Consider the following 225,913-nt stretch of genomic DNA (forward strand, 5'->3'; position numbering starts at 1 on the left):
CAATACGGCGAGATACAGCCCGACCGGTGTCGCCGCCACCATGAACGGCATCGCCATTACCGTATGGCCCGACTATGTCAGGAACGCGGGGAAAACCGGCAAATCAAAATGGAACTACTCCAGAAGCATCAATTCAACAAAACCTGTTAAGGGGCTCATCTGCTTTGGTGGCAACTTCATGAGTCACTCACCCAATCTGAAGGATATTACCGACCTTTTGACAACAAAAGGTTCCAACGGAACGTACGACATTGAATTGGTGTTGACCGGCGACATGTTTTTCACCGCGAGCTCCGCACTGTCCGATTACGTTCTTCCCTGTGCGGGACCAGGTGAAAAATGGGGCGAGACCTGCGGCTGGCTGACCGCTGAAGCGGTCGTCATGCCCAAGATTACCGACCCGCCGGGCGAAGCGAAAAATGAATTCGAAATTGCCCGGCTGATTGCCGCAAAACTGGGGCTGGAAGGCACCTATAAAACGGTGGGCGACGGGACGGGCACCGTGGTCAACTCTGATTACGAATGGTCCAAATACAACTGGAACCAGGGCTATGCGGCAGGCCAGATCGACCAGGATTGGGATGCGATTCAGAAAGTAGGCGGTGTCAACATGTGGGACCAGCGGGCAAGCAAAGTTAAGGTGATTGCCAAGCAAAAGTATTATCAGGACCCCGCAGCCAACCCGCTGAACACCCTTTCGGGCAAAATAGAGGCGTATTGCCAAGCCATGACCGAAGACTATGAAGCATCGAAGATGAACAACATCGACACCAGAACGACGGATGCCGACGGCACGGCAAGCCTGTACAACGGCGGCCGCATATACACCGCCTCCACGGCGGCAAGTGCGGCCAATCGCAGGTTCGTCTATCCTATCCCGATGTATATCCCCCCGTGGAAGGGCTCCATGCCGATGGGTCCCATCCTGACCTGCTCGGCAGGTCGGCAGCCGGGTATACCTTCAGGAAACAGGTCAACCATTATCTGTATCGGGCACACTCGACCTTGAACAACGTCGGCCTTCTGGATGAACTGTACAAGCGGGATGCAAACGGCAACAGGGCCTACCTCAACCCCGCCAGGAGCGTTGCCGACGGTGTGTGGGACGATGGCGTCTATGAACCGGTCTATATCAACCCCGCCCACGCCAGCGGGCTCAACCTTGTGGAAGGGGACCGGGTGATAGTCTCCAGCGCGACCGGCTCAACCTACGGTTCCGTGAAGTTTACCAACAGAATAGCTCCCAACAATGTAGGCATCGGGGACGGCGCGTATTTCAAGCTCAACGCATTTGGGGTTGATATCGGCGGGGCATCGAACGGCCTCACCTCCGGCAGGCCATCGCGTATCTGTTTCAGCATGGCAATGTGCAGCGATGACCGCGTAAAAATTGTGAAAGCATAGGGGGAAAGATACCATGGAACAAAAAGGATTTTACCTGGATCAGACAAGGTGTGCTGCGTGCGACACGTGTTTGGTGGCCTGCAAGGGGTGGAACGGCATCAAGCCGGGCCCGGCATTCTGGCGGAAACGCATAGAAACGGAGGTCGGCGGCTACCCGAACCTCGTTATCTATCAACTGCCCATGAGCTGCAATCACTGTGCAAACCCGGCGTGCATCGCGGTGTGCCCCATGGGTACCATTTATAAGCGGGAAGAGGATGGCGTCGTCATTGTCAATCGCGATGGCTGCATCGGTTGCAAGGCTTGCCAGGCTGCATGCCCTTTTGGAGCGCCCCAGTTTGCCGACGACACCCAGGAACCTGCCAAGCAGTCGTCATGGCGGATTGACCACCCGATGCAGAAGTGTACCGCCTGCTGGGACAGGACTGCAGCCAATAAAAAGCCCGCATGCGTTGCCAGCTGTCCTACAAGAGCCCTGGACTTCGATACCATCGACAACCTCAAGGCCACATACCCGAGTGCCACGACCAGTGCAGTCGGCTTGCCGAATACCAGCCACAATGCCGCCGGCACGGCCCTGGAAAAAGATACGCTGCCCTCTATTTTGTTTAAGCGCAAGTAGCCGGTTCTCGGACACTGCTCGGGTGCGCGAATTCAGGCAGGGGTGGCCAAGGGTGCCGCCCCTGCCTGATGGATGATCGGGCCGCAGCCTTTTAATGGCTCATAATAGCCAGATTGATGCGGCCAGCCAGAATGGGGGAGACATGTACCAGGAACAATTGAACTTTGAAGGATTCATGAGAGGACGTATTGCCATTTACTCGACGCTTTCGATGCTATTCGGCGAATTCATCACATATGACCGCATGGCACTTTTACATGAAATTGTCTGCAACTACCTACGCGTTATAGATATTCCAGAGGATCGGGATGAGCTCGCCTCTTCATCTGAAAAACTGGGATCGTGGCTTACTGTCAATAAAGATAGAAAGAATGACGAAGCGTTCAATCTTGATCTCGCGAGGGAGCATACGGCATTTTTTGCCTTGGGAAAATACAAGGTTCCGGATACCGCATCGGCTACCCTTTCCAATGACAGGCTGGTGAAACGTGAACAATGGGAAAAGTGCAGGAGATTTTATCAAAAATTCGGTTTTAAAATGAAAGATGGCTCAACAAAATACGACGATTGTTTTGATGTGCAATGCTTATTTATGGAATCATTGATTGAGAAGACGCTATCAGATAAGGACGATCAAAATATTATGAAATTATTGAACGCTCAGGTCGAGTTTCTTGATGGACATGTACTTAACTGGATAGGCGTATTCGGTCGTAATCTTAAGAATAAGGCACAAGATGGAAGCATCTATCAAGCGATTGCCATGATTCCGAAAGTGCTGGTCAAAATTGACCGGGAAAATATCTCGGAATTGATTGCGGCGTAATCGCGCGTGCGGCACGAACGGTCAACCGGCGGTCACAACGTGGCGTCAGGCCTCGGATCATACCGTGCCGGATTTGATGAGTGCCATTACCCAAGGAGCCAGACACCCTATGGTTACGGATATCTCCAGAGCTACGCTGGGATTGATACAAGGCAGAAGATTCAAGCAGGATGCTGCCAGATACGTTGACTCCTATGAAAAATTCATGGCACGCGTCGTTGAGTTGGGAATAGGCGTGGACGAGGAGCCTCCCACGAGCGGCCGCAACGAATACCGGCTCTCCGCCACGGAGGTGCACAAAGGGATCGGGGGAAAAAATTGGTACTACGGCACCGTGTCCCCTGCCTGCATCGATTGCCGGACGGGCGCGTGCTCTAAGACGGTCTTTCACACCCTAGCCTGCAACCGGGACTGTTTTTTCTGTGCGAACAGGAACCAGGCGGAGTACGGCCACTTCACCAAGAGTGTCAACGATGCCGAAAAAGAGCTGGAGCAAGCTGATTCCGGTTCGGGCTACACGTCACTGGCCCTTACCGGCGGTGAGCCCCTGCTGTTCCCGGAAAAGGCGCTCTCCTTTTTCCAATTTGCCGCCGAAAGATATCCGGGCGCCCATAAACGCCTCTACACCAACGGCGACCTCCTCACCGACGAACGTGCCGCGCAACTTGCAGAGGCGGGGTTGAACGAAATCCGCATCAGCGTCAAGATCGACGCTGGCGGGGAAGCAGCCATGGCCTCAACCCTGGAAAAACTCTCCCTGGCAAAACGCCACATACCTTCTGTGCTGGTGGAGATGCCCGTCATCCCCGGTACGGTGGAGACCATGAAAAGGCTTTTTCTCAGCCTGGAGGACCGCGGCATAGACGGCATCAACATCCTGGAGTTCCTCTACCCCTGGACCAACGGGGCCGATTACGCGGCACAAGGCCACAAGCTGAAGAAAAAACCGTACCGCGTTCTGTATTCCTACAATTACGCGGGCGGCCTCCCCATTGCGGGAAGCGAAGATGCCTGCTTCGAACTCCTCGAATTTGCCGCCGCAAAGAGGCTGAAGCTGAATGTGCATTACTGCTCATTGGAAAATAAGCTCACCGCACAGATATACCATCAGAATGCGACCGCCAGGCTCATGCCGCACGAAGTGCTGTCGGACAAGGATTTCTTTATAAAAATAGCCCGGGCCTACAACACAAATGCCAAAAAAGTAAAAAAGTATCTCGACAAGGTGGCTCCCGGTTCCTATCAGCTCGCCGGCGATTACCTGGAATTTCACCCGCGGCACATTTCCGGGCTTACGGGAATCGACGAGATTGCCCTTACCTGCAATGTCGTGGAACGGACAAACAACGGTTCCCAAATGAGGGAGATAAAGATAGATCTGGTCACCCCGGCTACCTTTGACTATGCCAGCGACATTTAGGGCTGACCATTCATCTGGAATTGCCTGATGTTTTGCAGGCAACGGCAAAGGCACCACACATGGCATTATATTCAAATATTGTCGGGGAGTTGCTCGGCCGGCTTTCGGAGTATTTCGTTATAAACAGCTCCAGGTGCGTGCGGGTGCGCCATAAAGCCGCCCAATGCTCGGCATGCATGGACGTCTGTTCGGCAGATGCCATCACGATCACCGCTGCCGGAGGCCGTGTGCTTGTGGACTGGTCGCGGTGTTCCGACTGCGGCAAATGCCATGCTGCCTGCGGAAATGGCGTGTTTTCCCTGCGCAAGGCAGTAAGGGACCAACTGTTCGCGTCCGCTGCCGCTCAAATTGGCCGACATGACAAGGTAGTACTGTCTTGCCGGCAATCGCCTCATGCACAACATGCCGCATATTCGGCAGTCACTCTTGCCTGTTTTAACCGGATGATTCTGGTGCGGCTGGTTGCAATGGGAGCTAAGAACATAGTTCTGCTCAAGGGGGAGTGCAGCACATGTGGTACGCCGTGCGAGGATATCATTTGCAAAGAAATAGATACGGTCGTGAGCATAGTGAGCCTTGGCGCCAGGGAGACGTCCATCAGCCTGGCGGACACCTTCGAAGCTCCTCGCGAACGAAATGACGCCATCGGCAGGAACAGCAAGCAGGAAAATGGCAAACCGGCATCACGGAGAGAGTTTTTCGGCCTCATCAAAAACAGGGCACTGGCATCGATAGGCAGCGGCATCCATTACTTCACAGAAAGCAGTGTCGATAACAACAAAGACATACTCGATGCCGGCAATAGCAATGTCTCAAGAGAAGCGTACCTCTACGACTTGAAAACAATCGGCGGAGAAACGTTGCTCGGTAAAATGGTCACCGAAGGCTTGGTCAACGTCGTTGCCATTGACAGGGAAAAGTGCCGTTTATGCGGGATTTGCTCAAGGATGTGCCCGAATTGCGCTTTTACCCTGGATTATGAAACGGTTAAAGGGCGGGAAAAGGCTACGGATATTCACATGAACAACATCCTGTGCACCGGCTGCGGGCTCTGCCGTATCTCATGTCCGAGCAAGGCGATTACCGTCCGCCCCTAGCGGCGGGCACCTGGGAACAAGAACGTTTGCGGCTGGGCAACATCAAAACGTATGGAGGCATCAAATGCTGAATATGGTTAACAAGATCAGGATCTATCGGATAATGGTAGCGGCAATGGTGATTGTTGGGCTGGCATTGCCCGGATGCCATCGAAAACGGCCTGAAAAGAAAGCCCCGGCGCCGGCTGTATTGAAGGCGCAATATGATCAGTTGTTCCAGGTAAATGGGGATGGGTCCGTATCGGCAAAATTATCTTTGAACATCAACGGCGCTCTCGCCGCGCCCGGTACCAAATTCATACGCGGCGTGCAATTCTCGGGCGTGGACATTACGCAGTATATCGGTCATGACATTGATGTGCAGGAAGAGGATGGAGGGTTCAAGATAATAAAATTTTATTAGATGGGATCATAATTCATTCACGCGATAGTACGGATAGAGGACGTGGCAAGTTGTATGGATAATGGGGATTACAGGCAATTTGACCATCAGTTCGAGATTATGCGCAATGATCCCATTGCGCATAACACTGGCAGACCGGCCGATGACAGCCGTTATCGAAATATTATCAGGCAACTGGATGAGATGTTTGAGCAACTCCTGTACCAGCCAGACAAAGACCTTGCGGCAGACTTTGATCAACTGCTGGAAACCATGATGGAACACGTTGGCAACGAGAACGGCTGCATGAGGATGGTTCGCTTTCCCCAAGCCGTACAACACTGCCTCCACCACCAGTTTATCTGTAGTAAAACGGCCGAACTGCGGCACCGGTTCGGCAAGCATAGGGAGGCGCTGCCTGAGGAGTTGGGCTACCTGCGCCTGCTTTGGCTGGTGCATATCCAGTTGTATGACCAACCCTTTGAAACGTTTCTCGCCTCCTGAGTTGGGACTGACGGGTGCACAACCATGAAGACTGATACGAACTGCCCAGATGGTGCAAACCGGGATTTGATCCGGCCGGACATGTGCTGTTTTGTGGAAACTCCTTTTCCCGAGTGTTACTGCTACACCATATCAAGCAGAGTCATTTATAACATAGTCGCTTTTTGCGGAAATGATTTCGAGTTGTGCCCTGTTTATCGGCGAAGGGTCGAAAAAGACATGCCATAGGAGTGAACAGGCGCGTACGAAAGGAGGTAATTACATGTTTGGTTTTGGTACCCCCGAATTGCTCGTGATAGGGGCAATTGTCATGTTGGTATTCGGCGCAGGAAAATTACCCGAAATCGGCAGCTCATTCGGCAAGGCAATCGGTAATTTCAAAAAGGCCGTCGATGATAAGGACCAAATAGAGTTTAGCCCCAAAGATGGCGGCAAATCGGGCGATGAAGCCTGATGGCGATGCGCCTTGAAAAGGAGGTCTGAACGACTGGTGTTTATGGAGATTTGTAAAAAAGCCGACTCACCGCCAATGGTACACAGTGTCTCGATGCAGAGTACTCTTGAGATTGTCTCGCGCATAGCCAAGGGCGACTCCACGGTCCTCATTACCGGGGAGAGCGGCGTCGGCAAGGAACTCATGGCGCGCGCCATCCACGACCAGTCCGTCCGGGCCACCAGACCTTTCGTTGCCGTGAACTGCGGTGCGCTCACGGAGACCCTCCTGGAGAGCGAGCTGTTCGGCCACGCCAAGGGTTCCTTTACCGGCGCGGACAAAGACCGCCCGGGGCTGTTCGAGGCGGCCATCGGCGGGATCCTGTTCCTGGACGAGATCGGCGAGGTGCCCCCCGGGATGCAGGTCAAGCTGCTGCGCGCCCTGCAGGAACGCGAGGTGCGAAGGGTGGGGGAGAACCGATTCCGTCCCACCGACGTACGGATCGTAGCGGCCACCAACCGCAACCTGACGGACGAAATCGCCGCCGGCCGCTTCCGTCAGGATCTGTATTACCGCCTGCGGGTGATCGAGTTGCACGTACCCCCCCTGCGGGAACGTCACGAGGACATCCTGCCCTTGGCCATGTTGTTTCTCAACAAATTGGCCGGTAATCGAGAATGCCCCATAACGGGATTTACCCAGGATGCTCTCGACCTCCTTCTCCGTTACAACTGGCCGGGCAATGTGCGCGAGTTGCAGAGCGCGGTCGAACATGCCGTCACCATGTGTCGGGATGGCCTGATCGATTACAGTGATTTGCCGGGAGAATTGCGCGCCATGTTGCTCAAGCCGGCGCCTGTGGTAGTGGACGATATCCGCCCCCTTGAGGAGGTCGAACGTGACTATATCCAGGGGGTTCTTCTCGCGGTTGGCGGCAACAAGGTCCTGGCTGCGAAAAAATTGAATATCGGAATAGCCACACTTTACCGGAAGATAAGGAGAAATAATCACCACGCTTTTTGTCAAAGTGAGGTCAAATGCCTTGAGCCAGCAAATAAAATTTCCTGATTAGCAGAAGGTAGACGCTAATCAGGTTTTTGAATGACCGGATCGGCAGAGGATGCGGCCGGATGTGACAAATCTAAAGCCCTGCGGGCATAGCGCCTGCGGGGCTTTAGTATTTTTATCGGAATATCGCTAATATCAGCATGTTCCCTGAGATTGTTTTTGTCTATTGGGCACGAAGGAATCGGAAGAAATTTAATGCTTGCATAATGGGTGGTATGGAGCAATTATGTGGCATAACCTATTGAAATATGGTGTTAATATTTTTAACACTTTTGCGATGTATCATTTTGATGCAAAGAGGTGGAAGGACACAATGTCGCCCCAAGAGTTCCGAGGGAGTCCCTCTTCTGCTTGTTGCCGACGTAATACACTGCATAATAGATTTTGCCGCGTCTGATGAGTCCTGCCATTTGTTACCTCCGATGGCAGATCCCCTTAAAATTTTGGTGTACAGCTTGGTGTACAATGGCAATAAAAAAGGGACCTGCAGAGTCTGCAAGTCCCTAAAATTATTTGGTTGCGGGGACAGGATTTGAACCTGTGACCTTCGGGTTATGAGGGGCCACAAACGTCAAATTTATCCGCAACAAAAACAACATCTTGCTGTTATTTCGATGTGTTATCTAAAAGGCATACTATCCCATATTTGCCATATTTGCCATATTTTTTGTTTCGTAGGGTACAAATTAGGGTACAACTTTTTATGGAATTCGAATTCACTTTGTGCGGTCATAAGCTGTAAATATATTTCCTGATTAGCAGAAGATAGACGCTAATCAAGTTTTTGAATGATCGGATCGACAGAGGATGCGGCAGGATGTGAAGTTATTGGCGAAATCTAAAGCCTCGCGGGCATAGCGCCTGCGGGGCTTTAGTATTTTTATCGGAATATCGCTAATATCACCATGTTTCCTGAGGTTGTTTTTACACATTGGACGAGAAGAAATCGGAAGAAATTTAATGCTTGCATAATGGGTGATATGGAGCAATTATGCTGCATAACATATTGAAATAATGTGTTAATATTTTTAACACTACTGTTGGAATGTATCGTTTTGAGACAATGAGGTGGATGTGTGAGAGAAAAGGCTACTCCAGAGTTCATTGCCCGTTATCGTCAATCGGACGGTACGCCACAGAGCTTGGAAGAACACCTCGAAGGCGTCGCCAAGTTGGCCAAACGGTTTGCCGCCAAGATAGGGCTTCCGACATTTGGAAAACTTTTGGGGAGTAGTCACGATCTTGGAAAATATTCAAAAGTGTTTCAAGATTATTTAAAATCTTCCGAAGGCAGGTTGGAGCCGGATGATGATGACTATGTTGACCCGCACAGATCAAAGGGAAAGATTGACCATTCCTCCGCTGGGGCACAGTTTGTCTGGCAGCACAAGAAAGGCTCGAACTTTCACCACCATCTTGCAGCAAATATCGTGGCCCTGTGTATTGCCTCTCACCACTCGGGGGTAATCGACTGCCTTGCTCCGAATGGTGTGGATGTGTTTAGCAGGCGGATGGGAAAGCCTGATGAGAAAACGCACTACACCGAGGCTCTGGATTCGCTGAATGAAGCCTTGAAGAACCGATCCATTGAGCTTTTGACATTACCGGAGCTTGAATATGAATTAAGACAACGACTTGAAGGGCTCAAAGATGTTTTTACCTCTCCGGTAACCAGTCTGTTTGCACTTGGATTTCTAGTTCGTTTTCTTTTCAGCACCCTGATAGACGCTGACCGTCTGAACTCGGCAGAGCGAATGCCTTTGCCCGAGGTCGAGTGGCAGACCCTCATCTCATTTCTCGAACAGCACTTGACCAAGCTGGGAGGTGTTCACGCCATTGACGCCATCAGGGCACAAATATCCCTGGCATGCTTGCAAAGCGCCGAACGGGAGAAGGGATTGTACCGACTTACCGTGCCGACCGGCGGCGGCAAGACCCTCGCCAGCCTTCGTTTTGCCCTGCATCACGCAGCCAAGCATGGCATGGATCGAATCATCTATGTTGTTCCTTTTACCTCAATCATTGATCAGAACGCTCGTGTCGCCCGATCTGTATTTGCCCCACTGGAAAACGAAGATAAACGAGTTGTTCTGGAACATCATTCAAACCTCACCCCGGAACAGGACACCAGTACGAGCAAACTGTTGTCCGAAAATTGGGATGCCCCCATCGTCTATACAACTGCTGTACAATTTTTGGAAACTCTTTTCGCTGGGGGCACCCGTGGCGTACGCCGCTTGCACCAGCTTGCCAATGCAGTAATCATCTTCGACGAAATCCAAACCATTCCGATCCGTACCGTTCATCTCTTCAATAATGCCGTCAATTTTCTGGTCAGTCAGTGTGGTTCGACGGTGTTGTTCTGTACGGCCACGCAGCCTTTGCTGGACCGTGTTGATGTTAATAACGGTGCGGCCAAGCTCTCTAATGCCTCGGAGATGATGGGGGAAAATCTCAATGATCTTTTCCGCAATCTTCGCCGCGCCAGGATCGAAGACCACTGCAAGGATGGGGGGTGGACAGCAGATGAAGTTGCGACTGCTGCCTTGGGAGAACTGGCAGATAGTGGTAGCGTCCTGATCATCGTCAATAAAAAGTCCCAAGCTAAGGAATTGTTTGAGCGGCTACACGGTGAGACGGAGCATGTCTACCACCTAAGTACCAGCATGTGTCCGGCCCATCGCATGACGGTGCTTGATGAAATCAGAACCTGTCTTGATCCCAACAGGCAGCAACCGGTCATCTGCGTCAGCACCCAATTGATTGAAGCCGGGGTTGATGTGGATTTCGGTTCGGTAATCCGGTATCTGGCCGGACTTGATTCCATCGCCCAGGCGGCCGGGCGCTGCAATCGGAACGGGCGACGGGCGATAGGGAGAGTTTTGGTTGTCAATCCTGCGCACGAAAATTTAGATAGGTTACCGGACATAAGAATAGCACAAGGGGTCACCCGACGGGTGTTACATGAATTCAAAGGCGATCCTGAAACATTCGGCGGGGACTTGCAAAGCCCCCAGGTAATGGAACGTTATTTCTCCTATTATTTTTTCAGCCGCTCACAGGAAATGACTTTTCCTGTATCGAACAAGGATATCGATGGAATGGTGGTAAAAAGCGATTTGCTGACTCTGCTGTCAACCAATAACGATGCGGTTGAAATCTACAAGAACGAACAGCGGCAAGCTCCCCCAACACTGCTGCGTCAGGCATTCATGAGCGCAGCCGCAGCATTCAAGGTTATTGATTCACCTACGGAAGGAGTGATTGTCCCCTATGGTGACGGCGAGCGGCTCATAACCGCGCTGGTGAGTTGCGGTGGCGAAGACCGTTTGTCGCTGATGAAGAAGGCGCAACGTTATTCGGTGAACCTGTTTCCGTATGAAGCGGAGGAACTGAAAAGAAAGCGTCGGTTATACGAGGTTTGGCCAGACAGTAAAATCTGCTATCTCGACGAGCGTAATTACAGCGAAGAATTTGGTGCAAGTCTGGAAGAGGTTTCAGAAATGAAACTACTGCTTGTTTCAGGAGGTGACAATGAGGAGCCGTATTGATTTTAACCTGACGGGACGCTTCGCCCTATTCACTGATCCGCTGACTAAGATTGGCGGAGAAAAGTGTTCGTATCATATCCCAACATACGAGGCATTGAAGGGTGTTGCCAAATCAATCTATTGGAAGCCGACGTTTGTCTGGGTGATCGACAAGGTGCGGGTCATGCGTCGTATTCGTACCCAGTCGAAGAGCATGAAACCACTTGTATTCAGCGGCGGCAACTCCTTGGCGATTTATACTTATCTCGCAGACGTTGAGTACCAAGTACAGGCCCATTTCGAATGGAATGTACAACGTGATGATCTTGCATCAGACCGCAACGAAGACAAACACTGGCATGTGGCAAGGCGGATGTTGGAAAAAGGAGGGCGGCAGGACATTTTTCTGGGTACGCGGGAGTGCCAGGGATACGTGGAACCGTGCTCGTTCGGCGAAGGAAGAGGCGACTATGACAGCTACGGCGAGTTGGAATATGGACTTATGTTCCACGGGTTTGACTACCCCGACGAAACCGGCACAAACGAACTTCATAGCCGCTTCTGGCGACCAGTGATGAAGGACGGAGTAGTAGAGTTTATCCCGCCGCAATCGTGCCAGGTGCGTAAGTTTGTACGTGAGATGATCCCCAATCCGCCCAGTTCTGTGGGGCTGCAAGAGGAGGGACTTCTGAATGAGTTGGATTGAGAGGCTGCACAGAACCTACGAAAATAATTTGGACAAAATCGCAAACCCGAACGACACGATTCCTTTGCTACCGTTGTTCCATACGACCCAGAATGCCCAGCTTCACATTGTACTGGATGGCGACGGCAACTTGGTTGCAGCCGATGTGGTGCCCAAGGATGATGCCCAAACGATTATTCCCGCGACAGAAGCATCCGCAGGCAGAGCAGGGGCAAAAATGGCCCCACATGCCCTGTGTGACACTTTGCAATATGTGGCCGGTGATTACCTCGATTTTGGGGGGAATCCTAATAAGAAGAAAAATGAATCCGGATTTGATCTGTACATCTTTGCCCTGGCAGGCTGGGTTGATAGCTCGAACAACCGTAAGTTGCGGTCAGTGCTAAACTATCTTGGAAAACGGACATTGATTAAGGATCTGATTGCTAAACAAGTTTTGTTCGCAGGAAATGACGGCAAGCTTGCAGTCGACTGGCAAAACGAAGAAGAATCCCCACGGATTTTCAAGGTGATTAAACAGGCAAATAAGAAAGGGCAGTTTGAGGCGTTTGTTCGTTTTTCCGTAGAAATTCCCGGTCTCGTTCCAAGCGAGTTGTGGAAGGATGTCGAATTGCGAGAATCCTGGGCACGATATTACCCTTCCTTGCAGTCGGTGCGCGATATTTGCATGGTAACGGGCGAGAGAAGCAATCTTGCCTGCAATCACCCGAAAAATATCCGCTATCCCGGCGATGGAGCCAAGCTGATTTCTTCAAACGATACGGAAGGATTTACCTATCTTGGCCGATTCACCTCCGACCTGGAGGCATGCGGCATTGGCATTGAAGTAACTCAGAAAGCCCATAGCGCTTTACGTTGGTTGATTGAACGCCAGGGCAGAAGGGATGGTGAACAGGCTGTTGTGGCTTGGGCAGTTTCGGGGGTTGAAGTACCGGACCCACAAATGGACACGCTTGCCTTTCTGCTTGGCGATGAGCAGGTGACTTTGAAGCCAAAGACTGGTTATACGGCTCCCGAAGTGGCAGAAGCATTGAGAAAAAAGATGGCTGGTTACACGGCAAGATTGAAAACGACGGATGGTGTTGTCGTTCTCGGCCTTGATTCTGCCTCGCCGGGACGAATGGCGATCAGTTATTACCGGGAGTTGACCGCCTCGGAATTCCTGCAGCGGATAGAAGCTTGGCACACCGATTGTTGCTGGCAGCAGTATTTCGGCAAGGATAAGATTTTCTACGGTGCCCCCGCACCGCGGGATATTGCCGAGGTGGCCTATGGCAGGCGTGTTGACGATAAATTGCGCAAAGCGACCATTGAGCGCTTGTTGCCGTGCATTGTCGATGCAGCGGTTATCCCACACGATCTGGTAGAATCCTGTGTCAGGCGGGCAAGCAACCGCAACGGTATTGAATATTGGGAGTGGGAAAAGGCCCTTGGAATAGCATGTGCATTGTATAGAAAGCAGAATGGAAAGGAGGAGTACGGGATGGCATTGGATGAAGAACGAAAAAGCAGGGATTATTTGTACGGCCGGTTGTTGGCTTTGGCGGAACATCTTGAGGAACGGGCATTGTTTGTCGGCGGCGAGAAGCGGGCAACGAGTGCTGAGAAATTGCTACAGCGTTTTTCCGATCATCCGTATTCCACTTGGCGGATTATTGAGACCGGTTTGACTCCATATAAAGTCAGGCTTAATTCAAGGCGCTCCGGATTCCTCCATGCTGTGCAGCAGGAAATTGATGTTGTTTGCCAGAAATTTGAAACGGAGGAATTTATCTCCGATAGGCGGTTAAGCGGTGAATTCCTTCTTGGGTATCATTGCCAGAGGGCAAAGCTGAAAATGTCGGGTGTCCAGGAAGTAACCGCAACAGAAGACGATTCTGAACAATAAGAACATCCAAAATCACAAAACAAAGGAGGCACCCATCATGAGCCTGTCCAAGAAGATCGATTTTGCCGTGGTTTTTAAAGTCGTCAATGCTAACCCTAATGGTGACCCGCTTAACGGTAATCGCCCACGAACAATTTATGAAGGTAATGGTGAAGTCTCCGATGTCTGCGTCAAGCGTAAGATCCGCAACCGGCTGATAGAAACGGGACAACGGATATTTGTACAGTCCGACGACAACAGAAACGATGACCACCCTAGCTTAAAAGCCCGGGCTGATGAAGTCTTGGCCGGCATCAAGAACCCAGAAGAGATTACCAGGAAAGCCTGCGAAACTTGGTTTGATGTGCGGGCCTTCGGGCAGCTTTTCGCTTTCAAGGCTTCCGGCGGTAGAAAGGCCAAGGGCGAAGATAGCGGAGAAGATAAGGGAGTTTCCATTGGTATTCGCGGTCCGGTCAGCGTTCAGTCGGCGTTCAGCATTGCTCCGGTAAGTCTGACTAGTACTCAAATTACCAAAAGTGTCAGCAGCGAAGGCGACGGCACCAAGCGCGGTTCCGACACCATGGGGATGAAGCATCGTGTTGATCGGGGCATTTATTACTTCTATGGCAGCATGAACCCGCAGTTGGCCGTCAAAACCGGGTTCAGCGACGATGATGCTGCTGCCATCAAGGCGGTGCTGCCGAAATTGTTTGAGAACGATGCATCATCGGCCCGCCCCGAGGGAAGTATGGAGGTCCTGAAGGTGATCTGGTGGGAGCATGCCAGCAAAAGTGGACAAGCATCATCGGCCAAGGTACATCGTAGCCTCATGGTTAATGACATCGAAGATCTTGCAAATATATTGTCATTCGAGCCAGGCAAGGGCCCGGACGATGCCGGTGAAAACTGGCCGAGGCCTGAAATAATTAATGGGTATTAAAACATCATCTTGATGCTGGCAGCCCTCCGTGAGGGTATCAGCGAAGCAGACCGAGATGAAAAGAAAAAACGGACATGGCAAACGGCGTTCCTGCGAGGAGCCTTATGAACAACACTTCCGACCCCATCCCCATCTCTGCGCTGGAGCATTACGCCTACTGCCCGCGCCAGTGCGCCCTGATCCATGTGGAGCGGGTCTGGGACGAAAACCTGTACACCATGCGGGGCAGGGACGTGCATGAACGCGTGCATGACGATTCGTCGCACGAGGCGGCGGGGATACGGATGGAACGTTCCCTGCCCGTATGGTGCCGCCGATTGAATCTGACCGGCAAGGCCGATTTGGTGGAATTTTGCGGCGATACCCCCTATCCCGTGGAGTACAAATCCGGCCATCGGCGGAGGGGCGTTCCTGAAACCGTCCAACTCTGCGCCCAAGCCATCTGCCTGGAAGAGATGCTCGGTCTTGCGGTCGGCAAGGGGGCCATCTTCTGGCATGGTTCACGGGAACGGCAGGAGATCGTTTTTACCGAGGCCATGCGTCGCCAGGTGGAGGAGGTGTCCGCCACCGTTTCAGATATGCTGGAGAAACGCATGGTGCCGCCGCCGGCGAATGACAAGCGTTGTGAAGGGTGCTCTCTCAAAGAATCCTGCCTCCCCTCAGTGGTGGCGGATAAAGACCGGGGCCGCCGGGCGGCGCGGGAATTATTCGAGGCCAAACCATGAAACAGCTTCTCAACACGCTGTACGTCATGACCCAGGGAGCCTATCTGTCCCTTGATCACGAAACCGTGAGGGTGGAGGTGAATGGAGACTTGAAGCTCCAGGTGCCGCTCCATCATCTCGGTTCCATCGTCACCATGGGCAACGTCATGATCAGCCCGTTTTTTCTGGGTAAATGCGCTGATGACGGCCGTGCCGTGGTGATCCTGGACCGCAACGGCCGTTACAAATGCCGTATGGTAGGCAAGACAAACGGTAATGTCCTCTTGCGCCAGGCCCAGTATCAGGCAGGGCAGGATGACGACCACACAACGGCTATCGCCGCTGCCATGACTGCCGGAAAGGTGAAGAACGCCCGCAACGTGTTGCTGCGGAGCGCGCGGGAATCCGGCGACCCGGAAGAGGAAAGGCATCTGAGAAAATCGGCGGATATCCAGGCCGAAGCACTATTCCATCTCAAATCGGCCCGTGATACCGACCACGTGCGCGGTTTGGAGGGAGAGGCCGCTGCCGCGTATTTTGATGTTTTCACCCTTATGATGAAACCGGCGGAACGCGACAGCCTCCCCATGAACGGCCGTAACCGCAGGCCACCGCTGGACCCGGTGAATGCGCTAATTTCATTTCTTTATACGCTGCTTTTAAATGACTGCATCAGCGCTGTAGAAGGGGTCGGGCTCGATCCCCAGATGGGATTTCTGCATGTCCCCCGACCGGGGCGACCTTCGCTGGGGCTTGATCTTATGGAAGAATTCCGGGCTTTTATGGCAGACAGACTGGCTGTCACGCTGATTAACCGCAAGCAGATTACGTTGGAACATTTTGAGCCGCGGCCCGGTGGGGCCGTTTACCTGAACGAGAAGGGCCGCAAGGAGGTGGTAGCGGCCTGGCAGAAACGCAAACAGGAGGAAACAGAGCATCCGCTGTTGGCCGAAAAAACTCTCATCGGCTTGGTGCCACATCTTCAGGCTCGTTTGCTGGCCCGGCATCTGCGTGGCGATTTGGAGTCATATGTTCCGTACATCCATCCATAAGTGTCCATCTGTGCCTGAGCGTTTTTAACGGAGATGCATAATGTGGATTGTTGTCTGTTATGACGTCAATACCGAGACCAGAGAAGGAAGGCGGCGATTGCGGCGAGTGGCACAAGTTTGCAAGAACTTTGGTCAGCGGGTGCAGAAGTCGGTGTTTGAGTGCCAGGTGGATGAGATGAAATTTGAGCAACTTCGACGGTTATTATTGAAAGAGGTCAAATTGGAGTTGGACAACCTCCGTCTGTATCGTTTGACCGAACCGAGAGAGAAACGCGTTGAGGAATATGGTGCAACCAGAACGGTATTCTTTGATGAAGAAACGCTGGTGGTGTAAGTCGCGCGAACCTGATGCTCGCGCAAAAATATGTGGGTGTTCGCGATCGTGGTAAATCAAATGGTTAGGACAGAACATATGGGAAATTTTTATCGGCCTGGGGGCAAAATTTCCCGGGTTCGCAAAACCGATTGCATAACATGTTGGAAACTGTCCCTATTTTGAGGGGGCAGAGCACCAGCCCAATCCGGGCTGGTGTGGATTGAAACGTAGGTAAGGGTCAGGCTGTCGTGGCGGGCCTTGGAGCACCAGCCCAATCCGGGCTGGTGTGGATTGAAACTGGCTAGATGAGACAAATGTTGTGAGGGTAGGAGAGCACCAGCCCAATCCGGGCTGGTGTGGATTGAAACAAGCAGGTAAAATTATCTGCTCCTGCCCTACATGCGAGCACCAGCCCAATCCGGGCTGGTGTGGATTGAAACCCCAAGTAGCACGAGCCAATGTGAAAGGTATTTGGTGAGCACCAGCCCAATCCGGGCTGGTGTGGATTGAAACCAGGGGACCGCTGACGTTGGCCAGATGGGTACGCAGAGCACCAGCCCAATCCGGGCTGGTGTGGATTGAAACAGCGAGGCCGATGTGCGCACCACGGCCGCCGTGTACGAGCACCAGCCCAATCCGGGCTGGTGTGGATTGAAACTGCACCACGACGCCGTCGGTGTAGAGGACGTTGCCGAGCACCAGCCCAATCCGGGCTGGTGTGGATTGAAACTGGAGGAGGCCCGCGTCAAGCGCGGGCAGGGCCGCCGAGCACCAGCCCAATCCGGGCTGGTGTGGATTGAAACAATCAGCCGGGCCACTTGGGGTTGCCGATCGGCAACCGAGCACCAGCCCAATCCGGGCTGGTGTGGATTGAAACATGATCGGGATGCCAGTTGCGCCGATGCCCAGCGGGAGCACCAGCCCAATCCGGGCTGGTGTGGATTGAAACCCGTCCAAGGGTGGTAGCAAAAGACCGTCCAAGGGGAGCACCAGCCCAATCCGGGCTGGTGTGGATTGAAACCGCTGGTGGCCAACAAGATCAGCTACACAATTGGGAGCACCAGCCCAATCCGGGCTGGTGTGGATTGAAACCATTCCGGCGCCATCGCCACCCCGGCGGCGGAGGCGAGCACCAGCCCAATCCGGGCTGGTGTGGATTGAAACGGAATAGCTAAATACCTGTAAAAACAACCGAAAGGCGAGCACCAGCCCAATCCGGGCTGGTGTGGATTGAAACCAGTATGGCTCTCTTACCGGCGGATCACAGGGGGGAGCACCAGCCCAATCCGGGCTGGTGTGGATTGAAACCATCGGGGCGGCCGTATCGGCCAAGGACGTCCTCGAGCACCAGCCCAATCCGGGCTGGTGTGGATTGAAACTTGATGACGGTGAACGCTTTGGTCAGGGGCAGACGAGCACCAGCCCAATCCGGGCTGGTGTGGATTGAAACACGTTGTGCCCATGACTTCGGTCAAGGCCTACGACGAGCACCAGCCCAATCCGGGCTGGTGTGGATTGAAACAACCACCCGTGGTACGGAAATAGCGACCAGCGCCACGAGCACCAGCCCAATCCGGGCTGGTGTGGATTGAAACACGAGTCAGGAGCACGGCCGGGACTTCGTCGGCGGCGAGCACCAGCCCAATCCGGGCTGGTGTGGATTGAAACTTGTCCCCGATCAGTGCCAGAACGGGGTCCCCCTTGAGCACCAGCCCAATCCGGGCTGGTGTGGATTGAAACATGACCTGGGTGCGGGGCCAGCTTTACCCCTTTATCGAGCACCAGCCCAATCCGGGCTGGTGTGGATTGAAACCACATCCTCAATCGACAATAGCGCGTTGAGCGACGTGAGCACCAGCCCAATCCGGGCTGGTGTGGATTGAAACCTTCAAGAGAACACCGTCCGCATCGACCTGATCTGAGCACCAGCCCAATCCGGGCTGGTGTGGATTGAAACACTGGGTATGAACTGCATATATCCGCTGTCCCTAAAAGAGCACCAGCCCAATCCGGGCTGGTGTGGATTGAAACGCGGGAGCTTTATGACTGGCACGGCGAAATTATGAGCACCAGCCCAATCCGGGCTGGTGTGGATTGAAACAGCAGCCCGGCCTTGACGGCGGCGCTCTTCGGGGAGCACCAGCCCAATCCGGGCTGGTGTGGATTGAAACATGAAATGGCAGAAATGGCAGGCGCGAGCCATCAGGAGCACCAGCCCAATCCGGGCTGGTGTGGATTGAAACTTGGGGTCGGCCACCACTTCGGCGGGGAGGCTGAGAGCACCAGCCCAATCCGGGCTGGTGTGGATTGAAACCATGTTCACCTCGGAGTAATCGTTATCTGTTGCGGGAGCACCAGCCCAATCCGGGCTGGTGTGGATTGAAACGTATTCCCTCGAGGGTGAAGCGGTATTCCTGGCCGGAGCACCAGCCCAATCCGGGCTGGTGTGGATTGAAACCCAAAAAAGACCATTTGATACGGCATGCCACGGCCCGAGCACCAGCCCAATCCGGGCTGGTGTGGATTGAAACGGAATTAGACAATGAAGCTGCTACCAACACTGTGATCAGGAGCACCAGCCCAATCCGGGCTGGTGTGGATTGAAACACCCGCGCCTACACCTATTCCGGAAGCACCACGAGCACCAGCCCAATCCGGGCTGGTGTGGATTGAAACGTGGTAGGTGCCCTGTGACGATTCAATCGTTTGCGAGCACCAGCCCAATCCGGGCTGGTGTGGATTGAAACCGCCATTGCCCCCAGCGAATACGTCGGGATCACCAGAGCACCAGCCCAATCCGGGCTGGTGTGGATTGAAACCGGCTATCCCGGCCGGGCCGTGATCGCCATCGCGAGCACCAGCCCAATCCGGGCTGGTGTGGATTGAAACAATCTGAGCAACGGCAATACCATTGACTTCGGCACGAGCACCAGCCCAATCCGGGCTGGTGTGGATTGAAACAGGGTGGTGGTAATCGGCGTGGCACTGGTGGTGGTGAGCACCAGCCCAATCCGGGCTGGTGTGGATTGAAACAGCAGATCCTCCTCGGAGCAGTTGCCGAGAGCAGAGCACCAGCCCAATCCGGGCTGGTGTGGATTGAAACATGAAAAGCCAGATCCCGGGCACCGGCAACATGGCGAGCACCAGCCCAATCCGGGCTGGTGTGGATTGAAACAGTTCCTCCATGTGGGCCTGGAGCATGCGGGTCAGAGCACCAGCCCAATCCGGGCTGGTGTGGATTGAAACCATGGGCCGGGCTGGGCATCGACGGCGGTGACCACAGAGCACCAGCCCAATCCGGGCTGGTGTGGATTGAAACTGAGCCGGGGCACAGTGAAAGGTTAAGAACCAGCGGAGCACCAGCCCAATCCGGGCTGGTGTGGATTGAAACATACCACACAGCTTGACGGCGCGAATGCAGCAGTGAGCACCAGCCCAATCCGGGCTGGTGTGGATTGAAACAGTTTCGAGGGCGGGTACAAGATGCACCTCCGCGGGAGCACCAGCCCAATCCGGGCTGGTGTGGATTGAAACGGGATCGGAAAGGACAAAGAGCTTGTCTCTTTCGAGCACCAGCCCAATCCGGGCTGGTGTGGATTGAAACATGGCATCGACGTTGGCGGCGGCCGCATCCTTGTGAGCACCAGCCCAATCCGGGCTGGTGTGGATTGAAACATGGCATCGACGTTGGCGGCGGCCGCATCCTTGTGAGCACCAGCCCAATCCGGGCTGGTGTGGATTGAAACAAGTGGAAGAACAGCGGGACCGACGCGGTCACGCAGAGCACCAGCCCAATTCGGGCTGGTGTGGATTGAAACACAACCGGCTCGTCGGCGTAGCTGTTGATGGTGGAGCACCAGCCCAATTCGGGCTGGTATGGATTGAAACTAACGAAGTGAGTAACTGAAATTACACTTCGCCGGGCACCAGCCCAATCCGGGTTGGTGTGGATTGAAACGTGACCTCGGACAGGGCCGTACCGAGGCCGGTGAGGGGCACCAGCCCAACCCGGGCTGGTGTGGATTGAAACAGGAGGGCGAAGACCTGTGGGGTGATCTCATAACGAGCACCAGCCCAATTCGGGCTGGTGTGGATTGAAACAACGATCAAGCGGCGTGGGACGCACTGCGGGACAGGAGCACCAGCCCAATTCGGGCTGGTGTGGATTGAAACCCGATGTTGCTCGCGGCAGAAATCATCATCGGCTAGCGAGAATGAGCGGTGACCCAAGCTATACAAGCTATCCCCCCTCATATCTCTTGAGCTTCTGGTAAAGCGACGAAAGACTGATGCCGAGTTTCCGGGCGGCAAGCGCTTTGTCTCCATTGACGATTTGAATTGCCGACAGAATGAGCTCTCGCTCAACATCGTCGATTGGGCGGATCGTGCCGGCAGACGTTACCAAAGACTCCGATTGGCGTACTATTTTAGGAAGATCGTTGAGGCTTATCCGCTTGCCGTTGCAGAGTGCGACAGCGTGCTCGATCGTGTTCTGAAGCTGCCTGACATTTCCCGGCCAATCATACTGGGCGAGCAAGTCAGCCACCTGGGGGGTGAACCCTATTACTTGCCGCTTCATTGTTTGCGAGGCTTTATCCAGAAAAAATTGGGCCAGGGAGAAAATATCATCCGGTCGCTCCCGAAGCGGCGGCACGATGATCTCGAAGATGCACAGTCGATAATAAAGGTCCTTCCGGAAGCGGCCCGCGGCTACTTCATCGGCCAAGTTGCGATTCGTCGCGGCAATGATGCGCACATCCACCGGCCGGGAACAGTTTTCGCCCACCCGCCGTATTTCCTTTTCCTGCAATACCCGCAAAAGCTTTACTTGCATACCCAAAGATATCTCGCCAACTTCATCGAGAAACAACGTGCCGCCGTTGGCTGCTTCAAAAAGGCCTAAGCGCTCCTTGTCCGCCCCGGTAAAAGCGCCCTTTGTGTGCCCAAAAAATTCGCTTTCCAGCAGTGTCTCCGCAACGGCACCGCAGTTAACGGCGAGAAATGGCTGAGCGGCACGCAGGGACTCCTTGTGGATGAACCGTGCGATCATCTCCTTGCCAACACCGCTTTCCCCGGTGACGACAACCGATGAATCAACTTTTGCGATACGCTTCGCGAGATTCAGGGTTTGGCGCATAATCTTGCTGCTGGCTATGATTCCCGATGACTGTACATCGTTGCCGATGAGTTGTTGGAGTTTGCGGACCCGCTGTTCCGAACGCTGCAGTTTGGTTGTCACATCCTTCAGCAGCACATCGATGGTTTCCGTATGGAAAAACGGCAGGTGGGGCTCGATGGCGGCACCCCAGTCCTCCTTGAGACGCGTTTCATTGTGGCAGCGGGCATCCCCTTTGGCGCAACACTGGTCTTCAATGCAATAGACCTCCTGGCCAAGCATCCGGGAACAGTAACCGCTGACGTAACCGGTCATTGTCCAGCATACCGGTTCGTGTGTCAGCCCCAGATGAAGGATATGCTGTTCTGCTTCATACGAGTCTTCCCAGATAGTGGACATGCGGAATGTCGGGATAAAACTCATATTACACGTCGGAATGTTGGTCATACCTTGCAGCATATGGAGCGTCGGGCCGCAAGCCCCATCCTGGAGCAGGTCCGGGTATTCACTGTCCAAGTTGTCAGCCGTACGCCAACCATGGGCGTAGCCCATGCGTGTCAGGATGTTGCGTGCCGCAAAAATGCCGAGGTTATCTATAAGTTCCTTGCGTAGCAACCCCAGTGCCACCGCATCGAAAAGCAGGGCTCGGTGCCCCATAAACTGAATGATCCCACCCTTTGGATTGAATGAAAGTAATTTTCTCAGATCAAGCTCCCGTGCCTTCATCTCCTCTCCTTTCAGCTGAAATCCCTTTCGATGACAACGGCCTGCCGCTCCTGCTCCTGCCCATGTGTGCTTTGCCGATGCTTGTGGTTGTTGAATAGCATGCAATTGCAAAAAATGGAAAAATTTTTTGCAAAAATTGCAATAACGCGCGCGTATACAAAAGGCATGAGGTTTCAAAAAGCTGGAAAATCTAACGGTCGCAGTCGGTTACGCAAAATAGCCATGGCTGGCATGGTAGGTGCTTAAACATTAAAGATTTTAATATTATCAGGTGGTTGGATAAGAGACTGTTGCCTCACGTCATGCTTTGGGACATCCGAGGTCTTTGGTATCGGGGCACAACAACCACACCGCGCAGGCCAGAGGAGGTGATGGGGAAGAGGCCATGAGCGCCGGAAACAGTGTGGGGGGGGCAATATGTCTGGCTGATCTTGAAGGATTTTTGAATTTACTAGGTGCAACACCAATCCCGTAAGGAGGTCGTTTGATGAAAAAGATGTTATCAGCAAGTTTGGTTGCAGCCGTAGCTGCGCTGTCTTTTAGCATTAACTTGTATGCGGGCGACAGCGGCCAGTTTATGGCGGACAAGCACAAAGCCATCGGGGCGCAATGCTCTTCCTGCCACGGAGGAGACACCAAGAGTGTTGTCGCAAACGGAAAATGTCTCGCATGCCACGGAAGTTATGACCAGTTGGCCGAAAAAACGAAGGATATGCATCTCAACCCTCACAAAAACCCGCATTTCTTGGATATAGAATGTGCCGCCTGCCATTCAGGGCACAAACCGCTGGACGCCTTCTGCCAAAACTGCCATGGCCCCCTCACGCGCCATAAGTAGAATGGGTGCCATATTGCAGCGATCATGTCGATCCGCATTGTGATGATCCGAGAACATAATTTCAAAAGGAGAATCTAAAGCTATGAGATTTGCCAAGACAATGAAGAGTGCGATGCTGCTGCTTGTGATAGCGGTGTCGAGCGGCGCCTATGCGGCTGATAAAACCATGAGCACCGATATAGTCGTGGTCGGAGGTGGCTCCGCCGGTATGTCCGCCGCCCTGGAAGCCGCATACGGCGGAGCGAAGGTGATTGTACTCGAGAAAAACCCGTACCTTGGTGGAAGCTCCAACTTTGCAGAGGGGCCTTTCGGCGTAGAATCAGACCTTCAACGCAAAAAATCCTATGGATTATCCAAAGACGAAGCCTACAAACACATTATCGAATTCAATCACTATTTGAACAATGCCCCGATCATCAGAAAGTTTGTCGAAAACTCTGCCTCAAATATTGAATGGCTGACCAATCAGGGCGTTGGCCTCGACCCCATTCACATTTCCGTAACCGAGCCGATGGTGTGGCACGTAATCCTGAACAAGGGGCAATATATCCACGGGGGGGCTCTTATCACCACCTTGCAGGCCAAGGCCAAGGAACAGGGCGTCACGTTCATGCTCAGGACGCCTGCGAAGAAGCTGATCTACGATGGTTCCAAGGTGGCTGGAGTTGAAGCTGTTGACGCCCTTGGGAACACCATTGCCATCAAGGCCAAAGCGGTCATTATCACGACTGGCGGGTTTGGCAACAGCAAGGAACTGGTACGGAAATGGACCAAGTTCGATCCTGAAAAATTCAAACCAACGCTTCCTCTCAACAAAACCGGTGACGGCATCCTGATGGCCCAGAAGGTTGGCGCTGAAACCGAAGGACTTAACCTGATGCTCCATCCCGGGACCGAAGGCAAAGGCATTATCCCGCTTGGCAACCTCTATACCATGACGTGGCAGCCGTTTCTGTGGGTGAACAAATATGGCGAGCGTTTCATAGACGAATCCGTGGCATTCAGCTTTGCCCAGTCTGGTAACGCGATTTCCCGGCAGCGCGACGCCTTTGCATGGACAGTCTTTACCGATGAAGAGGTGAAGTATGTGATGGAAAAAGGTGTGGACAACGGTATTGGGGTACTGGTGCCGGTCACTACCAAGTTGACTAACCTGCAAAACGAAATCAACGGGGCTCTTGCAGCAGGCAGTGAAAGCTTCAAGGCAGCCGATTCGATAGAAGGCCTTGCCCGTCAGATAGGTGTTTCTCCCGAAAAACTGGAGAAGACGATTGGTGCGTACAACAAATATGCTGAAAACAAATATGACGAGCAATTTGTCAAAGATCCCCGGTGGATGAAGCCGGTTAAATCAGGCAAGTACTATGCGCTCAAGATATTCCCTTATCATTTCGTTTCCATTGGCGGCATCAGGGTAAACACCGACATGGAGGTCACTGACAAGAAAGACCAAGCTATCCCGGGACTCTATGCGGGTGGCTGTGACGTCGGCGGGCTCTATGGCGACACCTATACTCTTTGGGCTTCAGGCCATGCCTACGGCTTTGCAGTATTCTCCGGCCGCGAAGCGGCTAAGAGCGCCGTCAAGTATCTCAAGAATTGATGTAGAAGCGGCGTAGGCATGACGTCTACGCCGCTTTCTGTGCACAAATGCGTGAGAGCTGTACAGAGTTGCACCCTACTTGGGGCCAGTTCTTTGACAATTTTGTCATTACCAACGGTTTTATACCGACACAAGTTTGCCAGCGAATGGCAGGTCTATGTAATTTCGTATCGTTTTATTTTCTGATAAAGAGAAGATCTGCTTATTCCTAACCGTTTCGCTGCCTCAGTTTTATCTCCATCAAGCAGTTTTATTGCTGAAAGTATCTGCTCTCGCTCAAATTCTTCCATAGGCCTGATCATGTCGGCGTGGGCGTTGCCGGAACTCTTGAAACGGACGCTCTTGGGCAGGTCGCTCAGTTCGATGCGCTTGCCCTGACAAAGTACCACAGCATGCTCTATCGTATTCTCCAATTGCCGGACATTTCCCGGCCAGTTGTACTGTGCCAACCGGTCGGTCACCTCGGGCATGAATCCGATAACTTCCTTGCCGATCTTGGCCGTTGCCGTATTTAAAAAATTACGTGCCAGCAAAAGTATATCCTCCTGCCTGTCGCGCAGGGGAGGCACTAAAAGCTCAAAGATGCAGAGGCGGTAATAGAGGTCTTCGCGGAAACGACCGGCAGCGACCTCGTCGGAAAGGTCACGGTTGGTGGCTGCTATGATCCGGACATCCACCGGCCGGGAGATGTTTTCACCAACTCTTCTGATTTCTCTTTCCTGCAAAGCTCGAAGCAGTTTTGCCTGCATATTTGCAGAAATCTCACCGACCTCGTCAAGAAACAGAGTGCCGCCACTTGCTGCCTCGAACAAACCAAAGCGGTCCTTGTTTGCGCCAGTGAAAGATCCCTTCGCATGCCCAAAAAATTCGCTTTCCAGAAGCGTTTCAGTAACAGCGCTGCAGTTGATTGCAACAAACGGCCGCAGGGCACGCGCCGACTCGCTGTGTATTATCCTGGCAATTCGCTCCTTGCCTACGCCGCTCTCACCAGTAATCACAACCGACGATTCGACTTTTGCAATGCGTTTGGCAAGGTCAAGAGTGTTTCGCATGGTCTTGCTTTTCACCGTAAGGCCACAGCAGTCATAATCATCTTCCATCAGAGAGCGTTTCAATTTCATCTGCTTCTCTGATTTCATCAGCTTGGCTGTTACTTCATGGAGCATGGAACCAATTGTTTCGGCTTGAAAATAAGGCAGGTATGGGTCAATCAGGCTCCCCCATCCTTCACGCGTTCGGGTTTCGTTGTGGCACAAAGGATCGCCCTTGGCGCAACATTGGCTTTCAATACAGTAAATATCCTCCCCCAGCATTCGTGAACAGTACCCGCTAACGTAGCCGGTAAGCATCCAGCACACGGGTTCATGGGCAATGCCCATATGCAACAGATGCTGCTCTGCTTCATATGATTGCTGCCAGGTATTGAACATCCTGAAACTGGGCTCAAAAACGATTTCACACTTTGCCACATTTACCGCGCCTTGCAGCATATGCAAGGTGGGGCCGCATTGGGGGTCTTGCAAGAGGTCCGAGTACTCGGTATCGAGGTTGTCTGCAGTCGTCCAACCATGGGCATAGCCCAGCCTGGTCAAAATGTTTCTGGCAGAAAATGCTCCCAGATTTTCAATAAGCTCTTTTCGCAGGAGCCCCATCGCCATTGCGTCGATAATAAGGGTGCGATGCCCCATGAAATTCATTATTCCACCCTTCGGACTAAAAGAAAGTATCTGCCTCAGGTCGAGCTCGCTTGCCTTCATGTACTGCCTCCATTGTATACAATGCGTTGATAATTCGAGCTTTTTCAAAATTATCACACAGTCCATATTTTGTACATAAAAAATCCATAAAAAAGACAAACGGGCGTCGCTCAAGGCTGGCGGCGCGGGGCTGCAAAAATAAATAATAATAATTTCAATATGTTATTTAATATTTCTCGATTGGCACGGTACGAGCAAATACCTGAGCGCCACACAGTCGATTAAATTCTCAAGCGCCAAAGGAGCAGTATTGTGAAAAGTCTAGGTAAAGCATGCATTCTAATACTGGTTTATGCCCTGTTTTATGGGGCAAGCCAGGTATGTGCCGAATCGAATAAACCATTTACTGCCGACAGGCACAAAACATACGGTGTCACATGTAAAGACTGTCACGGAGACCAAGATAAAAAGAACTTCAATTACAAGCAATGTCTGGCATGTCATGACTCGTACCAGAAGGTTGCTGAACGCACCAAAAAGAGAGAGTTCAATCCGCATAAGAGCCACTACGATGATGTTGAGTGTAATGCGTGCCACCATGGTCACAAGGTAGACGAAAATTTTTGTGCTACCTGCCACTCGCAGCACTAACAACGATGAAAGGAGACAAGCAAGCATACTTGGATCACTATGACCGATGGACAAACCACAACGAAAGGAAAGATTCATGAAAATTAGTGTTTCATTCTTGTCCAAGACAGCATGTCTCGTAGCTGTGCTTGTAGCTACGATCTGCGTGAATGGCGTATTTGCCGCTGAGAAATATTCTGCCGACGTTGTTGTTATTGGGGCCGGCGGTGCGGGCTTAAGCGCGGCACTCACCGCTGCACAAGGCGGCGCAAAGGTCATTTTGCTGGAAAAAGACAAGATGGTCGGTGGCACTGGCAACTTTGCTGAAGGTGTGTTTGGCGTTGAAACCGAGATGCAGCGGCTCAAGCAAATCGGGCTGACCAAGGATCATGTTTTCAACGAGGAAATGGCGGACACGCGTTGGAATGCCAATGCCGCTCTCGTTCGGCGTTTTCATAATGAATCGGCCAAGACCATTGACTGGCTGGTGGCCCAAGGTGTCAAGTTCGAAGGCCCTTCAAGGAACCATTTTACCAACAACCCGACGTGGCACCTGATTGAAGGTAGGGGCGCGGCATTAATACGGGCCTTGTACGCAAGGATCAAAGAAAATCCGAATGTTACCCTGCTGCTTGAGACCCCCGGCAAGAGCCTGATCGTCAGGGACGGCCGCGCTGTTGGCGTCAAGGCCCAGAACAAAGCGGGTGAAGAGGTCATTGCCGAAGCGCGTGGCGGCGTCATCATCGCTACGGGAGGTTTTGCCAACAGTCCTGAAATGATCAAGAAGTATACGGGCATGGAGAATGTCCTCAATGTGGCTCCTTTGAAAAAGACCGGAGACGGCATCAATATGGCCATATCGCTTGGCGCCGACGTGGAAGGCATGAATATCCTGCAGTTCGTCGCCCTTATGGATGCCGTGCCTGGGGGGCGTCCCGACCTTGCTATCGGTTGTATGGGCATAGAGCCGCGTAACATATGGGTAAACAAGTTCGGTAAGCGGTTTACCAACGAATATGTCGCTGTTGACTTCCCCTTTGCCGCAAACGCCATCAAGCGCCAGAAACTGGCGTGGGGTATTTTTGATGAAAAGCAGAAGCAGCGTTTAAAGGAAACAGGGCTTGAAGCTGGTCTTGGTGTCGTTGTGCCGCCCGGAAAGAAATTCCCCAACTTCGATGAAATCTGGGACAAGGCGATTGCCGCCGGTAACCCGTTTGTCGTAAAGGCTTCCAGTCTTGAGGAATTGGCTGCAAAAACCAAGCTGCCCCTTGACGCCCTGAAACAAACCATCGCCGAATATAATAAAGACGTTGCCGTGAACAAGGACCATGCTTTTGCAAAGGATGAGCGCTATTTGCAGGCAATTGATGCAAATGGCCCGCTGTATGCCGTCAAAATCAAGGAGGTGCTGCTGACAACGGTTGGTGGGGTGAAGGTTGATGAGTATTTACACCCCTTGGACAAGAACGACAACGTGGTCGTATCCGCCCTGTACGTGACAGGTAATGACGTGGGTGGGATGTATTCCGGCGATTATACGCTTACCTCCGCATCAGGTTCTTCATATGGATTTGCAGTCAATAGCGGACGTTTTGCCGCCAAAAGCATTCTCGAGGAATTGGGGAAATAAGGGGCCTCTTCGCCAAATATTGCATACGTGACGGGACTATGTGGCTATAGATGCTTCAGGGGGCGTCGCTGACGCCCCCGTTAATCGACAATTCACTGAATATAAGGAAGGGAACTTTCAATGAAGATACGTGTGAAATCTGTCAGGTGCTTGGCTGGGCTGGCTCTGTGTGCTCTAATAACCCTGTCTGCGGCAACCGCTGGGGCCACCGAAGGAGGTGGCGGTACCTATCCGAATGGTGCTGAAGGCGTCATGGCGGGGGCACTTCCCCCACCGGGCCTGTACTACCTCAACTACCTCACCCATTATTCAGCCGACCAACTTAACGACAAAAATGGCAACAAACAGCCAGTTGATTTCCACGTCAACGTCACCGCCAACGTGTCTCGTTTCGTCTATATGACCAACTATCAACTGCTGGGCGCCAACTATGGTATGTATGCGCTCGTCCCTCTGATCAATGGCAGTGGCACGCTCGGCACTCCCGGCGGCAACTCAAGCAGCACCAAGAGTGGCGTGGGCGACATTTCCTTTTCGCCGTTCGTGCTGGCATGGCACTCCAAGAATTGGCACGCGGCTACTGGTTTTGAGATTACCGCGCCTACGGGGCAGTACGACAAAAACAGGCTTGTCAATCTTGGCAGGAACTATTGGACCATCCAGCCGATTTTCACCGGCACCCTGCTGAGTGATAACGGCCTGGAACTGTCCGGAAAGTTCATGTACGACTTCAATACCGAGAACACGGATACCAAGTACACCTCCGGCCAGGAATTCCACTTCGACTACGCGGCCGCCTACCATACCGGTCCCTGGACGATGGGTGCCACCGGCTATTTCTACAAGCAGGTGTCCGATGACCATGGCGCGGGTGCTGCCGCCAACGACGGCAACAAGGGGCAGGTCTTCGCCATCGGCCCCACGGTCAAGTACGACTACAAGAACATGAGCATCGAGGCCAAATACCAGAAAGAAATGCTGGTGGAGAACAAGCCGGAAGGCGACAAGTACTGGGTCAAGGTGATCTGGGCGTTCTAATTTCCCACCACGGCGGCATGGTTCTGAACAGTGCGGGCCATGTCGCCGCATGGGTGGACTGTATCGACCTACCAGGATAGACCATACCAGCAAAGAGGCCAGGGTGCTGATAAATGAATAAGCTTCGCAATATATCGATTCGTGCAAAGATCTGGTTGACGTTTTCCGTCCTGCTGGTTCTCACTTTTATCCTCGGTGCCATGTCGCTTAAAGAGATGGCCGGTCTGAATCGGATTTCATGTGAAATACAATCCCGGTGGCTCCCGTCAGTCCAGTGTGTTGCCAATATGACCCGTGAATCAAACTCGTTCAAGGTGTTGGAGTTGCGGCATATCCTTTCGCCATCGCCAGACGAGAAGAAGCAGTTTGAGAAGACGATGAACAATCAGTATGCCATTTATCTGGAAAATGAAGAACGCCTTGCCAAACTTCTGGTCACGGACACGGGGAAACGGCTCCTGGCCGATTTGAAAGCATCCCAGGAAGCTTACGCGGAGAAAGCCCATGCCAGGGCCATGGAACTGTCGAACCAGGGGCAACAGGCGGCCGCCCGGCAAATCCTGGAGGTGGACGCGATCAAGGAGGACACCAAGTCCCATGAGAATATGGCGGCCCTGGTGAGCTACTGCAACCAGGAAAGCGAAACGGCGGTAGCGCGTGCGGCCCAGTTGTATGAATCCTCGCGTCGGATGATTTTGGCCACGATGGTGTTGGCCCTTTCCTTGGGGGTAGTGTTTGCTCTCCTGATTTCAAATTTGCTGCACAGGAACATCACCTCGTTGATGGCAGGTGCCCGGCAGATTGCCGCTGGCAAACTGTATATGAGGGTGGCGCGACGTTCGGGCGATGAAATGGGGCAACTCGCCGAGGCCTTCAACCAGATGGCCGACGACCTGTGCGACCTGATCGGGCAGGTCTCCACTACCTCTTCGAGTATTGCCGCTTCGTCAGGGCAGTTGCATGCCTCATCAGAAATTATGGCAACAGCCGTGGGCGGGGTTCTCGAGCAAGCGCTGATCGCCGCGACGTCGAGTGAGGAAATGGCATCGACTTCCGGCGAAATTTCGCAAAATTGCCATCAGGCAGCCGAAGCGGCAACCTTGGCGAACCATTCGGCGGCTGAAGGCGTGGAAGTGGTCAAGGAGAGTATTACGGTGATGGGGCGCATTGCCGAGCGGTTCAGAGAGACGTCCATAACGGTTGAGCAGTTGGGTGGCCGTTCCGACCAGATCGGCACGATTGTCGGCACCATTGAAGACATTGCCGATCAGACCAACCTTTTGGCGCTGAATGCAGCTATCGAGGCAGCCCGCGCCGGAGATCAGGGGCGCGGGTTTGCCGTGGTGGCCGATGAGGTGCGCGCCCTGGCGGAGCGGACCACCAATGCAACCCGTGAAATCGGCAGCATGATCAAAACGATTCAGACGGAAACGTACGCTGCCGTCGCCTCCATGAAGGAAGGGGCAATGGAGGTTGAGCAGGGAACAAGCGGTGCCGATCGTTCAGGCAAAGCCCTTGACGATATTTTGCAGCAAGTTGGGGCGGTAACCGTGCAGGTCAATCAGATTGCCGTGGCTGCGGCGGAGCAGACCGCCACCACGCAGGAGATAAGCAACAATATTCATGGCATAAGTAGTGTTGTGCGGGAACGGGAGTATGCCATCAAGGATTCGCTGAGTGCCGCCCAAAACCTGGATGCCAGCGCTGAAAAACTGCAGGCGCTGGTCAACCGCTTCAGGCTTTCGGCGTGATGGCAGGCATATACAACTGAGCAAAACCAGAGAAAGGACCGGTTATGTGCAAAGCAGGCGGCGGACTTGAAAGGGACATTCTTATCGCTCAGTTGACCACGCTTGTCAACGAGTGGGACAAAATCATCAATTCATCTGATGCGGATGAATCGGATCATGTCATGAAGCACGGCATCATGATGTGCCGCAACCATGTCGCCGCTCTTATCGGCCAGCAACTGCTGGAGCACCACCACCATTGATGGCCGCTCCGGGAGATTACCCATCAGTTAAAAGAAGAGAGGGTCATTACCATGCCTAATACATTGAAATCCATAGCGCTGCAGCAGCTGCAGGAAGCGGCCGGCACACTTGCCGGTCCGGCGGTAAAGGAGTGGAAACAGCAGGGGGGCAAGGTTCTGGGATGCATGTACAACTATATCCCGGAGGAACTGATCACCGCAGCAGGGCTCTTGCCGTATCGCATGCGAGCGACCGGCAGTACCGGTTCAGAACTCTCGGAAACCTGCTTTACCCAGGTGAACTGCAGCCTTGTCCGGCACTTCTTCGATTCCGGCCTGCGCGGGGATCTGGGGTTTTTGGATGGCGTTGTTTCAGTCAACAACTGTGACCATATGCGCAGGCTCTATGACAACTGGGTTGCCAAGATCAAGGTCGGTTACCAGCACTTCATGCCGTTTCCGAAAAAGAGCGGGCTTGAGCAGGTTGAGGCATACCGGCTGCAGCTGGAGCGCTTCAAAGCAGAACTGGAGGAGCATTTCGGGGTCGAGATCACGGACGAGAAGCTGTGCGATGCGATCACTCTGCACAATGAGACCCGAGGTCTCCAGCGACGGCTCCATGAACTGAGAAAAGGCGAGGCCCCTCCCATAACGGGTGCCGAGGCAATGGCCGTCATGGTTGCCGGGGGCAGCATGCCGAGAAAGCAGTACAATGCCATCCTCAAACAGCTGCTGGACGACTGTGCCAATGCTGAGGGTATCAGTGATTACAAAGCCCGCTTGATGGTAATTGGCGGAGAACTCGATGATCCGAAACTTATCGAGATAATCGAAAGCCAGGGCGGTCTTGTTGTTGCGGACTCCCTTGGCTACGGCTCCAGGGGCTGCGCCTGTGATGTGGATACCACGGGTGATCTGCTGACGGCACTGTCACGCTATCAGTTGATGCAGCATCCGGCCGACCCGCGCATTAATGGCACTTCTGCCGCCAGGAACGCCTATGCCAGCGATATGGCAACGTCCGGCAGGGTTGACGGCGTGGTTGCGGTCCGCCTGCCACAGTGCGATTTGTGGGGGCTGGAACTGCTCAACCTGTCGAGACATTTCAAAAGGGATAACATCCCGTATCTGTCACTGGAGGTGGAATATGTTCTCGGCAGCATCGGCCAGCTTAAAACAAGGGTTCAGGCGTTTACGGAAAGCATTGTGGAGGCGAAACATGTCAAATGAGAAGAGAGGCTTGCAGCGGTTTTGCGAGTATCGTGACCGTATTCAGAGCTTCATTGACGGCATCAGCTCATCACCGGAACCGAATCCGGTTCTGTTGAAGTTCTTCGGTATCATCTTGGAAAACGACAAGAAAACGATCGATTGCATCGAAAACAATAAGCCGTTGCTTTCCGGCTGGTACGGTAATGCGCCGGAAATTTTTGCCGCCATGGACGTGCACTATTTCTGCGCTGTCGACAACATCCTGGCCCATCAGCCGTTTACCAGTGACCTGGAGGGGATGGATGCCTCGGCCGTTCCGTCCGATATGTGTGGGCTGATCAAGTTGGGCGTATATGGGGTGGAGGCTGGCCTGGTGCCCGTTCCTACCGCCATGATCACCATGCTGGAGCCGTGCGACGCCCAGTCGGCCATCCATGAGGCGTGGGAGAACACCGATGCCTGGAAAGGCGTACCTACTTTTATCCTCGACCCTGCCTACGGCAACGACAAGGAGGATTACGTCTACTTTGCCGGTGAATTGAAAAGGATGATCGCGTTCCTGGAGGACCATCTGGGGAGAAAGATGGATTACAACAAGCTGCGCGAGGTGGTCGAACGAACCAACGAGCAGTATGCTGCCTGGGCGGAATACAACGAACTGCGCCGCGCCATCCCGTGTCCGCATGATTCGTTTGTCGGCTCAAAACTGGGGTGGGGAGCAACGCAGCATGTTACCGCCGGGCTCCCGGAAACGACGGAGATGTTCAAGATGCTGGCCTATGACGCCGAACAGAAGGTCAAACAGGGAATCGGAGCGCTGCCGAAGGAGAAGGTCAGGGTGCTTTGGGCCGACCTGGTGCCGACCTGGGCCGATCCGTTGGCGGCCTGGCTGGCCGAAGAGTGTGGCGCCAATATCGTCATGGATTTCCAGGGGTATACCCCCTACGAGCATATCGATACGTCCAGCGTGGAAAGCATGCTGCTCGGGCTTGCCAAGCGCAACATGGCCGAGGTGCCGATGATTCGGCAGGCCAGGGGGACCGTGGATGTCATGATCGAAGACATAACGCGGATCGTCAGGGACTACAAATGCGATTGTGTTTTCTTCCCGGGGCACGTAGGTCACAAGGACCAGTCCGCTTCCATCGCTTTCATCAAAGAAGCCTGCCGCGACCTGAAGATCCCCTTGCTGATTTTGACGGTGGATAACTTTGACCCGCGCTACACGCCGTTTGATGTGCTCAAGCGCCAGATTACGGAGTTTTTCAACGCACACGGCTTGTTGTAGAAAAATTGAAAAAAGCAGGGAAGGGTTGCAGAAAATGCGGCAGGCGGTCTTTGCCACTAAAAAATCAAGCAAGCATTCCGGCACAAGCTCGATGAGTTCGTTGGCTTCTGTACGACATGCGCCATGTGATGTCGAAGTGCTCATGCTCTCTTGGGTGCCAAAGGTCGTCTGCCGCAGAAAATGACTATGGAGAGGTTTTATGCTCGTTGCTGGTTGTGATCTCGGGTCTGCTGCCGGGAAAGCGGTCATCATGGCCGATGGAGAAATCCGTGCCTGGGCGGTTGTACAGGCCACCACAAGTCCGGAGAAAACGGCTTTTCTGGTTTTGGGCGAGGCGGCTAAGCTGGCAGGACTGAATACGATTGAAGACCTGCAGTACATCATGGGTACCGGTTATGGCCGTGCGACGGTTTCCCTTACCCATGACAACATGTCAGAAATCAGTTGTCATGCCCGTGGCGCCCACTGGCTGCACCCGGCTGCGCGTACGGTTGTCGATGTGGGCGGGCAGGATTGCAAGGTGATTTCTATTGATGATGAAGGCAGGGTGCTGGATTTCCAGATGAACGACAAGTGCGCCGCTGGAACGGGGAGGTTCTTCGAGGCCATGTCCAGGGTGTTGCACTGCTCGCTGGAAAAGTTTTCCGAACTCTCCATGCAGTCGGACAACCCGGCCAACATCACCAAACAGTGCAGCGTGTTCGCAGAATCCGAGGTGGTCACGCTGATAAATAACGGGGTGCCGGTGCACCACATCGCCGCCGGGCTGACCGACTCCATAGCCCGCAGGTTGCTTGCCATGGTGTACCGTCTTGGCGCCGTCGAGGATATCGTGGTCACGGGTGGGTGTGCCAAGAATGAGGGCATGGTCAGGTCACTGGAAAGCAGGCTGGGGCATACGATAGTCAGGCTGGCCCAAAATCCGCAGACCGTCGGCGCCCTGGGGGCGGCCCTGTTCGCGCGTGAAAAGCTTATGCAAAAGTGACCTCGGTCCGAACAGTAGTCTGAAACTGCCGTATCGCAGTCAAAACAGTGCCATTGGGGTGATATGTCTTTATTTGATGAACAGATTCGACAGGTCTTCCGTTACCAGGAACATATGGCGGACAAAGGGAATTACGTTAGAGAGGTGCAATGTCCCTGGCCTGTGGTCAACGGGCGGGAAGAATTCCCGTTCAAAGTCGGTCCAGGTGCCGGTTCCGGCCTTGTGCTGAAATCCGAGACTTTTCTGGAACTGGGTAGCCCGACGGCAGGTTCCTGTGCCTTTGCCCTCTTCTCCGACCAGACATCTGCCGTGCATGACGGGAGAGTGCGATTGATTGGCCCGGATATCCATGAGTCCGACGAAAAGACGTATCCGTTCGGGCAGGTAATCATGGCAGCCGGTGCAGACTTGACCGAAGCTGATTACCATAGCCTGTGCCAGAGCCAGTATGTCGGAGACCAGGTCGAGGGATTCATGGTCAAGAGTACTCCAGGTCATATTTGGGGCAGGGTCAGCCGCCAGGCAGCGCAGAAAGGCTTTAACTTTGCCTTCCTGGGAGGAGCGCTGATTGCGTTGGTCAAGGCCCAGATTCCTCATGTCACCCACATGGAGGTATTGTTTGTAACCTCCGACAAGGCAGACTTGCAGCCTTTGGTTGAGATTGGGGGTGCTGTTGCACAGATTGCCAAAGCGATCAAGGAACGGCACTGGAAGGAGCGGGGGATAGACATTGACGAGTGTGCCTTTGGCGGACACTGTGGAAATTGCAGTGACAAGTCTGTTTGTGACGAGGTCAAAAAGCACCTGCACAGCCGCAAGCACAAGATTGAAGAACTTGACTACCACGGAACCAGCATGGTTTTGCAGCCATCCGAGAAGAGGAATTGATAACGATGAGCAGTATGGCCAATCAGGGGAATAACACCAGAATCTATGCTGTCTGCGGTAAAGGCGGGGTTGGAAAGACCGCCTTCACTGCCATGCTGACCAGGGCTTTGCTGGATAGCGGGCGGGCCGGCCGGCTGCTGGTGATCGATGCGGACCCGGCGCAGGGGGTGACCAACGCCTTGGGGATGCAGGTCGAAAAGACCATGGGGCAGGTCCGGGAATCCATTATCACAGCAGCCAGGGATGGTCGCACCAGCGAACTGGCTGAAATCACCAATGCGATCGACTATCTTGTGATGGAAGCGCTGGTTGAGTCGGATAGTCTGGCTTTGCTGGCCATGGGGCGTACCGAGTCTTTGGGCTGTTTCTGCCCCGTTAATGATCTCTTGCGGGATGCCGTCACGGCAGTGGCCGGGAAGTTCGATACCATCCTGATTGATGGTGAGGCCGGCCTTGAACAGATAAACCGCCAGGTTGTGGAAGCGTTGGACTGCCTGATCATGATGACGGACTCTTCGGCGCGGGGGCTCCGGACCGTCGCCATCCTTAAAGAGATGATCGAAGAGAAAAAGGTCATACGGTGTAACAGGACGGGAGTTGTTTTCAACAGGGGTGACATTGACGAGAATTATTTGGCTCAAGCCGCTGTGAAGGTCGGAGTCAACGTCTTTGGTTTCGTCCCGCAGGACCCGAATGTGGCAGATTACGACTTGGTCGGCCGCCCCCTGCTGGAACTTCCCTCCGATTCTGAAGCTCTCGCGGCTGTGCGCAGGATTGCGGCAATTCTGGAACCATGAAAGAGATTGCATCGAGCGTTGCCATGCGCAGACCGGGGCCGCCGCCCCCGGCCTGCGCAGTTGGAGCCCGTGGAGTTCTCCTCCTTCCTCCACGGGCCTTCTTTCCACCGATGAAAACAAAAGGACTGAGAGTATGCAACTACACACTTACGGGCAATATCCCCCCTCGTGGCATGGCATGGTGATCGAGCAACAACGCTTGACCGAGCGGAAGCCCACCTGCGACAGCCGCTACCAGAACATCATCGGCCCGCTGGACACCATGATCGAACTGCTCCGCAAAAAACCGGACGTGAATCTCGCCAGAGAACTGGACCGGCTCCTGGATACCATCATGGAGCACATCGGTTTGGAAAATAGCTACATGGAAATGGTCGCCTTTCCCCAGGCAGCCCGGCACCGTCTGGACCACCAGATCCTGTGGGTTGACACTGCCGGATTGGCCCACCGCTTCGACAAGCGCCTTGACGTACTGTACGGCGAGTTGGTTTCGATCCGTGTGCGCTGGATGGACCATATCAGTGTCCATGACCGGGCCTTTGAGGCATACTTGGTGTGCTAGGAGGATACTTGTGGGAAATGGTGCAGATGACAGGCATGAAGAACAAGGTGGCAGTGGCTCCCTGTGTTGTTTTGTAAAGCATCCTTTTCCCGAGTGCTACTGTCTCGATATTACCAGCAGGAATGTTCCCAGCATAATAACATATTGCATTGATGACAGTATTTCTTGCCCGATATACCAGCGGAGGGCCGGAAAAAGCGAAGCGGGTGACAAGCAGCCTTTATGATGTTGGGGCAGCGTTAGGCTGGCGTGGCGCGTTTGCATAGTTCCTGTATGTTTGCTGTCAACGGAACATGGGGGATTATGGCGAGGATAGCGATTTGATCAGTCAGGATATGTGCCGTTTTGCTCAAAAACCTTTTCGGGAATGTTACTGCATGGATTTCAGAGATATCTCCAAAGTTATAGCTCTGTGCCGCAATGATTTTGCTTCGTGTCCGGTATATCGCCAAAGAACAGCGGAACATGATTCCTGACCGGCCAAAAGCGGCGCATGCGGAGAACCGGAGCCTGTTCCGGGGGCTGTTCCTGGTTAACTTCGCCATCACTCTGGGTTTCGGCATCGCCGACGCCTTCTTCTCTCTCTACGTTTTCAGCCTAGGGGCAAGGGGCATGCTCCTGGGCCTGCCGCTCGTCTTCTACTCCCTCTCCAAGATCATCCTCAGCCCCTTCATGGGCGCCTGGGCCGACCGGATCGGCCGGAGAAAGGTAGCTGCCGTTAGCCTTGGCCTCTACCTGTTCGTCTCGGTCTCATATCTCTTCACTACCAGCCTCACCCTCATTACCCTCCTGCGCCTGCTCCAGGGGATAGGCTGCGCCATGTTCCGGCCGATGGTGGTCTCCTTGGTGAGCGAATGCACCTGCGACAAGCGGCGGGCCACGGTTATGGGGACCTTCGACATCTCCTTCTACGGCGCCCTGAGCCTGGGGCCGCTTGTCGGCGGCATTCTCAAAGACCTGTGGGGCTTCCGGGGGATCTTCGCCACCCTCGCGCTCCTGTGTATCACCGCCTTGGCAGTAGCCTTTATCTCCATCCCCAGCCACAAGGACGCTTCCTCACAACCGACACACTATGAAACGGAACACCTTTGGGGCCTCCTGAACATCACCCGCCACAGTTCCCTGCGTGGCCTTCTGGCCTTCATCTTCGGCCGGGCCTGCGGCATTTCCTTGCTGGGTGCCTTCCTCCCCATCATGCTCACGGCCCGGCTGGGGCTGAACGGTACCCGGGCCGGGCTGGTCATGGCCTCCTCCACCCTGGTGATGACCCTCTTGCTCCGCCCCATGGGCATGCTCTCGGACCGGGCGCCGCGCAAATCCCTGGTGGTTGCCGGGGGCACCGCGGTCTCGCTGCTCTACTTCCTGATCCCGGTGGCGGCGGGTTTTAGCCAGATCCTGGCGCTGGCGGTGGGTATCGGTCTGTTCAGCGTGTTGTCCCAGCCTGCGAGCACGGCACTTTTGGTGGAGGAGGGGAGCCGCCATGGCATGGGTGCGACGGTGGGAACCTTCAACTCGGTGCTGAACTTGGGGTTCGTCTCCGGCCCACTTTTGGGTGCGGGATTGCAGACTACCCTGGGACTGACGGCGGTGTTTTACGCCGCCGGGGTTATGGGATTGGGGGCGGTGGTGCTGTTCATGGTCAATGTGTTTTATGAAGAAGGTGGGCAGACGTGGAAGCAGCCAATGACGGTGTATGTGTCGATGAGTAAAAAGTTGCAGTGGAGTGAAAGAATGGATATTGAAGGCCAATGAATGAAAATGATACCGTAAGCGCAGTGCGATTGAACCTCAAAAAAAGCAGCACTAAATTGGCATAGTACGTCGCTGACGCATTCCCATACCGTGGGGAGTTCGTATAGACTCTACTCAGTCGGCGTAATCCCATGCATCCATCGCGGGCACTCCATAGCAAGCTCTATTCGAGGCTCTTTCTGACGAATGCCTTGACCTCCTGGGACTTCAATCTCCGGTATCCCTGCAAAAGGCCTTTTTCCTCGGCAGTCAAGGTCGCTTCGGTCTCCTCTTCCCCAAAAAAGGAGCCGACGGGTACCGACAGGGCCTGAGCGATGGCCTGTAGCCTATCCGCGTTAAGCCGTGAGGAACCGCTTTCATACTGCTGCACTTGCTGAAACGTAACGTCGATCTTTTCCGCAAGTTGTTCCTGGGTAAGTCCCTGCCTTTTACGCAGATCCCGCAGCCTCGCCCCGATTTCCTCATTCGACAATATACCCATAGTCAGCACCTCTCTGTGCAGATTACAGTCAGTCGAAATACCGGTACACCATGCCACACTTGATTTGTGTTGATTTATACAAGTGGTGCTTCTCTGGCCATTGTGAGGTTTGCCGATTGCGACAAGGCCAAGGAAGGAAGTGATTGCGTGGGCTCCGGGGAAAAGGTTTCCAGAATTTATGGTGAGGTTTTCGGCGCACCAGTCATAGATCAGGACAACGCACGCAATTTCGACGTTCTGATCACGGGTAATGTACGCGCCTATAACGAAGCGACGCCGTTGTTGTTCCGTCCGAACCTTGTAGCGGTACGGCTCTCCGTTCTGAATCGAGACGGGGATATCCTGGCGACGCAGGACAAAATGGAAACCGCCAATAACCTGACCGGCTCCACAATAAGGATCGCAAAAGGCCTTGCTTCAACGCTGAAAAATGAAATTGGGAGGTAATCGAATGCGTTACATAGAGGCCCCTTTGAAACGGCTAATTGTTCTTCTGATCCTGACAGTAGTAACAATGACCGGTTGCGGAGGCGGCGGCAGCACTGTCAGCGGCACCTCGTCTTCCACAGTAACCCCGGCCGCCAAATTCACCACAAACGAGCTGTCCGGCAACACGATTTACACGACAACGCCAGCCAATTCGGCAGGGACGTTCAACGCCATTACCTTCAACGCCAACGGCACAGTAAGCGAGTCCTTGAATATGACCACCACCAGCACGTCATCGGCAACAGCCACCCTGACGGGCACGTATTCCATCGACAGTGCCGGCGTGTTGACCATCACGCTGACCGGTAAAACAGCTATGCTGGCGTGGAAAATCTCTGCCAGCGCCGACGGTTACAATTCCTACAGTGTACAGACCAGCGACAGCAGCACCCTGACGCAAAGGTGGTTCTATAACCAGACAATCGGCGCAAGCCAAGCGCTTGCGTGCGCCACGGGCACAACCATTCCGACAGCGGACACCTCGTCTGCATCATTTACGGCGAGCGGTATTGCTGGAAAAACCCTCGGCGTCGCCGAACCAGGATACACATACGCATATGCTGTAAAATTCAACAATGACGGGACCATTTCGACCGGACAAACCGTTGCAGCACTGACTCAAATCAACGCCACATGGAGCGTATCTGGTAACGTGCTCACAACCAATCTGCCGGATAACACCTATAAAGTGCTTACGTACACCCTGATTAGCGACGACACGGTCAATAGGGTGTGGAAGACCTTACGCACCTATCCTGATAACGCCACCGAATATGTCTGGTTTTTCTACGACCAGACGACCGGCCTGACGCAGGCGCAGGCATTCGTTGCAGCTGGCGGCACCAAATGAATCGCCAGCGCCCCGACTCCGGTGATATTACCGGAATCGGGGCGCTGCGTTTTTTCCGTATTATTTTTTCTAAAATTTCGCTTGTCTTCAGCAATTTAATTCGGGTACGCTGAAGTTATAAAGATTTTTAACGGGTTTACGGTTTTTTCCTACCCCATCGGGGATCGCCTCTGGCGACCAGTCCTACGGATTTTGATAACAGCAACGCACTGCGCGTATGCTCTCTCAGAATGAGTCCTTGTGGATGCATAGTTTTTCTTCATCTGTTCCGCTCCCGGCGGACACCTCTTTTTTACTATCCAACCGACATTCACCTGCAATGTGCAAGCTGAACCATGCCTTCGGGGCGGTATTTACCCCGCCCCGTGGGGCATGGAGTGAAATCTTTTTGAACGTAATGCCCCATGAGCTTCGCGTCTGATTGAAGACACTGCAATCAGACGCGAAGCGTCCACAGCATCTCATCTTTGTGCGGATCCGCACAAACACTGCGTTTATACCCAACCTACCACACTGCTACAAAATCCATTCATTGGACGACCGTAAATTGCAGAACCACATCTCCCGCCAGCAACACCATTCCGCAACGGAATGGACACCGGCTCCAGTGCGCGCACTGGAGTATGGGCCGCCTCGTATTTTCCCGTCAGGGCTCCGTCGGCAACGACGGATGGAGGTAAAGTCTGGGCACCCGGCTTGAGTAACCGGGAACGCTGACTTTCAGGTCTGCATACACTCATCGCTTCATCGCCATTCCGGCGTGGCACCACAACCAGAAAGGAGATATCAAATGAGCAAATCGCATGAGCGCAAACTGGTCCGCGAAACCCTCGACCGGGTCGGTAAAAACTGGTCGAAGGCCAGCAGCACCAACGCAAAACTGATCAGCCGCCTGAAAAATATTGCCCAGTATATGGCGACCAATCAAGGCTTGAATTCCATTACCCACATGAAAACCAGACACGTCGATGCATATGTGGCGCATTTGCGAGACGAGCGGCATCTGGCGCCGTCGTCCCTACAGGGCTATGCCACGGCAATGCGGCAACTGGCAAACACCATCGGCAAATCGAATATCATCAGATCAAACATCGAACTGGGGGCCAATCGCTCCAACGCGGACAGGTACAAAAACGCCAACACCCCCAGCGACACCGCCAAACTGACGGAAATCCGGGACGGCCTCTATGCCCGAGCCGAATGGCAGGGGCTGGCCCATGAGATGCAGCAGCTGTTTGGGTTGCGAATCAAGGAAAGCCTTGGCTCGGTGAACACTATCGAGCGGGACGGTCGGTTTTTTCTGCACGTGCCGCGCGGATTTGCCAAAAATGGGCTCGAGAGACTCGTTCCGGTCGAATCGGGTGCGCAGCGAGACTTGCTGGACCGGGTCCAGGCCCATTGCCACAACGAGGGCCAGCGGTCGCTGATCCCTGCCGCCAAATCTCTGAAACAGGGGTATTGGCAACAGGTCAATGCCATCCGCGACCTCGGCGGCACGAAGAAAAATAATGCCAATTCCCACAGCCTGCGGCGCGAATATATCCGGGAACGGTATGCCGAGATCAGGGAGATCCCGGATAGGGAACAACGCCAGGAAGCTGAACAGGGGCTGATTGAACAGGTCGGCCATTTCGATACGGAGAAACTGCGGCACTATACGCCGAAGTGATGCCGTTACTACCAAAGCAAAGAGGGGGCTGTCGTTGTGGACAGCCCCCTCTTTGCGTTATGCCGCTGTCCATTCCGTGACCGGACAGTGTGTCGCCCCGGCGAATATCTGACCGGTCACGGAGTCCACCAGCGTAATGCACGGGTGGACATTGTCCACAGGTGCCGTGCTGCCACTGATTCGCATGTCTGTGGCACGTGTTTTAAAAGCGACCTCCATGCCCGGCGTGAGCCGGGCCGCCGCTTTTCGGGACGGGATTGCCCCGCCCCGTCTGTCCGGTCACATCAGCCCGGATTCCGCGAACGACCGGGCGTCTCCGCTGTCCGTATCAACAATAGCGTAGTCCATCCAGCACCCGGCCAGGGGGCGCTCCCCCTGCCGGTTTCCTGTAAATGTGGTTTGCTCAGTGTTCGCCGTTCCCGTGGGCTGCGATATGCACCACGTGCTCAGCCGCCTCGCTGCCGCCGTGGATATGCAGTTTCTCCAGAATCTGGCCGAGGAGCATATACAGCCCCAGTGCCGTCTGGCCGTGGCTAATCAGTTCGTGGACAATGACCAGCGACAGGCAGAACAGGGCAACAGAGCCCGTTCTCCCAATGAAGTACATAGGTTTAATTCCGCGGATGGCCTGGGTTAATTCGATTGCGATTTTCATTTGGCTGATTCCCTTCTTGTTCCCTAGATTTCCCGAGCCCTTCTCGGCTCTGAGTGATTCGTTTTTGTCCGTGCGTGCTGTTGGGTCGTGCCCTGTTCCCTGAGTTTCCGTCGCCCCCTCACATGACGATGGGGGGCACGAAACTCAGGGTTGGGCACGACCGGCACGGACAAAAACCAAGGGAAACAGCGACGTAGCGCCGATTGACCGACTGAACGGACCAGGGCGGCATGACAAAGTGAAACGGTCGTTGAGACAGAGTGGAGAAATTTGGGGGCGACCTTCAGGGGGAACCAAATTTTGGAGCGAATGGCGAAAACGATTGGCGTGACGCTATGGGACGGGAAGGATGGAGAGAGGAAGCAAGGTAGAACAAACAAAAATCGCCCGATGGGGCGCAATGTGCAGATCGGCATGTCAGATCAGCATTTTTATTGAGGCCTGGGCCGGAATTTTTCTCAAGCGCAACCGAAAAATCGAAAAAAAGAGTCAAATTTTTATTCGGAACTCATTTTTTTCTGAAACCGGCCGTACCGGATCGAAATCGTATTGCATTGTTATTGCTGAGATTTTGCTGTCTTTTTTGACATTTTGTAAAAATTAGGAAGGATTCACAAACCTGAAAAATCGTGCTCCAATCAGGCATCGAGAATTTTTTTGAGGGGGGACCGACATGGGCTGTGATGATTATTCTGCCTGGTACACCCGCGAGGAGACTGCAAGGTATCTGGAGCGGAGCGTGAAAACCATTGACCGGCTGCGGAAAAAGGGCGTGCTGGTTGACCTCGACGCCGGCGGCCTGGTGCGGATCACCAGAACGTCAATTGAGGAGTACCTGCGTCGTCCTGTCGAGGTACAGGTTGATCCTGCTGGAATGATGACAGTAGAGCAGGCCCATTACGATAGCCTGCTGCGGCAGCTCCACCACTGTCAGGCGGAAATAGATCATGCCGTAGAGATTGCCAGGGAGCTCGAGGCGAGCCGGGCTGAATGCGCGCGTTTGCGTAAAACGATTTCGACCATACAGGCAGACCAAGCGAGGCCGCTAACGCTGATCCGGGAGATCTGCGGCAGGCAGGTGATACTGGTGAAAAAGGATTCAAGTAGAAAGAGGTGATGCCGATTTCCCAGCTATCTCGAAGGGAGGCTGCAGGGGATACCTGCTGTAAGAGGCGGGCACCAAGACGACGTAATTAGTATGTCGCCTTATACGGAATGTAGATGTTTTTTGTGATCGTTTTTGCACAGGACTCATAATTTGGCCAAGGCTAACAATATAAATGAATCTGTATATTTATCGCCAAACGAGTTGGCTGAACGTTGGCGCTGTGGCAGATCATCGGTTGACCGGATAGCCCGGCGAGCCGGGCTTACGCGCCTCTGTCTGGGTGAAGGCAGAAACGGCTTAATCCGGTATGTGCGAAAGGAGGTGGTAGAATATGAATCATCACGCCTGATCGTGATGAAATAACGCACAGACATAAAAATATGTTCCACAATGCGCCCAAGGTACCGCAAGTCCCCTTGGGCGCACCCGTTTCTAACTATCTGTTATTGACAACCAGACGCAATGCCGGCCTTTTTTCTCCATCATTCCTCTGAATATCTGGTTTCTCTTTTTTGATCAGTTCCAGCCTCTGTCGCTGCGATTGCTCAACCGCATTTGGCCCAGAAAACTCCACCGTCTCAAATAGCGACTCCGGCAGGAGGGCTGCATAGTGTTTCTCGCAGATTTGCGGTGAGTTGCCCATCAGCTTGCTGATTTTATAGAGACTTTCACCCCGCATTGCCAGGTGGGAACCAAAGCTGTGCCGGAAGTCCAGGCAGGTCCATTGCAGCCTGGCATCTTCATTGGCGGAACGCAGATGTGCGGAGAAATTATCCGGGTCCCAGCGGTAGCCGTCAGGGGAGGGGAAGAACCAATCGACCAGGGTATATTTTTGCAGATAGGTGTCCAGGTAGCCGCGAAGGGTTCTGCTGATCGGTACTGTCCTGTTTGACCGTGTCTTCGGAACCCAGGATTTACCGTTGAAGCTTTTGTCCCTGATTCTGATAGCTCCGTAGTTCCCGGCCTCCAGATCGATGTCGCTGGGCATCAGCCAGAGGGCTTCCTCGCGACGCAGGCCCGCGTAAATATAGAACGCCACCATGGTCTGCAGCATCAGATTGCCGGCCAGGACTTGCAACTGCTCATCGATCTGGGGCATCTTCAGGAAGCGGATATCGCTTTTGATTTCCCGGTAGCGCTTTACCGCCTCAACAGGGTTTTTGCCGCCCGGGAATTTCACGCCGCCCTCCGTCATGGCCCAGTTGCACATGGTAAGCAGAATCTGGCGATAGTGGTTGACGGTTTTCGCGGAAACGCCTTTGTAGACGACAAGATTAGCAAGAAAGCCGGAAACCTGGACCGTTGCCAGCTGTTCCAGGCATCCGAGCTCAATCAGGTCGAATTTTCCCGAAGCTGGTCGCTTTACGGCTTTTGCGGCGATGATGTCGTTTTTGATCTTGAGGCCTTCGCACACCTGGCCGAAGGTGCCCCTGAGATAGCTGACGACCTTCTGGACATTGCGTTCGGAAGAGTGGGCTTTCAGGTGGAAGACGTACTTATCGACAATATCGGGGAGAGGGGTTTTCGTTGGTAGGGGAATATCATCCTGCCGCAGCTGGGCCGATTCGATCTGCCTGATTTTTTCCTTGGCAATCTGTAACGAGGTTGTTTCCAGGTTGGCCCGCACCTGCTTGCCGTTCACGTAGTACTGCGCATAATAGGTTTTGCCACGCTTCTTGAGACTTGCCATTGCACACCTCCTTGGTTTGGCGGCAAGTCCTTCGAACCCTAGGGTACAATTTAGGGTACAATGGCAATAAAAAAAGGACTTGCCGGTTACGCAAGTCCTTGTTTTTGTTTGGTTGCGGGGACAGGATTTGAACCTGTGACCTTCGGGTTATGAGCCCGACGAGCTACCAGACTGCTCCACCCCGCGTCAATTGAAGAATCCCATTTATAGTCCAAATGTTTTTTGTTGTCAATAAAAAATTAACATTTTTTTGTTCCGGCCTCTGAACGGGCGGCGTAACAAGGAAAAGGGGGCGCTACGCCCCGGCGGCGCAGCGCCCCCTCCTCTGGAGGAACATACAATGAGCTGTTGCATGGCCGCTGCCAAGTAGCCAAACATACTCATTGGTTAATTATATAACGCTCATACGGTGCCACTGTCAACCTCAAAATTGAGGGGGTGAAAAAATGGCGACAGAAGGGCCGTTCCGGTCAGGTTCGTATTTTGCGGCCCATGTCGTGCGGCATGGGCCGCAAAACGTCAGTCCTTGTCCGGGATGGCGATGGCCCCCTTGCCGATCTTGCTGGACAACTCCTTGGCCGCGTCCTGCTCCAGCTTCCTGCCGACCCGTACCCGGTACCAGGTCCCCTTGTCCCCTTGATTGGACTCGACGAGGAAGACGTTGTAGCCCTTGCCCGCCAGTTTGCTCCGCATGGCCTCGGCCTCGGATTTCAGGCTGTAGGACGCAACCTGCACCGTGAAGCCGCCCGCGTCGCGCCGAGGTTTCTCCGCCGCCGGGGCCTTCTCGCTGACCGGCTTGGCCGCGTCGCTGCCGTCCTGCTGGGGCTGCTTAGCCACGTTCGCCGGCATGGCGGCCTGGAGCGGCTGTTTTCCCTTTTCCTCCTTGGCATTGATGCCGCTTCCCATGACATTGCTCTTCTGACCGCTGGGGAGGGTCTTGTAGAAGCTCAAGGGGGGCTCGGGCATGGTCTGGCCGTTGGGAGGCGGCGTAGCGCCCGGCTGGGGGGGCTGGGTGGGCGTCGGCGCGGCCGGTTGAGGCGCCGCCGGTTTGGCCGCGGCATCCTGGCGCGGCGCGCTTTCCAGACTGGTCTGCTCCATGGCGGCCTGGTACGATTTTTTGGCGGCTCGCTGGGAGAGGAACCAGCCGCTGCCGAAGCCGGCGGCAAAGGTGGCCAGGCCGGTGACGACGATGATGACCGTAAGCCGCGCCACCGGTTCCTTGCGGGGACGATTGCCGGTGGGGGTGGTGACGAACGATTTCTTTGGTTCGCTGTAATCGATCCTCATGGGGGACTCCATTACATCCGTTCAGGCGCAGCAATACCCAGGAGCGCGAGGGCGTTCTTCAGGGTCTGGGCGGTGCGTGCGAGCAGGTAGAGGCGCGCGGCGGTCAGGGCCGGGTCTTCGGTGATGACCCGGTTCTTGTTGTAAAAGCCGTGGAAGCAGCCGGCCAGTTCGGTCAAGTAGTAGGTGAGACGGTGCGGCTCGAAGTGGACGGCGCAATCGTCGACGGTATCCGGCAGGGCGCACAGAAGTTTGATGAGCTGCAGTTCCTCCGGGGTAGTGAGGAGCGCAAGCGCCTCCGGCGCCGGGTTCCGGGGCGCGGTAAACCCCTTTTCGGCGGCGTTCTCGAAGATGCTGCAGATGCGGGCGTGGGCGTACTGGACGTAGTAGACCGGGTTTTCGTTGGTCTGCTGCTTGGCCAGGTCGATGTCGAACACCAGTTGGGCGTCCACCTTGCGCATCAGGAAGAAGAAGCGGGTGGCGTCGCGCCCCACCTCGTCGATCAGATCCCGCAGGGTGACGTAGCTGCCGGCCCTTTTGGAGATCTTGACCTCCTCGCCGCCGCGCATGACGGTGACCATCTGGTGCAGCACGTACTCGGGCCATCCCTGGGGGATGCCCATGTCCAGGGCCTGAAGGCCGGCCCGTACCCTGGTGATGGTGCTGTGGTGGTCGGCGCCCTGTTCGTTGATGACCCGGGTGAAGCCACGTTTCCATTTGCCCAGGTGGTAGGCCACGTCCGGGATGAAGTAGGTGTAGGCGCCGTCGCTCTTGCGCATCACCCGGTCCTTGTCGTCGCCGAAGTCGGTGGTGCGCAGCCAGAGCGCACCGTCCTGCTCGTAGGCGTGCTTGTTGGCGATGAGCCTTTGCACCACCTCGTCCACGCTGCCGTCGGCGTACAGGCCCGACTCCAGGGAGTAGACGTCGAAGGCCACGTCGAAGGCGGCCAGGTCCAGGTCCTGCTCCCGGCGCAGGTAGGCCACGGCAAAGGTGCGGATGGCGTCCAGGTTGTGGGGGTCGCCGGCGGCCTTGGTGTGCTGGTCGCTGGCCTCCACGGTCTCCTTGTCCAGGTAGGCCTTGGCCACGTCCTTGATGTAGTCCCCCTGGTAGCCGTCCGTGGGCCAGCGGGGGTCATCCGGCTCGATGCCGAGGCAGCGGGCCTGGACGGAGAGCGCCAGGTTGCCGATCTGCTGGCCGGCGTCGTTGTAGTAGAATTCGCGGGTCACCGCCCAGCCGGCGGCCCCCATGATGCGGCAGAGGGTGTCGCCGATGGCGGCGCCGCGGCCGTGGCCGATGTGCAAAGGTCCGGTGGGGTTGGCGCTGACGAATTCGATCTGCACCTTGTTTCCGCCGCCGGCGGCGGTGCGGCCGAAGGCTGCGCCCTGCTCCTCGATCTCCAGAAGCGCGGACTGCCAGGCAGCCGGGGTGACGAAGAGGTTGATGAAGCCGGGGCCGGCGATCTCGGTCTTGGCCAGGAGGCCGTTGCCATCCCCCAGGTGACGGAGGACGACCTCGGCTACCTGGCGGGGGGCTTTGCGTTCGCCCTTGGCCATCTGCATGGCGATATTGCAGGAAAAGTCCCCGTGGTCCGGGTTGTCCGGCGTGCCGATGATAACGGCGGGGAATGTGGGCGAGAGAAGTTCTTCTGCGGCGGCAGCGGTCTGCAGGGCGGTTTCGACAAGGGCGGCAATTCTGTTTCGCATCATTGTGTGGGTGGTTCCTTACTGTCAGCCTGATTTTCTGTTATTTCGGTTCCTCGCCGCTGTCCTTGATGCTGACATCCCGCGAAAAGTCGGGGCAGTGCGCTCCTCCGTCGGAGACACTGAATCGTTTGGCGCAGTTTTCGCGCCAGGCGCACACGGCGCAGCTTTGTCGTGACATGGCATCTATCCTGAAAAGCGGTGGATTCGGTTATTTCTTTTCCTGGGGAAACTGGTAGATCACCTCGTTCGAGCGCACAAACCCGAAATCCTTGCGGGCGATGCTTTCCAGGTAGCGGCGGTCGGACTTGAGGGCGGCGATCTCCCGCTTCAGTTTTTCGTTTTCGAGCCTGGTGCCGTTCAGCCGTTCCTCGACGCCGACGATGTCCTGGCGGATCTCGTAAATGCGCAGGAGCCCCTTGTCGCCGAAGACGGTGAAGAAAAGGATGAATGCGAGGCATCCGGCCGGGAAGAGGTAGATCCTTTTCTGGAAGGGCAGGTTCACGTGGTCATCCTTTGGCGCTCTGCAAATATGACATGAACATCTTGCCTCTCATCTTCCGGCCGCTTTTGGCCGAGCCCCAATCATAGAATCCTCTGCGTAGCCCAGGTTACGCCTGCGGTTTTCCTCAATCGGTTCAACCAAGTCCGACCTGAATCCGAGCGCAATTTTGTCCATGTTATCTTTGAACAGCTCCTTTGCCGATCCGCGCGGCAAAATACTCGGCCGTCGTGGCCAACCCCGCGTCCAGTTCCACCCGGGGTTTCCACCCCAGCCGCTCCCCGGCCAGCGAGATGTCCGGCCGGCGCTGCTTGGGATCGTCCTGGGGAAGGGGCTTGAAGATCACCTTCGATCTCGATCCTGTAATTGTAATGATTTTTTCGGCAAACTCAAGGATTGTGTTTTCCACCGGGTTGCCCAGGTTTACCGGTCCGGTGAAGTCGTCGCACTCCATCATGCGGCACATGCCGTCCACCAGGTCGGAGACGTAGCAGAAGGAACGGGTCTGTGAGCCGTCGCCGTAGACCGTGATGTCCTGGTTGCGCAGCGCCTGGAGGATGAAGTTGGACACCACGCGGCCGTCGTTTTCGGCCATGCGGGGGCCGTAGGTATTGAAGATGCGGATGATGCGGATATCCACCCTGTTCTGGCGGTGGTAGTCCATCATCAGGGTCTCGGCCACCCGTTTCCCCTCGTCGTAGCAGCTGCGGATGCCGATGGGGTTGACGTTGCCCCAGTAGGCCTCGGTCTGGGGGTGCACCTGGGGATCGCCGTAGACCTCGGACGTGGACGCCTGGAGGATGCGGGCCTTGACCCGCTTGGCCATCCCCAGCATGTTGATGGCGCCCATGACGCTGGTCTTCAAGGTTTTGACCGCGTTGTACTGGTAGTGCACCGGCGAGGCGGGGCAGGCCAGGTTGTAGATGCGGTCCACCTCCAGAAGGATCGGCTCCACGATGTCGTGGCGGACCAGTTCGAAGCGGTGGTTGTCCATCAGGTGGATGATGTTGTCCTTGCTACCGGTGAAGAAGTTGTCCAGGCAGATGACGTCGTGCCCTTCGCCAAGGAGCCGTTCGCACAGGTGTGAGCCGAGGAACCCTGCGCCGCCGGTGACCAGGATGCGCATTATTTCACCCCGCCGCAGATGCCACCGCCGCAACGGCCCAGGGGGATGTAGCTGAATCCGGCGGCCGCCATGCGGTCCGGTTTGTAGAGGTTGCGGCCGTCCACCACAAGGGGGTTCTTCAGGGCGTCCTTGATGCGGTCGAAATCCGGGTTGCGGTATTCGCTCCAGTCGGTGATGACGGCCAGGGCGTCGGCGTTTTCCAGGATCGCGTACTGATTGGTGCTGTATTCGATCCGGTCTCCGAAGACCTTCTGGGCCTCCTTGAGCGCTTCCGGGTCGTGGGCGCGCACCGTGGCGCCGGCTGCCAGCAGGCGCTCGATGACGGTGATGGCGGGGGCTTCCCGCATGTCGTCGGTGCGCGGCTTGAAGGAGAGGCCCCAGCAGGCCACGGTGCGCCCGGTGAGCGGCAGCTCTTCGTCCGGCGAGCCGAGCGCCTTGATGAGCTTGTGGGCCAGGACCTCCTTCTGGCGCTCGTTCACGTCCTCCACCGCTTTGAGCAGCAGGAAGTCGTAGTCGCACTCCTCGGCGGTCTTGATCAGGGCCTTGACGTCCTTGGGAAAGCAGGAGCCGCCGTAGCCGGGACCGGGAAAGAGGAAGTCGTAGCCGATGCGCGAATCGGAGCCGATTCCCTCGCGCACGGCGGCCACGTCGGCGCCCATGCAGTCGCACAGGTTGGCGATCTGGTTCATGAAGGAGATGCGGGTGGCCAGCATGGCGTTGGCGGCGTACTTGGTCATCTCGGCGCTGCGGATGTCCATGACGATCAGGCGGTTCTGCTTGCGCATGTAGGGGTCGTACAGCTCCTTCATGATCTCGGCGGTACGCACGTTGTCGGTGCCGATCACCACCCGGTCCGGTTTCATGAAGTCGTCGATGGCCGCCCCCTCCTTGAGGAACTCGGGGTTGGAGACCACGTCGAACTCGAAGGCCACGCCGCGGGAGGCCAGCTCTCCCTTGACGGCCTCCCGGACCTTGTCGGCGGTGCCGACCGGGACGGTGGACTTGTCCACGATAATCTTGAAGCCGTTCATGGCGCGGCCGATATCCCGGGCCACGCCCAGGACGTACTTCAGGTCGGCCGAGCCGTCCTCGCCGGGAGGGGTGCCCACGGCGATGAAGCAGACCAGCGAGGCTTGCACCGCCTCGGCCATCTCGGTGGTGAAGGAAAGGCGACCTTCGGCCTGGTTGCGCAGCACCATCTCCTTCAGGCCCGGCTCGTAGATCGGGATGATACCTTCCTTGAGGCCGTCAATTTTGTTTTTGTCAACATCCACGGCGATGACGCTGTTGCCGCTTTCGGCAAAGCAGGCCGCCGCCACAAGACCCACATAACCGGCCCCAAAGATACATATTTTCATTCAGTCGCTCCGGAAGAGTAAGGATAATTTAACTTCTATAACATATATCCACTTGTAATTCCAGCGCAATTAACGCTCATTCACGCGTTGTTCGCGTCGTTTTGAACCCGCAGCGCCTCGGAATAGGCCGCATTTTTGGAAACGCCGGTCATTTCGGCGGCTTTCCGGGCGGCGTCCTTGACCGTCATCCCCTCCTCGCGCAGCAGGCGGTGCAGCAGTTCGGGCAGCGGCTCGGTCTCCTCCGGCACTGTTTCGCCCGGCGCCACCAGGATGACCACCTCGCCCCGGACCTTGGCCCGGCCGACCGTTGCCAGCACCTCGCTCACCGTGCCCCGGATGAACTCCTCGTAGATCTTGGTCAGCTCCCGGGCCACCACAACCTGCCGTTCTCCCAGCACCTCCCGCATATCCCGCAGGGTCTCCTCCAGGCGGTGAGGCGCCTCGTAGAAGAGCAGGGTTCCCGGCCGGGAGGCCATGGCGCTCAGGAACGCCCGGCGCTTCCCCTGGCGGTTCGGCGGGAAACCGGCAAAGGTGAAGGTGTCGCTGGGGAGCCCCGAGGCGGAGAGGGCGGTGATGGCGGCGCAGGAGCCGGGGATGGGGACGACCTGGATGCCTTCGGCCACGGCGGCCCGAACCAGATTGAAGCCGGGATCGGAGATGCAGGGGGTGCCGGCGTCGGAGATCAGGGCCACGGATCGTTCCTCCCGCAGCGCCTGGAGAATCCGTTCCCCCTTGAACTGCTGGTTGTGGTCGAAATAGGAGGTGAGCGGCTTGGAGATGCCGAAATGGTTGAGCAGCTTGAGGGAGTGGCGGGTGTCCTCGGCGGCGATCAGGTCCACCTCCCCCAGGATGCGCACGGCCCGGTAGGTCATGTCCTCCAGGTTGCCGATGGGGGTGGCCAGGATGTAGAGGGTGCCCGCCATCTATTTCAGGCTGGTGATATAGCCGCGGACGCCCTCCATGATCCCTTCCGCGGTCTGTTCCTGGTAGGCGGGGTCCGTGAGGCGGGACTCCTCCTGGGGGTTGCTGACAAAGGCGGTCTCCACAAGGATGCTCGGCATGGTGGCCCCCACCAGGACGTAGAAGGGGCCTTGCTTGACCCCCAGGTTCCTCACGTCGGCGTGGCGGCTTTTGATCCTGCCGTGCAGGGATTTCTGCACCTCGTCCGCCAGGTGGGCCGAGTCGTTGAGCTTGTAGTTGGCCATCAGGTCGAAGAGGACCGCCTGGAGGACGCTGACCTTCTCCAGGGTGGTGCCGTTCTCCTTGGCGGCCAGTTGGGCGGCCTTTTCGGTCTTGGCCAGGTTGAGGTAGTAGGTCTCGATGCCCGCAGCCCCGCGGTTCAAGGCGGCATTGGCGTGCACCGACACGAACAGGTCGGCGTTTACCTTGTTGGCGATGGCGGTGCGCTCCTCCAGGGGGATGAAGACATCGGTGGCGCGGGTCATGACCACATCCAGCCCCAACTCCTCCTTCAGCAGGTCGCGCAGTTTCAGGCCGATGGCCAGGACCACGTCTTTCTCCTTCACCCCGTTGGGTCCGACCGCCCCGGAATCATGCCCCCCGTGGCCCGGGTCCACGACGATCCGGCGAATCTTGGCGATAAGAGGTTTTTTATGGGGTCTGGCCTTCTTTTCCACTACCGGCAGCTCGGGTTTCGGCTTCAGCTCCGGAGCAGGCTCCTGCTTGGCGGTGATGCTGTTCTCCAGGCGGGAGATCTCGACGCGCCGTTCCCCGCGCACGTCGATGATGAGCCGTGCAGGCTCGGAGAGCGGGAATATCTTGTAATCCCTGATGTTTTCCGTATCCAGCACCACCCGCACCACATCCTGCTTGTGCTGGCCCAGGCGGACCCCCTTCAGGAGACCGTCGCCGATGGCGATGTCCTTTGCCTCCGGGCCCAGTCTGGCCCGGTTGATGTCGATGTAGACCCGGCCCGGTTTGCCGGGATTCCCCTTGCCCAGTTCATGGGCCTGCCAGGTGATGTCCCGGTCGAACTCCAGGGAGATGCGGGTGTAATCCGGGTTGGACCAGTGCTTTACCTCGCTCAGCACGGCCAGGCGCCGGGAAGGGGCGGTCTGGTCGGCGGCGTTTTTCCGGACCGCCAGGGCGGGATAGGGGAGGAGGAGCGAGAGGACGAGCAGGCTGGCAACTATGTGAAGAAATCGGGTCATGGGGTCGCTTTGTGGCACAACGGAATCGGATTAAAAAAAGCAACGTGTTCTTTTAACAGAAATATTCCAATGTTTCAACCTTCAGGGGGCGGTGATGCGGTAATCTTCGTATTATTCGACAGCAGTTCCAGAAATTCCACCACGCCTATTGCATCCACCCCGCGACAAACCGGCCGCCTGGAGTCGGTTCCGCACAGAATCAGCCCATCCAAGGGGTTCAGCTTTGCATACAACCCGGCATACCGGGTCAGCCCGGATGCCATGGACATGCTCGGCGTGCGCGTCAGCTTGATCTCTATCGGCAAGGGACGTAGAGCATCCGTGTCGATAATCAGGTCAACCTCCAGGCTGTTGTTGGTCCGCAGATAGGAGATGCGCGGCTGCTCCCCCCGGTTGGCGAAGCTCTTCACCACCTCTTGAATACAGAAATTCTCGAACAGCGGTCCCGCCATGGCTCCGCTCAGTATCTGCTCCCTATCCCGCAGACCGGCCAGATGGCAGGCAAGGCCGGTATCGAGGAAATAGACCTTGGGCGCTTTGGTGATCCGTTTGCCCAGGTTGTTGAAGTGGGGTGGCAGGAGATGGATGATTCTGCCCGCCTCCAGGACCGAGAGCCAGCGCTTGATGGTGGTAACGCTCACCCCGATATCGGTCGCCAGGGCACTCATGTTCAGGACTTGGCTGCACCGTACCGCCAATAGTTGCATGAAACGGTGAAATTCCCGAAGACTACCGATGTCGTACAGCGAACGGATGTCCCGTTCAAGATAGGTCTGGATGTATGAGGTGTACCAGAGTCCCCGGTCGAGTCCCGGTGTGGTGGCAAGCTGGGGGTACGTGCCGGTCAGGCTGGAGGTTGCAAACAGCTCCAGCCCGCTGTCAACCGGGATCGCCTGCCGGAACTCTTCAACGGCAAACGGGAGCAGGTCCAGCAGGGCGATCCTCCCGGCCAGGGAGTCCCCCAAGTTGCGGATCATGCCGAACTGCTGGGAGCCGGTGAAGACGAAACGCCCGTTGCGGTTCCGCTCCGCATCCACCCGCATCTTCACGTAGGAGAGGATGCCGGGGGCAAGCTGGATCTCGTCGATGATGCAGCGGTCCCCCAGCGAATCGAGAAAATAGACCGGGTCGTTGTGGGCCTGGGCCAGCACCGCCGGGTCATCCAAGGTGACGTACCGGTACTCCGGCAGCGCCTGCCGCAGCATGGTGGACTTGCCCGACTGCCGGGGGCCGGTCACCGCCAGGCAGGGAAAAGTCGCCAGGGTGCGGGGGAGGAGCGTTTCGATGGTACGCGGTATGTACATGAATCCATGATAGGAGCGGATTTGTGGGGTGTCAATACAAATTTAACTTTACAGGTTAAATTTGTATTAAAGGCCATGTCGCAGGAACAAAACTGCTTCGCTGGGATGAGTGGATGGGATGCCGTCCCCTCAGGTATCGGCTTTCTCCACCCATTTTTGCACCGTTGGCGGTTGGTAACCGGCGAACCGGTCCAGCAGCGCCTCGGGGTCCTGCTCCACGAGCAGCATGGAACGGTGCGGCTCCCTGACAAACTGTTCCGCCACGGTGTGATCCAGAAACGTTATCAGCGCGTCGTAGTACCCCGCGATGTTGAGCAGGCCGCACGGTTTGCCGTGAAAGCCCAGTTGGGCCCAGGTCCAGATCTCGAAGAGCTCCTCCAGGGTGCCGATTCCTCCCGGCAGGGCGATGAAGCCGTCGGCAAGCTCGGCCATCATGGTTTTGCGCTCGTGCATGGAGCGGGTGACGTGGAGTTCGGTCAGGTTCGGGTGGGCGAGTTCCTTGCGCATGAGCGCATCGGGGATGACCCCCACCGCCTCACCGCCGAGTTGCAGCACGGCATCCGCCACCAGCCCCATGACGCCGACGCTGGCGCCGCCGTAGACGAGCCGCAGGTTACGATCCACCAGGGATTTTGCCAGGTCGCGGGCGGCGCTGGTGTAGGCCTCCTGGCGACCGGGGCTGGAACCGCAATAGACGCAGATGCTTTTCATGGTCACACCATCCGTTTCAATTCATCCAGCAGGTTGAGTGCCTCCAGGGGGGTGAGGGTGGCGATGTTGAGCTTCTTCAGGCGCAGGCGCAGTTGGTCCTCCGTACTCTCGAACAGGGAGAACTGGGGAGAGGGGGCCTGGGGCTGGCTCTTCTTGCTCTTGGCCAGGCGCGGGGCACCCTCCTCGAACTCGCCGTGCTCCAGATTGCGCAGGATCTCCTTGGCCCGCTCGATCACGTCCGCCGGCATGCCGGCCAGGCGGGCCACCTGGATGCCGTAGGAGTGGGAAGCGCCGCCGGGGATGATAGTGCGCAGGAAGATGACCTGGTCGTTCCACTCCCGCACCGCCACGGTGAAGTTCTTGATCCGCTCCCTGGTGGTGGCCAGCTCGGTCAGCTCGTGGTAATGGGTGGCGAACAGGGTGCGGGCCCGGCAGCCGGGGGTGTCGTGGATGTACTCGGCCACGGCCCAGGCGATGGAGACGCCGTCGAAGGTGGAGGTGCCCCGGCCGATCTCGTCCATAACAATCAGGCTTTTGGGACCGGCGTTGCGCAGGATGGTGGCCGCCTCCATCATCTCCAGCATGAAGGTGGACTGGCCCCGGGCCAGGTTGTCCCCCGCGCCGACCCGGGTGAAGATGCGGTCGGCAATGCCGATGCGGGCCTCGGTGGCCGGGACGAAGCTGCCGGCCTGGGCCATGAGGCAGATCAGGGCCACCTGGCGCATGTAGGTGGATTTGCCGGCCATGTTGGGGCCGGTGATCATGAGAATCTGGTTCTCGTCGGCGTCCAGGCGGGTGTCGTTGGGGACGAAGCGTTCCCCCAGCTTCATGGCCTCGATGACCGGGTGGCGGCCGTCCCTGATGTCGATGACGTCCGTATCGTCCACGTGGGGCTTGCAGTAGTTTCGCTCGCCCGCCACGATGGCCAGGGAGATGAGCACGTCCAACACCGCCAGACCGTCGGCGGTGCGGCAGATGCGTTCGGCCTGGGCCGCCACCTGCTCGCGGATCTCCTGGAACAGGGAGTATTCCAGGTCGCAGATGCGCTCCTCGGCCCCCAGCACCTTTTCCTCGTAGTTCTTCAATTCCTCGGTGATGAAGCGCTCGGCGTTGGCCAGGGTCTGGCGGCGGATGTAGTCCGGGGGCACGGAGCCCAGGTTGCTCTTGGTCACCTCGATGGAATAGCCGAAGACCCGGTTGTAGCGGATCTTGAGGGTGGAGATGCCGGTGCGCGCCTTCTCCTGGGCTTCCAGGCGGGCGATGAATCCCTTGCCCTCGCTGCTGATGGAGCGCAGCTCGTCCAGTTCGGCATTATATCCGGTGGCGATGATGCCACCTTCCCGCAGGGAGAAGGGGGGCGTCTCCACGATGCCCCGTTCCACCAGGGCGCGGATGTCGTCCAGGGGGTCGATGGTGCCGGCCAGGGAGTGCAGGAGCCCGGCCTGCAACGGTGCCAGGCGCTCCAAAAGCGGAGGGAGGCGGCGCAGGGAGTCGTACAGGGACCGCAGGTCGCGGCCCGAGGCCGAGGCCATGCCGATGCGGCCGTTCAACCGCTCCAGGTCGGCGATCTCCCGCAATTGGGTCGTCAACTCCTCCCGCAGGTCGGCGGCCTCCAGCAACTCCTCCACCGCCTCCAGGCGCCGGCGGATCGGCTCCAGCCCCACCAGGGGGTAGCTGAGCCACTGCTTGAGCCGCCGGGCGCCCATGGCGGTGGCGGTCCTATCCAGGCAGCCCAACAGGGAGCCTGCCTTCTTCCCCTCGGCCATGGTGGCGGTGATCTCCAGGTTGCGGCGGGTGGCCGGGTCCAGGGCCAGGTGCTCGGTGCGCTCGTACACCTTGATGTCCCGGATGTGGGGGATGGCCGACTTGCGGTTCTCCCGCAGGTAGTACAGGGCCGCGCCGGCCGCCATGAGGCCCGCCGGCATGGCGCTAAGGCCCAGGGCCTCCGCCGAGGCGGCGCCGAACTGGCCACAGAGAAGCGACGTGGCATAGTCCCGTTCAAAGACCCACCCCGGAGCGCGGGAGACGATCCGCTCTCCCAGAAAGGCCCGCAGGTCCGCCGGCAGGGTGTCCATCTCCAGATTGTCGGCCAACAGCACCTCCCGGGGGGCGATGCAGGCCGCCTCGCCGGCCGCCGCCGTGGCGCCCGCCAGTTCCGTCACCCGGAATTCGCCCGTGGACAGGTCCAGCCAGGCGCACCCCCAAGTGCCGCCCGCGCCCGCGGCGAGGGTCAGGAGGTAGTTGTTCTCGTCCGGCGACAGGCTCTCGGTCTCGATCAAAAGCCCCGGCGTGACCACCTTGACCACCTCGCGCCGCACGATCCCCTTGGCCTGTTTCGGGTCCTCCACCTGTTCGCAGATGGCAACCTTGTGACCCGCTTCGATCAGTTTGGCGATGTAGGGGGAGGCCGAATGGAAGGGGACGCCGCAGAAGGGGATCTCGTCGCCGCTCCCCTTGTTGCGGGAGGTCAGCGCGATGTCCAGGATGCGGGAGGCGGTGAGGGCGTCGTCCAGGAACATCTCGTAAAAGTCCCCCATGCGGAAGAAGAGGATCGCGTCCGGGTATCCCGACTTGATCTCCAGGTATTGCCGCATCATGGGGGTCTGCTCTGCCATGCGTTGTGAACCTTCCGTTTCGTAAAATGGGTGTTGGTGGTTGTAGCATACGGCCTGCGGCTTTTCAAGGGCGAGGGGGGGAGGCGGGCGATGCTGCGGAACTGCGGCCGGTTTTGCGTTCGGTAAAGTGGTTACACCGTTAGGCTACCATGGTCATAACGGTCTAGAAGCGTTAGGGCATAGGCATAATCGGTGATAACCCGGAGAATTTCTTTCCCGGTTTCGCTAACCAGTTCCTGATTGGCAAGAGTGCGGGCCAGTAATTTTACGGTCTGGCGCATATCCGCCAGCTTTTCGGCTTGCTCACGAAAGCGCTCTTCGTTAAGCGTGTAGCCCTTGACGATGTGGTCTCGCAGAACCCGCGTGGCCCACTGGCGAAACTGGGTTCCTTGTCTGGATTTGACCCGATAGCCAACGGAGATAATGACATCGAGATTATAGAAACGGATCTTTCTGCGAACCTTGCGGGCACCCTCGTATTGAACTACCGAGGAATCCTCGGTAGTTCAATACGTTTGCAACTCTCCCTCTTTGTAAGCATTGCGGATATGCAAGCCGATAGTGTCGCTATCCTTGTCAAACAACTCCGCCATCTGCTTTTGAGTCAGCCAGACGGTTTCGTGGTCAAGACGAACATTGAGCGATGTGGTGCCATCGGGACTCTGGTAGATAATGATATCGTTTGTATTGTCGGCGAACATGGAGTTTTCCGTTGGTGCGGTATTACACTAATTTCTGCCAGCCGTGGGGGACAGGTTTCCAAGTTGACAAATCAAACGTAACATCTTTATCCATTCCTCAAAAAAAACTGTCACAACAATGGCACTTCTACCCGGGGTTTGCAATATACTAGCCCTGGTTGAAAACACAAAAACATCAATCACCTACAATATTTTGTGCCGACAAAAAGCCCCGGATCAGGAATCCGGGGCTTTTTGCGTTTGGCTGGTGCGGTTGAAAGAACGCCGGGGGATCAGAATTTGACCCTGAAGCCCACCGCCACGTTGTGGCTTTCGAACTTCATGCCATGCACCGTAACCCAATCGCCGTTGAAGTTGGCCTTGTCGGTGTTGAAGTAGCGGTACCCCACATCCAGCGAATACCTGCGGTTGATGGCAATGTCCACCCCGGCGCCGACCTGGTAGGCAAAGACGGTGTCGTCGGCCTCGGAATACAGCAGCCCATGTTGCGCCCCGCCATAGGTGTCGCTCAGGTGCAGCGAGGCAAAGCCGATGCCGCCCCCCAGGTAGGGGGTGACCGGGGTATCGTTGTGGAGGTCCACAAAGGCGTTGGCCATGAAAGCCAGGGCGCCGAGAGAGCCGTCGGGATTCGTGAGCTGGCTGCCCGTGGAGCCGGTAATCGTGCTGATTTCCGCGTGTTTGTAGGAAAGCTCGCCTTCCAGGCGCAGGAAGCCGAAATCATAGCCACCGGCACCGCCGACGTACACGCCGGGATCGAATTCGACGCGTTCGTTAAAATTCGTGCCCGTCCCACTGGTGTAGTCAACCCCCGATACGTTGGCGGATTTGGGCACGGTTATGCCGAGGAAGCCGGTGACATAGGGGCCTGGCCGCATGGGGGCCGCCTGGCTTGCGGCGGGGATGGCGACGGCTATGAGCAGTGCAAGGGTGGTCAAGGTCTTTTTCATGGTGTGTCTCTCCTTTGTGCGTTCTGGATTCGCCTGGCATCGTCCTCCCGTGGCTGCCTGGCGGATGCGGCGGTACACGGCCGCAACAATGATGATACTATACTACACATATGCACCGTTGTCATGGCCTGACGGGCGTTCTCCGCCGTTTATCCCCTGGTTTGCATAATTTGTCGAATGGTTGCAGAGTGTTGCGATGTGACCGGCGAAGGAGGGGAAATTAGGAAGACGTGGCCGACGGGGGAAACGGGGGCTACAGCATGTCGCATCCGAGGCCCATGAAGTCGAAGATGTTGTGCTCGGGGGCCACGCCCTGCTCGCGTTTGAACATGCAGTCCGGCGAGCAGTAATGAAGGGCGCCGGGGACGATCTCCCCGTCCCTGACCTCCAACAGAAAGCCGTTACGGTCCACGCGGATGGAATAGATGCCGGCGTTGCTGGTGGCATCAAAAGCTCTTCCACAGTGGCTGCAATGTGTCTTTGCCGTCAGCATGAACGGAATTTTGCCATCAATTAATTTGCAGCGTCAAGTTGATATAAATTATAATAATTTAACAATAAGGGCGTTCTGGGCGCTAATCCTTCCATTTGTGGCAGCCCGAACACCTGACCGGGCCTTTCGCCATCTCCGCATGGCACCCTTTGCAGCTCTTGTGCGCCCACTCCTTGCCGAACCCCTTGATCTTGCCGATGCCCTCCACATGGCAGGTGGCGCAGGTGCCGGTAATGGCCATATGGTCCTTGTGGGGAAAGGTTACCTTGTTTTTGAAATTGAGCACCTCGGGAGCGGCAAGGGCCGATACCGGGAAGGCAAGCAGGGCAAGCAGGGCGGCGGTCTGTTTCATGGGCAAGTCTCCTTCTGGCGCTGTATGTGGATGCTCCGCGGACACGGCCGACGGTGAGCCCGGGGGAAGCAGGATACGTTCCCGTACCTTTTCCCAATATACTATTTTTTGCTCCTCCGCAAGGGTATATCCCTGTTTGTGCGCACTTTTCACCGCCCGGAGCGGGGCGGCCCCTCCTTGTCCCCCCCGCGCAAAAGGGGGTATACTGAAATGGAGGAGGCGAAGACCCATGAAAGCATTACTGTTATCGGCGTGTTCCCTGCTGTTTTTGGCCGGCTGTGTCCACGTGTTCAGCGAACGGGCGGACCTGATGGTGGACCGCAGCATCGGCTACGAGCAGCTCAGGCAGAATCCCAAGGGGTATGTGGGCAAATACGTGAAGTTCGGCGGGATCATCGCGTCCACCAAGAACACCAAGGACGGATCCCAGGTGGAGGTGGTGCAATTCAACCTGGGGAGCGACGACATGCCCTATGAAGAGCACGTCTCCGGCGGACGGTTCCTGGCCACCAGTCCCGGTTACCTGGACAATCTGGTGTTCAAGGCGGGACGACCGGTTGCGGTCATCGGAGAGGTGAAAGGGGAGAAGGTCCTGCCCTTGGGTGAGATCAGCTACACCTATCCGGTGATCGCCATCGTGGAGATTCATGTCTGGAGGCGGTCCGACCTGTATCCGTACCCGCCGGGGTACTACGACCCCCCGTACTACTATTACGGATACGGCCCGGCTTACCCCTACGGCTGGGGCGGCCCCTACTGGTACGGGCCGCGTCACTGGAGATAGGTCTTACGGGAATGGGGTGGGCGGAAACGAACGCCGGGGACGCACCATGGGGTGACGCCCCCGGTCGTTGATGTCAGGCGGTTCTACTGTTTCAGCTTCAGGGCGATGCGCGCCACGTGGGCGCCCTGGTAGCGGGCGCCGGCCAGTTCGTTGTCGCTGGGCAGGCGTTCCCCCTTGCCCCCGGTGATGGTAGACGCGCCGTAGGGGCTCCCCCCGGTGATCTGGGAAATGTCCATCTGCCCGGCAAAGGCGTAGGGGAGGCCGACCACCACCATCCCCTGGTGGAGCAGGGTCGTGTGGAAGCTCAAGATGGTGGATTCCTGCCCCCCGTGCTGGGTGGCGGAACTGGCGAAGACGCTGCCAGGTTTGCCCACCAGCGTTCCCTTCACCCAGAGTTGGCCGGTGGCGTCCAGAAACTGGCGCATCTGGCCGCACATGTTGCCGAAGCGGGTCGGGGTGCCGAAGATGACGGCATCGGCACCGGCCAGATCATCCACCGTTGCGACCGGAATATGGGCCATGCCTTTCTGGGCCTCCAGCGCCCCCATCATCCCCAACACCTCATCGGACAGGGTTTCGGGCACGCGTTTGATGACCGCCTCGCACCCCGCCACCTCGCGAACCCCCTCGGCAACCGCCTCGGCCATTTTGTAGATATGCCCATACATGCTGTAATAAACGACGAGTACCTTGCACATCCGTTCAATCTCCTCTCACATGGAAAAATATTTGCCACAGAGCCACAGAGGTGACAAATGGCGTATCATGTCAGGGCGCGGTGTCCCCGCCTCGGCGACGATGGTTTCCTCTGCGTCTTGTGGCCTAACTGCCGTTTATAGGTAAAGGATAGCAGGAAACCGGGGCTGCGCAACCGCCGCCCCGGATTTCAGGTGGGGGAGAGCCCCTTTTTCCGCGCCACGAACACCTCGTCCAACTGAAGGTTTCGGGGCCGGTCAGGTGTCGGCGTCTTCGGGGTGAAGGTGTCCAGGTGCGGCTTCATGACCGAGCAGAGGGTGATGGCCGTGCTTTCCAGCACCGTCAGAATCTCCTCCGGCCGCCGGATGGCCGAGGAGAGCTGGAGCATGGTTTCCCGGATGGCGCCGGAGGCCACGAGGGGGATCCCTTCGCCCATCTCATCCGTGCGCAGCCGCTGGAGGCAGCGGGCAATGGCCAGGGCCGCGAGTCCGCCGTCCACAATGGCGCTTAAATCGTTATTCAGCTTTCGGGCATTGGCGAGCATGCCCAGGACCCGGTGATGGGTGCGGGCGCGGCGGTTGTCCACCGTGGCGAGCGAATCCGTGGCCGCCATGACGATCAGGTCGCTGACGATGGCGCTGAGGAACGAACGCAGCCGCCGGGCCGGGTCGATGGGGAGCAGGAAACGGAATGACAGGATGGCGACGCCGATCCCGCCGAGGGCGGCGCAGCCGCCGGCCACATAGGCCGTGGGGGGCGGGACGGCGGGCAGGCCCGGCTGCATGACGAACAGGAAGAAGAGCATGGCGTCCATGGCCCCCATGGCGGTCCGGCGGTGGTACAGGGCGATGGCCCCGGCCATGAGGAACGGGATGCTGACGGCCACCTGCACGAAGGGGGCGCTGGTTCCCGGCAGGATGACCAGCCGGCAGAGGAACGCCGCCGCAACGCCGGTCACGGCCCCGGCAAAGATGTAGGTAAGCAGGACCGCCGGGCGGTCGTGGGTGGAGAAGATGCTGACCATGAGCGACGCCGCCATCATCATCAGCGGTCCTTCCGCCCACCCGGTCGCCTGCCACAGCACCCCCACGGCACCGATGGCGCATGCGGCGCGCAACGCCGCCCGGCCGGCCTCCAGCCAGTCCCGGTTGCGGATGTACAGGTTGGTCGCCGGCCGCTCCGGGCCGTGGGTAGTCGTGTTGTCCCACTCGTCGATGACCAGTTGCAGGGCATTGACCAACTCGCCCATGGCCTCGCCCAACAGCGGCAGATGGGGGCGCGCTTCGGCCAGGAACGCCGTAAGCCGGGCCGTCGCCTGTTTGGTCGATTTATGCTGTTCCAACTGCCGCGCCATCTCTTCCAGGTGCCGGGCCAGTTCTTCCCGCCACGGGGCCTGGTGCGCCCCCTGGAGGGTCAGGTAATCGCCGGCCAGCTTGCCGGCTTCCAGGAGCGAAAGGAGTGAGACGATCAGGTTCCTGATGCGGCGCTTCCGGCGCTTGAGATCGAACGAACCGGCCCAGGCCGCGTCCATGGTCCCCTCGATGTCGGCGATCTCCACAAAGATGTCCTGGCGCAGGGCGTTCAGGTCCTCTTTGCTTCCGCCGCGCAGGAGCAGGGCCACCCACTCCAGGTCGGCCACGGCCACCTTGGCCAGCCGGAACAGCAGCTCGCGTTTGGAATTGCGGTGAGTGAAAAACAGGGTCACCGTGGTGGAAACCACGATGCCGACGATGATGCAGGCGACCCGCCCGAAGACCAGGTCGTGCAGATGGGACGAATTGTTGTAGCCGGACATGGCGATGACCGCGCCGGTGCAGCCGCCGATGAGGGCGCCGTAGGAGCGGAGCCCGTACAGCAGGTTGCCGATGCCGACGCACAGGGCCAGCCAGAGGGCGAGCAGGAGGGTGAGCATGGCGGGCGACGTGGCGGTGAGGAGCATGGCCACCCCGGCCACCGAGCCGGTGGCCGTGCCGATGAGGCGGAAGAAGCTCTTTTCCAGCAGCAGCCCGCGGGTCGGCTGGATGACGATGAGCGCGGTCATGGCCGCCCAATAGGGGCACTCCAGGTGGAGGAAAATGGCCACGACCAGGGCGGCCAGGGCGGCCACGGTCCCCCGGGCCGCCAGCACGATGCGCGGCCACTCGCGGCGGACAAGGCGGCGGAAGTAGTAGCGTCTCGTCATCCCCGCACCTGCTTTCTCACGGCGTTCACCGCGCTTTCCAGGGTGGCGACGTAGCCGTCGAGGCTGGCGATGTCACCGGCGCTGAAGGGGCTGAGGAGTTCACTGTCCAGGGTGGCCAGGGCCTCACGGATGCGGGCTACGGTGGTCTCGCCCGCAGGCGTCAGGCAAAGCCGTTTCGCCCGGCGGTCCGTGGCGTCCTCCGAGCGCTGGACCAGCCCCTTGAGCATGAGGGTGTCCAGGAGGCGCACCAGAGAAGGCCCCTCGATACCGATGGCGGCGGCCAGCTCCTTCTGGCGGACCCCATCCCCCAGGAGGTGCAGGTGCAGGAGGGGACGCCAGGTGGCGTCCGTCAGCCCGGCCGACTGGAAGGTGGTGTCCAGTACCTGGCGCCAGTGCCGGGTCAGGAGGCCGAGACGGAAGAAGAGGTTGCTGCTGTTTATTTGTTTATACGTATTATCCATATGCGTATAGTTAGCATACTACTGAATATATTGCTACCAGTTTTTTGCGATGGTTTGCAGATCGTCCGCAAGCGACGGTTTTGAGGCCGGATGAACGAAAAGCCACCCGGTGAGGGGTGGCTTTTGTTGTGCTGCCGAGCAAGGGGGCAATCTCCGGAATAACGGTCACAGAGGCAAGTATTCCGATGGGGCAACCGTATTTTGGTCTGATTGTCCCCCCTGAGGCCCTGTCCGCGGCAAAATGCCGTAATCAATCGTCGTAGCGTCTCCGGTCGCGGTCGTCGGATCTCAGCGGCCGGTAGATCACGTTGCGTATGACGCTGCTGCTGTTGCCGGCCTGATCCTTGGCGGTGACGGTGATGGTGTACTGCTTGGCGACGGTGAAGGTGATCAACTGCTGGAACCAGCCGTTTTCCACCTCCGGGGTGTAGGTGGTGGTGCCCACCGTGACGGTGACCGTCGCCGTGCCCTGGGTATCCGCGACCTTGCCCCGCAGGTAGAGGCGCGGGTAGCTGGTGGTCATATCCTGGCTCGGGTAGGTGACCGCCAGGTTGAGGCCCGTGTCGGTGGGCGGGGTATAGGTCACGGTCCGCTTGATGCTGGAACTGTTGCCCGCCGGGTCGGTGGCGGTGACGCTGATGGTGTTCACGCCCAGAGCCAGGTTGACGGCGGTGCTGTAGGTGCTGCCGCTGATGGTGGCGGCCTGGGAGGCGCCATCATTGACGCTGACGGCCACCGCTGAGGTCTCGTTCACGCTGCCGGTCACGGTCACAAGCTGCAGGGCGCTGGTGCTGTTGTCGGCCGGGGCGGAGACCGTGACCACCGGCGCGGTCGGGTCGTAGGTCACGGTGCGGCTATCGCTCTTCACGATGCCGGCACTGTCGGTGGCGACCACAAGGATGGCGTTGGCCCCGATCTGGAGCGTCACGGCGGAGCTGAAGGAACCGTCCGCCGCGACCACGGCCGCCTGGCCGTTGACGGTGACCGACTGGATGGCCACCGTGTCGGTGACCGTGCCGCTCACGTTGAGGGTCGGGTTGTTGGTGAACGAGCCGTCAGTAACCGTGGAAACGGTCAGCACGAGATTGGCGGCAGGGGGGATGGAAACGGTCACCGTGGCGCTTTTTGCCGCAGAGACGTTGCCCGAGCCATCCTTGGCCCAGGCGTAGAAGGTGACGCTGCCCGTGGCCGGCGCAGTCACACTGGTCGGCGCGGTGGCGGACCAGCCCGCGTCGCTTGCCGCCGGTGCCGCAGCGCTGGTGGTGATCAGGTAGCCGGTAACGGCCGTGTTGTCCGTGGCGCTCAGGGCGTTCACCGGCACGGTCAGGCTGGTGGTCGATGCCGGCAGGGTGAAGGCGGTGACCGTGGGAGGCGTGGTGTCCGGCAGGGTGATGGTCACGGTTGCGCTGGCGCTGGCCGACACATTGCCCGCCTTATCCTTGGCCCAGGCGTAGAAGGTGGCGCTGCCTGCCGCCGTTGCGGTCACGCTGGTGGGGGCGGTGGCGGACCAACCCGCGTCGCTTGCCGCCGGGGCGGTGGTGCTGGTGGTGATCAGGTAGCCGGTGACGGCCGTGTTGTCCGTTGCGCTCAGGGCGCTCACCGGCACGGTCAGGCTGGTGGCCGATGCCGGCAGGGTGAAGGCGGTGATCGTGGGGGGGGTGGTATCGGCCGGGGCGGTGACGGTGAACGAGTTGGTGCTCACGATCTCGTAGCCGTGGTCGGCGTTGTTCGGGTCTGCGGTCCAACCGGAGCCGAAGGCCGCCGAGCCGGAATCATACTTGTTGCCGTACCACGCCACCTTCCAGGCGTAGGTACCCGGCGTGGCGGGCGCGGCCGCGCTCAGGGTCGCCGGCAGGGTGGTGGCGCTCCCCATGTCGCTGGCATTGCCGGTGGACCGGGCCAGTTCCACCTGATTCTGGTCGTAGAGGACCGCCCGGACCCAACCGCTGCGGTAGCCGCCGCTGATGGTCACGGTGACGGTGGCGCCGGGGGCGTAGCTCGTCGCATTGGTGGTCCCCTTCACGTTGATGTCGCTTTTGGCGCTGCTGGAGTGGACGCCGTGGGCATGGCAGCCGTTACAGGTGGCCACGGCCGGTGCCGTATGGCAGCCGGAACACCCCTGGCTGGTGAAATAGCTCGATTGGGCCTGTGCCTCCCGGCCCCCTATCTGAAATGCCGCAACCAGTGCCAGGGTAAAGACGAAAAATAGTGCTGTTTTGGTGCCGATCTTCATGCGATCTCCTTGTGCCGATTTGTTATCGACCTGACGTTGAACCTTCCCTTGCCAACTCTGTATCCCCATGCGTGCTCCTTTCGTCCGGCCTCCATGATTGGCCACAAAAAAAGCCGGGGCCGAATATCGTGTGATATTTCGGCGACCCGGCTGTCTCGGTGAGACCCTGTAGGCTTTCCGCCCCATCCTCGCGGATGGTTTAGTATTTTCGTGTATCCGGTACTGCTGACTGCTCGATTTTGTTTAGGTTACAAAATCGTACTAAAATAATCAAGAATTTTTTCAGCTTTATTGATCCGGCGGCAAAAGTATCTGCCGCCAGTGGCGCTCGGTGCGCCGGCCCAGGGCGTCGCCGGATCGTGGGGTGGCAAGCGGGGCAATCGCTTCGGGGAGCGGCTGCGTGGCCAGGGGCATGGGGGTAAATGAAAACAGGGAGCCGGCCGTTTCGGCCTGTTCCCTGTCGTTTTAATATGGCGGGCACATGGGAATACAAAAATTAAAGTAACATTCCGTTATTAAAAATAAAAACTAAATAATATTTTTGCACTTACCCAGAAAGTTACCCAAACAATTCCGCCCTTTCAACGTCTCAAGGGTTAGCTGTGGCGGAGCCGACAGCTGGACCCGCTTATTGGCGATCATTCTCCTGTTAGCTGTCGATACTTCTCATTCCACCAGACGACGAGTTCTTGATGCGATTTTAGGTCGATCCATATCATGTTCTCTTCCGCAGCCGGGTCTCCGCCAAAAACAATGGGCTGAACATACCATTTGATTTTCCCAGCATGGCTGCTATCCGTTTCGAGCTGATCCGATTGAAATGTCTTTTCGGACTTTTCGAGATATTTCTGAGCAAGTGGCACAGCCGGAACGCGCCATTGGTCGCCTGCCGGATTCGTAATGATGAAATCGTCCCATCCGAGGATAGCCTTTATCCTGTATCCTAGCAGGTACGTCTCAAGCTTGTACCCCTCAGTGATTTCGGCCTGTTCAGAGTCATCGAACAAAATCAGGTAGTCGTCGCCGATCCAGCCTTCTTTCATTTCCTTATTCCTTAGCCAACGTCGTGGGCGCTGACCTGACGGTCTTATCGGTCAGGTTTAGTGCCCTGGTTGGACAATCCTTAATAATTGACATCAAGTGTTTTCACGTTGCCGTTGTTAATTACGCGTATCGTCGCGTCTTTAACCTCAATGTTTTCAAATTCTTGGAGAGAATCGTTCTTAGGATCATGGGGGAAATGTTTACTCAGTTTGCGCACAAGGTCAAGTTGTCCGGTCGCATACCCAGAGGCAAAACGCGGGCCTTGCATGTTTCCTATAATAAAGCCAAAAGTCGCGCCAATTATAAGACCAACAAAAATTGGTATCAGATTCTTTTTCATAATTGTATTCCGTTCAACAAATGATTATGTTTCTGACTGGTTAAAAAGTTGTCGAATATCAAGAACATTCCAGCAGGTCGTCCGCTCTCCCAATTTTATTGGCTTTGGGTAACGTCCCGACTTCACGCCAGCCCACCACGTCGATTTGCTCACGGGTATGATAGGCGGTATCCCTTTTTTCTTGTCCCCAAGAATTTGCGACAGCCTCACAAGGCCTGTTTCAGGGAGCGGGTTGCAGTTATTTTTTGTTTGCATTATAGACCGCCCCCTTCCTGATCGCAACTGATTCGGCCCAAACGAATGGAGCGTTTTTGAACTTCGCTCTTAAAGTCCCTGTGCCGCCAGTGTCCTTCCTGATTGTCGCCAAGCACCTTGACCGCCTCCGAGCAATCGTCAATGTTAAGCCGAGCGGCAACGGAAGCGAGACACCCGGCAACGTGGGAAACATACCATTCCACCGGGGCGAGCATGTCGCTTTGACCATAACGCCGTACCCCTCCAGCCGAATCATATTGATTCCCGGCCTGCTGCACATGTTCCCACCAGGGGAGAACAGACCTTCTCGCCGTTCTGCCGTTGTCCGGCAGGCGTAAGGAAATCCACTCGCCTGTCAGGTATGCCCACACCCCGCCGATCTTTTGCCAGAGGTCTTCAAGGCTGTTAATTCCAAATTGCCGCAAGAATGGTCGGCGCATCTGGAATTCCACCCGCCAGACTTCGGCTATGTCGTCAGTGTTCCAGATTTCCGCGAACCAGAATTTTGTGCCTTTGGCGTGAATCTCCTTGTCCTTGTCATAGATACGCAGTCGGACAGGAGCGGAGGGAGAGCCGACGTAATAGGTTTCAAGAACATCATGGCGCAGATGAAAGGTCGTCTCTTTGGCCCTCGATACCCGGTGCGTTTCGAGAAAGGGGAGGGTGAGCCCGTCGGGTATGCGGTAATCAACGCACATGTCAACACGGCTGGGTTGGGTGCGTTCTATTATGCCGCCGAAATGGTACAGGTCGATTTCCAGGGTTTCCAGGACATAGGGGAGGCCGTACTTCCACAAGGCTTCTGAATTGACGGAAAGATACCCATTCGGGGAGCCTTCGGCCTTTTCGGTTATGGACAGATATAGGTGATATTCGGGGAACTGAAGATGATAACGGTAATTTGGCGGCTTGCCGCTGGCAAGGTGGATGTACTGCCGTTCATGTGGATTCTGATCCAGGACCCCGTTTGCCTTCATGGCATCCTGTTTCTTTTCATTCAACATTGACATGAAGTCGTTGAATTTGTAGTTCCACAGGATATAAAGTCCCAGATCAATGGAGTCTATCCCGCAGACAAGAAACTCGAAACTGTCTGAAAGTGGATTTTGCGCATGGCGTGTTACAGCCCGTCACCATCCGCCAGCCTGTAGTCCTTATCTTTTGGTTTTGCCGTTTTCACTTGAATGTCAGTAAGTGCCATTGTACACCCCCTGAGTTACCCATGTGATATGGGATGGTGTTACCCATCCATATGGCCAGTTACCCGTAGAGTTACCCAGATACTACCCAGGATTTCTGCAAACATGGTAGCACCGTATTGGACAACTGACAATAAAAAACCCACTATTTCTAGTGGGTTTCAATACTGCATCGGACGGTGCCGGACGATGTATGGCGGAAGCACATGGGAATCGAACCCACCGGGGAGATTTCTCATCCCCCCCACCGGTTTTGAAGACCGGGCGGCCCACCAGCGACCGACGTGCTTCCGAAGATATTGCGACGAGCCTCGGCAACTGGCTCGCAAGATCGGGAGAGGGCTTTCTTATACACTCAGTCGCGGCACTTTTGCAAGCGGTGTTGTAAACGGAGCCCGGCGCGGCGGCGCACCGAAGCGGTGAAATCCGGGGGTGCGTGCGGCAGCAGGTTACTCCACGTCCTCGCACCCCACGGCGATGACCCGGTTGCGCCCCTCCTCCTTGGAGATGTAGAGCGCCTCGTCGGCCGCCTTGTAGAGCTTTTCCGTCGTGCCGAACTTGTCCAGGGAGGCGACGCCGCAACTGAAGGTTGAGTTGAAATACTCCTCGCCAACAGGAAAACCGATGGCGGCGAAGCTTTCCAGGATCTGCTCCAGGAGGTGGCCGGCATCCATGATGCCGCAGTCGGGGAGGATGACGGCAAACTCCTCGCCCCCGGTGCGGCCGACCACGTCGCAGGTGCGCAGCCGCTGCCGGAGCAGCCGGGCCAGGGCCATGAGGACCCGGTCCCCCGCCGCGCGGCCGTACTGGTCGTTGATCTCCTTGAAATGGTCCAGGTCGATCATGGCGAAGCAGAGCGTCTCCTGGCGGCTGAGGGCCTCTTCGATGGCCCGGTCGAGATGCTTCTTGGTGGCGGTATGGTTGAACAGCCCGGTCATGGCGTCCGTGGTCATGGAGGAGCGGATGGCCTTCATGCGCCCGGCCAGGGCGGTGACGGAGGAGATCAGGTGGTCAGGCCTGATCGGTTTGAGCAGGAATTCGTCCCCCCCCATGCGCCGCGCCTCGAACTGGGTGTCCGCATTGGTCTCGCTGGAGAGGAAGATGATCGGGATGCTGAAACAGGTGTCGATCTGCCGGATCGCCCTGGTCAGTTCCGCGCCGCTGCAGCCGGGCATGTGCATGTCCATGAGGATCAGGTCCGGCTTGAACTCCTGGAGCAGGGGAAGTGCTTGCAGGGGGTCGTTGAGGCTTCGGGTCTCCATGCCCGCCTCCCGGAGGGTGAGGGCGGTCATCTCCGTCAGGAGCTGGTCGTCGTCCACGATCATGATCCGGTACGGCGCCGCGGTCTCGCGGGTGGTCAGGGCGTGGAGGGCCGTGCACAGACGGGTGATGTTGACCGGTTTGACGAAATAGGCGTCGGAACCGGCCCGGAGCGCCGCAAGACGGGAGGGGAGGTCGCCCAGGGAGGAGATGAAGACCGTCGGGATCTCCCGCTCCAGTTCGGGGCGGACCTCCCGCATCACGTCGGCCCCGCCCGTGGGGAGACCGGGGTACACCAGGTCCATGACGATGGCATCGGGATGCCCGCCGCGGACGGCGTTGCGGAACTGCTCCAGCTCCCCGAAGGTCACCACCTCGAAGCCGAAACAACCGATCTGGGTAGCCAGGTTCAGGCGCTGCAGGGAATCGTATTCGCAGAGGTAGACAACCTTGCGCTCCATCTCGTGGAAGGTCTCGGCGGCCGCCACCACCTCCAGGGCCTGGAGATCCATGGCCTGGGGCGCGTCGGTGCGGGCCGCCTCGCGCTCCAGGCGGCCGATGAGCTCCTGCACCTGGGGACGCCAGGCGCTCTCGGGGCCCGCCTCTCCCTTGCGCAGCCGCCGCGCCAGGTGTTCCCCCTCCGCGGCCTGGGCGCTCAGGGCGTGCAGACCGAAGTTGGCACTCTCTCCCCGCAGGGTATGGAAGCAGCGGTACAGTTCGTTGACCGCCTCTTTGGCCGGTACCCCTTGGCCCAGGGCGGCATGCGCCTCCCGCACGGCGTCCAGCTTGGCGGGGAGTTGCCGCATGAACGTCTCGCGGAAATTCTTCAGTTTTGTCGCTATCAAGGTTGCTTTGCCGCCCATAATGCCTCTGTCCGGAAAGCAAGGGACCAATGGCCGGGGTAGTGCTCCCCCTAGGCCACAGGCCTCCGTTGCCGGTAAAGATCGTACGGTGGTGCCCCGGTGGGGGCGACCGCCTGCACCTTGTGCTATACCACAACGGCTTTCCATTAACAAAGTCTATTTAAGTGCCCCTAAGGGCGCGGTGCGGGGGCGTGGTGGGGCAGGGGGCGTAACGTGCCGTTCCGGTGGCGTTTGCGCTAAAAGGCGACACCGAGTTTGACGCTGAGGCCGCCAAGGCAGGCGACCTCCTGATGGGGGACGCTGGCCTTGAGCCGGCTCTCCTGAGGATTGGCGCCCGCTTCGTAGATGAAGGTGACCGACACGCGGTCGTTGTAGCGGACCATGACGTTGCCGTCGTCGTCCAGTCCGAGGCGGGCCTTTTTGACGGCAGACGCCTGGGGGTCGGGCTGCTCCCGGAGCTGGTGGTCGGGGACCTGGAGGAAGATCACGTTGTCGGCGCGGGCGGGCAGGGGGGCGAGCAGCAGGGACAGCAGGGCGCACAGGGCAGCGGACAGGGACAGGCGGTGCGTTGCATGGTGGGGTGCTTGCATGCGTTCTTCCTTTTCCGTTTTTACCGTTGCGGACACAAAAAAGCCGGGTCGCCAGTATCATATTCATGATATTTCGGCGACCCGGCTGTCTCGGTGAGACCCGTGGGCTTTCCGTCCCATCCTCGCGGATGGTTTAGTCTTGTCCATATCTTCTGCAATTGTCAGGGATAGGGTACCATCACCCGGGGGGAATGAAATGTGACGCCCGTCACATTTTTGGGGGATGCTCCATACGCCCCCAAGACCGCCGGCCCTCTTCACCCGGCTGCCGGTCAAGCCCCGGGGAGGGCGCAATGGGTTTTCCGCACCTGTGAAAGCCCTGCCCCCCTTCAGCGTACCCGATTTCCCCGCCCTTACCGGCCATGCACCGTATGGTGTCCGCCGTCGCCGGGGCGCATCAGGTCGTGGAATTCCTTCCTTTCGTCCCCCAACTGCCGCTTCAGCATGTCCAGCTCTTCGGGCGTATAGACATCGGTCCCCTTCATGATTTCAGCGTTCAGCCGGTCGATCCGCTGGTTGAGCGTATCGGTCTCGTTGGTGCAGTTCATGGCGACCAGCAGACAGCTATCCTTTTGGGGCGTTGTATCCTGGGGCGTCTCCCCGTCGCCCGCCGCGGCCGCCGGGGCCACCGCCAGGAGCGCTGCGAGCGCCACGGCCGAAAGCACGAGCAATCTCCTTTTCATGACGCACCTCCATTCCCCGTTCCTCTTCCGTATGTCTTTATTGTACTAAAATCGCCCCGGTGTGTAAATGTACCGGCAGGGCATGGCCGCAGCTGCGTTCCCGTCTCCGCTGCCGTGGTTGCGGCTGGTCGTACGGGTACGAGGGGATGGTCTGCATCGCGTACGCCGGCAGGAACCGGAAAAAGGGGGCGTCGACGTCGCTGGCCCCCCGCGGATTCCGGCGCTATATCTGCCGGAGGCGGCTTTCGAGCCTGGCCCGATCTTCCTCGGCCCGTTTGCGTTCGGTAATGTCGCACATCATGACCTGAATGGCCGTTCCCAGCTGATCATCGCCACACGTCGTGCCGATGACCTCGACAATGCGCTCGCCCCCGCCGGCCTGGATAATCCGCATTTCCGTCAGCGTGGTGCTGCCGCCGTGCAGCAGGGTGCCGATCCGTTCGGCCATGACGTCGTGGTACGCCGGATGGACGAAGGCATAGGGTGACCTGCCCACCACCTCTCCCGCATCATCGCCACCGAACAGCCGGATTGCCGCCGGATTGGCGTATTCGATCCTGTCGTCGCGGTGGATGAAGATGGCGGCGGGGGCGCTTTCCACCAGGCTGCGGTAGCGCTCGTCGCTGGCACGGCGGATGGCCTCTTCTTCCGCGCGCGCCGTCGTGGCCTTGACCAGCACCCTGCGCACCGTTTCGATCTCCGCGATAGGGGGGCGCAGACTGGGGGATGCGGCGGGCTCCGTAAGGGAGGCCACCGATCCGGCAAGCTCGCGGCCGGCCAGCATCCCCACCAGAACGCTGATGAGGGTGGCCCCGAGGAGTGCCGCCGCCAGCGCCGCCGATGCGGTGTAGAGCGGCAAACGGTAGGTGTCCCGGTGAACGGCGAGCTGCACCGACCAGGGGGCAACGGCCGATTTGATGACGATGCGGCCGGAATAACCGTCCAGGTTGGGATCCGATGTCCCGCCGGGGGGGAGACGACGGGCGATGACGGCTCCCGTGCCGTCGAGCAGCGTAATGGCAAATCCGGCGGGGAGCGAAAACTCGTCCAGGCGCTCCTGGAACTGCCTGGTCTCCATGATGCTGAGCAGGAGACGGGAGATCCGGCCGTTGCGTTTGACCGGCACCGCCAGGGAGACCAGCGGCGCCTTGTTGATCGGCCCCATGAACGTGTCGCCCACCGCCGGCTTTCCGGTCGCCAGGACGGCCGCCACGGAGGAATGCCCCTTGACCCGGGGCAGGTCGGGCAGCGGGGCGCCGTAGGGCAGACGCGTGTTGAGAATCATGTGGCTCGACAGGTCGGCCAGGAGCACATGGCTGCCGAAATTCTTTAAGAATGCCTGTGATTCCTGGTAAAATTCGCCCAGGCGGTGCGCATCGGTCAGGGATGACGAGGCGGCCAGCATCTGCAGGGCTGCAATCCGGGCATTGAGGAGGCGGTCGAGGGACGCTGCGTAATTGCGCACCAGATTGGCCGCCTCCTGCGCGCGCTGGTCCTGCAATGAGCGGACGCGGTCGAAGGAGAGGTACGCCGCCAGTATGACGAGCGGCAGCACGCAGATGAGAATCAGCCGGGTCTGGAACGATTTGAGGGTCACGCCGGTATCCTTTCCATGGCACGGTGCCGGTTGTGTGGAATTCGCAAGCGAAAGGCCGCACATGGCATAATCGGTATGGGTGAATTATAGCCCAAGGATGTGCGGAATCAACGGGCCGGGGGAATTTTCAGGACGGCGCGGCAGAACGAAGCGGGCCGCCCCGGGGCGGCGGAGAGGGGGGCTGCGGTACCGTAAAAGTGTTTCTCAAACATTGAAATGGGGGGAAAACGTGGCATGATGTATCACATCAACCTCTTCGGGTGAACATGGTGCATAAACAGGAAACCGTCTCGTCCCGCTATTTCGATTACCTCTACCGGCTGGGGAGCACCGTCAATGGTGTCATAGGGCTCGTATGCTGCGCGCTCCTCGGAGCTTTGGACGTGCTGACGCCGCCGGAATACATGTTTTCCTTTCTCTATCTCCTCCCCATCTCCTTCACCACCTGGTTTGCCGGCAAACGCGCGGGCCTGCTGGCCTCCGTAACGTGTACCGTCATTCTGGCGCGGTACAACTTCCATGCGAACATCGTGGCCGCCGTATGGAACAACCTGTCCACGCTCGGCATCTTCTGCGTCGTCGCCGTCATGGTCTGCAAGATACAGCAGCTCCTGGACAACGAGCGGGTCCTGTCCCGCACCGATCCGCTCACCGGAGCCATGAACCTGCGGGCGTTCACCGAGCTGGTGGAATATGAGATCCTGCGGCTGCGGCGCGACTATCGACCGTTCTCCATCGCCTATTTCGACATCGACAACTTCAAAAAGGTCAATGACAGGTACGGCCACCGGAGGGGGGATGAGCTTCTGAAAGCCGTGGTGAACTGCCTGAGGGAAAAGATCCGGAGAACCGACATTATCGCCCGGCTGGGGGGGGATGAATTCACCATTTTTTTTCCCTCCACGGACCATGAGGCGGTGAAGACGGTAACGCTGGACCTGGTGCAGGAGTTGGACCGGCTGGTGAAAGCCAACCGGTGGCCCACCACCATCAGCATGGGGGTGGTGACCTGTTCGGACGGGGCATGCGAACTGGACGACCTCATATCCACGGCGGATAAGCTCATGTACGACGTCAAACACGCCGGGAAGAACGGCATTCAGTATGCCGTGTATCCGCGGGTGTGACGGACGGCGCCCCGCTGCCTGCCGCGTCACGAGCCCGGCTGTTGTTCCAGGGCGAGTTGCCTATAGCGTTTGATCAGGCCTTCCCGCTTCATGGCCTTCAGGACCAGGGCGACTTTCGGCACGAGCGCGGCATGCTTTTTGTGCAGGAACACATGGGTGTACCCCGTGAACATGACGCCCACCTGATGCACGGGGGATGGGCCCAGCCTCCCGAGCGCTTCCGTGACGACCGCCTCCTGGTCCACATAGATGTCCGTACGGCCGGTGATGAGCTTTTTCAGCCCCTGCTCCGGCGTTGCGATGCTGGATAACCTCTCCGGTCTGACCACCGCCGGCAAAGCGGCTTCGGGCACCTTGGCCCCCCGCCGGTATTCGACGGCATAGTCCGTATTTTTCAGGCTCGCCCAGCCGTTCAGGACGATTCCCTGTCTGGCGGCATAGGCGACGTAGGAGACGGAAAAACTCGGCTCTTTCACCTTGAGCAGGTTCCTGGCCACCTTCTCATAATCGGCGGGGCGGTGGATCTCCCCATCCACCTCGCCTCTTTCGGCCATAACCGGCGCACGGCCGCCGGGGTACCCCTTGTAGCGGAATTCATAGCCCAGCCGCCGGAAGGCCTCGGTATAGATCAGGTCGAGCCATCGGCCGTAGAACGACTCCCTGGTCTCCTGCGAACTGACCAGCACGATCTTTTCCGCGGCCTCGCTCGGACGCGGCACGGGGGAGGCCACAAGAATTGCCATGACGCATATTCCGACCATCAGGTGCAACGTGATCCGTTTCATGGGCGCTCCAGAAAAGTACGACGGCGTTCGCCACGGCCGCTCCCTATGCCCCGGCGGCTGCCTGGAGAGGCGGCGGGGCGTGCGGTCGGATAAAAGTATACGGCTAATTTAAACGGCAGTACATTAATTTTTTTGCATGTAAGCAAAAACGCCAGGGGCAGGCCTCTGTCCGAAACAGCCCCTCAATCCCTCCCCTTTATCCGGTTTGATGCGGCCCCGCATGCTCCGCCGGCATGGAACCGCCTTCCCCAAAATTCCGCCTGTCGGGTCGTCTTTCAATGGTCGGCTCTCGCCGGTTTTGCCCGTGCCCGCCGCATGGCTGAATAGAGTAAACTGGATTTTGGCTTGCGTAAGTGCTAGCTTTACCGAATCGTGCATCGCGCCGCGAGTGTCGCCTCACGATGAGGGAGCAGGGTAAAGCTCCCGAAATGTCACGAGAAAGGCCTGACCGATGAGCGTCCTCTATCTCCTTGTATCCTCCCTGTGCATTCTTGCCCTGGCGTACCGCTACTATGCTGCCTTCATTGCCGCCAGGGTCCTGATGCTGGACGACCGCAACGTTACGCCGGCGGTTACCTGCAACGACGGCAAGGATTATGTCCCGACCAACAAGTGGGTCGTCTTCGGACATCACTTCGCCGCCATTGCGGGGGCGGGGCCGCTCATCGGGCCGACCCTGGCGGCACAGTACGGGTGGGGCCCCGGATTCTTCTGGATTCTGCTGGGATCGGTCTTTGCCGGCTGTCTCCACGACATGATCATCCTCTTCGCCTCGGTCCGCCACCAGGGGCAGTCCCTGGCGGTCATCGCCCACAAGGACGTGAGCAGGCTCACCGGCATCACCACCGCATTCGTCACCCTGTTCATCATCATCGTGGCCCTGGCCGGCCTTGCCGTGGCCGTGGCCAACGCGCTGTTCAACAATCCCTGGGGCGTTTTCATCATCGCCATGACCATCCCCATCGCCATGATTGCCGGGGTCTACATGTTCAGGATCAGGCCGGGCGCCATCCTGTCCGGCACGACCTTCGGCGTCGTCGCCATCCTGGCCGCCGTCTATTTCGGGGGGCCGATCGCCGAATCATCCTTTGCCGGGTGGTTCACCTTCAGCAAACAGCAGTTGTCGATCCTGCTGCCGCTGTACGGGTTCTGTGCGGCGGCGCTGCCGGTCTGGCTGTTGCTCGCGCCGCGCGACTATCTCAGCACCTACATGAAGATCGCCGTTATCGGGGGGCTGGCCGTGGGGCTCTTCTTTGTGAACCCCACGGTGCAGATGCCCTTCGCGACCCGTTTCATCGCCGGCGGCGGCCCGATCATCCCCGGGCCGGTCTGGCCGTACGTCTTCATTACCATTGCCTGTGGCGCCATCTCCGGGTTCCACGCCCTTATCGGCTCCGGCACGACCCCCAAGATGCTGGAAAGGGAAGGGCAGGTCCGCCTCATCGGCTACGGCGCCATGCTGACGGAAGCGTTCATCGGCGTGATGGCCCTTTTGGCCGCCGTGACGCTGGTGCCCAACGACTACTTTGCCATCAACTCCTCGGCCGCCGCCTTTGCCAAGCTCAACATGCCGGTGCAGAACCTGCCGGAGCTGTGCCGCCTGGTGGGCCTGGACGTGGCCCACCGTCCCGGCGGCGCCATCTCGCTGGCGGTCGGCATGGCGTACATCTTCTCCCATGTGGGCGCGGGGCTGCAGCATACGATGAAATACTGGTTTCAGTTCGTCATCATGTTCGAGGCGCTGTTCATCCTGACCACCATCGATGCGGGGACCAGGGTGGCGCGCTACATATTGCAGGACATCCTGGGAAATCTCTACGCCCCGCTCAAACAGACCGACTGGGTGCCGGGGGTCGTGCTGACCAGCGGCGCCGTCTCCTTTGCCTGGGGGTATATCCTCTACACCGGCGACGTCTCCTCCATCTGGCCCATGTTCGGCGTGACCAACCAGACGCTGGCGGCCCTGGCCCTGGCCATCGGGACCACGATCATCCTGCGGATCTCGCCCCGGAAACGATACGCGCTCATCACCCTGGTGCCGTGCGCCTTCATCACCGTAACCACGTTTGCCGCAGGCTTCATGAACATCAGGCTCTACCTGGCCCAGGGAATGATGCTCAACACCGTGCTCAGCGTCGTCATCATCGTTCTGGTGACGGTCATCATCGTGGAGAATCTGCGGGTCTGGCTCGCCCTGCTCAAGACGGAAAAACCGCTGGGCATGAACGATGAGCGGGAACATATCTACTGCCCGGTGGTTCCCGCCCATGCGCCTGACGATCTGCCGCTGGCCTAAAATGCAGGGGGGATGCACCCTGTAGGCGATTGCTTCCGGGTTAGCGGATAGCCGACGGTTGCAGCACCTCGGGCGAACCTGCCAGCGACAGCCACGCCTGGGCGGCATGGGACAGGTAACCGCCGCGCCGCCAGACCAGGCCCCGGTGCCAGTGGATCTCCGGGTGGTCGATGGCGACGCGTTTCGTCAGGGGATGGGGACATTGCTCGGCCAGGGAGCGGGGCAAAAGGGCGATGCCGAGTTTCGCGGCAACGAGCTCGATGACCAGATCGACCTGGCTCGACTGGGTTGCCACCTTCGGCGTGAACCCGCCTTCGCGGCACGCTTTCAAAATGATTGAGCTGAGCGCAAAATCCTCTCCATACAGGATGAACGGCATGCCGGCCAACGCATCGAAGGTGAGCCTGGGCCGCTGCGCCAGCGGATGATCGGCGGCCAGGAGCACGTCGATCGGCTCCCGGCACACCTCCTGCCATTCGAACTCGCTGCCTACCGGCAAAAGCGTAGCGGCGAAATCCAGTTCGCCGGCCAGCACCATCTCCTCCAGGCGCTTGCTGCCGTGCTCCACCAGTTTGATCTCCACCCCAGGATAGCGGCTGCGATAGGTGGCGAACCAAGGGGCGAAAACGGTGTTGCTGCCGATGGGCGGCAACCCCAGGCGCAGCGTGCCCCTCTTGAGTCCCCTCACTTCTGCCAGTTCCGACCGCAAATCGTCCCCCTCGGCCAGGATCGCCGTGGCGCGGTGGAAGACGATCTCGCCCGCCTCCGTCAGCCTGCTGTGGTGGCCGACCCGTTCGAGCAACCGCACCCCCAGCTCATCCTCAAGCTGTCTGACCGCCTTGCTGACCGTGGATTGGGTGGCAAACAGCGTCTTGGCCGCCCGCGAAAAACCTCCCTGCCGGACCACTTCCGCAAACGCCCGCAATGTCCTGATCTCCATAATATATTCCTTTTAAGAATGATAATTAGTCATAAGATTCATTTTACGAATAGCATGAGCCGGCTTATGATGCAACCAGTCAATGGCCGGGAGATGCCCCCACGGCGACAGCCGGACAAGCCTGTTTCCGATTATCAATCGGTGCAGTGGTGGTTCCCACCGCAAACCGTCAACTACAAGGAGGTACGAAACATGAGAAAGATTTGGTCCGTCGTTGTTCTTGGCCTGTGTGTTCTTGCGACATCGGGGATGGCATTGGCTGCGGAGACCGCGGCAAGCGGCAAGGTGGTGGTCAATGACGGCGGCGAGTACGGCAAGTACGTCATCCAGAAACTGCAGGACCCCAATCTCGGTTCGCCGGAATTCAAGGCGATGTACAAGAAGTTTTCCAACCGCATCCTCTGGCTCGACGGCAAGGTGGTCAAAGGAGCCGGCATCCAGATGAATACCGCATGGTATTTCGCCGTGCCCGCCAAGGACCCGGTCTTTGAGGAGCATGTCCACGATTACGACGAAGTCGTCGGCTTTTACGGCAGCAACCCGGACGACCCCTATGATCTCGGCGGCGAGATCGAGGTGAGCATCAATGGCGAGAAGCATCTGATCAACCGCACGACCATGCTCTACATCCCTGCCGGTGTAAAGCACATGCCGCTCAGCATCAAAAAGGTCAACCGTCCCATCTTCCACTTCTCCATCGTGGCAAACAAGGAATACGGCAGCGGCGGAGCCTACAAGTAACCCGGCCCCGCTCCGCATCATTACGACGATACGCAACAAGGCCCCTGGAACCGGTTCCAGGGGCCTTCGCATTTATTGTTTCCTTAGTGTGAATGCAAAAAGGCTTACAGATTGTCGTCTGTAAGCCCTTATTTTGGCTGGCGTCCCCGAGACGATTCGAACGTCCGACCCCTTCCTTAGGAGGGAAGTGCTCTATCCTGCTGAGCTACGGGGACAGGTGAAAGTGAATGACTTTTATAGCAGAGTTACCGCCGGGTTTCAAGCGAAACGCTCGCTTTAGAACCTGAGCAGCGAGAAAACCTTCCCCTCGGGCAGTTTTTTGCGCCCCTCCAGAAACTCCAGTTCGGCCATGAAACAGCAGTCCACCAATTCTCCGCCCATGCTCTGCACCAGGTCCACCACCGCGGCCATGGTGCCGCCGGTGGCCAACAGGTCGTCGGCGATCAGGACGCGCTCGCCCGGCTTGATCGCGTCCTTGTGGATCTCCAAGGTGTCGGTGCCGTATTCCAGGGCGTAGGTCTTGCTGAAGGTCTCCGAGGGGAGTTTGCCCGGCTTGCGCACCAGCACGATGCCGGCTCCCAGTTTGTAGGCCAGGGCCGAGCCGATGATGAAGCCGCGGGCCTCCACGCCGATGACCTTGTCCACGCGCTTGCCGATGTAGTGGTGGGACAAAAGGTCGATCATGCGGTGGTAGGACTTGGCGTCCTGCAACAGGGTGGTGATATCCTTGAAGACGATCCCCTTCTTGGGAAAGTCGGGGACGTCGCGAATGATGCTCTTTAACTCGTCCATCGGGTTTGTGCTCCTTATCGGTAGGTGAAGTGCGCTACGGGTACGTAGTGTCAAACGGTTTATTCCGAAAAAGCATTTGCCGCAGAGTCACTGGGACCCTGAGCTAACAAGATAAAGCTTACAGTACAGGTTTCAGCTTGAAAAAACTTCGTAGTTTTCTCCGCGCCTTTGAGGCCTGATGGTCTTTAGGCCTCAGCTCTCCGAAAGCTTGCGCAGTTTTTCCAGGCACTTGGCCTCGATCTGGCGGATGCGCTCCCGGGTGACGCCGAAGCTCTGGCCGATGGTGTCCAGGGTCTGGGGCTCCTTGTCGTCCAGGCCGAAGCGCAGGGTCAGGATCTTCTGCTCGTTCTCGCTCAGGTCCTCGAAGAGGCGGGAGATCAGCTCGAAGCGGTTGACGTTCTCCAGGAGGTCCGACGGCGACACCAGGGAGTTGTCCTCGATGGTGTCGATGAGGAAGAAGTCGTTGCCGTCCCCGATGGGGGTTTCCATGGAGCAGGTGCGCCGCAGCAGGGTCATGAGCCGGCGGGTGTAGGCCACCTTGACCTTCATGGCGTCGGCCACCTCCTGTACGGAGGGCTCCCGCTGCAGGCTTTGGGAGAGGGCGCGGGTGACCTTGAGCATGCGGTTGATGTCGTCGGAGACGTGCACCGGCAGGCGGATGGTCCGGGACTGGTTGACCAGGGAGCGCTCGATGGCCTGGCGGATCCACCAGGTGGCATAGGTGGAGAAGCGGCACTCCTTGGCCAGGTTGAACCGTTCCACCGCCTTGATCAACCCCAGGTTCCCCTCTTCGATCAGGTCCAGGAAGGGGAGGCCGCGGTTGATGTAGCGCTTGGCGATCTTGACCACCAGCCGCAGGTTGGATTCGATCATCTTGTCCCGGGCGGCCTTGTCCCCCTTTTCGATGCTGCGGGCCAGCGTCTTCTCCGCCTCGGCGGAGAGCAGGGGGGTGCGCTGGATGTCCCGCAGGTAGATCTTGATGGCGTCGTCGAAGCTCTCCAGTTCTTCCGGGGGGAGCTTTTCCTCGACCTCTTCCTCCTCGGCGGCCGTGTCGTCGTCCGTGAATTCCAGCGGCTCGTCCACGTCGTCCAGGGCCATGGCCGCATCGGCCAGGGGTTCTTTTTCAATGAAGGTGCTGCTCTCCGTATCCAGAAGGTGGTCACGTTGCATGGTCGGCCCTCGCTGTTTTACGTGCGCTCTATCTGCCATCCTTGTCGTCCGATCAGGGGGACGAACCGGCAACCGACCGATGACTCGGTCACCATGGTTCCGTCCGGCTCCTTCACGATCCTGAGCAGGCGTTGCTCGCTCTCATTCCCCACCGGGATCACCAGCCTGCCCCCCACGGCCAGTTGGTCGGTGAGCACGCACGGCACGTCGGGCGCCCCGGCCGTCACCATGATGGCGTCGAAGGGGGCCTCTTCCTCCCAGCCGACGGGGCTGTCGTCCGTGTCGTTGATCTTCAGTTTGACGTTGAAAAGTCCGAGGGAGTCCAGGCATTTCCTGGCCCGCAGGGCCAGGGGGCGGATGCGCTCGGCGGTGCAGACCCGGTCGGCCAGGGTTGCCAGGATGGCGGTCTGGTAGCCGGAGCCGGTCCCGATCTCCAGCACCTTCTCCCTGCCGGTCAGGGCCAGAAGCTGGGTCATCAGGGCCACCATGAAGGGCTGGGATATGGTCTGCTTCTCGCCGATGGGGAGGGGGGTGTCGCTGTAGGCCTGGGCGGCGAAGGCCTCCTGGACGAAGATGTGGCGCGGGATCTTGAGCATGGCGTCGATGACCCGGCGGTCGTCGACGCCGCGCGCGATGATCTGGTCCTGCACCATCCGTTTTCTGGCGATATCGTAGTTCATGGTTGGGCGCCCCGTAAGAAGGCGGTTCTCGGCCAAGGGCGGCGTGCCCTGTTCAGGTGCATCACAGGGGCCATTGGGAAAGAGCCTTCATGGATTCGTAGTTGGTCAGGTCCAGATGGAGCGGCGTGATGGAGACGTGGTCGCGGTTGACGGCGTGAAAGTCGGTTCCCTCTTCGTCGTTGAATGCCGGCGTCACGCTGCCGATCCAGTAGTATTTCCGCCCCCGGGGGTCGGTCTTGTCGATGATCGTGCCCACAAAGGAGCGTTTGCCCTGGCGGGTGATGAGGGTGGGCTGCAGCTTTTCGGCCGGGCAGTCGGGTATGTTGACGTTGAGAAAGGTGTCGGCCGGCAGGCCGTTGGCCAGCACCTGGCGGGCGATGCCTAGGGCCACTCGGGCGGCGGCGTCGAAATGTCCCCGGCGTTCCGTGGTGTTCAGGGAAACGGCGATGGCCGGGATGCCCATGAGGTTGGCCTCCATGGCGGCCGCCACCGTACCCGAATAGGTCACGTCGTCCCCCAGGTTGGCGCCGTGATTGATGCCGGATACCACCAGGTCGGGGCGGTGCGGGAGCAGGCTGTGGATGCCCATGTTGACACAGTCGGTGGGGGTGCCATCCACGGCGTAGAACCCCGGGCGCAGTTCGAAGACCCGCAACGGCGCGTGCAGGGTCAGGGAGTGGCCGACGGCGCTCCGTTCCCGATCCGGGGCGACGACCGTCACGGTGCCCAGTTCGCCCAGGGCCGCAGCCAGGGCGAGGATGCCGGGGGCGTTGATGCCGTCGTCGTTGGTGACCATGATGTTCATGGGATAATCCTGTGTGGCGTGTTGCGAAACCGATCAGTTATCGCACAGAAGCGGGGCATAAATCAAGGTGTGGATTGCGCCCCTGCGCCCGAACCGTCGGTGCCCTCCCGGCTTCACTCGCTTCCATGCCTCCGTCTTCACGTGGCCGATGCTCGGTTCCGTCCGGGCGGAGGACGAACGGCGCAGGCGGCACGGGGCTTAGTTGGAGGTGGGCGGACGGCGGCATGTCGCTCGCTCTGCCGTTCGGGCACCGACGGTTCGGCCCCGTCGTAACACCCACACGGCTTTGCCCCCTCCCATGCCTCTGTCGTGGTATGGCAAACCCGGTTCATGTTTTGTGTTTACAAAATAATGCGAACTGGGTACATTCGGAAGCCAAACATGGTTTTGCAGGATGGTGATCCATACGCATATCGGGAGGTTAGAGCTATGAAAGCGGTCTTGCTGGAAGGGTTCGGCGGTGTGGAGGTACTCAAGGTGGGCGAGGCGGAACGCCCGGTCCCGGGCGAGGGGCAGGTACTGGTCAAGGTGCATGCCACCAGCATCAACCGTCCCGACCTGGTGCAGCGCGAGGGGAAATATCCGCCGCCGCCGGGGGATTCGGAGATCCTGGGCCTGGAGGTAGCCGGCGTCGTGGAGGAGTTGGGGCCGGGCGTCACCGGCTGGCAGGCGGGACAGCGGGTCGTGTCCCTGGTGGGCGGGGGCGGATATGCCGAATATGCCGTGGCCTATGCCTGCCACCTCATGCCGATCCCGGAAACCATGTCCTTCGAGGAGGCGGCCTGCATCTGCGAGTCCTACATCACCGCGTTCCTGAACGTTTTCATGATCGGCGAGTTCCAGGACCGGCAGACCGCCATCCTGCACGGAGGGGGCGGCGGCGTCAACACGGCGGCCATCCAGCTCTGCCGGGCCCTGACCCCGGCCAGCAAGCTGATCGTGACCGCGTCGCCGGAGAAGATGGAACGGGTGCGGCAGGTGGGGGCCGATTTTCTCGTCAATTTCCGCGAGACCCCGGATTTTACCGAGGTGGTGAAGGAATACACCAACAAGAAGGGGGTGGACCTGATTCTGGACCACGTGGGGGCCAAATACCTGGCGCCCAACATGAACTCCCTGGCCTACAAGGGGCGGTTGGTGATCATCGGTGTGACCAGCGGCATCAAGGCCGAACTGAACCTGGCCCTGATGATGGTGAAGCGCCAGCAGATCATCGGCTCGGTGCTCCGGTCCCGGCCGGTTGCGGAAAAGGGGGAGATCGTGGCCGAGTTCACCCGCCGCGCCCTGCCCAAGTTCGCCGACCGCACCATTGTGCCGATCATCGAGAAGGTCTTCCCCATCGACCAGGTGGTGGATGCCCACCGCATGATGGAAGAGGACAAGCACTTCGGCAAGATCGTACTGAAGATCCGGTAGCGCCGTTGGCCTGAACCCGTGGCGCCCTCGCGGCTCCTCTCGCTCGTATGCCTCTGTCCTGGCGTTGCCGGCCGCATCTGCTCCTCGGCGGAGGGCCCGCGACACTGGCGGATCGGCATCTCACGGGCGGCGTTTGCCCCCGGCATGTCGCTCGATCCGCCGATCGGGCGCCGCGGGTTCAGGCCAACACCCGTGACGCCCTCGCGGCTCCTCGCGCTCGTATGCCTCTGTCCTGGCGTTGCCGGCCGCATCTCGCTCCTCGGCGGCGGACCCGCGACACTGGCGGATCGGCATTTCGCGGGCGGTGTTTGCCCTCGGCATGTCGCTCGGTCCGCCGTTCGGGCGCCACGGGTTCAGGCCAACAGCCCCCTTTTCATTTCCCAAAGGATGTGGTAACCCAATTGCCCATGAATGATCTCTTACACAACTACCGCCAATTGATCGAACGCATCGATGCCCTCTGCCGCGGCATCAAGGACGCCCTGGGAGAACAGGTCACCTGCACCGAGGGGTGCAGCGACTGCTGCACGGCCATCACCCTCTTTCCGGTGGAGGCGGCCTCGCTGGCCGCGGCCCTGGAGGCGCTGCCCGAAGAGGAGGCGGAGGAGATCCGCGCCCATGTGGCGGAGCAGGCGCAGGGGGAACGCTGCCCGCTGCTTCGCAATCACCGCTGCCTGCTGTACGCCGCCCGCCCGGTGGTCTGCCGCACCCACGGCCTGCCCATCATCTACGGCAGCGGGCACGAGCGTCGCATCGACTACTGCCCCCTCAACCTGACCGAGGGGGAGACGCTCCCCGGCTCCGCCATCATCGACCTGGACAATCTCAATTCGCTTCTGGTGGCGGTCAATGCCCTCTTCCTGTCCCAGTCCGACGCCCAGGACATGCCCGAACGGCTCACCATCGCCGAAACGCTCTTGAAGCGCACCCCTCCTCGCTGAACCTCGTCACTGTCGCGGCGGGTAATAGTAGCTCATGCACAGGTCGCACAGGCCGTGGCTGGTCCGCTCCGGCGGCCGGCGGACCCATGCCGGAATCCAGTCCCAGCGTCCGTCGAGCTGCTGGTGCCTGATCCGGCGGCAGGCGGCGCACTGCACTATCAACTCATGCTCGTTGCAATACGGGGTGGAATCGGTGGGCGGTTCCACCGGCAGGGTGCCCCGGGCCTCGTGGGGCATCTCCACCACCAGGGAGTTGGCGATGAGAAGCCCCTGCCCCCCATCCAGCCGAAAGAGGAGCATGGCGAATTTACGGTAATTTTCGGCGCTTGAGCACTCGTACTCGTGGCTGATGCTGTAGGGGCGGGCCGTAACGCTGGTGAGCGCCCGGCTGAAGAGTTCGCGGTAGAAAGGGCGCAAGTCTGCGGAGGTGACATCCAGCACCGACCTGCCGAGGCATTCCGGGGACATAAGCCATGAGGCACCGTCGTTTTCCCGGGCAAAGCGCACCCAGCCCTCGTTGAAGTACGCCAGACTGAAGTCGGGCCAGATCCCGTAGATGATCTCGGTCCCGTCCGCCTGCCATCCCGTTTCCATGAAACCCAGCAGCCGGTCGAAACCGGGCGCGCATACGCCGTTCATGCATGCCTGCCTTTCCGGCGCATCGCCGATAAGAGCTGATTTATCGTCAATAATGGTGTACAAACGACAGGCTGTCAAGCGCCGCCGCAGCCAATCCCAACCAAGGATACCTTATGATTCGCATTGTTTTGCATAAGAACGAGGACAAACGCATCAAGTGCGGCCACCCCTGGGTGTTCAGCAACGAGATCCGCGAGGTGTCGGACAAGGCCTGCGCCCCCGGTGCGGCGGCCGAACTGTACGACGCTGGCGGCGGCTTCATCGGCTGCGGCCACTACAACCCCCGCTCCCTCATCGCCTTCCGCCTCCTTTCGCGGCACCGGGCAGACCTGGACCTGCCCGAATTCTACGAGCAGCGCGTGGCCTGCGCCCTGGCCCACCGTCAGGTGCTCTATCCCGGCATGGCTACCTTCCGGGCCGTGTACGGCGAGAGTGATTTCCTCCCCGGCCTGGTGGTGGACAAGTACGGCGACCACCTGTCGGTGCAGTTCCTCTCCGCGGGCATGGACGTGCGCCGGGATCTGGTGGCGGAGGCGCTGCAGCGGGTCTTTGCCCCGGCCGGGATCATCGCCCGCAACGACGTGGGGGTACGACATCTGGAGGGGCTGGAGGAAAAGGTGGAACTGCTGGCGGGGGAGATCCCCGACCTGGTGGCGATGGAGGAGAACGGCCTCCGCTTCCAGGTGAACCTGCGGGAAGGGCAGAAGACCGGCGGCTTCCTGGACCAGAAGGAGAACCACCTGCTATTGAAGGGGATCAGCGATGGGAAAGCGGTGCTGGACTGCTTCTGCTACACCGGGAGTTGGGCCGTGCACGCCGCCTCCTTCGGCGCCGCGTCGGCCCTGGGGATCGACATCTCGGCCCGGGCCGTGGCCCAGGCCGCCCGCAACGCGGAGCTGAACGGCCTGGGCGGCCGGGCCACCTTCGAGGAGTGCGACGCCTTCGAGCGCCTCCGTTCCCTGCACCACGAGGGGCGGCGCTTCGGGGTGGTGGTCATGGACCCGCCGGCCTTCGTCAAAAACCGCAAGAACATCGCCGAGGCCACCAAGGGGTATCTCACCGTCAACCGCCGCGCCCTGGAACTCCTGGAGCCGGGCGGCTACCTGATCACCTGCTCCTGTTCCTATCACATGGGGCGGGAACCGTTCCGCGACCTGCTGACCCAGGCCGCCCGCCTGGCCAAACGCGAGGTGCGCCTGGTTTCGTCCCGCGCCCAGGCTCCGGACCACCCGGTGCTGCTCTCCTTCCCGGAGTCGGAGTACCTCAAGTGCTTCGTGCTACAGGCGGTGGGGTAGGGAACATCCCCACATCCCGGCTTGCACTCCGGGCAATGGTCGTATAACCTTACCCATAAGGAGAACACCCATGACCGGACATATCATCGACCTGCGCAGCGACACCGTGACCCGGCCCGGGCCTGAGATGCGGGCCGCCATGATGGACGCGCAGGTGGGGGACGACGTGTGGGGGGACGACCCCACGGTCAACCGATTGCAGACCGTGGTGGCGGAACGCAGCGGCAAGGAGGCGGCCCTGTTCCTGCCCAGCGGTACCCAGAGCAACCTGGCGGCGCTGATGGCCCACTGCGAACGGGGTGACGAGTATATCGTGGGCCAGGTGGCCCATACCTACAAGTACGAGGGGGGCGGCGCCGCGGTGCTCGGCTCCATCGTGCCCCAGCCCATCGAGAACGCCGCCGACGGCACCTTGCCCCTGGATAAGGTCGCAAGCGCCATCAAGCACCACGGCCCGGGCATGGGGGCGCACTTTGCCCGCACCCGGCTTCTGGCGCTGGAAGACACCTTCAACGGCCAGGTGCTTCCGGCCCGGTATATACGTGAAGCCGCCGCCCTGGCCCGGGAGCGGGGCCTGGCCCTGCACCTTGACGGGGCGCGGGTCTGCAATGCCGCAGTGGCCCGGAATGAAACCCTGGCCCAGGCGTGCGCTCCGTTCGATTCCGTCTCCATCTGTTTTTCCAAGGGGTTGGGGGCGCCGGTGGGGTCGGTGCTGGTCGGGTCGCAGGCGTTCATCGAGCGCGCCCACCGCTGGCGCAAGGTGCTGGGGGGCGGCATGCGCCAGGCCGGTTTTCTGGCCGCGGCCTGCCTGTACGCCCTGGACAGCCACTTCGACCGGCTGGCCCAGGACCACGCCAATGCCGAGCATCTGGCCCGGGGACTGGGTGCCATCGACCAGGTCACGGTGACGGGGCAGGCCACCAATATGGTGTTCGCCCGATTCCCGGAAGAGGCGTGCGCGCAGTTGCAGGCGTATTTGGCCGAACGGGGGATGCTGGTGCAGGTGGCGCCCACCACCCGCCTGGTCACCCACCTGGACGTGACGGAGGCGGACCTGGATGACTTTGTGGCTGCCGTGAAAGAGTACTTTAGCCGGGGGTGAGGCCGGGCCTTGGAACATCACTGTTCATGTGAGCCGTAGGGGCGAACTGCTGTTCGCCCAATCAGGGCGCATGCGATGCGCCCCTACAAACCGCCGGAGAATTGTCCACTTGCTTGCGAAAGGGCCATCGCCATGATCAAGGGTAGCGACAAACGCCACGCCGATTACCTCATCGACGCCATCTTCCTGAACCGCTGGTCCCCCCGCGCCATGTCCGGGGAGGCGATCCCGGCGGAGGAACTGAAGGTGCTGTTCGAGGCGGCCCGGTGGGCCCCGTCCTCCAACAACAACCAACCGTGGCGCATCCTGTACGCCCAGCGCGACAGCGGGCACTGGCCGCTCTTCTTCGACCTGCTGACCGACTCCAACAAGGCGTGGTGCGTCAACGCTGCGGCGCTTTTGGTGATGGTCTCCAAGACCACCTTCGAGGGCGGCCAGCCGTGCCGCACCCATTCCTACGACACCGGGGCGGCCTGGGAGAACCTGGCCCTCCAGGGGTGCCTGCGGGGGTATGTGGTCCACGGCATGCAGGGGTTCGACTACGGCCGGGCCCGGGCCGCCCTGAACATCCCCGCGGAGTATCAGGTGGAGGCCATGGCGGCCATCGGGCTCCCCGGCCGGGTGGAGGCGCTGCCCGAGGCGTTGCAGGCCCGGGAGACTCCCAGCGACCGGCGCAAGCTGGCCCAAACCGTATGCGAAGGACCATTCTGCCTGTGACGCAAGCCGACAAACATATCCTGCAGAGCCTCTTCAAGGCCGCCCTTTCGGCGGTGGAGCCGGGGGCGGCTCTGGCCCCGCATCTGGAACGGGTGGGGGAGCGCCTGCGCAGCGAGGGGCTCCAGCGCCTCGTGGTGGCCGGTTTCGGCAAGGCGGCCATCCCCATGGCCCTGGCCGTCCAGGGACGGTTGGGCGACCTGGTATCCGGCGGGCTCGTCGTCGTCCCCCACGGTATCACCCTTCCCCCCTTCGTCACCGGGGGACTCAAATCGCTCGACTTGGCCTTTGCCGGCCATCCCCACCCGGACCACGCCGGCGAGGCGGCGGCCCGGCGCATCATGGAACTGGTCCGCTCCTGCGACCGGCAGACCCTGCTGCTCCTTCTGGTCTCCGGCGGCGGTTCGGCCCTTTTGGCGGCCCCGGCCGAGGGAATCACCCTGGAGGAAAAACGGGCCACGGCCGCTCTCCTCATGGCGGCGGGGGCCGACATCCATGAGTTGAACACGGTGCGCAAGCACCTCTCCGCCGTCAAGGGGGGGCAGTTGGCCCGCCTGGCCTTTCCGGCCCGGGTCGTGTCTCTCATGATTTCGGATGTGCCGGGGGACCGGCCGGACGTAATCGCCTCGGGGCCGGCCGTGCCCGATCCGACCACCTTCGGCGATGCCCTGGCGGTGCTGGGGCGCTTCGGCCTCACGGGCCGGGTACCTCCCGCCGTCCGCCGGCGTCTGGAACAAGGCAATGCCGGGATGGCGGCCGAGACCCCCAAGCCGGGGGACCCCCTTTTCGCCAAGGTGGAGAGCATTATTGCGGCGCGCAACCGGGACGCTCTTGACGCCGCCGCCGTAGCGGCAGAGGGCTTGGGGCTCGCGGCGCGCGTGTCTGACGATATTGTGGCCGGCGAGGCGCGGGAGGCGGGGCGGCGGCTGGCCCACGAGGCGCTGCGCTGCCGGGAGGAACTGCCCCCGGGGCAGCGGCTTTGTCTGGTGAGCGGCGGCGAGACCACGGTCGCGGTCACGGGGAACGGCAAGGGAGGGCGCAACCAGGAGTTGGCCCTGGCCTTTGCCCTGGAAATCGCCGCGACGCCGGGCATCACCCTCCTGTCCGCCGGTACCGACGGCATCGACGGACCGACGGATGCTGCCGGGGCCATCGTGGATGGGGATACCGTCCCCCTGGCCCGGCTGGCCGGTCTGGACCCCCTGGCCGCCCTGGCGGCGAACGACGCCTATCCGCTGCTGGACGCCTGCGGCGCGCTTTTGAAATGCGGGCCGACCGGGACCAATGTGATGGACATGCAGATGTGCCTGATAACCGGCGGGAGCGTAACACCATGAGCCGCCGCGTTTTCGTCATCGGCGACCTGCACGGCTGCGCCCGCACCCTGCGGGAACTGGTCACCCGGGGGATCCGCCTCACCCCCAGCGACACCCTCTACCTGCTGGGAGACCTGATCGACCGGGGACCGGATAGCAAAGGGGTATTGGATTTTATCTTCGAACTGACCGCCGCCGGTTATCATGTCGCCTCGGTGCGGGGCAACCACGAGGAGATGTGCCTGCGCGCCCCCTACAGCCGCTCGGCCATGGAGATGTGGGCCGCCAACGGCGGCCTGGCCACCCTGGCCAGCTTCCGTGCCGACGGTCCGGGGGACATTCCCCGCCGCTACCTGGAGTATCTCGACTCCCTTCCCCCCTATATCCTGCTGGACAACTTCGTCATCGTCCATGCCGGACTCAACTTCGACCTGGAGCCCCCCTTCGACCCCTTCGACGATACCGAGGCCATGCTCTGGACCCGCTCCGATGTGGTGGAGCGGCGGCGCATCGGCGGCAGGCGGCTCATCTGCGGCCATACCATGGTTTCGCGCCAACAACTGGAGGCCTCCCTCAAGGAGGACAAGATCATGCTGGACAACGGCTGCGTCACCGCCCGGTGGCCCGACATGGGCTACCTTGCGGCCCTGGAGCTGAACAGCATGCGGGTGGTCTTTCAGGAAAATATCGATCGGTAAGGGCTCGCACCGTCGCCTAGCGCGCCTGCACCTCGAAATTGTCAAAGACGACGTAGGAATCCGCTTTCGACCAGAGGCCGATCCTGCCGTTGATCTCCTCTTTCCAGGTATAGTCGATGAGCTTCGTGCCGTTGATAAAGCCCTCGATCCGTTTGCCGTTGATCGTTACCTTCATGGTATGCCAGGCATTGGCTGGGGTCGGCACATTGCGCATCCACTGCTCCGATGAACGTTTGCCGTGTTCCATCTTGAAAAGGACGAGGTTGTTCTCCAGGGCGTTGGCCCTCATCACCAGATATTCCCCGTTTGGCCTGATGTTGAAGGCGATGCCGGCAGCCTGGTCGATGCGCCCGCCGAGCCCCATGAAAGAGACGCTTATGGTGCCGTTGCGGAACTCGGGTACATCCTTCAGGATGGCCAGGGGAAAGTATTTGTACGCCTCCAGGTTGCGGAGGAACTCGGCGGAGCGGTTACCGTAAAGCGTTCTGGCCTTTTCGGCCGCGCCGCTGGACATGAGCCCCTGCTCCCATTTCCTGCCGTCCACGGCATACACCTGCCGCGTACCGTTCCTGTCGATGCGCCAGGTACCGACCAGTGAAACGAATGCCCGGGATTCGGCCCCGAAGGTCTCATTATCAAAGGAATACTTCCGGATGCCCGCGGCGCAGGCAATCCCGGCTGCCAGCAGGAACAGTGTTGCAATACACACAAACGTTTTTTTCATATGGCGGACTCCTTCCGTTGTGCCGCTTCAAGTGGCCGCGCGGGGTACAAGCCGGGCGCCGGCAACCGCAGCCGGTTATTCCGTCGCCACGCTTTTTAAAGCATCCTGCAACAACTGCATGGCCTTGTGCGGGTTGTGGGCGCCGAAGCTCCTGTCCTCCTTGACGGCAGCCAGCAGTTTACGGGCATCGTGGGCTTTCGTGCCGTTCTTTTCAAAGACCGCCATCGCTTTTTCGACTTCGGCGATCTTGTTCCTGATTTCGATCTGCCGGCGCACGACCTGGTCACCCTTGGCGGCCTTGTCGGCCCCTTCGTGGCAGGCGTCGCAACTCGATTTCATCTTCAGCGCCTCGGCGGTCCGGGGCATGACCACGGCAAAGGTGTGGGAGCTTACGTCCCAATGCTGCTTGCGCTTCGGGGTTGGGTCGGACCGGTTGGCAATCCTGGCCATGTGGCAGTCGCAGCAGCCGACGCCGGCTCTCTCCTCCGCGCTCCCCTGGTAGAGCGCGGCGCTCGCCTTGTGGCACTGCACACAGAGCTTTTTCTTGTCCTGCCTGAGCTGGGCGTTGCCTTTCGTCTCCGCGTGCGCGTCGTGGCAGGTGATGCAGCTGACGCCGGCCCGGGCGTGGCTGGTGAACTGCACGTCATGGTACTGCTGGCGGTTCTTGCTGGAGAAGCCGTTGGGCCAGAAGTTTTTCGGGTTGGCCGAATAGGTCCAGAAGGTGACCCGCTGCCGCAGGTCGCTCATCCCCGGCATGAACCCGGTAGGGTAGGCCAGGTCCTTTTCCTGCCGGTTCGTCACCCGCGAGTGGCATTGCCCGCACACCTGGTCCTGCTGGCTGGCGCTCAGCGCCGCGGGGTTGACGATATCCTCCCGGCGCTTTGTGGCCGCATGAACGCTCCCCGGACCGTGGCAGCTCTCGCAGCCGACCCCCAGTTCCCTCTTCTGTCCTGCCCAACGGCCGCTCTCCCGGTCCCGGGCGACGTTGAAACCGGTGGTATGGCAGCCGTCGCAGGTTGCATCCCCCGTTTTGGCCTTGGGCATTTCTTCCGGTTTCTTCGGCCTCCCATCCGGGGTGCCGTCGGCAACCCACCACATGTCGTTGAACGGTTTCGAGGTCCACTGACCGTCTTCCACAACCCAGCGCATGGGGGTCGGATAATAGGCGCCCCCGACCCTGGCTTCGAAATGCTGGTTCCAGTTGCCGCCGAGCACGTAGGCGATCTCGTAGGTCTGGTTGTTGGCCGGATTGTCCCTGTCCACCAGGGTGAAACGATAGCTGTCCCCCTCCCGGCTGAGGCGGATCGTCGGAGATATCTTTGCCTTTTTCCTGTCGGGCCCCTCGACCTCCACATCCTTGTAGGTTATCTCCACGTTGTTGAAGTCGGCCGTGACGATGGCCGGGTTCAGTTCGCGATGCATGGCGGCATGCCAGGTCTGTTGCCAGCGGCCGTGGTCCTTGCCGTGGCACGGGGCGCATGCCGTTGAACCGACGTAGGCGGCGGCAGGCGGAGCGGCCCGGAGGGGGGACGGCGCCATGCCGGTGAACGACACGGCGCAGCAGAGTACTATGATGGGTAATCCTCGTTTCATGGAATCTCCTTTGTTGTCACGATATGGGGTCGTTTTGTGCCACCGGTAGCACGAGGCGAAAGGTACTGCCGCTGCCTTCTTCGCTTTCCAGTTCGATACGGCCGCCATTGGCCTCCGCGCCCCAGCGGGATATGGCGAGCCCGAGGCCGGTGCCGCCCCTCTCCCGGGTCCGTCCCTTGTCCAGGCGGTAGAACCGGTCGAAGATTCTGGCGTGATGTTCCTTCGCGATGCCCGGCCCGCTGTCCCGGACCTCGATTGCGGCCTCACTTGGCGTGATCCGTCTGACCGTCACCCGGATGGAGCCATAAGCCGGGGTGTATTTAAGGGCGTTGTCCACGAGGTTGAGGAGGGATTGGCGGAGGATCAGGGGATCGGCCATGGCAACGACCCGCTCGGAACATTCCAGGGAGAACTGCTGCCGTTTTTCTTCGGCCAGCACCCGCAGGCACTCCGTGACCTCCTCTGCCAGGGCCTGCAGATCGGTCGGTTCGCGGTGCGCCATGACGGCGCCCGAGTCGGCCCTGCTCAGGGTCAGAAGGCAGTCCACCAGTTTGGTCAGGCGGTCAGTTTCCTCAAGCATGCTGCCGATCACCTCCCGGCATGCGGCGGCGTCCCTGCTCTCCTGCAACCCCACTTCGCCGACACTGCGGAGCGCCGTCAGCGGAGTGCGCAGTTCGTGGGACGCATCGGCGGTGAAACGGCGCAGCCGTTCGAAGGCGTCCTCGAGGCGGGTCAGGGTCTCGTTGAAGACCGCCGCCAACCGGCCGAATTCATCGTCGGGGTTTTCTATCGGCAGGCGATCCGCAAGCCGTTCGGCGCTGATCTCCCGGGCCTTTGCCGCCATGAGCCCGATGGGTTTCAGCGCCCGGCCCGCCAGGAAGTAGCCGCTGACGAGCGCCACCGCCAGCACACAGGGGATACCGAACAATAGGACCAGAAAAAGGCTGTGCAGGCTCCGGCGCAGCACCTGCTCGTCCTGGGCGACGAGCACGAGATAGGTGTGGCCGGGCGAGGTCACGGCCGATCCCTTCAGGCGGTAGGGGACCCCGGTGGGGGCGGTCCACGACCATGAAGCCGCCGGGTAGCCGCCGGTGACCGCTTTCTCCAGGCCCGAGCGGCTCCAGCCGTCGGTTTCGGCGACGAACTCCCGCCCCTCCCGCACCTGGAACAAGCCAACGGAACCGTGCTGGGCAAGCTCGTTCATCTCGTTCGGTTCGTCGCTGGCCACCCGTGCCACGGTGCGGAGGTCGCGTTCGAGCTGCCGGTCGATCTGCTGCAGGAGGCTCGCCTTGACCACCACATAGACGCCGAGGGCAAAGGCAAGGATCACGCCCGCCAGAATCCCCGCATACCAGCAGACCAGGCGGACCCGGACGCTTCGTGGCCTCAGTCGCATGTCTCCTCCTCCATGACGAAGCCTATCCCCCGCACCGTTTTCAGCAGCTTGCGCTCAAAGGGTCCGTCGAGTTTGCGCCGCAACCGGGCAATGTGCACGTCAATGACGTTATCGATCGGCGTGGAGCGCTCCTTCACCCGCCAGACATCCTGGGCGAGCATTTCGCGGGAAACGATGCGCCCTTTGTTCCGCATCAGGTATTCGAGCAGTTCGTATTCGCGGACGGTGAGATCGATGGCGGCGCCGTGCCGGGTTACTCTGCGGGCCACGAGGTCCATTGCCAGGTCGCCGACGGCAAGGAACAGCGGTTGTTCGTTCTTGCCCCGCCGCAGCAACAGCCTGATCCGTGCCAGCAGCTCCGGGAAGGCGAAGGGTTTCACCAGGTAGTCGTCCGCACCGCTGTCCAGTCCCTGCACCCGGTTTTCCACGGTGTCCCGTGCCGTCAGGATGAGTACCGGCGTTGCAAAGCCGCGCTTCCTCAGGGTGGTCAGGATTTCGAGCCCGTCCCTGCCGGGCAGCATCAGGTCGAGGAGCACCAGGTCGTAGGTGCCGGCGTTGAGCTGGAAAAAGCCGTCCTCCCCGGAATAGGCCACGGTGACCTCGTAATGCTCGGCTTCCAGACCTTTGCGGAGAGCCTCGGCAACCTTTATTTCGTCTTCGACTACCAGAATGCGCATGTATCGTTCCTTTGGATGGATTATCTCCGGCCTGCGCCATGATGGCAACTGAAGTAATCCTGACAAATTGTTCAGAATGGTTCAGAATGGCCGGCAGGCACGGGTGCCTTGACCCGGTGCCGATTGTCGCCTTACAATTGTGCCCGATATCCCCACGCTTTCAAGTCAGCGTGGATTCATGGTAGCATTTTGATCTCTGCCGGGATTTGCACGGCTCTTTTCACGAAAAGCCGGCCGGCAGGACGTATCCTGTCGCACGCCCCAGGTATGCTGCTTCCGCACGGGATACGGCGTGCGGGAAAACGACAGCGGGGCATCATGAACAATCGGACTTTCGAACAACGCCTGGAAATTCTGGCCGACAGCGCCAAGTACGATGTCTCCTGCTCCTCCAGCGGCAGCAACCGTCGGGGTACGCCCGGCGGGGTGGGGAGCACGGCCGCCGCCGGGATCTGCCACACCTGGACCGCTGACGGCCGCTGCATCTCGCTGCTCAAGATCCTGCTCACCAACGCCTGCATCTACGACTGCGCCTACTGCGTCAACCGCCGCAGCAACGACATCCCCCGGGCCGCTTTCACCCCGGCGGAGGTGGTGCGGCTGACCATGGACTTCTACCGGCGCAACTACATCGAGGGGTTGTTCCTCAGCACCGGCGTGACCCGTTCGGCCGATCACACCATGGAACAGTTGATCGCCGTGGTGCGCACGCTGCGGGACGAGGAGCGTTTCAACGGCTACGTGCACCTCAAGATCGTGCCGGGGGCCGACCCGCTGCTGGTGGCCGAGGCGGGGCGCTACGCCGACCGGGTGAGCGTCAATATCGAGCTTCCCACCCGCCAGAGCCTGGCGCTGCTGGCCCCGGACAAGCCTCGGGAGTCGGTCATCGCCCCCATGCGCCAGGTGAGCGGCCTCATCACCTCGGCCCGCGAAGAGCGGAAAAAATCGCGCACGGCGCCCCAGTTCGCCCCGGCCGGCCAGAGCACCCAACTGATCGTGGGGGCCAGCCCCGAGAGCGACCGGGAGATCGTCACCCTGGCGGAGGGGCTCTACCGTCGCCTGGACCTGCGGCGGGTCTACTACTCGGCCTTTGTGCCCGGCTCCAGCGACCGCCGCCTGCCGGCGCTCCCCACGCCGCCCCTGTTGCGGGAACACCGCCTGTATCAGGCCGACTGGCTGCTGCGTTTCTACGGATTCGCCGCCCACGAGCTTCTGGACGAGGAACGCCCCAATCTGGACATGCGCTTCGACCCCAAGAGCGACTGGGCCGTGCGCCACCTGGACCTGTTCCCCGTGGAGGTGAACAGCGTCGAGTACGAGGTGCTGCTCCGGGTGCCGGGCATCGGCGTGCGCTCGGCCCAGCGCATCGTCGCGGCCCGCCGCCATGCCCGGCTGGGGGAGGCGGAGTTGAAACGGCTCGGGGTGGTGCTCAAGCGGGCGCGCTATTTCCTGACCGCCGGCGGGCGCTACCTGGGGGGAATCCGCCTGGACGGGGCCGCCCTGGTGGCGCGGCTCCTGGCGCCGGAACGGCGTCCGGCCCGGCAGGATCAACTGGAACTGTTTCCGGCATCCCCTGACGCCTCGGCCCTGACGGGGGAGCTGTGACCGCGTGCTATCGCTACGACGGGACCTTTGAGGGGTTTCTCTGCGCCTTGGCGGCGTGCCTCGAATCCGGGGGCGGGGAGGCGGAATTCCTGCGGCCGGGGGTCGAGAGCGGGGCGGGGCTGTTCGCGGGGGATCCCCTGGATGTCGCCACGGAGCGGGAAACGGCGCTCCGCTTCCGGGCGCGGTTCGTCACGGCGGTGTCCCGGGATGCCTTTGCCACCCTGCGCTACGCCTTCCACAGCGAGGCGGCCGGGGTGGAGGAGCTCTTGTGGCGCTACGTGCTGGTGGGATTGAAGCAGGGAAAACTGCTGGAGGGCATGCTGGCCCGGGAGCCGGTCTGCTCGGTGAACCGGTTGGCCCGCAAGGTCTCCCACGAAGCCCACAAGTTCACCGGGTTCGTACGTTTCCGGGAGGTGACGTGGCCTGGAGGGGATGTGCGTGACGGGGGAGAAGGGCAGGGGGGCGGTTCGTTCCTCTATGCCCGGATCGAGCCGGAGGCCGACCTCCTCCCCTTTATCGCCCCCTTCTTCACGGAACGGCTCAACGACCGCGACTGGATGATCCACGACCTGCGCCGCTCGCAGGCGGCGGTCTATAACCGCAGAACGTGGCGCCTGGTCCGGGATGTGGAATTGACCGTCCCGCCCGGCTACACTGCCGACGAGGAGGTGTGCAGCCGCCTCTGGCGCAGCTACTTCCGGCGCATGGCCATACCGGAACGCCACAACCCCCGGCTCCAGCAGCAACTCGTGCCGCTACGCTACCGCCGGCACCTGGTGGAGTTCGGCGGGGAGGAGTGAGCCTCCTCAGTACGTGCTGAGTTCCCCCGGCGGCCGGGTTCCCCGCTCCGGCGGGGCAGTCCCGGCGGCGGGCAGGAGCGCCCGGCCCGCTCCGGCGTGGGCGATGCGGATCTTCTTTTCCGGTTTCCACTCCGGGGCCCGGGCGCGGAGCGTAGCTTCGTCGATCCTGAAGAACGCCACGGCGTCGCGCAACTGTTCGGCCTGGCCGGAGAGTTCCTCCGAGGTGGAGGCCATCTCTTCGCTGGCCGAGGCGTTCTGCTGGATGATGCTGTCCAACTGCTGGACCGCCCTGTTGATCTGTTCCGCGCCCGAGTCCTGTTCACGGCTGGAGGCGCTGATCTCCTGGATCAGTTCGGCGGTGCGGCGGATGTTGGGAACCATGGCCTGCAGGCCGCTGCCGGCCGTCTCCGCGATTCTGACGCTTCGTACGGAGAGCTCGCCGATCTCCCCGGCCGCCTTCTGGCTCCGCTCGGCCAGCTTCCGCACCTCCGAGGCGACCACGGCAAAGCCCTTGCCGTGCTCCCCGGCCCGGGCCGCCTCGATGGCGGCGTTCAGTGCCAGCAGGTTGGTCTGGCGGGCGATCTCCTCGATGATGGAGATCCGGGTGGCGATCTCCTTCATGGCGTCCACGGTCCCGGCCACCGCCCGGCCGCTCTCTTCTGCGTCGTCGGCGCTCTGCACGGCGATCTTCTCGGTTTGCAGGGCGTTGTCCGTATTCAGCCTGATCGCGGAGGCCATCTCCTCCATGGACGATGAGATCTCCTCGGCGGAGGCCGCCTGTTCGGTGGCGCCGTGGGACATCTGCTGGGCCGTGGCGGAGAGTTCCTGGCTGCCGGTGGCCACGTTGTCCGCGGCGGCCTTGACATCGGTGATGACGCTCTTCAAGCGTTCCACCATGCTCCCGATGGCCGCCATCAGCAGGCCGGTCTCATCCTTGCCGCGGGCGGCGACCGTTACGGTCAGGTCGCCTCCCGCCAGGCGGTTGGCCGCCTGCAACGCCTCGTTGATGGGAACGGTGATGCTGCGGGTTATGAGGAAGCCGGCCATGAGGCCGATAAGGACGGCAATGGCCGCGATGGCCAGGTCCTTGATCACCGTGCTCCGGTAGAGTTTCCGGGCCTCGTCGTGGCTTACTTCCATCTGCTCTTCCTGGTACTGGACGATGGCCCGGAAGTTGGCCTTGATCTTCAGATCCAGGGGGTAGGCCACCTTGAAGGCCTCGATGGCATCGGCCGTCTTGCCGGCCAGAGAGAGTTCCGTGACCTTGTTGTTGGCATCCCGGGCCGTGGCTATGGCTGCCTTGGCCTCGTCGATCAGCCGTTTCCCCTGTTGGCCCGTCTCCAGTTTCTCCAGCTTTTCCATGGCGGCGCGGTACTCGGCCCGCGCCTTTTCTATGGCCTGCTGTGCCTCCACCCTGCCGTCGTGGTCCTTCACCAGCATCAGTTCGATCTCTTCCAGCAGGCCGTTGATGGTCGCGGTCACCTGGTTGGCCGTCTTGATCTTCTGGTAATTGTTCGCGATGATGCGTTCCAGGGTGTCGTCGATCTTCCCGGTGCCGTCCAGCCCGGTCCCCATGAGCAGCAGCAACAGCGCCAATATCAGGCCGAATCCCACGCCGAGACGGATTCCGATCCTCAGGTCTCCCAGCTTCATCCGTACCCCTCCCCTGTCCTCGGCAATTGCCGTGCAATGGCTGCATAAATGCCGAGCATATTACTCGCCAAGGTAATTTGTAGCAGGTTTGCGTGGAGGTGCAACATTATACTTAAATAATTAAAATTATTTAAATTATAGCGGGTGCAGGGGAGATGAAAGGCGCGGGGCGCCCGGTCAGGCGGGGTTGGGCCAGGGGGTTCCAGGACGGCCGTCAGACCCTGCCGGTGGCAGGTCCTGCGCCATCCCGGCTCCTGAGGGCGCCGCCGGCCATCTGCCCGGCAATGGCGCACAGGATGGCCAGGGGGGCTGCCGAAGCCTCGTGCCGCGGGCTTCGGCAGCCGGTGCCGGCAGGGTTACGCCGCGCCGCAGGAACTGCAGGCGCTCTCCGCCCCGCAGGTGCTCTTCTCGTCGCGGCTGCCGTGGGGGAACAGGCGATCGGCCGCATAGGGGGTGATGTCGATGAAGAAGTGGAGGTACAGGTCCCGCTCCCCGGCCAGGGGAATCCAGTAACCGTCCACCACCAGCCCCAGGTTGCCGGCATAGGTCACGAGCCGCTTGGCGCTCTGTTCCTGAAGCGCCTTGCCGGCCAGGCACCGTTGGTGATCCTCCTTCCTGCCGCTGTCGATGCAGCGCGTTCCGGGGATGCACCCCATGGCCTCGGCGGCCCTGTTGCGGTCGATGATGGTGCGGTCCTTGCGCACCAGCATGACCGGTGAGGGGAAGTGATCCCAGAAAAGGTGAAAGTTGCGGCTCAATTCCTCGCTGATGGTGTTCTGTTCCATGGTGCTCTCCTCGGTATCGGTGTGTGGTGTCATGGGGTTACTTCCCCTCTTCGTGGGCCGCTTCGTAGCGCTTCTTCAACTGTGCCCGCTGTCCGGGGGTCAGCACGGCGCTGATCTCCACGAGCCGGTCCACGGTGCGGTGGGCGAACCCGGTAAACTCCTTCGCCTTTTCATCCACGGTGGCGTGCAGCCAGGCGCGGTCGGGGGTATCCAGCAGGAGGCAGGCGACCACCTTGTTCGCCAGCCCCTGGTTGCCCTTATGGAGCTGTTGCCCGTCGGCCACCACCTGGTCCACGCCGGCATTGATCTTTCCCCTCTGCTCCTCCGTGGCGTCAATCTTGTCCAGGGAGGCGGCCACGTGCCCCTTGATCTTGCCGGAAAGGTCGCCGTGGTGGGAGCCGCACTGTTTGCAGGCCGTGATGGCGCCGGCCAGCGCCACGGCCCCGAGAACCGCCGTAACCCGTTTGATGCCCTTGTTCATCTGCTCCTCCTTGTTTGGCTTGGTATGATGTGGTGTGATGAAATCAGGCTAGGGGAAAGATGTAAAAAAAGTATGTGGCGAATGTAAAAAAAACGTAAAAAACTGCCGGATTCCGGGGTAATCTGGTAAGTAATGTCCTGTACCACTATCCACAAGGAGCACGCGGGATGGACGAAACACGGCGCAAACGGATCTTTCTGGTGGACGACGACGCCCGGCTGCGCAAGCTTCTGGTGCGGTTTTTGGGGGAGCACGGCTTCGAACTGCGCGAGTTTCCCGACGGCCGGGACGTGACGGCCGCCATCGCCATGGAGCGGCCCGACGCCGTGATCCTCGACATCATGTTGCCGGGGGAGAGCGGCCTGGAGATCCTGGGACGCATCCGGAAAGAGTCCTCCCTGCCGGTAATTATGCTGACCGCCCGGGGGGAGGACGAGGACCGCATCCTCGGCCTGGAACTCGGTTCCGACGACTACCTGCCCAAGCCGTTCAACCCCCGGGAACTCCTGGCGCGGCTCAATGCCGTCCTGAGGAGGTCCGCCTCTGGGGGCGATGCCGACGCGCCCCCCGGCGACACCCTGAAGGCCGCCGGCCTGCTGCTCAGCCGGGCCCGGCGGACGGTCAGCGCCGGAGGGGAGGAACTGGCGCTGTCGGCCACGGAATTCAAACTCCTGGAGGCGCTCATGAGCCGCCCGAACATGATCCTGTCCCGGGACGAACTGCTCACCTACGCCCGGGGCAAGGAGGCCGGCCCCTTTGACCGGAGCATCGACGTGCACGTGGGCAAGCTGCGCGCCAAGCTGGAATCCCTGCCGGGCGGCAGGAAGCGCATCAGGACCGTGTGGGGATCGGGATACATGCTGGAGGATCGGCTATGATGCGGCGGCTCTACTTCAAGATACTGTTCCATTGGTGTGTGGCGTTGGTGGTGACGGCACTGCTGGCCTTCGCCCTGGTGTTCCTGCTCGTCAAGGACGGCCACCAGATATCGGTTACGGCATCCGTCGGCCGCACGGCCCTCATGGCCAGGGATTACGTGGAGGCCGCGGCGGACGGCGCCGCCGCGCGGCACGAGGAACCGGGCGCGGTGCTGCGCCGGGCCGTGCAGCAGGTGAGCCGGAATACCCGCGCCAAGGTATGGATCAGTGGGGCCGACGGCTCCCCCCTGGCCGCCTCCTTCCCGGGCGAGGTCAGGGCTCCGGGGGGCGCCCCCGGCCTGTCCGGCCGTTACGGGGCCGCAAGCGTCGCCGTGGAGGCCGGCCAGAACCGGCTCACCTACGCCACGGTCCCCCTCGCTCCCGGCACGGGGGGGGCGGAGCAGGCCTGGCTGCATATCCTCACGGAGCGGGAGCCGGGCAGGTTTCCCCACGGCGCGTTCGCGGCCGGGCTGGCCCTGATCTGCGCCGTGGTGGCGGTCATCGCCGTTCCCCTCTCCCGGCACATCACCGAGCCGTTGAACCGGCTCCAGGGGTCGGCCGTGCGCATCGCCGGCGGCGATCTCTCCGCCCGGGCCGATGTGCGGGGAGATGACGAGATCGGCCGGCTCGGGGCGGCCTTCAACGGCATGGCGGAGACCGTGGAGCGCATGGTCCGCGCCGGACGGGAACTGACGGCCAATGTATCCCACGAGATGCGCAGCCCCCTGGCCCGCATCCGGGTCGCGGGGGAGTGTCTGCAGGGGGCGCTGGCCCGGGGCGATAGGGCGGAGGCCGGAGCGTTGCTGGCGGGGATGTGGGAGGATATCGACGAGGCGGACCGGATGGTCGGCCGCATCCTCCAGTACTCCAAGCTGGACCTGCACGCCCCGGCCCCGGCCACCGCGCTCGTGCAGCCGTCCGTCCTGCTGAACGGGCTCATGAAGGCCATGCGTCCCCTGTTCGGGACGAAGCGGATCACGGTGGAACAGGAGGTGGAGCCCGACCTGTGGGTGAACGGCGACGAAGAGTACCTGCGGTCGGCGTTGAAGAACATCCTGGAGAATGCGGCCCGCTACACGCCGGAACAGGGGGTGGTGCGGCTGGGGCTCCGCAGGGAGGGGGCGGAGGTCCTTTTGGAGGTTGTGAACAGTGCGCCACCGGTCGCGGAGGATGACCTGGAACGGCTCTTCGAGCCGTTTTACCGGGGAAAAGGGGCCACGGGAGAGGGGACGGGCCTCGGCCTGGCCATCGCCCGGAAGGTCGTCCTGCTCCACCACGGGGAGATGGGAGTGGAGAACACCCCGCAGGGGTTCCGGGTCTGGCTCCGGCTCCCCGCTGCGGGTGCCTGATCATCATTCTGCAACCCAGGCCGGCCACCGAGCCAGGAAGGCACAGGGACGCGAAGAACCACTCGGAATATCTGGCAACTACAGCCACGTGCCGAAGCGGGGCATCATCACTAGTTTTTTCGATGATGCCCCTTTGTTTTTGCTTCCTCAGCGTCTCTGCGTCTTTGTGGCCACTGCTTTTTCCCGGGTTGTCTGGGGGGGGGCGGGTCCCGTTTCCGTAACCGGTCAGCCCCTGAACTGGAGCAGGAACAGGGCCGTGCGGCAGGCCGGCAGGAGGGCGCGGCAGGCGGGGGAGAGGTCGTCCCAGGGCCGGGGGTGGCGCAGGCCCCGCAGCAGGGCGCGTTCCGGGCCGGTCAGCACCGGGTTGGCGATCCCCAGGCGCGGGGCGATGTGGACCGTCCCCAGGGCAAACGGGGTGACGGCCCGGGAGAGGCAGGGGTTGAGCATGACGAGGGAGCCGCGGTCCACGGGGCAGGGGCCGGCCACGTTGCGGCCGGCGTAGAGGATGAAATTGCCGGGGGAGCGCCGGGCGGCCTCCAGGGCCGTGAGCCGTTCCACCTCCTCCCCCACATCCTCCCGGGCGCCGTGGTGGGCAAACAGGAGCGGTTCCAGGCCGCTCTGGCGGACCAGGTCCAGCAGTCCGGCCACCCGGAAGGTGCGGACCCGAGGGTGGAGCAGGGCATCGGCAAGCCCGCTGTCGAAGGATGCCTCGTCGGACGTCTCCGCGAAACGGCGCAGGCGCGACCCCGGTTTGGCCCGGGCCATGAGCCGCCGCGCCGCGGCCGGGTCGGTGATCCCTACCAGGCGGAAGGCCCGGCGGATGGCCTCCTCTTCCCGGCGGGCGTAGCGGCTGTAGACCATGAGCCGTACCACCCCTCCCGGCGCCAGGCGTCCCGCCAGGGCCGTGAGGCCGGCCAGGGGGTCGTCCAGGTGGTGGAGTACGCCGTAGGCGTCGATCAGGCCGAAGGGGCCGCCGGTCAGGGGGGCGTCCAGCAGGTCCCCTTGGCGGTAGGTTACGTTGGTGCGGCCGTGGAGCAGACAGTGCAGGCGGGCGCGGCGGAGGCTGCGCTCCGACAGGTCGAGGGCGGTGATGGCGGCATCAGGGTTGGCCAGGGCAAAGGGATAGGGGGAGAAACTGCCGCACCCGGCTATGAGGATGCGCTGCGCCTCGGGTGGCGGCAGGGCGCCATTGAAGCGGGTCCACACGGCGGTCAGGTTCAGGGCGTAGGTATCGCACCGGCGCACCGAGGCCAGCAGGGGGTAGCGGGGGTAGGGGTAGAGCTCGTAATGGGTGCGTACGTCGTTGGCCATGCCCCACTGTAGCAAGTCCCGGGGGTCCTGACAAGCCGCGTGCTGCACCCGGACCGACGAACGGCAGGCGGTGCGGTCACCCCCGGAGGCTTGCCTCCTCCTGCTCCACCAGGGCGACCAGCTCCTCGTACATGGCGATCATCACGCCGGACTTGAGCCATTTGCGGGCGATGTGCCGCATCAGGGCGAAGCCGTGGACGATGGTGCCGGCAAAGACGCAGATGCCGCACAGGCGGGTCGTTTCTTCCTGCATCAGCCAGCAACTGACGATGGCGACCACCAGCATGGTGGCCAAAAAGGCCATCTCGATGCCGCGGAACGGGTTCTCGAACACCTTGGTGACATCTATGTAATAGCGGGTCAGTCCGGTTACGTGGCGCATGAATTCGCCGATCTCGCTGCCGGTGCATTTGAGATGGGCGTAGCTGAGAAAGCGCGAGCTGGCGTGTTCCCGCCCGGCGGTCATGCGTTCGCTGACGTATCGGTCAATGGCTTCGTCGATAAGGTCGGTATTCATGGTGGTGCTCCCTGGTGCAATGGTGGTGAACATGAGTCCTCTCCCTTGCTTATCATTTTGAATCAAAGTCCAGGTGATACACAAGGATTATTAATGGATATACATAATACGTGCCGGGATGAAGCAATGAATGCGAAACCGAATGATGCCGGATGGTTGTGGTGATGTTGCGGGGCAGGAAGGGCGGGGAGCGATGCAGGAATGATACAGGGGTGCATCATTTTGACAAGGGTTGCATCAATTCTCAGCACATGACTTTGCCAACTGCCGCTGCGTCACGGCAGTAACGAGAATAGCTTCAAGGCAATTACCTCACGCAACGGCGCATGAGATGGTTTTTGACATTCTCCCTGCCCCGGTGCTCTGTGGCAGATGGCGAAGAAAAAAGCCCCTCCGGTGGGGAGGGGCTGGTGTGACCGGCTGCGTTGAACGGCTGCTATTTGCCGATGGCGGCATTCTCGACGATCACGCTGTACCGGTAGCCGTACCCGAAATCCCGGTCCTTGGCCAGGGTTCCCCTGACCGTAACCACGTCGCCCACTCGGGCCGTGGCCGTGGTGGTGCAGACCAGATTGTGGGTTCCCTTGGCCTGGGAGCCGCTGCCGTCCTGGATGTGTATCCAGTTTTTCTTCATGATCCTGGGCGTGACCTTGACCACCTTGCCCCTGATGGCGACCTGCTTGTTGTTGAGCTTGGCGCTGTTGCGGTACGCCTCGGCAATGGTGTAGGCATTGGGGCCGACGGCCTTTTTGACCGAAATCTTCGCCTCTTTGGCCTTTACGGCGACCTTGCTGCCCATCGCCGCCGCCTGCGCCTTTGTCGGAGCTGCGGCTGCCGCCGGCGCTGCCGGGGCGGCGGCTTTCGCCTGGGGGATGACGCCGTTGGAGAAGATGATGGAATCAAAGGTGCGCTTGAGGGTCTTGCTCTCGAAGTTCTTCATGACAAGACCTTCCATGAAGCTCATGCGGTCCCCCACGTTCACCCTGGTTTCCGTCACGGCCAGCCAGACCTTCTCGCCGCTGTTCTTCTGGAGGTGGATATAACTGTAGCCGCCGCTGTTCATGGCCTGCAGCACCGTGCCCGAGATGGGGGCCGATTGCTGGTGGGTCGTGGATTGGGCGGGATAGTCGATCTTGGGGTGGCCGGCCGGCACGGCGGGGGCTGGAGGTGCGGCCAGGGCGACGGTGGCGCTGCTGCTGAAAACGATGAACGCAAGAAACGAAAGGCGATTCTTTTTCATGGGGGCCTCATTTTTGAATTTACCAACTCGAATTTTTTGATACTATCACGAAAGCCTGATAACTGGCAGTTCAAAAATAGAGGGGACGGGATACCATGCAACGCAAAGCGGTCGTTCTTTACAGCAGCGGTCTGGATTCAACCACCTGCCTGGCCATTGCCCGGGCCGAGGGGTTCACGCCCTACGCCATCAGTTTTTCCTACGGCCAGCGGCACAGCTTTGAGCTGGCGGTGGCCAGGGCCAATGGGGTGCGCCTGGGGGCGGCCGAACACATGGTGGTGGATTTCGACCTGCGCCTGATGGGGGGGAGCGCCCTGACGGCGGATATCGCCGTGCCCAAGGAGGGGGTGGGGAGCGAGATCCCAGTCACCTACGTGCCGGCCCGCAACACCATTTTCCTCTCCTTTGCCCTGGGATGGGCCGAGGTGCTGGGGGCCTACGACATCTACATCGGGGTCAACGCCCTGGATTATTCCGGCTATCCCGACTGCCGCCCCGCCTATATCCAGGCCTACGAAGCCATGGCCAACCTGGCCACCAAGGCGGGGGTGGAGGGGAGCGGGCGTTTCCGCATCCATACGCCGCTCATCGACCTGACCAAGGCCCAGATCATCAAGAGGGGGATGGAGTTGGGGGTGGATTACGGCCTGACCCATTCCTGCTATGACCCGACGCCGGAGGGGCTCTCCTGCGGGGAATGCGATTCCTGCCGCCTGCGCCTGAAGGGGTTTGCCGAGGCGGGCCTCGCGGACCCGCTCGAATATGTGAAACGCTAGGTACGGCGGGTGCCCCGCCATGGGGCGGCACGACAAAAGGCGCATCCTCTCTTGGGGTGCGCCTTTTCCGTTGCTTGCGTCATGTATCGGCAGGCTATTTTGTGGTGGTGAAGCGGTCGCGGAAAAACGACTTGATGGAATGTCCCATGTCGCTGAACCACTCCCCTACGGAACGGCCGGCCTTGCGGGCGGCCTGGCCCGATTCCCTGCCCCCTTCCTTCAGGGCCTTTCCGGTCTCGGTGCCGAGCTTTTTGACCCCCTGGCCGACCTCCTTGCCCCCTTCCCTGAAGGCGTGGCCCACCTCCCTGCCACCCTCTTTCACGGCCTTTCCCGTATCCTTGCCCAGTTTCTTCAGCCCCTGGCCGATCTCCTTGCCGTCTTCCCTGATGGGGGAGGTGTCCCCGCGGCAGGGAATGGCAGGCAGCGCCATAAGCAGTACGGCAACGATCCATCTTCCTCCCATGGGCGTCTCCTTTTCTCTTTAAATTCTATCAGGGATGGAGAGCGGGGTCAAAGCATCATCGCGGCCCTGCCGGGGCGGGGGCGCTTCCCCTTCAGGCGGGCACCGGCGGGGCGAAGGAAAACGGCGCACCGCGCGGTCAGAAACAGGGCTGGCCAGCCATGTGCGGGGTCGTTTCACCGTGTTCGGCGGCAGGCGGGGGATACACGGTAATCCGGTTTTTCCCTTCGTGTTTGGAACGATAGAGCGCCTTGTCGGCATGGTCCACCAGTTCGGACGGCTCCTTGAGCCCCGGGGACAGGGAGGCCACGCCGATGCTTACAGTCGTTCGGAATTCCTCGCGGCCGCTGTCGCCGGTCACGACGCTCCGTTCCACGAGCGAGCGGATCCGTTTCGCCAGTTCCAGGGCCGTGGCGTCGTTGGTGTGGGTGGCAATGATGCAGATCTCGTCCCCGCCATACCGGGTGATGATGTCCGTATCCCTGACGGATGCAAGCAGCAGGCGCCCCAGGTGTTTCAGGACCAGATCGCCGGCCAGGTGGCCGCTGACATCGTTGATCCGCTTGAAGTCGTCGATATCGATGAGGAGGAGCGCGAGCGGCAACTGGTACCTTTGGGCGCGGTCGAACTCCTCTTTCAGCCGTTGTTCGAAGTAGCGGCGATTGTGGATGCCCATGGTGGCGTCGGTGATAATCTCCTGCTCCAGCAGGGTAATGCGGCGGATGTCCCGGGCCGTCCGATGGGAAAGGTAATTGACGAGCAGGACAAAGCACGCCCCCAGGAAGAACACGGCCGAGACGATGAGGTCGGAAAAACGACAGGTGCCCTGCCACAACTCAAGGGCATACCAGAGATACCCTGCGATGAAGAAGACGATCAGGCCGGTCAGGATATACCAGTTGCGGCGGATTCCGCCGCCGGACGGCAGGCCCCGGATGAGCCCCTGAACCGGCGCCAGGGAGAGGACAAGGATGCCGGCCCCCAGGAGAATGGGTGAAATGACGAACACTTTGATCGAAATGTACGGCATGGCGGTCCCTGGCGGGCATGGGGCGGTTGGTGATGATGTTTCGTTATGCTGAAATCATGTAAAGTGTGACTGAATGTGGCTTACACCACTTCGGTCATAAAAGCAACAGATTTGGTGGTTCCCATGGCGGCCCGCACCAATGGGCCTGGCCTGGCGACGGGGATGTGGAGCGGAGGGATACGGCTGCGGGGAGGGAAAGCGGCCCGGCGCGCCTGGGGAGCGCGCCGGGCCGTCGCTGCGGGCTGCTAGCCCTGGGCCGCCTGGACGGCGGTGATGGCGGTGACGTTGACGATATCGTCCACGGAGCAGCCGCGGGACAGGTCGTTGACCGGCTTGGCCAACCCCTGAATGATCGGGCCGACCGCTTCGGCGCCGGCCACCCGCTCCACCAGCTTGTAGGCGATGTTGCCCGCATCCAGGTCCGGGAAGATCAGCACGTTGGCCCTGCCGGCCACGGCGCTGCCCGGGGCCTTTTTCTCGCCCACCTTGGGGAGCAGGGCGGCGTCGGCCTGGAGTTCGCCGTCGATCTGCAATTCCGGCTTGAGCTGCCGGGCGATCGCAAGGGCTTCCAGCACCTTGTCGCAGTCGGGATGGCTGGCGCTCCCCTTGGTGGAGAAGGAGAGCAGGGCCACCCGGGCGTCCACGTCCAAAAATGCCTTGCAGTTGCCGGCCGTGGCCACGGCGATCTCGGCCAGGGCCTGGGCGTCCGGGTTGGGGTTGACGGCGCAGTCGGCGAACAGGATGATGCCGTTCTCGCCGAAGCTCTCTGTCTTGGTGACCATGAGGAAAAAGGAGGAGACGGTCTTGATCCCCTTGGCCGGGCCGACGGTCTGGAAGGCCGCCTTGAGCACGTTGCCGGTGGTGCCGGTGGCCCCGGCCACCTCTCCCCCGGCGTCGCCGTTACGCACCATCATGCCGGCGTAGTACAGGTTGTCCGGCGCGGTCAGGAGGGCGCGGGCCTCGTCGGGGGTCATGCCCTTGGCCTTGCGCAGTTCGACGAAATCGGCCACGTACTGCTCCAGCTTGGGGGATGCGGCCGGGTCGAGCAGTTCCACCCCGGCCAGGCTGACCCCTTTTGCCGCGGCATCGGCCTGGATCTTGGCCGGGTCGCCCAGGATGACGACCCGGGCCAACCCCTCCCCGGTCACCTTCTCGGCGGCAAACAGCATCCGCTCGTCGTAGCTCTCCGGCAGCACCACGGTCTGCAGGTTCTTCCGGGCCTTATCCTTGATCTGGTCAACAAGATGCATGAGTTACCTCCTCGTGGGGGTTGTTGAAAAACAGCCACCTCGCCGCCGTCCTCGAACGCCCTTTCGCGCGGCGTAGCGCCCCTCATCCTATCCTTCTCCCAAAGGGAGAAGGGATACCGTTGCCCTCTCCCCCCGGGAGAGGGTGGCCAAAGGCCGGGTGAGGGCCTCTTCAGGGCTTGTCGAGCGGGTGCGACGATCTGACTATTTTTGAACAACCTTAGTTTTTCAAGAGCCTGCTTGGCTGTAAATAGAACAAGGGTATATATAGTTGAAACATGGGTAGCGGTCAAACAAAAAAGCCTGACCAGTCAGGCTTTTCAGTACGGTTGAAATGTTTAAAACAGGATTTAAAATTTAACCCCCATGGCATCGGCAACCGTGTGAATGTCCTTGTCTCCCCGCCCCGACAGGCAGACCACGATGCTCTTGTCCTTGGACAGGGTGGGGGCCAGCTTCAGGACGTGGGCAATGGCGTGGGACGACTCCAGGGCGGGCATGATCCCCTCCTCCCGGGTCAGCACATTGAACCCTTCCAGGGCCTCGTCGTCGGTGATGGATACGTACTCGGCGCGCAGGGTGTCCTTGAGCCAGGAGTGTTCCGGCCCCACGCCGGGGTAGTCCAAGCCGGCGGAGATGGAGTGGGCCGGCGTGATCTGGCCGTGCTCGTCCTGGAGCAGGTAGGTCTTGTTGCCGTGCAGGATGCCGGGGGAACCGGCGCTGAGCGAGGCGGCGTGCTTGCCGCTCTCGATGCCGAGGCCGGCCGCCTCTACCCCGATCATCTTGACCTTGTGGTTCTTCAGGAAGGGGTGGAACAGGCCCAGAGCGTTGCTGCCGCCGCCGACGCAGGCCACCAGGTAGTCGGGCAGGCGCCCTTCGATCTTCTGGTGCTGCTTTTTGACCTCGAGGCCTATGACCGACTGGAAGTCGCGCACCATCTGGGGGTAGGGGTGGGGGCCGGCCACGGTGCCGATGACGTAGAAGGTATTCGCGATGGTGGTCACCCAATTGCGCATGGCCTCGTTCATGGCGTCCTTGAGGGTCGCCGTGCCGGCGGTGACCGGCGTGACCGTGGCCCCCAGAAGCCGCATGCGGAAGACGTTCAGGGCCTGGCGGCGGGTATCCTCCTCGCCCATGAACACCTCGCACTCCATGCCGAACAGGGCGGCGATGGTGGCGGTGGCCACGCCGTGCTGGCCCGCCCCGGTCTCGGCGATGACCCGTTTTTTGCCCATGCGTTTGGCCAGGAGCCCCTGGCCGATGGTGTTGTTCACCTTGTGGGCGCCGGTGTGGTTCAGGTCTTCCCGCTTCAGGTAGATTTTGGCGCCCCCAAGCTTCCTGGTCAGCTTCTCGGCATAATAGAGCGGGTTGGGGCGTCCCACGTACTGGCGCAGGTAGTACTGGAACTCTTCCTTGAACTCCTTGTCGTGACGGTAGTGTTCATAGGCCTTTTCCAGTTCCAGAAGCGCCGGCATGAGGGTCTCGGGGACGTAGCGCCCGCCGAATGCGCCAAAGTGACCATATTTATCGGGGAATTTCAAGGAACAACCTCCTTCGCCAATCTGATGAATTCTCGTATCTTGTCCGCATCCTTTTTCCCCGGCCCGCATTCCACGCCGCTGGAAACGTCCACGGCATAGGGGCGCACCCGGCGGACCGCCTCCGCCACATTCAGGGGGGTCAGCCCGCCGGCCAGGATGATGCGGTTGGACTGGGCCGCGCAGGCGGCGATCTCCCAGTTGAAGGTCCGGCCGGTGCCGCCGTGGGCGGCGGGGGACCAGGCGTCCAGCAGGAATGCCGCCACCCGGTAGTCCCGCATCGGTTCCAGGGAGGTGATGTCCTTGACCCGGAAGGACTTGACGACCCGGCGTCTGACCGCGTCGCAGTACCCCGGCTTTTCCTCTCCGTGCAGCTGGACCAGGTCCAGGCCGCACAGGTCCACGGTGGCATTCACCTGATCCAGGGCCTCGTTGACGAACAGGCCCACGGTCTGCACGAAGGGGGGCAGATGGCGGATGATGGCGGCGGCCTGCTCGGGAAACACATGCCGGGGGGATTGGGGATGAAAGACAAAGCCCAAGGCGTCGGCGCCGGCGTCGATGGCCGTCAGGGCGTCATCCAGGTTGGTTATGCCGCAGATCTTGACTTTTATCATATCGTTTTTGCCACGATTAATCCTGATTCGGCAGACAGACATAATCAAATCCGCCACTGAGACGCAGAGGACGTCAAAGACAGAACCTATTTGTCCGTTATTTACAATTCAACCTTGGGCAGCCGCTCCAGCGCCTCGCGGATCTTCTGCTCCGGGTACTCGTAGTCCTCCAGGTTGCCCGAGAGATAGGCGTCGTAGGCGCCCATGTCCAGTTGGCCGTGGCCCGAGAGGCCGAAGAGGATGGTCCGTTCCTTTCCCTCCTCCTTGGCCAGCACCGCTTCGTCGATGGCGGCCCGCACGGCATGGGACGATTCGGGGGCCGGGACGATGCCTTCGCTGCGGGCGAAGAGCAGAGCGCCTTCGAAGCAGGCGTTCTGCTTGTAGGCTTTGGCCTCGATCTGCCCGGCGTGGTGCAGTTGGGAGACCAGGGGAGACTCGCCGTGGTAGCGCAAGCCGCCGGCATGGATGCCGGGGGGCATGAAGTCGTGCCCCAGGGTGTACATCATGGAGATGGGCGCCATCTTGGCGGTATCGCCGTAGTCGAAGGCATAGACCCCCTTGGTCAGGGTCGGGCAGGAGGCCGGCTCCACCGCCAGGCAGCGTACGTTCTTGCCCGCGGCCCGGTCGGCGATGAAGGGGAAGGCCAGGCCGGCGAAGTTGGAGCCGCCACCGCAGCAGGCGATGACCACATCCGGGTAGTCGCCGGCGACCTTCATCTGCTCCCGCGCCTCCTGGCCGATCACGGTCTGGTGGAGGCAGACGTGGTTGAGCACGCTTCCCAGGGCGTAGTTGGTATCGGCGTGGGTTGCGGCATCCTCCACCGCCTCGGAGATGGCGATCCCCAGGGAGCCGAGGCATTCCGGGTCGTGGGCCAGGATGGCGCGCCCAGCATTGGTGAATTCCGACGGGGAGGGGATGACCTGGGCGCCCCACAACTGCATCATGCTCTTGCGGTAGGGCTTCTGGGTGCAGGAGATCTTGACCATGTACACCGTGCACTCGAGGCCGAACAGGGAGCAGGCCAGGGCCAGGGAACTGCCCCATTGGCCGGCGCCGGTCTCGGTGGCCAGGCGGCGGATGCCGGCCTGCTTGTTGTACCATGCCTGGGGTATGGCCGAGTTGGGCTTGTGGGAACCGGCCGGGGAAACCCCTTCGAACTTGTAATAGATCTTGGCCGGGGTGCCGAGGGCCTTTTCCAGGCGATGGGCGCGGAAGAGGGGCGACGGCCTCCAGAGCTTGTAGATCTCCCTGACCTCGTCCGGGATGTCGATCCAGCGGTTGGGGGACATCTCCTGTTCGATCAGCGCCATGGGGAAGATGGCCAGCATGTCGTCCGGAGTGATCGGCTTGAGGGTCTGGGGATTGATGACCGGGGCCAGGGGGCCGGGCATGTCGGGGATGATGTTGTACCACTGGCGGGGGATCTGGTCTTCGCTGAGGAGAATCTTGGTGTTCATGCGGTCGCTCCCGAAATGAAGTTTAACCTGCAAAGGCTGACATCTGCCACAGAGACACTGAGGAAAGGCAAAACTATCAAACCGGATAAAATCCAACGTCTGCCACGGAGACACGGAGACACAGAGAAAACCAATACAATCAAACTGAAGGGTAAAACGAATCTCAGGCCGTTAGCAAAATGGACTTCGCTTTGTCTCTATGCAGTTCTCTGTGTCTCCGTGGCAGATGTGCTTTTATTCAGTGCCCCTATTCCAGATTATCCTCGATTCTGATGAAGCCGGTCTTCTGGCAGATGACGTCGAAACGGTCGATCTCCGCCAGGGCGGCCTGCACGGCCCCTTCCCGCGCTTCGTGGGTCATGATGACGATGGGTACCGGCGCTGCGTCGTCCGCCTGGTGCGAGGTCTGGACCATGGATTCGATGCTGATGCCGTGCCTGCCGAGGGCCCCGGCGATGGCAGCCAGCACGCCCGGTTGGTCCAGGGCGCTGAAACGGAGCATGTACTTGCTGACGATCTCGGCCATGGGCTTGAGCGGCAGCGTGGTCACATGGTCATCCATGAAGCCCAGCGGCGCCATCCTGCGGCCAGCCCCGGCCATCATGCTGCGGGAGAGCCCGATCAGGTCCCCCACGATGGCGCTGGCGGTGGGGTTCTGCCCGGCGCCCCGGCCGTAGAACATCACCGGACCGACGAAATCGCCGTTCAGACGGATGGCGTTGAAGACGCCGTTCACCTCGGCCAGGGGGTTGTGCAGCGGGATCATGGTAGGGTGGACCCGTGCCTCCACCTGGCCGTTGATCAGCTTGCCGATGGCCAAAAGCTTGATGCGGTAGCCGAATTCGCTGGCGAACTTCACGTCCAGGGCGCTGATGCGGGAGATCCCCTCGGTGTAGATGCTGCCAAAGTCGATGCGCGTGCCGAAGCAGAGGGAAACCAGGATGGCTAGCTTGTGGGCCGTATCCACCCCCTCGATGTCGAAGGTCGGGTCGGGCTCGGCGTAGCCCAACTCCTGCGCGGCTTTGAGCATGTCGGCGAAACCAGCCCCTTCCTGGGTCATGCGGGTCAGGATGTAGTTGCAGGTGCCGTTCATGATGCCGAACACGGAACCGATGCGGTTGGCGGCCAGGTTGCCCTTGATGGAGGTGAGCACCGGGATGCCGCCCCCTACCGAGGCCTCGAACTGAACCTCCACACCCTTGCGCGCCGCGGCGGCGAAGATCTCGTCGCCGTGCAGGGCCAAAAGCGCCTTGTTGGCGGTGACGATGTGCTTCCCCTTCTCGATGGCCTTGAGCACAAAGGTCTTGGCAGGCTCGTAACCGCCCACCAGTTCGATCACCACCGAGATTTCCGGGTCGTCGAAGATGGCATTGACGTCGGTGGTCAGGCAGGCGGGGTCCACCGTGACGCCACGGTCGCTGGTGATGTCCAGGTCCGCGATCCTCTTCAGCGTGATGCCCGTTCCCACCTTGCTGCGGATCACGTCCGCGTTCTGCTGGAGCAGCTTGACCACCCCGGCCCCGATATTGCCGTATCCTATCAGACCAACCTTAATGTCGCTCATTGACTAAAACCTCTTTGAATATAAACTCTAACTTCTGCCACAGAGACACGGAGACACAGAGAAAACCAAAAACATTTTTACATGGATGAACAGGATGAAAGGGATAAAACTTGAAAACCGGTTATAGATAAAATCTTAAAGCTGTTTATGTCGTTATCCTGTTTATCCTGTTCATCCATGTAAAATAGGTTCTGCTTTTGACTTTCTCTGTGTCTCCGTGTCTCTGTGGCAGATTTTATTGTTCTTCCGCTGCTTCCTCGGTCTTGGCGCACGCCTCGATCTCGTCCAGGATGCCGTTCACAAAGGCCGGCGAATCTTTGTCGCCGAAACGACGGGCGATCTCGATGGCCTCGTTGATGGTGACCTTCTTGGGGATGTCGCTTCTGAACATCAACTCGTAAGCGGCCAAGCGCATGACGTTCAGGTCCACCCGCGGCATGCGGGCCAGAGCCCAGTTCTTGGAGCGGGCCTTGATGGCCGTATCGATGGCCTCGCGGTGCTGGTGCACCCCGGTCACCAGCCCTTCGGCGAACTCCCTGGTCCTGGCCGGGATTTCATTATGCTCTTCGCGGAAGGTCTGCATGGTTTCGCGCAGCCCCATGGCCGTATTGGCATCCAGGGCGTACAGCATCTGCAGCGCCAGTTCGCGCGCTTCCCGTCGGATGCCCATTATTTGAGAGCCTTCAGCAGGTTGGCGGTTTCGATGGCCCCGGTGGCGGCCTCGAAGCCCTTGTTGCCCGCCTTGGTGCCGGCGCGCTCCACGGCCTGCTCGATGGTGTCGGTGGTCAGAACGCCGAAGATGACCGGCACGCCGCTCTCCAGGGAGACCATGGCCACCCCCTTGGATACCTCGGCGGAAACGAAATCGAAATGGGGCGTGGAGCCGCGGATCACCGCGCCCAGACAGATGACGGCGTCATACTTCCGGGACTCGGCCAGCTTCTTGGCGGCCAGGGGGATCTCGAAAGCGCCCGGCACGCGGGCCACATGGATGTCCTTGTCGCTGGCGCCGTGGCGGACCAGGGAATCCAGCGCGCCTTCCAGGAGACGGTCGGAGATGAAGCTGTTGAAACGGGCTACGACGATGCCGACTTTCAGCCCTTTGGCATCGAGGTTACCTTCAAAGAATTGCGGCATGGCGATCTCCTTGTGCATGGCGCCGAAAACCGTCCCTGCGGGGAGGATTTTCAACAGCCGGGATTTGTGGCGTAAAGAAACACAAATATTAGCATAATTTTTTGAGACAAGGGAGAAAAAAGTGCACTCAAAGCCCTTGGGGACGGCCGTGGAAGGCGATGGCCCCGCCGTAGTCGGCCACCAGGAACTGGGGGCTCAACTCCGGCGCATGGCGTTGGGCGGCGGCGATGGCGTGGCCGCAGACCAGCTCCAGCAGGCTCGGGGCGAAGTTCGCGGCAATGACGATCTCCCGGGCGGTATTGGCCGGGGCGATGGTGGCGGTGATGGCCTCGGGCAGTCCCGCCTCGCCGGCCCACCCCAGCAGGTGGGACAGGTCCAGCTCCGACGCGGCGGCATGGGTATTCTCGTGGCCGCAGGCGATCTTGAGCAGCTTGGCGAACTGGCAGGCCACCAGCGGCTGGCGAAAACCGCGCCGGGCGCAGGATTGCAGGGCATAGGCCACGTGATCCCCCATCATGACGAAAGCTTCGTCCGGGAGCAGCACCCGTTCCCCGGTGGCGGGGTCCGTGGCCGTGTGGTTCAGGTGGTGCTGGGCCGCCAGTTCGCTGGTGCGGCCGGTGGAGAGGACCACGTTTTGGCAGCCGCAGGCGCGGGCCACGTCCAGGGCGGCATCGATGGTATCGGTCCACGCCTGGGCCGACAGGGGGTGGACGATGCCGGTGGTGCCCAGGATGGAAAGGCCCCCCACAATGCCGAGGCGGGCGTTCAGGGTCTTGTGCGCCCGCAGTTCGCCGTCCGGGATGCTGATGGTGACGCGAACCGGGGTGGGGGAAGCGGCGAGGGCGTCGCGCACCGCCTGTTCGATCATGCGGCGGGGCACCGGGTTGATGGCCCATTCCCCCGGCGCCACGGCCAGGCCCGGTTTGGTGGCCTTGCCGACGCCGGGGCCCCCCTCGATGACGACGGCACCCCCGCCTGCGGACAGGGAAGGGATGAGCGCCACTGTGGCGTGCAGTTCGGCCCCATTGGTCACGTCCGGGTCGTCCCCCGCATCCTTCACCACGAAGCAGGATGCCTCGTCAGGGGTGAACTGCCGGCCGTGCAGCGGGAAGGTGGCCGAGACCCCGGCGGGCAGGTCGATGGTGACCTCCGCGACCTCCGCCTGGCGCACGAGCATCTGGGCCGCGCCCTTGGCGGCGGCAGCGGCGCAGGCGCCGGTGGTGTAGCCGTGTCGCAGGGGCTTGTCCATTTATGCCCCCGCGGCCATGATCGCCAGGGCGTTCACCACCGCCGCCGCCACGTTGGAGCCCCCCTTGCGCCCCATGTTGGTGATGAAGGGGATGGAGCCGTCCGTGGCCGCCAGGGCGTTCTTGCTCTCCTCGGCCCCCACGAAGCCCACCGGCAGGCCGATGATCAGGGCCGGATGGGCTTTGCCTTCCCCGACGAGACGCAACAGCTCGAACAGGGCCGTGGGGGCGTTGCCGATGACGAAGATGCGGTTGTCCGGGTTTGCCGTCGCCTTGCGCATGGCCGCGATGGAGCGGGTGATCCCTTCGCGACGGGCCGTCTCGGCCACATCCGGGTCGGCCACGTGGCAGGTTGCCCGGCAGCCGAAGGGGGCCAGGCGGGCCTTGCCGATGCCGGACAAGGCCATGGTGGTGTCGGTGACGATGCTGGCGCCGCTCTTGATGGCCGCCACCCCTTTCTCCACCGCCCCGTCGGAGAAGACCAGGGAGCCGGCATATTCGAAATCGGCGCTGGTGTGAATGCTGCGGCGCACCACCTGCCACTCGGCCACGGGCCAGCCGTGGTCCCCGGCCTCCTTGTCGATGATGCGGAACGATTCGGCCTCGATCTCCTCAGGTTGCATGGTCAGTGAGTCCATCAGCGCCACCCCAGGGAGTCCAGCGCCTCGCCGATCCGCTCGCTCTCCACCTCGGCCAGCTTGCGGTGCACGCCCAGGTGCGGGCCCATCTCCATGACCAGGCCGGGGTGGCGTTTCTGGGCTGCTTCGATCTCCTCGGGCAGGTCGTGGAGCACGTGGGCGCCCATGAAAAGGAAGTAGGGCATGAGCAGAATACGCTCGGCCCCGCGGTTCACGCAGGCGTCTATGCCGTGTTGGATGTTCGGTTCGTGCATCTCGCGGAACGAGACTTCAACGATCTCGAAGCCAGTCATTTCCTGCACCATCTTCGCCACCTCGCGGGCGGCGTCGTTTGCCTGGGGGATGCGGCTGCCGTGGGCCATCAGCAGAATTGCGGTTTTCATTGTACCTCGCTTTTGATGTGAGTGGGGGTGATGGGTGGTTTTGTGCTCGGTCATAGTCCGTGTCGTGGTTAGACGGCGGCCTTATCTTGTTTCTTCGCAGCTAAACGACTACCCATCTCAGTAAAGATGAAAACTGAAAATCCAACAGCTATAAATTGTCCTAATAATACCGACATGCTAAATGCTTTGAATGGGGGCATTTGAAAAAACGTGTAGACTGGAAAGCACTCAATTGAAACTATAAAAAGAATGGCAATAATTCTTGCTTGTTTCCCTGCCAGGTAACCACTAGGAAATGCTGTGATAAGCGCTGTAATAATAGCACTGATGAGGTTGGTGATAATTATTATTACAAAGGCTATTTTCGACTTGGCTTGGAATGAATTTACTACAGAGGATTCAACATTGATGGTAAAATATGACAGAACTTCAATGCAGATAAGAGGAGCAATTAAAATTAATATGGCAATCAGGCTCCATCTTAAGATGTTTTTTGTCATTTTTACCTCGATGATTTGCAGTCTAACGGTTTAGAGAGTAATGGTAAAATCAAGGAGCCGGCCCTTGGCATGAGACATTTTTCTATGTTGCCTTACTCGACATACATCTCGCGTAGACATATTCCGGGTCCAGATCAACTCCGCAATCCCATTCGATAGTGTCGAAAGATACCCGAACCCGCCTGAAAGCATCATGGTCCTTGATTCTCTGAAATATGCCGAAATCGAGTACCGGCTTCATGTCAAGATGCCCCTTCTCGCCATTGTCGAAAACAACCGAAAGGGTATAGTTGTCACCCGGTGTGACTTCTTTCACGGAAGGATACATGTTCCCGCTCCTTATTGAAGAGGTTGAATTTTGAAAGGTTCCTCGCCGTTTATCACGAGTTGCCAGTCTGCCATCAACTCTTCCTGATGCAACTCGGCCCACGCAAGCGCCAATTTTGTCTGCCGACTTGGAAGTTCACCTTCAACTATCTCACAAGTGCGAATATCGACACATGCTTTATACTCATTATAGTACACATGGAAATGTGGGGGCGGATGTTCGCCCGGCGCAAAGTACATTCGGATAATGATCCCGTAGAACATTGAGATAGTTGGCATCAATTTTCCTTTCAGTCAGTACCATTGTAATTCTAAAGCAGGAGGTCAACATTCTACAAGGTTATCTGATTGTGTTTCAAAGAACTACACCGACTCCTTCAACCTCTTCCCATCCCCCTTCACATCCAACCCCTTTAACCCTGCCCAAGGCCCGCTCAGCGGCTCCTCCACCTCTGCCTCGCCCAGGCGCTGCATGAGGGCGGCGATGAGCCGTGCCGACGGGGCCACGTCGCCGCCGGGGGCTGCCTTGCCGTGGGTGCGGGGCGGGTGCAGTTCGGGGGTGAGCCCCTTGATGGGGAGGCCGGGGTTCATCACCTTGTTGAACCGTTGGGCGCGCCCCTCGTTATTGACGTAGATCCCCTCCTGCTCCACCCAGGCGGTGGTGGGGAGGAACACCCCGGCCCGCGCCGTGAGCCGGGTGGACCGCCAGTCGGCGGCGGCCAGCACGTCGATCCCCGGCGACAGGTCGCGGGGGAGGTCGGCCTCAAAGGAGATGATCCCCCTGATCCGGCTGTCGGCCAGGGCCGTGGAGAGCGCCACGGCGTTGTGTTGCCGCGCCAGTTCGGCGCAGCCGAAGGCGTTGGGGCCGTCCAGGATAAAGGCCAGTTTGGCGGTGCGGGGGACTGACTGCACCGCCTCCAGTCCTTCCGTGGTGGCGCCGCAGATGACGACCGGGCGCTTGGCCTGTGCCAGGGGGACGTCTGAAATGGCGGCGACGTGCTCGAATGGGAAGGGCAGTTCTCCCCTCACCCGGCCTTCGGCCACCCTCTCCCGTAGGGCGAGGGTATGATTTGTGCCTTCTCCCTCGGGGAGAAGGTCGGGATGAGGGGTTATGACGTAAATTTTTGCCCCGCTCCGCCACGCCTGGCGCACGGCCAGGGCCATCATGGGGGCCTCATTCAGCAGGTCGCACCCCACGATGGCGATCAGGTCGGCCTTGCGCACGTCCTCCTGAGAGGCGCTGTTGTCCGCCATCAGCAATGCGGTTGCCGTGCCGGTCAGTTCGGCCTGCTCCGGATCATCGAAATAGCAGAGCGCCCCGGCACCCAGCAGTTCCGCCAGGCGCGCCGCCATGATGTTCCCCTCCAGGTCCATGCGGGGCGAGCCGACGATGGCCAGGGCCTGGGGGCCGTGCAGTTCCAGGAAATCGCCCAGGCGGGTCGCCACCGCGTCCAGCGCCTCGTCCAGGCCGACCGGCCTGCCGTCCACCAATGCTTGGCGGGGGCGTTCCGGGGCGTTGACCATGGCGTTGGCAAAGCGTCCCTTGTCGCAGATGAACCAGCCGTTGACCTGGTCGTTCCTGCGGGCCGTGGTCTTGAGCAGTTCCCGGTAGCGGGCCATGGGGACAGTGTTGCACCCCAGGGAGCAGTGGGGGCAGATGGAGGGGGCCATGTCGTAGTCCCAGTAACGGGCGCGGAAGCGGGCGGTCTTGTCGGTGAAGACCCCGGTGGGGCAGATGTCCACCAGGTTGCCGGAGAAGGGGGACTCAAGCGGCCCCTCTTCCTGGCGGCCGAAATAGATCGTGGCGGCCCTGCCCATGACGCCGAAGTCGGTGCCCCCGGCGTACTCCTGGTAGAAGCGGGCGCAGCGGTAGCACTGGATGCAGCGGTTCATCTCGTGCTCGATGTACTCGCCCAGGTACTGGTTGGTGTAGGTGCGCTTCTTGCCGTCGTAGCGCCGGATGCCGTGGCCGCCGGCGATGGTGAAGTCCTGCAACTGGCACTCGCCCCCCTCGTCGCACACCGGGCAGTCGTGGGGGTGGTTGATCATCAGCCATTCGATGACGCTCTTGCGCATGGCCACAGCCTCGCCGTCGGTGGTGGATACCACCATGCCGTCCTGGGCCGGGAGCATGCAGGACATCTGCACCCCCTTCACCGGGCCGTCCAGCATCTTAACGGCACAAACCCGGCACGCGCCGGCCTTGCCCAGGGCAGGATGCCAGCAGAAATGGGGGATGGGGATGTCCACGGATTGGGCGGCCTCCAGCACCGTGGTGCCCTCGGGGACTTCAACCGGTATGTCGTCGATGATGAGCTTTGGCATGGCTTCTCAATTCAAAAACAAAATCTGCCACAGAGACACGGAGACACAGAGGAAGTCAAAGGCGAAAGGCTTTGGGTAAAGATAATTCAGTCCCGGCCGTGGTGTCTTAGAGAATAATCCTTGTGACTCCGTCTTTCAGTACAGGAACGTTGAAATTTATGAGCAGACCCAACTTTTTTCTGTCAGTTTCAGATAGCTTAAAAGCTGGGCCTTGAACACTGATTCGATTCTTTCGACAGCCTTGAGTTCAACGATGATCTCATCTTCTACCAGCAAGTCGAGACGGTGGTCTCCCAAGCTGGTACCCTTATAAACAATCGGTATGACGGCTTGGCTCTGAAAGCTCAAGCCACTGGAATGCAGTTCATGGCACAACGCTTTTTCGTAAATGCCTTCCAAAAGCCCCGGCCCCAGATTTCGGTGAACCTCAATGGCGCAGCCAATAATTTTATCCGTGAGTCCGTTAATGGCTTTCTCCTTGTCCCGAGTCAGATGTCAGCCTGTAAGGTTAAACCCTATAAACGTTTTTATGCATCTGCCGTTAAAGGTTTTCTCTGTGTCTCCGTGTCTCTGTGGCAGATTTTAGCCTTTAGCCGTTAGCCTTACAGGGCATTTCCCCCGGGTGATATGTTCCCGCACCTCGTCCTCGAACAGTCTCAGCAGCCCTTCCACCGGGCCCATGGCGCCGGGGGCCAGGGCGCAGAAGGCGTAGTTCAGCTTGGCTACGTGCTCCCGCAGAACCTCGATGTCGGCCATGTCGCCGCGGCCCGCCTCGATCCGTTCCAGGATATGCCGCACAAAGGGGAGCCCCTCCCGGCAGGGAGTGCACCAGCCACAGGATTCGCGGGCAAAGAAGCGGACCAGGTTGAGGGTGGCGGCCACCATGCAGGTGGTCTGGTCGAAGACCACGATCCCGCCGGTACCCAGGCGCGAACCGGCCTTGGCCACCGGGTCGAAATCCATGGGCACTGTCCAGTGGTCCCGGGTGAAATAGGGGGTGGAGGCACCGCCGGGGATGCAGGCCTTGAAGGTGCTGCCGGGCCGCATGCCGCCGCAGTGGCTGTCGATGATCTCCCCCAGGGGGGTGCCGATGGGCAGTTCCAGGCAGAGTGGCCGCTGCACGTGGCCGCTGACGCAGAAGAGTTTGGTGCCTGCCCCCTCCGGGGTGGCGGCCAGGGCCTTGAACCAGTCCGGGCCGTGGGCGACGATGGCCGGGATGTTGGCCAGGGTCTCCACGTTGTTCACCACCGTGGGCTGGCCCCACAGCCCCTTGACGGCGGGAAAGGGGGGTTTGGAGCGGGGATTGGCCCGGATGCCCTCCAGGGCGTTCATGAGGGCGGTCTCCTCGCCGCAGATGTAGCGGCCGGCCGACTGGTGCACGTCCAGATCCAGATTGAATGTGCTGCCGCAGATGTTGGCGCCCAGGAAGCCGGCCTTGTGGGCCTCGGCGATGGAGCTCTTCAGGTTGAGGGCGGCCAGTTCGTAGCCGCGCCGGATGAAGATGAAGGCGTGTTCCACCCCCAGGGCGTAGCAGGCCAGGGCCATCCCCTCCACCAGCAGGTGGGGGTTGTGCTCCAGGAGTACCCGGTCCTTGTAGGTACCCGGCTCCATCTCGTCGCAGTTGCAGATCAGGTAGCGGGGACCCGGCAGGTTGCGGGGGACGAAGGACCACTTTTTGCCCGTGGGGAACCCGGCCCCGCCGCGCCCCCGCAGGCCCGAGTCGATCACCGCCTGCTGCACCGCGTCGGGGGAGAGGTCGGCCAGGGCCGTTTCCAGGGCCCGGAAACCGCCTTGGGCCCGGTATTCGGCAAAGGTCACGGCCCGGTCGAGGCGGTCGTGTCTGAAGAGGATCTGGCTCATGTTATCCGGCCTCCCGGTGGTCGGCGACGATGGCCGCCGCCTGTTCCGGGGAAACCGGGCCGAAGAGCCGGTCCCCGATCATGAGGGAGGGGCCGGTGCCGCAGTTGCCCAGGCAGGAGCAGGGGAGCAGGGTGAAGGCGTCGTCGGCGGTGGTGCCGCCGGCCTCGATCCCCAGCAGGTGCTCCAGGTGGCGCAGGAGGGTTTCGCCCCCCATGGCCCAGCAGGAGATGGAGTCGCACACGTGGATCACCGTCCGGCCCACGGGACGGCGGTAGATCATCTCGTAGAACGTGGCAAGCTCCTCCACCTGGAGGGGGGAGAGCCCCAGGAGGGCGGCGGCCTCGGCCACGGCCTCGTCGGTCAGCCAGCCGTAGTGGCGCTGCAACTCCTTCATCACGTCCACCGCCGCTTCCCGGGGGGTGATGGCCTGGGCCACGCGTTGTTCCAGCTGCTGTCTCAGGTGGGTCGGGATCATGGTGATCGATTGTCCTGGAAAACGTATTTGCCACACAGTCGCAGGGACGCGGAGGAAACAGGATCGAATGAGCGCGCCTGCAATGGGGATTATCCCGATGTCTTCATGACCCTGTGGCCTGACTGCCGTAAAGGGATTATAGTTGGTTTACCGGCCGTGGCAAGGGAAATCACGGCAGAAAACGGGCGAAGACCTGGTTGGAGAGGAGCATGCCGCGCCGGGTGAGGCGGACCCTGGTGCCGGCAGGTTCCAGCAGGCCCTGGGCGGTCAGCCTGGCCAGGATCTCCCCGAAGGTTTCGTCCGGGCTGACGCCGAATTCCTGCCGGAAACCGTCATCCCCGATGCCGTCCGCCATGCGCAGCCCCAGGAACATGAATTCGGCCATGGCGTCCTGCCGCGTGAGACTCTGCTCCTCCCCGTGGGGAAGCTGGCCCTGGGCCACTGCTTCCATATAGGCGTCCAGGTCGGCCGGGTTGCCGAAACGGACGCCGTACCCCTTCCGCAGGAAGGAGTGTGCCCCGCACCCCAGCCCCAGGTAGCCGTCCCGGCGCCAGTAGCCGCTGTTGTGGGCCGAACGGCGGCCGGGGAGGGCGTAGTTGGCGATCTCGTAATGCTCGTAGCCGGCGGCGGTCAACAGGCTGTCCGCCTCCTCGAACATGGCCACCGCCAGGTCCTCGTCGGGCAGGAGCGGGCTGTCCTCGCCGTATTGCACGGCAAAGGGGGTCCCCTCCTCCACGGTCAGCCCGTACACGGATATATGCTCCGGCCCCAAGGACAGGGCCTGTTCCAGCTCGCGGCGCCACATGGGGAGGGTCTGGCCCGGCAGGGCGTGGATCAGGTCGATGCCGATGTCGGTAAAGCCGGCGGTCCGCGCGGCCCGAAATGCCTCCTGCGCCTGTGCCCCGCTGTGGATGCGTCCCAGGGTTTTCAGCAGAGGGTCGTGGAAGGACTGCACTCCCAGGGAGAGGCGGTTGACGCCGGCGCTGCGGAAGGCCGCCAGGCGCTCCTGGTCCACGGTGCCCGGGTTGGCCTCGAGGGTGATCTCGGCCTGCGGTCCCAGGCCGAACAGGCTCTCCGCCCGCTCCAGAAGCCGGCCTATCTGCCGGGGAGCGAGCAGGGAGGGGGTGCCGCCGCCGAAGTACACCGATTCCAGCGCTCTCTCCGCTGTGAAGGCTTGGGCCGCCAGGCCCATCTCCGCCAACAGGGTGCGGGCGTAGCCGTCCCGGTCGGCGGCGGTGGACTCCCGGGAGACAAAGGCGCAGTAGGGGCATTTGCGGCGACAGAAGGGGATATGGAGGTAAAGGCGCGTGAACATTTTAGATATGGGGACCGTGGTATTGCTGTTATGATAACGGGATTATTGCCGGTGAAGCGGTTAAGGATTGCAATTTTAACCGGATTGGGTACAATGTGTCCACTTTCAATTTAACTTCAAGGAGATTCGTCATGAAACGTGCAGTTGCCATCCTGGTCGCTTTTGTCGCCGTAGCGTTCGTAACGGTTGCAGCCCAGGCTGAGAACAAGGGCGAGCAAATCTTCAAGCAGAAATGTGCCATGTGTCACATCGTCAAGGGCAAGGGGGGGCCATCGGTCCGGAACTGACCAAGATCGCCGCCAAGTTGAAGGAAGGCGACCTCAAGGCCCAGTTGGAAAACCCCAAGAAGAGGAACCCGTCCACCTCCATGCCTTCTTTCAAGACCCTGCCCAAGGCCGACATGGATGCCCTGCTGGGGTATTTGAAGACCTTGAAATAACCGGCCGCACATCGAAGGCCTGCCGCGAGGCGGGCCTTTTTTCTTTGGGGGATTATGCGACTGAGGGATGATCAGATACACCGCCTGGCGGAAAAGGTGTACAATGACTTGGCCGCCGAGGGGCTCATCACGCCCAAGGGTGAGCGGGGCGCCGTGGTGGCCGGGATCGCCGGGGCCATCAGCCGGGATTTCAGCCGCGAGCAGGTGCTGGAGCGGGACGCCGAACGGCTGCTGGACGAGACCGTTGCCGCCATGGGGCGGGGCGCCGCGGACATCGACCGGCGCAAGATGCTCAGGATGATCAAGGAAAAGTTGGCAAAAGAACGGAAGATCGTACTATGAGCCTCTCCGAAGACCGCATATCCAACATGGCCCATGAGGTCGTCAATTGCATCTGGCGCGACGACCTGGCCGATGTGACCGACGAAAGCCGGGCGCTGGCACGGGTCAAACAATCCCTGGGCGCCTTTTTCGGTGCCGTGGAGGAAATCGACGGGACGGTGCGCGCCAAGCTGCGGAACCATGCCCAGGGGAGCCGGGATTGGGAGCTCCTCTACCAGAAGTTCTACCAGGAAGAGTTGGCCAAGCGGCACCTGTAACTACCTGAATCCGTGGCTCCCTCACGGCTTCGCTCGCTTCCCGCCTCTGTCTTTGCGTGGCCGGCCGTGTCTTCTCCTGGGCGGAGGACGAACGGCGCAGGCGGCATGGTGCTTCATGAGCGGCGTTGGACTCCGGCCAGTCGCTCGCTCCGCCGGTCGGGCGCCACGGATTCAGGCAACAGCCACTTCACAACAGAAAGACCACAGCCCATGCTCGATCCCGAACTGACCGCCCAACTCAGGCGGGTGCTGACCTCGATTGAACAGCTTCTCCCGCCGCCGGTGCCGGCCATCGACTGGACCGTCACCACGGCCGCCAACTGGCACCGCCATTCCTTTGCCGGATACCTGGAGCCGCTGGAGGTGGTGGAGAGCATCCGTCTGGACGACCTCCTGGGTATCGACGAGCAGAAACGGGTGGTGGAGGAGAATACCCGCCAGTTCCTGGCAGGGTTGCCGGCCAACAACTGCCTGCTGTGGGGGACCCGGGGGACCGGCAAGTCGTCCCTGGTGCGGGCCATCCTCAACAGCTACGCGCCCCGTGGGCTGCGGGTGATCCAGGTGGACAAGGACGATCTGGTGCACCTGCCGGATATCGTGGACGCCATCAAGGCCGAGCCGTACCGGTTTCTGGTGTTCTCCGACGATGTTTCCTTCGAAACAGGGGAATCCAGCTACAAGATGCTGAAGAGCGCCCTGGACGGGTCGGTGTACGCGCCGCCGGAGAACGCGCTGATCTACGTCACCTCCAACCGCCGCCACCTGCTGCCCGAGTACGAGAGCGACAACCGGGGCGCCATGCTGCACAACAACGAGATCCACCACGGCGAGGCGGTGGAGGAGAAAATCTCCCTCTCGGGCCGGTTCGGGCTCTGGGTGGGGTTCCACCCCTTCAGCCAGGATCAATACGTGGAGGGGGTCCGCCAGTGGGTCGGCAAGCTGTGCGCCAAGCTGGATACGGCGTCCATCTGGGACGACGAAGCCCGGCAGGCGGCCATCCTCTGGTCCCAGCAGAAGGGGGACCGCAGCGGCCGCATCGCCTACCAGTTCGCCAGCCACTGGGTGGGAAAGCGGCTTCTGGCCGGGGTGTAGTAGGAAAAAACTACTTCCGCCACAGAGACGCGGAGACACAGAGGTACACAGAGAAAAACGGAAAGACAATCAAAGCAAAAGCAAGGTAATCAAACTGAATAGGTAACAACGAATCATTCAGGAATTAGTTATGCGCCTCGGAACCACTGAGATAAATATTCCAGAGGGTTAGACAGTATTTTGGCCGAATAAAAAACTCTGTGATTTACTCTGTGTCTCTGCGTCTCTGTGGCAAAATTGTCGATTACATAATCAATTACAGCAGGGCCATGGGCACTCGCCCGCGGCCTTTTTTCTCGAAAGGCAGGTACATGCAGTTTCCGTATAAACCGTTCCTTATCGCCGTCACCGGCGTTTCCCTCTTTGCCCTGTCCGCAGTCCCATCCCGTGCCGACGATCTCATTGCCCAGGCTGCCTCCCGGTTCCGGGAGAAGGATTACAACGATGCCTATGCCCTGGCCAAGAGGAGCGCCGAATCGCCCCAGCGCACCTTCCTCCTCGGCGTGGCCGCCCTGCGCCTGGGCAAGGCCGACGAGGCCCTGCCCCTGCTGGCCGGGGCCGAGCAGAAGCTCCCCCTGGCGGCCGACTATGCGGCCCTGTATCAGGCCGAAGCGCTGCTGAAGCAGAAACGGTATGCCGAGGCCGCCGCCAAGGCGGGGGGCATTGCCCGGGCCTATCCCGGCTCCCTGCTGATCCGTCGCGCCGACAAGTTGACTGCGGACAGCCTGTTCGGCGCCGGTGACTACCGCGGGGCGTTCAAGGCGTACCAGAGTTTCGTGGAACGGTACGCGGCCGGCGCCGATTCGGTGGACGCCCTGTTCCAGGCGGCCCGCAGCCGGGAAGAGTACGGGGACAAGAACGGTGCCGCCCAGAACTATCGGAGCATCTGGCTGAACAACCCGACCGCGCCCCAGGCGAAGCAGGCCCGGGACCGGCTGGCCGACCTGGAGAAGGGCGGCGCCAGGACCACCCCGTTCACCCCCGAGGAACTCCTGCGCCGGGCCTCCAGCCTGTACACCCAGAACGAATTCACCGCGGCCCTGAAGGCGCTGGCGGGGATACCGACCGATGGCCAGCCCGCGGGCTTTGCCAGCCGGGTGGATTTTCGCACCGGCATGACCCAGTACCGCCTGCGGAACTTCAAGCTGGCCGAGAAATCTTTCCTGCGGGCAACCGATACCCCCCTGGCGGGCATCCGCTCCGAGGCGCGCTTCTGGCGGGCCAAGTCGCTGGAGCGCCAGGAGCAGAACGAGCAGGCCTTCAGTCTCTACATGGAATTGGCCGGCGAGGGGAAACGGCAGGAGTTTGCCGACGACGCCCTGATGGAGGCGGCCGGCCTGCGCAAGAACCTGGGGAGCTTTGCCGAGGCGGCGCGTCTCTATGAGCAGCTTCCCAAAAACTTCCCCGGTTCCCGGTTCCTGCCCCGTTCCGCCTGGGAGGCCGCCTGGTGCCACTACCTGGCCGCCGAGTACGCCGTGGCGGCCGAAGCGTTCAAGGCCCTGCTCAAGGACGACAACGTGCGGGAAAAGGCGCTCTATTGGCTGGCCCGGACCCTGGAAAGCACCGCCCCGGCCGATGCCGCTCCCTATTACCGCCAGCTTCTGGACGAATACCCGGCAGGTTTCTATGCCACCTGGTATCGGGACCGGAAGGGGATTGCGGACCTGCGCGAGCCCTTGGGCAAGCGCAATGCCCTGGCGGAGCTGCCGCTGCCGGCCGGCTTCGAGAAGCCGCGTTTTCTGGCGGCCCTGGGGATGCTGGACGAGGCCCGGGTCGAGATGGCGGCCGCCCGCAAAAAAGTCGGCGACAGGAAAACCCCCTTTCCCGGTCTGGCCCGCATCTACGTGGAGATGGGGGACTACGGCTCCGCCATCGCCCTGTTCATGCAGAACCGGCCGATCAAGTGGGAAACGGCGAGCCTGCCGCTCTGGACGGTGGGCTATCCGGTGGCCTATGCGGACCATATCGGGCAGCAGGCCGTTGCCAACTCCCTCTCTGAAGGGCTGGTCTATGCCCTGGTCCGGGCCGAGAGCGGCTTTTCGCCAACCATCAAGTCCGGCGCCGGGGCCATCGGCCTGATGCAGCTCATGCCGGCCACGGCCAGGCAGACGGCGCGGGAGAAGGGGAACTTCAACCCCCAGCGACTGGTCGTGGCCGATTACAACATCATGCTGGGAACGAAGCACCTACGGGAATTGCTCAAGGGGTTTGACGGGGACGTGGTCTACTCCATAGCCGCCTACAACGCCGGGGCGGCGGCGGTCGAGCGCTGGCGGAAGAACTTCAGGAATCTGAAGAAGGACGAATTCGTCGAAAGTATCCCCTACCAGGAGACCCGTGACTATGTGAAGAAAGTCTACGCCTCGGCCGCCACCTACCGGCAGTTGTACGGCATCAAGTAGGCTCGACCGGCCCGATCCGGCACCAAAAAAGGCCTTCCCGTCCGGGAGGGCCTTTTTGTTTTTGGCGTGCGCGCCCGCCACCGGCCGTGCGGGAGATCAGAGCCGGGGGGGAAGAGGATGGTCGCCCGTCGCGTCCCGGTACTCGTCGAGCCCGTCGAAGAGGGTCGCCAGGATGGCCGGGTCCAGTTGATTGCCCGACATGGCTTCCATGATGCCCCGGGTATCGCTGTAGGAAAAACCGGGACGGTAGGGGCGGGAGGAACGCAGGGCGTCGTACACGTCGGCCGCCGCCACGATCCGGGCTTCCAGCGGGATGGCGTCTGTCCCGAGCCCCATGGGGTAGCCCCGGCCGTTATAGTATTCGTGGTGGTGCAGGATGATGTTCACCACCGCAGCCGGCAGGTTGGCGGCCTCGGCCACGGTCGCTCCCCAGAGCGGGTGTTTGCGGATCACCTCCATCTCCTGGTCGGTCAGACCCCGCTCGGCATTCAGGATGGCCTCCGGGACGCCGATCTTGCCGCAGTCGTGGAGCCAGCTTCCCACCTTGAGGTCGTGCTTCGTTTCCATATCCAGCCCCATTCGCCGGGCGATGATCTCCGCATAGGTCGCCACCCGCTCGCAATGCCCCTTGGTGAGCGGGTCCTTCAGTTCGATGGTCTGCCCCAGGGCATGGAGGAGGAACTCCATGTCCTCGCTGGAGGCCCGCAGCATCCGGTAACGGCGCACTCCGTCACGCACGGCGGCAATCATCTGCGTATCCTGCCACGGTTTGGAGAGGAACCGGAACACCTCGCCGCTGTTGATGGCGCCCACCGCCATGGCCAGGTCGGCCTTGGAGGTCATGAGGATCTTGACGATGCTGTGGGAAAACTCCCGCATGCGGCTGAAGAGTTCAAGCCCGGTCATCTCGGGCATGTAGTAGTCGGAAACCACGATGGCCACCGACTTTTCCCTGATGATCTCCAGGGCCTCCACGGGAGAATTGCAGGCAAGGACATTGGCGCCCATCCCGGTCAAAAGCTCGGCCGTATAGTTCAAGATGGTTTTGTCGTCATCCACGACAAGAACGACTTCCTGCATGCAGCCCCCTCCAGCCGTTGGTATATAACTGATTAAAATATGTCCCCGGCGGGCTACCGTCAATTATAATTAACTTAATGATTGCCGGCTAACCCCTCTTGCTAATTGCATTTGCCGAGGTATTTTCGTATAGTCTCGAACTCAAACTATTTATGGGGGCGCAGATGATTCAGATCGATTTCGACAAGATGGGCGGCCTGATCCCGGCCGTTATCCAGGACCATGTGTCCGGTGAGGTGCTCATGGTGGCCTTCATGGACAAAAAGACCCTGGACCTGACCCTGGAAAGCGGCAAGACCTGGTTTTTCAGCCGCACCCGCAACAAGTACTGGATGAAGGGCGAGGAGTCGGGCAACACCCAGGAGGTGGTGGAGGTCCTGACCGACTGCGACGCCGACACCGTGGTGATCAAGGTGAAGCAGAACGGCCCGGCCGCCTGCCATACGGGCAACCGCAGCTGCTTTTACGTCAAGTGGGAAAATGGCGAGTGGGTGGAGCATTCGAATCCGCTTTTTAACCCGGACGAGGTCTATAAGAAAGGATGAATGCGCCTTTTCCGCAATCCCGGCGTTGACCTTCGGGATGCTGTCGTGCGGCGTAGCGCTGCTACGCCTCCTCGGCATCCCTCGGTCGCCTTGGCCTTGCGAAAAAATCGCATCCACTAGGAAATTCAAAGCCATGCGAGGTTGCAATGTCTGATATTTTAAATTTCGGTATTCCTAAAGGTAGTTTGGAAAACGCCACCGTCGAGCTGTTCAAAAAGGCCGGCTGGCAGATCAGCATCTCCTCCCGCAGCTACTTTCCCGGCGTTGACGATGCAGAGATGAACTGCAAGCTCATCCGCCCCCAGGAGATGGGCAAGTATGTGGAGCGGGGCACCATCGATGCCGGGATCGCCGGCCGCGACTGGGTGCGGGAGAACGAGGCGGACGTGGTGGAGGTCTGCGAGATGGTCTACTCCAAGGTGTCACGCCGCCCGGCCCGCTGGGTGCTGGTGGTGGGGAGCGACTCCAAGGTCCAGGGGCCGGAAGACCTGCACGGCGCCACCATCTCCACCGAACTGGTCGGTTTCACCAAACGCTACTTTGCCGAGCGCAACATCCCGGTGAACGTGGAGTTCTCCTGGGGCGCCACCGAGGCCAAGGTGGTTGACGGCCTGTGCGACGCCATCGTGGAGGTGACCGAAACCGGCTCCACCATCAAGGCCAACGGCCTGCGCATCGTCTGCGACCTGATGGAGTCGGTGCCGGTCCTGCTCGCCAGCTCGTCGGCCTGGGCGGACCCCTGGAAGCGGGAGAAGATCGAGCAGATCGCCACCCTCCTGAAATCATCCCTGGCCGCCGAGGGGATGGTGGGGCTCAAGATGAACGCCCCGGCCGACCGGATCGAGGCCATCACCAAGGTCCTCCCCAGCCTGAAGAACCCCACCGTGTCGCACCTGTACAACTCCGACTGGCTCTCGGTGGAGAGCATCATGTCCGAGAAGGAGGTGCGCCGCGTCGTGCCGGAGCTGTTGAAGCTGGGCGCGGAGGGGATTATCGAGTATCCGCTGAATAAAATTATTTAAGATAGAGACGAAGCTCACCACGGAGGACACAGAGGACACGGAGGAAGGCGAAAATCTTGATAAACAGGGAAGCCCATTTTGACTTTCCCCTGTTGATCGCTGCTTCCTCCGTCTTATTGAGTTTTGATTTTCCTCAGTGTCCCTCCGTGTCCTCCGTGGTAAAGCTTTTGTAAAGGAGACGTACCCATGTCCTGTACCAGAACCGGCGACGACTGTCACTGCACCTATACCCCGGCCTGCCCGCGACGCGGCAACTGCTGCCAGTGCGTGGCCTATCACCGCGACAAAGGCCAGGCTACCGGCTGCATGTTCACCCCGGAAGGGGAGAAGAGCTATGACCGCTCCCTGGCCAACCTGATGCGGGACCGCAAGATCTCCCTGTAGGGCGCGGTCCCTGTGGCAGAATCAACAACCGGCGACCACCCCTGGCCCCTCCTGAATCAAGGAGGGGGATTTTAATTGGCCCCCAAAAAACTATGCTCACCTTTGAAGTAACCCACAACGACCATTGCCGCAGGCTGGAAAGCTTCCTGCGCACCCTCATGCCCAGCGCCTCCCCCGGCTATTGCCGCAAGCTGATCAAGAACGGCGCGGCCAAGCTCAACGCCGCCGTTGCCACGCCCGACACCCTGCTGGCCGTGAACGACCGGGTCACCCTCAAGGAGAGTGCCGCCACCACCTCGCTGCTCAGCCCGACCCGCCCGGAGCTGGATCTGCTCTATGAGGACGACCAGGTGGCTATGGTCAACAAACCGGCCGGCCTCCCCATGCACCGTACCGCGGAGCGGGAGGCCAACCTGGTTGATGCGGGGATGGCCTATATGGCCTGGCGCGGCACTCCGTGCAAGCTCTACCCGGTGAACCGCCTGGACCGGGGGACCTCGGGGGCCGTGATCCTGGCCAAGAGTTCCTCGGCAGCCGGCATGTTCGGCCGCCAGGTCAAGGAAACCGGCCTGGACAAGCTCTACCTGGCGCTGGTGGCGGAAATTCCCGACGAGAGCGGCGTCATCGCCGAGCCGCTGGACGGCAAGGAGTCCGAGACCCGCTATACGGTCCTGCTGCACGGCGCGGGGAACGCCCTGTTGGCCGTGACCCCCATCAGCGGGCGCATGCATCAGATCAGGCGGCATCTGGGGATGATCGGCCACCCGGTGCTGGGCGACAAACGCTACGGCCTGGGGGAACTGCCCGATTACGACGGGTTTGCCCTCCATTCGTTCCGCACGGTCGTAGTGCGCCCGGAGGCGGGGCCGCTGACGGTCTGCGCGCCGTTGCCGGAGGGGTTCTGGGGGCTGGTGGAGCGGTATCTGGGGGAACAGCCTGAGGCTGTTGTGAGGCGGCTGGATGCGTGTTTGGGAGGGATGGACGGCATGTAGTGGGGCGGTCCCGTTTTCCTTTCGGGTGCCTCCTCGCGGGAGTGTTTTTGTGGTTGATGGTTCCCTCTGTGTCTCCGCGTCTCTGTAGAGGCCGATTTCAAATTTTTTATGTCGCGTAAATTATTTAATTTGTGCACGAAATATGTCGGTCAACGAATTCTACACCGGCTTGTGGGCATTTTCCGGTTGATCGACGGGGCGGATGGGATTATAAAAGTTCAATTTTAACCTATTCCAAAGGAGGAATAACGATGAAAAGGAACATTGCTGTCTGTGCCGCGATTCTTGCCAACCTGATGTTTGCCGCCGGTGTCATGGCTGCCGACCCGCTGCAGAAAACCGACGACGTGCTGAACAAGTCGGCCGCAACCGTGGACAAGGCCGCCAAGAAGAAAGCCGATGCAAAAGCCAAGGCAACCGATGTGAAAGCCAAGGCTGGCCAGAAAGAAGCCGATGTAAAGGCAAAGGCTACCCAGAAAGAAGCCGACGTGAAAGCCAAGGCTGCCAAGAAAGAGGCCGACGTCAAGGATAAGGCAAAGGCCAAAACCGATGCCGCCAAGGCCAAGAAGCAGCAGGCCGAAGGCAAGGTTGACGCCGCCAAGAAAAAGAAAGATGCCGTGACCAAGGATGCCAAGGATCTCAAGGAAGGCACCATGAAAGATATGCAGGACATGAAAAAATAGTCGATCAGTATCGGCACTGATCGCTTCATGTGAAAAGCCGCACATCCCCGTGCGGCTTTTTCTGTTTTATCCCTGCCCGTAATGTAGTACAAAGCAGACACCATACACCGAAGGAGGGGCAAGCATGAGCGGACAGACCATCTTCATCACCGGGGCATCGGCAGGCTTCGGCGCAGCCTGTGCCCGTATCTTCGCCCAGACGGCCCGTCAGGATCAAGCGATTGTCCGCCTGATCCTGACGGCCCGGCGCATCGATCCTTTGCTGGCCTTGCAGAAAGAGTTGGCCGGCATGGCCGATATCCACATCATCCCGCTGGACGTGCGCGACCGGGAGGCGGTGAAGGGCGCGGTGGACGCGCTGCCGCCGGCCTTCCGCGAGATCGACGTGCTGATCAACAACGCCGGCCTGGCCCTGGGACTGGAACCGGCCCACCAGGTCAACCTGGACGATTGGGAGACCATGGTGGACACCAACATCAAGGGGCTGATGTACTGCACCCGCCTGATCCTGCCCGGCATGGTGGCCCGCAACCGGGGGCACATCGTCAATATCAGCTCGACCGCCAGTTCGTGGCCCTATCCGGGGGGCAACGTGTACGGCGGCACCAAGGCCTTTGTGACCCAGTTCTCCCGCAACCTGCGCTGCGACCTGTTGGGGACCAAGGTGCGGGTGACCTGCATCCAGCCCGGCATGGCCGAGACCGAGTTTTCCAAGGTCCGCTTCAAGGGGGACGATGCAAAGGCGGCCCAGGTGTACGAAGGGGTCGAAGCCCTGACGGCCGTGGATATCGCCGAGACGGTGCTGTGGACGGTGAACCGCCCGGCCCACGTGAACATCAACACCCTGGAGGTCATGTCCATCGACCAGGCCTGGGCGCCGTTCGCCATCCACCGGGAGACACAATAACGGCACTGGCCCACCGTGGTTCCCCCCTTTGATAAAGAGGGAAGATTGTTTATATCAACCGCAGGATGAAGAGGATAAGGCATGGCTAAGGAATTATACGTAGGGCATCTGTCGGAAGAGGTGACGGAAGAGGACCTGTACCGGTTGTTCTCGGTGATGGGGGTGGTCACCTCGGTGCACCTGATCGTCGACCCCGAGACCAGGGAGTTCAAGCGCTGCGGCTACGTGCGCATGGCGGCCACCGTGGACCCCAAGGAGGTGGCCGAGACCCTGGACGGCGCGTACCTGATCGACCGGGTCATCACGGTGAGCATCGCCCGGGAGCAGAAACCGGACAAGCCGGGCAAAGGGGGCAAAGGGGGCAAGGCGGGTGGGCCCCGGAGAACGGGACCCGGCGGCGGGGCCAAAGCAGGGGCCGGAGCGAAGTTCGGTGCGAAGCCGAAGCCGGCTGCGGGCGCAAAGCCGGGGGTTGGCACAAGGCCGGCTGCGGGGCTCAAACCTGCTGTCGAAGCGAGAACCGGTGCCGGGGTGCGGGCTGAGGCCGGAACGAGGAGTGGCACAGGACCCCGGGGCAATGCCGGGGTAAAGGGTGCCACGGGGGGAAGGGCTGGTGCGGCGACAAGGGCTGGTGCGGAAACCCGATCCTCCGGTGCCGGAACGAGGTCTGGCGCCGGTGCAAGGCCGGCAAGCGGTGACCGCAGCGGCAGGCCCTCCCGTCCCGGCGGCGACAGGAAAGGGCCGCGCAAAGGGCGTTAACGATTATTCAAGAAAGACAAATCTGCATCTCACAGAGCGCACAGAGGCACAGAGAAAAATCGAATTTACAGGGATGAACAGGATAACAACATATAATCATGAAAAAGGTTATGTCTTTACCCAAAATCTGGTTTCAGGTTATATCCCCTTCATCCTGTTCATCCTTGTAAATAGGTTCTGCTTTTGACGTCCTCTGTGCCTCTGTGCGCTCTGTGAGATGCAGATTTACGGCACCAGCACCCCGGCTCCCCTGATCCTCCCCGCCCGCAGGGCCGCCAACGCCTCGTTGGCCTGCTCCAGGGAGAAGATCTCCACCTCGGTCTTGACCGGCACCCGGGGCGCCAGTTTCAGGAACTCCTCCCCATCGCGGCGGGTCAGGTTGGCCACCGAGACGATGCTTCGCTCCCCCCACAGGAGGTTGTAGGAAAAGGCCGGTATGTCGCTCATGTGGATGCCGCCGCAGACCACGATCCCCCTTTGTCCACCGCGCGGAGCGCCGCCGGCACCAGCTCCCCCGCCGGGGCGAAGATGATGGCCGCGTCCAGGGGGAACGGTGGCGGATCGAAGGAACCGCCCGCCCAACATGCCCCCATCTCCCGCGCAAAACTTTGCCCCGCCGCGTCTCTCGGGCGGGTGAAGGCGTACACCTCCCGCCCCTGCCAGACCGCCACCTGGGTCACGATGTGGGCTGCGGCCCCGAAACCGTAGATGCCGAGCCGTTTTCCTGCCCCGGCCATGCGCAGGCAGCGGTAGCCGATGAGCCCGGCGCAGAGGAGCGGCGCGGCCTGGGTGTCGGGATACCCCGCCGGCAGGGGGAAGCAGAAGCGGCTGTCGGCGGTGCAGTAGTCGGCAAAGCCGCCGTTCTTCTGGTAGCCGGTGAACAGCGCCCGGTCGCAGAGGTTTTCCCGCCCCGACCGGCAAAAATCACACTCCCCGCAGGTGCCCCCCAGCCAGGGGACCCCCACCCGGTCGCCGGGCCGGAACCCGGTCACACCCTCCCCAAGCGCCGCAACGACCCCCACGATCTGATGCCCCGGTATCAATGGCAGCCTGGGCTCGGTCAACTCCCCGTCCACCACGTGCAGATCGGTACGGCAGATGCCGCACGCCGCAACCTTCAGGAGCAGTTCTCCGGCAGACGGCTGGGGGATGGGGATCTCCCGCAGCTCCAGCGCACTTCCCCCATGTTCCATGACCATTGCCCGCATGGCTACTCCCTCAGCAACTGGTGGGCCAGTTCGCCCAGTTTTCTTACGCCCAGTTCGATCCCGTCGTCCCAGGTGGCGGTGGAGAGGCGGATGAAGTTGCGGTACTTGTTCTCCGTCAGGGTAAAGAGCGAGCCGGGGGCGATGCCGATCCCCTGCTCCAGGGCCCGGTGATACAGGGCGATGGAGTCGATCCGCTCCGGCATCTCCACCCAGAGGATGAAGCTCCCCGCCGGGTGGGTCATGCGGGTCCCCTCGGGGAAGAAGCGGACCACGGCGTCCCGCATGAGGGACATGTTGCGGCTGTAGAGGCGGCGTACCGTGCGCAGATGATGGTCGTAGCCGCCGGTGGCCAGGAATTCGGCCACGGCGAGCTGGGTGGGGGAGGAGCAGGCCAGGTTCATCATCATCTTGAGCCGCTCCATGCGTTCCTGGTAGCGCCCGGCGATGGCCCACCCCACCCGGTAGCCGGGGGAGAGGGTCTTGGAGAAGGAGGAACAGTAGATGACCAGCCCCTTGCGGTCGAAGGACTTGGCCGCCACCGGGCGTTCGTTGCCGAATACCAGGTCGCCGTAGATGTCGTCCTCGATCAGGGGGATCTCGTGGCTGGCCAGCAGTTCCACCAGTTCGCGCTTGCGCTCCACCGGCATGAGGCTCCCCAGGGGGTTGCCGAAGTTGGGGATCACCAGGCAGGCGCTCACCCGGTTGTGCTCGATGGCGTAGCGCAGCGCTTCGATGCTGATCCCCTCCCGCGGGGTGGCGGGGATTTCCAGGGCCTTCAGCCCCAGTTCCGCGATCATCTGGAGGAAATTGAAATAGAAGGGAGATTCCACCGCAATGGTGTCGCCGCTGCGGCAGGTGGCCCGCAGCGCCAGAATGACCGCTTCGACGCAGCCGGCGGTGACCAGAACCCCGTCGGGGGTGACGCTGATCCCGGTCTCCAGTGAGCGCCGGGCGATCTGCACCCTGAGCCGCTCCCAGCCGGGGGGCATGAGGTAGGATACGCTCAGGTCGCCGTAGCGGCGCGTCTCGCCGGCCAGCATCCGGTTCAGTTTGTCCACCGGCAGGTGACGCGGGTTGGGGATGGCGCCCCCCAGGGGGAGGAGGTCCCGATTCATCATGTTGCGGATCACCTGGTGGCAGAGCTCGCTGATGGTGACCGTGGCCGGCCTGATGCGCGCCGATGGTGAGTGGGGGGCGAGGCGATCTCCGGGGCGCGGGCGCGCACGTAGTAGCCGGACTGGGGGCGGGCCTCGATCAGGCGCTGGTCTTCCAGCAGCGCATAGGCCTGCATGGCCGTATTGATGCTCACGTCGAAGCGTCGGCTGAGCTGCCGGATTGACGGCACCCGGTCGCCGGCCCGGAAGGTGCCTTGGCCGATGAGGGTAGCCATCTCGCCGGCAACCCGCTCGTAGAGGGGCGCCATGCTGTCGGGAACCGTGGTCGCGTCTATCATGGTGTCGGGATACCTTACTGTATTGGTAAGAGAATAGGTACAGTTGGGCCGCTTTTGTTTGGATACAGATACTGTACCATACAACTGTTATGGTTACAAAACAGATTTTCTGTATCTGTTTTTTTTGCGCGGTTAGGCGTAGGGTCATAGCATCAGAAGAGGAGGCATGGTCATGGAGTGTTATCTGGCAGAAGGCGAATTGGTACGTCTCAACGGCGGGCCATCGGGGTTGCGGGTGCGTTGCTCGTCTGGGACGGTGTGGCTGACCCGGGGCGATGCCGCGGATTACATCATCGCCGTGGGTGATTATTTCGACGTGGCGGCGGGGCAGGTGGCGCTGGTGGAGGCCCTGAAGCCGGCCGAGATCCGTCTGGGCGAACTGCCCATGGCGGGGGGGTACCCCACAAAGCCGCCATCGGTTTGGCGGCCTGCTGATCACGACGGTCCTGACGTCAGCGAAATGACGGCAATGCCGTCCGGTGTAGTGAATTTTAGACGCTGTGACATGGCGTGGATGAGGCAGAGGAGCGCCCCGGTTGGGGCGCTTTTTTTGGTTTTTTCAAAATAGAATTTGTGGTGTAGGGCCAAATATGCAGCGATGCCGATATGATGCTCCTCTAAAGTCTGAAATATGTGATCGTTGTGTGTCATTTTCTTGTGTATACAGTTGCCAGGTCGCAGGGGATTGATGCTATTATGCCGGGTCGCGGCTACGTGGAATGACGTGTCTGTAGTGCCGCACGAGCTACGAGAGAGATATGGGGAGTAACCGTATGAAGTTGAGTCACAAGTTTTTCATCGCCAACGTTATTGTCGTCCTTTTGGCCGTCGCCGCCACGTCGTCGCTGAGCCTCTACGAGATGCGCAGGGAATTCATCCGCAAGGCCGCGGTTGACCTGGACGCGCGCATGAGCACCTTTCACCGGCTGCTTAACGCCAAAGGGGGAGAGGTGCGGGTGGTGGACGGCAAGCTGAAGCAGGGCGATTATGTCATCAACGATAATTTCGAACTGCCGGACAGCATCAAGGAACTTTTCGGCGGGGCCGCCACCATCTTCATGGGTGATGTGCGCGTCTCCACCAACGTCATGAAGCCGGACGGCAGCCGTGCCGTGGGAACCAAGCTTCAGGGGGCCGCCTATGACGCCGTCATCAGGGATGGCAAGCCCTATCGCGGCGCAGCGCCCATCCTGGGCGTTCCCTATTTCACCGCCTACGACCCGTTGAAAAACGCCGCCGGCGAGGTGGTGGGCGTCCTCTACGTGGGAGAAAAACAGAGCGAATACCTGGCGGTCTATGACCGTCTGAAGTATGTCACCGCCGCTGTGGCCGCCCTCTTGGCGGCCCTGTTGTCGTTCCTCTCCTTCCTGTTCGTCCGCCGGGCGTTGCAGCCCCTGGGGCGCATGGTGTCCCTGATGCACGACATCGCCCAGGGCGAGGGGGACCTGACGGTCAGGCTGAACATCAGGGCCAACGACGAGATCGGCGAGGCGGCAGGCTATTTCGACCGGTTCGTGGACAAGCTGCAGACGGTCATCCGCAAGGTGGCCGACAGCACCCACGATGTGGCTGCCGCATCCGCGGACCTGCACGATACCGCCACCCAGATCGCCACCGGCACCGAAGAACTGGCCTGTCAGGCTGCTACCGTATCGACCTCGGGCGAGGAGATGGCGGCCACCTCTCACAGCATTGCCGACAACTGCAACGCCGCCGCCGGCAACTCCCACCATGCCGGCACCCTCGCCGCCAGCGGCTCCGAGATCGTCATGCAGACGGTCGAGGGGATGCACCGCATCTCCGCCAGGGTTCAGGATACGGCCCGTCAGGTGGAAGGGCTCGGCGCGCGTTCCGATGAGATCGGCGCCATTGTGGGCACCATCGAGGACATTGCCGACCAGACCAACCTGCTGGCGCTCAACGCCGCCATCGAGGCCGCCCGTGCCGGGGAGCAGGGCAGAGGGTTCGCCGTTGTCGCCGACGAGGTCAGGGCTCTGGCCGAACGGACCACCCGCGCCACCCAGGAGATCGCCGGGATGATCCGGGCGATTCAGGGGGAAACCCAGAAAGCGGTGGCTTCCATGGAGGCGGGCGTGCAGGAGGTGGAGGCGGGGACCGCCGAAGCCGCGCGTTCGGGGAGCGCCTTGCAGGAAATCCTCGACCAGGTCAACGAGGTGACGAGCCAGATCAATCAGATCGCCACCGCGGCCGAGCAGCAGAGCGCCACCAGCAGCGAAATCAGCAACAACATGCACCAGATCACCGAGGTGATCACCACCACGGCCCAATCGACCCACGACACCACCCGGGCCGCCGACAAGCTGGCACACCTGGCTGACGAACTGAGCAAGCTGGTTGGGCAATTCAAGCTGTCCTGACCGCCCCTGCCCGCGTTATCCCAAAAAGAGGCTGTACGGCACCGGGCCGCACAGCCTCTTTTTTTGCCGAAGGAGCTGGCAGCAGGATCATTCGGTGATGTAGATGTTGTCGCTATCCTCGTTGATCCACTTCAACTGTTCCTTGAGCTGTTGCAACTCCCTATCGGTGTACACCGCGTTCCCCTTGTCAATCTCCCTGTTCAGCCTGTCGATCCTCTGCTGGACCGTATCCACCTGGCCGGTGGGGCAGTTCATGGCCACCAGCAGGCATTCGTCCTTCTGCCCCTGCTGCATCGCTTTCATATCCGGGTTCATGGTCGTGCCCGTATAATCGTCAGCCATCAGCGGCACGGCCGAGAAGGCCATGGCTGCCGCCAGCACTGAAAGTATTCCGCGTGTCCTTGTCATGACATACCTCCCTCGCGTTGTGTCTGTTCCGTATGTTTTCATGGTAGCCAATTCGGAGGCCGATGTAAACGATAATGATAATCCGTATCGATAGCGGGGCGAAACAGGCAGAAGGGGTGCTCCGGGGCGATAGCAAGGTGCCGCCAGGCGTAAAAAAACGGCGGTTTCCGGGGCGAAGGCGCAGGATAAGCATTGACTGCGGATGACTTCTGCGGGAATATGAACCGGCCAGGGACGTGTGCTGGCCGGTCGCGACGCTTGGCCGCCGGCCCGCTTCCCCATGGCCTCCTTGCCGGGCACCCCCTACTTCGGGATGAACACCGATGGCGATTAATCTGTTCATACCTGCGCAGCTTTTTCTGGCCGGCGTCTGCGCCTCTACGGCGATCCAGCATTGCACCCTGGCGCAGCACCGGCGGCAGCGCCGCGTCCATTACCTGTTCGCCGCCCTATCCCTTTTGATGGCGCTGTTCGCCCTGTCCAGCGTCCAGACCTACCGGATCGCGGCCGTATCGCCCAACTTCCAGGCGCTCCGCCTGAATCTGGCCATCTTCAACCTGTACATCGCCCTGTGGCCCTGGTTCATCGCCGAGTATACCGGGGTGCGTCCCCGGTGGGCACTGGCCGGCATCACCGGGATGTTCGCCCTGCTGTTCCTGGCCAATCTCACCCAGCCGTACACCCACACCTTTTCGGAATTCAGCGGGGTGGAGCGGGTGCCGCTTCCCTGGGGAGAGAGCATCTATCGCCCCCAGGGTACCAGGGGCGTGTGGAAACCGGTGATCGTGGCAGCCATTCTCTCCACGTACGCCTACAGCTTCTATGCCCTGGCGGTCCGCTTTCGCCGGGACCACCGGCGCACCGCCCTGTTCATGATGGCTGCCGTCGGACTGTCCCTGGCCGGTTCCGCGGTGGGCTTCCTGTTCCGGTTGGGGATCGGCAGCGTCCCGCCCCTGGGGCCGTTGGCGTACCTGGGCATGATCGTCGTCATGGGGCTGACCCTGAACTACGAGATCCAGGAGAACCGCCGGCATATGGAGGCGGTCCTGGACCACGTGCCGGCGCAAATCTTCATGAAGGATACCCAGGGGCGTTACCTGATGGTCAACCGCCATTTCGAGGAGATGTTTCATGTCTCCGACGCCACGGTGTACGGCGCGACCGATTACGGTCTTTTCCCCCCGGAAGAGGCCGACGTCATGCGTGCCGCCGACCGGCAGGCACTCGCCACCGGCCGTCCCCTGGAATACGAGGTGGACGGTACCCGGGACGGGCAGACCCGCACCTTCTCCGCCACCATGGTCCCGCTCCATTATTCCGACGGCTCTCCCTTCGCCGTCTGCGGCATCGCCACGGACATCACCGGGCGCAAGCGGCAGGAGCAGGATCTGAAACAGGCCAAGGAGCAGGCGGAATCGGCCAGCCGGGCCAAGAGCGAGTTTCTGGCTAACATGAGCCATGAGATGCGGACCCCCATGAACGGCATCATGGGGGTGGCCAGCCTCATGAAGCTGACGGATCTGAGCGACGAACAGAAGGAGTACCTGGAATGCATCCAGCTCTCCTCGGAAAACCTCCTGACGCTCATCAACGACATCCTGGACCTTTCCAAGATCGAGGCCGGGAAGGTCGTGCTGGAACTGGCCCCCTTCAGCCTGCGGGGATGCATCGGCGACGCCGTCCGGGTCCACCTTGCCACCATCCGCACCAAGGGGCTGACCCTGAAAACCCATATCCCGGCCCGGGTGCCCGACGCCCTGACCGGGGACCAACTGCGGCTGAAACAGGTGCTGATCAACCTGATCGGCAATGCCGCCAAGTTCACGGAAGCGGGGGAGATCACGGTTTCGGCCGCGCTTCTGGAAACCTCTGGCGATAGGGCGCTCATCCGGCTCGACGTCGCGGATACCGGCATCGGCATCCCGTCAGACGCCCTTGAAACCATCTTCGCCCCCTTCAGCCAGGCGGATTCGTCCACCACCCGCCGTTACGGCGGCACCGGGCTCGGGCTCTCCATCAGCAGGCGCTTCGTGGAGCTCATGGGGGGGAACATCCGGGTGGACAGCCGGGTAGAGGAGGGGAGCCTCTTCCGGGTGACGATCCCCTTCGCGCTCGACGATCCCCGCCCGGAGCGGCATGGTCGCCGCCGCGACGGCACGCCCCCGTCATCGACCTGACGGCCCGGGCGTTCCGGAGGGATCGGATGGCTTCCTGGAACAGGGTGCGACGACCACATGCCGAAGCCGCCGGAGGCCGGGACGCTGAACGAAAAGCTGCCGCGGCTGGCCCTGGCATCCGGGTGGCGGCGTTTGCGTACTCCCCGTTTTTCTGTGGTATAGTAGTTCCGTCTAACCATTTTTCGGGCATTTTGCCACCAGGGGGACACCATGAAGAAGATTGCGCTCGTGCTGCAGGTTTTCTGTCTTGTCACCGTCGCCTCGCTCGCCCATGCAGACCAGCCCCTTGCCAAGCCGGGTGTTCTGAACGAAGAAGCGGTCATGACCTCCCAGCGTCTCTCCGGCTACGACACCATCGTCATCAGGGACTTCTCCACGGCCGGCACCGTATATGACCGGATCGACGACGAGGAAAAGCCGAAGGTGGATGCCATGAAGCCGCTCATCGTGAAGTCCCTGACCCTGAGCATCGAGGCGGAGATGGCGAAACGCAAGCTGTTCAAGCGTGTTCTCGTCAACAGCGAACCGCAGGGGAGTGCGGTGATCCTGGAGGGGGCTTTCACGGAATTCAACGGCGGCAGCCGCGCTCTCAGATTCTGGGTCGGATTCGGCGCGGGCAAAACCTACCTGAAGGTGAAAGGACGCCTGCTCGATGCCGCAAGCGGCAAGGAACTGGCGACCTTCGAGGACCAGGAGACCGGTTACCGGGGAGTGGCAAGCATGGAAAGCTTCGAGGACCTCTTCCCCCACCAGGCCCAGAGTCTTGGCCAGAACATCGGGGAGTTCCTTGAAAAGCTCTATTGAACCTGCTACCGCCGGAGATCGCTCAGCCGGCGGCATGGGGAGTACTATGAACAGGGGGCACAGTTCATTTTGACCGAAAAACCTAAGCCGGGACAGGCGAGGCCGCTCACCGCCGCTCCCCTGGAAACCGCTCTCAACCTGTATTCTTCCGGGCGATTCGAAGAAGCCTTGGCGATGGCCGTGGGTACGCTGGGCACCGAACCCCGGAACGGCATGGCCCTGAACATAGCCGCCGCCTGCTCCCGATGCCTGGGCAGGGGGGCAGACGCCGAAGCCTACTGGACGAAGGTGGTGCAGCTCAACCCCAGCTCGGCCGAGGCGTACAATAACCTGGGGGTCCTGTACCAGGAGCAGCAACGCTTTGCCGAGGCTGAAGCCTGCCACCAGCGCGCCATCGTCATCCGCCCGGATTACGTGGAAGCGTACAGCAACCTGGGCAGCCTGTTCCAGGCGGTGGAACGCCTCGACGATGCCGAGGCCCGTTACCGGCAGGCGCTGGCCATCTCACCCGACTGTGCCGAGGTTCACAACAACCTGGCCAACCTGCTCCAGCGAATGGAGCGCTTCAGGGAGGCCGAGACCTGCTATCGGCACGCCCTGTCCGTTCGCCCGGCGTACGGGGAGGCGCATTACAACTACGGCAACCTGCTCAAGCGGGTGCAGCGCCCGGACGAGGCCGAAGCCAGCTACCGGCGGGCCCTGGCCATCCATCCGAACCACGCCGAGGCGCACTACAATCTGGGCGTCCTGCTCAGGGAGCAGGGGCGTTCCGGCGAGGCCGAGGCCTGCTGCCGGCAGGCGCTGGCCCTGCGCCCCAACTACGCCGAGGCGTACAACACCCTGGGTGGGGTGTTCAGGGAACAGAAGCGCCCCGGTGATGCCGAAGCCAGCTACCGGCGCGCCCTTGCCCTCCTGCCGGACTATCGGGATGCCCACTGCAATCTGGGGGAGCTGCTCCAGGAGCAAAAACGCTTTAGGGAGGCCGAGGCTGCCTATCGCCAGGCGTTGGCCCTGCGCCCCGGGGATGCGGAGACCTTACTCAATCTGGGGGTCGTGCTCCACGAACAGCAGCGTCGGGACGAAGCCGAGGCCTGTTATCGCCAGGCGCTGGCCTCACGCCCCGATTACGGCGAGGCCTGGTACAACCTGGCCGTTCTTCTCCAGGGGCAGAAACGCCTGGCCGAGGCCGAGGCGGCCTACCGGCAGGTCCTTGCCGTTCGCCCCGACTGGGTGGCCGCCCACTACAATCTGGGGGTCCTGCTCCGGGAACAGGGCCGCTTCACGGAGGCTGAAGCCTGTTACCGGCAGGCGCTCGCCCTCTGCCCCGACTCCGGGGATGCCCTCTACAACCTGGCGGGACTGCTCAAGGAGCTGGGGCGTTCCGACGAGTCCGAGGAGTATTACCGGCGTTTTTTGGCTCTGCATCCCGATCACGGCGAGGCGCACAATAATCTGGCCATTCTCCTCCAGGGGCTGAAACGCTACGGCGAGGCCGAGGCCTGTTACCGCCGGGCGCTGGCCCTTCATCCCGGCCGGGTGGAAACGTACCTGAATCTGGGGAACCTGTTCAAGGAACAGCAACGCCCGGGTGAGGCCGAGACCTGCTACCGTCAGGCGCTCGCCCTCCAGCCCGAACGTGCGGAGACGTACTACAACCTGGGGGTGCTGCTCTATGAGCAGGATCGCTACGACGAGGCAGAGGCCCGTTACCGGCAGGCCCTGGCCCTGTGCCCGGACCACGCGGAAGCGCTGTACAACCTGGGGGCCCTGGTGCGGGACCTGCGGCGGTTCGACGAGGCCGAGGCCTGCTACCGGCGCGCCGCTGCCCTGCGTCCCGACTATGCGGAGGCGCGCTGGAACCTGGGGCTTCTCCTTCTTTTCCTGGGGCGGTTCGCCGAGGGGTGGCGGCTCTACGAGATGCGCTACGATACAAGCTGGGAGCACGCGCCGTGCCGAGCGCCGCAGGTCGCCTGTCCTCCCTGGAGGGGGCAGGACCTGCGCGGCACGTCGCTCCTCATCTGGCCGGAGCAGGGGTTCGGCGACGAGATCCAGTTTGTCCGCTATGTCCCGCTTTTGAAGGCGCGCGGCGCCGCCCGGATCACCCTGGTGTGCAAGGGGGCGCTGAAATCGCTCTTCCTCCATGCCGCCACCGGGGCCGACCAGATCCTCTCCCTGGATGAGGCGGGGGAGGCGGGACCTCACGATTACTGGACCAGCCTGCTCAGTCTCCCGCACCATCTGGGGACGGCGCTGGAGACCATTCCTGCCGGACTTCCCTACCTTGGGGCGGGGAGCGACGGACTCCGCCAGTGGAAGGGACGGCTCCCCGCGGCGGGACGAAAGGTCGGGCTGGTATGGAAGGGGGCGGCCGGCCACAAAAACGACGCCCACCGTTCGCTCCCGGGGCTCGCCGCCCTCGCCCCCCTCTGGTCGGTCGCCGGGGTTGCCTTTGTCAGCCTGCAAAAGGGCATGGGAGAGGAAGAAGGGCTCGCCCCGCCCCCCGGCCAGCCGCTCGTGCACCTCGGGTCGGAGGTCGGGGATTTCGCCGATACGGCGGCCATTGTGGCGCAGCTCGATCTGGTGATCTGCGTGGATACGGCCGTGGCCCATGTGGCCGGGGCGCTCGGCAAGCCGTGCTGGGTGCTGCTCCCCTTCATCGGTACGGACTGGCGCTGGCTGGACAATCGCGAGGACTCCCCCTGGTATCCGGGAGTTATGCGCCTGTTCCGTCAGACGGCCATGGGTGATTGGGATGGGGTGGTGCGACGGGTGAGCGGTGCGTTGGCGCGGTTTGCCGCCGGGGCGGCGTGATTTCCGCCAGACAGGCAACGAAAAAGCCCGGCAGCTGTAACGGCTGACCGGGCTTTTTAATTGGGGCGCAGGGACTTGAACCCCGGACAACACGGATATGAGCCGTGTGCTCTAACCAACTGGCGAAAGAATGAACTACGCCGCCGGAATTAAAGAGCTTTATGTTGTTGTTCCGCCACTCACTATGACCGCCTCATTCTTGTGTACAACCTGATTTTGATGGCCGTGTGTGTCAATTTGTGTGTCAATTTTTAACAGGGAAATGGTGGGAAGTCCATCTTTTTGGATCAATCGGGGCAAATGTCTGTGTGGCATCATGTGAAAGGTTTGAGCAACACATTTATGTGTCAAAATGATGCAAACCAGAGCAAAAATACAGGGTTTTTGTGGCATTTATTCATTAATATCAGGTGGATATGGTTCAGGTTGTTTAATGTTAAAAAATTTAACATACTGTTTTTACATTGAAATTTCGGACGATGTCGGATAGAAAGGACACATTTCTAATAGGTCCGTGTTTTCATCATTGTGTAGTGTAAGGGAAGCGGAAGCCGGTATGCATTCTGACGTACCAGTCCTCCCGCTATATGGAGGTATGGTGAGTGTTCTAAATTTACTTAGAGAAGCCAGTTTTGGTCAGAGAGTGGCGGAAGAAGAAGGAGACAGCCTAGTCTCCTATTTCGTTGAAACTGATCACTGGCATCGCCTTTATTCTGACAAAGTGGATGTAATCTATGGTCAAAAAGGGACTGGTAAAAGTGCCTTATACTCTTTGCTTGTAACAAGGAGAGACGAACTCTTTGATAGAGGGGTGTTGCTTGCTCCCGGCGAAAATCCACGAGGAGCACCTGCTTTTAGGGCTCTCGTTACTGATCCCCCTGCATCAGAAAGAGAGTTTACAGCCCTCTGGAAACTTTACATTGTTTGCCTAGTTTCTGAGTCATTGAGTGATTATGGTATACCTGGGGATGCAGCTACTGAGTTGCGATTACACTTAGAACAGAGTGGGTTACGTGAGAAGCACAGGAATCTCCAAAGTGTTCTTCTCTCGGCTTTTGAATATGTGAAGAGGCTCCTTCGCCCATCTGCATTTGAGACAGAAACTCTCAAGGGGGTCGCATCTACATTTTTCACTTTATGTAGGAAACTCTCAAGGGGGTCGCATCTACATTTTTCACTTTATGTAGAGTGTAGACCCAACCCTTCTGGAATTTATATTCGAGGGAGAGTGAACAACACGTTCTGATTGTTCACTTTGACCCCAGAATATAAATGCAGCTAACCATCGGGTAGTGCGGTGAACCCGCACACCCTCAATCCGTTGGACAAGCGATTCAAAAATAAAACACCACTGGAGGAAGCTATGTTTTCAAGATTGTGCCAGATTATTTTTCTAGCGCTGATTTCTACAATCATTTCGTCTTGTGGTAGCGGAGGTAAAACCAATACTGCCGTCAACGAGACCCCCGTTAAGGTATCTGCATCCCAAATTGTTTTTAAGAGCGCTAATGGTGTACAACTCGCAAGTCTCTCAGGAGGGGTGGTTGACCCTTCTATAAAGGTTCTGGCTGAAAACGTTACTATCGATAATACATCTAATGCACTAAAATCAGATAACCTCCAAGATGCCCTTGACAAAGAAATAGCGGTAAGTCTTCAAAAGACATTGACCGGGCAGACATGGAATATCACCAATAAGACCAGTGACACCACTTATGCTGGGACAACTGGTGTTGGTGTAGTCAAATTCAATGATGATGGAACTATGACCCTTCTGAGCGGAGGTTTTGCCGCAATTGGAAAGGTTAGTGGTAGCGAAAACAGTTTTTGCAACATCCCGCAGACCATAAATTATGAACTTATAAGCAATGATATTGTATATGTGAGTGCCTCTGTAAAATCAAGAACAGATAGTAATACATATACTGAGGATACCGTCTTGAAAATTGCATCAAGAACAAAGGACAAAATCGTAGTAACCGGCACAGGCGGATGTGGAAATCTTGGCTTCGAAAGAATTTCTGTTCTTACACCTCAAAACGACTCTACAACTGTAAACAAGCGTATCTCCAAAGCTATGAGTCACATCTGACGTCGTTGTGGAGCTGGAATCGATGATGTCCAACACGCGCTCAGACCTTGGCCGGGCGATGAATCCACCCGGCAGGTCAAGCTCAGCCCCGTTATAATGACGTTAGCTCTTCCCAGTGCCCTGATTTGTCCGCATCGGGGAGCCAATAATTCGGCAGAGTACGCTGCTGTTGCGCAGTATTGCGGAGAACCTGACGGGAAGTCCGTTTTGTTCGCTCTTGAGGCACGATGAAACGGAGGATGAAAGGTTGGTCTGGTTTGCCCCGCGTGAGCGGTTGCGAGGGTGGGGTACGTCGACCGGGCAGAGTCAAAGGCGGTTGTTTGTCTTCGACCCATCAGCATGATGACAGTCTGTCTCCGAACTTATGCGGCGGGTTATTCGGTGCTCCGGTACCCTTTCTCATTATTTGCCTGTCAAGCCGTCCGTTTAAGCACCCAGGGAAAGTTGTTTCACTTTTCCGTTGTAGCTGTATTTCATTCGCCACAATTTACTTCCCGTGGGCGTTACCAGCAGATTGCCGCCGCCATCGAAAAGCCGGTATTCTGTTTTCTGGGGCTTGGCATTTCTGATTTGCACTTCAGGGAGGGGGGACGATTCGTTTTGGCATGGCCTTTATCTCCATTTTAGGAGCATCCTGTTTGGGGATCATGCGAAATGATCCCAAAGATGCCCCCTTAATTGGTGGATATCAGCATGCCAAAGCGGACCATATCGGACAATAGGAAAAGAAAAAGCCCTTATTTCTAAGGGCTTTTTGGTCTTGTCCGGACTAACCCGGACTTTTTAATGGTGGCGGCGCAGGGACTTGAACCCCGGACAACACGGATATGAGCCGTGTGCTCTAACCAGCTGAGCTACGCCGCCAAAATCATTGAGTAAGGCCCTACTTTTTAATTCATATGGGCCGCTGTGTCAAGAGAAAATATTCCAGCCCCGATTATTTGCTCGTCATCAGCCCTTCCAGGTTGAAACCGAAGTGGAAGGAGAAGTTTCCTCCCGGCCGGTCGCCGATGGACAGGCTCACGCTCCAGCACTTCTGGCGGTATTCCACGCTGTAGACCGATTCGAGAAAATTGCCGCGGTCAAAGGAGTAGCGGGTGGTATACCCCAGGGTCCAGGGGTTGAAGTACTTGGTGGCCAGCTTGGCCTCCAGGTATTCCACCTGGTTGCGGGCCATGCGGTAGCTCACGGCTGCACTGTTCCCCTGTTTGTCGTCCAGTTCGATCCCCGGCGCGGCGCTGGAGAAACGGTTGTCGTAGAGGTTGTAGCGGGTGTCGACGGTCAGCTTGGCCTGGGGATGGAGCCAGGTCTCCGATTCCAGGGTCAGGTCGGTCCAGGGGCGATTGGCGTCCACCATGGAGAGCAGGTCGCGCCGCGTTCCCCCCACGCTGTACCCCTGGGTCAGCCTGACGAGGGAGATGTCGCGGTAGGTCGTGGTGTCGCCCGTCTGGAACTTGCCCCCCAGAAAGCTGGTCACGGAGGCGGAAAAGATGTTCTGCCCCACGAGGCGGTCGTTGTAGTCGTAGAAGGGGAGCCGGGACTGGTCGTGGCTCGGGGCGTAGGTGTAGGACACCTCCGGGGTGATCTCGTGGCGTAGCTTTTTGAGGGCGGCGCCGTTTATGTCGTAGACCCGGCTCAGCGACGTGGAGGCGCGGGCGCCCAGTTCGGGCAGCAGGTCGCCGTCGGTTTCCTTTGTCGTGGCGCTGCGGTTGTCCTGGGTGACATAGCCGCGTACGTGCAGGCCGGCATAGGCCGAAGCGTTCAGGTAGCCGGGCAGGCCGGACACGTAGGTGAGGCGCGGAAAGGCGTTCAGGCGCTGGCCGGTGGGATCGACCTCGCGGTACAGGTTGGCGGCGCTGGAATCCAGGTCGAAATAGATCGGGGTGGAGAAGACCTGCTGGCGGACGCCGGCCAGGGACACCTCCGGCAGGGTCTGGAGCGTGCGGCTGTTGTCCGTGGCGTACAGGTCCTCGGCGAAGCGCAGGTAGCCGGAGAGGGCGTAGTTCTGCCATGTTTTCAGGGCGTTGACGATGGTATCGTTGGACTGGCGGTTGTAATCGCCGCTCTTTTCCCCGAAATCACCCAGAAAGCTCCGGTCGCTGGTCAGGTTGATCTCCGTCCGCAGATTCATGGTCGGGGAGAAAATCTCCTTGTGGCTGAGGCTTGCCTGGCCGCGCCAGCGCTCCTTGTCCAGGTCGTAGATCAGGTAGCCCCCGAAATGCCCCTCGCTCCCCCTGTTCCAGATATAGCGGTAGTCAACCCCGGTGCCGACGCCGCGTTTGGTCTGGGTGTCCAGGTCGAGCAGCAGGTCCTGGCTGGGGGAGATGACCAGGTAGAGCGGGATGTCCAGTTGTGCGCCGCGGCTGCTGGAGTAGCCGAAGCGGGGAAAGAGCAGCCCGGTCTTGCGCTCCCGCACCACCGGAAACGCCATCCAGGGGAGATAGAGGACCGGCACCTCCTTGATGTAGAAGGTGACCCCCCGGCCGACGGCGTACCCCAGCAGGTTGACCTTGAGGTGGTCCGCGCCGAATTTCCAGCTCGGGTCCGGCAGGTCGCAGGTGGTCAGCTCGGTGGTGGTGAGCTCCACTTCGTTGTCGTTGATCCGGGTGATCCTGTCGCCGATAAAGGTGACGTTGGACGTGGCGGAGGTGAGCACCCCCTTTTCCAGTTCGCCCCGGCCGGTGTCCATGTCCAGTTTGATGGAGTCCCCCCGCAGGGTTTCGTCCCCCTTGACCACGAGGACGTTGTCGGTGGCGTGCAGCACCCTGGTCTTGCGGTCATAGGTCGCCTTGTCCGCCGTGAGGGTCATGCCCTGCCATCTGATGGTGACGTGGCCGGTGGCGGTGAACACCTCGTTGGCCGTGTCCTGGCTCATGCTGTCGGAGTTGATGGAGATGTTGCCCTCGGTCGGCATGGGGACCGCTCCCTGGGCCGGGACGGCAGTGAACAAGGCCAGGCAGATCAGCAGTATGTACAGGCGTGTGGGTGTCACTAGCCGCGTATCCCTTCGAAGTGGTCCCCGGCGAGCCATGCTTTGGTCTCACCTACCGTGAACAGCGATCCGCACACCAGGATCAGGTCGTCCGCCCCTGCCTCGCGTCGTGCTGTTTCTATGCCGTTGCCGACGCTCCCGCAGGCCGTGGCCCGAAAGCCGAGGCCGTTCAGGATGCCGGCCAGGACCGCGTCGTTCAGCGCCCGCTCCACGGCGGGGGTGACGGCGTAGGCGTGGTGGACCTTGCCCGCCAGGGGGGCGAATATGGCCGGGACATCCTTGTCGGACATGACCCCGGTGACCAGGATGAGCCGCCGGCAGCGGTACGCGTCGAGCGCCTCGGCAAGGGCGGCGGCGCCGGCCGGATTGTGGGCACCGTCCAGCAAAAGGCGCGGAGGGCCAGGAACCAGTTCCATGCGGCCGGGCCACCGGGCGGCGGCGATGCCTGCCGTGAGGGCGTCCGGGGCGATGGTCATTCCGGATGCGCCGAGCACCTCCGCCGCAGTCAGAGCCAGGGAGGCGTTCTGGGACTGGTAGCGTCCCGGGATGCCGGGGAGCAGCCGGGATAACTCCACGCCGAGGCCGTGGTAATCGAGGGAGCCGTCGTCCATCCAGAAGGCGCGGAAGTCGTCCCCCTCGTGGACGAACCGGTTGCCCCCCGCGGCGCAGGTCCGCCGGATCACCTCCAGGGCCTCGGCCGGCTGGCGGGCGGAGACCACCGGGGTGCCCGGTTCGGCGATGGCGCTCTTTTCGGCGGCGATGAGGGGAAGGGTCGCCCCCAGGTAGTCGCAGTGGTCCAGAGCGATGGGGGTGATGACCGTCATCAGGGCGGGGATGACGGCGGTGGCGTCCGACCTCCCTCCCATGCCGGCCTCCATGACCGCCACCTCGGCCCGCTCTTCGGCAAAACAGAGGGCGGCCAGGGCGGTGACGATCTCGAAGAAGGTGGCCTCTGCCGGGGCCGCTGCCAGCACCGTGGCGAGCAGCGTTTCCAGGCGTTCCGGGGGCGGCTCCTGCCCGTCGATGCGGAAACGCTCGCTGAAGTTTACCAGATGGGGAGAGGTGAACAGGGCGGTACGGACCCCGGCCGCGCTCAGTATGGCGGCGAGAAAGGCCGAGGTGGAGCCTTTGCCGTTGGTGCCGACCACGTGGATGCTGCGAAAGGAGCGCTCCGGGTGTCCCAGGCGCTCCAGGACGAGCCGGACCCGGTCCACACCGGGACGAATGCCGAAGCGCCGGCGGGCGTAGAGTTTCTCGAGTATGCCGGCCAGGGACATCTCAGGCGGCGGGGCGGTGGAGCATTTTCAGGATTGAAGCCAGTTTGGGGCGCATCTCCGTACGGGGAATGATGGCATCCACCATGCCGTGGTCCAGCAGGTATTCGGCCCGCTGAAACCCTTCCGGCAGCTTCTGGCGGATGGTCTGCTCGATAACCCTCGGCCCGGCAAAGCCGATGAGGGCCTTGGGCTCGGCGATGTTCAGATCCCCCAGCATGGCGAAACTGGCGGTGACGCCGCCGGTGGTGGGATCGGTCAGGATGGAGATGAAGGGGATGCCCGCCTGCTTCAGCTTGGCCAGGGCGGCCGAGGTCTTGGCCATCTGCATGAGCGACAGGATGCTTTCCTGCATGCGCGCGCCGCCCGAAGCGGAGATGATGAGCACCGGCTGGCGCTGTTTGAGGCCCCGTTCGATGGAGCGGGTGATCTTTTCGCCCACCACGCTCCCCATGCTCCCCCCCATGAAGGAGAAATCGAAGCAGGCGACCTGTACGCCGATCCCCTCGATGGCCCCCTCGACGCAGATGACGGCGTCTTTCGACCCCCCCTTGGCCAGGGCGGCATCGATACGCTCCTGATAGCTCTTGGCATCCTTGAAATCGAGAAAGTCCACCGACTTCATGTCGGCGTCGTACTCCTGCCAGGTCCCGTTGTCCAACAGAATCTCCAGGCGCTTGCGGGCCGGGATGCGGTAATGGTGGCCGCACTTGGGGCAAACGTTGAGGTTGGCTTCGATCTCCTTGCCCAGGATGGTTTCCGAACATCCCTGGCATTTGACCCACATCCCCTCGGGAACCTTGACCTTCTTTTCCGTATTCTTCTCTATCCCTGCCTTGTCCCGATTGAACCAGCTCATAATAACCTCGCGATCTGTCGAAAACGTTACTGAAGTGAATGGGGGTGGTAGCAAAAAAGCGGCAGCCTGTCAAGCAGGCATATCTCAGGCCGAGCCGGAAGAGATGGCCCGTTTCAGCTCGCCGACCAGTTGGCGCAGCTCGTTTTTCAGCCTGGCGCCGGAATGCTTCTCGAGCAGTTTGACGATGGCGCTGCCGACGACGACGCCGTCGGCCATGGCCGCCACCCGGGAGGCCTGCTCCGGGGTGGAGATGCCGAAGCCGGCCATGACCGGCAGGCGGATCTTTTTGCGCACCTTGGCCAGTTCTGCCGCCAGGGTGGCGGAGGTCTCCTGGCGCATGCCGGTGACGCCGGTGACGGTGACGTAATAGACGAAACCGCGTCCCAATTTATCCACGGTGGCGATGCGGGATTTGTCCGAGGTCGGGGTAAGGAGGAAGATGACGTTCAGCCCGCAGGGAGCGGCGTAGTCGAGGAATTCGCCCGACTCCTCGGGGGGCATGTCCACTACGAGGACGCCGTCCACCCCCGCCCGGGCGGCGTCGCGGCAAAAACGCTCATAACCGTAGGCATGGATGGGGTTGAGGTAGCCCATGAGGATGATCGGTATGTCGTGCGAGGCCCTCACCTTCGTTACGGTGGCGAGAATCCCCTCCAGGGTGGTGCCGGCCGCCAGGGCGCGTTCGGACGAGAGCTGGATGGTCGGCCCGTCGGCCATGGGGTCGGAAAAGGGAACCCCCAGTTCGATGATATCGGCGCCGGCATCCGCCAGCAGAGAGATCATTTCTTCGGTGGTGCCCAAATCCGGGTCGCCGGCGGTGATGAAGGTGACCAGTGCTTTGTCGTTATGTGTGGCCAGTGTGGCGAGCCGTGTGGTAAGTCGGTCCATGGGGTTGCAGTCTCCGGGGTGGTATGCTGGCTAAATTTTGAAACCGTCCATCTCTTTCTCCAGCAGGTCGATCTGCCTGGAGAGGCTGGTGACGGCCTGCTCCATGAGATCGGCGGCCTTGGCGTTGGCGGTGGAGGAAAGCTGGATATTGCCCATCGCCTTGAGGATCTGGGCGCTGTTGAGGCCTTGGGAGCGGCACGCATCGCGGATCTGATCGACCATGGAGGTCATATCTTCGGTGGAGCGGGCAATCAGGTTGCTGGCGCGGCTCTGTTCGCGGGTCGAGGTGCGCACGTGGACGGTCAGGTCCTTCATGCACTCAACCGCCGACGAGATCAGGTCGCTCCCCTTGGAGTGCTCCCGGGCCGAGGTGGCGATGTGGCCGACCATCTCCTCGACGCTGGTCATGGCCTCCTTGATGCTCTGGCTGCCCCGCGCCTGTTCCACGGTGGCGCGCGCTATCTCCCGCGTCTGGATGCTGGCCTTCTGGACGCCGCTGACGATCTTTTCCAGGGCGGTGCCGGAGCGCTGGGAGAGCTTCTCCCCCTCCGAGATATAGTGCTCCGCCAGGCTGATCGCCTCGACCGCGCGCGCAGTCTCGTTCTGCACCCCCTTGATGACGGCGGCTATCTCCCGGGTGGAACTGCTGGTCCGTTCGGAGAGTTCGCGAATCTCGTCGGCCACCACCGCGAACCCCTTGCCGTGCTCGCCGGCCTGGGCGGCGATGATGGCGGCGTTGAGGGCCAGCAGGTTGGTCTGCTCCGCCACCTCGTCGATGACCGAGAGGATGGTGCCGATGTCGTTGGCCTTGAGGGACAGGTTCTCGATGACCTCGGCGGTGATATGGGACGAGCGGCGGATGTCCTGCATGCCGGCAATGGCCTCTTCCACCGCCTGTTTGCCGGTTTCGGCGTCGTTTTTGACCCCCTCGGAGATGGCCGAGGTGTCCATGGCGCTCTTCTCCACCTGCTTGATGGTGGCGTCCATCTCGGCGATGGATGAGGCGGTGGTGCTGGAGGCGTCCAGCAGATTGGCGATGCTGACGTCGATCTCCTTGATGGAGGTGGCCATCTCGATGATCGAAGAGCTGACCTCGTTGACCGTTACCCCCAGTTTGTCGGCGTTGATGGCCACTTCCTCGATGCTGGCCGCCATCTCCAGGATGGAGGAGGATGTTTCCGATGCCGAGACGGCAAGCTTGTCGATGTCGTTGGAGACGTCCAGGACCGACATGTTGATGAGTTCCACCGCCCGGGAGGTCTCCGCGACCGTATCCTTCTGGAGCTTGGCGGAGTTGACCACCTGGCGGGAGGCCTTCTCGATGTTGTTGTCGATGGCCGTGAGCTCATCGGAGGCGGTCGTGACCCGGGTCACCATGTTTTGCAGGTTCTCGGCCATGGTGTTCATGGTCGCAGCCAAGGCGCCGATCTCGCCCCCGGCCTTGGTTTCGAGGCGGGTGTCGAGCCTGCCCCCGGCCACGGTGCCGGCAAAAGCGACGCATGCCCGCAGCGGCCGGGTGATGGACAGGGTGATCAGGTACGAGAGCAGGGCGATCAGGGCGATCACCACAAGGCCGACGACGGCGGTCGTCATGATCTTGACCGCGATGCTGGTGGCCACCTGTTGTTCGGCGGCGTTCACGTCACGGTGGAGGGTTTCCACCATCGCCGCGACGGTGGCGCTGAAACTGTTGAAACGCTGGGTCTGAAGGCCGGTCATGAGGTAACTGGCCTTGAGCACGTCCCCCTTTTCGGCGGCGGGCAGGACCTCGTTCAGCAGCGTTTTCTTGTAATCCGACCAGATGGTGTAGGCCTTGTTGATGTTCTCCCGCTCTCCGGGGGCGCTCACCGCCGTGAGGACGACGCCGAATTTGCCGTCGATATCACGGATGAGCAGCTTTACGGTCGTCACGATCTTGTTGATGGCGGCGCTGTCGGTTTCCAGCATGAAATTCTGCATCTCGTTGCTGATCTGGTAGAGGTCGGATTTGAGGAGGGCGATACTTTCGAGGGCGTTGTTGTTGGCCCGGATGGTTCGGTAGGTCGCCCCCCCGATCCGCACCTCGTTGAGGAGCAGGATGCTGAGGACAGCCACGAGCAGGATGCCGGAAAAGGCCGCCGTCGAGAGCAGCATCATCTTGGCGCGCAGGCTGAAACCGTTGCCGCTGGTCGGATTCAATGTGGTCTCCACTTGGTGCAAGCTCCTTGCTCTGCGAAGTTATGGTCGAAACGCCAAGGGGATGTTCGCGGCCCGTGCGCATGTGGGCTGCAGGGAAAAATCCGCACAACTATACCAGAGCCCGCGCTTTCATATCAAGCAAAAACGCCGGAAAACCGTTGTGCGGCACGCTTCCGGCAGCTCGTCAGCGCACGCCCTTCAGGATGTCTCCGATGCGGTTCAGGTAGGTGCCGGGCCGGTATGCCTCCGGCAGGGAAAGGGTGTCGTCGCTGGTCACCGGTATGACCATCTCCCCAAGGGGGGTATCCAGGTGCAGCCGGGCATCCAGGCGGTAGGGGATCCTGTCCGGGGCGGGCAGGCGCTTGAGGATCTCGATCAGGTCATGGTACCTGATCCGTACCGGAAGGCGCAGGTCCGTCTCCCGCCCCGCCGGGAAGACGACGGTCTGCTGGAGACCGCCGGCGGCGAGAGGCAGGGCCATGACCTGGAGGTCATAGGAATAGCCCCGCAACGAGATGTCGAAAGAATTGGGGTTGGTTACCCCCAGGTGACATTCCACGTCGAAGCCGGCGGTGTCCAGCGCGACGAGATTCGTGTGTTTGAGTGCCACCTGGGGGGGCGTGACGAGCGCGGCGCAGGCCGTCAGGTGAAAAACCAGGATGAAAAGGATGATGAGACGTCCCATGGCGATCAGGGGGTTTTGATGCCGGACTCTTCCATGGCGATATGCTCGGTCTGGCGTTCCATCTCGGTAAGCATCTCCAGGCGGAGATGCCGGATCTTTTTCAGATAGGCGTTGGCTTGGGGCCCCTGGCCGCAGTAGAGCTTTTTGGCCCGTTCCAGGTTGCCGTCGGCGATGTGCAGCTTGGTGAACAGCTCGCGGACGGCGGCTTCGGCGCACTTCTCGTCGTTTTCCATGTCCTGGGGGGTGTAGCCGTGGCTTTTGGCCCGCTGCGGCATGAGCTGCCACACGCCAAGAGCCCCCTTGGAAGAAACGGCCACGCCGGAGAGGCGGCTTCCGCCGGTCTCGGCCAGGGCGATCTCGGCCAGGTCAAAGGGCATGAAAGGGGTGCCGAGGGTTTTGGTGAAACAGAGGGCTGCCAGTTGGCGTGCCCGTTGTGGGGTTGTGCGGCGGGTGAAAGCGGCTTCTATGGCGCTTACCTGACGCTTGCGTTCGCTCATGGAGATGCCTTTCTCCAGGAGGCTCTTGATCTCCCGGTCCAAAGGCGATTCGATGGGAGTGGTGGCAGCGGCCTGCGGCTCCGTCTTTTTGACCGGAGTGTTTTCGCAGCCTGCCAGCACCAGCAGGCATGTTAAGCAGAGTAGTTTTTTTCGCATAAGAAAGAGTGGGGTCGGTTGTATCGGCTTTGCCGGAATGGCGTACACGCCTGGAAGTGTTGTCGGGGGGCTCCGGCTGGGTGCTCCTTTCTCGTTGTATTTGCCCTGAAACGCCAAAGTCCCGGTTGGCCGGGACTTTGGATCGTTGTTCAAGGTAGGGATACTTATACTTCATGATCGTTGGCTTGTCAAGCCAAACGGGGTGATGTTTAATGATTTCAATATTTTATAAGCGGTTTTAGTACGCCTCCGGGCTTCCCAGCACGTCCTCGTTGCTGACCGGCGCCCGGAAGAGACGGTATACCCAAATCTTGTAGGCGATGACGGTCGGAACGAAGATCAGCGCCACCACGGTCATGATCTGCAGAGTCAGCAGGCTGGACGAGGAGTTGAAGATGGTCAGGTTGGAGGCCGGGTCGATACTGGAGGGGATCAGGTTGGGGAACAGCCCGGTCACGCCGGTAAAGACCACGAAGACGATGGTCAGACAGGAGAAGGTGAAGGCTTTGTAGCATTCGCCTTTTGCCGCGAAGAGCTTGACCAGAAGGAGCGACGCCACGGCAATGACCGGAATGATCAACAGTACCGGTGCCTTGAGGAAGTTGCCGTACAGTTTGGTGGCCGGGTAGGTGTAGCCGAGGAATACGACCGCAATCACCAGGAGCGGCAGCCAGAGTTTGTTGGCCAGGGCGGCAGCCCGCTTGCTCAGGTCGCCGGTGGTCTTGATGGCGGCGTAGAGCGAGCCGTGCACGGCAAAGAGCAGGACGAACAGCACGCCGGTCACCAGGCCGTAGGGGTTGAGCAGACCGATCAGGGTGCCGTCGTAGGTGAAGTTCACGGCGGCGAAATCGTTCTTCATGGGAATGCCTTTGAAGATGTTGCCGAAAGCGACCCCGAACAGGAGGGCCGGGAGAAAGCTGGAGACGGTGATGGCCGTGTCCCAGGAGCCTTTCCAGGTGGCACTGTCCAGTTTGCCCCTGAACTCGAAGGAGACCCCGCGGACGATCAGGGAGAACAGGAGCAGCAGCAGGGCCGAGTACAGGTTGCTGAACATCAGGGCATAGGTGGTGGGGAAGGCCGCAAAGGTGGCGCCGCCGGCGGTGATCAGCCAGACCTCGTTGCCGTCCCACACCGGACCCACCGCGTTGATCAGGACCCGCTTTTCCGTGTCGTTCTTGGCCAGGAACCCCGACAGGAAGCCGGTGCCGAGCACAAAGCCGTCAAGCATGAAATAAACCGCCCACAAAACTCCCCACAGCACGAACCAGATGATCTGGAATACGGATACGTCCATAGCCTATGCCCTCCCCTGAACGTTGATGATGGCGGAAAGATCCTTGTCCGGCCCTTTTTTGGCGTATTTGACCAACAGGAAGATGTCGATGGCGCCCAACAGGCCGTACAGAACTGTGAAACCCAAAAGAGACAGGGCCACCTGGGTGGCGGAAACGGACTTGGAAACCGCGTCGGCGGTCTTGAACACGCCGTAGACGATCCAGGGCTGGCGCCCCAGTTCGGCGACGAGCCAACCGAACTGTTCAGCCAGGTAGGGGGCCGGGATGGCGAAGACCATGAGCGTCAGGAACCAGCGCTGCCGCTCCAGGTTCTGTCTGCGCGACAGGAAGATGGCTATCAGGCTGGCGAGGATCATGAAGCTGCCCAGGCCGACCATGAGGCGGAAGCTGAGGAAGGTCGGGGTCACCATGGGGCGCAGTTCCTTGGGGAAGTCCTTGAGCCCCTTGATTTCGGCGTTTGGATCGTGGAAGGCCAGCATGCTGAGTGCGTTGGGCACGCAGAGCGCTTCCACGGCGTTACATTCCTGGGCCACGTTCGGCAGGATCAAGAGGTTCATGCCGACGCCCCGTTTGGTTTCCCACTGGGATTCCATGGCGGCGAACTTGGTCGGTTGGGTCTTGGCGATCTCCACGGCGTGAAAGTCCCCGGTCAGGGCGGTGCCGAGGGAGGCGACAAAGGCCCAGACCGCAGCCAGCCTGAAGGAGCGTTTGAAGAAGTCGTTCTCGTTGTTGCGCAGGAGGTGCCAGGCGGAAACCCCCATAATGAGGAATGCGGCCAGGGCATAGCCCGAAAGCAGGGTATGGGTGAACTTGATCCAGCCGTAGGGGTTGGTGAGGACGGTGAGGAAGTTTTCCATCTCGGCCCGGTTGTTGCGCAGCACGTAGCCGACCGGTTTCTGCATCCAGGCGTTGGCCAGCAGGATGATCAGGGCGGAAACGTTGGTGGCCACCGAGGCCAGCCAGATGGTTATCATGTGGGCCTTCTTGGAGATCTTGTTCCAGCCGAAGATCCAGACGCCGATGAAGACCGATTCGAGGAAGAAGGCCAGGGTCGCCTCAATGGCCAGCGGCGCACCGAAGATATCACCCACGTAGCGGGAATACTCGGACCAGTTCATGCCGAACTGGAACTCCATGGTGATGCCGGTCACGACGCCCAGGGCAAAGTTGATCAGAAACAGTTTGCCCCAGAACTTGGTCATGCGGAGCCACATCTCATCCCCGGTGTTCACATACTTGGTCTCCATCCAGGCGGTCAGGATCGAGAGGCCGAGCGTCAGGGGGACGAAAATCCAGTGGAACATGCCTGTTGCCGCGAACTGCAGCTGACTGAGGGTTACGACGTCCATACTTCCTCCTTGTTAAGATAGTGGTGCTGAGAGGGGGCTCGAGACTGAATTGTAATTTGGCGTAATCAAACCAATATTTGCAATACTATAACTTTTTTTCGTAAATGCAACAGATTTATGCACAAAAGGGCCTATTTTGTCCTGTTTACGGCAAAATTTTTTTGGCCGGAGCCGGAAGGCCGAAGGTTACCCCTCGGCCAGCTCTTTCAGCGTTACCTTGTCAAGGATGCCCCGGACCTGGGATTGCACGTTCATCCATACCGGGTGCACGTTGCAACTGCTGCTGCGATCGCAATCGACTCCGTTGGTGACGCATCTGTTGGGGATAATCGGCCCTTCCACGGCTTCCACCACCTCCAGAAGGGTGATCTTGTCCGCCGTGCGGCCGAGAATGAAGCCGCCGCCGGTGCCGCGGTATGATTTTACCAGCCCGATTTTGCTGAATTGCTGGAAGATTTTGGCAAGAAAGGTGGGGGGGACGTCAACCGCCGCAGCGATATCGCTCAGCAGGCAGACTTGGTCGGCAGGGCGGGATGCCAGATAGACAATGCCGCGAATTGCATATTCACCCTTGCGGGTAAGTTCCATCATGGGACCTCAAAAAGGACTTTTTTTATCTTTTTATGGGTTTTTCCATTATTTGTCAACAGAAATTTTTGCCGATACTCCGGAGCGGGCGCCGTCGGTCAGCGGCCAAGCATGATGCCGAGCTCTTCGGCGGTCTGGACGATCTCCCCGGCGGGATCCACCAGCTTCAGGTCGCTGATGGCGTCCTCCATGGGGACCGAGGTGATGGCGCGGCCCTTCAGGCAGGCCATGCGCCCGAATTCTCCGGCGGCCACCATCTGCACCGCCTTGGTGCCGAAGCGGCTTCCCAGGGCCCGGTCGAAGGTGGTGGGGGAGCCGCCCCGCTGCAGGTGCCCCAGCACGGTGACGCGCACATCCATGTCCAGGCATTGTTCGATGCGCTTTGCCACGAACTGTCCGATGCCCCCCAGGCGTTCGATGGCCTGGCGTTCGTCCGCCTTCTGGGTCACAACCCTGCTGCCGCCCGCCGGAAAAGCCCCCTCGGCGACCACGATGATGCTGAAGCGGCTGCCCCGGGCCGAACGGCTGCTGACGGCGTCGCAGATGCGGTCGATATGGAAGGGGATCTCCGGGATGAGGATGACGTCGGCGCCGCCGGCGATGCCCGATTCCAGGGCGATCCAGCCGGCATAGCGTCCCATGACCTCCAGGATCATCACCCGGTGGTGGCTCTCGGCGGTGGTGTGCAGTTTGTCCAGGGCGTCGGTGGCCGTTTCCAGGGCGGTGTTGTAGCCGAAGGTGAAATCGGTCTCCCGCAGGTCGTTGTCGATGGTCTTGGGCACTCCCACCACCGGGATCCCCTTTTTGTACAGTTCCAGGGCGATCTTGAGGGAACCCTCGCCCCCCACGGCCACCAGGGCGTCGATCCCCAGGGCCTTGATGTTTGCGACGACCGCGTCGGAACGGTCGACGCGAACGATGGCGCCGTCCTGTTCCACCGGATAGGAGAAGGGGTTGCCGCGGTTGGTGGTACCCAGGATGGTACCCCCGCGGGGGAGGATGCCGCGCACGCTTTCCAGGGTGAGCGGCGTGCATTTGTCCAGGCTCAGCAGGCCGTCGAAACCGTCCTCGATGCCCAACACCCGCCAGCCGTGGCGGATGATGGCGCTCTTGACCACGCCGCGGATAACGGCGTTCAAGCCGGGGCAGTCGCCGCCTCCGGTGAGGATGCCGATGGTTTGCGTCATGGGGAACCTCCCGGCAGGTTGTTGAAAAACAGCCATCTCGCCGCCTCCTCGAAAGCCCCTTTGTGCGGCGTAGCGCTGCTACGCCTCCGTGGGACTTCCTCCGGGGGCGACGATCTGACTGTTTTTGAACAACCTGGTTAGATCGTTTCACCCTCCGCTTCGGGTGGGGCGATAACCTTTTTCTTGCCGAAGATGAGCGCCACCCAGATGCTGATCTCGTACATCAGGTACATGGGGACCATGATGACGAACATGGTGATCAGGTCGGCGTGGAAGGCGGCCACGATGGAACTGGCCAAAAGGGCGTATTTGCGCTTGGGGGCCAGCATCTTGTAGCTGACGATGCCGAAGCGGGACAGGATCAGGGTCAGGATCGGCAGTTCGAAGATCAGGCCGAAGATCAGGATCAGGCGCAGGCAGAAGTTGATGTAGGAACTGATGTTGAACCAGCTCTGCAGCCCCTCCGCCTCGTAGGAGAGGGAGAAGTTGATGATGACCGGCCAGATCACGATGAGGAAGAACATGGCCCCGACGCAGAAGGTGAGGGTGGCGGCAGTGATGAAGGGGACCACCATGCGTCGTTCCTTGCGGGTGAGGCCGGGGGCGATGAACATCCAGAGTTGCAGGAAGACCACCGGCAGGACCAGCACGAAGCCGAGCAGCATGGAGATCTTGCACTGGATGAAGAACGGCTCCAGGGGAGCGCTGTAGTTGAGGGGGCGTTTCTTCTCGGGGGCGTTGATCTCCTGTTCCAGCTTGTAGCGGGTATAGAGTTCGGGAGCCCGTTCCTTGACCTTGGCGTAGACCATCTTTTTGATCTCGGTCAGGTAGGTCTTGCCGGTCAGGGGTTTTTCCACGAAGTTGAGGACCGGACCGGAGAAGTTCCAGGCCACGCCCATGCCGATAACCACGGCGACGACGATGATGACGAGCCGCTTGCGCAACTCGACCAGATGCTCGATGAAGGGGGCAACTTTTTCTTCGCTCATGGGCTCTTTCCTACCACAGGGGTACGCGGTCGCGCAACCGCTTTTTGCCGGGCGGCCCGGTCGTCAGGCCGGCTGGGCAACGGCTCGATAGTACGCCCCATGGGGGCAAGAGCCGGCCAGGGAGCAGAGAAAACTGCGGCGAGTCCGGTTACGACTCTTTTTGGGGGGGGAGTTCGGCGGTATCCTTGTCGTTGGCGGCCTTTCTGAAGTTGCTGATGGCCTTGCCGAAGGAACTGCCGATTTCCGGAAGTTTCCCCACGCCGAACACCAGCATCACGATAGCTGCGATAATAATCAATTCCGGGGTGCCGAAACCAAACATGACCTTGATCTCCTTTGTATTGAACATATAACGGCGCAGAAGGCCCATGGAGAAAGGAGGAGCAGCTCCACGGGCCTTTTGCTGACGGAATTCCTGCCTAAAGGGCACTGGTACAAAACGCACCCATGCTATACTAAGAACATTCGCAAATCAAGCGTCATTATTGGTGTATTCAGATCCCGATGGGGACGTCTCCATGCCGGGAAGCGGCGGTATATCCTGGCGGTCCCGTACGCCATGGAGGACAAAAGGCTTACGGCGTCAATGCCGTTTTTTGCCGCTACTGCGCCCCTTTTCCTTCGCTTTACCTTTACCCCTGCCGGACGCCGCCCCTTTGGACTCAGCGCCGCCGCCCCGCGTGAGGCCGCTCACCCGCTTGCCCTTGATCGGTATGCGCGGGTACTCCTCGGCCGGTCCGGCACCGGCCGGGATTTTGGGCGGGGCGGAGGGGGTGTGGGCCGCCAGGGTGAACTCGATGCGCCGGGTGGCCGGGGAGACCGCCGCCACCGTGACCCGCGCCTTGTCGCCGATGCGGAAGACGCGCCGCAACCGGTTGCCCACCAGGGAGTGCTGCTTCTCCTGAAAGGTGTACAGGTCGTCGTCCAGGGTGGAGATGTGCACCAGCCCCTCCACGAACAGCTCCTCCAGCTCCACGAAAAAACCGAAAGCGGTCGCGCCGGTGATATAGCCGTCGAACTCCTCCCCCAGATGCTGCTGCATGTACTGGACCTTCTTCATCTCCACCACGTCCCGCTCGGCCTCCATGGCCACCCGCTCCCGCTTGCTGGTATGCTCGGCCGTCTCACCCAGGTGTTCGGTGGCGATGGCCAGTTGTTTGGCGCGGCGCTTGTCGTCCTTCTTCTCATCCAGGGCCAGGAGCGCCTTGAGGATGCGGTGCACCACCAGATCGGGGTAGCGCCGGATGGGTGAGGTAAAGTGGCAGTAGCAGGGAGAGGCCAGGCCGAAGTGCCCCAGGTTTTCGGCGGCGTAACGGGCCTGCTTCATGCAGCGCAACAGGGCGTAGTTGAGCATGCGCTCCTCGGGCCTCCCGTCGGCCTGGGCCAGCAGGCGCTGCAGTTCGGCCGGATTGACCCGGTCCCCCACCAGGGCGAACTCGTAGCCGAAGCCGTAGATGAATTCCTGGAAGTCGTGCAGCTTGGCCGGGTCCGGGTTTTCGTGGATGCGGTAGAGGAACGGGACCTGCCGGGAGGTGACGAAGGCGGCCACCGCCTCGTTGGCCGCCAGCATGAACTCTTCGATCAACTGGTGCGCCAGGTTGCGCTCGGCCCGGACGATCCCCTCGGTCCGGCCGGTCAGGCCGATGATGATCTCCGGCTCGGGCAGGTCGAAGTCGATGCTGCCCCGCTTTTTGCGCATGGCCATCAGGATCAGGGCCAATTCCTTCATCTCTCCCAGCATGGGGGTCAGGGGGCGGTGCTTGTCCGCCACCTCCCGGTCGTTGTCCACGATGATCTGTTTGACGGTGGTGTAGGTCAGGCGGGCACTGCTCTTGATGACGCTGGGGTAGAAGGCGCTCTCCACCATGCGGCCGGCGGCGTCGAAGAGCATCTCGGCCGTCATGGTCAGGCGCTCCACCTGGGGGTTGAGGGAGCAGATGCCGTTGGAGAGCCGTTCGGGGAGCATGGGGATGCAGCGGTCCGGAAAATAGACCGAGGTGCCGCGCAGGTAGGCCTCCCGGTCCAGGGGGCTGCCGGGGGTGACATAGGCGGAGACGTCGGCGATGGAGACCCACAACCGGAAATTGGCCCCCTCCCGGCGCAGGGCCACGGCGTCGTCGAAGTCCCGGGCCGTTTCGCCGTCGATGGTGACGGTGGTCATGCCCCGCAGGTCCACGCGCCCCTTCAATTCCCCTTTGCCCACGGCTTCGGGCACGGCGTCGGCCTCGGCCAACACGTCCGGGCCGAACACATGGGGCAGCTCGAAGCGGCGGATCACCGACTGGACTTCCACCTCCGGGTCGTCGGGCCACCCGAGGATCTCCACGATGCGCCCCTCGGCCGGCCGGCCGCCCACCGGATAGGCGGTGAGTTCGGCCACCACCTGCTGGCCGTCCTCGGCCCTGCCGCGCCCCTTGGGGGGAATGAGGACCGCCAGATTGAGACGCTGGTCGTCGGAGATGACCAGCGCGCCGCGGCGGCTCTCGTCGTACCTCCCCACGACCCGGGTGGTGCTCCGTTCCACCACGTTGACGATTCGTCCGTCCAGTTTGTTACCCCCCATGCGGCTCTGATTGGCGGTGGCCTCCACCAGGTCGCCGTGCAGGGCGCCTTTCATGAATTTGGCCGGGATGAAGATGTCCTCGCCGCCCCCTTCGGGCGCCACGAAGCCGTAGCCGTCCCGGTGGACCGTGATCCGGCCGCGCACGGTCCTTACCTGCCCCGGCAGGACGTAGCTGTTGCCCCGCTGGCGGATTACCTCGCCGTTGTCCGCCATGTCCTCCAGCAGGTTCTGCAACTCGCGCTTCAGGTGGCGGCCGCCGAAGTCGCGCAACAGGGTTGAAAAATGGACTGGGCCCCCGTATTCCTTGAGGAGCGCCAGAATATGCTTTTTTGATACGGTCATAATTTATATATCCCATCGTAGTCTGGTGTTGTGGTGCGCTGTGAGGCGCATGATATGCCTTTTTTCCGCGATTTGCGATATTTTCCTGCGGTTTGCCCGGCCGGGAGCGCCGCGCCGGCCGCATCGGCCCTGGCCGGCACGGATTTTTGGGGTTGCCTGGTCGGCCGGGTGGGGTAGAATGAGAAGAAAGGGAGCGTTGGCAGCCCCCTCGTCCGGCTTTCGGTCACCTTCTCCCCCAGGGAGCAGAGTTTTCAGGGGAACGACGATTGCCACGTCGAAGGAAAGGAGTGGATGGGGATGAAAGTGATACACGTTACGCAATTCGGACCTCCCGAGGTCATGGTACTGAAAGATGTGGCCGACCTGGAGCCGGGGCCGGGCCAGGTGGTGGTGACGGTCAAGGCCGCCGGGGTCAACCCGGTGGATACCTATATCCGTTCCGGTCTGTACCAACACGCCGCGACACCCCCCTATACGCCGGGAATCGACGCCGCCGGGGTGATCGCCGCGGTGGGGCCGGAGGTGAAGCATCGCCGGGTGGGCGACCGGGTGTACGTGGCCTGGTCCGTCTCCGGCACCTATGCCGAGCAGGTGCTCTGCGCCGAGGCCCAGACCCATCCCCTGCCCGAGGGGATCACCTTTGGCCAGGGAGCTGCCATCGGGGTGCCCTACGGCGCGGCCTATCGCGCCCTGTTCCAGCGGGCCCGCGCCCAGGCCGGGGAAACGGTGCTGGTGCATGGCGCCAGCGGTGGGGTGGGGCTTGGCGCGGTGCAGTTGGCCCGGGCCGCCGGGTTGTGGGTGATCGGCACGGCCGGTTCCGATCAAGGGCGGGCGCTGGTACAGGCCCAGGGGGCGCATCATGTGCTCAACCACCACGAACCGGGCTATCTGGACAAACTGGCCGACCTGACCTGCGGTCATGGGGTGGATGTGATCCTGGAGATGCTGGCCAACGTGAACCTGGCCAAGGACCTGACGGTGCTGGCCACGGGTGGCCGGGTGGCGGTGATCGGCAGCCGCGGCCGGGTCGAAATCGACCCGCGGGACACCATGGGGCGCGAGGCCTCGATCCTGGGGGTCACCCTCTACCAGGCTACGCCCCAGGACTTGGGTTCCATGCACGCCGCCTTCGTGGCCGGCCTGGAAAACGGCACCCTGCGGCCGGTGGTGAGCAGGGAACTCCCCCTGGCCGAGGCTGCGACGGCCCATCACGCCGTCATGGAGACCAACACCCTGGGCAAGATTGTGCTGGTCCCCTGACACAAGTTTGAGAGGTTGTCGAAAAACAGCCATCAGGCCTTCGTCCTCGAAAGCCCTTTCGTGCGGCGTAGCGCCCGGCCTTCGCAGCCAACGCTGCTTCGGCGGAGTAGGCCTGCTACGCCTCCTCAGGGCTTGTCGAGCGGGTGCAGCGATCTGACTATTTTTGAACAACCTGAACTTTTTCGACAGTCTTTTAGAAGAGAATGGAATGAAAAGGGGCGGCCGGAGGGGAGGGGTGTCAGAACCCGCAGCCGCCCCCCTGCTTCAGGTGGTACTTCTGGTGATAGGCCTCCGCCTCCCAGAAGGTGGCGGCCGGGACGATCTCGGTCACGATCCTGCGGCGCAGTCTGCCCGAGTGGTCGAGGCGCTCCAGGGCCGCCTCGGCGGCCTGGCGCTGTTCTTCCGAATGGTAGAAGATGGCCGAGCGGTACTGGTCCCCCACATCCGGGCCCTGGCGGTTCAACTGGGTCGGGTTGTGGCACTCCCAGAATAGGTCCAGGAGCCGCTCGTAGGTTGTCAGGCTGGGATCGAAGGTGATCTCCACCGCTTCGGCATGGCCGGTGGCATGGCTGCAGACATCGCCATAGGTGGGGTTTTCGGTGCGGCCGCCCGTATAGCCGACCCGGGTGGCCACGACGCCGGGCGCATCCATGAAGGCGTCTTCCACGCCCCAGAAACAACCGGCGGCAAAGGTTGCTTTCTCCATGCGGGCCTCCCAAAGGAAAAGGGGGCCGAAGCCCCCCCTGTCTACATATCGATTTTTTCCATCTCTTCCGCCGAGATGTCGAAGTTGGCGTACACGTTCTGCACGTCGTCGTTGTCCTCCAGCTTGTCCATCAACCGGAGCATGCTTTCGGCCTGTTTCCCCTCCAGCACCACCTGGGTCTGGGGGATCATGGTGATCTCGGCGTTGGCCTGCTTGAAGCCCTTGGCCGCCAAGGCCTCCCGCACCTCGATGAAGGAGGCGGGGTCGGTGGTCACCTCGACCTGCTCGTCCTGCTCGGCCACGTCGTCGGCGCCCGCCTCGATGGCGGCCTCGAACAACTGTTCGAAATCCACCGATTTGTCATAGACGATGAGCCCTTTTTTGCTGAACATCCAGGCGACGCAGCCCGCCTCGCCCATGTTGCCGTTGTTTTTGGTGAAGATGCTGCGGATATCGGAGACGGAGCGGTTGCGGTTGTCGGTCAGCACCTCCACCAGCACCGCAGCCCCGCCGGGGCCGTACCCCTCGTAGACGATCTCCTCGTAGGTAACACCTTCCAGGCCGCCGGTCCCCTTCTTGATGGCCCGGTCGATATTGTCCTTGGGCATGTTCTCGGCCTTGGCCTTATCGACTGCGGTCCGCAGGCGCGGGTTGCCGTTGGGGTCGCCGCCTCCCAACTTGGCGGCAACGGATATCTCCTTGATCAGCTTGGTGAAGATCTTGCCTCTCTTGGCATCCGCCGCACCCTTTTTGTGCTTGATGGTGCTCCATTTATTATGACCTGACATCCTTCCCACTCCTTCGAAAAAATGTGGTGTAGCTTTTTTTGTTGCTATAAAAAGTGACAGACATTAGCATGGCGACCACGCTCTGTCCAGAGGGAAAAACTGCACGAAGGGGGCAAAAAGATGAGGGCAATCACATGTCACCTCAGACGATTCGGGCTCCGGGCGATTGTCGTTGCTGCGCTTTTGACGGGGTGTGCCGGGGTGGACTCCAACACCCGCGACGACGCCTCCGGCCTTCCCCCGATCCTGACCCAGGATGAAGTCATCCGTCCCTACATCAAGATCGGCAGGATTCAGATCACCCGCGAAGTGTTCAAAACCGACGCCCTGAACAAAACCGACGTCTACGACTGGGGCACCGCGGTACTGCGCCGCGAAGCGGCCAAGATGGGGGCGGACGCCATCATCTTCCCGGAGATCGACGGCTCCTACGTCATGTCCGTGGTAATACCGTCGACCGAATACCGTGCCACCGGGGTGGCGATCAAGTTCAAATAAGGATTGACAGGCAGATGGTAATTTGTATATAAGGAACGTCCACATTCCTTGTGGCGACGTAGCCAAGTGGTAAGGCAGAGGTCTGCAAAACCTTTATTCAGCGGTTCAAATCCGCTCGTCGCCTCCAACAATAACAAAGGGTTAGCTTAATCGGCTAACCCTTTTTGTTTTTACGTGCAACCTCTCCTCTTTTTTTCATTTGCCCCAGTCCTTCGCGGCGCGAGATAGCGGGTGTGGAGGTGTCGACTGGACTTCCCGCCTTCCCGTACCCAGAACCCAATATCTGCGGGTGTTGCGCCACGTGCCCTGTTTCCTGTCCCCCATGGGTACACCCTGTCCCCTCCCGGCACACCTGTCGGTGGCGCGGTGTTGTTAAAGCGTTAATATTAAATGACTTTAAAAAATGGCATTTAATCTGCTAGTAAATGGGCGGAGCGGGCGGTTGTGTCCCAGGTGGGCACGCCGCATTGTCGGGAACGGGGGCTGCGCCGGAAGCGCCCCACTATTTATGGGCACGGGAGGTGAATCTGAATGGGAATGATGTGGCAGGAGTCGCTGGCGGTTGGTGTGCCGGAGATAGACAATCAACATAAAGAGCTGTTGTCACGTTTCAATAAATTGCTCAATGCGTGCCGGCAGGGAAAGGAAAAAAGGGAACTGGTGCGGTTGCTGGCGTTTCTGGACGAGTATGCGGTCCGGCATTTTCAGGCCGAGGAGATCATTCTCATGCGCTGCAATTATCCCGAATATGCGGAACATAAAAAGGAACATGACCGGTTTGCCGATAAGCTCAAAGCGCTCAAGGTTGAGATCACCCTCGATGGTGTCGCGACCCGCCATGTGATAGAAACCAATAAGCTCGTGTTCGCCTGGTGGAAGGACCATGTCGCGAAGGTTGACCAGAAAATGGGCAAGTATCTCAAGTCTCACGCAGTGGTTCCATCGCACGTCGATCTGTTTTCGCGGGAATTGCGCGAGCCCGGCGAGAGGGAGCATGGCCTGGCAGAGGGCCAGCCAGGCCGTGCCACGGTATGAACCGCTCCCGGTCTTTCCGGTGAATCCCGCGTTGGAGACACTACTCCTTTGTTGGGGGCTGCTCATCCCTCCTTGCGGCCGGCATTTTTTGTATTGTAGCACTCCTGTTTGTTCCAGATCAATTCAGTGGCACGGTCCAGGGTCGCATTAAGGTCTTGTAGGTTCGTCCGGGAGATGCGGTTGGCGATCCTGTTTAACACCCTGCAGGTCAGAGCCGGATTAATGTACCACGGCATGCTCATCAACCCCTTTCCTCGATGGTGTTCCCAGCCTCCATGTCCCCGTGATATGGCGGGGGCGGTAAAATTGAAACTCCATGAAATGGTTAAAGCATAAGATATACCAATATTATAATATGGCGATATGATTGGGGCTTGTTCGTTGTTGGCGACGCCGGACGCGGCCGCTGCCCAATTTGTTGAAATTTTTTACAGTTGTATGGCTTGATTGGGGGGGGATTGCCGTTAATGCGGTAGATGCAGTGTAAAAATTCCCGTCAGCCGATCAGCGACTCTTTTACGTTGGTCAACCGCGCCCTCTTTTCAGGATTTTCGCGTGCCGAGCCAGATGGTGTGTTGCCTCCCTTTCATCGTCGTGCCCCGTGCCGGCACTCGAACTTCATGCACCTCGAAGCCCGCAAGGTGCAGTCGTTCGGTGAACGCCCGGTCGGGACCGGCCGACCAGACGGCCAACACCCCGGCCGGCCTCAGGGCGGCCAGGGACGCCTCCAGGCCGGCCGGACCGTAGAGCCACTGGTTGCCCCTGCGGGTCATGGCCTCGGGGCCGTTGTCCACGTCCAGAAGGATGGCGTCGTAGGCCTGCCGTTCCGAACGCAGGACCAGAGCCACATCCTGCTCACGAACCGTGACCCGGGCATCGTCGAGGGGGAATCCGGCCAAGTCCGCGAGCGGTCCCCGATTCCACTCCACCACCGCGGGCACCAGTTCGGCCACCACCACCCGGCCGTCGGCACCGAGCCGGCGCAGCGCCGCGGCGGTGGTGTACCCCATGCCCATCCCGCCGATCAGGACCCGGGGAGCGGGGCGGCCGGCGATGCGGGCGCAGGCCAACTCCGCCAGCGCCTCTTCCGAACCGTGAACCCGGCTGTTCATGAGCTCGTTGCCGTTGACCTGGATCGAATATTCCCTGCCGCGCCGGTAGAGCCGCAGTTCGCCGCCTCCCGGCGCCTGTGCGCTGTCCATGAGTTCCCACGGTATCATGTTCGTCTCCCTTTGCCGGCGTGAAGGTCCCCGTCATCCTGCCACACGGCCTTGTTTCCCCGGTTTTCGTTCGTTGTTTCCTGCGGATGTTTCCGTTTGCGGAGATCGCGATGGTTCTGTCGTGGTGGCGGGGTACCCCCTTTGGAGGCTCATTTACACTCCCGGTTGGACAAAAAAGCACGGGTTGGCGCCATCGGCCAACCCGTGTGCCTTTTTTTGCGCATCCCCTGCGGCAGGGATGGGCCGGACGTGAATCCTACAGGCCCACCGCCTTGCGCAGGATCAACAGGGCATCCGCGGAGGTGATGCTGCCGTCGCCGTTCATGTCGCCGTGTATCAGGGCCGGGGCCGTCAGAGGGGTGAGCCCGACGGCAATGCGCAAGGCCACCAGGGCATCGGCGGATTTGGCCTGGCCGTCGTTGTTCAGGTCGCCATCGGGATTGTAGGACGAGGTCAGGGTGACGCCGGACAACGCGTTGCCCAACGTGTCGAAGGTTTGGGCGTTGCCGATCACGAAATCGGTCGTGACCATGCCGGTAAAAGTGCCGCTGCATTGAACGGACAGAAACAGGGTGCTGATACCCGATGCCACGTTTGCCACCGCGACCCGTACCGACGTGGCGGTGGTAGGATTGAATGCCACCATGCTTCCCTGGTCCGACTTGTTGACGACATTCGTCACCGTGACGCCTGCCGGTATCGCCAGGTCGAACTGGACGCCGCCCACGTAACTTCCTGCCGGAGGGTCGCCCGTCGTGAAGACGGGGAGCGTGCCGGTGAAGGGAGGGGAGGCCGCAAGGGCGCCGGAAGCCGCAGTCATCGGCACCGCCAGGAGCAGGTACGCCATGAAACGGGTGGCCATGGAACATTTCATAATACCCTCCAACGCCCCACGAGACAAAAAACGGGACGGGACTGTTTCTCAAAATACTCCAGAATGTGAAAAAAAACCACATTTTATGCCGGCCCGTCCGGGTCGATTATTTTTCCGTCGCAGTTGTCATGGTGCCCGTCCCGGGTCGCCCCGGCGGCGGGGGACCGGTGGCGGCAGATGGGGTAATGGGAAATCCTGGTTGGCCGTGTTGTCCGCTTGGCGGCGGGTGGGCCGCACTCGCTGTGCGGCCACAGTTGCGGCAAAATATGAAAAAATTGAGAAAGTGCGCGGGGTGGTATTGCAGTAGCGCCAAAATCATATTAGTAATTTAAGCCTGTTATGGACAATTCCCCCTTCACCGGAAGGCCTGCCGAAATGACCATTCTTCCCCACGTGCATGACACGCGCAGTTTGACCGTTTTTACCGCGAAAGGAGAGCTGACGTTTGATGGCCAGATGGCCGCTCTCCGTGACTTCTACAACGGGACCCCGACGGCCGATGTTATCTGGGACCTGCGCATGACCAGCGGCAACAGGATCTCGGTGGTGGAACTACGCAAGATCGTTGTTTTCATCAAGCAGTACGCCGACAGGCGCCCTCCCGGCAGGACGGCCCTGGTGTCGGCAGATAATCTGGATTTCGGCTGGGGCCGGGTGGTGGAGATGTATGCCGAGATAGAGAACCTGCCATGGCACATCCGCACGTTTTCATCAATGTCCGAGGCGACCAGATGGATCAATGGCTAGCCTCGGCGGTGAGTCGCGGGAACGATCCCGGGCGTTTGGGCCGGGGCCGAAGCGCGGCGCCGCAGGTGTAGCAGGCCTGTCTCCAGGGAACCGCAACGCCGGCAGCGGCCGAAGAACCGAAATTACGACTACGGACTAACCGCACGGGGTACGCGTTTTCCCTCGCGCCTGCCGTCCATTGCGGCATGTGTCCTGAAATCTGCCGCTCTCTCCCGAATTCCGTTCCGGCTTCCCCTGAGTGGTGCTATAGTGCCGCTGCCACGGCCTGCACCGGCGTCGCGCCCCGTAGCCAGCCGCACCAAAGGAGAACAACCGTGAAGATTGAAATCTACAATCCCGCCGCATATTGTTTTACCGGAGCCTGCGGCCTCAGCGTCAACCCCGAACTGGTGAGAATCCAGGTGGCGCTTCTCCAGATACAGAAACAGGCTCCAGGCGTGGAGGTGGAGCGTTACGGCCTGGTAAACAACCCCCAGGCCTTTGCCGCCAATGCCGCCGTGGCCAGGCTGTTGCAGGACGAAGGGGCAAAATGCCTGCCGCTCATGTTTGTCGATGGCGAACTGGTCAGCAAGGGACGGTATCCCAGCAATGAACAACTCCAGACCATCATCAGGCAGGGGGGGCTTGATGTCAATCTCGGCAGGAGGAGGAGAACCGTTTCCTGCTGATCTTTGCGTGTCAACCGATGTATGAAGCGCGGCGGCAATGGAATGCCATTGCCGCCGCGACCGTCGTATTTGTATCGAAACGACACAAACAGGGGCGCCCGGAGTTTTTCCGGACGCCTTTTTTCGTGTCATGCCGGGATGTTTGTCGAAAGGACCAAAAATGTTAATTTTTTTAACACGACGAAGAATGTGGTAATTTTTTTAACATATTGAAATTGCGATTGAAATGTGCGTTTGTGTGGGGTAAAAGGGGAGGTGCATACACGCTTGGCGAACACGAAGGACCGTGCCCTGGGAGTCGCGGGAGGGACGAGGCGGGCGGGGGAAGGCGGGGGAAGGGAAACGCCCCGTTCATTACCGCGGCCGAGCAGACCGGAGAACCGGTTCACATTCATGGAACGGCGGCGCACGCCGTTGCCGCCGCCCGAGGGCGGGAGCGCCGCCGGGCGCGCCCACCGGGCGGAGTAACCGGGAAGCTCCTAAGCTCCGTACTGTTCCACAAATGCCGCCATCTCATCGCATTTGTACTTTTTCAGGTGGGTGACGATGTCCTGGCCATCGGTGCTCAGAGCGCCCGAATCGGCGCCGTGCTCGACAAACCAGGCATAGAATTCCTTGAGGCCCAGTTGGGCGACCTCAAAGAGAACAGGTGTGCCGCTCGCATTGCGGGTGTTGAGTTCGCAGCCCCGTTCATGCAGCCACGAGACGCCTTCGGTGTCGTTTTCGACGGCCAGGAAATGCAGAACGGTCTCTCCGTCGGAGTTCGTGGCGGTCAGGAGTTCGGGGTGGGCCGCCAGCAGACCGGCGGCGGTCTCGTAGTGGTGCTTAAACACGGCGTTTCGCAGTTCGGTCCAGAGGGCTTCGGTTTCTTCCATAGGGGCACCTGTCGCTAGAATGAATTGATTGTGTCCTGCCAGCCGCGCACTATAGCCGAGCGCGCATGCCAGTTCAACCAAATAGTATTATTGACATTGGTATACGTCATGCAGCGCGGATGGGGGCGGTTCCATGCTCAACGTGCCACCCCGGTGGCAAAATCACCGATGCTGCGGAAAGCGAAGGAAAGGTTCACGGCAATGGACGAAAAAACGAAAAAGAGGATCGAGGAGTTGATTGCAGTAGGCGAACAGGTGCTCGCCACCAAGCGGAGCCCCGGCGAGCACGTCATCGGAGACTTCAGGATTGACGCCAACATGGCCTACCTGTGGGCGACGAGCGTTCAGCACCTGCTCGTCAGCATCTTTGGTCAGGAGAGTGAACAGTACCGGAAATTTTCCTACCAGTTGGGCCGGCAGCTGACCTTTTCGCCGGCCAGCCGGGCTCTGGCGATTCTCAAGTCGGTGCTGGACGACTGCGAACGTGACCACGGACACCTTGCCGTGCCGGGATGAGGCGAGGGGCGCCGGCATTCCGGCGGGTTGGTTCCCCCGTTTATTTCTGTCCTTCCGGCCGCTGCCGGTGTCGCGGCTCCCAGATGCAGACCCGTTACAGCCGGGGCGCCCCGGCACTCTCCCGGCGCTTCCCCGGGCTGAGGCTGTCACAATACTTGAAAGCCTGTACGGAATTTGCTACTGTGCTGCTGCTCGTTGCCGGAGCTGCAGCCCTCTTTGTTATTCCTGTTCTCAGGTATTGCTATGAAGTTATTCTATGCATTCCTCATAATGTCTTTTCTGTTGCTGTCGGCATGCAGCAATCTTTCCAGGTCCTACGGCTTGACAACCCTTTCGCACAACAAGACTGCGGAAAACGAATTTCCCATCGACAGCAAGCTCTATTATCTCTCCTGCAACCAGAATATCAGGATCGCCGTCGTTGCGGGCAATATCAAGATCGATGCTACGTACGAGGGGTATGACGGTTACCAGGAGTTTGTGCATGCAACAACCGAGGAGTTGATTGCCGATTACGAAAATCATCTGCTCGATCTTTCCAGGTATTTTCAGAAATACGCCTTCAAGCTGGTTAACAGGCATGACGTCAATCAGGTGCTTGACGAATACGATGCGAGCAATATGGCCTTTGTGCCGGAGGATTTGCGGGAACGGTTCGGGGCCGAGACCGCCGCGACCCACATCCTGCTGATGAACTTTTCACGAAACTACGATGACCGGTCCCATGCGATCGATGTCATCGAACGCCAACTCATCAATGTTGCCACCGGCTCGGTCGAAGCGGCTGATTATCTGAAGGTGCGGAACTCCATCTCTCCACTATAGGATCGATTTCATTGTGTTCTTGAATACCAACAACCTGCCGTGGCTCATTGCGAAAGAGCTCCGGACCATCATCCATAGCCACATATCCGACCGTTTCACGGCCTGCGTCCTTACCTGCGAGAGCCGTCTTCCCACAACCGGGCACTGTCCGGCCGAAATCGCCATCGATACCGACGGCACCATCATCTTCATCGCCAGCTTCCCGGATACCGCCGCCTCCCCTGGCGTGACCGCGGAAATGTCCTTCGATTTCGTGGCCAGGGAGGCCCGATACGACGGACAGGGGCCGGTGCCGCTGGATGGCGAGCAGGAACGGTTCCAGGCATGGGAACGTACTTTCGTGGCGTCCTCCCTTGCGGGCGCCTACCGGGTCGCGGTGGCTCCCATACTGGAGCTGGAAGAACGGTGCGAGTAGAGCGTGCCGATGGAGCAGGCCGGGGAACGGAACGTCAAAGGCCGTCTCTCGCAAAGCACTCGGAGGCACAGAGAAAATCACTGCCTTTTCCAGCCTATGGCGGCCCCCCCCTTGCCGGGGGGGCTGTGATCCGGCACCAGCAACGGGTTGCGTCTCATGGCGCAGCCCTTTTTTTAATTAAATTTACGCCCCGGCAGTAAAATGCCTGGAAAAGTAACAACATGCATGTTATTTTGCGCCGATGCCCAGAACATCATATGCGAAATATGACCGGGGGACGCCGTGACCATGGAACGGGGCCTGGTCTTCAATATCCAGAAATACTCCATCTCCGACGGCCCGGGCATCCGCACCACGGTCTTCCTGAAGGGGTGCCCGGCACGCTGCTGGTGGTGCCACAACCCCGAGAGCCAAGCCCCCGAGCCTGAGGCGACCGTCATGGCGAGCCGCTGCCTGGCCTGCGGGGAGTGTGTTGCGGCCTGTCCCCGGGGGATCATCGGCGACGGTAAACAGAGCCCGGCCGATTGCATCCTGTGCGGGGCGTGCGTGGAGGCCTGCCCCCCCGGCGCGCGCACCCTGGCCGGCACGGCGATGACCACGGCCCAGGTGCTGGCCGTTGTCATGCAGGACCGGGTCTTTTACGAGGAGTCGGGCGGCGGCGTCACCTTCTCCGGCGGCGAACCGCTCATGCAGTACGAGTTCCTGCGGTCGCTGCTTGCCGCCTGCCGCGAGCAGGGGATACGGACCGCGGTGGACACCGGCGGCTTTGCCCCCCGGGAGCACCTGCTGGAGATTGCCGGGTTGGCCGACCTGATCCTCTACGACCTGAAACTGATGGACGACCGGCGCCACCGCGAAGCCACCGGCCTGGGCAACCGCCTGGTGCTGGATAACCTGGCGGCCCTGGGACAGGCCCACGGGGCGATCTGGATACGGGTGCCCATCATCCCCGGCGTGAACGACGATATGGGTAACCTGGCGGCAACGGCCAGGTTGGCGGCCGGCATCCCCGGGGTGCGCCAGGTGAACCTGCTCCCGTTCCACCGGACCTGGCACGCCAAGCTCGGCCGCCTGGGGCGTGCCATGCCGGATAATGACACGGCAACGCCGTCCCGGGAGCGCATGGAAGAGGTGGCTGAGATATTTCGAGGCGCAGGACTGACGACAAGGATCGGAGGATAGGGTATGACCGGGCGGACAGAGGAGTTGCGGCGCAGGAGCCTGGAGGCCCGGCCGAGCATTTCCGCGGAGCGGGCGCTGCTGATCACGGAGTTTTACCGGGAGAACGAGGGGAAGTATTCGGTCCCGGTAACCCGGGCCCTGTCGTTTCTCCACATCTGCCGTCACAAGACCATTTGGCTGGGGGAGGGAGAACTGATCGTGGGCGAGCGCGGCCCCGCGCCCAAGGCCGTTCCCACCTACCCGGAGCTGACCTGCCACAGCCTGGATGACCTGCATATCCTGGATACCCGCCCCCTGACGAGTTACGCCGTACCGACGGAATGCCGCCAGGCCTACAAAAAGGTGGTGATCCCCTACTGGCGCGGCCGCTCCCTGCGGGACAAGATCTTTGCCCAACTGAAGCCCGAATGGCACGAGGCCTACGCCGCCGGCATCTTCACCGAGTTCATGGAGCAGCGGGCGCCGGGGCACACGGTCCTGGACGGCAAGCTCTATCAACGGGGGCTGATGGACTTCAAGACCCAGATCGCCGGTGAGATCGCCCGGCTCGATTTCACGAACGACCCCCAGGCGTGGCGCAAGCGTGAGCAGCTCACCGCCATGGATATCTCCTGCGACGCGGTCATCCTCTTTGCCGGGCGGCACGCCGAACTGGCCGAACGGCTGGCCGTTCAGGAGCATGATATGCAGCGCCGCCTGGAACTGCTGCGCATCGCCGAGGTCTGCCGCCATGTGCCGGCCCATGCGCCCCGGGACTTCCACGAGGCGCTCCAGGCCTACTGGTTCTGCCACCTGGCCATCATCACCGAGTTGAACGGCTGGGACTCCATGAGCCCCGGGCACCTGGACCAGCACCTCTTGCCGTTCTACGAGAAGGGGGTGGCCGAAGGGACATTGAGCCGGGACAGTGCCCGGGAACTCCTGGAGTGCTTCTTCGTCAAGTTCAACAATCACCCTTCTCCCCCCAAGGTAGGGGTGACGGCGGCCGAGAGCGGCACCTACACCGACTTCGCCAACATCAACCTGGGGGGCTGTTGCCGGACGGCTCCGACGGCTCCAACGAGGTGTCCCACCTCCTCCTGGACATCATCGACGAGATGCACCTGCTCCAGCCCAGCAGCAACATCCAACTCTCCCGCAAGTCCCCCGACGCCTTTCTCAGGCACGCCCTGCGGGTGATCCGCAACGGCTACGGCTTCCCCTCCATCTTCAACGCCGACAGTGTGGTGGAGGAACAGCTTCGCCAGGGGAAGAGCCTGGTGGACGCCCGGGCGGGCGGGTGCAGCGGCTGCGTCGAGGTGGGGGCCTTCGGCAAGGAAGCCTATATCCTCACCGGCTATTTCAATCTGGTGAAGCTTTTGGAATTGGCGCTGCACAGCGGCCTGGACCCGCGCACCGGCCGTCAGGTGGGGCCGCATACCGGCGCCCCGGCCGCGTTTTTCACCTTCGATGATCTGTACGTCGCTTTCGAGGGGCAGTTGCGCCACTTCATCGAGATCAAGCTGGCGGGCAACCAACTGATCGAGCAGATGTTCGCCGACCTCATGCCGGCTCCGTTCCTGTCGGTTTTGATCGACGACTGCATCAAGAAGGGACTGGACTACAATGCCGGAGGGGCCCGCTACAACAACACCTTCATCCAGGGGGTGGGGATCGGGAGCATCACCGACTGCCTGGCCGCCCTCAAGGAGCAGGTCTTCGATTCCGGCCGCCTGCCCCTGGCACTGCTCCTGGATTCCCTCAATTCGGATTTCGAGGGGCAGGAACTGCTCCGCCAGCGCCTGATCAACCGGACCCACAAGTACGGCAACGACGACGACTACGCCGACGATCTGATGCGCCGGGTCTTCGAGAGCTTCTTCGCCGCCGTGGACGGCCGGCCCAACAGCAAGGGGGGGCAGTATCGGGTGGAGATGCTTCCCACCACCTGCCACGTCTATTTCGGCTCGGTCGTGGGGGCCACCCCGGACGGCCGGCGGGCCGGCGTACCCCTCTCCGAAGGGATCTCGCCGGTCCAGGGGGCCGACCGCAACGGCCCCACCAGCGTCATCAAGTCCGCGGGCAAGATGGACCATATCCGCACCGGTGGCACCCTGCTCAACATGAAGTTCTCGCCGCATCTGGTGGCGGGGGAGGAGGGGATCGACAAGATGGCCAGCCTGGTGAGGGGCTATTTCCGCATGGACGGCCACCATGTCCAGTTCAACGTGGTGGGCGCCGAGACCCTGCGGGCCGCCCAGGCCGACCCGGAGAGCCACCGGGACCTGATCGTGCGCGTGGCGGGCTACAGCGACTACTTCTGCGACCTGTCCCGGGAGCTTCAGGACGAGATCGTTACCCGCACCGAGCACAATGTCCTGTAGGAGGAACCCTGCCTCCCCTTAAACGGGTGTGCCTATTAATTAAGCATGTGATGCTCAAAAAGCTGCCGTGGCGTACCCCTTCATGGCCGACAGTCAGGTCCTTACCCCCTGGTTGCCGGCCATGGGCATATGGGGCAGGCGTTATGGTACCTGAACCATAGCGTGGTCTCGGCCGGTTGCGTCCGTTCCGGCAGATGGTCACGTCGTTCCCGAATATCTGGCAAGCATTATGCTTGGAGGATCAGGGTAACGACACCCCACATCTGCGCGAGGAACTCACAATGACCACAGCAGCCCGCCCCGGATTGCTCGACGCGACCCTCAGCCATATCCTCACGGGCCACCCGGAGACCCTGCCGGTATTCGCCGATGCCGGCCTGGGGATGGTGGCGGACGAGAGGCTCCGCGCTTCCTTCGGCACGGTGGTGACCCTGCGCACCCTGCTCAAGGCCCGGGATCTCAACGCCGCGCTTTTCTGCCGTCGTCTGGACGAGACCATCGCCGAGACCGCCCGCACGGCGCGCAGGCAGGCGGTTCCGACAACGACGGGCACCCCCCTCAATCTGTTCGCCCTGCTCCCCTGTCCGCTTAAAGTCCCCGTGGAGGAGGCCTTCGAGGCATACCTGGAGACCCTCCCCCGGGAGGAACGGGCTTCCTTCACCTACTGTCTGGAAGGGAACGCCAACCACGATATGGATTATTACGCCCTGGTGGAGCATTTCGAATCCATCGACGATATGCCGGACATCATCGTCACCCCGGGCTTCAACAGTTTTTTCCACCGGCCGTTCGTGGAGCGCTTCATCAAGCCGGGCCTGTTCACCAGCGTTTCCACCTTTGCCGGCGATCGCCACCTGGCGCGGCTGGGGGTGCTCGACCCCCAGGGGCAGTACACCATGCTGGCCACGAACCTGCTGGTGATGGTGGTCGATCATGACCGCCTGGGCGACCGGCCGGTTCCCGCAGCCTGGCGGGACCTGCTGGATGCGGTGTACCACAAGAGCATCGCCATCCGCGGCAACCACGACGGCTCCTTCTGCGAGACCCTGCTGTTGACGATCCACAAGGAGTTCGGCCTGGACGGGGTGTTCCGCTTGGGGGAAAATGTTCGCTACGGCTGGCACCCCTCCCGCATGGTCAAGGCCGCCGGCACCGGCAACCCGGATGCGCCGGCCATAAGCACCATGCCCTACTTCTTCGCCCGGCACCTGAAGGAGAAAAAGGGGGTCAGCATTATCTGGCCGCAGGACGGAGCCCTGGTCAGCCCGGTGACCATGCTGGTCAAGAGCGAAAAACGGGAGGCGCTGCAACCGCTGATCGATTTCCTGGCCGGACCGCAGGTGGCCGCAATCTGCGCCGAGGCCTCGTTCCCGGCGGTCCATCCCGACGTGGACAATCGCCTGCCGGATGATGCCGCATTCAAGTGGGTCGGCTGGGAGTACGTGAAAAACCACGACATCAAGGCCATGCTGGCGGAGATCAACGCCACCTTTCTCCATGGCTTCACCGGGGGCGGGGCATGAGGCTCGTCACCGTGGCCGGCCCCCCCTCGTCGGGCAAGACCTCTGTCATCATCAAGGCTGCCGAGGCGCTGCAAGGGGAGGGGATCACGGTGGGGGTCGTCAAGTTCGACTGCCTCTCCACCGGCGACCAGGGGCTGTACGAGCGCCGCGGCATCGCGGCGAAGACCGGCCTGTCCGGCAGCCTCTGCCCGGACCACTTCTTTGTCAGCAATATCCAGGAATGTCTGCAATGGGGCGAGCAGAGCGGTTTCGACCTGCTGATCTCCGAGAGCGCCGGCCTGTGCAACCGCTGTGCGCCCCACATCAAGGACGTGTGCGCGGTCTGCGTGATCGATAACCTGAGCGGGGTGGAGACGCCGCGCAAGATCGGGCCGATGCTCAAAATGGCGGACATCGTGGTGGTCACCAAGGGGGACATCGTCTCCCAGGCCGAGCGGGAGGTGTTCGCCTACCGGGTGCGCCAAGTCAATCCGGGCGCGGTCATCATCAACGTCAACGGCCTCACCGGCCAGGGGGGGTACGAGCTGGGGCGGCTGCTGTCCGCCGCGGAGGAGACGGCTTCCCTCACCGGCAGGCTGCTGCGCTTTACCATGCCCGCGGCGCTCTGCTCCTACTGTCTCGGCCAGCGCCGCATCGGCAGCGATTACCAGATGGGCAACGTCAGGAAGATGGATTTTTCCTAAAGGGGATATAATTGTGCAGGCGATCAAATATGCAAATCATGGCGTAGGGGCGCACGGCAGTGCGCCCCTACAATTAGCCGCCGGAACAATATGACAATCAGTCACGACACCACATCCTACAGCACCCTGCCGAGCGGCGAACTTTTGCGCAGATACCCCTATGCCGGGGATTTCTTCACCTCCCTGGGACTGGCGCCGCCCCCGGCCGCAGAGTCGGTGGCAGCCTATTTCAGCCGCATCCCGCCCGAGGTGCTTGAGGACCTGGGGATGGAACGCCGGGAGTTGGGGGAGCGGTTCGCCGCCTTCATGGCCCTGTTGGCCTCGCTCCAGGAAAAACGTACCGGCCCGGCCATCGACTCCATCACCATCCAGGGGGGCGTGGACAAGAGCGGCACTGCCGAAGGGTTCGTGCTGACCGTGGCGCCGGGGGAGGTGGTCTCCATCGTCGGCCCCACCGGCTCCGGCAAGAGCCGTTTCCTGGCCGATATCGAATGGATGGCCCAAGGGGATACGCCCACCAGGCGCCGGGTGCTGATCAACGGCGCCGTGCCCGACCCGGCCCGCCGTTTCTCCCTGGAGCACAAGTTGGTGGCCCAGCTCTCCCAGAACATGAATTTCGTCATGGACCTGAGCGTGGAGGAATTCATCGCCATGCATGCCGAGAGCCGCATGGTGAACGACGTGGCCGGGATCACCCGCACCATCATCGCAAAGGCCAATGAACTGGCCGGGGAACAGTTCTCGCCCCAGACCCCGGTCACGGCACTGTCCGGCGGCCAGTCGCGGGCACTGATGATCGCCGATACCTCCTGCCTCAGCACCTCGCCCATCGTGCTCATCGACGAGATCGAAAACGCCGGTATCGACCGGAAACGCGCGGTGCGGACCCTGGTTGACGAACGGAAGATCGTGCTCATGGCCACCCACGACCCGATTCTGGCCCTCATGGGGGACCGGCGTTTGGTATTCAAGAACGGCGGCGTGCGTGCGGTCATCGCCACCACGCCTGCCGAGCGGGCCAACATGGCCGCCTTCGAGGAGATGGACGCCCGCCTGACCGCCGTGCGCAACGCCCTGCGCAACGGAGAACTGATCGATCGCGTCTGATGCCCGCACGCCGGGCTGTATGGCCCGCACCAGCCAACCGTGCTCCGAACGCTCCGACTTCCAACCCCGGCGGCGGTGTGCCCCGGGGTTTTTCCCTGCCCGACGAGAGACCGCCCGTGCCGGATTATGCGGCACCTGCCCATATTTTTGCCTGTCGTTATATTTTATTGGATATAACGATAGAGTGCGTTGCTGTGTAACCGTTCAATATCACATTGATAAATTTTGTTGAGACTGTTGGCATGTGTTGTGTAATGGGTTCGTGCAACGGGGCCGCGGTAACGTCGCCAGATAAGGCGGCGGCCCCTTGTTGGTTGTGCCGTCAATGGTTGCCGGGCAAATCGTTATATAATTTTATACATAATGATTGCAGGAAAGGGGAACCGTATGGAGATCAATGCCCGTAAATTCGACGACATCGCCCGCACCATCTTTGCCCCCGCCTATCCGCTGCTGGCCGGGCAGATCATTGAACGGACCCGGGTCACCAGGGGGCTCTGCCTCGACCTGGGAAGCGGGGGCGGCTACCTGGGGCTGGCCCTGGTGGAAAAGAGCGACCTGCAGGTATGCCTCCTGGACGAGTCCGGGGAGATGCAGCGCATCGCCGAGGCGAACATCACGGACCGGGGGCTGGCCGACCGCGCCTGGGCCGTCAAGGGGGACGTACATAGCATCCCCCTGCAGGACGGCTGCGTCGATCTCGTGGTCAGCCGCAGCTCGCTCTTTTTCTGGAACGACCTGGTGCGGGCCTTCGGGGAGATCGACCGGGTCCTGGCGCCGGGTGGGCATGCCTACGTGGGGGGCGGATTCGGCTCCCGCGAGGTGCGGGACCGGATCGTGAGCCGCATGCGGGAGCGGACGCCCGACTGGCAGCCCAAATACAACCAGTATCGGGAAGACGGCCGGTACGTCGGGAGCGTGCGCGCCGCCGGGATCAGTGATTTCAGGGCGACGCGGGATGAGAGCGGCTTCTGGATAACGTTCCAAAAAACGTGGCAACAGCAACAACGGCCCAAAGCGGCATGAAACTCGTATCCCATGGCGGATCGCACGGGATGCGCGAGCGCCGGAACAGCATGGGGAGGGATGACAATGAAAGACATGATGCCGAATACGAAAGAGAAAATCTATGGCGCCGAGTACGTGACCCGCCAGGTGACGGTGTCGGGCAGGGTCAACCAGCCGTTGGTCCTGACGGTGGATGACCTGAGGAAGATGGAGGGGGCCGAGGTTGCCGGGCTCACCATGATCTGCGGCACCGGCAGGAAAAAGGGGGTGATCGACAGCTACCGGGGGGTGCTGCTCAGCGCGGTCCTGGACCGGGCCGACATCATCCTGCGGGAACATCATTCCCCCAACTGGACCTACGTCACCCTGGCGTCCAGCGACGGGCACTGGGCGCTCTTTTCCTGGCACGAGATCTTCAACAGCCCGGTGGGAGAGCGGGCCGTGGTGGTCTTTGAGAGAAACGGCCTGCCGCTGGACGAAAAGGAAGGGGAGATCGGCTTCATCTCGGGCAACGATGGCCGGACAGGCCCGCGCCGCCTCCGCTACCTGCGGCACATCGGCGTGCACGAACTTGCCCGGCCCGAGGAGTGACCAAGGCTGTGGAAGCAGAACACATGCAGGTGAAAGGAGTTGGCACCATGGAAGACAATCTGCTGGACGAGTCGATTCCCTCGATCATTGCCCACTATCCCGAGACGCGGGATCTGTTTGTAAACCAGGGGTTCGGGGAGTTGCTGGAGAGCGAGGTGGCCGGGTTGATCCCGCTCAAGAGCGCGCTCCAGGTCCGCGGCCTCAACAGCGACCTGTTTCTGGAACAGGTGGCGCGGGAACGGTCCGGTACCGGGTTCTCCTGCGGCGAGCCGGAGCAGGTTCAGGAGGGGGATTATGGCGGGCTGGACCTGTTCGCCAGCTTTCCCTGCCCGCTGAAAGTGCCCCTGGAGGGAGCCCTGCGCACGCTTCTGGATGGCCGGCACCAGGCAGGGCGGCCCCTGGTGAGTTCCCTGGACGGCTGCAACCAGCTCCGCTTCAACGATGTGGCCGGCGAGGTGACGGACCTGGCCGTGCTGCCGGACGTGATCGTCTCCTCCGGCATCAACAGCCTGCTCTCCCACGCTTTCCGCCGTCGCTTCATCGACACCGGCGCCTTCCGCCGCTGGCCTGACCGCGCCGTCAATCCGCGCTTGGCAGGGCTCGGTCTCGACGACCCCGACGGTTTTTACCGGGTGATCGCCGTCAACCTGTTCGTGTTTGCCGTGGACAAGTCCCGCATCGGCTCCCTGCCGGTTCCCCGGAGTTGGGCGGAACTGCTCAACCCCCTGTATGCCGGCACGGCGGCCATGTGCGCCCATGGGGAGTGGTTCAACGAAAGCGTGCTGGTGGCACTGCATGCCCTGTACGGCGACGACGGCCTCAAGAGCCTGGGGCGCACGGTCCGGTACGGCATGCACCCCTCCCAATTTGCGAAACACCTGGGAAGCGGCAGGCCCGAGACGCCGGCCCTGGCCATTGTACCGCTGTTCTTCGCCAGGACCGCCAAGAGCCAGGACGATATGGAGATCGTCTGGCCACGGGAAGGGGCCCTGGCGGCGCCGCTCTTCATGCTGGCCAAGGAGCGGAGCCGGGAGCGGTTGGCCGATGTGACCGACTTCTTCGACGGGGCAGGGGTTGCCCACATTTGCAGCGGCGCCTTTTTCCCCGCCCTGCATCCCCAGGCCCCCGCCGTGGGGTCGGTCAACGCCCCCATCAACTGGTTCGGCTGGCAGTACCTGCGGGACAACGACCCCGAGGAGCTTCGGCACCGCACCCTTGCCCTGTTCACCGCTGCCCACCGCGCGGCCCATGGTACGTCGTAACGGCTGATGCAACCCGTTGCCCCCGTCAAAGGGGGGGCTTCAAAATACTTCAAGGCCGCATTCTTTCCCGAATGCGGCCTTGGCGTTTCAGCAGCTTTCCTCCTCGATCTGCTCCAACAGCTCCAGGGCTTCCTGGTCGTCGTAGGTCTCGAAGAGTTCCCTGATGTTATTGATGTAGGAATGGATCAGGAACAGCTCGTCGAGGCAGCGGCCGCTGGTCTTGTCCGGCACCCCCACGCTGTCCAGTTTTCCCTTGAACATCTCCCAGAAGGGATTGGTCTTTTCCGGGTCGTCGATGTGCCGCCGCAGCATGGTCATGAGCACCCGGGAATTCTCGTCCCCGTTGATGCCGATAAACGATACGTAGCGGTCAGGTTTTGTTGCGGTTGCCATGAATCCTTCCTTTCAAATCATTCATTTTGGACATTTGCCACAGAGCCGCAGAGACTCTGCGGCCTAACCGTCGTTTGGGGTTTCATCACTCTTCGATGCCATCCAGCTTAAGGGCAAACGTCAGGTCCAGTCCGGCCAGGGGATGGTTGCCGTCCAGGGTCACTTCGGTGTCGGTGATTCCGGCGATCAGCATGACCCGTTCCCTGCCGCCTGAAAAGCCGATGCTGAGTTTTTGACCAACCCTGATCTCTTTTTCAGCGGGAAAATGTGCCCGGTCCACCCGGATGATGTTCTCCGGCAACCGCGGTCCGTAGGCCTCGGCGGCCGGGATCAGGATGTTGGCCGTCTCTCCCACGGCCATGCCGATCACGGCCCGTTCCAGGGCCGGAAAGACCTGATCCTGGCCGATGGTGAAGACAAGCGGTTCTTCGTCCGGCGTGCTGTGGAAGATGCGGCCGTTGTCGAGGGTCCCGATGTAGTGGACCGCTACCGTGCTGCCCTGTTGTGCGCGTACCATGTCTACCTCTTGCAGGAAGTTTTTCTGTTGCAACGGCACAGAGGCATGCAACATGCCGGCCGAGACGCGCCCTGAATACGAAATCGGCCCGCGGCCCTGCCGGGAAGGGTGCCGCATAATCCGGCACCTGTGCAGGTTTTAGCCAGCAGTTCATACCCCTGTCACGCCTCTTTGGAGTGTTGTTTCCGTGTATCTGTCTGATATGCATAAGAAATATTATTGGTGCTGTTTTGGCATATGTTGTGTAATTACATATATAACGATCGGGAGCGTTGGGATGTGGGTACATGAACTCCACCGCAACGTAGTCACGGTACGGAAGGCGACAAAGGGGTCCGTGCGGTGCACGCGGTAGTGCGCTGCCGTTATTTAAGTAACGGCGTTGCCATGCATGAATGGGGCGCCTGTTTCGTCTGTAGACAAAATTCATACGCCCCGGCGCGGCTGCGCGGGCACAAGGAGAGCAACATGAGACAGGTAGCCATCTACGGCAAAGGCGGCATCGGTAAATCGACCACAACCCAGAACACGGTGGCCGGCTTGGCCACCCTCGGCAAAAAGGTCATGATCGTGGGGTGCGACCCCAAGGCGGATTCCACCCGCCTGATCCTTCACGCCAAGGCGCAGGACACGGTCATGGACCTGGTGCGGGATAAGGGAACCGTTGAGGACCTGGACCTGGATGAGGTCATGAAGGTCGGGTTCATGGACATCAGGTGCGTGGAGTCGGGCGGACCGGAGCCGGGCGTGGGATGCGCCGGCCGGGGGGTCATCACCGCCATCAACTTCCTGGAGGCGGAAGGCGCCTACACCGACGACCTGGATTTCGTTTTTTACGACGTCCTCGGCGACGTTGTCTGTGGCGGGTTTGCCATGCCGATCCGGGAGAACAAGGCCGAGGAGATCTACATCGTCTGCTCCGGCGAGATGATGGCCATGTTCGCCGCCAACAACATCGCCAAGGGTATCCTCAAATATGCCACCACCGGCAGGGTGCGCCTGGCCGGCCTGATCTGCAACTCCCGCAAGACCGACCGGGAGGCCGACCTGATCGAGGCCCTGGCCGCCAGAATGGGTACCCAGATGATCCACTTCGTGCCCCGGGACAATCAGGTGCAGCGGGCGGAACTGCGGCGCATGACGGTCATCGAATACTCCCCGGACCATCCCCAGGCGGCCGAGTACAAAACCCTGGCCCAGAAGATCATCGACAACAAGATGCTGGTCATTCCGCGCCCTCTGGACATGGACGAGTTCGAGGATCTCCTGATGGAGTTCGGCGTCATGGAGGCGGATGACGAGGAAAACGTGGGCAAAAGCGAGGCCATGGCAGCCTGATGCGTCCACAAACGGCCGGGGAAAGGAGGCTCCATGAAAGTTGCTTTCACGACGTCGAACGGTGTCGCAATAGACGAGAATTTTCGCAAGTCCACCAGCTTCACCGTCTGGGACGTGGGACCGGACGAGGCTTACTACGTCACCACGGTGCGGATCGCCGAAGACGCGGGAGGTGAAGACGACCGGATCGCCGCCCGCGTCACGGCGCTCAGCGGCTGCTCCATCGTGTGTGCCCGGGAAATCAGCGGGCCGGCGGCGGCCAAGCTGGTGGCCAACAATATCCACCCCATGAAGAGCGGTGCCACCTCCTCGGTGGAGGAGGTCATCGACAGGCTGAAAGACGTGCTGCGCGGGACGCCGGCCCCCTGGATACGCAAGGCCCAGATCATGGACGCCGCCGGTGAAGGGTAGGCCTGCTCCGTTATCCGGGCGCCGGGCCGCCCCATTCATGCAGGAGGGCGTGCCGCTCCGCCGCATGAATGGTTAAATTATCCTCATATTTTCAAATTGATAGAATGATTGTCGTAATGAGAATAGCCGGGCCTGGTCGCGGTAACGTGCTGAAACATCAACATGATAAGGGGTGTGGCGGCGTGGGCGCCGCACCGGCGGTTGTCCGGATTGTAGGCACTATCGTGTGATAGTGCCTATCAATTATGAAAGATCCTCTATAACGGTCGGAAGGCCTTTTGTAAAACATATAGTTATTACAGATATTTGAAGTGTTGTGGCCTTTTGGCACGTATCGTGTAATATTACCTCCCATATTCCTCGTCCGGGCGGCGCATTCCGCAATAGTGCCGTTGATGGTGCGGCGACGGTGCGGTGCAGGTACCCGGTAAAGCGCCCATTTTCCCCGGCGCTGGGCGGGGAGCACGGCGTGACATTGGCCGGCTCGCGTAGGAATGCGCTTTACATGAGAAGCGATCCTTGTATAATGCGGGACAGAACGGTACACAATTCCGAGCCTGCCACCGCTGCGGTTCCGGTGCGCACACGAGGTGTGGTGGATTTATGAAAACTTCTCGCAACGACAGTAAACTGGGACTCTCCGGGGCCGTCTGGCTCAACAAGGAAGACCGGAAGTTCCTGGGGGGCGACCGGATCAGCCTGCTGGAGCAGATCGGCGAACTGGGCTCGATCACCAAAGCCGCGAAGGCGGTGGGGGTCAGTTACAAGACCGCCTGGGACCTGGTCAACATGATCAACAATCTGGCCGACAAGCCGCTGGTTGACCGGTTGACCGGCGGCAAGGGGGGCGGGGGGACCACCCTCACCGCCGAGGGGAAGAAGGTCCTGCAGGAATTCCAGATCATCCAGGAGGAACACCGCAAATTCCTCGACAACATTGCCGGCAAACTGGGCGATGCCAACAATCTGTATCAACTGCTGAGGAGGATTGCCATGAAAGTCAGCGCCCGCAACGTATTTGCCGGAACCGTGGCCCGGATCGTCATCGGCGCGGTCAATACCGAGGTGGAGCTGACCCTCAAGGGAGGGGCGACCATCGCGGCCATCGTCACCAACGGCGCCATGGACAACCTGGATCTGCAGGTGGGGAAAGATGCCTATGCCATCATCAAGTCCAGTTCGGTCATCGTCGGAACCGACCTGCACGACGCCAAGCTCAGCGCCCGGAACCTGATGTGCGGTACGGTGACCAAGATCATCGAGGGACCGGTCAGCGCCGAGGTGGATGTGGAGGTGGGGGGCGGAAATACCGTCAGCGCCGTCATCACCCATGAGAGCAGCAGAAACCTGGGGCTGGTGGTCGGCGGCCACGCCTGCGTCATCTTCAAGGCATCCAGCGTCATTCTTGGCGTGAGCTGAGAAACACTTCCCGGATACTCCGGGCGCGCAGGGGGCATAACCCATGAGGGGCAGCAGCTGAAGTGCCCCTTTTTCGTGAATTACGTTATGTTTACAGCCATATAGCGAACAATACGGGGAGGGCGCCATGCTTGCCTGCCTGCCCGACGGGGAGATCGAACGCTTCATCGACGAGGATCTTCCCTACGGCGATCTGACCACCCATCTGCTCGGCATCGGCAATCAGCCGGGCGTCATAACGTTTGCCACCCGCGAGGAAACCACCCTCTGCTGTACCGAAGAGGCGGCCCGGGTGCTGGAGAAGTGCGGTTGCCGCGTCTTGGCCCTTGAACCGAGCGGCATGTGCTGCGTCCCCGGCGCCGTCTTTCTTACCGCCACGGGACCGGCACAGGCCCTGCACGCGGGGTGGAAGGTCGCCCTGAACCTGCTGGAGTACGCCTCGGGCATCGCCTCGCGGACCGCCCGGATCGTCGAGGCGGCCAGGGCGTCCATGCCGGGCATTGCCGTGGTCACCACCCGCAAGTCCTTTCCCGGCACCAAAAAGGTCGCCATCAAGGCCGTCTGTGCCGGCGGGGCTCTACCCCATCGCCTGGGGCTGTCGGAAACCGTGCTGGTGTTCAAGCAGCACACCGCCTTTCTGGGGGGGCTGGACGCGTTCCTGAAGAATGTGGCCGGCCTGCGGGCCCGGGCGCCGGAAAACAGGATCATCGTCGAAGCGGATGACGCCGACGAGGCGCTCCGCATCGCCCGGGCCGGGGTCGATGTGATCCAGGTGGATAAACTGCCACCCGCGGCGTTGCGCCAACTGGTCGCCGACATCCGCTCGGTGGACCCGGCGGTGAAAATCTCCGCGGCAGGGGGCATCAACGAGGGAAACGTGGCCCAGTACGCCGCAAGCGGCGTGGACATCATCGTCCTGTCGTCGGTCTACTTCGGCAAACCCGCGGACATCGGCGTTACAATTCAACCGGCTTGATGTAAACACCAACTACAGAAAGGAAACGAATAATGAAAAAGTTTACAACCATGCTCCTTGTTATTGTTTTGACAGCTGTCTCCCTTGCGACATCCGCCCTTGCCGGCGAGGTCAGCATCACTGCCGCCGCCGACTTGCAGTATGCCATGAAGGACATTATCGCGGCATTTGAGGCCAGGAATCCGGGCGACAAGGTTAATGTCGTATTCGGCTCGTCCGGTAAGGCTCTTTCGCAGATTGAAAACGGCGCGCCGTACGATATCTTCTTTTCAGCCGACATAGGCTATCCGCAAAAATTGAAGAAATCCGGTGCGGCCATCTCCGAACCCAAGCCTTATGCCATTGGCCGCATTGTACTATGGGCGACGAAAAGGAGCGGCATCGATGTGAACAAAGGAATCAATGCCTTGTTTGACCCGAAGGTCAAAAAGATCGCCATAGCCAATCCTCTGCATGCACCCTACGGCAGGATCGCCCAGGAGGTTATGGAACACTACAAAGTATATGACAAGGTTAAGAGCAAAGTGGTGCTCGGCGAGAATATTCAGCAGACCGCTCAGTTCATCCAGAGCGGCGCGGCCGATATCGGATTCGTGGCTTACTCCCTGGCCCTGTCCCAGACCATGTCCAAAGAAGGGAATTATTTTCTGCTTCCCGCCACGGCCCACAAGGAAATCATTCAGGGCTACGTGCTGCTGAAGCCGGCTGCCAAGAATGCCACGGCGGCAAAATTCGAGAAATTTACGGCGTCCTCCGAGGCGCGGACCATCTTTAAGAGATACGGATTCGTACTGCCCAATGAATAAGATTGCAGCAACCATAACGGCTGTCACCCGCAACGACTCCCTCTGTTTCGTGGAGACACGGGCGGGTGACATCCCGTTTGCCCTGCTTCTTTTTGACATGAAACCGGAGTTGTGCGAAGGGAGCGCGGTCTGGCTGCTCTTCAAGGAGAGCGAGGTGGACGTGGCCAACCGCCTGGGGGGGGCACCAGTTTCAGTAATGTGTTCGATGCGCGGGTGACCGCCATCAAGCGCGGCATGATCCTCTCGCAGATCACCCTTGTGTGCGCGGCGGGCCGGATAGACAGCCTCTTCACGACTCGGGCGCTGGAACACATGGGGGTGGAACCCGGGACCGAGGTGGATGTTATGATCAAGGCCAGTCAGATCGCCTTGGAGGCGCGCCATGTCGATTGATGTTGCACCTTTCATCCTGACTCTGAAACTTGCCGCCCTCACTACCGTCATCCTGTACCTCCTTGGCCTGCCGACAGCCTGGTTTCTGGCCCGGACGACCATCAGGTGCAAGCCGGTTCTGGAAGCGGTTCTGGCCCTGCCGCTGGTGCTGCCGCCATCGGTGCTCGGCTTCTACTTTCTGCTGGCCTTCAGCAAAACGGGATTCCTTGGCGGCCCATGGGAACGAATGTTCGGCCACCAGTTGGCCTTCAGTTTCGACGGCCTGGTGATCGGCTCGGTGATTTTCAGTCTGCCGTTCATGGTGCACCCGCTCCAGGCCGGATTTTCCAGCGTCCCGCGCAATTTGAGCGAAGCAAGCTATACCTTGGGCAAGTCGCATTTTGAAACCCTCTTTCGCGTTATCCTGCCGGCCATGAAGAGTTCCCTGCTCACCGGAGGGGTGCTGGCTTTCGCTCATACGGTGGGCGAATTTGGGGTCGTGCTTATGATCGGCGGTAGCATCGATGGGCAGACGAAGGTTGCCTCCATCGCCATCTATGATCTGGTCGAATCGTTAAACTACCATTCGGCGCATATTTATGCGGCGATCCTGTTTGTCTTCTCGTTCGCCATCCTGCTCACGGTTTACACTGTCAACAAAAGATTGGATGTGCGATGATCAGTCTGTCGGCTACGAAGAAACTGGTGGGCGCGGAGGGGCCGTTCGAGTTGGATGTGGAAGTGGTTGTGGAGCCCGGCAGCCTGATGACTCTGTATGGGAAATCGGGCAGCGGCAAGACGACGCTGCTGCGAATGCTGGCAGGCTTGGATACGCCTGTGTCGGGGCACATCGAGGTCAACGGGCGTGTTTGGTTCGACAGCGCGGCCGGGATCAATCTGTCGCCCCAGAAGCGAAGTGTCGGGCTGGTCTTCCAGGATTATTCGCTGTTCCCTACCATGACCGTACGCGAGAATCTGGGGTATGCCCAAGCGCGGCGAGACAACGCGAGAATCGATGAAATACTTGCCTTGACCGGTTTGGTCGAACTACAGGGCCGGTATCCCTCCGCCCTTTCCGGCGGACAGCAGCAGCGGGTCGCTTTGGCACGAGCCATCGTGCGGGAACCGGAAATCCTGCTCTTGGACGAACCGCTTTCCGCCCTCGACGGTGCGACCCGGTCCCATCTCCAGGACGAGATTCTTTGCATCCACAAGCAGCTTGGTTTGACCACCATTCTTGTTTCTCACGACAAACAGGAGGTGTTTAAACTCTCCGATACCGTCGCGGTCATCGAGCAGGGCAGGATCGTCCGGCACGGCAACGCCCTTGAGGTCTTTCTGGGGCAGATCACTTCCAACAAATTCTCTTTCGTCAGTACGATTCTCAGTATCCGGCAGGTGGATGCCGTGTATCTGGCCATAATCGGGGCGGGGAACGAGTTGGTGGAGGTGGTGCTCAGCGAAAACGATATCCGGGAAATGAAAGTTGGCGATGAAGTGCTGGTCGCCTCAAAGGCTTTCAACCCGATAGTCATGAAATTATAAGCTTCCATAAACCTGGTTGCAGGGGCAGCAGGCTCTTCGCGGCCATCAAGGCCTCGGCATTTCGCCGGCTCGAATGATTATCCCGCAAGTAGGGATTGACAGCCGCCCTTGTTTTAAGGTAATTTACCCACCGCTGAAGCGTTGCTGGACTGCCTGTAGCGAAAAACACCTCTCAAACCCGCATCAAATAACGCTTTGTTGCGCCAATTAGTTGCCATCTTAGCTCAGTCGGTAGAGCAATTGATTCGTAATCAATAGGTCGCCGGTTCGATTCCGGCAGATGGCTCCACCTATCATTGACAGGCACTCCCGTGATGCGGCGAGTGCCTGTTGCATAAAAAACACCGTGAAATGGACCAGAGGTCGTGTCGGTATGGTGAAATGTCGGTTGCTTTCGTTTGCGCTCGTCGTCTGCCTGCTCTGGGCGGCACGCGCCCCCGCCGAGGAGGCGCGCTCCAAACCCCAGGCCCAGGGCCGCATCGGCAAGAAGATCACCTATCCCGCGTCCCGGGGGGATGTGGTCTTCGATCACGATATGCATGTGGACGAACTCAAGGGGGAATCGTGTGCCCCCTGCCATCGCAAGAACGGTCCCATGGGCAAGGATACCCTGGCCCGCTTCGACGCCCGCATAGCCCATTATTTCTGCAAGGGTTGCCATCGGGAGCGGGGGCGGGGCCCTACGGAGTGCCACGGGTGCCACAAGGTCCAGACGAAATAGCGCTCCGGCCCGGTAAATCCTCAAAAAAAGACTTGCTTCTCCATGGCTTGCTGTGGTACAAAAACAAAAAAGTTGTTCACTAGAAAGTGAGCTCGCAAGGCTCACTTTTTTTTTGCGAGATTTTATATGAGTACTGTCAAAGGCGATGTTTGCGGGCAAGTAACCGAAATTGCCCTGCCCATTCTGGAGTCCCTCGGCATGGAACTGGTCGATGTGGAGTTCGTCAAGGTAGGGCGCGATAGCGTGCTGCGGCTTTTTATCGACAAGGATGGCGGCATCGGCCTGGACGACTGCGCCGACGTCAGCCGGGAGTTGTCGGCGGTCCTGGACGTGGAAGACATCATCCCCGGCCACTACTCCCTGGAGGTCTCTTCCCCCGGCCTGGACCGGCCCCTCAAGAAGCCGGCCGACTACGAGCGCTTTACCGGCCGGCTGGTGAAGGTGCGCACCTTCGAAGCGCTGCCGGACGATGCCGGCAACAAGCGCAAGACCTTTACGGGTCGGCTGGAGGGGTTGGTGGACGGCAACGTGGTCATCAGGCTCACCGAGGGGCAGTCCGCCTCGATTCCGCTGGAGAAGGTGGCCAAGGCCAATCTGGAATTCGAATTTTGATCCATTTTTTTCATATACACCGGTAAGGAGAAGCAATCGTGGATACGAACATCAATCTCAAACATGCCATCGAACAGATCGTCAAGGAAAAGGGTATCGACCGGCAGGTGGTCATGGAGGCCATGGAGCAGGCGGTGTTGACCGCCGCCAACAAGAAGTACCGCAATACGCGGGACCTTGAGGCCCATTACAATCCTGACTCGGGCGAGGTGGAGCTGTTTGAGTTTGTAACCGTGGTGGAGGAGGTGCAGGACTCCTACAAGGAGATCGACCTCGAAGAAGCCCGCGAGATCGATCCCGATGTGGAGGTCGGCGACTCCCTGGGGGAGCGGCTCGACGCCACCGGGTTTACGCGCATCGCCGCCCAGACCGCCAAGCAGGTCATCATCCAGAAGGTGCGCGAGGCGGAGCGGGAGACCATCTTCAACGAGTACAGCGACCGCCAGTGGGAGATCATCACCGGCATGGTGCGGCGCTTCGAGAAGGGCGAACTGCTGGTTGACCTGGGGCGTGCCGAGGCGGCTCTTCCGGCCAAGGAGCAGATGCCGCGGGAGGTCTACCGTCCGGGCGACCGCATCCGCGCCATCATCACCGAGATCCGCATGACCACCAAGGGGCCGCAGATCATCCTCTCCCGCACCCATCCCAGCATGCTGGCCAAGCTGTTCGAGCTCGAGGTGCCCGAGATCGCCGAAGGCATCGTGGAGATCAACGCCGTGGTGCGCGATCCGGGCAGCCGCGCCAAGATCGCCGTATCCTCCAACGATTCGGATGTGGACCCGGTCGGCGCCTGCGTCGGCATGCGGGGCGCCCGCGTCCAGAACGTGGTATCGGAACTGCGGGGCGAAAAGATCGACATCATCCCCTGGTCCGAGGATATTGCCCGCTTTGCCTGCAACGCCCTGTCCCCGGCCCAGGTTTCCAAGGTGTTCGTGGATGAGGACAACCGGGTGCTGGAAATCGTCGTGGCCGACGACCAGCTCTCCCTGGCCATCGGCAAACGGGGCCAGAACGTCAGTCTTGCGGCCCGCCTGACCGGCTGCCGCATCGACATCAAGAGCGAATCCAAGGCCGCCGAGGCCGAGTTGGCCCAGTTCGCCTCCTTCGACGGCACCAAGTTGGAAGGGGAGCCGGAGGCCGATGAAGCGGCCGAAGGCGCCGAGGTTGTCGAAGGCGCTGAAGTTACCGAAACTGTCGAAGCCGGGGCCGCCGATGCCGCGGTTGTGGCGGATGCCGAAGAAAAGCCGGCGGAGTAGCGTACCGGGATGGCCCGCCAGGATGGTGGAGAAAAACCGCAGCGCAGTTGTCTTGCGTGCCGCGAAACCAGGGACCGGGACCGCCTGATCCGTTTCGTGCTCTCGCCGCAGGGGGAAGTGGTGCCGGACCTGGACGCCAAGCTGCCCGGCAGGGGCGCCTATACCTGCGTCAATGCCGCATGCCTGGCCGCTGCGGTCAAGCATCGCCAGTTCGGCCGCGCCTTCAAGCGTGAGGTGGCCGTGCCCGCTCCCGACGAGATGACCGCCTGGGTGGCAAAGCTGTTGCTCGAACGGGTCATGGGGTACGTCGCCCTGGCCAACAAGGCCGGCAAGATCGTTGCCGGCGGTTCCATGGTGGGCGATGCGCTGAAAAGCAAGAACAAGCCGGGGCTGGTCCTGGTGGCCCGGGATGTTTCCGAGGGCATCGGAGAGAAGATCGAAGCCCAGGCGGCCGGCAACGGCGTGCCCTGTCTGCGGGTTCTGACAAAGGACGATTACGGCGCCCTGCTCGGCAAGGCGCCGCGTAGTGCGCTTGGTATCAAATCGAGTGGTTTTGTTGCGCAACTTTTGAAATCTATTGAACGATATAGAAACTTCCTGGGGGAGGTGCAGTAAGTATGAGCAAGATACGCGTGAGCAATCTGGCGGAAAAATTGGGTGTAGATGCCCGTGAGACCCTTGCCAGGCTCAAAGAGATCGGGGTTGAGGCCAAATCGGCGGCCTCCCTGGTCGAAGAGGATGCCGTCAAGAAGCTGCTGACGCCTCAGCCCAAGGAAAGCAGTGCCGGCACCGAAGAGGTGCGGGTCACGACCAACATCATCAGGCGCCGCGCCAAAGCCGTTCCGGCCGCGCCGGTCGAGGAAGCGCCGGCTCCGGTGGCCGCCGCCCCGACAACGCCCGCAGCTCCGGCCCCGGTCGCTGCTGTTCCCGCTGCCGCCGCCGTTGTGGAGCCGGAAAAGAAGCCGGAACCGGCCCCGGCCCCCAAGGCCCCGGTGGCCCAGCCCCCCGAGCCGGAGGCCGCTGCTCCCCGTGAAGTGCCGCCCGCACCGACCCCGACCCCGGCCGCCGCTGCGGAGCCGGCTGTTCCGGAAAAGCCCAAGGCGCAGCCCGAAGTTCTGAGGGCCGGCCCCAATCAGGCCCGTATCCTGGGCCGGATGGAGATCCCGGGCGTGACCAGCCGTCCGACCCGCGTGGTGACCAAGGACGCGCCCCCCACGCCGCGCAGCGCCCCGCCCAGGCCACAGGATTCGGCGTCCCGCAGCGGTGCCCCCGCAGCGGCACCCGCAGGCGATCAGGACCGCTCCCGCATGAAGCAGGTGCAGCTTGCGCCGTCAGCCCCCTCGGCCGGCGACAGCCGCCGCCCCGGCGGGAAAAAGGACGGCCCGGGCCATGGCGGCGCGGATGCCGGCAAGGGCAAGAAGGGTGGCGCTTCCGCCGGCAAGGGCAAGAAGGATCAGCCGAAGAAACACGAGATTCTGGAAAAACGCGAGCGTACCTTCGACCCGGTCTACAAAGGGTCCAAGAAGAAGGGCGGCCGGGAGCGGGTGGTGGAAACCCGCAAGACCGAGATCACCGTTCCCAAGGCCATCAAGCGTATCATCCGCATCTCCGAGAGCATCAGCGTCGGCGAGCTGGCCAAGCGCATGGGCATCAAGGCCAATGACCTGATCAAATCCCTGATGAAGATGGGGATGATGGTTACCATCAACCACCCCCTGGACTACGATACCGCGGTCATCCTGGCCTCCGAGTACGGTTATGAGGTGGAGAACGTGGCGGTGGACCTGGACGAGATCCTGGAATCGACCCCCGATGCGCCCGAAACCCTCGTGAAGCGGCCGCCGGTCGTGACCATCATGGGCCACGTCGACCACGGCAAGACCTCTCTTCTGGATGCCATCCGCGAGGCCAACGTCATCGCCGGCGAGGCGGGGGGCATCACCCAGCATATCGGCGCCTACGACGTGGAGTTGAACGGCCGCAAGATCACCTTCCTCGACACGCCGGGCCATGAAGCCTTTACCGCCATGCGCGCCCGCGGCGCCAAGGTGACCGATATCGTCATCCTGGTCGTTGCCGCCGACGACGGAGTCATGCCACAGACCCGCGAGGCCATCAACCACTCCAAGGCCGCCGAGGTTCCGATCATCGTGGCCATCAACAAGATCGACAAGCCGGACGCCAAGCCGGAGCGGGTCAAACAGGAATTGATGGAGTTCGGCCTGGTCGCGTCCGAGTGGGGCGGCGATGCCACCATGGTGGAGGTGTCGGCCAAGAAACGCCTCAACCTGGAAGAGCTTCTGGAAATGGTCCTGCTGCAGGCCGACGTAATGGAACTCAAGGCCAACCCGGATAAGCTGGCCAAGGGAACCATTGTGGAAGCCAAGCTGGACAAGGGGCGCGGCCCGGTTGCCACCGTGCTGGTGCAGGAAGGCACTCTCAAGGCGGGCGACTACTGCGTGGTCGGCGTCCATTCCGGCCGCGTGCGCGCCATGCAGAACGACCGCGCCGAGAAGGTGCTGGCGGCCGGCCCCTCCAAGCCGGTGGAAGTGGTGGGCCTCTCCGGCGTACCCGATGCCGGCGACATCTTCGTGGCCATGAAGGACGAAAAACAGGCCAAGGAGATCGCCACCCTGCGTCAGATCAAGCTGCGCGAACTGGAACTGGCCAAGCACAGCAAGCTCTCCCTGGAAGACCTGTACCGCAAGATCCAGAGCGGCGAGGTCAAGGACCTCAACGTCATCGTCAAGGGCGACGTGCAGGGGTCGGTGGAAGCCGTGGGCGAATCGTTGCGCAAGCTGTCCACCGATGCGGTGCGGCTCAACGTCATCCACTCTGCGGTCGGCGCCGTCACCGAGACGGACGTCAACCTGGCTGCCGCGTCCAATGCCATCATCATCGGCTTCAACGTCCGTCCCGAGGTCAAGGCCCAGGGGCTGGCCGAGAAGGAGGGGGTCGATATCCGCCTCTACAACATCATCTACGATGCGGTCGAGGACGTGAAGAAGGCCATGGAAGGGCTTCTGGAACCGACCTTCAAGGAGAAATACCTGGGCCGCTCCGAGGTGCGCGAGCTGTTCTCGGTGCCCAAGATCGGCATCGTCTCCGGCTGCCATGTCCAGGACGGCAAGATGCTGCGCAACGCCCAGGTCCGCCTGCTGCGCGACAACGTGGTGGTCTACGAGGGCAAGATGTCCTCCCTGCGCCGTTTCAAGGACGACGTCAAGGAAGTGGCCAGCGGCTACGAGTGCGGTATCGGCCTGGAGAACTACCACGACATCAAGGTCGGCGACATCATCGAAGCGTTCGAGATGGAAAAGGTCGCCGCGAAACTGTAATTCCAAAGAACATTCAGGCTGATGCCTAACCCCCCCAGCCCCTCCTGAATCAGGGGGGCTGGGGGGAGGTGATGACACGTTGGCATAAACTCCGCCCCAGAGGCGTGGGGATGCGGGGCTGCCGCACAGGCCGGCCCGTCGCACCCTGAAGTGAAAAAGGTTTGCTTTTATGGCACACAAACGCTCCGACAAGGTCGCCGAGACCATTCATGAATTGATTTCGTCGATCCTCTCCCGGGGGCTCAACGACCCGCGCATCGGTTTCGTCACCATCACCGCCGTGGAGGTTACCGACGACCTGCATCTGGCGAGGGTGTTCTTCACGGTTATCGGCGACGACACGGCCAAGAAGGAGAGCGAGGCCGGGCTGAACAGCGCCAAAGGGTTCCTGCGCCGTGAATTGGGCAAGAGCCTGACCATGCGCTATACCCCTGACCTCCTCTTCAAATATGATCACTCCGGGGAGTACGGTTCCCGGATAGACTCCCTTCTCAAGGAGATCGATACCGGGCATGAGTGACGTCATTCAAGATATCGCAGCGGTCATCCGCGCCAACTCCTCGTTCCTGATCACCAGCCACGAAAGTCCGGACGGAGACGCGGTCGGCTCCACCCTGGCCCTGGCCTCGTTTCTCAGGAAGAACGGCAAGGAGGTCTGCGTCCACCTGCGTGACCAGGTTCCCGATCTGTACGCTTTTCTGCCGGGGGTCGATACGGTCGTGCGGCACATACCCGACCGGGATTTCGACGTGGCCTTTGTCTTGGATATCGGCGAGTTCAGCAGGGCGGGCAAAGAGTTCTGCTCCTTCAAGCGTATCGGCATCATGGTCAACCTGGACCATCACCTGGGGTGCGACAACTTCGGCCACCACAACCTGATCGATCCCGGGGCCGCGGCTACCGGCGTGCTGGTCCACCGCGTGATCAGCGCCCACGGCGGCCCCATGGACCGGGAAACCGCGCTCTGTCTGTATGTCTCCGTCATCACCGATACCGGCTCCTTCCGCTATTCCAACGCCAATCCCGAGGCCTTTGCCATTGCCGGCGAAATGATCGGCTACGGCATCAATGCCTGGGACGTGGCGGAACAACTCTATGAGAATCAGCCCCGCAAACGTCTGGAACTCTTGTCCCGGTGCCTGCCCACCCTGGAGGTGATCAGCAACGGCCAGGCCGCTTCGGTCTCCGTGACCCTGGACATGTATGCCGTAACCGCCACCGACGCCGAGCTGACGGACGGTTTCATCAATTATCCCCGCTCCATCCGCGGCGTGGAGGTGGCGATCTTCTTCCGCCAACTGGACGAGCGGCGATACAAGGTCGGGTTCCGCTCCAAGGGCAAGGTCAATGTGGCCGGATTTGCCGCCGGCATGGGCGGAGGCGGGCACCACAACGCCGCCGGCTGTACCGTGGACGGCACCCTGGACGAGGTGAAGGCCAAGATTTATGCCATCGTGGAATCCGCCCTTTGCTAGATCGTCGTACCTGTTCCCATATCCCGCTGTCTCGCACCGTGAGCCCGGCCCAATCGGCCGCCGCTGGCCGGCGCGATGCCTTGTGCCTCCCTGTTTCCCTTTTGTCCTTGCGTCTTAGCCCCGGCTCCCGATGAACGGTTTTGTGGTTATCGACAAGCCGGCCGGCCTCACCTCCCATGATGTGGTCAACCGCGTGCGCAGGATTCTCGGCACCAGGAGGGTGGGGCATACCGGCACTCTGGACCCCTTTGCCACCGGTGTCCTGCCGGTAGCGGTCAACGAGGGGACCAAGGCCATACCCTTCCTGGACGAGGGACTGAAGGCCTATGATGCGCTCCTGCGTCTCGGCGTGAGGACCGATACCCTGGACATGACCGGTCGGGTGCTGCACGAGGCCGACGGGACGCAGGTGAGCCGCGAGCGCCTGGAAGCCGTGGTGGGAAGCTTTACCGGCGAGATCAGCCAGATGCCCCCCATGTACTCGGCCATAAAGCAGGGCGGGCAACCGTTGTACAAGCTGGCCCGCAAGGGGCAGGAGGTGGAGCGCCAGGCGCGCCGGGTCCAGATCCATTCCTTGGAGATCGTCTCCGTGGAACTGCCGCTGGTGGCCCTGCGGGTGGTCTGCTCCCGCGGCACCTACGTGCGTTCCCTGGCGGACGACATGGGGACGGCCCTCGGATGCGGCGCCGCTCTCCAGGAACTGCGCAGGACGGCCAGCGGGCCGTTCGACATCGCTGCCGGCGTCACCCTGGACGAATTGCGGGACGCGGCGCAGGAGGGGGGAGCCGAAGCGCTCTGCCGGACGCCCTATGCCGCCCTCGGCCACCTGACGGACATCCCCCTGGCCGATGCCGGTGTGACCAAGGTCAGGCACGGCAGGGCGCCCGAGCTGGAGGAAACCGGGATCGCCGCCTGGCCGGCATGCGCCGGGCCGCTTTTGGTGCGTCTTTCCCGGGGGCAGGAACTCGTCGCGGTGGCGGAACTCTCCCCCTTGGACGACGGTGGGGTGCGCATTGCTCTCAAGCGGGTCTTCTGCTGAGTTACCGCTTTACAAATTCGTACACATGTGCTATCTAAACAAATCCATGATAAACTGGCTATGCTGCTGCATACAAATAACAAACCGCAATGAAGGGAGGTGTTGACAGTGTTGGCAACCGAAAAGAAACAGGAAATCATCAACTCGTTCAAAACCCATGAAAGCGACACAGGTTCTCCGGAGGTGCAGATCGCCATTCTCACCGAGCGGATCACCTATCTGACCGAGCATTTCAAGATCCACAAAAAGGACCACCACAGCCGTCGCGGGCTTCTGAAGCTCGTCGGCCAGAGGCGGCGCCTTCTGGACTACCTGAAAGGCAAAGAGCTGGACAGGTACAAGAAGGTTATCGAACGACTCGGCATACGCAGGTAATGGGAGGCAGTATGCCCGCTCTTTTTGCGGGTATATTGCCTGCTCCATTTTTGGTATGCTCGTTTCACAAGAGGGCTTCACAGCCCTTTTATTTTTTGTTGGGGACGTGGGTAGAGTCTCCCTGTGGCAGAATTGATGCACTTTACGCAGGGCGGCTGTAGCGACGGCCCCAACGCAACCCAAACAGGAGACTATATTTATGGAACAAAAAGTACAGGTTGAGTTCGGCGGCCGGACCGTAACCATTGCCAGCGGCAAAATGGCCAAACAGGCCAGCGGCGCCGTCGTGGTAAGCAGTGGCGACACCATGGTGCTGGTGACCGCCGTGGCGACCAAAGAGGCCAAGGAAGGGCAGGATTTCTTTCCCCTTACCGTCAACTATATCGAAAAAGCCTACGCCGGCGGCAAGATCCCGGGCGGTTTTTTCAAACGCGAGGCGCGTCCGTCGGACGCTGAAACCCTTACCTGCCGGTTGATCGACCGTCCGATCCGCCCGCTCTTCCCCGAGAATTTTCTCAACGACACCCAGATCATGGCCACCGTGGTCTCGGCCGACAAGGACAACGATCCCGGCATCCTGTCCATGCTGGGCGCCTCGGCGGCCCTGATGGTGTCCGATATCCCGTTCCAGGGTCCCATCGCCGGCGCCAAGGTAGGCCGGGTAAACGGCAAGTTGATCTGCAACCCCACCGCCGAAGAGCTTGAGCAGAGCGACCTGGAGATCGTGGTCGCCGCCAGCCGCGACGCGGTCATCATGGTGGAAGGCGAGGCCAAGTTCGTATCCGAGGCGGACATGCTGGAGGCCATCTTCTTTGCCAAAGAGGCGATGCTGCCGTTGATCGAGGCCCAGGAAGAGCTGCAGAAGAAGATCGGCGTCGCCAAGCGCGTGATCGCGCCCCCCGTGGTGGACGAGGCGCTGTTGGCCCGGGTACGCGAACTGGCCTATGACCGCATCTCCGAAGCGGTCAAGATCAAGTCCAAGCAGGAGCGCCACAACCAGATCGACCTGATCACCGCAGAAACCGTCGAGGCCCTCAAGGAAGAGTTCGAAGGCAAGACCAAGCAGATCAAGGCGTTCCTGGGCGATTTCGAATACGAGCGCGTCCGGACCGACATCCTGGACACCGGCATCCGCATCGATGGCCGCGACACGGCCACCATCCGCCCCATCACCACCGAGGCGGGCCTGTTGCCCCGTACCCACGGTTCCGCCCTGTTCACCCGCGGCGAGACCCAGGCCCTGGTTTCCACCACCCTGGGCACCTCCATCGACGAACAGCGCATCGACTCCCTGTACGGCGAGTCCCGCAAACGCTTCCTGCTCCATTACAACTTCCCGCCGTTCTCCGTGGGCGAAACCAGCTTCCGCCTGGCTCCGGGCCGTCGCGAGATCGGCCACGGCATGCTGGCCGAGCGCGCCCTGTCGGCCGTCATTCCCAAGCATGAAGACTTCCCCTACACCATCCGCATCGTCTCCGAGATCCTGGAGAGCAATGGCTCCTCCTCCATGGCGTCGGTGTGCGGCGGCAGCATGTCGCTGATGGACGCTGGCGTGCCGGTTACGGCTCCGGTGGCGGGCATCGCCATGGGCCTGATCAAGGAGGGCGACAAGGTCGCCATCCTGTCCGACATCCTGGGTGACGAAGACCACCTGGGCGACATGGACTTCAAGGTGGCCGGCACGACCGAGGGCGTCACCGCCCTGCAGATGGACATCAAGATCGGCGGCGTCACCAAGGAGATCATGCAGCAGGCGCTGAAACAGGCCCGCGAAGGCCGGTTGCACATCCTGGGCAAGATGGCCGAGACCCTGGCCGCCGCACGCGGCGAGATGTCTCCCTTTGCCCCGCGCATCACCACCATCTGGATCAAGACCGACCGTATCCGCGACGTCATCGGCACCGGCGGCAAGAACATCCGCAACATCACCGAGACCACCGGCGTTACCGTGGATATCGAGGATACCGGCCGCATCAACATCGCCAGCACCAACAAGGAGGCCTGCGACCTGGCCATCCAGATGATCCGCGGCCTGACCGACGAGGCCGAAGAAGGCAAGCTCTACATGGGCACCGTCCGCAAGATCATGGACTTCGGCGCCTTTGTGGAGATCATGCCGGGCACCGACGGCTTGGTGCACATCTCCGAACTGGACACCAAGCGGGTCAAGACGGTTACCGAAGTCTTGAACGAAGGCGACAAGGTCCTGGTCAAGTGCATCGGCATCGACAAAAACGGCAAGATCAAGCTCTCCCGCAAGGAAGCGCTCGGCCTGAACCTGGACGGCACGCCTGTTGCGCCGTCCGAGGACGCGCCGTCCGAATAGGCACGAACCCAAACGGGGCAGGGGCGCAGTGCCTGCGCCCTTGGCCCCGGAATGACAGAAAAGGCGAAGCCCACAGCGGCTTCGCCTTTTTTCGTATCGTGGCCTGGCATGGTGTCACGGTAAAATAGAGGGCGCAGGCACTGCGCCCCTACAAGCCAGCCTTCCTGAACAGCACCCGGGCCGTGGGCATGTCGCCCTCCCTGATTTCCTCGCTGAACAGCACCTCTCCCTCGAAGCCCCCGAATATCCTCTCCAGTTCGCCGTAGCGCAGAAAAAAGTCCGGGGTATGGGTTGCCAGGAGCCGGGGCGATTCCAGGATGGTGTCGAACAGCAGAAGCCCCCCCGGCGCCAGGGCTCCCACCTCCTCGGGGATCAGGCGGCGCAGCAGGAAGTTGATGTTGACGATCAGGTCGTACTGCCCCGTGAGGTGCCACTCCTCCAGGTCCTGCCGGCGAAAGTCGATCTCCACCCCCACTGCCCGGGCTTGTTCTTCCCCCCTGGCAATGCCCACGTCCGAGATGTCCAGACTGGTCATCCGGAAGCCGTGCCGGGCCAGGAAGATACTGTTGCGTCCCTGGCCGCAGGCCAGGTCCAAGGCCCGCCGGCCGGGAGCCAGGCGCTGGATTCGTCCTATTTCCCGCTCCAGAAAGGGGGAGGGATTCCACCCCCGATACGTCTCCTCCACCTCGAAGCGTTGGTTCCACTTGATTCTGTCCGTTTCCACATGACCTCCGGATATTTGCATTTCTGCAAAAGATCGCCACACGCTGTTTTGCAGTTTTGCAAACACGTTTATGCCCATGCATACCACAACTAACCTGTTGAAACAACGGTAGATCAAAAAAGACCTTCAAAGTCCCGATTGGCGCCACCTGGCGGCGGGGAGCCCCCGGCGCAGAGCGTTGTTTTTTGCATTGCTGCAAAGAATAATCGGCGTTCGCGGCCCAATAATCGCTCTCATGTTTATAAGTTGCTGTTATTTTGGGTAAAAGTTGGTGGCTGTGATGTTGGCACATACTGTGCGTATACGGTATCGAACGCGATAAACGAGGGCGCCAATGGGAAAAACGAACATCTGTCCATTTTACGGGAAAAACGATGATTACTGCGACGTGGGGTGCGGCTACATCTCGCCCCACGACGTGAACATGATCATCCGCTACTGCAGCGGCCGCCATACCGACTGCGCCAAGTATCTGGAACTGGCCGACAGATTTCCGAACGAGTTGGTTCACCTGATCAAATGCTGAATCATCCTGCCATAACCATTCGATAAAAAGGAGAACTGCCATGCTGTACCACCTGACGCTTCATCTTAACGGCTTCCATATCGCACTGTCACTGATAGTCGCCATGCTGTTCATAGTCATTACACTTGCAAAGGAGAAGAGAGATGAGCGAAAGAGAGCTTGAACTGTTGTCGCGGATCGAGGAGCTGGAGCGCCACACCTGGCGCAACAGCGCCATCCTGAGGGCGGTCGCCATGGTGTCCTTCACGACCATGATCGGCTTCGTGATCGCCTCCGGGGTTGTGGGGGGCGGCCATGGCAGCCATTGGTCCGGCCCCGCCTGGAACACCATGTGGCTCTACGGCCTGTTTGCAGCCAATGCCGTATCGATGTTCTGGACAACCCATAAAGAATAATTACGGAGGAATACTGTCATGCCGATGAAACTATCTCACGCGATCCTGCTCTTGGTGGTCTGCGTTGTGTGCGCCGCCTTCAATATGCAGCTCTTTGCCGGTCTGGACGAAATGATGGGGGACCAGTACTGGGTTGTGGACACCACCCAGGGTGACCACGGCTGGTACGCCATGGGGCTTTTGCCCCACGTGAAGAAGGTGCCCAAGGATGTGGTCAAGGCGGTCAACACCGACCCCAACACTAAAGAGAAGTACATCATCTACGCCCAGAGCGGCGACTTTGCCGGCAAATCGGTCTACGGCATCTGTTTCGGCATCCCGCTCATCATGTACCTGATCTGGTTTGCTTTCGTCATCGGCTTCCCGGACCGGGTCGATCCCTATCTGCTCCCCCGCAAGATCTTCACCATCGCGGTCATTATCGGCTGTTCGGTGATCGCCAACCTGTTCCTGATGCGCATCGCCGCCGACTTCGCCCGGGACCCCATGTCCCGTATCGCCAACGTGGCCGGCAACCACGCCTCGCTGCTGTTCCACAACGCCGGCATCTGGTTCGCCATCCTCTTCTCGGCCCTGGGTACCCACAGCCACTCGTCCAACGAGGTCCAGGCCCCGGACAGCCGCAACTGGCAGACCCAGGCCAACGAGAAATTCAACTGGATGTTCACCATGCTGGGCATCGTGACGGTCCTGGAAGTGGCCCTGGTGAAGAACAAACTGGCCCTGCCCGACGCAGCGGTGGATTACTCGGTGTGGATCATCTGGGTCGTCATCTTCATGCGCATGTACGGTTTCTCCCCCAAATACTGGGTCAAGCGCCCCACCGGGATCGCCATCATGGTGGTGGGCACCCTGCTGACCCTGCCGGTCTTCTATCTGCTGGAGCGGTCCACCGGGACCCTGGGGGCCGGTTTCGCCTCGCCGATCCTGGCCAAGGCCCTGGGGGCCGAGAACCAGAATGTGGGGCTGTCGCTGATGATCTCCATCTATCTGGTGTTCTGGATGGAGTTTGCCGCCGCCATCCGCAGGAACGGCCCGGTCAAGAAGGCCGTGGCCCAAAAAGCGTAAGCACCCGGGAGGAATTGTCATGTCGGATATCAAGAACAGAGGGTGGAGCGTCGTCGCCGCCGGTACCGCCATCAACCTGGCGCTGGGCGTGCTCTATGCCTGGAGCATCTTCAAGGGGGCCGTCAAGGCCTCCATCGAAAAGGGCGGTCCCGATGCCTTTCACTGGGATCTGGCCTCCATCAACGACCCCTATGCGGTCTGCTGCCTGACCTTTGCCTTTGCCATGATCCTGGCCGGCCGGTGCCAGGACCGGATCGGCCCCGCCCGCACCGCCCTGATCGGCGGCATCCTGGTGGGGGCCGGCTTTGCCCTCATGGCCTTCTCCAGTTCCTACATCGCCTGGGTGCTCGGTTTCGGCATCCTGGCCGGAGCCGGGTTCGGCTTCGGCTACTCGGCGGCCACGCCGCCGGCGCTCAAGTGGTTCTCTCCCTCCAAGACCGGCCTGATCGCCGGGATCGTGGTGGCCGGCTTCGGCCTGGCTCCGGTCTACATCGCGCCGCTCTCCTCTTGGCTCATCGGCGCCTTCGGCATCCAGAAGTCCATGCTCTTCCTGGGGGCCGGTTTCACGGCGCTGGTGTGCGGCCTCTCCTTTATCCTGGCCAACCCGCCCCAGGGGTATGTGCCGGCCGAACCTGCCGATCCGGGGCCGGTGGCCAAGCTGAACGCGGCCAAGCCGGCCGTGAACGCCACGGTCAGCGAGATGCTGCGCAACTACAAGTTCTACGTCCTGTGGGCCGCCTTCTTCATCGGTTCCGGCGCCGGCCTGATGGTTATCGGCAGCGTGGCCGGCCTGGCCAAGAAGAGCATGGGGCCCATGGCCTTTGTGGCGGTCGCCATCATGGCCGTGGGCAACGCCGCGGGCCGGGTCGTCTCCGGGGTCCTGTCCGACAAGATCGGGCGGCGCGCCACCCTGTTCATCATGCTGTCGTTGCAGGCGGTGATGATGTTCGTCGCCATGTCGGTGGTGAACTCGGGCAGCGCCGTGCTGCTGGTGCTCCTGGCCACCTTCATCGGCTTCAACTACGGTTCCAACCTCTCCCTGTTCCCCTCCTTTGCCAAGGACTACTGGGGGACCAAGAACTACGGCCTCAACTACGGGGCGCTCTTTACCGCCTGGGGTGTAGGGGGCTTCGTGATGGGCAAGGTTTCCGAGATGCTGAACGCCCAGCCGGGCGGCTTAGGCTCCTCCTTCATGCTGGCCGGGGTTCTGTGCGCCGTGGGCGCGGCCATGACCATCTTCCTGGCCGAGCTGAAACCCGCAACCCAGGACGACACGGAACCATCCCAGTGGAAGGAATTCTGGGCGGAATTCATGCTGGGGGCCAAGGTGTTTGCCGGTTATGAGCAGGCCAGGGTCCGGGTGGAGCGGCCGGTCGCCGCCAAACCGGCGAAGGTTGCCGCCGAGGCCCGGTAGCGGCCGGCACGACACGAGCGGAACCATGAAAACAGGAAACCCCTCGCCGGTATGGGAGGGGTTTCCTGTTTTGCATTGACCAGATGTAGCATCTGTTGTACTGTTAATCTGTACATGTTATGGAGGTGCACAAATGCTGCAAACCACCTATACCAATGCCAGGGCCAATTTTGCCGGGCTCTGCGACGAGGTTACGGAGAACCGGGAGATCGTGGTCATTCGCCGCCGTAAAGGGAGCAATGTGGCCATGATTGCCGCTGATGAGCTGCAAAGCCTTGTGGAAAGCGCACATCTGCTGCGTTCCCCTAGGAATGCCGAAAGGCTTTTATCCGCCCTGGAACGCGCGTTGAAAGGGGGCGGGGAGGCGTCATCGCTGGAGTCGCTTCGTAGCGAGTTGGGCCTTGAAAAGTAACCAGCGGGAAGCGGTTTTTCAGCCCGAGTTCCGCGAGGATTTGCGGTATTGGGTGGAGACGGACCGCAAGATTGCAGTGCGGGCCCTGGCCCTGGTGGAAGCAATCATGCGCGATCCCTTCAGCGGCATCGGGAAGCCTGAACCGCTCAAGTATCTTTTGGCGGGCGCCTGGTCGAGACGGCTCACCCAGGAACATCGTATTGTCTATCTCGTGCGCGATACCCGCATCGATTTTCTTCAGGCGCGGTATCATTATTGACCTGCCTCAACCCCCACCTCTCCTCTAAAAGTTGCCCGTCCCTTGATGACTCCTTTAGCCTAAATTCTGACATACCGTGGCACCTTGGCCTCCAGTATCCTGATGAGTTCCGGGTCCATATACGCGTAGTTATCCGGAATATCCAGGACAACCAGCCTCGTCGTTTTGAATGCGGCTTTGAACCTGCGCGCCAGCTTGTCCCGGTGGATTCTTTCCATGCAGAAAACCACATCGGCCCATTCGATCACATCAGCGGATATGGGGGCTACGGCGTCATTGTTCGTGCCTGCCGAAAGCGCCTCGACGCCTGGATAGGCCAAGAAGACCGCCTCTGCGGTGGGGCTGCGAAGTTTATTCTGGCTGCATACAAAAAGGAGATTCAATGGGGGCTCGCTTGGTTTTGACATGCTCCTTATTGATGGCCTTTGGTAGTTGATTCCGCCCTCTTACGAACAAGAACAAAAATATAAACAGAAACGATGCTTACCGGGATAGCGGCAATTGACCACACCATAGTTGCGGCGAGTCCCCAATTGAGCCATGCAGGGTCTCTTTTTTCTGGGACTGATCTGAAGAAGTCCGAAACAACGTACCATAAAAATGAAATAGTTATCGGTATGACCAAGGCCATAAAAACTCGACGCCAAACACTCTTTATTCCGGCCAGAAACCAAGCGGAAAGTATGACAGCCAGGCAGATCGGCAGGTATGCGCCTTCAAGTGAGTCAAACATTATTGCTTTTCCTACAAGTGAATTCACGTTTCAATTGCACTACATGAAACATTTCCCTACGCCCCCCATCTACCCCTTCCCAACCAACCTCTTCCACCCGCTCCCGGCCAACTCCACCAGCCCGTTGATGGTGCGGGTGTAGAACTTGCGCACCGGCATGCGGTTGACCAGGACCCTCTCGTCCTGCCGCTCCACCGAGACCGGGGCGCCCGGTTCGATGCCGGCCACCTGCTCGTAATGCTCCCCGTCGATGCCGAAGAGGAAACGATATTTCACCCCCTCCAGCTTGCAGGCCACGATCAGGATCACCACCTCCGGCTGCCCGGTCTTGTAGTCGAACCGGGCGGTGGCGGTGACGAAGGAGCCTTCCACCAGGGGCGTTGCCGCCAGCAGGGCGTCCAGGGTCGCGTTCTTGGGCTTGAGCTTGCCCAGGGAGGGGAGGCCCCACGGTTTGTACGGCTCGTGGCGGCGGGCATGGAACCGGTCGCTCCGCTCCAGCAGCGTCACCACGTTGTTGTTGATCGGGCCGCCGATGGAGTGGGACAGCCCGGCGTTGAACCCCTGTTCCCGGATCAGGCGGTGGTTCTCCACGATCTGGATCATGCCGGTGGCCCCCAGGGGATGGCCGCGCCCCTTCAGGCCGCCGGTCAGGTTGGTGGGGAAGGCCCCGGACGGGCCGGTGAGGGAGTCGTCCAAAAGGGCGTCCATGAGACGGGTGCGGCTCACGATCCCCAGGTCCACCAGGTTGATGGGGCCGAAGCCGTTGAAGGGGTCGTGCATGTTCACGTGCAGTTTGCCCTCCAGGGTGCGGATGTCCTTGATGCCGGCCATGCCGTAGGCGTACCCGGCGGCGATGACCGTGGCCGGGAAGGAGTGGAAGTAGTTGCGGTCGGCGATGGTGGGGATGTCGGTGGCGCTCCCCACGCCGCTCACCAGCACGTCCTGGGGCGTGGCGGTGAGGATGACCGCCGCCATGCCGTCGGACATGGGGCAGTAGTCGTGGTAGCGCAGGGGGTACCAGTAGCGGTAGTTCTTGCCGCTGGCGATCTGGCGGTAGTAGTCCTCCACCTCGATGGTGTTTCGCAGATGGGCGTCCGGGTTTTGGGCGGCGAAGCGCTGGCTCCGCTGGGTAAGAAGGGCCGCATAGGCGGTCCATTCCTCGTCGGACAGCCCCAGCCGCTCCTTGAGGGCCCTGGCCACCAGTGCCCCGCAGGCCGGCATGGTCAGGCCGAATTCCGCTTCCTCCCGGTCGATCACCCCGGCGATGATCCGGGTCGATTCCGTGGTGGAGGCGTCGCTCATCTTCTGGATGCCGATGGCCAGCACATGGTCGAAGCGCCCCGACGCCACCTCCAGGTAGGCGCTCTCGAAGGCCGAGGCGCCGGAGGATGACGCCGTGTCCACCAGCACGGAGCGGGCCCCGGAGATGCCCAGGATGCCGGCGATCTTGGCCGCGGTATTGTCCACCCCGGAAAAGGCGGAGGGGTTCTGGCTCCCCACCACCACCGCCTCGATATCGCGCCGCCGCACCGGGCTGCCGCCGAACACCGCCTCGCAGCGTTCGGCCATCTCCAGAAAGGAGAGATTCTCCTTGTCCTTGCCGTTGTAACGCCCCACCGGGGCCATCCAGGAGGCGGCCACATAGACCGGCCGGGGACGGAATTGGGTGCTCATGGTTTCTCTCCTTGTGCACTAAAAGAAAAGAGGCGTCCGGCCAGCCGGACGCCTCTTGCGTATTCCAGATCAAACGCTATCAAACCGCTTTTTCAAGGGGTTTTGGCATTGAACCGGTATCACCGCCCTGGCAGACTATTAAAAAACCCAGGTTGTTCAAAAATAGTCAGATCGTCGCCCCCGCAGAAGCCACTGAGGAGGCGTAGCAGCGCTACGCCGCACGAAAGGGGCGTCGAGGCGGTGGCGAGATGGCTGTTTTTCAACAACCTCCTAACGCAATGCCTTGATGACCGCCGAGAAGTCTTCCTCGCCCCAGCCGGCGTTCACCGCCTTTTCGTAGACCTTGCTGGCCGCTTCGGCGCCGGGCAGGTTCTGGCCCATGAGGCGGGCGGCATTCAACACCATGTGGAGCTGCTCCAGGACGTATTTGAGGGCCAGGCTGCGCGTGAAGTCTCCCCGGGCCATGGCGCGTCCCTTGAGATGGAACAGGGGGGAGGCGACGCCGCGGGTGTCGAGCACTTCAAGGATCTTGTCGGCGGTGAAGCCCATCTTGTCGCCCAGCACCAGACCTTCCGCCAGTACCTGCACCAGTTCGGCCTGCACCATGTTGACGATGAATTTCATCTTGGTGGCGTCGCCCACTTCGCCCACATGGATGATGTTGAGGCCGAAGCAGGAAAAGGGCTCGCGGCATCTTCCCACCAGGGAGGGGTCGCCGCCGGTGACGATGGTCATGAGCCCGTTGGCCGCATGCTCCTTGCTCCCCCACACCGGGGCATCCAGGTACAGGACCCGCTTCTTGCCGCACTCGTCGGCCATCTTCATGGTCGTATCCAGGGAGTGGGACCCCATGTCCGCCAGGATCGTCCCCCCCCGATGCCGGCCAGGATGCCCTCTTCGCCGAAGAAGAGGCGCCCCAGCTCTTCGCCCTCCGGGACGATGGCGATGACCAGGTCCCGGTCCCGCGCGGCTTCTGCGGCCGACGTGGCGGCTTGGGCTCCCAGTTCCACCAGGCTGTTCACGGCGGCGGGGTTCGTATCGAAAACCGTCAGCTCATAACTCCCCTTGGACAGGTTGGCGGCCATGTGCCGGCCAACGGTGCCAAGTCCGATGAATCCGATTTTTCTCAACATTATTGCGCCTCCTGAAATAGCGTTATCGAATGGATGATGGGGGATTCTACCTAATAATCATACCGCTGGCAACCAACAAATCGTGATTCAAACGGTATTTTAAAGTAATCGGGCGCCTGGCGATGTTCGGCGTCAGCGGGATTGGGTCACGCCGACGCGCGCACAGATGTCGCCCAGGCGGCAGATGGAGCAGCGCGGCGATACGGGGTGGCAGAGGTTCTGGCCGAAAGCCACCAGCAGGTCGTTGATTTCGATCCAGTATTCCTGTGGGAGCTGGGCGCGCAGCGCCATCTCGGTGGCATCGGGGTTCCTGGTGGCTACGTATCCCCAGCGGTTGCAGATGCGGTGGACATGGGTATCGACACAGATGCCCGGCTTGCCGAACCCCAGGGTCAGCACCAGGTTGGCGGTCTTGCGTCCCACGCCCCGAAAGGCGAGCAGTGCGTCCAGGTCGTCCGGCACGCGGCCGCCGAACTCCGCCACCAGACGGCGGGAGATCTCCAGGATCTGCTCGGCCTTGGTGCGGTAGAACCCGGCCGGGTAGATCAATTGGGCGATCTCTTCGGGTGGCAGTCCCTCCATGGCCTCGGGGGTGGGGGCGCGGTCGAAGAGCCGGGCGGAGGCCCGGGTCGTTACCTCGTCCTTGGTGCGCAGGGAGATGATGCAGGAAACCAGTACCTTGAAGGGGCTGCGGCTGGCTTCGGCGACTACGGTTACCGAGGGGGTGCGCCAGGCGCGGGCCTCCTCGCGCAGGATGGTCATGGCGCGATGTATATCGTCCGGTTTCATGGCAAAATAGTACCCGAAGGTGCCAGGCCATGCAATAGCGCTTTTACTTTTCCTCGGGACCGGGCTACTATAGCGCTATGACAACGGAACAAACCGCCACCATAGACCTGCACGTCCACTCCAGTTTCTCCGACGGCGCCTTCACCCCATCCCACCTGGTGGAGTTGGCGGCAACGGCGGGGCTGCGTGCCATCGCCATCGCGGACCACGACACGGTGGCCGGCGTAGCCGAGGGGATCGCCGCCGGGGCAAAACGGGGCATCGAGGTAATCCCGGCCATCGAACTCTCGGTGCAGTTCAAGGCCTACAAGGATGTGCACCTTCTGGGATACGGCATCGATTGGGGCGACCAGGGCTTGCTGGACCAGTTGCACCGGCTCCGGGAACAACGGGAGCACCGGAGCCACGACATCCTGGCCGCGGTGAACGAACGGCTGGCAGGGGAGGGGAGGGCGGCCATCGGGTTCGAAGAAGTGGGAAGACATGCCCGTGACGCCATCGGCAGACCCCACATCGCCCGGGCCATGATCGGGCGGGGCTATGTGGATTCGGTCGAGGAGGCCTTCCGGCGCTATCTGGTCCCCTGCAACGTCCCCAAGCGCTACTGGCCCATGGACGACGCCATCGCCACCATCAGGCGGCTGGGCGGGGTCGCCGTCCTGGCCCACCCCACCAGCGTCAGCACCCTGCGCCCCGAGTTGCGCACCATCATTGCGGAGTTGGCGGGACTTGGGCTGGACGGGGTCGAGGTGTTCAACAACTTGGCGCTGGCGGAGGAGATGGCGGTACTGCAACGGATTGCCGGGGACCTGGGGCTTGTGGTGACCGGCGGTTCGGATTTCCACGGCATCGAAGAGGGGCTGGAAATGGGAAGGGGGCGGGGCGGCATCCGTTTCGACGGCGCGCTCCTCGCCCCCCTGAAAACACTTATTGGACAGCGAAAGCGGGGCCGGTCCTGATCAGCTCCGGTCCTTGTAGGCCTTGTAGTTGACCACCTGGATATCCTCCTGCACCGACTTGACCCCTTTCACCGCCCCGGCGATCCTGATGGCCTCCTTCTTTTCCTTTTCCGAGGCCAAGTAACCGCTGAGATGCACCTTGCCCTTGGCGGCAACCTGGATGGTGAAGGGGCGGTAGTCCAGATCGGCCGAGTTCAGGAGGGCGGTCTCGATCTTCTTCATCAGGATGGTGTTGTCGATCAACTCTACGGCAGCCTTGTCCGCCTCCTTGAGATGGGGGTCCCGGGCCGCCGCCACGATGCACTCCACAATGGCCTCTTCCGCCATGCGCGAGGTGTTGAACACGAGGTCGTATCCCAGGGGATCGTGCCAGTCCCGGTCGAAGTAGAAATGGATGAAGCCGCCCCGCTGATGGTCGCTGCGGCGGATCATGGACCGGGCCATGTCGGGGTCGATCCACTCCCGCTCGGCGAAGCGCTCGGCCCGCTCCTCGAAATCGGCGATGAAACGGAGCCTGAGCACGTTGCGGCACTCCTTGAGCAGGTCCTGGCCGCCGCGGCCGTAGAGGATCACATTCCCCTTGCGGGCGAAATCCAGCAGGATGAGTTCCACCGAGTTGAGGGCCGCGGCCCGTTTGCGGTCTTCTACCGTGATGTAGGAGGGGGGTTTTTCGTCAACCATCTGGAGCAGGTCGGCCGTAAGGCCGTATTTGGAGGCGATGGCGCTGATCCGGGCGCCATCCACAAAGGTATACTTGAGCCGCTTGGCAACCTCTTCCGCAATGTGATACGCCCCGGTGCCCATTTCCCGCGAAAACGTAATGACTGCCATCAATAAACCTCCCTGCTGGATGAGCGTTGACAGCGCTATATAGCACGTTGTGGTTGCGTATACAAGGGGGCAGTGATAACCTTGTGCCCGGAATGACTCTCGAGGAGGTTCCGCTGCCGGACTACTGCGTCTTCATACTCCGTTTCCTGGTCTTTGCCGCCGTGCACTCCCTCTTTGCCACCACCGGGGTCAAGGGAGCCGTTGCCCGGCTGTGCCACGGCGAGCCCCGGGGCTACCGCCTTGCCTACAACCTGTCCTCCCTGGTGCTGTTCGGCTGGGTGATGGCCGCTTTCCGCTCATCGCCGGTACTCTATTTCGCCCCCGGCGTCTGGAGCCTGGTCATGTATCTGGGACAACTCGTCTGCGCGGTGATTCTGGTGGATTGCCTGCGCCGGACCGGGGCGGGCGACTTCCTGGGCATCAGCCAGTTCGGCGCGGGCCGGGCCGAAAGCCCCCGCCTGGTTACCGACGGCTACTATGCCATGGTGCGCCACCCCCTGTACCTCTTTTCCACCGCTTTCCTCCTGCTCAACCCGGTCATGACCGCCCAGTGGCTCCTTTTGACCTGCCTTGCGGCGGCCTATTTCGTCGTCGGCGGCTTGATCGAGGAGCGCCGTCTTCTGAAGGAATTCGGGGACGAATACCGCCGCTACCGCCACCGGACCCCCTTCATCATCCCTGCGGTCAGGGTCAGGCGACCGCATTCACCCTGATGGTCACATCCTTGACGCCCTGGATGGCCGAGACGCTCTCCAGGGCGTCAACCGCCAGCTCCCGCCCGTGCAGCTTGAGCTGGAATTCGTAGACCAGGAGCCCCGCAACCGGACGCCGCTCCATGCCGAGCAGCGTCATCCTGTAGCCGCCCGCCTGAACCGCCTTGGTAATCCGTTCCAGTTGCCCGCTGCTGTCGTCGCTGTGGACCGTGAGGATGGCATAGGTGTCCCGGGAGAGCATCCCCTCGATCTTTTTCAGCGCAATAAGGCTTACGAGGGCAATGGCGGTCACCAGGGCCGAGAGCGCGAACAGCCCGACACCGCAGGCGACCCCCACGGCCGCGGCGACCCAGAGGCAGGCCGCGGTGGTCAGGCCTCGCACCGACGTCCGTTCCCTGATGATCGCGCCGGCCCCCAAAAAACCGATTCCCGTCACGACCTGGGCCGCCACCCGGCCGGCGTCGATTCCCACCGGCACCATGCCGCCGAAGTTGCCGAAGGTGCGGTAGAAACTGATGGACACGGCCACGAACAGGGCAGAGCCGAGGGATACCAGCAGGTGGGTCCTGAAACCGGCCGGCCGGCCGTGAATTTCCCGCTCCAGGCCGATGAGCGCACCGAACAGAGCCGCCAGCAGGAGGCGTCCCGTCATCTGGTAGTCGAAGTCAACGGGCAACATGGCAATGGGCGTCATGGTACGTCCGTATCGGGTCCGATGGCGACCGTCAGCACAAGCCGCCGCGTCTGCCCGTGGAGGGAGATGGCCAGGGGAATCCGCACGCTGCCGTCGGCCAGGGGCACCGCCTCATCGGCCAACGTCACCTGGAGATCGACCAGGGATTCGGTTTCCGGCGGCAGGGGGGCAGCGGTCTCCTCTTCAGCGGTGGCGGGGGGAGGGGGGCTCTGAGCCGGCGGCGCATCGACGGGGCTGTCCGACCGCGCGGGCGGCTCGTGGGATGGGGGCGGTACGACCTGGGGGGCTGCCACGGAGGAGGGGGGGAGGGGAGCCGGTTCGGCGTGCAGGGTATGTTCCTCCCCGACCCGCTCCATGATCTGGCGGGAGAGGGCCGAGAAGGTTTCCAGCACCCCCTCGCCGTTCAGCGCGGTGGAGAGGCAGGCCGTGAGGTGCTCAACCTCCAGCAGGGCCGCGGTTGCCTCCGCGTTCGCCGCCTCGGCCCGATCCGCCTTGTTCACCTGCAGAACCGCCGGCATGTCGTTCAGGCTCATGCCGTATGAGGCCAGGTAATCGCGCAAGCGCTCCACACTCTGCCGCCCCGCCGTGGCGGCCTCTGCGGCGTCCGCCACCAGCACCACCCCGTCGGCCCCCTTGAGGGTCATCTTCCAGGCCGCCGGATTGACCACCCGACCCGGCAGGGTATAGATGTGGAAACGGATGCGATAACCGCCGAACACCGGTTGCTCGAACGGGCAGAAGTCGAAGAAGAGCAGGGAGCCGCCGCTGGCCGGCAATGTTTTCAGTTCGCCGCGCAGCGATGGCTTGATCCTTTCGTACAGGTAGTGCAGGGAGGTGCCTTTGCCGGCCCCTTCATGCCCGTAGTAGACGATCTTGGCGTTGATCTCGCGTTTGGCGTTGTTGATGATGGCCATTCCAGCTCCCGGTTCTTCCATCGAATATGTTCATAGCAGATGAGTTGTTTCGTTTCCTGTCTGTTTCCGGCAGCCACCCGGCGCTTAACGCTTCTTGTTGAGCAGTATGCGTCGCGCCTGGGTTGAGATGACCGATGAAACATTCTTGCTTTTGGCGTAGCCGGCAATATCCTTATCACTCAGGGTGGGGAGGTAGCGCAACGCGTTCTGGACCGGCGTACGGTGATTGTCCACCAGTGCCTTGCGGATGCTGTAGTTTTTGACCCATTCCTTGTTGGCGCAGATCAGTCGCATGATCTCGTCGTTCTGGATGCCCGATTTCAGCAGGGTCACGACCTCGGCCTCGGTCATGCGCGGGTTTTTGACGACGCTTCCCGAAACGAGCTTGTTCGAATCCTTGACCAGGATCGAACGCCATTCCTTGTCGCCGGTCAGGGCCATCTTGATCTTCTCGGCAATGCCCATCACCTGGGCCATCTGGTACTTGCTCTGGAACTCCTCCCCGGTTTCATCCACCGGGTCATCGCCCTCTTCTTCCGGTTCTTCAGGACCTTGGGAGCCGGCGGCAGACGGCGCGACACCGCCCCGCAGGAGGAGCGCCCTCTCCAGAAAAGAACGGGCCGGTGCGGAAAGCTGCTCGTTCCCCAGGAGCGCTTCCGCGATGCCCTGCCGCTGATGATGGACCTTGGCGATGGCATCCAGGAGCGCCGGATGAGCCGCGGGCGAACAGGCCACGGCGAACAGCGTCTCCTCGGGCAGCAGAGAAAACGCCGCCTGCGCTGCCGCCTTGACCGTGGCGTCTTCATCCCTCATCAGGCAGAAGACGAGCATGAACCGGTCGAACGGCTCAAGGCCCGGGGCATTGCCGAGGGACTGGAGCCGCTCCCCGGCGCTGAGCCCCGGACGAAGGCAGGCCGCCACGGGCGGGGATATTTTCAGCTTGATCGTCTCGGCCATAATCCTCGTATTGTATGCGGTTGCGCACATCGTGCCGCCCGGGACGGGGACAGCCGCGTTCCTTCCCTGTCCGTGACACCGGGGCATACCGGGGAAGACCCCGCAGCACGCCCCGGCGCATCGGCGCCTACGGGTGGGACAGGGATGCCTTGATGCCGAGCCCCTTCAGTTTTTTGAGCACCGCATCGGCCTTTTTCCGGTCGCTGAACGTACCGGCCACGAGGGTCTTGGACGGTATGGACACCTCGGCGTGTTTCACGGTCAGGTTGATGCCGGCCGCGGCCAGGCGCTCCCTCTCGGAACCGGCCCGGTCGGGCAGCAGGTAGGAACCGGCATACACGGCAAATTTGCCCCCCTGCTCCAGGATGAAGGCATCGGAGGTGTAGCGTTTCAGTTTGTCCAGTTCCGGTTGGGCCGCCGCGCGGCTCGGGTATTCTCCGGCAAGGAGGCGGTTCATGGCTGTCTTCTTGCGCCCCGCCTGTTTGACCGCGGTTTCGACCCCGGCGCCTTTGGCCCGCGACAGGTCTTTCGCCATGGCCTCTTCAAGCACATAAGTGCCCACCACGACCGTCCAGGGGCCGGCCTGTTTGGCCGGTGCCGCTTTCGGTTGTGCCGTATCCTTTTTTGCCGCCGTCGGCGCGGCATTCCTGGCCGGCACTGCGGCGCCGGCCGGGCCCTTGGCGGGTGCTTTGGCGGCTTCGGCCGGTTTTTTGTCGCTCCCCGGCGCCGGTGCAGGCTTCTTCACCGCGCCGGCGGGCTGCTGTTTCGGGGCGGGAGCCGCCTTCTTGTCCTCCGGCTTGGCCGTGGCCGCCGGTTTGTTGGGCGCTGGTGCCCCGGGGGCCGCTTTTTTCTCGGGAGGTGCCGGTTTCTTTTCGGGAACCGCAGTTTTGGCCGGTTCAGGCTTGGGAGGTTCCACTTTCGCTCCGGGTGCCGCCTTGGCGGCAACGGGGGGCTCGGCCGACGCCACCTTCTGGGCTTCGGGCGCTGCGGCATTCTTCTGCGCTCCCGGAGCGCCTGCCGTTTCGTCCTTGGCCGGCTGGCCATCGCGGGGCGGCAGCGGTTTCTTCACCACCTGGGGCGCCGGGGCCTCGGCCTGCTTCTGCTCCTGCTGCGGTTTGATCAGGCCGGTGAAGAAATACAGGTACGCAAAAGCCGCCACTAGGATCAGCAGCACAACCAGCAGCATATTCTGTCTGCTCTTTTCGGCCGGTGCCGCCGGCGCTGGCTCCTTGGAATCGTTACCGAACTTGAAATCCATGAAAAACCTCCGTTGAATATTTAACCCGCGCTCATGTCACGTGCGGTTGGTTCTTACGCCTCATTCCGGCTTTGGGGGCCGCAGCCGTCGTTGCGTCTTCTCGGTGCAGGCCTTGCCGCACCTGCGCCGCGCCCCCCCCGCATCACCAGAACAGCCCGGAATCACTTCCCTGGCGAACCGCACGGGACATACGGGGTTACTCCTTCTTGACGGCCTGGGTCTCGGCAATCACCTTTTGGGACAGGTGCGTCGGCAACTCCTCGTAATGGGAGAACTCCATGCTGAACAGGCCCCGATCACTGGTCATGGACTTGAGATCGTTGGAATAGGCCAGCACCTCGGACATGGGCACGATGGCGCGGATAATCTGGGAGTTGGCCTTGGGCTCGACCCCGACCACCTTGCCGCGGCGGGAGTTCAGGTCGCCGATCACATCCCCCATGCTTTCGTCCGGCACGGTCACCTTCAGGTTCACGATCGGTTCCAGAAGCACCGGCTTGCACAGCTCCATCGCCTTTTTGAACGCCATGGAGCCGGCCACCTTGAAGGCCATTTCCGAAGAATCCACCGTATGGAAGGAACCGTCGTAGAGCGCGACCCGGAAATCCACAACCGGGTAGCCGGCCAGGTACCCCTCCACGGCGGCCTCCTGGATACCCTTGTCCACCGCCGGGATGTACTGGCGCGGGATGACGCCGCCCACGATCTTGTCCTCGAACTGGTACCCCTCGCCCCGGCTGGTGGGGGACATCTCGATCCAGCAGTCGCCGTACTGCCCCCGACCGCCGGACTGTTTCTTGTACTTGCCCTGAACCTTGCTGGAGGCGCGGATCGTTTCCAGATACGGCACCTTGGGGGTTTTGAGCACCACCTCCACGCCGAACTTGCGCTTCAGCTTCTCCACGATCACCTCCAGGTGCACCTGGCCCATGCCGGAGATGATGAACTCCTTGGTCTGGGGGTCGCGGTGCGACTGCAGGGTCGGCTCCTCCTCGATCATGCGGTGCAGGGCACCGTGGATCTTGTCCTCGTCGGCCTTGGTCTTGGGGGCGATGGCATAGGAGATCACCGGCTGGAGCTGCTGGGCCGGCTCGTACACGATCGGTTTGGCGGCATCGCACAGGGTGTCGCCGGTTATGGTCTCCTTGAGTTTGGCCACGGCCACGATGTCGCCGGCCACCGCCTGTTTGATCGGGCGCTGCTTCTTCCCTTCCAGTTCATAGATCTGCCCGATGCGCTCTTCGATCCCCTTGGTGGAGTTGAGGATGGTGGTGTCGGAGTTGAGCACCCCCGAGTAGATCCTGAAGATGGTTATCTTCCCCGTGTAGGGGTCGGACGTGGTCTTGAACACCAGGGCCGAGAACGGTTCCTTTTCGTCGGGGGCGCGCTCTGTCGTCGCGCCGCTCTTGGGCTCGGTCCCCATCGCCTTGGTACGGTCCAGGGGCGATGGCAGATAGGCGCAGATGGCGTCCAGGAGCTGCCGGACCCCGATGTTCTGCACGGCAGAGCCGCACAGGACAGCCGTAAAGGTGTTGCGCATGGTGCCGACCCGCAGGCCGTCGATGATCTCCTCCACGGTCAATTCGCCGCTGTCCAGGTATTTCTCGGTCAAGGCGTCGTAGGCCTCGGCCACGATCTCCACCATGTGTTCGCGCAGGCGTGCGGCCTCATCCCGGTATTCGGCCGGTATCTCCCCTTCGGTGCAGACCCCGGAGCCGTCCTTGGGATAGAAGCAGGCCTTCATGTGGATCAGGTCGATGATCCCGGCGAACTTGTCCTCCGCGCCTATGGGCATCTGGATCGGTACCCCCCGCGCTCCCAGGGCCTTTTCCATGTCGTCGATGGCCCGCAGGAAATTGGCCCGTTCCCGGTCCATCTTGTTGACGAAGGCGATGCGGGGAATCTCGAACTCGTTGGCCCAC

At 60.6% G+C, this 225,913-nt stretch carries 221 protein-coding genes, 7 tRNA genes, 5 pseudogenes, 1 CRISPR repeat array and 2 riboswitches (2 of these 236 only partly in view); of the genes and pseudogenes, 115 read left to right on the plus strand and 118 right to left on the minus strand.

From position 1 onward, the window contains the following. From FO488_RS05580 to FO488_RS05610, 7 genes are all read left to right on the plus strand, one after another. Nucleotides 1-1,009 carry the end of a molybdopterin-dependent oxidoreductase gene (locus FO488_RS05580; RefSeq protein WP_149212094.1) on the plus strand. It extends 1,655 nt beyond the left edge of the window, so 1,009 of the gene's 2,664 nt are visible here — the last part of the coding sequence; its start codon lies off the left edge, out of view; it ends in the stop codon at nt 1,007-1,009. Further along, nucleotides 1,006-1,404 (plus strand): molybdopterin dinucleotide binding domain-containing protein, encoded by a 399-nt coding sequence (locus FO488_RS19365; protein WP_168205911.1) that lies wholly within the window; start codon nt 1,006-1,008, stop codon nt 1,402-1,404. Before FO488_RS05580 ends, FO488_RS19365 begins: the two co-directional genes overlap by 4 nt. Before the next feature lie 13 nt (nt 1,405-1,417). Continuing rightward, nucleotides 1,418-2,026, plus strand: a complete 609-nt coding sequence (locus FO488_RS05590; RefSeq protein ID WP_149209644.1) for a 4Fe-4S dicluster domain-containing protein — start codon at nt 1,418-1,420, stop codon at nt 2,024-2,026. A gap of 94 nt (nt 2,027-2,120) precedes the next feature. After that, entirely contained in the window at nt 2,121-2,852 is a 732-nt protein-coding gene (locus tag FO488_RS05595) for a molecular chaperone (protein ID WP_149209645.1), read from the plus strand. Nucleotides 2,853-3,057: 205 nt separating this feature from the next. Then, nucleotides 3,058-4,272 carry a radical SAM protein gene (locus FO488_RS05600; protein ID WP_168205912.1) on the plus strand — a complete coding sequence of 405 codons (1,215 nt, stop codon included), beginning with the start codon at nt 3,058-3,060 and terminating at the stop codon, nt 4,270-4,272. A 176-nt stretch (nt 4,273-4,448) separates the two neighbouring features. After that, entirely contained in the window at nt 4,449-5,369 is a 921-nt protein-coding gene (locus FO488_RS05605; protein WP_205743363.1) for a 4Fe-4S binding protein, read from the plus strand. Between the two features lie 64 nt (nt 5,370-5,433). Continuing rightward, entirely contained in the window at nt 5,434-5,772 is a 339-nt protein-coding gene (locus tag FO488_RS05610; RefSeq protein ID WP_149209648.1) for a hypothetical protein, read from the plus strand. A 6-nt stretch (nt 5,773-5,778) separates the two neighbouring features. Here the strand turns inward: FO488_RS05610 and FO488_RS19655 are convergent, their stop codons facing one another. After that, nucleotides 5,779-6,210 (minus strand): hypothetical protein, encoded by a 432-nt coding sequence (locus tag FO488_RS19655; RefSeq protein WP_205743364.1) that lies wholly within the window; start codon nt 6,208-6,210, stop codon nt 5,779-5,781. A gap of 307 nt (nt 6,211-6,517) precedes the next feature. Here FO488_RS19655 and FO488_RS05620 point away from each other — a divergent pair, with 307 nt between their 5' ends. From FO488_RS05620 to cas2, 9 genes are all read left to right on the plus strand, one after another. Then, nucleotides 6,518-6,709, plus strand: a complete 192-nt coding sequence (locus FO488_RS05620) for a twin-arginine translocase TatA/TatE family subunit (RefSeq protein WP_149209650.1) — start codon at nt 6,518-6,520, stop codon at nt 6,707-6,709. Nucleotides 6,710-6,802: 93 nt separating this feature from the next. Beyond that, nucleotides 6,803-7,756 (plus strand): sigma-54-dependent Fis family transcriptional regulator, encoded by a 954-nt coding sequence (locus tag FO488_RS05625; protein ID WP_240732189.1) that lies wholly within the window; start codon nt 6,803-6,805, stop codon nt 7,754-7,756. A 1,076-nt stretch (nt 7,757-8,832) separates the two neighbouring features. Further along, nucleotides 8,833-11,307, plus strand: a complete 2,475-nt coding sequence (gene cas3, locus FO488_RS05630) for a CRISPR-associated helicase Cas3' (protein WP_149209652.1) — start codon at nt 8,833-8,835, stop codon at nt 11,305-11,307. Beyond that, nucleotides 11,291-11,992 carry a type I-C CRISPR-associated protein Cas5c gene (gene cas5c, locus FO488_RS05635; protein ID WP_149209653.1) on the plus strand — a complete coding sequence of 234 codons (702 nt, stop codon included), beginning with the start codon at nt 11,291-11,293 and terminating at the stop codon, nt 11,990-11,992. The genes cas3 and cas5c overlap by 17 nt, the downstream gene beginning before the upstream one ends. Next, nucleotides 11,979-13,880, plus strand: coding sequence for a type I-C CRISPR-associated protein Cas8c/Csd1 (gene cas8c, locus FO488_RS05640; RefSeq protein ID WP_149209654.1), 1,902 nt, complete (start codon nt 11,979-11,981; stop codon nt 13,878-13,880). The genes cas5c and cas8c overlap by 14 nt, the downstream gene beginning before the upstream one ends. Nucleotides 13,881-13,917: 37 nt before the next feature. Continuing rightward, on the plus strand, nt 13,918-14,799 hold the full coding sequence (cas7c, locus tag FO488_RS05645) for a type I-C CRISPR-associated protein Cas7/Csd2 (protein WP_205743365.1): 882 nt from the start codon (nt 13,918-13,920) through the stop codon (nt 14,797-14,799). A gap of 104 nt (nt 14,800-14,903) precedes the next feature. After that, the gene (gene cas4, locus FO488_RS05650) at nt 14,904-15,524 is read left to right on the plus strand and encodes a CRISPR-associated protein Cas4 (protein WP_149209656.1); all 621 of its coding nucleotides are present in this window, start codon (nt 14,904-14,906) and stop codon (nt 15,522-15,524) included. Next, a complete protein-coding gene (gene cas1c, locus FO488_RS05655) occupies nt 15,521-16,555 on the plus strand; it encodes a type I-C CRISPR-associated endonuclease Cas1c (RefSeq protein ID WP_149209657.1) in 1,035 nt (344 codons plus the stop codon). Before cas4 ends, cas1c begins: the two co-directional genes overlap by 4 nt. Before the next feature lie 40 nt (nt 16,556-16,595). Continuing rightward, nucleotides 16,596-16,889 (plus strand): CRISPR-associated endonuclease Cas2, encoded by a 294-nt coding sequence (gene cas2, locus FO488_RS05660; protein WP_149209658.1) that lies wholly within the window; start codon nt 16,596-16,598, stop codon nt 16,887-16,889. A 172-nt stretch (nt 16,890-17,061) separates the two neighbouring features. Further along, a CRISPR array of direct repeats spans nt 17,062-21,044; the repeat unit is 37 nt; unit sequence GAGCACCAGCCCAATCCGGGCTGGTGTGGATTGAAAC. Nucleotides 21,045-21,111: 67 nt separating this feature from the next. On the opposite strand, the gene FO488_RS05665 is transcribed toward cas2, so the two are convergent. Beyond that, a complete protein-coding gene (locus FO488_RS05665) occupies nt 21,112-22,713 on the minus strand; it encodes a sigma-54-dependent Fis family transcriptional regulator (protein ID WP_149209659.1) in 1,602 nt (533 codons plus the stop codon). A 487-nt stretch (nt 22,714-23,200) separates the two neighbouring features. Between FO488_RS05665 and FO488_RS05670 the strand changes: the two genes are divergently transcribed. Together FO488_RS05670 and FO488_RS05675 are read left to right on the plus strand one after the other, a co-directional pair. Further along, a complete protein-coding gene (locus FO488_RS05670) occupies nt 23,201-23,551 on the plus strand; it encodes a cytochrome c3 family protein (protein WP_149209660.1) in 351 nt (116 codons plus the stop codon). An 82-nt stretch (nt 23,552-23,633) separates the two neighbouring features. Next, nucleotides 23,634-25,154: an FAD-dependent oxidoreductase gene (locus FO488_RS05675; protein ID WP_149209661.1), complete on the plus strand. Its 1,521-nt coding sequence runs from the start codon at nt 23,634-23,636 to the stop codon at nt 25,152-25,154. Between the two features lie 155 nt (nt 25,155-25,309). Here the strand turns inward: FO488_RS05675 and FO488_RS05680 are convergent, their stop codons facing one another. Next, nucleotides 25,310-26,911: a sigma-54-dependent Fis family transcriptional regulator gene (locus tag FO488_RS05680; protein ID WP_149209662.1), complete on the minus strand. Its 1,602-nt coding sequence runs from the start codon at nt 26,909-26,911 to the stop codon at nt 25,310-25,312. Between the two features lie 252 nt (nt 26,912-27,163). On the opposite strand from FO488_RS05680, the gene FO488_RS20595 reads away from it, so the two are divergent. The 12 genes from FO488_RS20595 to FO488_RS05740 all read left to right on the plus strand — a co-directional run bounded on the left by FO488_RS20595 (nt 27,164) and on the right by FO488_RS05740 (nt 39,605). Then, complete coding sequence (locus FO488_RS20595) at nt 27,164-27,502, plus strand: cytochrome c3 family protein (RefSeq protein ID WP_168205913.1); 339 nt, start codon at nt 27,164-27,166, stop codon at nt 27,500-27,502. A 76-nt stretch (nt 27,503-27,578) separates the two neighbouring features. Beyond that, complete coding sequence (locus FO488_RS05690) at nt 27,579-29,111, plus strand: FAD-dependent oxidoreductase (RefSeq protein ID WP_168205914.1); 1,533 nt, start codon at nt 27,579-27,581, stop codon at nt 29,109-29,111. A 120-nt stretch (nt 29,112-29,231) separates the two neighbouring features. Continuing rightward, a complete protein-coding gene (locus FO488_RS05695; RefSeq protein WP_149209664.1) occupies nt 29,232-30,149 on the plus strand; it encodes a transporter in 918 nt (305 codons plus the stop codon). A gap of 113 nt (nt 30,150-30,262) precedes the next feature. Continuing rightward, a complete protein-coding gene (locus tag FO488_RS05700; protein WP_149209665.1) occupies nt 30,263-31,900 on the plus strand; it encodes a methyl-accepting chemotaxis protein in 1,638 nt (545 codons plus the stop codon). Nucleotides 31,901-31,944: 44 nt separating this feature from the next. Then, complete coding sequence (locus tag FO488_RS05705) at nt 31,945-32,142, plus strand: hypothetical protein (RefSeq protein WP_149209666.1); 198 nt, start codon at nt 31,945-31,947, stop codon at nt 32,140-32,142. 51 nt (nt 32,143-32,193) lie between these two features. After that, nucleotides 32,194-33,351: a 2-hydroxyacyl-CoA dehydratase subunit D gene (locus FO488_RS05710; RefSeq protein ID WP_149209667.1), complete on the plus strand. Its 1,158-nt coding sequence runs from the start codon at nt 32,194-32,196 to the stop codon at nt 33,349-33,351. Then, complete coding sequence (locus FO488_RS05715) at nt 33,341-34,621, plus strand: 2-hydroxyacyl-CoA dehydratase subunit D (protein WP_149209668.1); 1,281 nt, start codon at nt 33,341-33,343, stop codon at nt 34,619-34,621. Before FO488_RS05710 ends, FO488_RS05715 begins: the two co-directional genes overlap by 11 nt. Nucleotides 34,622-34,820: 199 nt before the next feature. After that, nucleotides 34,821-35,606: an acyl-CoA dehydratase activase gene (locus FO488_RS05720; protein ID WP_149209669.1), complete on the plus strand. Its 786-nt coding sequence runs from the start codon at nt 34,821-34,823 to the stop codon at nt 35,604-35,606. Between the two features lie 63 nt (nt 35,607-35,669). After that, nucleotides 35,670-36,494 carry a carbon monoxide dehydrogenase gene (locus tag FO488_RS05725; RefSeq protein WP_149209670.1) on the plus strand — a complete coding sequence of 275 codons (825 nt, stop codon included), beginning with the start codon at nt 35,670-35,672 and terminating at the stop codon, nt 36,492-36,494. Nucleotides 36,495-36,499: 5 nt separating this feature from the next. After that, complete coding sequence (locus tag FO488_RS05730) at nt 36,500-37,291, plus strand: AAA family ATPase (protein ID WP_205743366.1); 792 nt, start codon at nt 36,500-36,502, stop codon at nt 37,289-37,291. A 133-nt stretch (nt 37,292-37,424) separates the two neighbouring features. After that, nucleotides 37,425-37,853, plus strand: a complete 429-nt coding sequence (locus FO488_RS05735) for a hypothetical protein (RefSeq protein ID WP_149209671.1) — start codon at nt 37,425-37,427, stop codon at nt 37,851-37,853. A 465-nt stretch (nt 37,854-38,318) separates the two neighbouring features. Next, complete coding sequence (locus tag FO488_RS05740) at nt 38,319-39,605, plus strand: MFS transporter (protein ID WP_149209672.1); 1,287 nt, start codon at nt 38,319-38,321, stop codon at nt 39,603-39,605. Nucleotides 39,606-39,768: 163 nt separating this feature from the next. On the opposite strand, the gene FO488_RS05745 is transcribed toward FO488_RS05740, so the two are convergent. After that, nucleotides 39,769-40,086: a helix-turn-helix domain-containing protein gene (locus FO488_RS05745; RefSeq protein ID WP_168205915.1), complete on the minus strand. Its 318-nt coding sequence runs from the start codon at nt 40,084-40,086 to the stop codon at nt 39,769-39,771. Nucleotides 40,087-40,152: 66 nt separating this feature from the next. On the opposite strand from FO488_RS05745, the gene FO488_RS05750 reads away from it, so the two are divergent. The 3 genes from FO488_RS05750 to FO488_RS05760 all read left to right on the plus strand — a co-directional run bounded on the left by FO488_RS05750 (nt 40,153) and on the right by FO488_RS05760 (nt 43,094). Beyond that, nucleotides 40,153-40,533: a hypothetical protein gene (locus FO488_RS05750; RefSeq protein ID WP_149209674.1), complete on the plus strand. Its 381-nt coding sequence runs from the start codon at nt 40,153-40,155 to the stop codon at nt 40,531-40,533. 4 nt (nt 40,534-40,537) lie between these two features. Then, the gene (locus tag FO488_RS05755) at nt 40,538-41,425 is read left to right on the plus strand and encodes a hypothetical protein (RefSeq protein ID WP_149209675.1); all 888 of its coding nucleotides are present in this window, start codon (nt 40,538-40,540) and stop codon (nt 41,423-41,425) included. Between the two features lie 760 nt (nt 41,426-42,185). After that, nucleotides 42,186-43,094, plus strand: coding sequence for an integrase domain-containing protein (locus tag FO488_RS05760; protein WP_149209676.1), 909 nt, complete (start codon nt 42,186-42,188; stop codon nt 43,092-43,094). A 403-nt stretch (nt 43,095-43,497) separates the two neighbouring features. On the opposite strand, the gene FO488_RS05765 is transcribed toward FO488_RS05760, so the two are convergent. Beyond that, nucleotides 43,498-43,749, minus strand: a complete 252-nt coding sequence (locus FO488_RS05765; protein WP_149209677.1) for a hypothetical protein — start codon at nt 43,747-43,749, stop codon at nt 43,498-43,500. Nucleotides 43,750-44,422: 673 nt separating this feature from the next. Here FO488_RS05765 and FO488_RS05770 point away from each other — a divergent pair. Continuing rightward, nucleotides 44,423-44,866: a helix-turn-helix domain-containing protein gene (locus FO488_RS05770; RefSeq protein WP_149209678.1), complete on the plus strand. Its 444-nt coding sequence runs from the start codon at nt 44,423-44,425 to the stop codon at nt 44,864-44,866. A 427-nt stretch (nt 44,867-45,293) separates the two neighbouring features. On the opposite strand, the gene FO488_RS05775 is transcribed toward FO488_RS05770, so the two are convergent. From FO488_RS05775 to FO488_RS05855, 18 genes and pseudogenes are all read right to left on the minus strand, one after another. Continuing rightward, on the minus strand, nt 45,294-46,547 hold the full coding sequence (locus FO488_RS05775; RefSeq protein ID WP_149209679.1) for a site-specific integrase: 1,254 nt from the start codon (nt 46,545-46,547) through the stop codon (nt 45,294-45,296). A 109-nt stretch (nt 46,548-46,656) separates the two neighbouring features. Continuing rightward, nucleotides 46,657-46,733, minus strand: a tRNA-Met gene (locus tag FO488_RS05780). Nucleotides 46,734-47,066: 333 nt separating this feature from the next. Then, nucleotides 47,067-47,834: an SPOR domain-containing protein gene (locus tag FO488_RS05785; protein WP_149209680.1), complete on the minus strand. Its 768-nt coding sequence runs from the start codon at nt 47,832-47,834 to the stop codon at nt 47,067-47,069. A gap of 11 nt (nt 47,835-47,845) precedes the next feature. Beyond that, nucleotides 47,846-49,534 (minus strand): arginine--tRNA ligase, encoded by a 1,689-nt coding sequence (gene argS / locus FO488_RS05790; protein WP_168206122.1) that lies wholly within the window; start codon nt 49,532-49,534, stop codon nt 47,846-47,848. Between the two features lie 40 nt (nt 49,535-49,574). Then, complete coding sequence (locus tag FO488_RS05795) at nt 49,575-49,712, minus strand: hypothetical protein (protein WP_149209682.1); 138 nt, start codon at nt 49,710-49,712, stop codon at nt 49,575-49,577. 30 nt (nt 49,713-49,742) lie between these two features. After that, nucleotides 49,743-50,036, minus strand: a complete 294-nt coding sequence (locus FO488_RS05800) for a septum formation initiator family protein (RefSeq protein WP_149209683.1) — start codon at nt 50,034-50,036, stop codon at nt 49,743-49,745. 175 nt (nt 50,037-50,211) lie between these two features. Next, nucleotides 50,212-51,159, minus strand: coding sequence for a UDP-glucuronic acid decarboxylase family protein (locus tag FO488_RS05805; protein ID WP_149209684.1), 948 nt, complete (start codon nt 51,157-51,159; stop codon nt 50,212-50,214). Further along, nucleotides 51,159-52,517: a UDP-glucose/GDP-mannose dehydrogenase family protein gene (locus FO488_RS05810; protein ID WP_149209685.1), complete on the minus strand. Its 1,359-nt coding sequence runs from the start codon at nt 52,515-52,517 to the stop codon at nt 51,159-51,161. Before FO488_RS05810 ends, FO488_RS05805 begins: the two co-directional genes overlap by 1 nt. An 80-nt stretch (nt 52,518-52,597) precedes the next feature. Next, nucleotides 52,598-53,440 carry a 16S rRNA (cytidine(1402)-2'-O)-methyltransferase gene (gene rsmI, locus FO488_RS05815; protein WP_149209686.1) on the minus strand — a complete coding sequence of 281 codons (843 nt, stop codon included), beginning with the start codon at nt 53,438-53,440 and terminating at the stop codon, nt 52,598-52,600. Next, entirely contained in the window at nt 53,441-54,688 is a 1,248-nt protein-coding gene (locus FO488_RS05820; protein WP_149209687.1) for an N-acetylmuramoyl-L-alanine amidase, read from the minus strand. 74 nt (nt 54,689-54,762) lie between these two features. Beyond that, on the minus strand, nt 54,763-55,992 hold the full coding sequence (locus FO488_RS05825) for an ATP-binding protein (RefSeq protein ID WP_149209688.1): 1,230 nt from the start codon (nt 55,990-55,992) through the stop codon (nt 54,763-54,765). A 129-nt stretch (nt 55,993-56,121) separates the two neighbouring features. Continuing rightward, a complete protein-coding gene (locus tag FO488_RS05830; RefSeq protein ID WP_149209689.1) occupies nt 56,122-56,703 on the minus strand; it encodes a TIGR00730 family Rossman fold protein in 582 nt (193 codons plus the stop codon). Nucleotides 56,704-56,705: 2 nt separating this feature from the next. After that, nucleotides 56,706-59,318 (minus strand): DNA mismatch repair protein MutS, encoded by a 2,613-nt coding sequence (gene mutS, locus FO488_RS05835; RefSeq protein ID WP_149209690.1) that lies wholly within the window; start codon nt 59,316-59,318, stop codon nt 56,706-56,708. A gap of 131 nt (nt 59,319-59,449) precedes the next feature. Then, nucleotides 59,450-59,809 (minus strand): annotated as a pseudogene (gene rhuM, locus FO488_RS19880) (RhuM family protein); the annotation flags it as partial. Between the two features lie 15 nt (nt 59,810-59,824). Beyond that, nucleotides 59,825-60,019, minus strand: coding sequence for a hypothetical protein (locus FO488_RS19885; protein WP_240732191.1), 195 nt, complete (start codon nt 60,017-60,019; stop codon nt 59,825-59,827). A 272-nt stretch (nt 60,020-60,291) separates the two neighbouring features. After that, nucleotides 60,292-60,966 (minus strand): outer membrane protein, encoded by a 675-nt coding sequence (locus FO488_RS05845; RefSeq protein ID WP_149209691.1) that lies wholly within the window; start codon nt 60,964-60,966, stop codon nt 60,292-60,294. A gap of 253 nt (nt 60,967-61,219) precedes the next feature. Then, on the minus strand, nt 61,220-61,459 hold the full coding sequence (locus FO488_RS05850; protein ID WP_149209692.1) for a hypothetical protein: 240 nt from the start codon (nt 61,457-61,459) through the stop codon (nt 61,220-61,222). A gap of 82 nt (nt 61,460-61,541) precedes the next feature. Continuing rightward, the gene (locus FO488_RS05855) at nt 61,542-61,811 is read right to left on the minus strand and encodes a cytochrome c3 family protein (protein ID WP_149209693.1); all 270 of its coding nucleotides are present in this window, start codon (nt 61,809-61,811) and stop codon (nt 61,542-61,544) included. A 229-nt stretch (nt 61,812-62,040) separates the two neighbouring features. Here FO488_RS05855 and FO488_RS05860 point away from each other — a divergent pair, with 229 nt between their 5' ends. Next, entirely contained in the window at nt 62,041-62,595 is a 555-nt protein-coding gene (locus FO488_RS05860) for a Slp/YeaY family lipoprotein (protein ID WP_149209694.1), read from the plus strand. 83 nt (nt 62,596-62,678) lie between these two features. Here FO488_RS05860 and wrbA read toward each other — a convergent pair whose 3' ends face one another. The 15 genes and pseudogenes from wrbA to FO488_RS05930 all read right to left on the minus strand — a co-directional run bounded on the left by wrbA (nt 62,679) and on the right by FO488_RS05930 (nt 75,998). Continuing rightward, on the minus strand, nt 62,679-63,293 hold the full coding sequence (gene wrbA, locus FO488_RS05865; RefSeq protein WP_149209695.1) for an NAD(P)H:quinone oxidoreductase: 615 nt from the start codon (nt 63,291-63,293) through the stop codon (nt 62,679-62,681). Nucleotides 63,294-63,481: 188 nt separating this feature from the next. Further along, nucleotides 63,482-65,473 (minus strand): FUSC family protein, encoded by a 1,992-nt coding sequence (locus FO488_RS05870; RefSeq protein WP_149209696.1) that lies wholly within the window; start codon nt 65,471-65,473, stop codon nt 63,482-63,484. Then, complete coding sequence (locus FO488_RS05875; RefSeq protein WP_149209697.1) at nt 65,470-65,934, minus strand: MarR family winged helix-turn-helix transcriptional regulator; 465 nt, start codon at nt 65,932-65,934, stop codon at nt 65,470-65,472. Before FO488_RS05875 ends, FO488_RS05870 begins: the two co-directional genes overlap by 4 nt. Nucleotides 65,935-66,184: 250 nt before the next feature. Next, complete coding sequence (locus FO488_RS05880) at nt 66,185-68,167, minus strand: hypothetical protein (RefSeq protein ID WP_149209698.1); 1,983 nt, start codon at nt 68,165-68,167, stop codon at nt 66,185-66,187. A gap of 137 nt (nt 68,168-68,304) precedes the next feature. Next, nucleotides 68,305-68,381, minus strand: a riboswitch (cyclic di-GMP riboswitch). Nucleotides 68,382-68,455: 74 nt separating this feature from the next. Further along, nucleotides 68,456-68,581, minus strand: coding sequence for a hypothetical protein (locus FO488_RS20330; protein ID WP_255516547.1), 126 nt, complete (start codon nt 68,579-68,581; stop codon nt 68,456-68,458). 224 nt (nt 68,582-68,805) lie between these two features. Then, nucleotides 68,806-69,210 carry a hypothetical protein gene (locus FO488_RS05885; RefSeq protein ID WP_149209699.1) on the minus strand — a complete coding sequence of 135 codons (405 nt, stop codon included), beginning with the start codon at nt 69,208-69,210 and terminating at the stop codon, nt 68,806-68,808. An 80-nt stretch (nt 69,211-69,290) separates the two neighbouring features. Then, entirely contained in the window at nt 69,291-69,551 is a 261-nt protein-coding gene (locus tag FO488_RS05890) for a hypothetical protein (RefSeq protein ID WP_149209700.1), read from the minus strand. A 24-nt stretch (nt 69,552-69,575) separates the two neighbouring features. Continuing rightward, nucleotides 69,576-69,806: an AlpA family transcriptional regulator gene (locus FO488_RS05895; RefSeq protein WP_149209701.1), complete on the minus strand. Its 231-nt coding sequence runs from the start codon at nt 69,804-69,806 to the stop codon at nt 69,576-69,578. After that, on the minus strand, nt 69,806-70,810 hold the full coding sequence (locus FO488_RS05900) for a replication initiation factor domain-containing protein (RefSeq protein WP_149209702.1): 1,005 nt from the start codon (nt 70,808-70,810) through the stop codon (nt 69,806-69,808). Before FO488_RS05900 ends, FO488_RS05895 begins: the two co-directional genes overlap by 1 nt. Nucleotides 70,811-70,929: 119 nt before the next feature. Further along, nucleotides 70,930-71,007 (minus strand): annotated as a pseudogene (locus tag FO488_RS20600) (DUF4102 domain-containing protein); the annotation flags it as partial. 192 nt (nt 71,008-71,199) lie between these two features. Continuing rightward, nucleotides 71,200-71,297: transfer RNA gene (locus FO488_RS05910), tRNA-Sec, on the minus strand. A gap of 157 nt (nt 71,298-71,454) precedes the next feature. Continuing rightward, nucleotides 71,455-73,110 carry a diguanylate cyclase gene (locus FO488_RS05915; RefSeq protein WP_205743367.1) on the minus strand — a complete coding sequence of 552 codons (1,656 nt, stop codon included), beginning with the start codon at nt 73,108-73,110 and terminating at the stop codon, nt 71,455-71,457. Between the two features lie 254 nt (nt 73,111-73,364). Next, the gene (locus tag FO488_RS05920; RefSeq protein ID WP_149209704.1) at nt 73,365-73,718 is read right to left on the minus strand and encodes a hypothetical protein; all 354 of its coding nucleotides are present in this window, start codon (nt 73,716-73,718) and stop codon (nt 73,365-73,367) included. Nucleotides 73,719-73,790: 72 nt separating this feature from the next. Further along, nucleotides 73,791-73,866: riboswitch (cyclic di-GMP riboswitch) on the minus strand. A 205-nt stretch (nt 73,867-74,071) separates the two neighbouring features. Next, nucleotides 74,072-74,401 carry a hypothetical protein gene (locus FO488_RS05925; protein ID WP_149209705.1) on the minus strand — a complete coding sequence of 110 codons (330 nt, stop codon included), beginning with the start codon at nt 74,399-74,401 and terminating at the stop codon, nt 74,072-74,074. Nucleotides 74,402-74,624: 223 nt separating this feature from the next. Next, entirely contained in the window at nt 74,625-75,998 is a 1,374-nt protein-coding gene (locus tag FO488_RS05930; protein WP_168205919.1) for a PAS domain S-box protein, read from the minus strand. Nucleotides 75,999-76,264: 266 nt separating this feature from the next. Here FO488_RS05930 and FO488_RS05935 point away from each other — a divergent pair, with 266 nt between their 5' ends. Beyond that, complete coding sequence (locus FO488_RS05935) at nt 76,265-77,125, plus strand: diguanylate cyclase (RefSeq protein ID WP_149209707.1); 861 nt, start codon at nt 76,265-76,267, stop codon at nt 77,123-77,125. Between the two features lie 26 nt (nt 77,126-77,151). On the opposite strand, the gene FO488_RS05940 is transcribed toward FO488_RS05935, so the two are convergent. Beyond that, on the minus strand, nt 77,152-77,910 hold the full coding sequence (locus FO488_RS05940; RefSeq protein WP_149209708.1) for a transporter substrate-binding domain-containing protein: 759 nt from the start codon (nt 77,908-77,910) through the stop codon (nt 77,152-77,154). A gap of 451 nt (nt 77,911-78,361) precedes the next feature. Here FO488_RS05940 and FO488_RS05945 point away from each other — a divergent pair, with 451 nt between their 5' ends. Next, a complete protein-coding gene (locus FO488_RS05945; protein ID WP_149209709.1) occupies nt 78,362-80,206 on the plus strand; it encodes a carbon starvation protein A in 1,845 nt (614 codons plus the stop codon). Nucleotides 80,207-80,246: 40 nt separating this feature from the next. Here the strand turns inward: FO488_RS05945 and FO488_RS05950 are convergent, their stop codons facing one another. Next, complete coding sequence (locus FO488_RS05950) at nt 80,247-81,146, minus strand: LysR family transcriptional regulator (RefSeq protein WP_149209710.1); 900 nt, start codon at nt 81,144-81,146, stop codon at nt 80,247-80,249. A 192-nt stretch (nt 81,147-81,338) separates the two neighbouring features. Between FO488_RS05950 and FO488_RS05955 the strand changes: the two genes are divergently transcribed. Next, nucleotides 81,339-81,887, plus strand: coding sequence for a cupin domain-containing protein (locus FO488_RS05955; protein WP_149209711.1), 549 nt, complete (start codon nt 81,339-81,341; stop codon nt 81,885-81,887). A gap of 138 nt (nt 81,888-82,025) precedes the next feature. Here the strand turns inward: FO488_RS05955 and FO488_RS05960 are convergent. The 5 genes from FO488_RS05960 to surE all read right to left on the minus strand — a co-directional run bounded on the left by FO488_RS05960 (nt 82,026) and on the right by surE (nt 85,334). Beyond that, nucleotides 82,026-82,102: transfer RNA gene (locus FO488_RS05960), tRNA-Arg, on the minus strand. Between the two features lie 61 nt (nt 82,103-82,163). Beyond that, nucleotides 82,164-82,679, minus strand: coding sequence for an adenine phosphoribosyltransferase (locus FO488_RS05965; RefSeq protein WP_149209712.1), 516 nt, complete (start codon nt 82,677-82,679; stop codon nt 82,164-82,166). Between the two features lie 192 nt (nt 82,680-82,871). Next, the gene (locus FO488_RS05970; RefSeq protein ID WP_149209713.1) at nt 82,872-83,849 is read right to left on the minus strand and encodes an RNA polymerase sigma factor RpoD/SigA; all 978 of its coding nucleotides are present in this window, start codon (nt 83,847-83,849) and stop codon (nt 82,872-82,874) included. 17 nt (nt 83,850-83,866) lie between these two features. Next, the gene (locus FO488_RS05975; protein WP_149209714.1) at nt 83,867-84,529 is read right to left on the minus strand and encodes a protein-L-isoaspartate(D-aspartate) O-methyltransferase; all 663 of its coding nucleotides are present in this window, start codon (nt 84,527-84,529) and stop codon (nt 83,867-83,869) included. A gap of 61 nt (nt 84,530-84,590) precedes the next feature. After that, nucleotides 84,591-85,334 carry a 5'/3'-nucleotidase SurE gene (gene surE, locus FO488_RS05980; protein ID WP_149209715.1) on the minus strand — a complete coding sequence of 248 codons (744 nt, stop codon included), beginning with the start codon at nt 85,332-85,334 and terminating at the stop codon, nt 84,591-84,593. Nucleotides 85,335-85,763: 429 nt separating this feature from the next. On the opposite strand from surE, the gene FO488_RS05985 reads away from it, so the two are divergent. Both FO488_RS05985 and FO488_RS05990 read left to right on the plus strand, forming a co-directional pair. Further along, complete coding sequence (locus FO488_RS05985; protein ID WP_149209716.1) at nt 85,764-86,750, plus strand: NAD(P)H-quinone oxidoreductase; 987 nt, start codon at nt 85,764-85,766, stop codon at nt 86,748-86,750. Nucleotides 86,751-87,157: 407 nt separating this feature from the next. After that, nucleotides 87,158-87,691: a YkgJ family cysteine cluster protein gene (locus FO488_RS05990; RefSeq protein WP_149209717.1), complete on the plus strand. Its 534-nt coding sequence runs from the start codon at nt 87,158-87,160 to the stop codon at nt 87,689-87,691. Nucleotides 87,692-87,697: 6 nt separating this feature from the next. Here the strand turns inward: FO488_RS05990 and FO488_RS05995 are convergent, their stop codons facing one another. Further along, a complete protein-coding gene (locus FO488_RS05995) occupies nt 87,698-88,330 on the minus strand; it encodes a hypothetical protein (protein ID WP_149209718.1) in 633 nt (210 codons plus the stop codon). 113 nt (nt 88,331-88,443) lie between these two features. Between FO488_RS05995 and FO488_RS06000 the strand changes: the two genes are divergently transcribed. The 5 genes from FO488_RS06000 (at nt 88,444) to FO488_RS06020 (ending at nt 93,455) form a co-directional block, all read left to right on the plus strand. Beyond that, entirely contained in the window at nt 88,444-89,625 is a 1,182-nt protein-coding gene (locus tag FO488_RS06000) for a class I SAM-dependent rRNA methyltransferase (protein ID WP_149209719.1), read from the plus strand. 82 nt (nt 89,626-89,707) lie between these two features. Further along, entirely contained in the window at nt 89,708-90,727 is a 1,020-nt protein-coding gene (gene ltaE / locus FO488_RS06005) for a low-specificity L-threonine aldolase (RefSeq protein WP_149212097.1), read from the plus strand. A gap of 132 nt (nt 90,728-90,859) precedes the next feature. Then, nucleotides 90,860-91,444, plus strand: a complete 585-nt coding sequence (locus FO488_RS06010) for a nitroreductase family protein (protein WP_149209720.1) — start codon at nt 90,860-90,862, stop codon at nt 91,442-91,444. Further along, nucleotides 91,441-92,778: a glycerate kinase gene (locus tag FO488_RS06015; RefSeq protein ID WP_205743369.1), complete on the plus strand. Its 1,338-nt coding sequence runs from the start codon at nt 91,441-91,443 to the stop codon at nt 92,776-92,778. The genes FO488_RS06010 and FO488_RS06015 overlap by 4 nt, the downstream gene beginning before the upstream one ends. After that, on the plus strand, nt 92,775-93,455 hold the full coding sequence (locus FO488_RS06020; RefSeq protein ID WP_240732192.1) for a metallophosphoesterase family protein: 681 nt from the start codon (nt 92,775-92,777) through the stop codon (nt 93,453-93,455). The genes FO488_RS06015 and FO488_RS06020 overlap by 4 nt, the downstream gene beginning before the upstream one ends. 16 nt (nt 93,456-93,471) lie before the next feature. Here FO488_RS06020 and FO488_RS06025 read toward each other — a convergent pair whose 3' ends face one another. The 4 genes from FO488_RS06025 to FO488_RS06040 form a co-directional block, all read right to left on the minus strand. Continuing rightward, a complete protein-coding gene (locus FO488_RS06025; RefSeq protein ID WP_149209723.1) occupies nt 93,472-94,179 on the minus strand; it encodes a family 16 glycoside hydrolase in 708 nt (235 codons plus the stop codon). Nucleotides 94,180-94,254: 75 nt separating this feature from the next. Then, entirely contained in the window at nt 94,255-95,772 is a 1,518-nt protein-coding gene (locus FO488_RS06030) for a multiheme c-type cytochrome (protein WP_168205920.1), read from the minus strand. Nucleotides 95,773-95,788: 16 nt separating this feature from the next. Further along, a complete protein-coding gene (locus FO488_RS06035; protein ID WP_149209725.1) occupies nt 95,789-97,168 on the minus strand; it encodes a cell wall metabolism sensor histidine kinase WalK in 1,380 nt (459 codons plus the stop codon). Then, complete coding sequence (locus FO488_RS06040) at nt 97,159-97,845, minus strand: response regulator transcription factor (protein ID WP_149209726.1); 687 nt, start codon at nt 97,843-97,845, stop codon at nt 97,159-97,161. Before FO488_RS06040 ends, FO488_RS06035 begins: the two co-directional genes overlap by 10 nt. A gap of 318 nt (nt 97,846-98,163) precedes the next feature. Between FO488_RS06040 and FO488_RS06045 the strand changes: the two genes are divergently transcribed. After that, entirely contained in the window at nt 98,164-99,450 is a 1,287-nt protein-coding gene (locus FO488_RS06045) for a putative DNA modification/repair radical SAM protein (protein ID WP_149209727.1), read from the plus strand. Then, the gene (locus tag FO488_RS06050; protein WP_149209728.1) at nt 99,447-100,250 is read left to right on the plus strand and encodes a TIGR03915 family putative DNA repair protein; all 804 of its coding nucleotides are present in this window, start codon (nt 99,447-99,449) and stop codon (nt 100,248-100,250) included. The genes FO488_RS06045 and FO488_RS06050 overlap by 4 nt, the downstream gene beginning before the upstream one ends. A gap of 6 nt (nt 100,251-100,256) precedes the next feature. Here FO488_RS06050 and FO488_RS06055 read toward each other — a convergent pair whose 3' ends face one another. From FO488_RS06055 to FO488_RS06065, 3 genes are all read right to left on the minus strand, one after another. Further along, a complete protein-coding gene (locus FO488_RS06055) occupies nt 100,257-101,903 on the minus strand; it encodes a methyl-accepting chemotaxis protein (RefSeq protein WP_149209729.1) in 1,647 nt (548 codons plus the stop codon). Between the two features lie 356 nt (nt 101,904-102,259). After that, the gene (locus FO488_RS06060; protein WP_205743370.1) at nt 102,260-102,721 is read right to left on the minus strand and encodes a hypothetical protein; all 462 of its coding nucleotides are present in this window, start codon (nt 102,719-102,721) and stop codon (nt 102,260-102,262) included. 4 nt (nt 102,722-102,725) lie between these two features. Further along, nucleotides 102,726-103,169: a Spy/CpxP family protein refolding chaperone gene (locus FO488_RS06065; RefSeq protein ID WP_149209730.1), complete on the minus strand. Its 444-nt coding sequence runs from the start codon at nt 103,167-103,169 to the stop codon at nt 102,726-102,728. Nucleotides 103,170-103,336: 167 nt separating this feature from the next. On the opposite strand from FO488_RS06065, the gene FO488_RS06070 reads away from it, so the two are divergent. After that, nucleotides 103,337-104,047: a response regulator gene (locus tag FO488_RS06070; RefSeq protein ID WP_149209731.1), complete on the plus strand. Its 711-nt coding sequence runs from the start codon at nt 103,337-103,339 to the stop codon at nt 104,045-104,047. After that, the gene (locus FO488_RS06075; protein WP_149209732.1) at nt 104,044-105,435 is read left to right on the plus strand and encodes a HAMP domain-containing sensor histidine kinase; all 1,392 of its coding nucleotides are present in this window, start codon (nt 104,044-104,046) and stop codon (nt 105,433-105,435) included. Before FO488_RS06070 ends, FO488_RS06075 begins: the two co-directional genes overlap by 4 nt. 225 nt (nt 105,436-105,660) lie before the next feature. Here the strand turns inward: FO488_RS06075 and FO488_RS06080 are convergent, their stop codons facing one another. The 3 genes from FO488_RS06080 to FO488_RS06090 form a co-directional block, all read right to left on the minus strand. Next, nucleotides 105,661-106,746, minus strand: a complete 1,086-nt coding sequence (locus tag FO488_RS06080; RefSeq protein ID WP_149209733.1) for a bifunctional 2-polyprenyl-6-hydroxyphenol methylase/3-demethylubiquinol 3-O-methyltransferase UbiG — start codon at nt 106,744-106,746, stop codon at nt 105,661-105,663. Between the two features lie 76 nt (nt 106,747-106,822). Then, on the minus strand, nt 106,823-107,296 hold the full coding sequence (locus FO488_RS06085) for a GSU0071 family protein (protein ID WP_240732193.1): 474 nt from the start codon (nt 107,294-107,296) through the stop codon (nt 106,823-106,825). A gap of 403 nt (nt 107,297-107,699) precedes the next feature. Continuing rightward, nucleotides 107,700-108,503, minus strand: a complete 804-nt coding sequence (locus FO488_RS06090; protein WP_149209735.1) for a DNA-binding protein — start codon at nt 108,501-108,503, stop codon at nt 107,700-107,702. 95 nt (nt 108,504-108,598) lie between these two features. On the opposite strand from FO488_RS06090, the gene queC reads away from it, so the two are divergent. Beyond that, nucleotides 108,599-109,279, plus strand: a complete 681-nt coding sequence (gene queC / locus FO488_RS06095; protein ID WP_149209736.1) for a 7-cyano-7-deazaguanine synthase QueC — start codon at nt 108,599-108,601, stop codon at nt 109,277-109,279. Between the two features lie 94 nt (nt 109,280-109,373). Here queC and FO488_RS06100 read toward each other — a convergent pair whose 3' ends face one another. The 20 genes from FO488_RS06100 to hemW all read right to left on the minus strand — a co-directional run bounded on the left by FO488_RS06100 (nt 109,374) and on the right by hemW (nt 127,399). Then, nucleotides 109,374-109,742: a hypothetical protein gene (locus FO488_RS06100; RefSeq protein WP_149209737.1), complete on the minus strand. Its 369-nt coding sequence runs from the start codon at nt 109,740-109,742 to the stop codon at nt 109,374-109,376. Nucleotides 109,743-109,878: 136 nt separating this feature from the next. Then, nucleotides 109,879-110,769 (minus strand): GGDEF domain-containing protein, encoded by an 891-nt coding sequence (locus FO488_RS06105; protein WP_149209738.1) that lies wholly within the window; start codon nt 110,767-110,769, stop codon nt 109,879-109,881. A 245-nt stretch (nt 110,770-111,014) separates the two neighbouring features. After that, nucleotides 111,015-112,019, minus strand: a complete 1,005-nt coding sequence (gene pta, locus FO488_RS06110) for a phosphate acetyltransferase (RefSeq protein WP_149209739.1) — start codon at nt 112,017-112,019, stop codon at nt 111,015-111,017. Between the two features lie 347 nt (nt 112,020-112,366). Then, nucleotides 112,367-113,557, minus strand: coding sequence for a tryptophan synthase subunit beta (gene trpB, locus FO488_RS06115; protein ID WP_149209740.1), 1,191 nt, complete (start codon nt 113,555-113,557; stop codon nt 112,367-112,369). Continuing rightward, nucleotides 113,554-114,171 carry a phosphoribosylanthranilate isomerase gene (locus FO488_RS06120; protein ID WP_149209741.1) on the minus strand — a complete coding sequence of 206 codons (618 nt, stop codon included), beginning with the start codon at nt 114,169-114,171 and terminating at the stop codon, nt 113,554-113,556. The genes trpB and FO488_RS06120 overlap by 4 nt, the downstream gene beginning before the upstream one ends. Before the next feature lie 101 nt (nt 114,172-114,272). Continuing rightward, a complete protein-coding gene (locus tag FO488_RS06125) occupies nt 114,273-115,628 on the minus strand; it encodes a TrpB-like pyridoxal phosphate-dependent enzyme (RefSeq protein ID WP_149209742.1) in 1,356 nt (451 codons plus the stop codon). A 247-nt stretch (nt 115,629-115,875) separates the two neighbouring features. Beyond that, a complete protein-coding gene (locus FO488_RS06130; protein WP_149209743.1) occupies nt 115,876-117,192 on the minus strand; it encodes a homoserine dehydrogenase in 1,317 nt (438 codons plus the stop codon). A 235-nt stretch (nt 117,193-117,427) separates the two neighbouring features. Then, nucleotides 117,428-117,862, minus strand: a complete 435-nt coding sequence (nusB, locus tag FO488_RS06135) for a transcription antitermination factor NusB (RefSeq protein WP_149209744.1) — start codon at nt 117,860-117,862, stop codon at nt 117,428-117,430. Then, nucleotides 117,862-118,329, minus strand: coding sequence for a 6,7-dimethyl-8-ribityllumazine synthase (ribE, locus tag FO488_RS06140; protein ID WP_149209745.1), 468 nt, complete (start codon nt 118,327-118,329; stop codon nt 117,862-117,864). Before ribE ends, nusB begins: the two co-directional genes overlap by 1 nt. Before the next feature lie 127 nt (nt 118,330-118,456). Beyond that, entirely contained in the window at nt 118,457-119,578 is a 1,122-nt protein-coding gene (gene cbiD, locus FO488_RS06145) for a cobalt-precorrin-5B (C(1))-methyltransferase CbiD (protein ID WP_149209746.1), read from the minus strand. Then, nucleotides 119,579-120,214: a precorrin-8X methylmutase gene (locus tag FO488_RS06150; protein ID WP_149209747.1), complete on the minus strand. Its 636-nt coding sequence runs from the start codon at nt 120,212-120,214 to the stop codon at nt 119,579-119,581. It abuts the gene before it with no gap. Further along, the gene (locus FO488_RS06155; protein ID WP_149209748.1) at nt 120,214-120,597 is read right to left on the minus strand and encodes a sirohydrochlorin chelatase; all 384 of its coding nucleotides are present in this window, start codon (nt 120,595-120,597) and stop codon (nt 120,214-120,216) included. The genes FO488_RS06150 and FO488_RS06155 overlap by 1 nt, the downstream gene beginning before the upstream one ends. Nucleotides 120,598-120,665: 68 nt before the next feature. Further along, complete coding sequence (locus FO488_RS06160; protein ID WP_149209749.1) at nt 120,666-121,097, minus strand: hypothetical protein; 432 nt, start codon at nt 121,095-121,097, stop codon at nt 120,666-120,668. An 82-nt stretch (nt 121,098-121,179) separates the two neighbouring features. Continuing rightward, the gene (locus FO488_RS06165; protein WP_149209750.1) at nt 121,180-121,425 is read right to left on the minus strand and encodes a DUF2442 domain-containing protein; all 246 of its coding nucleotides are present in this window, start codon (nt 121,423-121,425) and stop codon (nt 121,180-121,182) included. Nucleotides 121,426-121,436: 11 nt separating this feature from the next. Further along, on the minus strand, nt 121,437-121,703 hold the full coding sequence (locus tag FO488_RS06170) for a DUF4160 domain-containing protein (RefSeq protein WP_149209751.1): 267 nt from the start codon (nt 121,701-121,703) through the stop codon (nt 121,437-121,439). 84 nt (nt 121,704-121,787) lie between these two features. Continuing rightward, the gene (gene nuoG / locus FO488_RS06175) at nt 121,788-123,749 is read right to left on the minus strand and encodes an NADH-quinone oxidoreductase subunit NuoG (RefSeq protein WP_149209752.1); all 1,962 of its coding nucleotides are present in this window, start codon (nt 123,747-123,749) and stop codon (nt 121,788-121,790) included. Between the two features lie 156 nt (nt 123,750-123,905). Continuing rightward, nucleotides 123,906-124,148: a GxxExxY protein gene (locus FO488_RS06180; protein ID WP_240732195.1), complete on the minus strand. Its 243-nt coding sequence runs from the start codon at nt 124,146-124,148 to the stop codon at nt 123,906-123,908. Nucleotides 124,149-124,331: 183 nt separating this feature from the next. Continuing rightward, a complete protein-coding gene (nuoF, locus tag FO488_RS06185; protein ID WP_149209753.1) occupies nt 124,332-125,609 on the minus strand; it encodes an NADH-quinone oxidoreductase subunit NuoF in 1,278 nt (425 codons plus the stop codon). 1 nt (nt 125,610) lies between these two features. After that, entirely contained in the window at nt 125,611-126,084 is a 474-nt protein-coding gene (gene nuoE, locus FO488_RS06190) for an NADH-quinone oxidoreductase subunit NuoE (protein WP_149209754.1), read from the minus strand. 169 nt (nt 126,085-126,253) lie between these two features. Continuing rightward, nucleotides 126,254-127,399 carry a radical SAM family heme chaperone HemW gene (hemW, locus tag FO488_RS06195; RefSeq protein WP_149209755.1) on the minus strand — a complete coding sequence of 382 codons (1,146 nt, stop codon included), beginning with the start codon at nt 127,397-127,399 and terminating at the stop codon, nt 126,254-126,256. A 131-nt stretch (nt 127,400-127,530) separates the two neighbouring features. On the opposite strand from hemW, the gene FO488_RS19890 reads away from it, so the two are divergent. From FO488_RS19890 to FO488_RS06220, 6 genes are all read left to right on the plus strand, one after another. Beyond that, a complete protein-coding gene (locus FO488_RS19890) occupies nt 127,531-127,686 on the plus strand; it encodes a c-type cytochrome (protein ID WP_240732196.1) in 156 nt (51 codons plus the stop codon). Further along, a complete protein-coding gene (locus tag FO488_RS19895; protein WP_240732197.1) occupies nt 127,641-127,838 on the plus strand; it encodes a cytochrome c in 198 nt (65 codons plus the stop codon). The genes FO488_RS19890 and FO488_RS19895 overlap by 46 nt, the downstream gene beginning before the upstream one ends. Nucleotides 127,839-127,892: 54 nt before the next feature. Further along, nucleotides 127,893-128,180: a DUF507 family protein gene (locus FO488_RS20335; protein WP_149209756.1), complete on the plus strand. Its 288-nt coding sequence runs from the start codon at nt 127,893-127,895 to the stop codon at nt 128,178-128,180. Then, nucleotides 128,177-128,437 carry a DUF507 family protein gene (locus FO488_RS20340; protein ID WP_149209757.1) on the plus strand — a complete coding sequence of 87 codons (261 nt, stop codon included), beginning with the start codon at nt 128,177-128,179 and terminating at the stop codon, nt 128,435-128,437. The genes FO488_RS20335 and FO488_RS20340 overlap by 4 nt, the downstream gene beginning before the upstream one ends. 210 nt (nt 128,438-128,647) lie before the next feature. Continuing rightward, nucleotides 128,648-129,529, plus strand: a complete 882-nt coding sequence (locus tag FO488_RS06215) for an ATP-binding protein (RefSeq protein WP_149209758.1) — start codon at nt 128,648-128,650, stop codon at nt 129,527-129,529. 311 nt (nt 129,530-129,840) lie between these two features. Then, nucleotides 129,841-131,931 (plus strand): transglycosylase SLT domain-containing protein, encoded by a 2,091-nt coding sequence (locus FO488_RS06220; RefSeq protein ID WP_168205921.1) that lies wholly within the window; start codon nt 129,841-129,843, stop codon nt 131,929-131,931. Nucleotides 131,932-132,027: 96 nt separating this feature from the next. Here FO488_RS06220 and FO488_RS06225 read toward each other — a convergent pair whose 3' ends face one another. Then, nucleotides 132,028-133,011: an HD-GYP domain-containing protein gene (locus tag FO488_RS06225; RefSeq protein ID WP_149209760.1), complete on the minus strand. Its 984-nt coding sequence runs from the start codon at nt 133,009-133,011 to the stop codon at nt 132,028-132,030. Nucleotides 133,012-133,175: 164 nt separating this feature from the next. Here FO488_RS06225 and hisI point away from each other — a divergent pair, with 164 nt between their 5' ends. The 7 genes from hisI to FO488_RS06260 all read left to right on the plus strand — a co-directional run bounded on the left by hisI (nt 133,176) and on the right by FO488_RS06260 (nt 138,300). Next, entirely contained in the window at nt 133,176-133,556 is a 381-nt protein-coding gene (gene hisI, locus FO488_RS06230) for a phosphoribosyl-AMP cyclohydrolase (RefSeq protein WP_149209761.1), read from the plus strand. A 146-nt stretch (nt 133,557-133,702) separates the two neighbouring features. Further along, nucleotides 133,703-134,578 (plus strand): ATP phosphoribosyltransferase, encoded by an 876-nt coding sequence (hisG, locus tag FO488_RS06235; protein WP_149209762.1) that lies wholly within the window; start codon nt 133,703-133,705, stop codon nt 134,576-134,578. A gap of 186 nt (nt 134,579-134,764) precedes the next feature. Further along, on the plus strand, nt 134,765-134,962 hold the full coding sequence (locus tag FO488_RS06240) for a hypothetical protein (protein WP_149209763.1): 198 nt from the start codon (nt 134,765-134,767) through the stop codon (nt 134,960-134,962). Between the two features lie 92 nt (nt 134,963-135,054). Then, nucleotides 135,055-135,954: an RluA family pseudouridine synthase gene (locus FO488_RS06245; RefSeq protein ID WP_149209764.1), complete on the plus strand. Its 900-nt coding sequence runs from the start codon at nt 135,055-135,057 to the stop codon at nt 135,952-135,954. 251 nt (nt 135,955-136,205) lie between these two features. Further along, complete coding sequence (locus FO488_RS06250; RefSeq protein ID WP_149209765.1) at nt 136,206-136,637, plus strand: hypothetical protein; 432 nt, start codon at nt 136,206-136,208, stop codon at nt 136,635-136,637. A gap of 124 nt (nt 136,638-136,761) precedes the next feature. Next, nucleotides 136,762-137,544: an SDR family oxidoreductase gene (locus tag FO488_RS06255; protein ID WP_149209766.1), complete on the plus strand. Its 783-nt coding sequence runs from the start codon at nt 136,762-136,764 to the stop codon at nt 137,542-137,544. Nucleotides 137,545-137,625: 81 nt separating this feature from the next. Next, a complete protein-coding gene (locus FO488_RS06260) occupies nt 137,626-138,300 on the plus strand; it encodes an RNA-binding protein (RefSeq protein WP_149209767.1) in 675 nt (224 codons plus the stop codon). Between the two features lie 225 nt (nt 138,301-138,525). On the opposite strand, the pseudogene FO488_RS06265 reads toward FO488_RS06260, so the two are convergent. The 3 genes and pseudogenes from FO488_RS06265 to FO488_RS19910 all read right to left on the minus strand — a co-directional run bounded on the left by FO488_RS06265 (nt 138,526) and on the right by FO488_RS19910 (nt 140,961). Continuing rightward, nucleotides 138,526-139,508, minus strand: a pseudogene (locus FO488_RS06265) (zinc-dependent alcohol dehydrogenase family protein). 2 nt (nt 139,509-139,510) lie between these two features. Further along, complete coding sequence (locus FO488_RS06270) at nt 139,511-140,626, minus strand: PLP-dependent aminotransferase family protein (RefSeq protein WP_240732200.1); 1,116 nt, start codon at nt 140,624-140,626, stop codon at nt 139,511-139,513. Nucleotides 140,627-140,634: 8 nt separating this feature from the next. After that, the gene (locus tag FO488_RS19910; protein WP_240732201.1) at nt 140,635-140,961 is read right to left on the minus strand and encodes a GntR family transcriptional regulator; all 327 of its coding nucleotides are present in this window, start codon (nt 140,959-140,961) and stop codon (nt 140,635-140,637) included. A gap of 172 nt (nt 140,962-141,133) precedes the next feature. On the opposite strand from FO488_RS19910, the gene FO488_RS06275 reads away from it, so the two are divergent. Together FO488_RS06275 and FO488_RS06280 are read left to right on the plus strand one after the other, a co-directional pair. Next, nucleotides 141,134-141,529 (plus strand): DUF2917 domain-containing protein, encoded by a 396-nt coding sequence (locus FO488_RS06275; RefSeq protein WP_168205922.1) that lies wholly within the window; start codon nt 141,134-141,136, stop codon nt 141,527-141,529. Nucleotides 141,530-141,734: 205 nt separating this feature from the next. Further along, nucleotides 141,735-143,339 (plus strand): methyl-accepting chemotaxis protein, encoded by a 1,605-nt coding sequence (locus tag FO488_RS06280; RefSeq protein WP_149209769.1) that lies wholly within the window; start codon nt 141,735-141,737, stop codon nt 143,337-143,339. An 87-nt stretch (nt 143,340-143,426) separates the two neighbouring features. Here the strand turns inward: FO488_RS06280 and FO488_RS06285 are convergent, their stop codons facing one another. Further along, a complete protein-coding gene (locus FO488_RS06285) occupies nt 143,427-143,747 on the minus strand; it encodes a hypothetical protein (RefSeq protein ID WP_149209770.1) in 321 nt (106 codons plus the stop codon). 323 nt (nt 143,748-144,070) lie between these two features. Here FO488_RS06285 and FO488_RS19660 point away from each other — a divergent pair, with 323 nt between their 5' ends. From FO488_RS19660 to FO488_RS06300, 3 genes are all read left to right on the plus strand, one after another. Continuing rightward, entirely contained in the window at nt 144,071-145,924 is a 1,854-nt protein-coding gene (locus FO488_RS19660; RefSeq protein ID WP_205743371.1) for an ATP-binding protein, read from the plus strand. Between the two features lie 210 nt (nt 145,925-146,134). Continuing rightward, a complete protein-coding gene (locus FO488_RS06295) occupies nt 146,135-146,728 on the plus strand; it encodes a DUF4410 domain-containing protein (RefSeq protein ID WP_149209771.1) in 594 nt (197 codons plus the stop codon). A 69-nt stretch (nt 146,729-146,797) separates the two neighbouring features. After that, entirely contained in the window at nt 146,798-149,539 is a 2,742-nt protein-coding gene (locus tag FO488_RS06300) for a tetratricopeptide repeat protein (RefSeq protein ID WP_149209772.1), read from the plus strand. 60 nt (nt 149,540-149,599) lie between these two features. On the opposite strand, the gene FO488_RS06305 is transcribed toward FO488_RS06300, so the two are convergent. Next, a tRNA-Met gene (locus tag FO488_RS06305) sits at nt 149,600-149,685 on the minus strand. Between the two features lie 410 nt (nt 149,686-150,095). Here FO488_RS06305 and FO488_RS06310 point away from each other — a divergent pair. Together FO488_RS06310 and FO488_RS06315 are read left to right on the plus strand one after the other, a co-directional pair. Then, the gene (locus FO488_RS06310) at nt 150,096-150,785 is read left to right on the plus strand and encodes a hypothetical protein (protein WP_149209773.1); all 690 of its coding nucleotides are present in this window, start codon (nt 150,096-150,098) and stop codon (nt 150,783-150,785) included. 51 nt (nt 150,786-150,836) lie between these two features. Further along, nucleotides 150,837-151,631 carry a hypothetical protein gene (locus FO488_RS06315; RefSeq protein WP_149209774.1) on the plus strand — a complete coding sequence of 265 codons (795 nt, stop codon included), beginning with the start codon at nt 150,837-150,839 and terminating at the stop codon, nt 151,629-151,631. Between the two features lie 426 nt (nt 151,632-152,057). Here FO488_RS06315 and FO488_RS20605 read toward each other — a convergent pair whose 3' ends face one another. The 16 genes from FO488_RS20605 to rnr all read right to left on the minus strand — a co-directional run bounded on the left by FO488_RS20605 (nt 152,058) and on the right by rnr (nt 169,473). Next, nucleotides 152,058-152,207, minus strand: coding sequence for an Arm DNA-binding domain-containing protein (locus FO488_RS20605; RefSeq protein WP_370514322.1), 150 nt, complete (start codon nt 152,205-152,207; stop codon nt 152,058-152,060). A gap of 211 nt (nt 152,208-152,418) precedes the next feature. Then, a tRNA-Met gene (locus tag FO488_RS06320) sits at nt 152,419-152,495 on the minus strand. 73 nt (nt 152,496-152,568) lie between these two features. After that, nucleotides 152,569-154,623 carry an LPS-assembly protein LptD gene (locus FO488_RS06325; RefSeq protein WP_168205923.1) on the minus strand — a complete coding sequence of 685 codons (2,055 nt, stop codon included), beginning with the start codon at nt 154,621-154,623 and terminating at the stop codon, nt 152,569-152,571. Continuing rightward, nucleotides 154,623-155,900, minus strand: coding sequence for a folylpolyglutamate synthase/dihydrofolate synthase family protein (locus FO488_RS06330; RefSeq protein ID WP_149209776.1), 1,278 nt, complete (start codon nt 155,898-155,900; stop codon nt 154,623-154,625). The genes FO488_RS06325 and FO488_RS06330 overlap by 1 nt, the downstream gene beginning before the upstream one ends. Before the next feature lies 1 nt (nt 155,901). Continuing rightward, on the minus strand, nt 155,902-156,756 hold the full coding sequence (gene accD, locus FO488_RS06335; RefSeq protein WP_149209777.1) for an acetyl-CoA carboxylase, carboxyltransferase subunit beta: 855 nt from the start codon (nt 156,754-156,756) through the stop codon (nt 155,902-155,904). Between the two features lie 84 nt (nt 156,757-156,840). Beyond that, complete coding sequence (trpA, locus tag FO488_RS06340) at nt 156,841-157,644, minus strand: tryptophan synthase subunit alpha (RefSeq protein WP_149209778.1); 804 nt, start codon at nt 157,642-157,644, stop codon at nt 156,841-156,843. 30 nt (nt 157,645-157,674) lie between these two features. Continuing rightward, entirely contained in the window at nt 157,675-159,834 is a 2,160-nt protein-coding gene (locus tag FO488_RS06345; RefSeq protein ID WP_240732202.1) for a HAMP domain-containing methyl-accepting chemotaxis protein, read from the minus strand. A 172-nt stretch (nt 159,835-160,006) separates the two neighbouring features. After that, nucleotides 160,007-160,507 carry an LEA type 2 family protein gene (locus FO488_RS06350; RefSeq protein WP_149209779.1) on the minus strand — a complete coding sequence of 167 codons (501 nt, stop codon included), beginning with the start codon at nt 160,505-160,507 and terminating at the stop codon, nt 160,007-160,009. 5 nt (nt 160,508-160,512) lie between these two features. Then, entirely contained in the window at nt 160,513-161,160 is a 648-nt protein-coding gene (locus FO488_RS06355) for a transglycosylase SLT domain-containing protein (RefSeq protein WP_149209780.1), read from the minus strand. Nucleotides 161,161-161,398: 238 nt separating this feature from the next. Further along, nucleotides 161,399-162,454: a cytochrome d ubiquinol oxidase subunit II gene (gene cydB / locus FO488_RS06360; RefSeq protein ID WP_149209781.1), complete on the minus strand. Its 1,056-nt coding sequence runs from the start codon at nt 162,452-162,454 to the stop codon at nt 161,399-161,401. 3 nt (nt 162,455-162,457) lie between these two features. Continuing rightward, the gene (locus tag FO488_RS06365) at nt 162,458-163,804 is read right to left on the minus strand and encodes a cytochrome ubiquinol oxidase subunit I (protein WP_149209782.1); all 1,347 of its coding nucleotides are present in this window, start codon (nt 163,802-163,804) and stop codon (nt 162,458-162,460) included. A gap of 186 nt (nt 163,805-163,990) precedes the next feature. Then, nucleotides 163,991-164,395, minus strand: coding sequence for an Rrf2 family transcriptional regulator (locus FO488_RS06370; protein ID WP_149209783.1), 405 nt, complete (start codon nt 164,393-164,395; stop codon nt 163,991-163,993). A 95-nt stretch (nt 164,396-164,490) separates the two neighbouring features. Continuing rightward, nucleotides 164,491-165,579, minus strand: a complete 1,089-nt coding sequence (locus FO488_RS06375) for a 6-phosphofructokinase (protein WP_149209784.1) — start codon at nt 165,577-165,579, stop codon at nt 164,491-164,493. A 137-nt stretch (nt 165,580-165,716) separates the two neighbouring features. Then, entirely contained in the window at nt 165,717-166,568 is an 852-nt protein-coding gene (gene tatC, locus FO488_RS06380) for a twin-arginine translocase subunit TatC (RefSeq protein WP_149209785.1), read from the minus strand. 148 nt (nt 166,569-166,716) lie between these two features. Beyond that, nucleotides 166,717-166,890, minus strand: coding sequence for a twin-arginine translocase TatA/TatE family subunit (locus tag FO488_RS06385; protein ID WP_149209786.1), 174 nt, complete (start codon nt 166,888-166,890; stop codon nt 166,717-166,719). 261 nt (nt 166,891-167,151) lie between these two features. Beyond that, the gene (rnr, locus tag FO488_RS06390) at nt 167,152-169,473 is read right to left on the minus strand and encodes a ribonuclease R (RefSeq protein ID WP_149209787.1); all 2,322 of its coding nucleotides are present in this window, start codon (nt 169,471-169,473) and stop codon (nt 167,152-167,154) included. 297 nt (nt 169,474-169,770) lie between these two features. Between rnr and FO488_RS06395 the strand changes: the two genes are divergently transcribed. Further along, entirely contained in the window at nt 169,771-170,733 is a 963-nt protein-coding gene (locus FO488_RS06395; protein WP_149209788.1) for an NADPH:quinone reductase, read from the plus strand. 238 nt (nt 170,734-170,971) lie between these two features. Here FO488_RS06395 and msrA read toward each other — a convergent pair whose 3' ends face one another. Both msrA and FO488_RS06405 read right to left on the minus strand, forming a co-directional pair. After that, entirely contained in the window at nt 170,972-171,439 is a 468-nt protein-coding gene (gene msrA, locus FO488_RS06400; protein ID WP_149209789.1) for a peptide-methionine (S)-S-oxide reductase MsrA, read from the minus strand. Between the two features lie 41 nt (nt 171,440-171,480). Beyond that, entirely contained in the window at nt 171,481-172,227 is a 747-nt protein-coding gene (locus FO488_RS06405) for a YebC/PmpR family DNA-binding transcriptional regulator (RefSeq protein ID WP_149209790.1), read from the minus strand. A 120-nt stretch (nt 172,228-172,347) separates the two neighbouring features. Between FO488_RS06405 and FO488_RS06410 the strand changes: the two genes are divergently transcribed. The 3 genes from FO488_RS06410 (at nt 172,348) to FO488_RS06420 (ending at nt 173,760) form a co-directional block, all read left to right on the plus strand. After that, nucleotides 172,348-172,725, plus strand: a complete 378-nt coding sequence (locus FO488_RS06410) for a hypothetical protein (protein ID WP_149209791.1) — start codon at nt 172,348-172,350, stop codon at nt 172,723-172,725. 52 nt (nt 172,726-172,777) lie between these two features. Continuing rightward, nucleotides 172,778-172,852, plus strand: a tRNA-Cys gene (locus FO488_RS06415). 404 nt (nt 172,853-173,256) lie between these two features. Then, entirely contained in the window at nt 173,257-173,760 is a 504-nt protein-coding gene (locus FO488_RS06420; RefSeq protein ID WP_149209792.1) for a bacteriohemerythrin, read from the plus strand. A gap of 542 nt (nt 173,761-174,302) precedes the next feature. Here FO488_RS06420 and FO488_RS06425 read toward each other — a convergent pair. After that, nucleotides 174,303-174,980 (minus strand): hypothetical protein, encoded by a 678-nt coding sequence (locus FO488_RS06425; RefSeq protein ID WP_149209793.1) that lies wholly within the window; start codon nt 174,978-174,980, stop codon nt 174,303-174,305. 256 nt (nt 174,981-175,236) lie between these two features. Then, a complete protein-coding gene (locus tag FO488_RS06430; RefSeq protein WP_149209794.1) occupies nt 175,237-175,854 on the minus strand; it encodes a dockerin type I repeat-containing protein in 618 nt (205 codons plus the stop codon). Nucleotides 175,855-176,265: 411 nt separating this feature from the next. Here FO488_RS06430 and FO488_RS06435 point away from each other — a divergent pair, with 411 nt between their 5' ends. Both FO488_RS06435 and arsD read left to right on the plus strand, forming a co-directional pair. Continuing rightward, nucleotides 176,266-176,601: a hypothetical protein gene (locus tag FO488_RS06435; RefSeq protein ID WP_205743372.1), complete on the plus strand. Its 336-nt coding sequence runs from the start codon at nt 176,266-176,268 to the stop codon at nt 176,599-176,601. 314 nt (nt 176,602-176,915) lie between these two features. After that, a complete protein-coding gene (arsD, locus tag FO488_RS06440) occupies nt 176,916-177,269 on the plus strand; it encodes an arsenite efflux transporter metallochaperone ArsD (RefSeq protein WP_205743373.1) in 354 nt (117 codons plus the stop codon). A 479-nt stretch (nt 177,270-177,748) separates the two neighbouring features. Here arsD and FO488_RS06445 read toward each other — a convergent pair whose 3' ends face one another. Then, the gene (locus FO488_RS06445) at nt 177,749-178,144 is read right to left on the minus strand and encodes an ankyrin repeat domain-containing protein (RefSeq protein ID WP_149209797.1); all 396 of its coding nucleotides are present in this window, start codon (nt 178,142-178,144) and stop codon (nt 177,749-177,751) included. Between the two features lie 168 nt (nt 178,145-178,312). On the opposite strand from FO488_RS06445, the gene FO488_RS06450 reads away from it, so the two are divergent. The 11 genes and pseudogenes from FO488_RS06450 to FO488_RS06500 all read left to right on the plus strand — a co-directional run bounded on the left by FO488_RS06450 (nt 178,313) and on the right by FO488_RS06500 (nt 189,619). Beyond that, nucleotides 178,313-178,660 (plus strand): hypothetical protein, encoded by a 348-nt coding sequence (locus FO488_RS06450; RefSeq protein ID WP_149209798.1) that lies wholly within the window; start codon nt 178,313-178,315, stop codon nt 178,658-178,660. A 321-nt stretch (nt 178,661-178,981) separates the two neighbouring features. Next, entirely contained in the window at nt 178,982-179,485 is a 504-nt protein-coding gene (locus FO488_RS06455) for a hypothetical protein (protein ID WP_168205925.1), read from the plus strand. 13 nt (nt 179,486-179,498) lie between these two features. After that, nucleotides 179,499-179,900: a DUF2787 family protein gene (locus FO488_RS06460; protein WP_149209800.1), complete on the plus strand. Its 402-nt coding sequence runs from the start codon at nt 179,499-179,501 to the stop codon at nt 179,898-179,900. Nucleotides 179,901-180,188: 288 nt separating this feature from the next. After that, the gene (locus tag FO488_RS06465) at nt 180,189-181,082 is read left to right on the plus strand and encodes a glycyl-radical enzyme activating protein (protein WP_149209801.1); all 894 of its coding nucleotides are present in this window, start codon (nt 180,189-180,191) and stop codon (nt 181,080-181,082) included. Between the two features lie 3 nt (nt 181,083-181,085). Beyond that, nucleotides 181,086-183,445, plus strand: a pseudogene (gene hypD / locus FO488_RS06470) (trans-4-hydroxy-L-proline dehydratase). A 281-nt stretch (nt 183,446-183,726) separates the two neighbouring features. Continuing rightward, nucleotides 183,727-184,968: an ABC transporter substrate-binding protein gene (locus tag FO488_RS06475; RefSeq protein ID WP_149209802.1), complete on the plus strand. Its 1,242-nt coding sequence runs from the start codon at nt 183,727-183,729 to the stop codon at nt 184,966-184,968. Further along, the gene (locus tag FO488_RS06480) at nt 184,965-185,651 is read left to right on the plus strand and encodes a GTP-binding protein (RefSeq protein WP_149209803.1); all 687 of its coding nucleotides are present in this window, start codon (nt 184,965-184,967) and stop codon (nt 185,649-185,651) included. Before FO488_RS06475 ends, FO488_RS06480 begins: the two co-directional genes overlap by 4 nt. A gap of 90 nt (nt 185,652-185,741) precedes the next feature. Next, nucleotides 185,742-186,758 (plus strand): ATP-binding cassette domain-containing protein, encoded by a 1,017-nt coding sequence (locus FO488_RS06485; RefSeq protein WP_149209804.1) that lies wholly within the window; start codon nt 185,742-185,744, stop codon nt 186,756-186,758. Between the two features lie 387 nt (nt 186,759-187,145). Next, nucleotides 187,146-187,784 carry a class I SAM-dependent methyltransferase gene (locus FO488_RS06490; RefSeq protein ID WP_149209805.1) on the plus strand — a complete coding sequence of 213 codons (639 nt, stop codon included), beginning with the start codon at nt 187,146-187,148 and terminating at the stop codon, nt 187,782-187,784. Nucleotides 187,785-187,850: 66 nt separating this feature from the next. Continuing rightward, nucleotides 187,851-188,357: a molybdopterin-dependent oxidoreductase gene (locus FO488_RS06495; RefSeq protein ID WP_168205926.1), complete on the plus strand. Its 507-nt coding sequence runs from the start codon at nt 187,851-187,853 to the stop codon at nt 188,355-188,357. Nucleotides 188,358-188,404: 47 nt separating this feature from the next. Then, a complete protein-coding gene (locus FO488_RS06500; protein ID WP_168205927.1) occupies nt 188,405-189,619 on the plus strand; it encodes an ABC transporter substrate-binding protein in 1,215 nt (404 codons plus the stop codon). 87 nt (nt 189,620-189,706) lie between these two features. Here the strand turns inward: FO488_RS06500 and cowN are convergent, their stop codons facing one another. Further along, entirely contained in the window at nt 189,707-190,012 is a 306-nt protein-coding gene (gene cowN / locus FO488_RS06505) for a N(2)-fixation sustaining protein CowN (protein ID WP_149209808.1), read from the minus strand. A gap of 85 nt (nt 190,013-190,097) precedes the next feature. After that, nucleotides 190,098-190,529 (minus strand): peptidylprolyl isomerase, encoded by a 432-nt coding sequence (locus FO488_RS06510; RefSeq protein WP_149209809.1) that lies wholly within the window; start codon nt 190,527-190,529, stop codon nt 190,098-190,100. 468 nt (nt 190,530-190,997) lie between these two features. On the opposite strand from FO488_RS06510, the gene nifH reads away from it, so the two are divergent. The 20 genes from nifH (at nt 190,998) to pnp (ending at nt 208,538) form a co-directional block, all read left to right on the plus strand. Beyond that, on the plus strand, nt 190,998-191,867 hold the full coding sequence (nifH, locus tag FO488_RS06515; protein ID WP_149209810.1) for a nitrogenase iron protein: 870 nt from the start codon (nt 190,998-191,000) through the stop codon (nt 191,865-191,867). A 33-nt stretch (nt 191,868-191,900) separates the two neighbouring features. Then, nucleotides 191,901-192,278, plus strand: a complete 378-nt coding sequence (locus FO488_RS06520; protein ID WP_149209811.1) for a NifB/NifX family molybdenum-iron cluster-binding protein — start codon at nt 191,901-191,903, stop codon at nt 192,276-192,278. 603 nt (nt 192,279-192,881) lie between these two features. Then, nucleotides 192,882-193,697 carry a TOBE domain-containing protein gene (locus FO488_RS06525; protein ID WP_149209812.1) on the plus strand — a complete coding sequence of 272 codons (816 nt, stop codon included), beginning with the start codon at nt 192,882-192,884 and terminating at the stop codon, nt 193,695-193,697. 127 nt (nt 193,698-193,824) lie between these two features. Next, nucleotides 193,825-194,673 carry a ModD protein gene (modD, locus tag FO488_RS06530; protein WP_149209813.1) on the plus strand — a complete coding sequence of 283 codons (849 nt, stop codon included), beginning with the start codon at nt 193,825-193,827 and terminating at the stop codon, nt 194,671-194,673. 32 nt (nt 194,674-194,705) lie between these two features. Continuing rightward, nucleotides 194,706-195,479 carry a molybdate ABC transporter substrate-binding protein gene (modA, locus tag FO488_RS06535; protein ID WP_149209814.1) on the plus strand — a complete coding sequence of 258 codons (774 nt, stop codon included), beginning with the start codon at nt 194,706-194,708 and terminating at the stop codon, nt 195,477-195,479. Beyond that, nucleotides 195,472-195,696 carry a hypothetical protein gene (locus FO488_RS19370; RefSeq protein ID WP_168205928.1) on the plus strand — a complete coding sequence of 75 codons (225 nt, stop codon included), beginning with the start codon at nt 195,472-195,474 and terminating at the stop codon, nt 195,694-195,696. Before modA ends, FO488_RS19370 begins: the two co-directional genes overlap by 8 nt. A 17-nt stretch (nt 195,697-195,713) precedes the next feature. Further along, nucleotides 195,714-195,872, plus strand: coding sequence for a TOBE domain-containing protein (locus tag FO488_RS19375; RefSeq protein ID WP_240732203.1), 159 nt, complete (start codon nt 195,714-195,716; stop codon nt 195,870-195,872). Then, the gene (gene modB, locus FO488_RS06545; RefSeq protein ID WP_149209816.1) at nt 195,862-196,530 is read left to right on the plus strand and encodes a molybdate ABC transporter permease subunit; all 669 of its coding nucleotides are present in this window, start codon (nt 195,862-195,864) and stop codon (nt 196,528-196,530) included. The genes FO488_RS19375 and modB overlap by 11 nt, the downstream gene beginning before the upstream one ends. Next, on the plus strand, nt 196,527-197,396 hold the full coding sequence (locus FO488_RS06550) for an ABC transporter ATP-binding protein (protein WP_149209817.1): 870 nt from the start codon (nt 196,527-196,529) through the stop codon (nt 197,394-197,396). Before modB ends, FO488_RS06550 begins: the two co-directional genes overlap by 4 nt. Before the next feature lie 213 nt (nt 197,397-197,609). After that, a tRNA-Thr gene (locus tag FO488_RS06555) sits at nt 197,610-197,685 on the plus strand. A 57-nt stretch (nt 197,686-197,742) separates the two neighbouring features. After that, nucleotides 197,743-198,117 (plus strand): cytochrome c3 family protein, encoded by a 375-nt coding sequence (locus FO488_RS06560; protein ID WP_205743375.1) that lies wholly within the window; start codon nt 197,743-197,745, stop codon nt 198,115-198,117. Between the two features lie 126 nt (nt 198,118-198,243). Continuing rightward, nucleotides 198,244-198,729: a ribosome maturation factor RimP gene (gene rimP / locus FO488_RS06565; RefSeq protein ID WP_149209819.1), complete on the plus strand. Its 486-nt coding sequence runs from the start codon at nt 198,244-198,246 to the stop codon at nt 198,727-198,729. A 38-nt stretch (nt 198,730-198,767) separates the two neighbouring features. Beyond that, nucleotides 198,768-199,985 carry a transcription termination factor NusA gene (gene nusA / locus FO488_RS06570; RefSeq protein ID WP_149209820.1) on the plus strand — a complete coding sequence of 406 codons (1,218 nt, stop codon included), beginning with the start codon at nt 198,768-198,770 and terminating at the stop codon, nt 199,983-199,985. A gap of 9 nt (nt 199,986-199,994) precedes the next feature. Continuing rightward, nucleotides 199,995-200,600, plus strand: coding sequence for a DUF448 domain-containing protein (locus tag FO488_RS06575; RefSeq protein ID WP_149209821.1), 606 nt, complete (start codon nt 199,995-199,997; stop codon nt 200,598-200,600). A 2-nt stretch (nt 200,601-200,602) separates the two neighbouring features. Continuing rightward, nucleotides 200,603-203,323: a translation initiation factor IF-2 gene (infB, locus tag FO488_RS06580; protein WP_149209822.1), complete on the plus strand. Its 2,721-nt coding sequence runs from the start codon at nt 200,603-200,605 to the stop codon at nt 203,321-203,323. A 169-nt stretch (nt 203,324-203,492) separates the two neighbouring features. After that, nucleotides 203,493-203,843 (plus strand): ribosome-binding factor A, encoded by a 351-nt coding sequence (locus FO488_RS06585; RefSeq protein ID WP_149209823.1) that lies wholly within the window; start codon nt 203,493-203,495, stop codon nt 203,841-203,843. Next, nucleotides 203,836-204,798, plus strand: a complete 963-nt coding sequence (locus FO488_RS06590) for a bifunctional oligoribonuclease/PAP phosphatase NrnA (RefSeq protein WP_149209824.1) — start codon at nt 203,836-203,838, stop codon at nt 204,796-204,798. Before FO488_RS06585 ends, FO488_RS06590 begins: the two co-directional genes overlap by 8 nt. A gap of 130 nt (nt 204,799-204,928) precedes the next feature. Continuing rightward, nucleotides 204,929-205,837, plus strand: a complete 909-nt coding sequence (gene truB / locus FO488_RS06595; RefSeq protein WP_149209825.1) for a tRNA pseudouridine(55) synthase TruB — start codon at nt 204,929-204,931, stop codon at nt 205,835-205,837. A 108-nt stretch (nt 205,838-205,945) separates the two neighbouring features. Beyond that, a complete protein-coding gene (gene rpsO / locus FO488_RS06600) occupies nt 205,946-206,212 on the plus strand; it encodes a 30S ribosomal protein S15 (protein WP_149209826.1) in 267 nt (88 codons plus the stop codon). A 199-nt stretch (nt 206,213-206,411) separates the two neighbouring features. Continuing rightward, the gene (pnp, locus tag FO488_RS06605) at nt 206,412-208,538 is read left to right on the plus strand and encodes a polyribonucleotide nucleotidyltransferase (protein WP_149209827.1); all 2,127 of its coding nucleotides are present in this window, start codon (nt 206,412-206,414) and stop codon (nt 208,536-208,538) included. Nucleotides 208,539-208,686: 148 nt separating this feature from the next. On the opposite strand, the gene FO488_RS06610 is transcribed toward pnp, so the two are convergent. Next, a complete protein-coding gene (locus FO488_RS06610) occupies nt 208,687-209,262 on the minus strand; it encodes a bifunctional 2-polyprenyl-6-hydroxyphenol methylase/3-demethylubiquinol 3-O-methyltransferase UbiG (protein ID WP_149209828.1) in 576 nt (191 codons plus the stop codon). Nucleotides 209,263-209,596: 334 nt separating this feature from the next. Between FO488_RS06610 and FO488_RS06615 the strand changes: the two genes are divergently transcribed. From FO488_RS06615 to FO488_RS06640, 6 genes are all read left to right on the plus strand, one after another. After that, nucleotides 209,597-209,788, plus strand: coding sequence for a hypothetical protein (locus tag FO488_RS06615; protein WP_149209829.1), 192 nt, complete (start codon nt 209,597-209,599; stop codon nt 209,786-209,788). 143 nt (nt 209,789-209,931) lie between these two features. Then, complete coding sequence (locus tag FO488_RS06620) at nt 209,932-210,183, plus strand: hypothetical protein (protein WP_149209830.1); 252 nt, start codon at nt 209,932-209,934, stop codon at nt 210,181-210,183. An 18-nt stretch (nt 210,184-210,201) separates the two neighbouring features. After that, nucleotides 210,202-211,251, plus strand: coding sequence for a hypothetical protein (locus tag FO488_RS06625; protein WP_149209831.1), 1,050 nt, complete (start codon nt 210,202-210,204; stop codon nt 211,249-211,251). Nucleotides 211,252-211,270: 19 nt separating this feature from the next. After that, a complete protein-coding gene (locus tag FO488_RS06630) occupies nt 211,271-212,665 on the plus strand; it encodes an OFA family MFS transporter (RefSeq protein WP_149209832.1) in 1,395 nt (464 codons plus the stop codon). A gap of 133 nt (nt 212,666-212,798) precedes the next feature. Beyond that, nucleotides 212,799-213,077, plus strand: a complete 279-nt coding sequence (locus tag FO488_RS06635; protein ID WP_149209833.1) for a type II toxin-antitoxin system Phd/YefM family antitoxin — start codon at nt 212,799-212,801, stop codon at nt 213,075-213,077. Continuing rightward, complete coding sequence (locus FO488_RS06640; protein ID WP_149209834.1) at nt 213,067-213,336, plus strand: Txe/YoeB family addiction module toxin; 270 nt, start codon at nt 213,067-213,069, stop codon at nt 213,334-213,336. The genes FO488_RS06635 and FO488_RS06640 overlap by 11 nt, the downstream gene beginning before the upstream one ends. Nucleotides 213,337-213,395: 59 nt before the next feature. Here the strand turns inward: FO488_RS06640 and FO488_RS06645 are convergent, their stop codons facing one another. The 6 genes and pseudogenes from FO488_RS06645 to nth form a co-directional block, all read right to left on the minus strand. After that, entirely contained in the window at nt 213,396-213,743 is a 348-nt protein-coding gene (locus FO488_RS06645; protein ID WP_149209835.1) for a low molecular weight protein tyrosine phosphatase family protein, read from the minus strand. Between the two features lie 5 nt (nt 213,744-213,748). Then, complete coding sequence (locus FO488_RS06650) at nt 213,749-214,069, minus strand: hypothetical protein (RefSeq protein WP_149209836.1); 321 nt, start codon at nt 214,067-214,069, stop codon at nt 213,749-213,751. A gap of 69 nt (nt 214,070-214,138) precedes the next feature. After that, on the minus strand, nt 214,139-215,743 hold the full coding sequence (locus FO488_RS06655; protein ID WP_149209837.1) for a thiolase family protein: 1,605 nt from the start codon (nt 215,741-215,743) through the stop codon (nt 214,139-214,141). 270 nt (nt 215,744-216,013) lie between these two features. Further along, on the minus strand, nt 216,014-216,367 hold the full coding sequence (locus FO488_RS20610; protein ID WP_370514339.1) for an NAD-binding protein: 354 nt from the start codon (nt 216,365-216,367) through the stop codon (nt 216,014-216,016). Nucleotides 216,368-216,448: 81 nt separating this feature from the next. After that, a pseudogene (locus FO488_RS20400) lies at nt 216,449-216,876 on the minus strand (NAD(P)-dependent oxidoreductase); the annotation flags it as partial. A gap of 132 nt (nt 216,877-217,008) precedes the next feature. Then, nucleotides 217,009-217,665 (minus strand): endonuclease III, encoded by a 657-nt coding sequence (nth, locus tag FO488_RS06665; RefSeq protein WP_149209838.1) that lies wholly within the window; start codon nt 217,663-217,665, stop codon nt 217,009-217,011. Between the two features lie 77 nt (nt 217,666-217,742). Here nth and FO488_RS06670 point away from each other — a divergent pair, with 77 nt between their 5' ends. After that, the gene (locus tag FO488_RS06670) at nt 217,743-218,624 is read left to right on the plus strand and encodes a PHP domain-containing protein (RefSeq protein ID WP_149209839.1); all 882 of its coding nucleotides are present in this window, start codon (nt 217,743-217,745) and stop codon (nt 218,622-218,624) included. Here FO488_RS06670 and FO488_RS06675 read toward each other — a convergent pair whose 3' ends face one another. Beyond that, entirely contained in the window at nt 218,625-219,455 is an 831-nt protein-coding gene (locus FO488_RS06675; protein ID WP_149209840.1) for a cytidylate kinase family protein, read from the minus strand. Between the two features lie 92 nt (nt 219,456-219,547). Here FO488_RS06675 and FO488_RS06680 point away from each other — a divergent pair, with 92 nt between their 5' ends. Continuing rightward, nucleotides 219,548-220,168: an isoprenylcysteine carboxylmethyltransferase family protein gene (locus tag FO488_RS06680; protein ID WP_149209841.1), complete on the plus strand. Its 621-nt coding sequence runs from the start codon at nt 219,548-219,550 to the stop codon at nt 220,166-220,168. Here FO488_RS06680 and FO488_RS06685 read toward each other — a convergent pair. From FO488_RS06685 to fusA, 5 genes are all read right to left on the minus strand, one after another. After that, entirely contained in the window at nt 220,146-220,862 is a 717-nt protein-coding gene (locus FO488_RS06685) for an MgtC/SapB family protein (protein WP_240732205.1), read from the minus strand. The two genes, FO488_RS06680 and FO488_RS06685, sit on opposite strands and share 23 nt — an antisense overlap. Beyond that, nucleotides 220,859-221,776: an ATP/GTP-binding protein gene (locus FO488_RS06690; RefSeq protein WP_168205932.1), complete on the minus strand. Its 918-nt coding sequence runs from the start codon at nt 221,774-221,776 to the stop codon at nt 220,859-220,861. Before FO488_RS06690 ends, FO488_RS06685 begins: the two co-directional genes overlap by 4 nt. An 84-nt stretch (nt 221,777-221,860) precedes the next feature. Continuing rightward, nucleotides 221,861-222,763 (minus strand): hypothetical protein, encoded by a 903-nt coding sequence (locus FO488_RS06695; protein WP_168205933.1) that lies wholly within the window; start codon nt 222,761-222,763, stop codon nt 221,861-221,863. A gap of 97 nt (nt 222,764-222,860) precedes the next feature. Next, entirely contained in the window at nt 222,861-223,991 is a 1,131-nt protein-coding gene (locus tag FO488_RS06700; RefSeq protein WP_149209844.1) for an SPOR domain-containing protein, read from the minus strand. A gap of 196 nt (nt 223,992-224,187) precedes the next feature. After that, nucleotides 224,188-225,913: the 3' portion of an elongation factor G gene (fusA, locus tag FO488_RS06705; RefSeq protein WP_149209845.1), read on the minus strand. The gene runs 359 nt beyond the window's last position; 1,726 of the gene's 2,085 nt are visible here — the last part of the coding sequence; its start codon lies off the right edge, out of view — the gene reads right to left on this strand; its stop codon occupies nt 224,188-224,190.

The sequence above is a fragment of the Geobacter sp. FeAm09 genome, assembly GCF_008330225.1.
GTDB lineage: Bacteria > Desulfobacterota > Desulfuromonadia > Geobacterales > Pseudopelobacteraceae > Oryzomonas.

What these genes read in the sequence shown, in the direction of transcription:
- FO488_RS06240 (WP_149209763.1), top strand. Translation starts at nt 134,765, where the DNA reads ATGTCCTGTACCAGAACCGGCGACGACTGTCACTGCACCTATACCCCG.
- FO488_RS05880 (WP_149209698.1), bottom strand. Translation starts at nt 68,167, where the DNA reads ATGAAGATCGGCACCAAAACAGCACTATTTTTCGTCTTTACCCTGGCA.
- cas5c (WP_149209653.1), top strand. Translation starts at nt 11,291, where the DNA reads ATGAGGAGCCGTATTGATTTTAACCTGACGGGACGCTTCGCCCTATTC.
- FO488_RS05875 (WP_149209697.1), bottom strand. Translation starts at nt 65,934, where the DNA reads ATGGATAATACGTATAAACAAATAAACAGCAGCAACCTCTTCTTCCGT.
- FO488_RS06395 (WP_149209788.1), top strand. Translation starts at nt 169,771, where the DNA reads ATGAAAGTGATACACGTTACGCAATTCGGACCTCCCGAGGTCATGGTA.
- nifH (WP_149209810.1), top strand. Translation starts at nt 190,998, where the DNA reads ATGAGACAGGTAGCCATCTACGGCAAAGGCGGCATCGGTAAATCGACC.
- FO488_RS05600 (WP_168205912.1), top strand. Translation starts at nt 3,058, where the DNA reads ATGGCACGCGTCGTTGAGTTGGGAATAGGCGTGGACGAGGAGCCTCCC.
- hemW (WP_149209755.1), bottom strand. Translation starts at nt 127,399, where the DNA reads ATGTTCACGCGCCTTTACCTCCATATCCCCTTCTGTCGCCGCAAATGC.
- FO488_RS05830 (WP_149209689.1), bottom strand. Translation starts at nt 56,703, where the DNA reads ATGAAAAGCATCTGCGTCTATTGCGGTTCCAGCCCCGGTCGCCAGGAG.
- rimP (WP_149209819.1), top strand. Translation starts at nt 198,244, where the DNA reads ATGAGTACTGTCAAAGGCGATGTTTGCGGGCAAGTAACCGAAATTGCC.
- FO488_RS05690 (WP_168205914.1), top strand. Translation starts at nt 27,579, where the DNA reads ATGAAAATTAGTGTTTCATTCTTGTCCAAGACAGCATGTCTCGTAGCT.
- infB (WP_149209822.1), top strand. Translation starts at nt 200,603, where the DNA reads ATGAGCAAGATACGCGTGAGCAATCTGGCGGAAAAATTGGGTGTAGAT.
- FO488_RS05745 (WP_168205915.1), bottom strand. Translation starts at nt 40,086, where the DNA reads ATGGGTATATTGTCGAATGAGGAAATCGGGGCGAGGCTGCGGGATCTG.
- nusB (WP_149209744.1), bottom strand. Translation starts at nt 117,862, where the DNA reads ATGGGCATCCGACGGGAAGCGCGCGAACTGGCGCTGCAGATGCTGTAC.
- FO488_RS06690 (WP_168205932.1), bottom strand. Translation starts at nt 221,776, where the DNA reads ATGGCCATCATCAACAACGCCAAACGCGAGATCAACGCCAAGATCGTC.
- FO488_RS06655 (WP_149209837.1), bottom strand. Translation starts at nt 215,743, where the DNA reads ATGAGCACCCAATTCCGTCCCCGGCCGGTCTATGTGGCCGCCTCCTGG.
- cas8c (WP_149209654.1), top strand. Translation starts at nt 11,979, where the DNA reads ATGAGTTGGATTGAGAGGCTGCACAGAACCTACGAAAATAATTTGGAC.
- FO488_RS19655 (WP_205743364.1), bottom strand. Translation starts at nt 6,210, where the DNA reads ATGCACCAGCCAAAGCAGGCGCAGGTAGCCCAACTCCTCAGGCAGCGC.
- FO488_RS06630 (WP_149209832.1), top strand. Translation starts at nt 211,271, where the DNA reads ATGTCGGATATCAAGAACAGAGGGTGGAGCGTCGTCGCCGCCGGTACC.
- FO488_RS06225 (WP_149209760.1), bottom strand. Translation starts at nt 133,011, where the DNA reads ATGCAGGAAGTCGTTCTTGTCGTGGATGACGACAAAACCATCTTGAAC.
- FO488_RS05855 (WP_149209693.1), bottom strand. Translation starts at nt 61,811, where the DNA reads ATGAAACAGACCGCCGCCCTGCTTGCCCTGCTTGCCTTCCCGGTATCG.
- FO488_RS06510 (WP_149209809.1), bottom strand. Translation starts at nt 190,529, where the DNA reads ATGGTACGCGCACAACAGGGCAGCACGGTAGCGGTCCACTACATCGGG.
- FO488_RS05920 (WP_149209704.1), bottom strand. Translation starts at nt 73,718, where the DNA reads ATGCAAGCACCCCACCATGCAACGCACCGCCTGTCCCTGTCCGCTGCC.
- FO488_RS06030 (WP_168205920.1), bottom strand. Translation starts at nt 95,772, where the DNA reads ATGAAACGAGGATTACCCATCATAGTACTCTGCTGCGCCGTGTCGTTC.
- tatC (WP_149209785.1), bottom strand. Translation starts at nt 166,568, where the DNA reads ATGAGCGAAGAAAAAGTTGCCCCCTTCATCGAGCATCTGGTCGAGTTG.
- FO488_RS05990 (WP_149209717.1), top strand. Translation starts at nt 87,158, where the DNA reads ATGAATGATCTCTTACACAACTACCGCCAATTGATCGAACGCATCGAT.
- FO488_RS06120 (WP_149209741.1), bottom strand. Translation starts at nt 114,171, where the DNA reads ATGATAAAAGTCAAGATCTGCGGCATAACCAACCTGGATGACGCCCTG.
- FO488_RS05705 (WP_149209666.1), top strand. Translation starts at nt 31,945, where the DNA reads ATGTGCAAAGCAGGCGGCGGACTTGAAAGGGACATTCTTATCGCTCAG.
- FO488_RS05775 (WP_149209679.1), bottom strand. Translation starts at nt 46,547, where the DNA reads ATGGCAAGTCTCAAGAAGCGTGGCAAAACCTATTATGCGCAGTACTAC.
- FO488_RS06635 (WP_149209833.1), top strand. Translation starts at nt 212,799, where the DNA reads ATGCTGCAAACCACCTATACCAATGCCAGGGCCAATTTTGCCGGGCTC.
- ribE (WP_149209745.1), bottom strand. Translation starts at nt 118,329, where the DNA reads ATGCCGCAATTCTTTGAAGGTAACCTCGATGCCAAAGGGCTGAAAGTC.
- FO488_RS06480 (WP_149209803.1), top strand. Translation starts at nt 184,965, where the DNA reads ATGAGGCTCGTCACCGTGGCCGGCCCCCCCTCGTCGGGCAAGACCTCT.
- hisG (WP_149209762.1), top strand. Translation starts at nt 133,703, where the DNA reads ATGTCTGATATTTTAAATTTCGGTATTCCTAAAGGTAGTTTGGAAAAC.
- cydB (WP_149209781.1), bottom strand. Translation starts at nt 162,454, where the DNA reads ATGGACGTATCCGTATTCCAGATCATCTGGTTCGTGCTGTGGGGAGTT.
- FO488_RS06590 (WP_149209824.1), top strand. Translation starts at nt 203,836, where the DNA reads ATGAGTGACGTCATTCAAGATATCGCAGCGGTCATCCGCGCCAACTCC.
- FO488_RS06575 (WP_149209821.1), top strand. Translation starts at nt 199,995, where the DNA reads ATGGCCCGCCAGGATGGTGGAGAAAAACCGCAGCGCAGTTGTCTTGCG.
- FO488_RS06685 (WP_240732205.1), bottom strand. Translation starts at nt 220,862, where the DNA reads ATGACGCCCATTGCCATGTTGCCCGTTGACTTCGACTACCAGATGACG.
- FO488_RS05695 (WP_149209664.1), top strand. Translation starts at nt 29,232, where the DNA reads ATGAAGATACGTGTGAAATCTGTCAGGTGCTTGGCTGGGCTGGCTCTG.
- modA (WP_149209814.1), top strand. Translation starts at nt 194,706, where the DNA reads ATGAAAAAGTTTACAACCATGCTCCTTGTTATTGTTTTGACAGCTGTC.
- argS (WP_168206122.1), bottom strand. Translation starts at nt 49,534, where the DNA reads ATGCGAAACAGAATTGCCGCCCTTGTCGAAACCGCCCTGCAGACCGCT.
- FO488_RS05985 (WP_149209716.1), top strand. Translation starts at nt 85,764, where the DNA reads ATGAAAGCGGTCTTGCTGGAAGGGTTCGGCGGTGTGGAGGTACTCAAG.
- FO488_RS05820 (WP_149209687.1), bottom strand. Translation starts at nt 54,688, where the DNA reads ATGACCCGATTTCTTCACATAGTTGCCAGCCTGCTCGTCCTCTCGCTC.
- cowN (WP_149209808.1), bottom strand. Translation starts at nt 190,012, where the DNA reads ATGGCAACCGCAACAAAACCTGACCGCTACGTATCGTTTATCGGCATC.
- FO488_RS05890 (WP_149209700.1), bottom strand. Translation starts at nt 69,551, where the DNA reads ATGAAAAAGAATCTGATACCAATTTTTGTTGGTCTTATAATTGGCGCG.
- FO488_RS06385 (WP_149209786.1), bottom strand. Translation starts at nt 166,890, where the DNA reads ATGTTTGGTTTCGGCACCCCGGAATTGATTATTATCGCAGCTATCGTG.
- FO488_RS06405 (WP_149209790.1), bottom strand. Translation starts at nt 172,227, where the DNA reads ATGTCAGGTCATAATAAATGGAGCACCATCAAGCACAAAAAGGGTGCG.
- modB (WP_149209816.1), top strand. Translation starts at nt 195,862, where the DNA reads ATGTCGATTGATGTTGCACCTTTCATCCTGACTCTGAAACTTGCCGCC.
- modD (WP_149209813.1), top strand. Translation starts at nt 193,825, where the DNA reads ATGCTTGCCTGCCTGCCCGACGGGGAGATCGAACGCTTCATCGACGAG.
- FO488_RS06105 (WP_149209738.1), bottom strand. Translation starts at nt 110,769, where the DNA reads ATGCCGTACATTTCGATCAAAGTGTTCGTCATTTCACCCATTCTCCTG.
- FO488_RS06125 (WP_149209742.1), bottom strand. Translation starts at nt 115,628, where the DNA reads ATGAACACCAAGATTCTCCTCAGCGAAGACCAGATCCCCCGCCAGTGG.
- FO488_RS06130 (WP_149209743.1), bottom strand. Translation starts at nt 117,192, where the DNA reads ATGAGCGACATTAAGGTTGGTCTGATAGGATACGGCAATATCGGGGCC.
- FO488_RS05720 (WP_149209669.1), top strand. Translation starts at nt 34,821, where the DNA reads ATGCTCGTTGCTGGTTGTGATCTCGGGTCTGCTGCCGGGAAAGCGGTC.
- FO488_RS06465 (WP_149209801.1), top strand. Translation starts at nt 180,189, where the DNA reads ATGGAACGGGGCCTGGTCTTCAATATCCAGAAATACTCCATCTCCGAC.
- FO488_RS05670 (WP_149209660.1), top strand. Translation starts at nt 23,201, where the DNA reads ATGAAAAAGATGTTATCAGCAAGTTTGGTTGCAGCCGTAGCTGCGCTG.
- FO488_RS06045 (WP_149209727.1), top strand. Translation starts at nt 98,164, where the DNA reads ATGAACAATCGGACTTTCGAACAACGCCTGGAAATTCTGGCCGACAGC.
- FO488_RS19370 (WP_168205928.1), top strand. Translation starts at nt 195,472, where the DNA reads ATGAATAAGATTGCAGCAACCATAACGGCTGTCACCCGCAACGACTCC.
- truB (WP_149209825.1), top strand. Translation starts at nt 204,929, where the DNA reads ATGAACGGTTTTGTGGTTATCGACAAGCCGGCCGGCCTCACCTCCCAT.
- FO488_RS20335 (WP_149209756.1), top strand. Translation starts at nt 127,893, where the DNA reads ATGCGACTGAGGGATGATCAGATACACCGCCTGGCGGAAAAGGTGTAC.
- FO488_RS05665 (WP_149209659.1), bottom strand. Translation starts at nt 22,713, where the DNA reads ATGAAGGCACGGGAGCTTGATCTGAGAAAATTACTTTCATTCAATCCA.
- FO488_RS05805 (WP_149209684.1), bottom strand. Translation starts at nt 51,159, where the DNA reads ATGCGCATCCTGGTCACCGGCGGCGCAGGGTTCCTCGGCTCACACCTG.
- FO488_RS05955 (WP_149209711.1), top strand. Translation starts at nt 81,339, where the DNA reads ATGAGAAAGATTTGGTCCGTCGTTGTTCTTGGCCTGTGTGTTCTTGCG.
- FO488_RS06500 (WP_168205927.1), top strand. Translation starts at nt 188,405, where the DNA reads ATGGAAGACAATCTGCTGGACGAGTCGATTCCCTCGATCATTGCCCAC.
- FO488_RS05675 (WP_149209661.1), top strand. Translation starts at nt 23,634, where the DNA reads ATGAGATTTGCCAAGACAATGAAGAGTGCGATGCTGCTGCTTGTGATA.
- cas2 (WP_149209658.1), top strand. Translation starts at nt 16,596, where the DNA reads ATGTGGATTGTTGTCTGTTATGACGTCAATACCGAGACCAGAGAAGGA.
- FO488_RS05735 (WP_149209671.1), top strand. Translation starts at nt 37,425, where the DNA reads ATGCAACTACACACTTACGGGCAATATCCCCCCTCGTGGCATGGCATG.
- FO488_RS06255 (WP_149209766.1), top strand. Translation starts at nt 136,762, where the DNA reads ATGAGCGGACAGACCATCTTCATCACCGGGGCATCGGCAGGCTTCGGC.
- FO488_RS06275 (WP_168205922.1), top strand. Translation starts at nt 141,134, where the DNA reads ATGGAGTGTTATCTGGCAGAAGGCGAATTGGTACGTCTCAACGGCGGG.
- FO488_RS05770 (WP_149209678.1), top strand. Translation starts at nt 44,423, where the DNA reads ATGGGCTGTGATGATTATTCTGCCTGGTACACCCGCGAGGAGACTGCA.
- FO488_RS05605 (WP_205743363.1), top strand. Translation starts at nt 4,449, where the DNA reads ATGGACGTCTGTTCGGCAGATGCCATCACGATCACCGCTGCCGGAGGC.
- FO488_RS06430 (WP_149209794.1), bottom strand. Translation starts at nt 175,854, where the DNA reads ATGAAATGTTCCATGGCCACCCGTTTCATGGCGTACCTGCTCCTGGCG.
- FO488_RS06270 (WP_240732200.1), bottom strand. Translation starts at nt 140,626, where the DNA reads ATGATGAATCGGGACCTCCTCCCCCTGGGGGGCGCCATCCCCAACCCG.
- cbiD (WP_149209746.1), bottom strand. Translation starts at nt 119,578, where the DNA reads ATGGACAAGCCCCTGCGACACGGCTACACCACCGGCGCCTGCGCCGCT.
- FO488_RS05845 (WP_149209691.1), bottom strand. Translation starts at nt 60,966, where the DNA reads ATGAAAAAGACCTTGACCACCCTTGCACTGCTCATAGCCGTCGCCATC.
- FO488_RS05730 (WP_205743366.1), top strand. Translation starts at nt 36,500, where the DNA reads ATGAGCAGTATGGCCAATCAGGGGAATAACACCAGAATCTATGCTGTC.
- nuoF (WP_149209753.1), bottom strand. Translation starts at nt 125,609, where the DNA reads ATGAGCCAGATCCTCTTCAGACACGACCGCCTCGACCGGGCCGTGACC.
- FO488_RS05940 (WP_149209708.1), bottom strand. Translation starts at nt 77,910, where the DNA reads ATGAAACGGATCACGTTGCACCTGATGGTCGGAATATGCGTCATGGCA.
- FO488_RS06585 (WP_149209823.1), top strand. Translation starts at nt 203,493, where the DNA reads ATGGCACACAAACGCTCCGACAAGGTCGCCGAGACCATTCATGAATTG.
- cas4 (WP_149209656.1), top strand. Translation starts at nt 14,904, where the DNA reads ATGAACAACACTTCCGACCCCATCCCCATCTCTGCGCTGGAGCATTAC.
- FO488_RS06375 (WP_149209784.1), bottom strand. Translation starts at nt 165,579, where the DNA reads ATGACGCAAACCATCGGCATCCTCACCGGAGGCGGCGACTGCCCCGGC.
- FO488_RS05700 (WP_149209665.1), top strand. Translation starts at nt 30,263, where the DNA reads ATGAATAAGCTTCGCAATATATCGATTCGTGCAAAGATCTGGTTGACG.
- FO488_RS06025 (WP_149209723.1), bottom strand. Translation starts at nt 94,179, where the DNA reads ATGAAAAAAACGTTTGTGTGTATTGCAACACTGTTCCTGCTGGCAGCC.
- FO488_RS06080 (WP_149209733.1), bottom strand. Translation starts at nt 106,746, where the DNA reads ATGGCCAACGACGTACGCACCCATTACGAGCTCTACCCCTACCCCCGC.
- queC (WP_149209736.1), top strand. Translation starts at nt 108,599, where the DNA reads ATGCAACGCAAAGCGGTCGTTCTTTACAGCAGCGGTCTGGATTCAACC.
- FO488_RS06060 (WP_205743370.1), bottom strand. Translation starts at nt 102,721, where the DNA reads ATGACACCACACACCGATACCGAGGAGAGCACCATGGAACAGAACACC.
- FO488_RS05900 (WP_149209702.1), bottom strand. Translation starts at nt 70,810, where the DNA reads ATGTTGAATGAAAAGAAACAGGATGCCATGAAGGCAAACGGGGTCCTG.
- FO488_RS06035 (WP_149209725.1), bottom strand. Translation starts at nt 97,168, where the DNA reads ATGCGACTGAGGCCACGAAGCGTCCGGGTCCGCCTGGTCTGCTGGTAT.
- FO488_RS05795 (WP_149209682.1), bottom strand. Translation starts at nt 49,712, where the DNA reads ATGTCACGACAAAGCTGCGCCGTGTGCGCCTGGCGCGAAAACTGCGCC.
- FO488_RS06010 (WP_149209720.1), top strand. Translation starts at nt 90,860, where the DNA reads ATGATCAAGGGTAGCGACAAACGCCACGCCGATTACCTCATCGACGCC.
- cas7c (WP_205743365.1), top strand. Translation starts at nt 13,918, where the DNA reads ATGAGCCTGTCCAAGAAGATCGATTTTGCCGTGGTTTTTAAAGTCGTC.
- FO488_RS06245 (WP_149209764.1), top strand. Translation starts at nt 135,055, where the DNA reads ATGCTCACCTTTGAAGTAACCCACAACGACCATTGCCGCAGGCTGGAA.
- FO488_RS05595 (WP_149209645.1), top strand. Translation starts at nt 2,121, where the DNA reads ATGGCTCATAATAGCCAGATTGATGCGGCCAGCCAGAATGGGGGAGAC.
- FO488_RS05975 (WP_149209714.1), bottom strand. Translation starts at nt 84,529, where the DNA reads ATGAACTACGATATCGCCAGAAAACGGATGGTGCAGGACCAGATCATC.
- pnp (WP_149209827.1), top strand. Translation starts at nt 206,412, where the DNA reads ATGGAACAAAAAGTACAGGTTGAGTTCGGCGGCCGGACCGTAACCATT.
- FO488_RS19660 (WP_205743371.1), top strand. Translation starts at nt 144,071, where the DNA reads ATGGCGATTAATCTGTTCATACCTGCGCAGCTTTTTCTGGCCGGCGTC.
- FO488_RS05945 (WP_149209709.1), top strand. Translation starts at nt 78,362, where the DNA reads ATGAGCGTCCTCTATCTCCTTGTATCCTCCCTGTGCATTCTTGCCCTG.
- FO488_RS05950 (WP_149209710.1), bottom strand. Translation starts at nt 81,146, where the DNA reads ATGGAGATCAGGACATTGCGGGCGTTTGCGGAAGTGGTCCGGCAGGGA.
- FO488_RS05680 (WP_149209662.1), bottom strand. Translation starts at nt 26,911, where the DNA reads ATGAAGGCAAGCGAGCTCGACCTGAGGCAGATACTTTCTTTTAGTCCG.
- FO488_RS05925 (WP_149209705.1), bottom strand. Translation starts at nt 74,401, where the DNA reads ATGAAAAGGAGATTGCTCGTGCTTTCGGCCGTGGCGCTCGCAGCGCTC.
- FO488_RS06085 (WP_240732193.1), bottom strand. Translation starts at nt 107,296, where the DNA reads ATGTTCACCACCATTGCACCAGGGAGCACCACCATGAATACCGACCTT.
- FO488_RS06155 (WP_149209748.1), bottom strand. Translation starts at nt 120,597, where the DNA reads ATGAAAACCGCAATTCTGCTGATGGCCCACGGCAGCCGCATCCCCCAG.
- FO488_RS06100 (WP_149209737.1), bottom strand. Translation starts at nt 109,742, where the DNA reads ATGGGAGGAAGATGGATCGTTGCCGTACTGCTTATGGCGCTGCCTGCC.
- FO488_RS06160 (WP_149209749.1), bottom strand. Translation starts at nt 121,097, where the DNA reads ATGACAAAAAACATCTTAAGATGGAGCCTGATTGCCATATTAATTTTA.
- surE (WP_149209715.1), bottom strand. Translation starts at nt 85,334, where the DNA reads ATGAACATCATGGTCACCAACGACGACGGCATCAACGCCCCCGGCATC.
- FO488_RS19375 (WP_240732203.1), top strand. Translation starts at nt 195,714, where the DNA reads ATGATCCTCTCGCAGATCACCCTTGTGTGCGCGGCGGGCCGGATAGAC.
- FO488_RS06645 (WP_149209835.1), bottom strand. Translation starts at nt 213,743, where the DNA reads ATGTCAAAACCAAGCGAGCCCCCATTGAATCTCCTTTTTGTATGCAGC.
- FO488_RS06020 (WP_240732192.1), top strand. Translation starts at nt 92,775, where the DNA reads ATGAGCCGCCGCGTTTTCGTCATCGGCGACCTGCACGGCTGCGCCCGC.
- FO488_RS06170 (WP_149209751.1), bottom strand. Translation starts at nt 121,703, where the DNA reads ATGCCAACTATCTCAATGTTCTACGGGATCATTATCCGAATGTACTTT.
- FO488_RS06220 (WP_168205921.1), top strand. Translation starts at nt 129,841, where the DNA reads ATGCAGTTTCCGTATAAACCGTTCCTTATCGCCGTCACCGGCGTTTCC.
- FO488_RS06525 (WP_149209812.1), top strand. Translation starts at nt 192,882, where the DNA reads ATGAAAACTTCTCGCAACGACAGTAAACTGGGACTCTCCGGGGCCGTC.
- FO488_RS06420 (WP_149209792.1), top strand. Translation starts at nt 173,257, where the DNA reads ATGGGAATGATGTGGCAGGAGTCGCTGGCGGTTGGTGTGCCGGAGATA.
- FO488_RS06695 (WP_168205933.1), bottom strand. Translation starts at nt 222,763, where the DNA reads ATGTGCGCAACCGCATACAATACGAGGATTATGGCCGAGACGATCAAG.
- FO488_RS19890 (WP_240732196.1), top strand. Translation starts at nt 127,531, where the DNA reads ATGAAACGTGCAGTTGCCATCCTGGTCGCTTTTGTCGCCGTAGCGTTC.
- FO488_RS06075 (WP_149209732.1), top strand. Translation starts at nt 104,044, where the DNA reads ATGATGCGGCGGCTCTACTTCAAGATACTGTTCCATTGGTGTGTGGCG.
- nth (WP_149209838.1), bottom strand. Translation starts at nt 217,665, where the DNA reads ATGAAACCGGACGATATACATCGCGCCATGACCATCCTGCGCGAGGAG.
- FO488_RS05715 (WP_149209668.1), top strand. Translation starts at nt 33,341, where the DNA reads ATGTCAAATGAGAAGAGAGGCTTGCAGCGGTTTTGCGAGTATCGTGAC.
- FO488_RS06330 (WP_149209776.1), bottom strand. Translation starts at nt 155,900, where the DNA reads ATGTCCCTGGCCGGCATACTCGAGAAACTCTACGCCCGCCGGCGCTTC.
- FO488_RS05970 (WP_149209713.1), bottom strand. Translation starts at nt 83,849, where the DNA reads ATGCAACGTGACCACCTTCTGGATACGGAGAGCAGCACCTTCATTGAA.
- FO488_RS06065 (WP_149209730.1), bottom strand. Translation starts at nt 103,169, where the DNA reads ATGAACAAGGGCATCAAACGGGTTACGGCGGTTCTCGGGGCCGTGGCG.
- pta (WP_149209739.1), bottom strand. Translation starts at nt 112,019, where the DNA reads ATGCATCTTGTTGACCAGATCAAGGATAAGGCCCGGAAGAACCTGCAG.
- FO488_RS06310 (WP_149209773.1), top strand. Translation starts at nt 150,096, where the DNA reads ATGCATTCTGACGTACCAGTCCTCCCGCTATATGGAGGTATGGTGAGT.
- FO488_RS06350 (WP_149209779.1), bottom strand. Translation starts at nt 160,507, where the DNA reads ATGGGACGTCTCATCATCCTTTTCATCCTGGTTTTTCACCTGACGGCC.
- FO488_RS06040 (WP_149209726.1), bottom strand. Translation starts at nt 97,845, where the DNA reads ATGCGCATTCTGGTAGTCGAAGACGAAATAAAGGTTGCCGAGGCTCTC.
- FO488_RS06485 (WP_149209804.1), top strand. Translation starts at nt 185,742, where the DNA reads ATGACAATCAGTCACGACACCACATCCTACAGCACCCTGCCGAGCGGC.
- FO488_RS05610 (WP_149209648.1), top strand. Translation starts at nt 5,434, where the DNA reads ATGCTGAATATGGTTAACAAGATCAGGATCTATCGGATAATGGTAGCG.
- FO488_RS06520 (WP_149209811.1), top strand. Translation starts at nt 191,901, where the DNA reads ATGAAAGTTGCTTTCACGACGTCGAACGGTGTCGCAATAGACGAGAAT.
- FO488_RS06090 (WP_149209735.1), bottom strand. Translation starts at nt 108,503, where the DNA reads ATGAAAAAGAATCGCCTTTCGTTTCTTGCGTTCATCGTTTTCAGCAGC.
- FO488_RS05995 (WP_149209718.1), bottom strand. Translation starts at nt 88,330, where the DNA reads ATGAACGGCGTATGCGCGCCCGGTTTCGACCGGCTGCTGGGTTTCATG.
- FO488_RS05965 (WP_149209712.1), bottom strand. Translation starts at nt 82,679, where the DNA reads ATGGACGAGTTAAAGAGCATCATTCGCGACGTCCCCGACTTTCCCAAG.
- accD (WP_149209777.1), bottom strand. Translation starts at nt 156,756, where the DNA reads ATGAGCTGGTTCAATCGGGACAAGGCAGGGATAGAGAAGAATACGGAA.
- FO488_RS06355 (WP_149209780.1), bottom strand. Translation starts at nt 161,160, where the DNA reads ATGCGAAAAAAACTACTCTGCTTAACATGCCTGCTGGTGCTGGCAGGC.
- wrbA (WP_149209695.1), bottom strand. Translation starts at nt 63,293, where the DNA reads ATGTGCAAGGTACTCGTCGTTTATTACAGCATGTATGGGCATATCTAC.
- FO488_RS06165 (WP_149209750.1), bottom strand. Translation starts at nt 121,425, where the DNA reads ATGTATCCTTCCGTGAAAGAAGTCACACCGGGTGACAACTATACCCTT.
- FO488_RS20610 (WP_370514339.1), bottom strand. Translation starts at nt 216,367, where the DNA reads ATGAAATTCATCGTCAACATGGTGCAGGCCGAACTGGTGCAGGTACTG.
- FO488_RS06620 (WP_149209830.1), top strand. Translation starts at nt 209,932, where the DNA reads ATGAGCGAAAGAGAGCTTGAACTGTTGTCGCGGATCGAGGAGCTGGAG.
- FO488_RS05885 (WP_149209699.1), bottom strand. Translation starts at nt 69,210, where the DNA reads ATGAAAGAAGGCTGGATCGGCGACGACTACCTGATTTTGTTCGATGAC.
- FO488_RS19910 (WP_240732201.1), bottom strand. Translation starts at nt 140,961, where the DNA reads ATGATAGACGCGACCACGGTTCCCGACAGCATGGCGCCCCTCTACGAG.
- FO488_RS05825 (WP_149209688.1), bottom strand. Translation starts at nt 55,992, where the DNA reads ATGTACATACCGCGTACCATCGAAACGCTCCTCCCCCGCACCCTGGCG.
- mutS (WP_149209690.1), bottom strand. Translation starts at nt 59,318, where the DNA reads ATGGCAGAGCAGACCCCCATGATGCGGCAATACCTGGAGATCAAGTCG.
- FO488_RS06495 (WP_168205926.1), top strand. Translation starts at nt 187,851, where the DNA reads ATGAAAGACATGATGCCGAATACGAAAGAGAAAATCTATGGCGCCGAG.
- FO488_RS06150 (WP_149209747.1), bottom strand. Translation starts at nt 120,214, where the DNA reads ATGGACTCACTGACCATGCAACCTGAGGAGATCGAGGCCGAATCGTTC.
- nuoG (WP_149209752.1), bottom strand. Translation starts at nt 123,749, where the DNA reads ATGCCAAAGCTCATCATCGACGACATACCGGTTGAAGTCCCCGAGGGC.
- FO488_RS06550 (WP_149209817.1), top strand. Translation starts at nt 196,527, where the DNA reads ATGATCAGTCTGTCGGCTACGAAGAAACTGGTGGGCGCGGAGGGGCCG.
- FO488_RS05850 (WP_149209692.1), bottom strand. Translation starts at nt 61,459, where the DNA reads ATGCTGACGGCAAAGACACATTGCAGCCACTGTGGAAGAGCTTTTGAT.
- FO488_RS06625 (WP_149209831.1), top strand. Translation starts at nt 210,202, where the DNA reads ATGCCGATGAAACTATCTCACGCGATCCTGCTCTTGGTGGTCTGCGTT.
- FO488_RS06475 (WP_149209802.1), top strand. Translation starts at nt 183,727, where the DNA reads ATGACCACAGCAGCCCGCCCCGGATTGCTCGACGCGACCCTCAGCCAT.
- nuoE (WP_149209754.1), bottom strand. Translation starts at nt 126,084, where the DNA reads ATGATCCCGACCCACCTGAGACAGCAGCTGGAACAACGCGTGGCCCAG.
- cas1c (WP_149209657.1), top strand. Translation starts at nt 15,521, where the DNA reads ATGAAACAGCTTCTCAACACGCTGTACGTCATGACCCAGGGAGCCTAT.
- FO488_RS05625 (WP_240732189.1), top strand. Translation starts at nt 6,803, where the DNA reads ATGCAGAGTACTCTTGAGATTGTCTCGCGCATAGCCAAGGGCGACTCC.
- FO488_RS06280 (WP_149209769.1), top strand. Translation starts at nt 141,735, where the DNA reads ATGAAGTTGAGTCACAAGTTTTTCATCGCCAACGTTATTGTCGTCCTT.
- FO488_RS06365 (WP_149209782.1), bottom strand. Translation starts at nt 163,804, where the DNA reads ATGGACGTCGTAACCCTCAGTCAGCTGCAGTTCGCGGCAACAGGCATG.
- FO488_RS05895 (WP_149209701.1), bottom strand. Translation starts at nt 69,806, where the DNA reads ATGCAAACAAAAAATAACTGCAACCCGCTCCCTGAAACAGGCCTTGTG.
- FO488_RS06285 (WP_149209770.1), bottom strand. Translation starts at nt 143,747, where the DNA reads ATGACAAGGACACGCGGAATACTTTCAGTGCTGGCGGCAGCCATGGCC.
- FO488_RS05785 (WP_149209680.1), bottom strand. Translation starts at nt 47,834, where the DNA reads ATGAGGATCGATTACAGCGAACCAAAGAAATCGTTCGTCACCACCCCC.
- FO488_RS05935 (WP_149209707.1), top strand. Translation starts at nt 76,265, where the DNA reads ATGGTGCATAAACAGGAAACCGTCTCGTCCCGCTATTTCGATTACCTC.
- rnr (WP_149209787.1), bottom strand. Translation starts at nt 169,473, where the DNA reads ATGACCGTATCAAAAAAGCATATTCTGGCGCTCCTCAAGGAATACGGG.
- FO488_RS05755 (WP_149209675.1), top strand. Translation starts at nt 40,538, where the DNA reads ATGCGTTACATAGAGGCCCCTTTGAAACGGCTAATTGTTCTTCTGATC.
- FO488_RS20340 (WP_149209757.1), top strand. Translation starts at nt 128,177, where the DNA reads ATGAGCCTCTCCGAAGACCGCATATCCAACATGGCCCATGAGGTCGTC.
- FO488_RS06615 (WP_149209829.1), top strand. Translation starts at nt 209,597, where the DNA reads ATGGGAAAAACGAACATCTGTCCATTTTACGGGAAAAACGATGATTAC.
- FO488_RS05590 (WP_149209644.1), top strand. Translation starts at nt 1,418, where the DNA reads ATGGAACAAAAAGGATTTTACCTGGATCAGACAAGGTGTGCTGCGTGC.
- FO488_RS06490 (WP_149209805.1), top strand. Translation starts at nt 187,146, where the DNA reads ATGGAGATCAATGCCCGTAAATTCGACGACATCGCCCGCACCATCTTT.
- FO488_RS06055 (WP_149209729.1), bottom strand. Translation starts at nt 101,903, where the DNA reads ATGAAGCTGGGAGACCTGAGGATCGGAATCCGTCTCGGCGTGGGATTC.
- FO488_RS05740 (WP_149209672.1), top strand. Translation starts at nt 38,319, where the DNA reads ATGATTCCTGACCGGCCAAAAGCGGCGCATGCGGAGAACCGGAGCCTG.
- rsmI (WP_149209686.1), bottom strand. Translation starts at nt 53,440, where the DNA reads ATGGCGGGCACCCTCTACATCCTGGCCACCCCCATCGGCAACCTGGAG.
- FO488_RS06215 (WP_149209758.1), top strand. Translation starts at nt 128,648, where the DNA reads ATGCTCGATCCCGAACTGACCGCCCAACTCAGGCGGGTGCTGACCTCG.
- FO488_RS20330 (WP_255516547.1), bottom strand. Translation starts at nt 68,581, where the DNA reads ATGCCCCTGGCCACGCAGCCGCTCCCCGAAGCGATTGCCCCGCTTGCC.
- FO488_RS19885 (WP_240732191.1), bottom strand. Translation starts at nt 60,019, where the DNA reads ATGTTCGCCGACAATACAAACGATATCATTATCTACCAGAGTCCCGAT.
- FO488_RS06410 (WP_149209791.1), top strand. Translation starts at nt 172,348, where the DNA reads ATGAGGGCAATCACATGTCACCTCAGACGATTCGGGCTCCGGGCGATT.
- FO488_RS06680 (WP_149209841.1), top strand. Translation starts at nt 219,548, where the DNA reads ATGACTCTCGAGGAGGTTCCGCTGCCGGACTACTGCGTCTTCATACTC.
- FO488_RS06425 (WP_149209793.1), bottom strand. Translation starts at nt 174,980, where the DNA reads ATGATACCGTGGGAACTCATGGACAGCGCACAGGCGCCGGGAGGCGGC.
- FO488_RS05765 (WP_149209677.1), bottom strand. Translation starts at nt 43,749, where the DNA reads ATGAAAATCGCAATCGAATTAACCCAGGCCATCCGCGGAATTAAACCT.
- FO488_RS06450 (WP_149209798.1), top strand. Translation starts at nt 178,313, where the DNA reads ATGCTGCGGAAAGCGAAGGAAAGGTTCACGGCAATGGACGAAAAAACG.
- FO488_RS05860 (WP_149209694.1), top strand. Translation starts at nt 62,041, where the DNA reads ATGAAAGCATTACTGTTATCGGCGTGTTCCCTGCTGTTTTTGGCCGGC.
- FO488_RS06000 (WP_149209719.1), top strand. Translation starts at nt 88,444, where the DNA reads ATGATTCGCATTGTTTTGCATAAGAACGAGGACAAACGCATCAAGTGC.
- FO488_RS06700 (WP_149209844.1), bottom strand. Translation starts at nt 223,991, where the DNA reads ATGGATTTCAAGTTCGGTAACGATTCCAAGGAGCCAGCGCCGGCGGCA.
- FO488_RS06650 (WP_149209836.1), bottom strand. Translation starts at nt 214,069, where the DNA reads ATGTTTGACTCACTTGAAGGCGCATACCTGCCGATCTGCCTGGCTGTC.
- FO488_RS06250 (WP_149209765.1), top strand. Translation starts at nt 136,206, where the DNA reads ATGAAAAGGAACATTGCTGTCTGTGCCGCGATTCTTGCCAACCTGATG.
- FO488_RS05620 (WP_149209650.1), top strand. Translation starts at nt 6,518, where the DNA reads ATGTTTGGTTTTGGTACCCCCGAATTGCTCGTGATAGGGGCAATTGTC.
- trpA (WP_149209778.1), bottom strand. Translation starts at nt 157,644, where the DNA reads ATGGACCGACTTACCACACGGCTCGCCACACTGGCCACACATAACGAC.
- msrA (WP_149209789.1), bottom strand. Translation starts at nt 171,439, where the DNA reads ATGGAGAAAGCAACCTTTGCCGCCGGTTGTTTCTGGGGCGTGGAAGAC.
- FO488_RS06295 (WP_149209771.1), top strand. Translation starts at nt 146,135, where the DNA reads ATGAAGAAGATTGCGCTCGTGCTGCAGGTTTTCTGTCTTGTCACCGTC.
- FO488_RS06260 (WP_149209767.1), top strand. Translation starts at nt 137,626, where the DNA reads ATGGCTAAGGAATTATACGTAGGGCATCTGTCGGAAGAGGTGACGGAA.
- FO488_RS05725 (WP_149209670.1), top strand. Translation starts at nt 35,670, where the DNA reads ATGTCTTTATTTGATGAACAGATTCGACAGGTCTTCCGTTACCAGGAA.
- FO488_RS06370 (WP_149209783.1), bottom strand. Translation starts at nt 164,395, where the DNA reads ATGATGGAACTTACCCGCAAGGGTGAATATGCAATTCGCGGCATTGTC.
- FO488_RS06070 (WP_149209731.1), top strand. Translation starts at nt 103,337, where the DNA reads ATGGACGAAACACGGCGCAAACGGATCTTTCTGGTGGACGACGACGCC.
- FO488_RS05810 (WP_149209685.1), bottom strand. Translation starts at nt 52,517, where the DNA reads ATGAAAATATGTATCTTTGGGGCCGGTTATGTGGGTCTTGTGGCGGCG.
- FO488_RS06675 (WP_149209840.1), bottom strand. Translation starts at nt 219,455, where the DNA reads ATGGCAGTCATTACGTTTTCGCGGGAAATGGGCACCGGGGCGTATCAC.
- hisI (WP_149209761.1), top strand. Translation starts at nt 133,176, where the DNA reads ATGATTCAGATCGATTTCGACAAGATGGGCGGCCTGATCCCGGCCGTT.
- FO488_RS05870 (WP_149209696.1), bottom strand. Translation starts at nt 65,473, where the DNA reads ATGACGAGACGCTACTACTTCCGCCGCCTTGTCCGCCGCGAGTGGCCG.
- FO488_RS05710 (WP_149209667.1), top strand. Translation starts at nt 32,194, where the DNA reads ATGCCTAATACATTGAAATCCATAGCGCTGCAGCAGCTGCAGGAAGCG.
- FO488_RS06670 (WP_149209839.1), top strand. Translation starts at nt 217,743, where the DNA reads ATGACAACGGAACAAACCGCCACCATAGACCTGCACGTCCACTCCAGT.
- FO488_RS06445 (WP_149209797.1), bottom strand. Translation starts at nt 178,144, where the DNA reads ATGGAAGAAACCGAAGCCCTCTGGACCGAACTGCGAAACGCCGTGTTT.